Annotated in this window: 201 protein-coding genes and 2 pseudogenes; 91 read left to right on the top strand and 112 right to left on the bottom strand. The window is 66.0% G+C overall.

Going from position 1 to position 211040, the window contains the following annotated elements; genetic code table 11:
- From VXD91_RS02825 to groL, 3 genes are all read left to right on the top strand, one after another.
- A partial coding sequence (locus VXD91_RS02825) for a universal stress protein (protein ID WP_346414600.1) occupies window positions 1–788 on the top strand: 788 nt, incomplete at its 5' end.
- A gap of 208 nt (window positions 789–996) precedes the next feature.
- Window positions 997–1299, top strand: coding sequence for a co-chaperone GroES (gene groES, locus VXD91_RS02820; protein ID WP_029367666.1), 303 nt, complete (start codon window positions 997–999; stop codon window positions 1297–1299).
- An 82-nt stretch (window positions 1300–1381) separates the two neighbouring features.
- Window positions 1382–3001, top strand: coding sequence for a chaperonin GroEL (groL, locus tag VXD91_RS02815; RefSeq protein ID WP_212806839.1), 1620 nt, complete (start codon window positions 1382–1384; stop codon window positions 2999–3001).
- 64 nt (window positions 3002–3065) lie between these two features.
- On the opposite strand, the gene VXD91_RS02810 is transcribed toward groL, so the two are convergent.
- Window positions 3066–3605 carry a hypothetical protein gene (locus VXD91_RS02810; protein ID WP_346414599.1) on the bottom strand — a complete coding sequence of 180 codons (540 nt, stop codon included), beginning with the start codon at window positions 3603–3605 and terminating at the stop codon, window positions 3066–3068.
- Window positions 3606–3726: 121 nt separating this feature from the next.
- Between VXD91_RS02810 and VXD91_RS02805 the strand changes: the two are divergent.
- Window positions 3727–3897 (top strand): annotated as a pseudogene (locus tag VXD91_RS02805) (DUF2510 domain-containing protein); the annotation flags it as partial.
- Window positions 3898–4011: 114 nt separating this feature from the next.
- Window positions 4012–4209, top strand: coding sequence for a hypothetical protein (locus VXD91_RS02800; RefSeq protein WP_346414608.1), 198 nt, complete (start codon window positions 4012–4014; stop codon window positions 4207–4209).
- Here VXD91_RS02800 and VXD91_RS02795 read toward each other — a convergent pair.
- Complete coding sequence (locus tag VXD91_RS02795; RefSeq protein ID WP_346414598.1) at window positions 4206–4916, bottom strand: hypothetical protein; 711 nt, start codon at window positions 4914–4916, stop codon at window positions 4206–4208. The genes VXD91_RS02800 and VXD91_RS02795 overlap by 4 nt on opposite strands.
- Before the next feature lie 665 nt (window positions 4917–5581).
- Here VXD91_RS02795 and VXD91_RS02790 point away from each other — a divergent pair.
- The 3 genes from VXD91_RS02790 to VXD91_RS02780 all read left to right on the top strand — a co-directional run bounded on the left by VXD91_RS02790 (window position 5582) and on the right by VXD91_RS02780 (window position 7657).
- Window positions 5582–6031, top strand: coding sequence for a hypothetical protein (locus tag VXD91_RS02790; RefSeq protein ID WP_346414597.1), 450 nt, complete (start codon window positions 5582–5584; stop codon window positions 6029–6031).
- A gap of 7 nt (window positions 6032–6038) precedes the next feature.
- Entirely contained in the window at window positions 6039–6695 is a 657-nt protein-coding gene (locus VXD91_RS02785) for a hypothetical protein (protein ID WP_346414596.1), read from the top strand.
- 314 nt (window positions 6696–7009) lie between these two features.
- The gene (locus tag VXD91_RS02780; protein ID WP_346414595.1) at window positions 7010–7657 is read left to right on the top strand and encodes a hypothetical protein; all 648 of its coding nucleotides are present in this window, start codon (window positions 7010–7012) and stop codon (window positions 7655–7657) included.
- On the opposite strand, the gene VXD91_RS02775 is transcribed toward VXD91_RS02780, so the two are convergent.
- From VXD91_RS02775 to VXD91_RS02765, 3 genes are read right to left on the bottom strand one after another with little or no spacing between them, the layout of a single operon-like run.
- Window positions 7652–8215 (bottom strand): hypothetical protein, encoded by a 564-nt coding sequence (locus VXD91_RS02775; RefSeq protein WP_346414594.1) that lies wholly within the window; start codon window positions 8213–8215, stop codon window positions 7652–7654. The two genes, VXD91_RS02780 and VXD91_RS02775, sit on opposite strands and share 6 nt — an antisense overlap.
- 48 nt (window positions 8216–8263) lie before the next feature.
- Window positions 8264–9574, bottom strand: coding sequence for a carboxylesterase family protein (locus VXD91_RS02770; protein WP_346414593.1), 1311 nt, complete (start codon window positions 9572–9574; stop codon window positions 8264–8266).
- Between the two features lie 58 nt (window positions 9575–9632).
- A complete protein-coding gene (locus VXD91_RS02765; RefSeq protein ID WP_346414592.1) occupies window positions 9633–9809 on the bottom strand; it encodes a hypothetical protein in 177 nt (58 codons plus the stop codon).
- 202 nt (window positions 9810–10011) lie between these two features.
- Here VXD91_RS02765 and VXD91_RS02760 point away from each other — a divergent pair, with 202 nt between their 5' ends.
- From VXD91_RS02760 to VXD91_RS02745, 4 genes are all read left to right on the top strand, one after another.
- Window positions 10012–10386 (top strand): group 1 truncated hemoglobin, encoded by a 375-nt coding sequence (locus VXD91_RS02760; RefSeq protein ID WP_212806834.1) that lies wholly within the window; start codon window positions 10012–10014, stop codon window positions 10384–10386.
- Between the two features lie 38 nt (window positions 10387–10424).
- Window positions 10425–11708 (top strand): adenylate/guanylate cyclase domain-containing protein, encoded by a 1284-nt coding sequence (locus tag VXD91_RS02755; protein ID WP_346414591.1) that lies wholly within the window; start codon window positions 10425–10427, stop codon window positions 11706–11708.
- Window positions 11708–12478: an enoyl-CoA hydratase gene (locus VXD91_RS02750; RefSeq protein WP_346414590.1), complete on the top strand. Its 771-nt coding sequence runs from the start codon at window positions 11708–11710 to the stop codon at window positions 12476–12478. Before VXD91_RS02755 ends, VXD91_RS02750 begins: the two co-directional genes overlap by 1 nt.
- Before the next feature lie 82 nt (window positions 12479–12560).
- On the top strand, window positions 12561–13661 hold the full coding sequence (locus tag VXD91_RS02745; protein ID WP_346414589.1) for a ferritin-like domain-containing protein: 1101 nt from the start codon (window positions 12561–12563) through the stop codon (window positions 13659–13661).
- Here the strand turns inward: VXD91_RS02745 and VXD91_RS02740 are convergent.
- Window positions 13658–14860, bottom strand: coding sequence for a cytochrome P450 (locus VXD91_RS02740; RefSeq protein ID WP_346414588.1), 1203 nt, complete (start codon window positions 14858–14860; stop codon window positions 13658–13660). The genes VXD91_RS02745 and VXD91_RS02740 overlap by 4 nt on opposite strands.
- A gap of 193 nt (window positions 14861–15053) precedes the next feature.
- On the opposite strand from VXD91_RS02740, the pseudogene VXD91_RS02735 reads away from it, so the two are divergent.
- A pseudogene (locus VXD91_RS02735) lies at window positions 15054–18274 on the top strand (LuxR C-terminal-related transcriptional regulator).
- 6 nt (window positions 18275–18280) lie between these two features.
- Here the strand turns inward: VXD91_RS02735 and VXD91_RS02730 are convergent.
- Window positions 18281–18724: an OsmC family protein gene (locus tag VXD91_RS02730; RefSeq protein ID WP_346414587.1), complete on the bottom strand. Its 444-nt coding sequence runs from the start codon at window positions 18722–18724 to the stop codon at window positions 18281–18283.
- A gap of 10 nt (window positions 18725–18734) precedes the next feature.
- Window positions 18735–19352, bottom strand: a complete 618-nt coding sequence (locus VXD91_RS02725) for a TetR family transcriptional regulator (RefSeq protein WP_244872783.1) — start codon at window positions 19350–19352, stop codon at window positions 18735–18737.
- A 92-nt stretch (window positions 19353–19444) separates the two neighbouring features.
- Between VXD91_RS02725 and VXD91_RS02720 the strand changes: the two genes are divergently transcribed.
- Both VXD91_RS02720 and VXD91_RS02715 read left to right on the top strand, forming a co-directional pair.
- Complete coding sequence (locus VXD91_RS02720; RefSeq protein ID WP_346414586.1) at window positions 19445–19918, top strand: nuclear transport factor 2 family protein; 474 nt, start codon at window positions 19445–19447, stop codon at window positions 19916–19918.
- Window positions 19911–20594, top strand: coding sequence for a hypothetical protein (locus tag VXD91_RS02715; protein ID WP_346414585.1), 684 nt, complete (start codon window positions 19911–19913; stop codon window positions 20592–20594). The genes VXD91_RS02720 and VXD91_RS02715 overlap by 8 nt, the downstream gene beginning before the upstream one ends.
- On the opposite strand, the gene VXD91_RS02710 is transcribed toward VXD91_RS02715, so the two are convergent.
- A complete protein-coding gene (locus VXD91_RS02710; RefSeq protein WP_318986521.1) occupies window positions 20591–21250 on the bottom strand; it encodes a TrkA family potassium uptake protein in 660 nt (219 codons plus the stop codon). The genes VXD91_RS02715 and VXD91_RS02710 overlap by 4 nt on opposite strands.
- 94 nt (window positions 21251–21344) lie before the next feature.
- Here VXD91_RS02710 and VXD91_RS02705 point away from each other — a divergent pair, with 94 nt between their 5' ends.
- Window positions 21345–22841 carry a potassium/proton antiporter gene (locus VXD91_RS02705; protein ID WP_346414584.1) on the top strand — a complete coding sequence of 499 codons (1497 nt, stop codon included), beginning with the start codon at window positions 21345–21347 and terminating at the stop codon, window positions 22839–22841.
- Window positions 22842–22925: 84 nt separating this feature from the next.
- Here VXD91_RS02705 and VXD91_RS02700 read toward each other — a convergent pair whose 3' ends face one another.
- Window positions 22926–23216, bottom strand: a complete 291-nt coding sequence (locus VXD91_RS02700; RefSeq protein ID WP_029105464.1) for a WhiB family transcriptional regulator — start codon at window positions 23214–23216, stop codon at window positions 22926–22928.
- A gap of 413 nt (window positions 23217–23629) precedes the next feature.
- Between VXD91_RS02700 and VXD91_RS02695 the strand changes: the two genes are divergently transcribed.
- From VXD91_RS02695 to VXD91_RS02685, 3 genes are all read left to right on the top strand, one after another.
- A complete protein-coding gene (locus tag VXD91_RS02695) occupies window positions 23630–24454 on the top strand; it encodes a hypothetical protein (RefSeq protein ID WP_346414583.1) in 825 nt (274 codons plus the stop codon).
- 88 nt (window positions 24455–24542) lie between these two features.
- Entirely contained in the window at window positions 24543–25121 is a 579-nt protein-coding gene (locus VXD91_RS02690; RefSeq protein WP_138250355.1) for a sigma-70 family RNA polymerase sigma factor, read from the top strand.
- Complete coding sequence (locus tag VXD91_RS02685) at window positions 25114–26373, top strand: anti-sigma-D factor RsdA (protein ID WP_346414582.1); 1260 nt, start codon at window positions 25114–25116, stop codon at window positions 26371–26373. The genes VXD91_RS02690 and VXD91_RS02685 overlap by 8 nt, the downstream gene beginning before the upstream one ends.
- A 196-nt stretch (window positions 26374–26569) precedes the next feature.
- On the opposite strand, the gene VXD91_RS02680 is transcribed toward VXD91_RS02685, so the two are convergent.
- On the bottom strand, window positions 26570–26974 hold the full coding sequence (locus VXD91_RS02680) for a DUF5319 domain-containing protein (RefSeq protein WP_020102483.1): 405 nt from the start codon (window positions 26972–26974) through the stop codon (window positions 26570–26572).
- A gap of 143 nt (window positions 26975–27117) precedes the next feature.
- On the opposite strand from VXD91_RS02680, the gene guaB reads away from it, so the two are divergent.
- From guaB to VXD91_RS02665, 3 genes are all read left to right on the top strand, one after another.
- Entirely contained in the window at window positions 27118–28659 is a 1542-nt protein-coding gene (gene guaB, locus VXD91_RS02675; RefSeq protein ID WP_133427623.1) for an IMP dehydrogenase, read from the top strand.
- Between the two features lie 32 nt (window positions 28660–28691).
- A complete protein-coding gene (locus VXD91_RS02670; protein ID WP_346414607.1) occupies window positions 28692–29819 on the top strand; it encodes a GuaB3 family IMP dehydrogenase-related protein in 1128 nt (375 codons plus the stop codon).
- A 67-nt stretch (window positions 29820–29886) separates the two neighbouring features.
- Window positions 29887–31611, top strand: a complete 1725-nt coding sequence (locus tag VXD91_RS02665) for a GMC family oxidoreductase (protein WP_346414581.1) — start codon at window positions 29887–29889, stop codon at window positions 31609–31611.
- 60 nt (window positions 31612–31671) lie between these two features.
- Here VXD91_RS02665 and VXD91_RS02660 read toward each other — a convergent pair whose 3' ends face one another.
- The 3 genes from VXD91_RS02660 to VXD91_RS02650 all read right to left on the bottom strand — a co-directional run bounded on the left by VXD91_RS02660 (window position 31672) and on the right by VXD91_RS02650 (window position 35711).
- Entirely contained in the window at window positions 31672–34032 is a 2361-nt protein-coding gene (locus tag VXD91_RS02660; protein WP_346414580.1) for a glycoside hydrolase family 65 protein, read from the bottom strand.
- A gap of 7 nt (window positions 34033–34039) precedes the next feature.
- Window positions 34040–34771, bottom strand: coding sequence for a beta-phosphoglucomutase family hydrolase (locus tag VXD91_RS02655; protein ID WP_318986500.1), 732 nt, complete (start codon window positions 34769–34771; stop codon window positions 34040–34042).
- 70 nt (window positions 34772–34841) lie between these two features.
- Window positions 34842–35711, bottom strand: coding sequence for a TauD/TfdA family dioxygenase (locus tag VXD91_RS02650; protein ID WP_318986501.1), 870 nt, complete (start codon window positions 35709–35711; stop codon window positions 34842–34844).
- A 66-nt stretch (window positions 35712–35777) separates the two neighbouring features.
- On the opposite strand from VXD91_RS02650, the gene VXD91_RS02645 reads away from it, so the two are divergent.
- On the top strand, window positions 35778–36335 hold the full coding sequence (locus VXD91_RS02645; protein WP_212806821.1) for a TetR/AcrR family transcriptional regulator: 558 nt from the start codon (window positions 35778–35780) through the stop codon (window positions 36333–36335).
- Window positions 36336–36344: 9 nt separating this feature from the next.
- Window positions 36345–37904 (top strand): glutamine-hydrolyzing GMP synthase, encoded by a 1560-nt coding sequence (guaA, locus tag VXD91_RS02640; protein WP_212806820.1) that lies wholly within the window; start codon window positions 36345–36347, stop codon window positions 37902–37904.
- Window positions 37905–37928: 24 nt separating this feature from the next.
- On the opposite strand, the gene VXD91_RS02635 is transcribed toward guaA, so the two are convergent.
- Genes VXD91_RS02635 through VXD91_RS02625 form a run of 3 tightly spaced genes read right to left on the bottom strand, consistent with a single transcriptional unit; the run spans window position 37929 to window position 41787 of the window.
- Window positions 37929–39839 carry a zinc ribbon domain-containing protein gene (locus VXD91_RS02635; RefSeq protein WP_346414579.1) on the bottom strand — a complete coding sequence of 637 codons (1911 nt, stop codon included), beginning with the start codon at window positions 39837–39839 and terminating at the stop codon, window positions 37929–37931.
- The gene (locus tag VXD91_RS02630) at window positions 39836–41470 is read right to left on the bottom strand and encodes a S53 family peptidase (protein WP_346414578.1); all 1635 of its coding nucleotides are present in this window, start codon (window positions 41468–41470) and stop codon (window positions 39836–39838) included. Before VXD91_RS02630 ends, VXD91_RS02635 begins: the two co-directional genes overlap by 4 nt.
- 59 nt (window positions 41471–41529) lie before the next feature.
- The gene (locus tag VXD91_RS02625; RefSeq protein WP_212806817.1) at window positions 41530–41787 is read right to left on the bottom strand and encodes a hypothetical protein; all 258 of its coding nucleotides are present in this window, start codon (window positions 41785–41787) and stop codon (window positions 41530–41532) included.
- A 210-nt stretch (window positions 41788–41997) separates the two neighbouring features.
- On the opposite strand from VXD91_RS02625, the gene VXD91_RS02620 reads away from it, so the two are divergent.
- Both VXD91_RS02620 and VXD91_RS02615 read left to right on the top strand, forming a co-directional pair.
- A complete protein-coding gene (locus VXD91_RS02620; RefSeq protein ID WP_212806816.1) occupies window positions 41998–42693 on the top strand; it encodes a hypothetical protein in 696 nt (231 codons plus the stop codon).
- Window positions 42686–44263, top strand: a complete 1578-nt coding sequence (locus VXD91_RS02615) for a DNA polymerase Y family protein (RefSeq protein ID WP_346414577.1) — start codon at window positions 42686–42688, stop codon at window positions 44261–44263. The genes VXD91_RS02620 and VXD91_RS02615 overlap by 8 nt, the downstream gene beginning before the upstream one ends.
- On the opposite strand, the gene VXD91_RS02610 is transcribed toward VXD91_RS02615, so the two are convergent.
- Genes VXD91_RS02610 through VXD91_RS02600 form a run of 3 tightly spaced genes read right to left on the bottom strand, consistent with a single transcriptional unit; the run spans window position 44264 to window position 46535 of the window.
- On the bottom strand, window positions 44264–45016 hold the full coding sequence (locus VXD91_RS02610; protein WP_346414576.1) for an MBL fold metallo-hydrolase: 753 nt from the start codon (window positions 45014–45016) through the stop codon (window positions 44264–44266).
- On the bottom strand, window positions 45013–45951 hold the full coding sequence (locus VXD91_RS02605) for a fumarylacetoacetate hydrolase family protein (RefSeq protein ID WP_346414574.1): 939 nt from the start codon (window positions 45949–45951) through the stop codon (window positions 45013–45015). The genes VXD91_RS02610 and VXD91_RS02605 overlap by 4 nt, the downstream gene beginning before the upstream one ends.
- Window positions 45948–46535, bottom strand: a complete 588-nt coding sequence (locus VXD91_RS02600; protein ID WP_346414573.1) for a TetR/AcrR family transcriptional regulator C-terminal ligand-binding domain-containing protein — start codon at window positions 46533–46535, stop codon at window positions 45948–45950. Before VXD91_RS02600 ends, VXD91_RS02605 begins: the two co-directional genes overlap by 4 nt.
- A gap of 86 nt (window positions 46536–46621) precedes the next feature.
- Here VXD91_RS02600 and VXD91_RS02595 point away from each other — a divergent pair, with 86 nt between their 5' ends.
- From VXD91_RS02595 to VXD91_RS02585, 3 genes are all read left to right on the top strand, one after another.
- Window positions 46622–47926 carry an alpha/beta hydrolase gene (locus VXD91_RS02595; protein ID WP_346414572.1) on the top strand — a complete coding sequence of 435 codons (1305 nt, stop codon included), beginning with the start codon at window positions 46622–46624 and terminating at the stop codon, window positions 47924–47926.
- A 65-nt stretch (window positions 47927–47991) separates the two neighbouring features.
- A complete protein-coding gene (locus VXD91_RS02590) occupies window positions 47992–48423 on the top strand; it encodes a MarR family transcriptional regulator (RefSeq protein ID WP_346414571.1) in 432 nt (143 codons plus the stop codon).
- A gap of 51 nt (window positions 48424–48474) precedes the next feature.
- On the top strand, window positions 48475–48897 hold the full coding sequence (locus VXD91_RS02585; protein WP_020102468.1) for an organic hydroperoxide resistance protein: 423 nt from the start codon (window positions 48475–48477) through the stop codon (window positions 48895–48897).
- Window positions 48898–49008: 111 nt separating this feature from the next.
- On the opposite strand, the gene VXD91_RS02580 is transcribed toward VXD91_RS02585, so the two are convergent.
- From VXD91_RS02580 to glnT, 8 genes are all read right to left on the bottom strand, one after another.
- Window positions 49009–50094, bottom strand: coding sequence for a nucleoside hydrolase (locus VXD91_RS02580; RefSeq protein ID WP_346414570.1), 1086 nt, complete (start codon window positions 50092–50094; stop codon window positions 49009–49011).
- A 63-nt stretch (window positions 50095–50157) separates the two neighbouring features.
- Window positions 50158–50805, bottom strand: coding sequence for an XRE family transcriptional regulator (locus VXD91_RS02575; protein ID WP_212806813.1), 648 nt, complete (start codon window positions 50803–50805; stop codon window positions 50158–50160).
- Window positions 50759–52075, bottom strand: coding sequence for an allantoate amidohydrolase (locus VXD91_RS02570; protein WP_346414569.1), 1317 nt, complete (start codon window positions 52073–52075; stop codon window positions 50759–50761). Before VXD91_RS02570 ends, VXD91_RS02575 begins: the two co-directional genes overlap by 47 nt.
- A gap of 34 nt (window positions 52076–52109) precedes the next feature.
- The gene (locus tag VXD91_RS02565) at window positions 52110–53288 is read right to left on the bottom strand and encodes an FAD-dependent oxidoreductase (protein WP_346414568.1); all 1179 of its coding nucleotides are present in this window, start codon (window positions 53286–53288) and stop codon (window positions 52110–52112) included.
- Window positions 53288–54643, bottom strand: coding sequence for an FMN-binding glutamate synthase family protein (locus VXD91_RS02560; protein WP_346414567.1), 1356 nt, complete (start codon window positions 54641–54643; stop codon window positions 53288–53290). The genes VXD91_RS02565 and VXD91_RS02560 overlap by 1 nt, the downstream gene beginning before the upstream one ends.
- A 14-nt stretch (window positions 54644–54657) precedes the next feature.
- The gene (locus VXD91_RS02555) at window positions 54658–55338 is read right to left on the bottom strand and encodes a protein glxC (RefSeq protein WP_346414566.1); all 681 of its coding nucleotides are present in this window, start codon (window positions 55336–55338) and stop codon (window positions 54658–54660) included.
- Window positions 55335–56246, bottom strand: coding sequence for a glutamine amidotransferase (locus VXD91_RS02550; RefSeq protein ID WP_346414565.1), 912 nt, complete (start codon window positions 56244–56246; stop codon window positions 55335–55337). Before VXD91_RS02550 ends, VXD91_RS02555 begins: the two co-directional genes overlap by 4 nt.
- A 65-nt stretch (window positions 56247–56311) precedes the next feature.
- A complete protein-coding gene (glnT, locus tag VXD91_RS02545) occupies window positions 56312–57649 on the bottom strand; it encodes a type III glutamate--ammonia ligase (protein WP_346414564.1) in 1338 nt (445 codons plus the stop codon).
- Between the two features lie 204 nt (window positions 57650–57853).
- Here glnT and VXD91_RS02540 point away from each other — a divergent pair, with 204 nt between their 5' ends.
- Window positions 57854–59098: an ammonium transporter gene (locus VXD91_RS02540; RefSeq protein WP_318986516.1), complete on the top strand. Its 1245-nt coding sequence runs from the start codon at window positions 57854–57856 to the stop codon at window positions 59096–59098.
- A gap of 67 nt (window positions 59099–59165) precedes the next feature.
- Here the strand turns inward: VXD91_RS02540 and VXD91_RS02535 are convergent, their stop codons facing one another.
- On the bottom strand, window positions 59166–61178 hold the full coding sequence (locus tag VXD91_RS02535) for an SDR family oxidoreductase (RefSeq protein ID WP_346414563.1): 2013 nt from the start codon (window positions 61176–61178) through the stop codon (window positions 59166–59168).
- A gap of 88 nt (window positions 61179–61266) precedes the next feature.
- On the opposite strand from VXD91_RS02535, the gene VXD91_RS02530 reads away from it, so the two are divergent.
- Both VXD91_RS02530 and VXD91_RS02525 read left to right on the top strand, forming a co-directional pair.
- The gene (locus VXD91_RS02530; protein ID WP_346414562.1) at window positions 61267–62133 is read left to right on the top strand and encodes a MaoC/PaaZ C-terminal domain-containing protein; all 867 of its coding nucleotides are present in this window, start codon (window positions 61267–61269) and stop codon (window positions 62131–62133) included.
- A gap of 159 nt (window positions 62134–62292) precedes the next feature.
- The gene (locus VXD91_RS02525) at window positions 62293–62784 is read left to right on the top strand and encodes a DUF5994 family protein (RefSeq protein ID WP_346414561.1); all 492 of its coding nucleotides are present in this window, start codon (window positions 62293–62295) and stop codon (window positions 62782–62784) included.
- Between the two features lie 34 nt (window positions 62785–62818).
- On the opposite strand, the gene VXD91_RS02520 is transcribed toward VXD91_RS02525, so the two are convergent.
- From VXD91_RS02520 to VXD91_RS02470, 11 genes are all read right to left on the bottom strand, one after another.
- Window positions 62819–63022, bottom strand: a complete 204-nt coding sequence (locus VXD91_RS02520) for a cold-shock protein (RefSeq protein ID WP_346414560.1) — start codon at window positions 63020–63022, stop codon at window positions 62819–62821.
- 83 nt (window positions 63023–63105) lie between these two features.
- On the bottom strand, window positions 63106–63561 hold the full coding sequence (locus tag VXD91_RS02515; RefSeq protein WP_346414559.1) for a DUF5994 family protein: 456 nt from the start codon (window positions 63559–63561) through the stop codon (window positions 63106–63108).
- A gap of 279 nt (window positions 63562–63840) precedes the next feature.
- On the bottom strand, window positions 63841–64326 hold the full coding sequence (locus VXD91_RS02510) for an SRPBCC family protein (protein ID WP_346414558.1): 486 nt from the start codon (window positions 64324–64326) through the stop codon (window positions 63841–63843).
- A complete protein-coding gene (locus VXD91_RS02505) occupies window positions 64323–65030 on the bottom strand; it encodes a DUF899 family protein (protein WP_346414557.1) in 708 nt (235 codons plus the stop codon). The genes VXD91_RS02510 and VXD91_RS02505 overlap by 4 nt, the downstream gene beginning before the upstream one ends.
- 52 nt (window positions 65031–65082) lie before the next feature.
- A complete protein-coding gene (locus VXD91_RS02500) occupies window positions 65083–66543 on the bottom strand; it encodes an FAD-dependent monooxygenase (protein ID WP_346414556.1) in 1461 nt (486 codons plus the stop codon).
- Window positions 66544–66866: 323 nt separating this feature from the next.
- Entirely contained in the window at window positions 66867–67502 is a 636-nt protein-coding gene (locus VXD91_RS02495; protein ID WP_346414555.1) for a 3-oxoacid CoA-transferase subunit B, read from the bottom strand.
- On the bottom strand, window positions 67499–68257 hold the full coding sequence (locus VXD91_RS02490; RefSeq protein ID WP_346414554.1) for a 3-oxoacid CoA-transferase subunit A: 759 nt from the start codon (window positions 68255–68257) through the stop codon (window positions 67499–67501). Before VXD91_RS02490 ends, VXD91_RS02495 begins: the two co-directional genes overlap by 4 nt.
- Window positions 68254–69147 carry a bifunctional methylenetetrahydrofolate dehydrogenase/methenyltetrahydrofolate cyclohydrolase gene (locus tag VXD91_RS02485; RefSeq protein ID WP_346414606.1) on the bottom strand — a complete coding sequence of 298 codons (894 nt, stop codon included), beginning with the start codon at window positions 69145–69147 and terminating at the stop codon, window positions 68254–68256. The genes VXD91_RS02490 and VXD91_RS02485 overlap by 4 nt, the downstream gene beginning before the upstream one ends.
- A gap of 72 nt (window positions 69148–69219) precedes the next feature.
- On the bottom strand, window positions 69220–70575 hold the full coding sequence (locus VXD91_RS02480) for an aminomethyltransferase family protein (RefSeq protein WP_133062586.1): 1356 nt from the start codon (window positions 70573–70575) through the stop codon (window positions 69220–69222).
- A 59-nt stretch (window positions 70576–70634) separates the two neighbouring features.
- Window positions 70635–71396, bottom strand: coding sequence for an SDR family NAD(P)-dependent oxidoreductase (locus VXD91_RS02475; RefSeq protein WP_346414553.1), 762 nt, complete (start codon window positions 71394–71396; stop codon window positions 70635–70637).
- A gap of 168 nt (window positions 71397–71564) precedes the next feature.
- The gene (locus tag VXD91_RS02470) at window positions 71565–72674 is read right to left on the bottom strand and encodes an alcohol dehydrogenase catalytic domain-containing protein (protein WP_161494423.1); all 1110 of its coding nucleotides are present in this window, start codon (window positions 72672–72674) and stop codon (window positions 71565–71567) included.
- Between the two features lie 310 nt (window positions 72675–72984).
- Between VXD91_RS02470 and VXD91_RS02465 the strand changes: the two genes are divergently transcribed.
- Window positions 72985–75144, top strand: a complete 2160-nt coding sequence (locus VXD91_RS02465; RefSeq protein WP_346414552.1) for a LuxR C-terminal-related transcriptional regulator — start codon at window positions 72985–72987, stop codon at window positions 75142–75144.
- A gap of 19 nt (window positions 75145–75163) precedes the next feature.
- Here the strand turns inward: VXD91_RS02465 and purU are convergent, their stop codons facing one another.
- The 5 genes from purU to VXD91_RS02440 are packed head-to-tail and all read right to left on the bottom strand — an operon-like array spanning window position 75164 to window position 80400.
- Window positions 75164–76036: a formyltetrahydrofolate deformylase gene (gene purU, locus VXD91_RS02460; RefSeq protein ID WP_055119114.1), complete on the bottom strand. Its 873-nt coding sequence runs from the start codon at window positions 76034–76036 to the stop codon at window positions 75164–75166.
- 24 nt (window positions 76037–76060) lie between these two features.
- Window positions 76061–76963, bottom strand: coding sequence for a dioxygenase (locus tag VXD91_RS02455; protein ID WP_088305573.1), 903 nt, complete (start codon window positions 76961–76963; stop codon window positions 76061–76063).
- On the bottom strand, window positions 76956–78026 hold the full coding sequence (locus tag VXD91_RS02450) for a maleylacetate reductase (protein WP_346414551.1): 1071 nt from the start codon (window positions 78024–78026) through the stop codon (window positions 76956–76958). The genes VXD91_RS02455 and VXD91_RS02450 overlap by 8 nt, the downstream gene beginning before the upstream one ends.
- Window positions 78023–79177 (bottom strand): flavin reductase, encoded by a 1155-nt coding sequence (locus VXD91_RS02445; protein ID WP_346414550.1) that lies wholly within the window; start codon window positions 79175–79177, stop codon window positions 78023–78025. Before VXD91_RS02445 ends, VXD91_RS02450 begins: the two co-directional genes overlap by 4 nt.
- On the bottom strand, window positions 79177–80400 hold the full coding sequence (locus tag VXD91_RS02440; protein ID WP_346414549.1) for an acyl-CoA dehydrogenase family protein: 1224 nt from the start codon (window positions 80398–80400) through the stop codon (window positions 79177–79179). The genes VXD91_RS02445 and VXD91_RS02440 overlap by 1 nt, the downstream gene beginning before the upstream one ends.
- Before the next feature lie 907 nt (window positions 80401–81307).
- On the opposite strand from VXD91_RS02440, the gene VXD91_RS02435 reads away from it, so the two are divergent.
- The gene (locus tag VXD91_RS02435; RefSeq protein WP_346414548.1) at window positions 81308–83110 is read left to right on the top strand and encodes a hypothetical protein; all 1803 of its coding nucleotides are present in this window, start codon (window positions 81308–81310) and stop codon (window positions 83108–83110) included.
- Window positions 83107–83343 carry a hypothetical protein gene (locus VXD91_RS02430; protein WP_346414547.1) on the top strand — a complete coding sequence of 79 codons (237 nt, stop codon included), beginning with the start codon at window positions 83107–83109 and terminating at the stop codon, window positions 83341–83343. The genes VXD91_RS02435 and VXD91_RS02430 overlap by 4 nt, the downstream gene beginning before the upstream one ends.
- Window positions 83344–84747: 1404 nt before the next feature.
- Here the strand turns inward: VXD91_RS02430 and VXD91_RS02425 are convergent.
- The 8 genes from VXD91_RS02425 to VXD91_RS02390 all read right to left on the bottom strand — a co-directional run bounded on the left by VXD91_RS02425 (window position 84748) and on the right by VXD91_RS02390 (window position 96731).
- Window positions 84748–85365: an MspA family porin gene (locus tag VXD91_RS02425; protein WP_346414605.1), complete on the bottom strand. Its 618-nt coding sequence runs from the start codon at window positions 85363–85365 to the stop codon at window positions 84748–84750.
- Between the two features lie 234 nt (window positions 85366–85599).
- Complete coding sequence (locus VXD91_RS02420; RefSeq protein WP_346414546.1) at window positions 85600–86229, bottom strand: TetR/AcrR family transcriptional regulator; 630 nt, start codon at window positions 86227–86229, stop codon at window positions 85600–85602.
- A 1540-nt stretch (window positions 86230–87769) separates the two neighbouring features.
- Window positions 87770–89671: a glycosyltransferase family 39 protein gene (locus VXD91_RS02415; RefSeq protein ID WP_346414544.1), complete on the bottom strand. Its 1902-nt coding sequence runs from the start codon at window positions 89669–89671 to the stop codon at window positions 87770–87772.
- Window positions 89672–89726: 55 nt separating this feature from the next.
- Window positions 89727–91175 (bottom strand): HAMP domain-containing sensor histidine kinase, encoded by a 1449-nt coding sequence (locus VXD91_RS02410; RefSeq protein ID WP_346414543.1) that lies wholly within the window; start codon window positions 91173–91175, stop codon window positions 89727–89729.
- A 67-nt stretch (window positions 91176–91242) separates the two neighbouring features.
- On the bottom strand, window positions 91243–91944 hold the full coding sequence (locus tag VXD91_RS02405) for a response regulator transcription factor (RefSeq protein ID WP_212814657.1): 702 nt from the start codon (window positions 91942–91944) through the stop codon (window positions 91243–91245).
- A gap of 1007 nt (window positions 91945–92951) precedes the next feature.
- Window positions 92952–93755: an energy-coupling factor transporter transmembrane protein EcfT gene (locus tag VXD91_RS02400; protein WP_346414542.1), complete on the bottom strand. Its 804-nt coding sequence runs from the start codon at window positions 93753–93755 to the stop codon at window positions 92952–92954.
- A 47-nt stretch (window positions 93756–93802) separates the two neighbouring features.
- Entirely contained in the window at window positions 93803–95806 is a 2004-nt protein-coding gene (locus VXD91_RS02395; RefSeq protein WP_346414604.1) for an ATP-binding cassette domain-containing protein, read from the bottom strand.
- A gap of 43 nt (window positions 95807–95849) precedes the next feature.
- Window positions 95850–96731, bottom strand: a complete 882-nt coding sequence (locus VXD91_RS02390) for a 1-acyl-sn-glycerol-3-phosphate acyltransferase (protein WP_346414541.1) — start codon at window positions 96729–96731, stop codon at window positions 95850–95852.
- A 672-nt stretch (window positions 96732–97403) separates the two neighbouring features.
- Here VXD91_RS02390 and VXD91_RS02385 point away from each other — a divergent pair.
- Window positions 97404–97718 carry a hypothetical protein gene (locus tag VXD91_RS02385; RefSeq protein WP_212806792.1) on the top strand — a complete coding sequence of 105 codons (315 nt, stop codon included), beginning with the start codon at window positions 97404–97406 and terminating at the stop codon, window positions 97716–97718.
- A gap of 166 nt (window positions 97719–97884) precedes the next feature.
- Here VXD91_RS02385 and VXD91_RS02380 read toward each other — a convergent pair whose 3' ends face one another.
- Together VXD91_RS02380 and VXD91_RS02375 are read right to left on the bottom strand one after the other, a co-directional pair.
- Window positions 97885–98556 carry an MSMEG_1061 family FMN-dependent PPOX-type flavoprotein gene (locus VXD91_RS02380; protein ID WP_346414540.1) on the bottom strand — a complete coding sequence of 224 codons (672 nt, stop codon included), beginning with the start codon at window positions 98554–98556 and terminating at the stop codon, window positions 97885–97887.
- Between the two features lie 7 nt (window positions 98557–98563).
- Window positions 98564–99520, bottom strand: coding sequence for a PDR/VanB family oxidoreductase (locus VXD91_RS02375; RefSeq protein WP_346414539.1), 957 nt, complete (start codon window positions 99518–99520; stop codon window positions 98564–98566).
- Between the two features lie 65 nt (window positions 99521–99585).
- On the opposite strand from VXD91_RS02375, the gene VXD91_RS02370 reads away from it, so the two are divergent.
- Window positions 99586–100236 carry a TetR/AcrR family transcriptional regulator C-terminal domain-containing protein gene (locus tag VXD91_RS02370; RefSeq protein ID WP_244872785.1) on the top strand — a complete coding sequence of 217 codons (651 nt, stop codon included), beginning with the start codon at window positions 99586–99588 and terminating at the stop codon, window positions 100234–100236.
- 415 nt (window positions 100237–100651) lie between these two features.
- On the top strand, window positions 100652–101734 hold the full coding sequence (locus VXD91_RS02365) for a CopD family protein (protein WP_346414538.1): 1083 nt from the start codon (window positions 100652–100654) through the stop codon (window positions 101732–101734).
- 98 nt (window positions 101735–101832) lie between these two features.
- Here the strand turns inward: VXD91_RS02365 and VXD91_RS02360 are convergent, their stop codons facing one another.
- A complete protein-coding gene (locus tag VXD91_RS02360; protein WP_346414537.1) occupies window positions 101833–102684 on the bottom strand; it encodes a helix-turn-helix transcriptional regulator in 852 nt (283 codons plus the stop codon).
- Between the two features lie 120 nt (window positions 102685–102804).
- Between VXD91_RS02360 and VXD91_RS02355 the strand changes: the two genes are divergently transcribed.
- Window positions 102805–103743: an SDR family oxidoreductase gene (locus VXD91_RS02355; RefSeq protein WP_346414536.1), complete on the top strand. Its 939-nt coding sequence runs from the start codon at window positions 102805–102807 to the stop codon at window positions 103741–103743.
- A 45-nt stretch (window positions 103744–103788) separates the two neighbouring features.
- Here the strand turns inward: VXD91_RS02355 and VXD91_RS02350 are convergent, their stop codons facing one another.
- Entirely contained in the window at window positions 103789–105174 is a 1386-nt protein-coding gene (locus VXD91_RS02350) for an aspartate aminotransferase family protein (RefSeq protein ID WP_346414535.1), read from the bottom strand.
- Window positions 105171–105692 carry an Lrp/AsnC family transcriptional regulator gene (locus VXD91_RS02345; RefSeq protein WP_212806785.1) on the bottom strand — a complete coding sequence of 174 codons (522 nt, stop codon included), beginning with the start codon at window positions 105690–105692 and terminating at the stop codon, window positions 105171–105173. Before VXD91_RS02345 ends, VXD91_RS02350 begins: the two co-directional genes overlap by 4 nt.
- 114 nt (window positions 105693–105806) lie before the next feature.
- Here VXD91_RS02345 and VXD91_RS02340 point away from each other — a divergent pair, with 114 nt between their 5' ends.
- Together VXD91_RS02340 and VXD91_RS02335 are read left to right on the top strand one after the other, a co-directional pair.
- Window positions 105807–107303: a gamma-aminobutyraldehyde dehydrogenase gene (locus VXD91_RS02340; RefSeq protein ID WP_346414534.1), complete on the top strand. Its 1497-nt coding sequence runs from the start codon at window positions 105807–105809 to the stop codon at window positions 107301–107303.
- 535 nt (window positions 107304–107838) lie between these two features.
- Window positions 107839–109317 carry an APC family permease gene (locus tag VXD91_RS02335; protein ID WP_212806783.1) on the top strand — a complete coding sequence of 493 codons (1479 nt, stop codon included), beginning with the start codon at window positions 107839–107841 and terminating at the stop codon, window positions 109315–109317.
- 5 nt (window positions 109318–109322) lie between these two features.
- On the opposite strand, the gene VXD91_RS02330 is transcribed toward VXD91_RS02335, so the two are convergent.
- Both VXD91_RS02330 and VXD91_RS02325 read right to left on the bottom strand, forming a co-directional pair.
- The gene (locus VXD91_RS02330) at window positions 109323–109601 is read right to left on the bottom strand and encodes a WhiB family transcriptional regulator (protein WP_346414533.1); all 279 of its coding nucleotides are present in this window, start codon (window positions 109599–109601) and stop codon (window positions 109323–109325) included.
- Between the two features lie 13 nt (window positions 109602–109614).
- The gene (locus VXD91_RS02325) at window positions 109615–110322 is read right to left on the bottom strand and encodes a dienelactone hydrolase family protein (protein ID WP_346414532.1); all 708 of its coding nucleotides are present in this window, start codon (window positions 110320–110322) and stop codon (window positions 109615–109617) included.
- 248 nt (window positions 110323–110570) lie between these two features.
- Here VXD91_RS02325 and VXD91_RS02320 point away from each other — a divergent pair, with 248 nt between their 5' ends.
- Complete coding sequence (locus VXD91_RS02320; protein WP_346414531.1) at window positions 110571–111191, top strand: helix-turn-helix domain-containing protein; 621 nt, start codon at window positions 110571–110573, stop codon at window positions 111189–111191.
- 105 nt (window positions 111192–111296) lie between these two features.
- On the opposite strand, the gene VXD91_RS02315 is transcribed toward VXD91_RS02320, so the two are convergent.
- The gene (locus tag VXD91_RS02315; RefSeq protein WP_346414530.1) at window positions 111297–112661 is read right to left on the bottom strand and encodes a cytochrome P450; all 1365 of its coding nucleotides are present in this window, start codon (window positions 112659–112661) and stop codon (window positions 111297–111299) included.
- Between the two features lie 13 nt (window positions 112662–112674).
- On the opposite strand from VXD91_RS02315, the gene VXD91_RS02310 reads away from it, so the two are divergent.
- The 3 genes from VXD91_RS02310 to VXD91_RS02300 are packed head-to-tail and all read left to right on the top strand — an operon-like array spanning window position 112675 to window position 115876.
- Window positions 112675–113037, top strand: a complete 363-nt coding sequence (locus VXD91_RS02310) for a hypothetical protein (protein ID WP_212806778.1) — start codon at window positions 112675–112677, stop codon at window positions 113035–113037.
- On the top strand, window positions 113013–115166 hold the full coding sequence (locus tag VXD91_RS02305) for an Rv1355c family protein (RefSeq protein WP_346414529.1): 2154 nt from the start codon (window positions 113013–113015) through the stop codon (window positions 115164–115166). Before VXD91_RS02310 ends, VXD91_RS02305 begins: the two co-directional genes overlap by 25 nt.
- Window positions 115167–115204: 38 nt before the next feature.
- On the top strand, window positions 115205–115876 hold the full coding sequence (locus tag VXD91_RS02300; protein ID WP_346414528.1) for a class I SAM-dependent methyltransferase: 672 nt from the start codon (window positions 115205–115207) through the stop codon (window positions 115874–115876).
- A gap of 8 nt (window positions 115877–115884) precedes the next feature.
- On the opposite strand, the gene VXD91_RS02295 is transcribed toward VXD91_RS02300, so the two are convergent.
- From VXD91_RS02295 to VXD91_RS02285, 3 genes are all read right to left on the bottom strand, one after another.
- A complete protein-coding gene (locus VXD91_RS02295) occupies window positions 115885–117738 on the bottom strand; it encodes a bifunctional diguanylate cyclase/phosphodiesterase (protein ID WP_346414527.1) in 1854 nt (617 codons plus the stop codon).
- Between the two features lie 90 nt (window positions 117739–117828).
- Window positions 117829–118668 (bottom strand): ABC transporter permease, encoded by an 840-nt coding sequence (locus VXD91_RS02290; protein WP_346414526.1) that lies wholly within the window; start codon window positions 118666–118668, stop codon window positions 117829–117831.
- Between the two features lie 82 nt (window positions 118669–118750).
- Window positions 118751–119422, bottom strand: a complete 672-nt coding sequence (locus tag VXD91_RS02285) for a TetR/AcrR family transcriptional regulator (protein ID WP_346414525.1) — start codon at window positions 119420–119422, stop codon at window positions 118751–118753.
- 129 nt (window positions 119423–119551) lie between these two features.
- On the opposite strand from VXD91_RS02285, the gene VXD91_RS02280 reads away from it, so the two are divergent.
- From VXD91_RS02280 to VXD91_RS02255, 6 genes are all read left to right on the top strand, one after another.
- Window positions 119552–119923, top strand: coding sequence for a DUF732 domain-containing protein (locus VXD91_RS02280; protein ID WP_346414524.1), 372 nt, complete (start codon window positions 119552–119554; stop codon window positions 119921–119923).
- Window positions 119920–120387, top strand: a complete 468-nt coding sequence (locus tag VXD91_RS02275; protein ID WP_346414523.1) for a DUF5078 domain-containing protein — start codon at window positions 119920–119922, stop codon at window positions 120385–120387. Before VXD91_RS02280 ends, VXD91_RS02275 begins: the two co-directional genes overlap by 4 nt.
- A 241-nt stretch (window positions 120388–120628) precedes the next feature.
- Entirely contained in the window at window positions 120629–121054 is a 426-nt protein-coding gene (locus VXD91_RS02270; RefSeq protein WP_029105884.1) for an MmpS family transport accessory protein, read from the top strand.
- On the top strand, window positions 121051–123948 hold the full coding sequence (locus VXD91_RS02265) for an MMPL family transporter (RefSeq protein WP_346414522.1): 2898 nt from the start codon (window positions 121051–121053) through the stop codon (window positions 123946–123948). The genes VXD91_RS02270 and VXD91_RS02265 overlap by 4 nt, the downstream gene beginning before the upstream one ends.
- Window positions 123949–124126: 178 nt before the next feature.
- Entirely contained in the window at window positions 124127–124867 is a 741-nt protein-coding gene (locus VXD91_RS02260) for a cutinase family protein (RefSeq protein WP_212806774.1), read from the top strand.
- Window positions 124868–124992: 125 nt separating this feature from the next.
- Window positions 124993–125664, top strand: a complete 672-nt coding sequence (locus VXD91_RS02255; protein ID WP_212806773.1) for an HAD family hydrolase — start codon at window positions 124993–124995, stop codon at window positions 125662–125664.
- 34 nt (window positions 125665–125698) lie between these two features.
- Here VXD91_RS02255 and VXD91_RS02250 read toward each other — a convergent pair whose 3' ends face one another.
- Window positions 125699–126850: a DUF2235 domain-containing protein gene (locus VXD91_RS02250; RefSeq protein ID WP_212806772.1), complete on the bottom strand. Its 1152-nt coding sequence runs from the start codon at window positions 126848–126850 to the stop codon at window positions 125699–125701.
- Between the two features lie 120 nt (window positions 126851–126970).
- On the opposite strand from VXD91_RS02250, the gene VXD91_RS02245 reads away from it, so the two are divergent.
- Window positions 126971–127231 carry a hypothetical protein gene (locus VXD91_RS02245; protein WP_346414521.1) on the top strand — a complete coding sequence of 87 codons (261 nt, stop codon included), beginning with the start codon at window positions 126971–126973 and terminating at the stop codon, window positions 127229–127231.
- Window positions 127232–127449: 218 nt separating this feature from the next.
- On the opposite strand, the gene VXD91_RS02240 is transcribed toward VXD91_RS02245, so the two are convergent.
- On the bottom strand, window positions 127450–127938 hold the full coding sequence (locus VXD91_RS02240; protein ID WP_346414520.1) for a MarR family transcriptional regulator: 489 nt from the start codon (window positions 127936–127938) through the stop codon (window positions 127450–127452).
- A gap of 218 nt (window positions 127939–128156) precedes the next feature.
- On the opposite strand from VXD91_RS02240, the gene VXD91_RS02235 reads away from it, so the two are divergent.
- Complete coding sequence (locus VXD91_RS02235) at window positions 128157–128573, top strand: DUF5313 domain-containing protein (RefSeq protein WP_212806769.1); 417 nt, start codon at window positions 128157–128159, stop codon at window positions 128571–128573.
- 20 nt (window positions 128574–128593) lie between these two features.
- Here VXD91_RS02235 and VXD91_RS02230 read toward each other — a convergent pair whose 3' ends face one another.
- Entirely contained in the window at window positions 128594–129154 is a 561-nt protein-coding gene (locus VXD91_RS02230) for a TetR/AcrR family transcriptional regulator (RefSeq protein WP_346414519.1), read from the bottom strand.
- A gap of 94 nt (window positions 129155–129248) precedes the next feature.
- Here VXD91_RS02230 and VXD91_RS02225 point away from each other — a divergent pair, with 94 nt between their 5' ends.
- A complete protein-coding gene (locus tag VXD91_RS02225) occupies window positions 129249–129710 on the top strand; it encodes a nuclear transport factor 2 family protein (RefSeq protein WP_212806767.1) in 462 nt (153 codons plus the stop codon).
- Window positions 129711–129830: 120 nt separating this feature from the next.
- On the opposite strand, the gene VXD91_RS02220 is transcribed toward VXD91_RS02225, so the two are convergent.
- The 6 genes from VXD91_RS02220 to VXD91_RS02195 are packed head-to-tail and all read right to left on the bottom strand — an operon-like array spanning window position 129831 to window position 136413.
- Window positions 129831–130919, bottom strand: a complete 1089-nt coding sequence (locus VXD91_RS02220) for an NADH:flavin oxidoreductase/NADH oxidase (protein WP_346414518.1) — start codon at window positions 130917–130919, stop codon at window positions 129831–129833.
- Window positions 130919–131887: an amidohydrolase family protein gene (locus VXD91_RS02215; RefSeq protein ID WP_346414517.1), complete on the bottom strand. Its 969-nt coding sequence runs from the start codon at window positions 131885–131887 to the stop codon at window positions 130919–130921. Before VXD91_RS02215 ends, VXD91_RS02220 begins: the two co-directional genes overlap by 1 nt.
- On the bottom strand, window positions 131884–132321 hold the full coding sequence (locus VXD91_RS02210) for a hypothetical protein (protein ID WP_212806764.1): 438 nt from the start codon (window positions 132319–132321) through the stop codon (window positions 131884–131886). The genes VXD91_RS02215 and VXD91_RS02210 overlap by 4 nt, the downstream gene beginning before the upstream one ends.
- 28 nt (window positions 132322–132349) lie before the next feature.
- A complete protein-coding gene (locus VXD91_RS02205; protein WP_346414516.1) occupies window positions 132350–133540 on the bottom strand; it encodes an FAD binding domain-containing protein in 1191 nt (396 codons plus the stop codon).
- The gene (locus VXD91_RS02200) at window positions 133537–134892 is read right to left on the bottom strand and encodes an MFS transporter (RefSeq protein WP_212806762.1); all 1356 of its coding nucleotides are present in this window, start codon (window positions 134890–134892) and stop codon (window positions 133537–133539) included. Before VXD91_RS02200 ends, VXD91_RS02205 begins: the two co-directional genes overlap by 4 nt.
- Window positions 134893–134922: 30 nt before the next feature.
- Window positions 134923–136413, bottom strand: coding sequence for an aldehyde dehydrogenase (locus VXD91_RS02195; RefSeq protein WP_346414515.1), 1491 nt, complete (start codon window positions 136411–136413; stop codon window positions 134923–134925).
- A gap of 106 nt (window positions 136414–136519) precedes the next feature.
- Between VXD91_RS02195 and VXD91_RS02190 the strand changes: the two genes are divergently transcribed.
- From VXD91_RS02190 to VXD91_RS02180, 3 genes are all read left to right on the top strand, one after another.
- Window positions 136520–138316, top strand: a complete 1797-nt coding sequence (locus VXD91_RS02190; RefSeq protein WP_318986805.1) for a GAF domain-containing protein — start codon at window positions 136520–136522, stop codon at window positions 138314–138316.
- A gap of 134 nt (window positions 138317–138450) precedes the next feature.
- A complete protein-coding gene (locus VXD91_RS02185) occupies window positions 138451–138771 on the top strand; it encodes a DUF732 domain-containing protein (protein WP_244872791.1) in 321 nt (106 codons plus the stop codon).
- Window positions 138772–138778: 7 nt separating this feature from the next.
- A complete protein-coding gene (locus VXD91_RS02180) occupies window positions 138779–139549 on the top strand; it encodes a hypothetical protein (RefSeq protein WP_318986806.1) in 771 nt (256 codons plus the stop codon).
- 12 nt (window positions 139550–139561) lie between these two features.
- Here the strand turns inward: VXD91_RS02180 and VXD91_RS02175 are convergent, their stop codons facing one another.
- From VXD91_RS02175 to VXD91_RS02165, 3 genes are read right to left on the bottom strand one after another with little or no spacing between them, the layout of a single operon-like run.
- The gene (locus VXD91_RS02175; RefSeq protein WP_346414514.1) at window positions 139562–140545 is read right to left on the bottom strand and encodes a xanthine dehydrogenase family protein subunit M; all 984 of its coding nucleotides are present in this window, start codon (window positions 140543–140545) and stop codon (window positions 139562–139564) included.
- Window positions 140542–141078, bottom strand: coding sequence for a 2Fe-2S iron-sulfur cluster-binding protein (locus tag VXD91_RS02170; protein ID WP_346414513.1), 537 nt, complete (start codon window positions 141076–141078; stop codon window positions 140542–140544). Before VXD91_RS02170 ends, VXD91_RS02175 begins: the two co-directional genes overlap by 4 nt.
- Complete coding sequence (locus VXD91_RS02165) at window positions 141075–143378, bottom strand: xanthine dehydrogenase family protein molybdopterin-binding subunit (protein WP_346414511.1); 2304 nt, start codon at window positions 143376–143378, stop codon at window positions 141075–141077. The genes VXD91_RS02170 and VXD91_RS02165 overlap by 4 nt, the downstream gene beginning before the upstream one ends.
- A 190-nt stretch (window positions 143379–143568) precedes the next feature.
- Here VXD91_RS02165 and VXD91_RS02160 point away from each other — a divergent pair, with 190 nt between their 5' ends.
- Both VXD91_RS02160 and VXD91_RS02155 read left to right on the top strand, forming a co-directional pair.
- On the top strand, window positions 143569–143784 hold the full coding sequence (locus VXD91_RS02160; RefSeq protein WP_346414510.1) for a hypothetical protein: 216 nt from the start codon (window positions 143569–143571) through the stop codon (window positions 143782–143784).
- Complete coding sequence (locus VXD91_RS02155) at window positions 143774–144793, top strand: XdhC family protein (protein ID WP_346414509.1); 1020 nt, start codon at window positions 143774–143776, stop codon at window positions 144791–144793. Before VXD91_RS02160 ends, VXD91_RS02155 begins: the two co-directional genes overlap by 11 nt.
- A 74-nt stretch (window positions 144794–144867) precedes the next feature.
- On the opposite strand, the gene VXD91_RS02150 is transcribed toward VXD91_RS02155, so the two are convergent.
- The 3 genes from VXD91_RS02150 to VXD91_RS02140 all read right to left on the bottom strand — a co-directional run bounded on the left by VXD91_RS02150 (window position 144868) and on the right by VXD91_RS02140 (window position 146688).
- Window positions 144868–145113, bottom strand: a complete 246-nt coding sequence (locus VXD91_RS02150; RefSeq protein WP_212814670.1) for a CsbD family protein — start codon at window positions 145111–145113, stop codon at window positions 144868–144870.
- A gap of 153 nt (window positions 145114–145266) precedes the next feature.
- Window positions 145267–146493, bottom strand: a complete 1227-nt coding sequence (locus tag VXD91_RS02145; protein WP_346414508.1) for an AI-2E family transporter — start codon at window positions 146491–146493, stop codon at window positions 145267–145269.
- Between the two features lie 39 nt (window positions 146494–146532).
- Window positions 146533–146688, bottom strand: coding sequence for a hypothetical protein (locus tag VXD91_RS02140; protein WP_212806754.1), 156 nt, complete (start codon window positions 146686–146688; stop codon window positions 146533–146535).
- Window positions 146689–146858: 170 nt separating this feature from the next.
- On the opposite strand from VXD91_RS02140, the gene glgX reads away from it, so the two are divergent.
- The 3 genes from glgX (at window position 146859) to VXD91_RS02125 (ending at window position 150500) form a co-directional block, all read left to right on the top strand.
- Window positions 146859–149012 (top strand): glycogen debranching protein GlgX, encoded by a 2154-nt coding sequence (glgX, locus tag VXD91_RS02135; protein WP_346414507.1) that lies wholly within the window; start codon window positions 146859–146861, stop codon window positions 149010–149012.
- 152 nt (window positions 149013–149164) lie between these two features.
- Window positions 149165–149860 carry a TetR/AcrR family transcriptional regulator C-terminal domain-containing protein gene (locus VXD91_RS02130; RefSeq protein ID WP_318986811.1) on the top strand — a complete coding sequence of 232 codons (696 nt, stop codon included), beginning with the start codon at window positions 149165–149167 and terminating at the stop codon, window positions 149858–149860.
- A gap of 193 nt (window positions 149861–150053) precedes the next feature.
- Entirely contained in the window at window positions 150054–150500 is a 447-nt protein-coding gene (locus VXD91_RS02125) for a response regulator (RefSeq protein ID WP_318986812.1), read from the top strand.
- A 32-nt stretch (window positions 150501–150532) separates the two neighbouring features.
- Here VXD91_RS02125 and VXD91_RS02120 read toward each other — a convergent pair whose 3' ends face one another.
- Both VXD91_RS02120 and VXD91_RS02115 read right to left on the bottom strand, forming a co-directional pair.
- The gene (locus VXD91_RS02120; RefSeq protein WP_346414506.1) at window positions 150533–151210 is read right to left on the bottom strand and encodes a hypothetical protein; all 678 of its coding nucleotides are present in this window, start codon (window positions 151208–151210) and stop codon (window positions 150533–150535) included.
- Window positions 151211–151450: 240 nt separating this feature from the next.
- The gene (locus VXD91_RS02115) at window positions 151451–151696 is read right to left on the bottom strand and encodes a CsbD family protein (protein ID WP_318986855.1); all 246 of its coding nucleotides are present in this window, start codon (window positions 151694–151696) and stop codon (window positions 151451–151453) included.
- Between the two features lie 179 nt (window positions 151697–151875).
- Here VXD91_RS02115 and VXD91_RS02110 point away from each other — a divergent pair, with 179 nt between their 5' ends.
- The 6 genes from VXD91_RS02110 to VXD91_RS02085 all read left to right on the top strand — a co-directional run bounded on the left by VXD91_RS02110 (window position 151876) and on the right by VXD91_RS02085 (window position 156933).
- Window positions 151876–152124, top strand: coding sequence for a hypothetical protein (locus VXD91_RS02110; protein WP_346414609.1), 249 nt, complete (start codon window positions 151876–151878; stop codon window positions 152122–152124).
- A 248-nt stretch (window positions 152125–152372) separates the two neighbouring features.
- Window positions 152373–152810 carry an ATP-binding protein gene (locus VXD91_RS02105; RefSeq protein WP_318986814.1) on the top strand — a complete coding sequence of 146 codons (438 nt, stop codon included), beginning with the start codon at window positions 152373–152375 and terminating at the stop codon, window positions 152808–152810.
- Between the two features lie 26 nt (window positions 152811–152836).
- Window positions 152837–153556, top strand: a complete 720-nt coding sequence (locus VXD91_RS02100; protein WP_231388150.1) for a SigB/SigF/SigG family RNA polymerase sigma factor — start codon at window positions 152837–152839, stop codon at window positions 153554–153556.
- Between the two features lie 169 nt (window positions 153557–153725).
- The gene (locus VXD91_RS02095) at window positions 153726–154919 is read left to right on the top strand and encodes a fused response regulator/phosphatase (RefSeq protein WP_346414505.1); all 1194 of its coding nucleotides are present in this window, start codon (window positions 153726–153728) and stop codon (window positions 154917–154919) included.
- A complete protein-coding gene (locus VXD91_RS02090; RefSeq protein ID WP_346414504.1) occupies window positions 154916–156493 on the top strand; it encodes a CHASE3 domain-containing protein in 1578 nt (525 codons plus the stop codon). The genes VXD91_RS02095 and VXD91_RS02090 overlap by 4 nt, the downstream gene beginning before the upstream one ends.
- Complete coding sequence (locus VXD91_RS02085) at window positions 156490–156933, top strand: response regulator (RefSeq protein ID WP_318986818.1); 444 nt, start codon at window positions 156490–156492, stop codon at window positions 156931–156933. The genes VXD91_RS02090 and VXD91_RS02085 overlap by 4 nt, the downstream gene beginning before the upstream one ends.
- A 4-nt stretch (window positions 156934–156937) precedes the next feature.
- On the opposite strand, the gene VXD91_RS02080 is transcribed toward VXD91_RS02085, so the two are convergent.
- The gene (locus VXD91_RS02080; protein ID WP_346414503.1) at window positions 156938–157387 is read right to left on the bottom strand and encodes an ATP-binding protein; all 450 of its coding nucleotides are present in this window, start codon (window positions 157385–157387) and stop codon (window positions 156938–156940) included.
- 43 nt (window positions 157388–157430) lie between these two features.
- Window positions 157431–157814, bottom strand: coding sequence for an STAS domain-containing protein (locus tag VXD91_RS02075; RefSeq protein WP_318986820.1), 384 nt, complete (start codon window positions 157812–157814; stop codon window positions 157431–157433).
- 409 nt (window positions 157815–158223) lie between these two features.
- On the opposite strand from VXD91_RS02075, the gene VXD91_RS02070 reads away from it, so the two are divergent.
- From VXD91_RS02070 to VXD91_RS02060, 3 genes are all read left to right on the top strand, one after another.
- On the top strand, window positions 158224–158796 hold the full coding sequence (locus tag VXD91_RS02070) for a DUF1707 domain-containing protein (protein ID WP_346414502.1): 573 nt from the start codon (window positions 158224–158226) through the stop codon (window positions 158794–158796).
- Window positions 158797–158892: 96 nt separating this feature from the next.
- Window positions 158893–160275 (top strand): DUF2252 domain-containing protein, encoded by a 1383-nt coding sequence (locus tag VXD91_RS02065; RefSeq protein ID WP_346414603.1) that lies wholly within the window; start codon window positions 158893–158895, stop codon window positions 160273–160275.
- Window positions 160276–160493: 218 nt separating this feature from the next.
- Window positions 160494–161492: an alpha/beta hydrolase gene (locus VXD91_RS02060; RefSeq protein ID WP_346414501.1), complete on the top strand. Its 999-nt coding sequence runs from the start codon at window positions 160494–160496 to the stop codon at window positions 161490–161492.
- Window positions 161493–161496: 4 nt separating this feature from the next.
- Here the strand turns inward: VXD91_RS02060 and VXD91_RS02055 are convergent, their stop codons facing one another.
- From VXD91_RS02055 to VXD91_RS02045, 3 genes are all read right to left on the bottom strand, one after another.
- Window positions 161497–161937 carry a hypothetical protein gene (locus tag VXD91_RS02055; protein WP_212806744.1) on the bottom strand — a complete coding sequence of 147 codons (441 nt, stop codon included), beginning with the start codon at window positions 161935–161937 and terminating at the stop codon, window positions 161497–161499.
- Between the two features lie 67 nt (window positions 161938–162004).
- The gene (locus VXD91_RS02050) at window positions 162005–163288 is read right to left on the bottom strand and encodes a helix-turn-helix domain-containing protein (protein ID WP_346414500.1); all 1284 of its coding nucleotides are present in this window, start codon (window positions 163286–163288) and stop codon (window positions 162005–162007) included.
- Between the two features lie 121 nt (window positions 163289–163409).
- Complete coding sequence (locus VXD91_RS02045; RefSeq protein WP_318986856.1) at window positions 163410–164774, bottom strand: TIGR00366 family protein; 1365 nt, start codon at window positions 164772–164774, stop codon at window positions 163410–163412.
- Window positions 164775–165122: 348 nt separating this feature from the next.
- On the opposite strand from VXD91_RS02045, the gene adhP reads away from it, so the two are divergent.
- Window positions 165123–166190: an alcohol dehydrogenase AdhP gene (gene adhP, locus VXD91_RS02040; protein WP_212806742.1), complete on the top strand. Its 1068-nt coding sequence runs from the start codon at window positions 165123–165125 to the stop codon at window positions 166188–166190.
- A 61-nt stretch (window positions 166191–166251) separates the two neighbouring features.
- On the opposite strand, the gene VXD91_RS02035 is transcribed toward adhP, so the two are convergent.
- From VXD91_RS02035 to VXD91_RS02025, 3 genes are read right to left on the bottom strand one after another with little or no spacing between them, the layout of a single operon-like run.
- Complete coding sequence (locus VXD91_RS02035; protein WP_212806741.1) at window positions 166252–166908, bottom strand: response regulator transcription factor; 657 nt, start codon at window positions 166906–166908, stop codon at window positions 166252–166254.
- Window positions 166905–168287 carry a histidine kinase gene (locus VXD91_RS02030; protein ID WP_346414499.1) on the bottom strand — a complete coding sequence of 461 codons (1383 nt, stop codon included), beginning with the start codon at window positions 168285–168287 and terminating at the stop codon, window positions 166905–166907. The genes VXD91_RS02035 and VXD91_RS02030 overlap by 4 nt, the downstream gene beginning before the upstream one ends.
- Entirely contained in the window at window positions 168284–169480 is a 1197-nt protein-coding gene (locus VXD91_RS02025; RefSeq protein ID WP_346414602.1) for an iron-containing alcohol dehydrogenase, read from the bottom strand. Before VXD91_RS02025 ends, VXD91_RS02030 begins: the two co-directional genes overlap by 4 nt.
- A 198-nt stretch (window positions 169481–169678) precedes the next feature.
- On the opposite strand from VXD91_RS02025, the gene VXD91_RS02020 reads away from it, so the two are divergent.
- Entirely contained in the window at window positions 169679–170056 is a 378-nt protein-coding gene (locus VXD91_RS02020; protein WP_212814679.1) for a DUF2784 domain-containing protein, read from the top strand.
- Window positions 170057–170184: 128 nt separating this feature from the next.
- Here the strand turns inward: VXD91_RS02020 and VXD91_RS02015 are convergent, their stop codons facing one another.
- Genes VXD91_RS02015 through VXD91_RS01990 form a run of 6 tightly spaced genes read right to left on the bottom strand, consistent with a single transcriptional unit; the run spans window position 170185 to window position 175413 of the window.
- Complete coding sequence (locus VXD91_RS02015) at window positions 170185–171057, bottom strand: sulfurtransferase (protein WP_346414498.1); 873 nt, start codon at window positions 171055–171057, stop codon at window positions 170185–170187.
- Window positions 171051–171977, bottom strand: a complete 927-nt coding sequence (locus VXD91_RS02010) for an ABC transporter substrate-binding protein (RefSeq protein ID WP_318986826.1) — start codon at window positions 171975–171977, stop codon at window positions 171051–171053. Before VXD91_RS02010 ends, VXD91_RS02015 begins: the two co-directional genes overlap by 7 nt.
- On the bottom strand, window positions 171974–172531 hold the full coding sequence (locus VXD91_RS02005; RefSeq protein ID WP_212806737.1) for a hypothetical protein: 558 nt from the start codon (window positions 172529–172531) through the stop codon (window positions 171974–171976). Before VXD91_RS02005 ends, VXD91_RS02010 begins: the two co-directional genes overlap by 4 nt.
- The gene (locus VXD91_RS02000; protein ID WP_346414497.1) at window positions 172518–173291 is read right to left on the bottom strand and encodes an energy-coupling factor transporter transmembrane component T; all 774 of its coding nucleotides are present in this window, start codon (window positions 173289–173291) and stop codon (window positions 172518–172520) included. Before VXD91_RS02000 ends, VXD91_RS02005 begins: the two co-directional genes overlap by 14 nt.
- Window positions 173288–174805 (bottom strand): ATP-binding cassette domain-containing protein, encoded by a 1518-nt coding sequence (locus VXD91_RS01995; protein WP_244872799.1) that lies wholly within the window; start codon window positions 174803–174805, stop codon window positions 173288–173290. Before VXD91_RS01995 ends, VXD91_RS02000 begins: the two co-directional genes overlap by 4 nt.
- A complete protein-coding gene (locus tag VXD91_RS01990; RefSeq protein WP_212806735.1) occupies window positions 174802–175413 on the bottom strand; it encodes an ECF transporter S component in 612 nt (203 codons plus the stop codon). The genes VXD91_RS01995 and VXD91_RS01990 overlap by 4 nt, the downstream gene beginning before the upstream one ends.
- A 152-nt stretch (window positions 175414–175565) precedes the next feature.
- Between VXD91_RS01990 and VXD91_RS01985 the strand changes: the two genes are divergently transcribed.
- On the top strand, window positions 175566–176210 hold the full coding sequence (locus tag VXD91_RS01985) for a GntR family transcriptional regulator (RefSeq protein ID WP_346414496.1): 645 nt from the start codon (window positions 175566–175568) through the stop codon (window positions 176208–176210).
- Window positions 176211–176364: 154 nt separating this feature from the next.
- Entirely contained in the window at window positions 176365–177606 is a 1242-nt protein-coding gene (locus tag VXD91_RS01980) for a GNAT family N-acetyltransferase (RefSeq protein ID WP_346414495.1), read from the top strand.
- Window positions 177607–177609: 3 nt separating this feature from the next.
- Here the strand turns inward: VXD91_RS01980 and VXD91_RS01975 are convergent, their stop codons facing one another.
- Window positions 177610–178014, bottom strand: coding sequence for a BlaI/MecI/CopY family transcriptional regulator (locus VXD91_RS01975; RefSeq protein WP_318986828.1), 405 nt, complete (start codon window positions 178012–178014; stop codon window positions 177610–177612).
- A gap of 110 nt (window positions 178015–178124) precedes the next feature.
- Between VXD91_RS01975 and VXD91_RS01970 the strand changes: the two genes are divergently transcribed.
- From VXD91_RS01970 to VXD91_RS01960, 3 genes are all read left to right on the top strand, one after another.
- Complete coding sequence (locus VXD91_RS01970) at window positions 178125–181424, top strand: error-prone DNA polymerase (RefSeq protein WP_346414494.1); 3300 nt, start codon at window positions 178125–178127, stop codon at window positions 181422–181424.
- A gap of 390 nt (window positions 181425–181814) precedes the next feature.
- The gene (locus VXD91_RS01965; RefSeq protein WP_293015374.1) at window positions 181815–183368 is read left to right on the top strand and encodes a succinic semialdehyde dehydrogenase; all 1554 of its coding nucleotides are present in this window, start codon (window positions 181815–181817) and stop codon (window positions 183366–183368) included.
- Between the two features lie 56 nt (window positions 183369–183424).
- The gene (locus VXD91_RS01960; RefSeq protein WP_061007030.1) at window positions 183425–184066 is read left to right on the top strand and encodes a nitroreductase family protein; all 642 of its coding nucleotides are present in this window, start codon (window positions 183425–183427) and stop codon (window positions 184064–184066) included.
- An 18-nt stretch (window positions 184067–184084) separates the two neighbouring features.
- Here VXD91_RS01960 and VXD91_RS01955 read toward each other — a convergent pair whose 3' ends face one another.
- Together VXD91_RS01955 and VXD91_RS01950 are read right to left on the bottom strand one after the other, a co-directional pair.
- Complete coding sequence (locus VXD91_RS01955) at window positions 184085–184546, bottom strand: tRNA (cytidine(34)-2'-O)-methyltransferase (protein ID WP_346414601.1); 462 nt, start codon at window positions 184544–184546, stop codon at window positions 184085–184087.
- 48 nt (window positions 184547–184594) lie between these two features.
- Window positions 184595–185218 carry a TetR/AcrR family transcriptional regulator gene (locus tag VXD91_RS01950; protein ID WP_061007029.1) on the bottom strand — a complete coding sequence of 208 codons (624 nt, stop codon included), beginning with the start codon at window positions 185216–185218 and terminating at the stop codon, window positions 184595–184597.
- Between the two features lie 243 nt (window positions 185219–185461).
- Between VXD91_RS01950 and VXD91_RS01945 the strand changes: the two genes are divergently transcribed.
- From VXD91_RS01945 to VXD91_RS01930, 4 genes are read left to right on the top strand one after another with little or no spacing between them, the layout of a single operon-like run.
- The gene (locus VXD91_RS01945; protein WP_346414493.1) at window positions 185462–188161 is read left to right on the top strand and encodes an ATP-binding protein; all 2700 of its coding nucleotides are present in this window, start codon (window positions 185462–185464) and stop codon (window positions 188159–188161) included.
- The gene (locus VXD91_RS01940) at window positions 188161–188559 is read left to right on the top strand and encodes a roadblock/LC7 domain-containing protein (RefSeq protein ID WP_061001428.1); all 399 of its coding nucleotides are present in this window, start codon (window positions 188161–188163) and stop codon (window positions 188557–188559) included. Before VXD91_RS01945 ends, VXD91_RS01940 begins: the two co-directional genes overlap by 1 nt.
- A gap of 9 nt (window positions 188560–188568) precedes the next feature.
- On the top strand, window positions 188569–188955 hold the full coding sequence (locus VXD91_RS01935) for a DUF742 domain-containing protein (RefSeq protein ID WP_061001427.1): 387 nt from the start codon (window positions 188569–188571) through the stop codon (window positions 188953–188955).
- A complete protein-coding gene (locus VXD91_RS01930; RefSeq protein WP_061001426.1) occupies window positions 188936–189514 on the top strand; it encodes an ATP/GTP-binding protein in 579 nt (192 codons plus the stop codon). The genes VXD91_RS01935 and VXD91_RS01930 overlap by 20 nt, the downstream gene beginning before the upstream one ends.
- Here the strand turns inward: VXD91_RS01930 and VXD91_RS01925 are convergent.
- Window positions 189511–190311, bottom strand: a complete 801-nt coding sequence (locus tag VXD91_RS01925; protein ID WP_061001425.1) for a DUF1906 domain-containing protein — start codon at window positions 190309–190311, stop codon at window positions 189511–189513. The two genes, VXD91_RS01930 and VXD91_RS01925, sit on opposite strands and share 4 nt — an antisense overlap.
- Window positions 190312–190331: 20 nt before the next feature.
- Here VXD91_RS01925 and VXD91_RS01920 point away from each other — a divergent pair, with 20 nt between their 5' ends.
- Together VXD91_RS01920 and VXD91_RS01915 are read left to right on the top strand one after the other, a co-directional pair.
- Window positions 190332–190901: a pentapeptide repeat-containing protein gene (locus VXD91_RS01920; RefSeq protein WP_346414492.1), complete on the top strand. Its 570-nt coding sequence runs from the start codon at window positions 190332–190334 to the stop codon at window positions 190899–190901.
- Window positions 190902–191211: 310 nt separating this feature from the next.
- Window positions 191212–192252 (top strand): DUF3060 domain-containing protein, encoded by a 1041-nt coding sequence (locus VXD91_RS01915; RefSeq protein ID WP_346414491.1) that lies wholly within the window; start codon window positions 191212–191214, stop codon window positions 192250–192252.
- Between the two features lie 4 nt (window positions 192253–192256).
- Here VXD91_RS01915 and VXD91_RS01910 read toward each other — a convergent pair whose 3' ends face one another.
- Together VXD91_RS01910 and VXD91_RS01905 are read right to left on the bottom strand one after the other, a co-directional pair.
- Window positions 192257–194953: an FHA domain-containing protein gene (locus VXD91_RS01910; RefSeq protein WP_226519289.1), complete on the bottom strand. Its 2697-nt coding sequence runs from the start codon at window positions 194951–194953 to the stop codon at window positions 192257–192259.
- Window positions 194954–195002: 49 nt separating this feature from the next.
- Window positions 195003–196193, bottom strand: coding sequence for an NADH:flavin oxidoreductase (locus tag VXD91_RS01905; RefSeq protein ID WP_346414490.1), 1191 nt, complete (start codon window positions 196191–196193; stop codon window positions 195003–195005).
- Window positions 196194–196263: 70 nt separating this feature from the next.
- On the opposite strand from VXD91_RS01905, the gene VXD91_RS01900 reads away from it, so the two are divergent.
- Window positions 196264–197115 (top strand): bifunctional methylenetetrahydrofolate dehydrogenase/methenyltetrahydrofolate cyclohydrolase, encoded by an 852-nt coding sequence (locus VXD91_RS01900; RefSeq protein WP_029105851.1) that lies wholly within the window; start codon window positions 196264–196266, stop codon window positions 197113–197115.
- Window positions 197112–197405 (top strand): DUF3017 domain-containing protein, encoded by a 294-nt coding sequence (locus VXD91_RS01895; protein WP_020104182.1) that lies wholly within the window; start codon window positions 197112–197114, stop codon window positions 197403–197405. The genes VXD91_RS01900 and VXD91_RS01895 overlap by 4 nt, the downstream gene beginning before the upstream one ends.
- Window positions 197406–197430: 25 nt before the next feature.
- Here VXD91_RS01895 and VXD91_RS01890 read toward each other — a convergent pair whose 3' ends face one another.
- Window positions 197431–198462, bottom strand: coding sequence for an AraC family transcriptional regulator (locus VXD91_RS01890; protein WP_293023062.1), 1032 nt, complete (start codon window positions 198460–198462; stop codon window positions 197431–197433).
- A 70-nt stretch (window positions 198463–198532) separates the two neighbouring features.
- Here VXD91_RS01890 and VXD91_RS01885 point away from each other — a divergent pair, with 70 nt between their 5' ends.
- Together VXD91_RS01885 and VXD91_RS01880 are read left to right on the top strand one after the other, a co-directional pair.
- Entirely contained in the window at window positions 198533–200005 is a 1473-nt protein-coding gene (locus VXD91_RS01885) for an amidase family protein (RefSeq protein ID WP_293023059.1), read from the top strand.
- Window positions 200006–200112: 107 nt separating this feature from the next.
- On the top strand, window positions 200113–200487 hold the full coding sequence (locus VXD91_RS01880) for a DoxX family protein (RefSeq protein WP_226519285.1): 375 nt from the start codon (window positions 200113–200115) through the stop codon (window positions 200485–200487).
- 69 nt (window positions 200488–200556) lie between these two features.
- Here the strand turns inward: VXD91_RS01880 and VXD91_RS01875 are convergent, their stop codons facing one another.
- From VXD91_RS01875 to VXD91_RS01850, 6 genes are all read right to left on the bottom strand, one after another.
- Window positions 200557–200967, bottom strand: coding sequence for a hypothetical protein (locus VXD91_RS01875; protein ID WP_293023054.1), 411 nt, complete (start codon window positions 200965–200967; stop codon window positions 200557–200559).
- 9 nt (window positions 200968–200976) lie between these two features.
- Complete coding sequence (locus tag VXD91_RS01870) at window positions 200977–201666, bottom strand: hypothetical protein (protein ID WP_061004786.1); 690 nt, start codon at window positions 201664–201666, stop codon at window positions 200977–200979.
- Window positions 201663–201791, bottom strand: coding sequence for a hypothetical protein (locus VXD91_RS01865; protein WP_256370088.1), 129 nt, complete (start codon window positions 201789–201791; stop codon window positions 201663–201665). Before VXD91_RS01865 ends, VXD91_RS01870 begins: the two co-directional genes overlap by 4 nt.
- 37 nt (window positions 201792–201828) lie before the next feature.
- On the bottom strand, window positions 201829–202620 hold the full coding sequence (locus VXD91_RS01860) for a CbbQ/NirQ/NorQ/GpvN family protein (protein ID WP_293023048.1): 792 nt from the start codon (window positions 202618–202620) through the stop codon (window positions 201829–201831).
- Window positions 202617–204140: a VWA domain-containing protein gene (locus VXD91_RS01855; protein ID WP_293023045.1), complete on the bottom strand. Its 1524-nt coding sequence runs from the start codon at window positions 204138–204140 to the stop codon at window positions 202617–202619. The genes VXD91_RS01860 and VXD91_RS01855 overlap by 4 nt, the downstream gene beginning before the upstream one ends.
- Window positions 204141–204268: 128 nt before the next feature.
- Entirely contained in the window at window positions 204269–204877 is a 609-nt protein-coding gene (locus VXD91_RS01850; RefSeq protein WP_293023042.1) for a TetR/AcrR family transcriptional regulator, read from the bottom strand.
- 121 nt (window positions 204878–204998) lie between these two features.
- Here VXD91_RS01850 and VXD91_RS01845 point away from each other — a divergent pair, with 121 nt between their 5' ends.
- A complete protein-coding gene (locus VXD91_RS01845; protein WP_226519280.1) occupies window positions 204999–205634 on the top strand; it encodes a TetR family transcriptional regulator in 636 nt (211 codons plus the stop codon).
- A gap of 2 nt (window positions 205635–205636) precedes the next feature.
- Complete coding sequence (locus tag VXD91_RS01840) at window positions 205637–207163, top strand: FAD-dependent monooxygenase (RefSeq protein ID WP_346414489.1); 1527 nt, start codon at window positions 205637–205639, stop codon at window positions 207161–207163.
- Here VXD91_RS01840 and VXD91_RS01835 read toward each other — a convergent pair.
- The gene (locus VXD91_RS01835; protein ID WP_346414488.1) at window positions 207153–207572 is read right to left on the bottom strand and encodes a nuclear transport factor 2 family protein; all 420 of its coding nucleotides are present in this window, start codon (window positions 207570–207572) and stop codon (window positions 207153–207155) included. The genes VXD91_RS01840 and VXD91_RS01835 overlap by 11 nt on opposite strands.
- A gap of 81 nt (window positions 207573–207653) precedes the next feature.
- Here VXD91_RS01835 and VXD91_RS01830 point away from each other — a divergent pair, with 81 nt between their 5' ends.
- On the top strand, window positions 207654–208163 hold the full coding sequence (locus VXD91_RS01830) for a helix-turn-helix domain-containing protein (RefSeq protein ID WP_346414487.1): 510 nt from the start codon (window positions 207654–207656) through the stop codon (window positions 208161–208163).
- On the opposite strand, the gene VXD91_RS01825 is transcribed toward VXD91_RS01830, so the two are convergent.
- The 3 genes from VXD91_RS01825 to VXD91_RS01815 all read right to left on the bottom strand — a co-directional run.
- On the bottom strand, window positions 208160–208876 hold the full coding sequence (locus tag VXD91_RS01825) for a class I SAM-dependent methyltransferase (RefSeq protein ID WP_346414485.1): 717 nt from the start codon (window positions 208874–208876) through the stop codon (window positions 208160–208162). The two genes, VXD91_RS01830 and VXD91_RS01825, sit on opposite strands and share 4 nt — an antisense overlap.
- A complete protein-coding gene (locus VXD91_RS01820; protein ID WP_346414484.1) occupies window positions 208873–210012 on the bottom strand; it encodes a homoserine O-acetyltransferase in 1140 nt (379 codons plus the stop codon). Before VXD91_RS01820 ends, VXD91_RS01825 begins: the two co-directional genes overlap by 4 nt.
- Window positions 210009–211040: PLP-dependent transferase (locus VXD91_RS01815; protein ID WP_346414483.1), on the bottom strand; the 1032-nt coding region annotated here is incomplete at its 5' end. The genes VXD91_RS01815 and VXD91_RS01820, both read right to left, overlap by 4 nt.

Here is a 211040-nt window from a genome sequence, read left to right as displayed (position 1 = left end):
CCGCCATGGCGTCCTATTCCAGAATCGTCGTCGGCACCGACGGGTCCGACGAGGCGACCGACGCGGTCACCGTCGCCGGGGTGGTGGCGGCCGGCCTCGGTGCGCCGGTCACCGTCGTCACCGCGTGGAAGCCCAGCGTTTCGGTCCCTGGCGGCCGGGAGGAGCCGTGGGCCGATCTGACGGCCGAGGGCGCCGACGTCGATCTCACCGCGCTGGGCGTCACGACGATCGACAAGATTCCGGTGAAAGGCAGTGCGTTCGACGCGCTCGTCGACGCCGCGGCGCAGGCCGAGCGGCCGCTGATCGTGGTCGGGGCCGCGGGGCTCGGCCACACGTCCAGCCGGCTGTGGGGGAGTACCTCGAACGAACTGTCGCACCACAGCCCCGTCGACGTGCTGTTCGTGCGTGAGCCGCTCGCGGCGGTAGGGACGATCGCCCTGGCCACCGACGGCTCCGACACCTCGGTGCGCGCGGTGCGTGCCGGATACGACCTGGCGGCCGCACTCGGCGCCCGGCCGATCCTGGTCACGGTTGCCGCTGACATCGCTGCGGCCGAGGAGACGCTGAACGACGTCGAAAGCCTGCTGGGAATCACCGGCTCACTGGAGCGGCTCGCGCTGGCCGGCGACCCCGCCGACGTGCTCGCGGCCGCTGAATATGACGTCATCGTGATCGGAAACCGCGGCATGGCGGGTTTCGCCCGGGTCCTCGGGTCGACGGCCAACACCATCACTCATCGGGCGACGTCCAACCTGCTCCTGGTCAACACTTCGCCGGCCGCTGAGTAGGGCGCTGTTTCTGCCGACAGCGAGTTCGTCGAATCCGGCACTGCCCCACCCTTGAGCGCTAGCACTCGCGTGTATAGAGTGCTAGGTGGCACGCGGCCAACCGCGCTCCGGCACCCGCGACGACGGTGTGCGGTCAGGACGCTTGCCGAACAACCTGGCATCCGGGGATTGGCCCTGGATCGACATACCAACCAAGTGGAGGGCTTCCATCGTGGCAGTCAACATCAAGCCACTCGAGGACAAGATCCTCGTTCAGGCCAACGAGGCCGAGACCACGACCGCTTCCGGTCTGGTCATCCCTGACACCGCCAAGGAAAAGCCGCAGGAAGGCACCGTCGTCGCAGTTGGCCCCGGCCGCTGGGATGAGGACGGCGAGAAGCGGATCCCCCTGGACGTTGCCGAGGGCGACACCGTCATCTACAGCAAGTACGGCGGCACCGAGATCAAGTACAACGGCGAGGAGTACCTGATCCTGTCGGCCCGCGACGTGCTGGCTGTCGTCTCCAAGTAAGCATTCGTGTCCCGCCCCGGTCGTCCCCGCATGTCTGTGCGGGTGATGTCCGGGGCGGTATGCGTCTCAGCGAAAGGCTCTTATGAGCAAGCAGATTGAATTCAACGAAGCTGCGCGCCGGGCCATGGAAGCCGGTGTCGACAAGCTCGCTGACGCGGTCCGCGTCACCATCGGCCCGCGTGGCCGCAACGTCGTGCTGGCCAAGGCCTTCGGTGGCCCGCAGGTCACCAACGACGGCGTCACCATCGCCCGCGACATCGACCTGGAAGACCCGTTCGAGAACCTCGGCGCCCAGCTGGTCAAGTCCGTCGCGACCAAGACCAACGACGTTGCCGGCGACGGCACCACCACCGCCACCGTGCTGGCCCAGGCCATCGTGAAGGCCGGCCTGCGCAACGTCGCGGCCGGTGCCAACCCGATCGCGCTCGGCGCGGGCATCTCGAAGGCCGCCGACGCGGTGTCCGAGGCCCTGCTGGCCGCGGCCAAGCCGGTGTCCGACAAGACCGCCATCGCCCAGGTCGCGACCGTGTCGTCGCGCGACGAACTGATCGGTGAGCTGGTCGGTGAGGCCATGACCCGCGTCGGCGCCGACGGCGTCGTCACCGTCGAGGAGTCCTCCACCCTCAACACCGAACTCGAGGTGACCGAGGGCGTCGGCTTCGACAAGGGCTTCCTGTCGGCGTACTTCGTCACCGACTTCGACTCACAGGAAGCCGTCCTCGAGGACGCGCTGGTGCTGCTGCACCGCGACAAGATCAGCTCGCTGCCCGACCTGCTGCCGCTGCTGGAGAAGGTTGCCCAGGCCGGCAAGCCGCTGCTGATCGTCGCCGAGGACATCGAGGGCGAGGCCCTGTCGACCCTGGTCGTCAACGCCATCCGCAAGACCCTCAAGGCCGTCGCGGTCAAGGCGCCGTTCTTCGGTGACCGTCGCAAGGCGTTCCTGGAGGACCTCGCCGTCGTCACCGGTGGCCAGGTCGTCAACCCCGATGTGGGCCTGACGCTCCGTGAGGCAGGCCTCGACGTGCTGGGCACCGCCCGTCGCGTCGTCGTCACCAAGGACAGCACCGTGATCGTCGACGGCGGCGGCACCGCCGAGGCCATCGACGGTCGCAAGGCGCAGCTGCGCAGCGAGATCGAGGCCTCGGACTCGGATTGGGACCGCGAGAAGCTCGAAGAGCGCCTCGCCAAGCTGGCCGGCGGCGTGGCCGTCATCAAGGTCGGCGCGGCCACCGAGACCGACCTGAAGAAGCGCAAGGAAGCCGTCGAGGACGCCGTCGCCGCCGCCAAGGCCGCGGTGGAAGAGGGCATCGTCACCGGTGGTGGCGCCGCTCTGGTCCAGGCTCGTGCCGCGCTGGAGGGCCTGCGTGGCTCGCTGACCGGCGACGAGCTGATCGGCCTCGAGGTCTTCTCCTCGGCGCTGTCGGCCCCGCTGTACTGGATCGCCACCAACGCCGGCCTCGATGGCCCCGTCGTGGTGAACAAGGTGGCCGAGCTGCCCGCCGGGCACGGCTTCAACGCCGCCACCCTGACCTACGGTGACCTGCTGGCCGACGGCGTCGTCGACCCGGCCAAGGTGACCCGGTCCGCGGTGCTCAACGCCGCCTCGGTGGCCCGGATGATCCTGACGACCGAGACGGCCGTCGTGGACAAGCCGGCCGAGGAAGCCGACCACGGGCACGGCCACCACGGTCACGCCCACTAGGTAGTTGCAACGAAACGCCCCCGGTCCTGTTGGGCCGGGGGCGTTTTCGTTGAACGGATGATCCTTACCGGGCGACGGTTCTTCTGGCCGCCACAGTAGGGACGGGCTCTGTCCTCACGTGTTGCCCCTCGACAGTCAGCACATCGCATCCCTGTTGCCGAATTCGGTCGGCGGTCGGTGCCGTTTTCAGGTCGACCAGGTGGCCAACTTCTATACCAGTGAGTGTCCTCGTGATCGTGCCTCCGTAGCCGTGGGTCTCGGACACGATTCCGAGCCGGTGAGTGTGGCCCATTACCACCGACTTGCCGTGCCAGCGTGCCGAACGCAGCGCCGTATTGCCGGGTACCTGACCGCCCTCGTTCTCGGTATCGGTGCCCGTGCTAATCCAGCCCGGAGCGATGTCATGGAAGGCAGGCAGCTTGGTCACGCGGTGGCGTACTTCGAAATGTCCGCCGTGGACCCCGATGGGTCCATCGAATGCTTCCCGGAGGTGGTCTAGCAGGGTGGCTGATCCCTCGATGCACACGATCTCGTCGGGCCGCTCTTCGTCGATCGAAGCTGCTAGCCACGCTAGTGCTCGCACATCTGTCTTCTGTTCCGCCATGCCGGTTATCAAGATTCGCTTGGTATCCGACGCAGCCTAGACATTTGACAAGTAACTAGATCAACTGCCCTGCAACAGTTTTGAGCAACTCGGTTGTCACCTAGCTCTGGCCGCCTGATCGATGCGTCAATTTGGCTCGCCGAAGCAGCTTGCTCGCTGTGGGGTTGCTGCTAGCGTCCGGATTGTGAGTGCTTCTCCTCGTTCCCCTGGCTGGTATACAGACCCGTCTAATCCCGCCGGGATGCGTTATTGGAACGGGACCGAGTGGAGCGCGCCGCCTGTTCCTGCAGCACCGCCCGCGCCGCCTCCGGCCAGTGCGGCCAACGGCAAGAGTGCTGCTGTCGCTGCGGGCGTTTGTGTGCTCGCCGCTGTCGGGCTTGTCATGTCGATGCAGTCGGTTAGCTTGATGTCCGGCTCGGGCCTCGTGTGGATGGGTGTCGCGTTGGTCGCCGGCAGTGTGGCCGTCGCGTTCATCATGGGTGCCCCGAAATGGGCACGTGTCGGCGCAGCTCTGGTTCTGGTGCTAGCGCTGGGCAACGGTTTCTACATCGAGGACCAGATGAACAAAAAGCGCGACGAGATCACGCACATGTTCGACCGCTAAGTGGCGCGCTCGTAGTGAGGGAATACGCCGGCCGCATCGTACTTCTCTAGGAGCACATCCATATTCTTGCGTGCCCCTTGCTGATATGCCGCTAGTTCCGGTGAACCATCGTTCATGCGTGCCACGCAGTAGTCGAGTAGGTCGACGGCAGTGCCCATCGCGCTTACGGCGTTCTCGGCTCGGAACATCACAAAAGCGCGGTCTAGGCCGACGTTCAGATCGCTCCGGTACACGGCTTCGTAGAACTCCGACGGCGGGTGTACTGCCTTGTCTCGATACTCAAAGACCGCCTGAATGTTCGTTCGGATCCGGGTCTTTATCGTCGAGTCGTTGATCTTCAAGTGCCGCGTGATTGTCTCGCTGACTTGGATATAGCGAGCGGTCCGTTTCTTGGACCATGCCGCTTGATCGGGGTGTTCGGGTGACCGTGACTTGATGCTCGCATAGAAAGCATCGATGGCGAACGCGGCGGCGGAGATTGCGCGCAGGGATGCTATGAGCTCTCGCACAACCACCTCGTCAAGCGCATCTTCGGCTAAGTCTCCGGCCTCAAACTGTTTGTAGAGCTCGGGAATCTCGCCGGATGCGGCGAGTGCCGTTGCTGCTGCGTCGATTGCATCGGCTAGCCAGAACCGCCACATGTCGGTCCGAAGCGCGAGGGTTATTTGAGGTCCTTCTGGTGTTATCGAGAATCCAGAGAGGGACATGTCGGAGCCGATTGTCCTTACTCCGCGAGAACGTCGGGAGGGCGCCTCCGGTGGGTCTTCTTGGTGTGTCTGGTCCGACAAGCGGGTACCTCCGACGTACTTGTGATGAATGCGCAGTGAGCGTCCCCGGGCGTTTCACCGCATGGACTGAGTATGGCCGCAATCAAGCCTGAGACCGCCCAAGTTCGGTGCGAATCAAGTCTGCCGGGGCTGATTCGGAAGGCAGGTGCGGACACCCGGGTGACGGGCTACAACGGTCAACCGGCTTCACTGCCGGAGGCTGCCGACTTGCAGCGCGCTCAGGCGATATACCTGTCCTACCAGAAGCCGATTCGGGTGGCCGATTCCGATGAGAGGCTCACTCGCGGCGACATCGGTCGCATTGGTGCTGCTGCCCGACACGGACGCGGCTAATGCGGGCCGGGACACCCTGGGGGTATGAGCTCTGGTCGGCCGGAGCAGCCTGGCCGCTCTATCGCAGATCGGCTTCGGGAGCGGTTAGCCAGACCGGGAGCCGCCCTGTGCTCGGCCGTTTACACGCCTGTTCCCCTGGTCAATGAACGAAAACGGTGCGTGACCGACGCGCTGCCTGGTAGGCAGATAGGCCACGGCCTAAGCTTGGATGCTGACGCTGTTTTGTCACACCTAGGGGGGAGTATGAGGTCATGACCGTCCTCCAGTTGGTGTTCGCAGATGACAGCTCGTCGCCGCGCATCGAGCCGAGGCCGAATCCGGAGGGTAAGGCGCTAGACGAACTGGAGCGCGAGGGTGTACGCGCCGTCGACGTCGGGTCCGATCAACTAATCGAGTTTGCGTCCAGCCTCTCGCACGCTGGTTTCCGCGTACTCGGAGTGTCGTTGGTCGATCGGTACTTCTCGGAAGTGGATGACGAAATTGCAGCGGAGCTTGAACCGGCGTTTCGCGCGTTGATATCGACAAATCTCGATGCCGCTAGAGAGTTCAAGCACGATTTTCTCGCCGATCTGTTCGTCAGTGACGTGAAACTGAGAAACACCAGGACGGGAAACGTTGTTACTCTTGGTCAAGAGGGCGTTGTTCACGCAGATGCGGATGAGATCGAGTTTCTCGCGGCCGGCCTGAATCAGGCGATCTAGCCATAGCATGAACTCGTTCATACGGGACAAGAGTGTCGAGGCTGGGAAGATATTTGCAGCCCTAGCGGTGTTCGGTGTCATCGGAAAATGGGGGCTGATTCCTAAGGACTACTGGGGTGGCGAGTTAGTAAAGATCCTCGTTGACGCAGCGACTAGTTGCACCGCCGTGATGTTGTTCTCGGAATTGGTTCTAGGTGCGCCCACCGTTCGGCTCGAATGGCGCTTGTCGAGCAACGATCGTGAGCTCTCCGGTGAGGTGCCGATTCGTGCGAGCAAGCAGATCTTGAATCTTCAGCTCAAAGTTGTTGGAAACACCCTTCTGCAGCGCTATCTTCTCAGTCAATCACGACGTGGGAGATTCAAGATCGAGGTTACGTTGCATCCGGCAGGGCTAGTGACGATGAACAACCAGGGTAGTAGTCAAGGTTTCAGGTGCGGCTCCGACAGACTCATCTTTGACGGCGTGCGCCTTGAAAGTGACGTCACCACCTGCTATGCCAACTTCAGCTTGCGGCGGCAAGCAGCTCTGCAAGTCACTCATGAACTTGATGTGAAGGTTCAGGCGCATTGGGAGCCAAAGCTCTGGAAGCTTCCGTTTAAGATTGCTCGGGTCAGTTCAGGAATCGAGCGTTTCGTTTTGGAGGGAAGGCAGTGGGAATCCTAACTAAGGGGCCGCTGAATGTGAGCGCTCTGGCGTTGCAAACAGGCCTTTCGCTCGTTGAGCTGTCGAAAAATGCGCTCCCGTACGTACCGAATGACGAAGAGCAGTCGGCGGGATGGGGAAGTTTGTGGGACGAGCCGTCCCACGCGCAACGGGAAGTTGTGGGTAATAGGTTCACTTCGTCGGTGCCAAAGGCTACGAAGGACCACCGCGATCGCGATATCCTCCGGATGCGGTATTACTTCGAGCTTCCCAACTCCGCTCTCCGACGTGCTATGGGGACCGGAGACCGGACTAAATACTACGAACGTCACGGCGTGGACATGCTCTTCATGGGTGACGGTGCCGACGGGACGTCGATGACGGTTCTAGCTTCGACCACCAACGCGGCGGAACTGAAGACCGTCGTGAAACCGGCGCTCGACAAGCTTATTTCCGCAGCCGGCGGCGGTACCGGCATGGCGACCGACTACGCTAATACTGACGAGTTGGACCCTGACATCTTCCTCTGGCTTCTCTACAAAGACGCGCACGAGCGCGAGCTGTCGCCTGAGATGAAGCTTTCAGAAATCGGTCGAATGTCATCTAGGAACGGGCCGATATGGCGGTCCAGTTTTTCAAAGGGCGCGAGCATTTACCGGGCCGACATCCTTGCCTTGATCGCGAAGGGAAACTCCGTTTTCGGCCCGGCCAAGTTTAGCGTCTCGTATTCCGGCAAGCCTGAAGGATTCTTCGAGATAGTTCTGAACGAAAACCTATCCTTTAGCGTCATCCGCACCAGCGAATATGACGATGAGGTGCTGTCTGCGCTTCCCGAACCAGAGGTCGGCCCGCGAATGGTTGAAGACGTCTGGGAGATTTTGATACCCGCGATCCGATTGGCACATTCGAGCGACAAAGATTGGCATTTGGAGAAACGGACGGTGTTCATAAATGAGTGCAGAGAAGCCGTCCACAAGTTATGAGTTAGGCAAAATGAAGCCGGGGTTCTCGGCCGTTGTAGGTTGTTGGCCTACTCCGATTGCCCGAATAACCTCAAGGTTCCGATCGAACTCGATTCGTTGAATTCCATTGTCTTTCATCGTGGTCAGCGACGCGTTTAGGTTGGCTAGACCGCCGACGGCTTTGAGTTCGTCGGCCATCTGGAATACTTCGCCTAGCTCTATCTCGCGGTCTTTGCAGTTCCAACTGAGCTGGACTCCCGTCGACCGCAGCCCCGTATTGCGTGCGGTCACGTCCTGCCTATCCCACCAAGCCAAGAACTGCTCTCCGGTGCCGCTCCACACCCAGCCAGAAGGCTTGACTGCCTCAGCTGACAGGGCCTCCTGACGGGCTGCGAGGCCGGCAATGCGGGCATCGAGTGCCGCTCGCTGCGGGGTGCCCGGCCTGTGTGCCGGAGAGTCGATGAGGCCAGTCCCGTCGACTAGCTCGGCCGTGATGTCGGTCAGTTCGGCGGACAAGTTCGGGCAGGTCATTCTGGGCCCCGCGCTGATCGCGCGCATCTCCAACTCTTGCTTCGGCATCGCAGCTGCAATCCGGCACCGGGGTCCGATGGGCCGGGGTGCTTCGTTTTACCCGATGACGAGTTGTCGCTGCCCGAGCGCCGCGAAGCCGTCATGCGCGAAACCCGCCCAGACCGAACGCATCTCACGCCCGAGGCCTTCGTCGACGGTGCGCGGCTCGGGGCCGAGCATCGGTGCGTCACGCCACGCGCCAACTGCACCCAGGAGTAGCGGCAGCTCGATGCAGTGGCAGGCGCCCAGCGGAGCTCGCGGTGGTGCCCAGTCGATGCGGAAGGTCGCTGCTCGTCCACCCGCTCGCTCCCAGCCACGGGCGAGATCGCTTGCCGGCCTGCCGAACTCGGTGCGCGTCATGTTGCATCCGATCAGCGTCGTGAGTACGGCGCCGAGCGGCCCGAACCGCTGGACGCGGGCGCCGCGCGGGTCCATCGACACAAAGGGCCGGCCGTCGTCACGGGTGTAGCCGACCAGGATCTCGACACGCCTAGCCGCGTCGGCGATCTGCGACTCGAATTGTTCGGCGGAGACCAGCGGTGCGTGACCGAGAATCGGTGCGTAGGCCATCATGGCGACCCGCCCGAACGGCTGAGCGGCTGTCAACGCGGCAACCTGTGCAGCGAGCAGCTGCTCAATGTCGGCTTCCATGGCCGGCACGCCCGCCAACGACACCAGCGCGGCCTTGCGCATCGCGGCGGCCATCGCCGAGCGCTCGCGCGGCAGGCCGAGCGGTGCGCTCTGCAGGATGGCCCGGGTGAAGAGTCCCGCTGTCTCCGGGCACAGCATCAGCGACATCACAGAATCTCCGCCAGCGGATTGGCCGAACACCGTCACGCGCTGGGGATCGCCGCCGAACGCCGAGATGTTGTCGCGAACCCATTGCAGAGCGCAGATCTGGTCACGCAGGCCGAGGTTCTGCGTCGCCGGGTCATGGATGTTCAGGTAGCCGAAGATGCCGAGGCGGTAGGTGACCGTCACCACTACGACTTGTCCCTCGGCCGCCAGCGTCTGAGCGTCGTACTTCGGGGATTCGCCACCACCCGATACGTAGGCCCCGCCGTGAAACCACACCATCACCGGCAGACTTTCGGCATCCGCCGGAGCGGTGACGGTGAGCACTTGGCACTGCTCACTCTTGGTTAGGTCGTCGACGAAGGCGCCCGTGACGGACTGCAGACGGGATGGCAGTTGAGGGCACGCAGGGCCACGCTCGGTGGCATCGATCACTTCTCGTCCGAACGTGACGGGTTCCGGGGCGGCGAACCGGTCGGCGCGGGCATAGGGAATGCCGCGGGCGACCACCACGCCGTCGTTTTCGATCGCCTGCAGGGTGGTGCCGCCGATGTCGATGCGCGTGGCCGCCATCGGCTCACAATATGAAGGACCCCCGATCCGCGCGGATCGGGGGTCCTTGGTCGGGCGGTCAGAAGGCCTGGTCGACGAAACCGTTGCTGGTGTTGGTGTTGGTGTTGTCGTGGTTGTCGACGCTGTAGTGGGGACCGATCGGGGTTCCGGTGGTGGCCTGCGCGGGGACGGCCAGACCCAGGACGGCGGCGGTCATGCTGGATGCGATCAGAGTGGCAAAGCCGAACTTCTTCATTTTGAACCCCTTTTTCGGTTGTTGTGGTGCTCTGATGGTTGAAACCGGTTGTGCGGCAGTACCATTCCGATCGGCAGGATTTGATGCACGGTTGGCAGAATTAAGTCTTTTGTGACGGACGCGGTAGCCGTACAGGGAATATCTGCGATTTGCCTGCACCGTCCTCACCGCCGGCGCGATGCTTGGGTCAGAGGAGGGCATCATGACCGAGACGACGCCATCGCTGTACCGCCGGCTGGGTGGCTATGACGTGATCGCGGCCATCATCGACGACATGTTCGCCTTGTTGCGAGCGGACCCGGCCTTCGCTCGTTTCGGGTCGGGCCGCAGCACCGATTCGCACATGCGGGCGCGGCAGCTGCTCGTCGATCAGATGGGTGAGCTGACCGGCGGGCCGTGTTACTACATCGGGCGTGACATGTTGACCTCCCATGCGGGACTGGCGATCTCCGCCGCGGAATGGGAAGCCAACATGAAGCACGCTGACGCCGCACTGCTCAAGAACGGTGTGCCGGACGCCGAAAGAGCGGAGTTCCTGGCGCTTTTCGAGCGCTACCGCGACGACATCGTCGAATAGCGGTCCCGGTCGACCCGGGTCTCCGCTAGTTTCGCCCTGTGGATGCGCAAGCGGTGCGGTGCTGGGTGCAGGAGCGGCATGCCCAGCTTCATATGCGCAAGTGGATGCTGGAGTTCGACGACGCCGACCCCGAACGCGAGTTCCGGGCACACGACGACGCGAACGGCCTGCGGGCGGCGACCTTCGCACAGGTGGTCGGCGTCCTGTTCACCGTCGTGTACGCGGGTGTGGATTTCCTTGTCCTGCACGGTTTCGTCCCCGGCGCGCTGATCGTCCGCGTGGTCACCATCGCCATCTTCCTGCTCGGCATCGTGGCGATCCGCCGGGTTCGAACGCTCCAGGACCGTCTGCAGGTCGCCGCTGTCGTGCAGCTGACGATCGTCCAGGTGCTGCTCGTCCCGGTGCTTGCCGGCATCGGCGATTTCCCGACCCAGTACCTGATGACCTCGGCCACCGTCACGCTGCTGGGCGCCGTCGGTCTACTGCGGCTGCGGATGCACGCCGCCCTGGCCAACACGGTGGTGTTCGTCGTGGTGTGCCTGGAACTGCCGAACGCCCGGGGGAACCTGAACGAGCTCGGCACGATGGCACCGCAGATCGCGGGACTGGCCGCGATCAGCGTGCTGATCGCCTATGCGCTGGAGCGGCTGCGGCGCATCGACTTCCTGCGGCAGCGTGAAGTCGAACGAGAGCGGGCCCGAACCGAGGAGATTCTCTACAACGTGCTGCCAGCACCGATCGCGGACCGGCTGCGCGACGGCGCGCTGACCATCGCCGACTCGGCGCCCAGCGTCAGCGTGTTGTTCTCGGACATCGTGGGCTTCACCCCTCTGTCCGAGACGCTGACACCGGAGGAGCTGGTGCAGTTGCTGGACACGATGTTCCGTGCCTTCGACGAGCTCTGCGACCGGCGTGGCATCGAGAAGATCAAGACGGTCGGTGACGCCTACATGGCGGTGGCCGGCCTGCCCAATCCCGACGCGGACCACGCTGCCTCGATGGCCGAACTGGCCCTCGACATGCAGCGCACCGTCACCGGCCTGTCATCGAGTTGGCCGAGTCCGATCTCGATGCGGATCGGCATCTCGTCGGGTCCGGTGGTCGCGGGCGTGATCGGGCAGCGCAAGTTCATCTACGACCTGTGGGGCGACACCGTGAACACCGCGAGCCGCATGGAATCCAGTGGCCGCCCGCACCGTATCCAGGTGTCCGCGTCCACGCACGCGCTGCTGGCGCACCGCTACGCATTCAGCGACCCGCAGGTGGTCGAGGTCAAGGGCAAGGGACGCATGACGACGTACTTCTTGGAGGGCGCTCGGTGATGAGTGAACCGCTGCTGCGGCGCGACCGCGATGACCGCGGCGTCGTGACGCTGACGCTGAACCGGCCGCAGGCCTTCAACGCCCTGTCCGAGGCGATGCTCACGGAACTGGGGGAGGCGTTCGCCGCGATCACGGACGATGCGACGGTGCGGGCCGTCGTCCTCGGGGCATCCAGCCGGGCTTTCTGCGCCGGCCACGACCTCAAGGAAATGCGCGCCGAGCCGTCACTCGAGTACTACCAGGAACTGTTCGCCCAGTGCACCGCGGTGATGATGGCGATCCAGCGGTTGCCGGTCCCGGTGATCGCGCGGGTTCAGGGCCTGGCTACGGCGGCCGGCTGTCAGCTCGTCGCGATGTGCGATCTCGCGGTGGCGAGCCATGATGCCCGCTTCGCCGTCAGTGGCATCAACGTCGGATTGTTCTGTGCCACACCGGGAGTCGCGTTGTCGCGCAACGTCCCGCGCAAAGCCGCCTTCGAGATGCTGGTGACCGGGGAGTTCATCGCGGCCGACGAAGCCAAAGCCCTCGGACTGGTCAACCGGGTGGCGGCGCCGGAAGCGCTCGACGACGAAGTGGAAGCGATCGTCGCGAGCATCGTCGCCAAGCCTGCCGTCGCCGTCGCGATGGGCAAGTCGTTGTTCTACCGCCAGCTCGAAGTCGGCATCGAGGCCGCCTACGCGGACGCCGGCGCGACGATGGCCTGCAACATGATGGACCCGAGCGCACTCGAGGGCGTGCTGGCGTTCATCGAGAAACGCCCAACCAAGTAGTTGACGGCTCGGCCGCCCGCGGCGCACTGTGATGTGAGTCATATTTCTATCCGGACACATCGGGGCAGAGAGGCGGCCGCTCGTGACCACGAAGGACAAGTACACGGAAGTGCCCACGCCGTACTCCTGGGACGTCGCCAGCGGTGGCGACGCACGCTTCACCTGGGAATATGACGACGGCCGCGGGCGCCTGCTGAACCTGTACCAGAAGGGCAAGGACAAGCAGTGGGACGCCCAGTCGCGTATCGACTGGTCGCTGGATGTCGATCCGATGAACCCGATCGGCCTGCCCGACGAGTTCCATCCGCTGTTCGGCAGCCCGATGTGGGAAGCGGCCGACGAGAGGCGCCGCGCCGAGATGAAGCGCCACTCGCAAGCCTGGCAGTTCTCGCAGTTCCTGCACGGCGAGCAGGGGGCGATGGTGTGCGCGGCGAAGATCGTCGAGGTCGTCCCCGATCTCGATGCGAAGTTCTACGCGGCCACGCAGACCATGGACGAGGCCAGGCACGTCGAGACGTTCTCGCGGTTCCTGCAGGAGAAGGTCGGCCTCGTCTACCCGATGAACAAGAATCTGAACCTCCTGCTGGAGGACACTCTGCGGGATTCGCGCTGGGACATGCCCTACCTCGGTATGCAGGTGCTCATCGAGGGCCTCGCGCTCGCCGCGTTCGGGGTACAGCGCGACCTGGCGGCGCCGGGGTCGCTGGCCAAACAGGTGCTGGCCTACGTCATGCAGGACGAGGCCCGGCATGTGGCGTTCGGCCGAATCTCGTTGAAGGACTACTACTCCGGGATCACAGAAGCGGAGCGGAGCGAACGCGAAGAGTTCGTCGTCGACGCCTGTTACTTGATGCGGGACCGGTTCCGCGGCGAAGAGGTTTTCGAGACCCTCGGGCTCGACGTCAAGGCGTGTGCCGAGTGGGTCGATACCTCCGCGCCCATGATGAAGCAGTTCCGCGCGCATCTGTTCAGCCGAATCGTGCCCATTGTCAAGGACATTGGGCTGTGGGGTCCCAAGGTGCAGCAGGCCTTCGCCGACATGGGCGTGCTGGACATGGCAGGCTTCGACATCGAGTCGATGATGAAGGCCGACGAGGATCAGGCCGAGGCGCTCGACAAGGCACACGCCGAAATGGCTGTCCGGGCAGCTGAAGTGGATCAGGTCATTCAGGCGGCGAGCTAGAAACTGTCGAAGGCCACCGGTAGGGTGCTGGGTCCGGTCACGCCCAGCATCGACGGCCACGGGGACGGACCGGTGCGACGGAGGTTCGGCATCCGCTGGGCCATGACCGTCAATGCCTCCGTCAACTCCAACCGGGCAAGGTGAGAGCCCAGGCAGTAATGTGCACCGTTGCCGAAAGCGAGTGTCGCCGTCGAGTTTTCGCGGGTGATGTCGAAACGTTCCGGTTCGGGGAACGCCGCTGGATCACGGTTGGCGGCTGCGGTGTTGACGAATACCAGGGTGCCCGCCGAAATGGGTACTCCGGCGAGTTCGACGTCCTCGGCCGCAAGTCGGGACAGACTGAATCCGATTGGGCGGTAACGCATTACCTCGTCGACCGCCTGTGCGGCGAACTCGGGGTGTGTGCGAAGGAGCGCCCACTGGTCGGGATGGTCGCAGAAAGCGTCGATCGCCGCGCCGAGTTGGTTGCGTGTGGTGTCCGTACCCGCCCCAAGCAGGGCGACAGCGAGCGCCAGCAACTCGTCGTGATCCAGTGCTGCTCCGTCGTCTTCGGCGCGGATGAGGTCGGAGATCACATCATCGGTCAGCTCATGACGGCGATGGGCGACCATGAGCTCCAGATAAGCGTCGAGCTGTTGCCACGCCTGCAGGACGCACGGCCCGTCGGTCGCCAGATTGAATTCGAAAATCTTGCCGATGTCGGCAATCCAGTCGGAGAACAGCCCCCAGTCCTGTCGGGGCGCCCCCAACAGCGCACAGATGATCGGTACCGGGAATGGCCGCGCGATGTCTGACACGACGTCGCAGTGGCCGGCAGTCACGTGCGGGTCGACGACGTCGGTGATGATGTCGCGGACGAGGCCTTGCAACCGCGCGATGGCGCGGGGTGTGAACGCCTTGGCGACCAGCCGGCGTTGCCGGTAATGACGTTCGCCGTCGATGGAGAGGATCAACGAGGAGATCCGTTGCCACAGTGGACCTTCGGTGATGCCCTGGGATTCTGCGGCGGCACGGTGTGCCACGGTGAAGCGTGGGTCGCGTAGTACGGCGCGAGCCAGGTCGTAGCTGAGTATCTCGGGCCCCAACGGGCCGATCGCCACCGGTCCGTGTCGACGTGCGGCGGCGATGGCGCGATGTGCGTCGTCCGGGTTGTGGCACTGCAGGTAGTTCAGCGTGGGCAGGCAGGTATCGATGGTCATGGCATCGAGCATCAGCCGCGGACCGGCGCCAACCATCGGGGTATCCGCGCATCTTCTCCGGCCTGGGGGTCGTATACGACCCCCAGGCGCTGCGTTCTACGCCGTTCTGTCGATGTTCCGGTCCTTCCGAGGTCGCAGGCTGATTAGCATGATCGACACAGACGCGGCGCTGTTGAACTGCGGAGACCTGGCTATGGGCGAGCTGATACCGACCGGCACGGTCACGCTGCTGCTTGCCGACGTCGAGGGTTCGACCAGGCTGTGGGAGACGCGGCCAGACGACATGACGGCCGCCTTCGCAAACTTGGACCGCACGCTCGCGCGGCTGGTAGAACCCCACCACGGTGTCCGGCCGCTTGAGCAGGGGGAGGGCGATAGCTTCGTCATCGCTTTCGGTCGGGCCAGTGACGCCGTTGCGTGCGCGCTGGATCTGCAACGGGCGGCGCTCGACCCGATCCGGCTGCGCATCGGTATCCATACCGGCGAGGTGCAGTTGCGCGACGAGTCCAATTACATCGGGCCGACCATCAACCGCACCGCGCGGCTGCGGGACCTGGCCCACGGTGGACAGTCCATCTTGTCCAGTACCACAGCGGATCTGGTCACCGACCACCTGCCGGGTGCGGTGTGGCTGACCGATCTGGGCCGACACTCGGTACGCGACCTGCCTCGTCCCGAACATGTGATGCAGCTCTGTCATCCGGACCTCATCAACGATTTCCCGCCCCTTCGCACGGCCAAACCCGCTCGGGCGCACAACCTTCCGGCGCAGTTGACGTCGTTCATCGGTCGCAGTGCGCAGCTGGCCCAACTGCAGGAGAGCCTCACGGAACATCGGCTGGTGACGCTCACCGGGGCAGGTGGTGCGGGGAAAACCCGTATGGCAGTAGAGATTTCGTCTCAGCTTACCGAGAAGTTCCCGGACGGGGTCTGGTACGTCGACCTCGCTCCCATCACCGACCCGGCGGTGGTCGCGGTCGCCGCCGCGCACTCCATGGGGCTACCTGACCAGCCCGGGCGCTCGATCGTCGACATCATGGTCCGATTCGTTGCGGACCGAGGTGTGTTGCTGCTGCTCGACAATTGCGAGCACCTGCTGGACAGCTGTGGCGAGTTGGCCATGACACTGCTTGCGCGCTGTCCGCAGCTGACGATTCTGGCGACCAGCCGCGAGCCCATCGGTCTCGCCGGCGAAGTGATTTGGCGGGTGCCGTCCCTTGGATTGGCGGATGAGGCCGTCGAGCTCTTTCTCGACCGTGCCCAGCAAGCCCGTCCAGGATTACGGTTGACCGGCGACGATGCCGAACGGGTGCACGACATCTGCCGCCGGCTCGACGGTATGCCGCTGGCGATCGAGCTTGCCGCGGCTCGGGTGCGGGCACTGTCTCTGGGCCAGATCGTCGAGGGTCTGCAAGACCGCTTCCGAGTGCTGACCGGCGGTGCTCGCACCGCGGTGCGCCGGCAGCAGACCCTGCGCGCATCGGTGGAGTGGTCGTTCGGACTGCTCACCGAGCCCGAACGGATGTTGTTCCGCCGGCTCGGAGTATTCATGGGCGGGTTCGACCTGGAGGCCGCGCAGGCGGTATGCGCGACCAGCTCGGTTGAGCAGTACCAGGTGCTGGACCAGCTCGGCCTGTTGGTGGACAAGTCGCTGGTTGTCGCCGACGACGGTGCCGGGGTCATGCGGTACCGAATGCTGGAGACCATGAGGCAGTACGCGTTGGAAAAACTCGGGGAGTCCGGTGAGTCCGTGACGGTTCGAGAGCGACACCGTGACTACTACGCCGGAAGGCGACAAGCACTGCACCACATCTGGTGTCCGACTGGGCCAATGGCGAATTCGACAACCTCAGGGCGGCCCTGGCATGGAGCCTCGAATGCGCCGATATCGAGACCGCCTTACGGCTGGCGTCTGCGCTACAACCGTTTTGGGTGGCACAGGCGCGATTCCAGGAAGGACTGGCGTGGTTCGACGCAGCGCTGACCGACGAGCCGGGCGACGTGGCTCCTCACACCTGGGCACGTGCGGTGGCTGACCACGCGGTGCTGGCGTTGTGGGGAGTGGCCCCGGTCGGTCTGGAGCGGATCGATGCGGCTTTGTCGGTCGCGCGGCAGCTCGGAGATCCGTCACTTACTGCCGCCGTGCTGAATGCGTGCGGCAATCTCACCGTGGTGGCGACGGAGACCTGCCGAACGTACCTGGAGGAGGCAGCCCGTCTGGCCCAAGAATGCGGCGATCGACGGATCCTCTGCGAGGTCCGGCTCACTCAGGCGCTTGCGGGCCCATTCGGCGGCGATCCAGGCAGCCGCGCTGCGGCGGAAGAAGGCCTCGGCCTCGCCGGTGAGCTGGGAGACCTGTTCATGTCATGGAACATCCGGTGCTGGCTCGGCATCACCCTGTTCACGCTAGGTGAGCTCGACGAGGCTGAGCGAATGTATCGCCCGCTGACGACGGGATCAGCCCCGGACGAGCGCTTCAGGGTTTGTCTCGCCAATATCGGCTTGGCTCACGTTCACGCTTTTCGAGGCAGCCTCGCCGAGGCGCGGGAGTGCAACGACGTCGCGCTCAAAACCTCGGCAGCCATGGGTGGTTGGGCCGAGGATGCCATCTACACGGTCATCGCCTTCACTGCACTGGCAGGTGGCGACGGTGCCGCCGCGAGAGCAGCGTGTGAGACGTGTTGGCAGCGCACCGTGCCACAGCGCGAGCTCTTCATTCGCAGCCTCAATCCGATGGCTGATGCGTTGCTGGCATGTGGTGAACTCGCCGCCGCCCGACGCTGGGCTGACGATACTGTCGCTGTGGTGTCGGGCTGGCACAAAATGGTTGCCCTGCATGCGCGTTCGCGCGTCGCCATCGCCCAGGGGGAGTTGGCACAGGCCGAGCGCGACGCCCACGAAGCCCTGGCGATCGCCGCGCAGACACGGGGATTCATCCGGCTGCCGGACATCGTCGAGCGGCTGGCTCAGCTGGCGGTCTGCGCCGGCGAACATCAATTTGCGGCCCGCCTGCTCGGTGCGGCAGACGCGCTGCGTCAGCGCAATGGCATTGTGCGCTATCAGATCTACGACCACGAGGTTTCCGATGCGCAGGCGGCGGCGCGGGACATGCTCGGCGACGCCGACTTTCAGTCGGCGTGGCACGAGGGGGCGACGTTATCAGCCGATGAGGCCATTGCGTTCGCCCAGCGTGGTCGCGGCACCCGCAGGCGGCCAGCGAGTGGGTGGGAATCACTCACTCCGACCGAGCGTGATGTCGTGCGTCACGTCAGTGACGGCTTGTCCAACAAAGATATTGCGGCTCGGCTGTTTATGTCGCCCCGGACGGTGCAGACTCACCTCACGCACGTGTACGCGAAGTTGGGGCTCGAGTCGCGGGTTCAGTTGGCGAAGGAAGCCGCGCGGCACACCTGAGCTGGGTCAGGCCTTTAACGAAGTCGACACGTGCACCGACGAGGTCAGCGTCCGGTGCACGGGACAGCGTTCGGCGATGGCCAGCAGCTTCTCCCGTTGATCGTCGTCGAGGTCGCCGATCAACTGGATGTCACGATCGATGTGGTCGACCATGCCCTGTTGCGTCTCGCACTCGGCGCAGTCTTTTGCGTGAATCCGCGAGTGCCGCAACGACACCCGCACCTGCTCGAGGGGCAGTCCCTTCTTGGCGGCGTACATCCGGATGGTCATGGAGGTACACGCACCCAGGGCGGACAGCAGGAGGTCATAGGGGGACGGTCCCGCGTCGTCGCCGAACGGGCGTGGCTCGTCGGCGATCAACCGGTGCCCGCCGGCGATGATCTCCTGCGTGTAGGTCCCCGCGCCGCTCTCGACGACGGTGACGGTGCCTTCGGGCGATGGTGTTGTCATGCCGACAAGGCTAACGGGGGGCCTCGGACAACGGGGCCAGGATCAACCGGCAGGCCAGTTGGATTTCGTCTTCGGTCTCGTCGGCGGAGATTCGCCCGTTCATGCTGGACTGCAGGATGCCGTGCCAGGTGTGCTGGACCAGTCGCATCAACGAAATGTCTTGTGGCCCTGGATCGTCCACGCCGCAGATGGTCAGCAGCATGCTGCGGACCTGGCGGTCGATGTGCCCCACCTCGGCCACGGCCGTCGCATCGGCGGTGTTCAGCGAATTGAGCATGGCGGCGGTCAGGTGGGGTTGGCGCAGCATCGGGCGGGTGGCGCGCGACAGCACGTCGAACACGCGGTCGGCCGCGGTGCCGGCCGGGGCCTTGCGGCGGTCGATGCCCTCCTGCATCCGGTCCACCCGGTCGGCCATGAGGCCGACGAACAAGTGGGTCTTGGACGGGAAGTAGCGGTACAGCGTGCCGAGCGCGACGCCGGCGGCGCGGGCGACTTCGTTCATCTGGACCTGGTCGGCGGGCTTCTGTGCGGCCAGGGCCGCGGTGGCCTTGAGGATCGCGTCGCGCCGCTGTTGCTGCACGGCGGAGCTGGGCTCGGCGGCCGGGCGGGGTTCGGCGATTCTTGCCAAGGTGTGGCTCCTTTTTGGGTCTGGAGCGAATTCTAGTTGTTCGGTAGAGTCCCGAAACTGAAATTGATTCTAGTTATCTTGGAGGTCCGCACATGCCACGCTTCACCCGCGACGAGCTGATGGCCGCGCTCGATCACTACACCAAGGTCGTCGAAGTCTGCTCGAGCACGGGGGACTGGGCGCCGTTCGCCGATCTGTTCACCGAGGACGTCCACTACATCGAGCACGCCTACGGCGAGATGCACGGTCGCGAGGCGGTGCGCGAATGGATCATCGGCGTCATGAAGCCGTTCCCGCACATGCGATTCCCGCACACCTGGGTCGCGATCGATGAGGAGAACGGCGCGATCGTCACCGAGATCATCAACGCCCTCGACCACCCGACCGAGCCGGGCAAGGTGTTCGGTTTCCCCAACATCACCCGCCTCGTCTACGCGGGGGACAACCTGTTCTCCTCGGAGGAGGACGTCTACAACCCGGTCCGGGATGCACCGCGCGTCGTCGGCGAGTGGCTGCAGGCCGGCGGTGTCATGCAGGCCCAGCCGATGGCCGCCAAGCATGGCTGACGGCGTGAAGCTCATCTACGCCCTGTGGGGCTCGGGTCTGGACACCGCCCTGCATTCGACGCAATTGCACGTGCTGTTGCAGGCCGCGGGTGTGAACCGATTGCAGATCAACGTCGACGATGCCGACGTCGAGGCCGCGATGCTGCGCATCACCACCTTCGACAACCCGGTCCCAGCGGTGGCCAGTGTGTGGACCGACGCCGGCGTCGATCCGGACCCCATCTCCGATCTGCTGGCCGCGATCTCTCAGCGCAGCGCCGGCTGGGAGGTCGAGGAGACGGTGCGGCTGGAGCCGCCCGTCGTGGAAAACGGGGTCCGGACAACGGCATTGGCGCAGCTCGGCTTCCTGCGCATCCCGGCTGACCTCGACCCGGCCGACTGGCTACAGATCTGGCAGGGGCAGCACACCAGCGTCGCGATCGACACCCAGGACACGTTCGGCTACGTGCAGAACCGCGTCCTGCGGACGGTGCACGGCAGCGAGCGGGTCGACGCCGTCGTCGAGGAGCTGTTCCACATGGCGGCCATGACGGATGTGCACGCGTTCTACGGCAGCGGGGGAGACGACGCTGAACTGCAGCGGCGGATGACGCTCATGGTCGAGAGCGTGATGCGCTTCGGCGCCCACACCAACCTCGACTCGGTGCCGACGAGCAGGTATTGCTACGCGCTCTAACCGCCGTGGATGAGGTCGCGGATGTCGCCGTCGACGGATTCGTCTGCGACGAAGAGCAATTCGTCGCCGTCCTCGAAGCGGTCCCCGGATTTGGGCACGATGATCCTGCTGCCGCGCTGCACCGTCACCAACAGTGTGTTCGGCGGCAGGGTCATGTCCCCGATGGTGCGTCCGATCAGTGGGCTGTCCGGCGGCAGCGTGAATTTCGTCAGGTTCGCGTGGCCCTGACGTAGACCCATCAGCCGCACCAGGTGGCCGACGTCGATGGCGCCCTCGACGCCGGCCGCCATCGCGTGCGGCGTGGACACCGCGACGTCGACACCCCAGTCGTCGGTGAACAACCACTCGTTGGCGACGTTGTTCACGCGCGCGACGACCCGCGGCACACTGAATTCGGTTTTCGCCAACAGCGCCATGGCGAGGTTCGCCTTGTCGTCACCGGTCGCGGCGATCACGACGTCGCACATCTCGATGCCGCATTCCTCGAGCGCGGCCACCTCGCAGGCGTCGGCCCACAGCCAGTCGGCCTCGGGGACTGTGCGCGGCTCGTACTTGCGAATGTCGCGCTCGATCAGGAGGACCTTGTGCCCGTTTGCGACGAGTTCCTGTGCGACCGACCGGCCGACCGCGCCGGCGCCGGCGATCGCCACGCGCATGCCCCGGGTGCTCACGCAGCCATTGTCGCCTACCGCGTCCCGCAGCGAGTTCCCAGATACATTTGCTTCGGCCGCACACCGGAATGGGGGATTGATGACGCTCGAGCAGCTGAACCGGGTGCTGCTCGTCGGGGCGCTGGTGCTGTTGGCGAGCATCGTCGCCACGCGACTCGCGACCCGCGTCGGCCTGCCCAGTCTGCTGCTGTTCCTCGGCCTCGGTGTGCTGGTCGGCGAAGACGGCATCGGGCTGCGGTTCGACGACGTCGCCCTCGTCCGGGACCTGGGGACCGCGGCGCTGGCGATCATCCTCATCGAGGGTGGGCTGACCACCAAGTTCAGCGACGTCCGCAAGAGTTTGGCGCCGGCGGCGGTCATGGCCACCCTCGGCGTGGCCGTCAGCACAGCCGTCACCGCGGCAGGCGCGCATCTGCTGTTGGGCATGGACTGGCAGCTGGCGCTGCTGCTGGGCGCCATCGTCTCGTCGACAGACGCCGCCGCGGTGTTCTCCGTGCTGCGGGTGCTGCCGTTGCCCCGAAGGCTGGCGGGTCTGCTGGAAGCCGAGTCGGGTCTGAACGACGCCCCCGCCGTCATCCTGGTCCTGATGTTCAGCGTGGTGCCGCTGGCCTTCCATCCGGGTCACGGGATGGTCGACCTGGTCTACGAGCTGGCGGTCGGCGCGGCGATCGGCCTGCTGTGCGGCTACCTCGGTGCCGTCACGCTGCGCCGGATCGCGCTGCCGGCGTCAGGGCTGTATCCGCTCGCCACGTTCGGGCTGGGCACGGTGGCCTTCGCGGCCTGTGGGGTCACGCACGCCAGCGGGTTCCTCGCGGCCTACCTGACCGGTCTGGTGCTCGCGAATTCCGGGCTGCCGCACCGCGCGGCCACCCGGTCGTTCGCCGAGGGTCTGGGGTGGCTGGCCCAGATCGGGCTGTTCGTCCTGCTCGGCCTGTTGGTCACGCCCAGCCAGCTCGGTGACGACCTGGTGCCGGCCGTCGTCATCGGCCTGGTGCTGCTGCTGTTGGCCCGGCCGTTGTCGGTGGTGTTGTCGCTGATCGGCTTCCGGGTGCCCTGGCGGGAGCAGGCCTTCCTGTCGTGGGCCGGATTGCGCGGCGCCGTGCCGATCGTGCTGGCCACCTACCCGATCGTCACCGGAGTGCCGGACAGCCAGCGGCTACTGAACATCGTGTTCGTGCTGGTGGTGGTGTTCACGCTCGTGCAGGGGCCGAGTCTGAAGCCGATCGCGCACCGGCTCGGACTGATCCGTCGCGATGTCACCCGGGAGATTCAGGTGGAAGCGGCGCCGCTGGACGTGCTCGACGCGGAGCTGTTGACGCTCACGGTGCTGCCGCAGTCGCGGCTGCACAACGTGACGGTGCTGGAACTGCGGCTGCCCGACCCGAGCGTGATCACTCTGATCATCCGCAAGGGCAATACCTTTGTGCCGCAGCCGGACACGCGCTTGGAAGCTGGTGACGAGCTGCTGATCGTCAGTACCAGCACCACCCGTGAGGCCACCGAGCGCAGACTGCGCGCGGTGAGCCGCCGCGGGAAACTTGCCTATTGGTTCGATGAATACGGTGAGCCGGACTGACGGCTGCGACTACTGCGCCGAAAACCGCATGCCAGCGAACGTTCGGGGAACGCCTGCTGGGATGCGGTTTTCGGTGGAGATGGACTACGACGCGCGGCGAATGCCCCGCTTCAGCAACAGTTCGCGCTCGCCTTCGCTGAGCCCGCCCCAGATGCCATACGGTTCGCCGACGGCCAGGGCGTGCGACCGGCATTGAGTGATCACCGGGCAGGCCCGGCACATTTCCTTGGCGCGCATTTCGCGCTGGGCCCGAGCCCGGCCGCGCTCGCCATCGGGATGAAAGAACACCGCTGAGTCGACGCCACGGCAAACGCCGTGCATCTGCCAATCCCACATATCGGCGTTGGGTCCGGGAAGCTGCTGAGGCTGTGGCATTGGGAACGACTCCTCCCCGCGCATCCATTTTGGAAATCTGTGGATACGCGTTGATCTGCAAATGACCCGAGAACTTGTCGCCGATGACAACTCGTGCACACAAAGTAGAAGGATTCGGCAAATTCCGTCAATAGCCACGCTCTGTGCGAAACCCCATAAGCGCAGGTCAAGAATTTACATCACGTTCATCTGCGCGATGCCTTGGAAACGAAACGAGTGGTGGCGATATTGTCGCAAGGTACCTGTTTCGGCAGTTCGCGACAGTTCGCCACGTTTGTCGATATGTGGCGGAATTGGAAGTCGTTGACATGTTGTTAACACGGCCAGCATTAATTATTAACCAAAGCTCTCGAACTCGCACGGCGAGAGAAGGCGGTCACGCGAAGGAGCGGCATTGATACCGTGCTGACTCGATGACCGCAACCGGTACCAGGACGGGCACTGTCGACCCGCCAGCCGTCCGTCTGTACGACGCCGCTTTTGGCAACGACCTGCCGTGTTGGCCGCTGCCCGCGGCGCACTCGGCCGGCGAACTGTGGCTGCGCGCCGTGGCCGCAGGCGGTCAGGGGCGATATGCCGTCGCCACCGCCGATCTCGACACCGTGGCGCGGCGTGGTCGCGGTCCGTTGCTGTCGCTGGCGCACAGCACCCGCGCGTCGTTTCTCCGGCAGCTCGGTTGGCATCGCCTCGCCCGGGTTGCCGACGGGCGGGCGTGGGCCTTGGTCGCCCATCGGCGCGACGCCGCAGAGGCGCGGGCCGACGCCCTCGTCGGGCTGGCCGCCGACGCCCTCGGGATCGGCCGCTTCGCGGTGGCGCAGCGGCTGCTCGAGCGGGCCGCGGTCGACACCGACAACAGTGGGGTACCGCGTCAGCGGGTTCGGCTGGCCTGGGTCAGCGCGGAGTTGGCCATGGTCAGCGGTCGTGGCGAGGATTCCGTCGCTCATGCCGAACGTGCGCGGGAGCTCGTCGCTGACCTCGGTTCGCCGCGCCACTCCGTGAAAACCGACGTCGTGTATTCGGCGGCGCTGTGCAGCGCCGGCCGGTTCGGCGAGTCCCGGCGCCTCGCCGACGCCGCGCTGGAACGCACGCAGCAGTTCGGGTTGGTGCCGCTGACCTGGGCATTGGGTTGTTTGTTGAGCGATATCGGGAGCGCCGGGCACAGCCCGGAAGCGATGGCAGAGCTCCGTGACACGGCGGCCGCCACGGTGCGCACACGCGGCGGCCGATGGGCGGGATGAATCTGGTAGCTCACACCAGTCATTACTGTTGTCCTGACATACCAACCACGGCACTGCCTCGTCCGTAACGCTGGAGATTGCGCCCACGATGACATTTTCGGGAGATGGTCTCGATGCTGTCGTTGCTGATGCAGTTGCCGGCAATCGCGACGCGCTCCGCAAGGTGCTGGAAACCATCCGCCCGATCGTCGTTCGGTACTGCCGTGCGCGCTTCGGGGTCGGCGAGCGACAGGGTGTTTCCGCAGACGATGTGGCTCAGGAGGTGTGTTTAGCTGTGATCACGGCGCTGCCGCGGTACAAGGACCAGGGACGGCCGTTCCTGGCTTTCGTGTACGGCATTGCCGCTCACAAGGTTGCTGACGCGCATCGTGCCGCCGGCCGCAACCGCGCTGAAGCCACCGACGATCTGCCGGACCGCCCCTCGACCGAGCTGGGCCCGGAACAGTTGGCCATCGACGCCGACTCGGCGGCCCGGATGAACCGCTTGCTGTCCGTGTTGCCCGAGAAGCAGCGCGAAATCCTGATCCTGCGCGTCGTCGTCGGCATGAGTGCCGAGGAGACCGCGGAGGCCGTCGGCAGCACCGCCGGCGCGGTCCGCGTCGCGCAGCACCGCGCGTTGGCGCGGTTGAAGACCGAGATCGGTTCGACGGAGCGCGGCCATGCCTGACTCCGGACAATGGTCGCCGGGCGGCGGCGACCCCTCGCTCAACGAGATTCGACGCGTCGACCGCTTCTTCGACGCGCTCGCCGCAGACCAACACGCCTACTCGACGGATTCCACGGAAGCCGAGCTGGCGTTCCTGCTCGCCGACTGGCGCGACAGCATCCGCGAACCCGCGGTGACGACGCCCGTCACGGCCCGCGACGCGGTCGCCGCCCTGCAGAACGGGTTGCACCGCAAGGAATCTCGGACATCACTGACCATCGTCGGCTCGGTCGCGGCCGCGCTGCTGTGCCTCGGTGGCTTCGGCACCGCGATCTACGCCGCCGGGCCCGACTCGTCGCTGTACGGCTTGCACACGGCGATGTTCGGCAGCGACAAGGCCAGCCGCGACGACCAGGTGATGCTGGCCGCGCAGACCGAGATGCAGCAAGTGCAGCAGCTGATCGACAACGGCCAGTGGCAGCAGGCGCAGGAGAAGCTCCAGGCGCTGAGCCCGACCGTGCAGAGCGTCGACGCCCCGGAGCACAAGCAGCAGCTGATCCAGCAGTGGAATGCCTTGACCTACAAGGTGGTTGAGCAGGACCCCGCCGCGACGCTGCCGCCGCCGGGCGAGCCGATGCCGGTCCTGCCGTCGTCGCCGCTGACCCTGTTGCCGGTGCCGGTCGTGGAGACGACGTCGTCGTCGACCTCGTCGTCCAGCACGTCGACGACCACATCGTCGTCCACGTCGGCCACCTCGACCGACGCGTCCGCGACGTCGACCAGTGCGTCGACCTCGCCCTCGGAGCCGACGAGCACGTCGGCCTCTTCGAGCGCGACGTCGCCGACCGAGACGACCAGTTCTCCGTCGCCGAGCAGCTCGACCGTCACCTCGTCTCCGGTTTCGACGGCCACCTCGGTGCCGTCGAGCGCGACGGCGACGGGGACGTCGCCTGCCACGGTGCCCTCGAGCGAGCCCGTCGTCACCAATCAGCCCACGGCGACGGCCACGCAGTCGGCCACGGTCGCACCGTCGACGGTGGCATCGCCGACGCAGAACCCGGCGCCCGCGCAGACGGTCACCACCGTCGCCCCGACTGTCACAGTGCCCTCGGTGACCACACCTGCACCGACAGTCCCGGCAGTACAGCCCACCGTGGCGCCCTCAACCAGGGAAGTGCAGCCGGAGCCGACGCGCGAGCGGTCAGTCGTGACGACGACGCAGGCACCGTCAGGGTCGGGATCGGGATCCGGATCGGGCCACGGGCAGCACTGACGTCATGCGGCGGATGTTGACCCTGTAATGGGGGCGCTGGTTACTCGGCCTTTTGTGCCCTGAGTGCAGGGTCAACGCAATTCGGCTGGGTTCGGCTGTTGAGCCTGTAATAGCGGCGTTGGCTACTCGGCTTTTTTCGCCCTCAGCGGAACATCAACGCAGCCAGACGTGACATCCAGCACGTCAACAGAAAAAATCAGCGGTAGCCGTCGTGCTCGGAGGTCGCCTCGTTGAGCGACGCATCCGCATAACCGCGGCAGTAGTCCCACGTCACGTAGGCATCAGGCTCGGGATCGTAGGCCGGCTCGTGGGGACGGACGGTGCCGTCGACCAGCAGCTGCAGCAGGTTCGCCCGCAGCATGTCCCAGTCGTGGTAATGGTCCTGCTGACACTCGTCGCAACAGACGACGAGGCCGCGAATGCCCTTGTGCGCCAACAGCGTTTCGTACACTGCCAGATCGGCGAGATCGGCCTCGACGGCCATGCGTTCCTGCGGGTCCAGGGGTTGTCCGGGCTCCAGTGCATCCAGAACGGCCGACGGGTCCATGGGATCGTCGGCGAACGGGTCGGGTGGCAAGCCCGGCGGCAGGTGGTCACGCACAGGTCCACCCTACTTATCACCCCCGACCATGCGCCAGCCGTTACCCCGGCGAGCCGCCACCGAGTGGAGTTCGTTGCACGCAGTCTGGGCCGATAGGATGGCTTTTTAGTTCCACGACTGTGTCTGCCCTGGAGGCCCCACCCATGTCGATCGCTGAAAGCAGCGTTCCCATCTCCGTTCCGGTGCCGACCGGCGGTGACGATCCGACCAAGGTCGCGATGCTCGGGCTGACCTTCGACGACGTCCTTCTGCTGCCCGCGGCGTCCGACATCATCCCGGCGACTGCCGATACGTCCTCCCAGTTGACGCGCAACATCCGGCTGCGGGTGCCGCTGGTCAGCTCGGCCATGGACACCGTCACCGAGTCGCGGATGGCCATCGCGATGGCCCGTGCCGGCGGTATGGGCGTGCTGCACCGCAATCTGCCGCTGAGCGAGCAGGCCGCGCAGGTCGAGACCGTCAAGCGGTCCGAGGCCGGCATGGTCACCGACCCCGTCACCTGCTCGCCGAGCAACACCCTGGCCGAGGTCGACGCCATGTGCGCCCGGTTCCGGATCTCCGGCCTGCCGGTCGTGGACACGTCGGGGCAGCTCGTCGGCATCATCACGAACCGCGACATGCGCTTCGAGGTCGACCAGGACAAGGCCGTCGCCGAGGTCATGACCAAGGCTCCGCTGATCACCGCCCAGGAGGGCGTCTCGGCCGAGGCCGCGCTGGGCCTGCTGCGCCGGCACAAGATCGAGAAGCTGCCCATCGTCGACGGCCACGGCAAGCTCACCGGGCTGATCACGGTCAAGGACTTCGTCAAGACCGAGCAGTTCCCGCTGGCCACCAAGGACAGCGACGGCCGCCTGCTGGTCGGGGCCGCGGTCGGCGTCGGTGACGACGCCTGGACCCGCGCCATGACACTGGCCGACGCCGGCGTCGACGTCCTGATCGTCGACACCGCGCACGCGCACAACCGCGGCGTGCTGGACATGGTCGCCCGCCTCAAGAAGGCCGTCGGCGAGAAGATCGAGGTAGTGGGCGGAAACGTCGCCACCCGCTCGGCCGCCGCCGCGCTGTGCGAGGCCGGCGCCGACGCCGTCAAGGTGGGCGTCGGGCCCGGCTCCATCTGCACCACCCGCGTCATCGCGGGTGTCGGCGCCCCGCAGATCACCGCCATCCTGGAGGCGACGGCCGCGTGCCGCCCCTACGGCGTGCCGGTCATCGCCGACGGCGGTCTGCAGTACTCGGGCGACATCGCCAAGGCGCTGGCCGCCGGCGCGTCGACCGCCATGCTCGGCTCGCTGCTGGCCGGTACGGCCGAATCGCCGGGTGAGCTGATCTTCGTCAACGGCAAGCAGTTCAAGAGCTACCGCGGCATGGGCTCGCTCGGCGCCATGCAGGGTCGCGGTCAGGGCAAGTCCTACTCCAAGGACCGCTACTTCCAGGACGACGTGCTGTCCGAGGACAAGCTGGTGCCCGAGGGCATCGAGGGCCGGGTGCCGTTCCGCGGTCCGCTGTCCACCGTCATTCACCAGCTCACCGGCGGTCTGCGGGCTGCCATGGGCTACACCGGTTCGGCCACCATCGAGCAACTGCAGCAGGCGCAGTTCGTGCAGATCACCGCGGCGGGCTTGAAGGAAAGCCACCCGCACGACATCACGATGACCGTCGAAGCACCGAACTATTCCTCGCGCTAACTGACAGGGAAGTCAAAGAACACATGCGTGACATGGTCGAAATCGGCATGGGCCGGACCGCTCGTCGTACCTACGAACTGGACGACATCAACATCGTGCCGTCGCGGCGCACCCGCTCCAGCCAGGACGTTTCCACGGCCTGGCAGCTGGACGCCTACCGGTTCGAGATCCCGGTCCTGGCGCACCCGACCGACTCGCTGGTGTCGCCCGAATTCGCCATCGAGATGGGCCGCCTCGGCGGCCTCGGTGTGCTCAACGGTGAGGGCCTGATCGGCCGGCACCGCGACGTCGAGGACAAGCTCGCCCAGGTGGTCGAGCTGGCGGCCAAGGAAGACGATCCGTCGGCGGCCGTTCGGCTGCTGCAGCAGCTTCACGCGGCGCCGCTGGACCCGGAGCTGCTCGGCGCCGCCGTGGCACGTGTGCGTGAAGCCGGCGTAACCACCGCGGTGCGGGTCAGCCCGCAGAACGCCCAGGCCCTGACGCCGACGCTGGTGGCGGCCGGCATCGACCTGCTGGTCATCCAGGGCACCATCATCTCGGCCGAGCGGGTGGCGCAGGACGGTGAGCCGCTCAACCTCAAGACCTTCATCTCCGAGCTGGACGTGCCCGTCGTCGCCGGTGGCGTGCTCGACCACCGCACCGCTCTGCACCTCATGCGCACCGGCGCGGCCGGCGTCATCGTCGGCTACGGCTCGACCTACGGCGCGACGACCAGCGACGAGGTCCTGGGCATCAGCGTGCCCATGGCCACCGCGATCGCCGACGCCGCCGCCGCGCGGCGCGAGTACCTCGACGAGACCGGCGGCCGCTACGTGCATGTGCTGGCCGACGGCGACATCCACACCTCGGGTGACCTGGCCAAGGCCATCGCCTGCGGCGCCGACGCGGTCCTGCTGGGCACCCCGTTGGCCGCCGCTGCCGAAGCGCCTGGTGAGGGCTGGTTCTGGCCGGCTGCCGCGGCGCACCCGTCGCTGCCGCGCGGCGCGCTGCTGCAGGTCGCCCTGGGTGAGCGTCCGTCGCTCGACCAGGTCCTCAACGGCCCGTCCGACGACCCGTTCGGCTCGGTCAACCTGGTCGGTGGTCTGCGCCGGTCGATGGCCAAGGCCGGGTACTGCGACCTCAAGGAGTTCCAGAAGGTGGGCCTCACCGTCGGTAGCTAGTACCGGCGGTAGCGAGTTAGGTTTACCTTGGTAGCTGGTTACCGAGCGGTAGGTCCATACTTCTGCCATGGAGCCTGACTACGACGTCTTGATCATCGGCTCGGGTTTCGGAGGCAGCGTCAGCGCCCTCCGGCTCACCGAGAAGGGTTACCGCGTTGGAGTGTTGGAAGCCGGCCCCCGGTATTCCGACGCCGACTTCGCAAAGACCTCGTGGGACCTGCGAAAGTTCTTGTGGGCCCCCAAGTTCGGCATGTACGGCATCCAGCGGATCCACCTGCTGCGCAACGTCATGATCCTGGCGGGCGCGGGTGTCGGCGGTGGTTCGCTGAACTACGCCAACACGCTCTACATCCCGCCGGACCCGTTCTTCAACGACCCGCAGTGGAAGAACATCACCGACTGGCGCGCCGAACTGATGCCGCACTACGAGCAGGCGCAACGCATGCTCGGTGTCGTCCAGAACCCGACGTTCACCGACGCGGACAAGATCATCAAAGAGGTCGCCGAGGACATGGGCTGCGCCGACACCTTCGTCGCGACGCCCGTCGGTGTGTTCTTCGGACCGGACGGTGAGAAGACCCCGGGCAAGACGGTGCCCGACCCGTACTTCGGCGGGGCCGGCCCGGCCCGCACCGGGTGCATCGAGTGCGGTGAGTGCATGACGGGCTGCCGGCACGGCGCCAAGAACACTCTGGTGAAGAACTACCTCGGCCTGGCGGAAAAGGCCGGCGCACAAGTACATCCGCTCACCACGGTCACCAGCTTCGAGCAGCGCGGCGACGGGCTGTGGGAGGTGTCGACCCGACGCACCAACGGCAAGGTGCGGCGCGGCAAGCGGACCTTCACCGCCAAGTACCTCATCGTGGCGGCCGGTACGTACAACACCCAGAAGCTGCTGTTCAAGGTGCGCGACACCGGCAAGCTGACCAAGCTGTCGGACAAGCTCGGCGTGCTGACCCGGACCAACTCCGAGTCGATCGTCGGCGCGCAGACCCGCGAAGTGCCCACCGACATGGATCTGACGCACGGCGTGGCGATCACGTCGTCGATCCACCCGACACCGGACACCCACATCGAACCGGTGCGGTACGGCAAGGGCTCCAACGCCATGGGCATGCTGCAGACGCTCATGACGGACGGCGCCGGCCCGCAGGGCACCGACGTGCCGCGGTGGAAGCAGTTCCTGGACCAGGCCGGCGAGGACCCGCGTGAGCTGATCAGGCTGCTCAACCCCAAGCGGTGGAGCGAGCGGACCGTGATCGCACTCGTCATGCAGCACCTCGACAACTCGATCACCACATTCACCAAGCGCGGGCCCGGTGGCATCCGGATCATGTCGTCCAAGCAGGGCCACGGCGAGCCCAACCCGACCTGGATCCCGGTCGGCAACGAGGCGACGCGGCGGATGGCCGAGAAGGTCGGCGGCATCGCCGGCGGCACCTGGGGCGAGCTGTTCAACATCCCGCTGACCGCGCATTTCCTGGGCGGCGCGGCGATCGGCGACAGTGCCCAGACGGGCGTCATCGACCCCTACCACCGCGTCTACAACTACCCGACACTGTTCGTCACCGACGGTGCCGCGATTTCCGCGAATCTCGGTGTGAACCCGTCACTTTCGATCGCGGCGCAGGCCGAGCGCGCGGCGTCGCTGTGGCCGAACAAGGGGCAGGACGACGCGCGGCCGGCACAGGGCGAGCCCTACCGGCGCATCGAACCGATCGCGCCGGACCGTCCCGTCGTCCCGGCCGATGCCCCCGGCGCGCTGCGCCGACTGCCGATCACCCCGGTCTAGTAGGGATTTGTGCACGATTTTCCGCGCTGACCGCGGAAAATCGTGCACAAATCCCCGGGGTCAGACGGTGTGCAGCCGCCGGTGCGTGGGCGCCCGGCCCGGCGGTTGCGGCGGCGGGGGCAGTAGCGACTGCCGCCGCTTGACGTCGACGACGGTCGGCTCGCGCGTACTCAGCGTGAGGTCGGATCCGGCATGGCGGATTTCCAGGGTGGAGTCGGGTCCATCGCGCAGGGTGTACGTCACCTCGTTGTGCGTCGCGTCGACGGTGATCCGAAATTCCCTCCACCGCAACCGAAATCGGAGCCGGGACAGACTGTCCGGCAGCTGCGGGTCGAGCGCGAGGATGCCTTCGTCGTCACGCAGGCCACCGAAACCGGCGACCAGCGCGATCCAGGCACCGGCCAGGGATGCCATGTGCAGCCCGTCGCGAGTGTTGTGGTGCAGATCGCGGAGGTCGATCAAGGCCGCCTCATAGGCATAGTCGTGCGCCAATTCCAGGTGGCCGACCTCGGCGCACATCACCGCCTGCGTGCACGCGGACAGCGAGGAATCCCGGACCGTGCGCCGCTCGTAATAGTCGACGTTGTGCGCCTTCTGCTGAGCGGTGAAGGCGTGCCCTTGCCACTGCATGGCCAGCACCAGGTCGGCCTGCTTGATCACCTGCGCCGGATACAGCCGCACGTACGGGTAGTGCAGGAACAGGGGATAAGCGCTGTCGGGCGTGAACTTCCATTCCGCGAAGGTGGTGAAGCCCTCGCACTGCGGATGCACGGCGAGTTCGTCGTCGTACGGGATGTGTGCGGCGGCCGCGGCGTCGCGCCAGGCGGCGGTCTCCTCGTTGGTCACGCCCATCGCATAGGCATTGTCGGGGTGCCGCGTGCATGCGTCGGCGGCGACGCGCAGATTGTGCGCCGCCATCAGATTGGTGAAGACGTTGTCGCGCACCATCGCGGTGTACTCGTCGGGGCCGGTGACGCCGTCGAGATGCCAGACGCCATGTCGGTCGTGGTGTCCCAACGACATCCACAACCGTGCCGTCTCCACCAGCACGTTCAGGCCGCAGTCGACTTCCAGGGATTGGTCACCGGTGGCGTTGCGGTAGCGCTCGAACGCCATCGCGATGTCGGCGTTGACGTGCCACGCCGCGGTGCCCGCCGGCCAGTACGCCGAGCACTCGGGTCCGGATATGGTGCGCCACGGGAAGCTCGCGCCGCGTAAACCCAGTTCCGCCGCACGGCTTTTCGCCAATCCCAGGATCGAAGCACGCCAGCGCAGGGCGTCGGCGACGGTATGCGGTTTCGTGTAGGTGAGCACCGGCAACACGAAACCTTCGGTGTCCCAGAAAGAGTGACCGTCATAGCCGGTTCCGGTCAGCCCCTTCCCGGCGATACCGCGGCATTCCGCGCGCGCACTGGCCTGCAATACGTGGAACAACCCGAACCGCACGGCCTGCTGACAGTCGGGGTCACCGTCGACTTCGACGTCGGCGCTGTCCCAGAAATCGTCGAGATAGGCGCGCTGCAGATCCAGCAGACCCTCCCACCCGCTGTAGTGCGCGCCGGCCAGCGCACCGGCGACCTGATCGCGCAGCGCGGGCCGTGACCGCAGGCTCGACCAGCCGTACGCCAGATACTTCACGATGCGCAGTTGCTGACCCGGTCGCAGACCGCAGATCACGGTGGTACGCGCCAGATCTGGGCGGGCGTCGGTGCTCACCTCGACACGGCCCGGGACTTCGATCTCGTGGTCCATCGCGGCGGCCATCATCAGGCCACTGCGCTTGGTCTGGTGGATCAGCAGGCCGCTGTGTTGGTTGTGTTCGTGGTGTATCGCCTGCAGGGGATTGGCAAGGGCCGCCGCGACGCGGGGATCCGACGAGGTCTGCGGCTGGTCCTCATTGGCAACCAACTCCGATTGCACTGTGACGTGGGCGAATTCGTCGATGGCCTCGACGATGTATTCGATGGCCGCGACGCTGCGCTGGGCCAGCGAAACCAGCCGAACCGACTTGACGCACACCTGCTTTCCGGCCGGTGACCGCCAGTGCACGGTGCGCGAGAGGGTGCCGGCACGCAGATCCAGAATTCGCTCGTGGTCGAGGAGTTCGCCGTACCGGACGTCGAAGGGCTCGTCGTCGACCAGCAGGCGGATGATCTTGCCGTTGGTGACGTCGACGATGGTCTCGCCGCCCTGGGGATAGCCGAATCCGCTTTCTGCGTACGGCAGCGGCCGGGTTTCGTAGAACGAGTTGAGATAGGTGCCGGGCAGCCCGTGCGGTTCCCCTTCGTCGAGATTTCCGCGAAAGCCGATGTGTCCGTTGGACAATGCGAACACCGACTCCGACTGCGCCAACAGCTCGAGGTCCAGTTGGGTCTCGCGGACCTGCCATGGCTCGACGGGAAATGAATCCTGAGTGATCATCGTCGGCCTACAGCAGCTCGGCCAGGTCGCGGACCACGACGTCTGCGCCGCTGTCGCGTAGTTGCGTGGCTTGATCGGCTCTGTCCACCCCGACGACGTACCCGAATCTGCCGTTTCGGCCCGCTGCGACACCGGCCAGGGCGTCTTCGAAGACGGCGGCCGCCGCCGGTTCGACGCCCAACAGTTGTGCGGCCCGCAGGAACGAATCCGGTGCCGGTTTGCCCGCGATGTGCTCGTCTCGCAGGGTCACACCGTCGACCCGCTGTTGGACGAACCGCGACAGTCGGGTCGCGTCGAGCACTTGACGGGTGTTGGCGCTCGACGACACGACCGCGATGCCGAGTCCGGCAGCGGCGACCGCCTCCAGATATTTCCGCGATCCGCTGAACGCCTCGATGCCGTCGTCGTGCAGCACCTGCTGGAACATCTCGTTCTTGCGGTTCCCGAGTCCGGCGACGGTCTCGGCGCCGGGCGGGTCGTCAGGGTCGCCCTCGGGAAGGTCGACGCCGCGGCTGCGCAAAAATGAGCGGACGCCGTCCTGGCGCGGCTTGCCGTCGACGTACTGCAGGTAGTCGTGACTGTCGAACGGGACGAACGGTTCGCCGTCGCGTTCGGCGCGGTGCCGCAGATAGTCGTCGAACATCGCCTTCCAGGCCTTCTTGTGCACGCTCGCGGTGTCGGTCAGGACGCCGTCGAGGTCGAACAGGCAGGCGTGCACGGCGTCGGGGAGACCCAGCATGGTTGCTCTTTCGGTCGGGAGCGGTTCTGCTGTGTCCTTTCCCGCTTTTCGGCCCGGTTATTCGTCGTCGCTATGCCGCGCTGATCACGCGGCTGGGCGTTCCGTGGATGTCGACGGGGACGTCGCCGGTCAGGGTGACGCGGTGCATCAGCCGGTGCTGGCCGTCGTAGTCGTCGACGGCGCGGTGCTGGGTGGCCCGGTTGTCCCACATCGCGACGTCGCCGGGCTGCCAGTTCCAGCGAACGGTGTTCTCTGTCATGGTGATTCGTCGCTGCAGCAGTTCCAGCAGGGCGGCCGACTCGTAGCTGTCCAGGCCGACGAAGCCGCGGACGAACTGGCCGGCCACCAGGGCGCGTTCCCCGGTCTCGGGGTGGACCCGCACCACCGGGTGCTCGGTGCGGAAATCGGGCTTCTGGAATTCGGCCTGGTAGCCCTTCTGCTCGTCGGTGAGGTGGGTCGTGTCCACGGTGACGTCCTTGAGGTAGTCGAACCGGTTGGAGTGCACGGCTCGCAGGTTCTCCGCCAGCGCTTTGAGCGGGGCGGGCAGCGCCTCGTAGGCCGCGACGGTGGAGGCCCACAGGGTGGAACCGCCGTAGGTCGGCAGGGTGACGGCGCGGAGTACTGATGCCGAGGGGTAGTCGGGCATGAACGTCACGTCGGTGTGCCAGCGGTTGGCCTTGCCGTACTCCGAGTCGATCGGGGTGATCTTCGGTGCGTCGGCGCGCTTCATCGAGTGATGGCCGACCAAGTCACCCATCAGTTCCCCGAAGGCCTGCTGTTGTGCGTCGTCGAGGTGGTCCTGACCGCGGAAGAAGATGACCTTGTGCTCCAGCAGCGCGGCGCGAATCTCGGTGATGGTGTCGGGGGAGAGGTCACCGCCCAGTCGCACGCCGTCGATGACGGCACCGATCTTGCTGGTCAGTTTCGTGGCGTTGAGCATGACGTTCCTTTCGGCCGAGGCGACTGTAGTCAATTGACTACAGCACGTAGGCGCTAGTGTAGCCACATGACTACAGGCGTGCCAGTGGGCCGGGACGAGGTCGTCGCAGCTGTCCTCGAGGCCGCATCGGAGCTGTTCGCCGCACGCGGTCCCGCCGCCACGTCGATCCGGGACATCGCCGCGAAGTCGAACGTCAACCACGGTCTGGTGTTCCGGCACCTCGGCTCCAAGGACCAGCTGGTCGGAGCGGTGCTGGACCATCTGGGGCAACGGCTCAAGGGCCTGATCGACACCGATGCGCCGGCCGACGTGATCGACGCGGCAGTCGACCGACAGCTCCGGGTGATCGCCCGGGCCGCGCTCGACGGGTACCCGGTCGGGGAGTTGCAGACCACATTTCCCAACATGGCGCGCCTGCTCGACGAATTCCTGCCCCGGTACGCCGACGAGAATCAGGCCCGGCTCGCGGTGGGCAACATCATCGCGCTGCAACTCGGCTGGCGACTGCTGGGGCCATTCCTGCGGCCCGCGCTGGGGCTCGGCGAGATGACCGATGACGACGTCCGCGCCGCCGTGGGCGCCGCAGCCGAGCGGTTGGCAGAGCCGCCGGCTGCCCACCACTAGACTGGGCGGGTGCAAACACCAGCTTCACAGCCCGTTCTGGTCATCGACTTCGGTGCGCAGTACGCGCAGCTGATCGCCCGCCGGGTCCGCGAGGCTCGGGTGTTCTCCGAGGTGCTGCCGCATACCGCGACGGTCGAGGACATCAAGGCCAAGAACCCGCAGGCCATCGTGCTGTCCGGTGGGCCGTCCAGCGTCTACGAAGACGGCGCGCCGCAACTGGACGCGGCGATCTTCGACCTCGGCGTCCCGGTGTTCGGCATCTGCTACGGGTTCCAGGCCATGGCGCAGGCGCTCGGCGGCACCGTGGCGCACACCGGCACCAGTGAATACGGCCGGACCGAACTGAAAGTCTCCGGCGGAGAACTGCATTCAGGCCTGCCCGGCACGCAGCCGGTGTGGATGAGCCACGGCGACGCGGTCACCGCGGCGCCCGCCGGATTCGACGTCGTGGCCAGCAGCCCCGGTGCCCCGGTCGCCGCCTTCGAGGACCGGGCCCGCAAGCTGGCCGGTGTCCAGTACCACCCCGAGGTGATGCACTCGCCGCACGGCCAGCAGGTGCTGAGCCGGTTCCTGCACGACTTCGCCGGCATCGGCGCGACCTGGACCGCGGCCAACATCGCCGACCAGCTAGTCGAGCAGGTGCGCGAGCAGATCGGCGACGGTCAGGCCATCTGCGGCCTGTCGGGCGGCGTCGACTCGGCGGTCGCGGCCGCGCTGGTGCAGCGCGCCATCGGCGACCGACTGACCTGTGTGTTCGTCGACCACGGCCTGCTGCGCGCGGGGGAGCGTGAGCAGGTCGAACGCGACTTCGTCGCCGCGACCGGTGCCAAGCTCGTCACCGTCGACGAAGCCGACCGCTTCCTCGACGCCCTGTCGGGTGTGACCAACCCCGAAGGCAAGCGCAAGATCATCGGCCGCGAGTTCATCCGGGCCTTCGAGGGCGCGGTGCGCGACACCCTGGGATCGAGCGAGTCCGAGATCGAATTCCTGGTGCAGGGCACGCTCTACCCGGACGTCGTGGAATCGGGCGGTGGCACCGGTACGGCCAACATCAAGAGCCACCACAACGTCGGCGGTCTGCCCGAGGACCTCAAGTTCAAACTCGTCGAGCCGCTGCGGCTGCTGTTCAAGGACGAGGTGCGCGCCGTCGGCCGCGAGCTCGGCCTGCCCGAGGAAATCGTTGGGCGCCAACCGTTCCCGGGCCCGGGTCTGGGTATCCGGATCGTCGGCGAGGTGACGGGCTCCCGGCTGGACACGCTGCGCCGCGCCGACTCGATCGCCCGCGAGGAGCTCACCGCGGCCGGTCAGGACCAGAGCATCTGGCAGTGCCCCGTGGTGCTGCTCGCCGACGTGCGCTCGGTCGGTGTGCAGGGCGACGGGCGGACCTACGGACATCCGATCGTGCTGCGCCCGGTGTCCAGTGAGGACGCCATGACCGCCGACTGGACCCGCGTGCCTTACGAAGTGCTGGAACGCATTTCGACGCGCATCACCAACGAGGTGCCCGAGGTGAACCGCGTGGTGCTGGACATCACCAGCAAGCCGCCGGGCACCATCGAGTGGGAGTGATCCCCCTCCGCTGACGGGTGAGTCTCAGCGCGCCGGGTCGCCCCGCCACGCGAAGCTGTTGACGTACTGGCCCATGTCCAGGGCGAGTTGCAGGCCGACCGCGGACGGCTTCCCGGAGCCGAAGTCGGGCCCGAAACGGTGGTACGGACCGGAGGCCGCCGCAATCAGTGCCAGGTCGTTCTTGACGGCGACGAGCACCAACAGCCGCATCCGGGAGTACTGGCGGCTCGCGCCCTGCGGATACCAGTCGGCGACGACGCCGTAGCCCGTCTGGTAGCCGACCATGGCGTTCGGAATTTCGTACGCGGTCTTGGCATCCGGATAGGTCGACTTGACCAGTTCGGCCGCAATGTCTTTCGGCTGGCGTCCGGTCGCGGGCCGGCTGAACAGCTGCAGCATCCCGCCGTCGCCGGCGAGCAGTTTGGCCAGCACGCCGTGGTCGTCCTTGGTCACTTCGTACGCCGATCCGGTCGCCGGGTAGGCGACGCTGAACGAGCCGTCGGGTGCGGTGAACCGGGGGTTGATGGTCACCGGCTGACCCATGGGCGGATGGCCGCATTCCGGCGGGCACACGTACCGCACGGCCGGCTTCTCCAGAAGTCCGGACACCCCGACCAGGAGCGCGGCCAGCACCACTGCGGCGAGGACGAAGATCAGTGTCACCTGAACGCGTTTCGTGGTCCGGGTCGGCGTCGTCGCGTAGGCAGGCGCGTGCAGCGAGTAGCCGGGGAGGAGCCCCACCGTCAAGCTGTCGGCGGGTGCCGGGCGGTCGGTGCGCTGGCTGTGCCGTGCGGCCCGTGACGATGCCCGGGTGGCGGCGCCGCAGGCCGCGCAGAACGGGGCGTCGGGCACCACGTGGCCGCACTGGGTGCACAGCAGTGGCTCGTCCATGTTGTAGTCGTCGTGGGCCTCGTGCAACAGCGCCAGGTGCAAGCCGACGCGCAATGCCAGCAGTGCGACGAGGGTGAGCGCGAAATACATTGCCAGCTGGACGAACTGGGGCAGTTGGACCGCGTCGATCAGGCCGAGCAGGGCGTAGACCACGGCGACGATCACCGCGATCAGGGTCAGCGTCAGCCGGACGTAGCCTCGATGTTGGTGCGCCTTGTTCGGTGGCCGGGTGAACCACAGCGCCGCACCGATCAGGCCGCCGACGGTGGCCGCGATGATGGGAGTGGCCAGGCCGCGGATACCGGCCTCGACCAACAGGCCTTGCAGCGGGCGGTCGCGGTTGACCATGCCGGTGCCGAACTGCGGGGCCAGCCGGGTCAGGGTTGCCGCCGCGGTGAAATAGATGGCGGCGTGGGCGCCGATGGCGTAGCCGTGCAAGGCTTCTCGATGGCCGGGCCGGACCAGACGGATCACCAGTGTGGGCACCTGCATCAGCAGGAGGCCACCGAGCGTGGCGCCGAGGCCGGTGCGCAGCATGCGGGCCGCCGCGATGCCCGCACCGAGCGGGATGCCGTAAGACCGGGCGGCCACCGCTCCGGTGAGCAGCGCCCACCCGACGCCCAGCGCGACGGCGAGACCGGCGGTCAGCCAGAGGTTGCCCCGCGGTGCGTCCTGGTTGAATTCCGATTCCCGGAGATAGATTCCGAAGATCACGGGCAGCCCGAGGACGGCGACGGCGACGAGCGCGCCGGGCAGGCGAAGCATCGCGGTGGCGACCAGGGCCAGCACCAGGGCGACGAGCCCGAGCATGAACGACGTGCGCGACCGCGGGGACAGGTGGGGGAACAGCGAGCTGGTGATCGACAGGCGAAGCAGATGCTGGCCGGGTGCGGCGCTGAACGACCGCGCCCGCAACCAATGCGGTCCGTCGTGACGGTGTTCGCTCAGCGGCGCGCCGCACAGCCCGCAGTACTCGCCCGCCGGGACGTCCAGCTGGCAGACCTCGCACTCCATCATCGGCCGGTCTTCGAGCTGGGTGCTCATTGCGTCACCTTCTGCAGCAACAACAGGTTTTCCGCCAGGTTCTCCACGTTCGGGGTGCCGAGCCCGCTGACCAGGTCGTAGCCCGGGCCCGCCGTGTCAACGGCGTTGCCGCCCAAGGTGATATCGCGGAATGCCGGTCGCGGGGCGCCGGTGGCAATCCGATACAGCAGCGGGTTGAGCGCGCCGATCGGCCGTCCGCCGTTGGCGGTGAGGTATTGCGTCATGACGGCGGTCAGGCCGGCCCAGATCGGTGCGGACTGCGAGGTGCCGCCGCCGACGACCACCTCCTTGTCCACCACGATCCGCACGCCGGTGTAGGGATCGGCGACGGCCGAGATGTCCGGCGTCATGCGCTTGCCGGCGCTGCGTTTCGGGTCGACCTGGTTCGCCGCGGCCGCCTGCCAGCGTGGCTGGTCGAACAGTGCGGAGACGCCGCCGCCGGTGCCCTGGGAGAGCGGGACGTTGAACCAGGCCTGTTCGTCCACCCACCTGCCCTCGGCATCGGTGGACAGGGTGCTGCCGCCGACGTTGGTCATCTCGGGCAGCGACGCCACCGAATCCAGCCCGATGTCGGCGGGGCCGGGAGGGGAGTCCCAGTCGTCGCCGCCCTTGCATTCCAGTCCGGCCAGGTCGCCGCTGGCGTCAAATGCCGTGGTGCCGTGCGCTTCTGCGGCGGCCAACGCCGAGCGGACGGGAGTGAGGTCGGCCGCGGTGGTCAGTTTGTCGCAGCCCCAGCCGATCGACAGGCTCCAGATCGCGCCGGGGAAATCACGGTCGGTCCGCTCGAACATCTCGCCGATCTTCACGTAGGCGCCGTCGCCGGTGACGGTCGGACGGGCGTTGACCACGACCAGCCGGGCGTCGGGGGCGATGGCATGGATCACCTCGAGGTCCATGGTGGTCTCGCCGCGCTCGTCGCCGGGCTGCCCGCCGATGAGGGTCGGGGTGAACTTGGGCAGGCCGAAGGTGGTCGAGAACTGGTCCAGGTCGGCTTGGTCGTAACCGTTGAAAGCGAAGACCACCACCGTGGTGCCCTTGCCCGTGTGGCCGGCGGCGCTCAACTTGTCGGCGTGGTAGGCGCTGAGCAGGTGGCTCGGGGTCAGTCCGCGTTCCGGGACACCCTGCGGCGGGTCCTGCGGTGCCGAATCGTGGTGCGGGGTGTAGCTGAGGATCCGGCCCAATTCGGCGACCGTGCCTTGTAGTTCGGTGGGGAGCTGGGGTTGCTGCGGCGCGGCGTAGAACTCCTGTCCACGCCGGCCGCGATAGTCGTGCACCTCGACGCCGAAGGCGGCGCCCATCCGGTCGGGGTCGCCTTCGACGACGGCCCAGTTGTCGCCGGGGCGCCAGCGCACCGAAAGGCGTTGCAGCTCAGCCCAATTGATCAGCGCGTCCGGTCGATGGTTCGCATCGAGCGTGGCGGTGAGCTGGACGCGCTGCGGATGAGCGGGCCCGAGATCGGTCGAGGAGGCGAGTAGCGACGCGAAGGGACCGTCGATGGTGCCCGACGGCTGGTCTGACGCCGTGGTCGGCCGGCCCGGGGTGGGCAGGTTGACGACCACCATCGTCAGCGTGGCGGCAAGCGCCAGGGCAACCAGCCATCGCCGGGGTGGTGTCCGATTCGGCGATGGCATGTACCAACGGTAGCGCGAACCCGGATTCTGCTGGGCCGGTAGGCAACCCGGGTTGGTTGTCAGTTGCGGTGCGTGCCCGGTGTGGCGGTGGGCGCCGGGTTGGCGGTGACCGACGGGGTGAACAGGTTGCCGCCGTTCGGGCTGAGCGACTTCTCGGTCGGGGTGACCGCCGATGTGGTCGTGGTCGTGGTGGTGGTCGACGGCGCCTCGGGGGTCTTCTTCTCCTCGCCGCAGCCGGCGGTGAGGCCGATCATCGCGATGAGTGCGGTGCCTCCCGCTGCGGCGGCGACGCGGTGGACCAGACGATTCGAACGCATGATGCATGCCCTTCCACTAGCGCAGCGGTCCACCAAGCCCCGAGCGGGATTTCCGGACCTATTCCAGTTATGAGCGTACAGGTCAGAACGCTGCGATGGCGGTGTTGTGGGTCACCGGCGGCTTGACCGTGTCGGTGGGTGGGTGTTTACTCACGATATCGAACAAATATTCGAATATTGACAGTGTCTGATGGTGCGGGAGGTGTTGTTGTGGCGGCTGTGACCAGTCTGGCGAATAGCCAGATTGACCGCGCTGACCAGCTGGAACAACTCCGGCGCAAGATCGCCGAGATGTCGGGACCCGCGGGTTTGCGCGGCCGGGACCGGGGACGGTCCGAGCCTGCCCCGAAGGTTGCCGAAAGTTTGCTGGAACCGTCGGATCTGCAGTCTGAGCTGCTGCCTGACGTGTTGCCCCGCGGCACGGTCGCGGTGCTCTCGGGGGCCCGCTCGCTGCCGTTGCGAATGGTGGCCGCGGTGACGGCGGCCGGTGGGTATGCGGCCATCGTCGGTCAGCCCAAGGTCGGGCTGCTGGCCGCGGTGGAGATGGGGGCCGACCTGGAACGCATCGCGCTCATCCCGGACCCGGGGCCGGACCCGGTGGAGGTGGCCGCGGTGCTCATGGACGGGCTCGACCTGGTGCTGCTCGGGCTGGGTGGCAAGTCCGTTCCGGCCGGCCGGGCGCGGGTGGTGGCGTCCCGGGCCCGGCAGCGCGAGTGCACCCTGCTGGTCACCGACGGCGACTGGCCCGGGGCGACGGCCCGGCTGGAGGCCAGGGTCCGCGGGTACGAGGTGGTCGGAGCGGGCGACGGGGACCCGGTGCCGGGGTGCGGGCGGATCGGCCGGGTGCGGCTGGACACGCGGGCCCGCGGCCGCTCGATGCGTCCGCTGCGAGCGGTGGGTGGCTGAGATGTCCCGGGTGTTGGCCATCTGGTGCATGGACTGGCCCGCGGTGGCGGCGGCGGTGGCGGCCGGGCTGCCGGTGACCGAACCGGTGGCGGTCACTCTGGCGAACCGGGTGGCGGCCTGTTCGGCGTCGGCGCGGGCATCGGGCGTCCGAAGGGGGTTGCGGCGCAGGGAAGCTCAGGCACGCTGTCCGCAATTGCACGTCGCCACCGCCGATCCGGCGCGGGATGCCCGTCATTTCGAGGGGGTGACGGCTGCGGTCGACGAGGTCGTGCCGCGCGCAGAGGTCCTGCGGCCGGGGCTGCTGGTATTGCCGGTGCGTGGCGCGGCCCGGTATTTCGGGTCGGAGCAGACCGCGGCTGAACGATTGGTCGACGCGGTGGGTGCGGCCGGGGTCGAATGCCAGGTGGGCATCGCCGACCAGCTGCCCACGGCGGTCTTCGCGGCCCGGGCGGGGCGCATCCTCGCGCCGGGTGAGGATGCGCAGTTTCTCGCAGAATTGTCCATCCGGCAGTTGGCCACCGAACCGAGCCTGTCCGGTGAGGGCCGGGAAGAACTGGCGGACTTGTTGTGGCGCATGGGTATCCGAACCATTGGGCAGTTCGCCGCGTTGTCCCGGACCGACGTGGCGTCCCGGTTCGGTACCGATGCCGTGGTCGCGCACCGGTTTTCGCGGGGTGAACCGGCGCGCCGCCCGTCGGGACCGGAGACGCCGGCGGACCTCGACGCCGTGATGGACTGCGACCCGCCGATCGACCGGGTGGACGCGGCGGCATTCGCCGGACGCTCGCTGGCAAGCCAGTTGCACCGCAGCCTGGAGTCCGCCGGGGTGGGGTGCACTCGGCTGGCCATCGATGCGGTGACCGCCAACGGTGAGGAACTGCAACGGGTTTGGCGGTGTGCCGAGCCGCTGACCGAGGATGCCACCGCGGACCGGGTGCGGTGGCAGCTGGACGGTTGGCTGACCAGGCGGGGACTGGGCGGCGCCGGGCCCACCGGACCCATCACGGTGTTGCGGCTGCATCCGGTCGAGGTCGTCTCGGCCGCGGCATTGCAGTTGCCGTTGTGGGGATCTTCCGGAGATGACGACCGGATGCGCGCCCGGCGGGCGCTGGTGCGGGTCCAGGGTCTGCTCGGGCCGGAGGCGGTGCAGGTGCCGGTGCTCAGTGGTGGACGGGGGCCGGCCGAGCGCATCACGCTCACGCCGCTGGGTGATGAGGTGGTGCCGTTGAATGATCCAACCCAGCCGTGGCCCGGGCGCCTGCCGGAGCCGGCTCCGGTGGTCCTGCTGGATGACCCGGTGGAACTTGTTGACGTACGCGGTGATTCGGTTCGGGTGACGGACCGGGGCATGTTCTCCACCGATCCGGTGGGGCTGACGGGTTCGGGGTACCGCGGGGCGTTGCGCTGGTGGGCTGGGCCGTGGCCGGTCGACGAACGCTGGTGGGATCCGGAGCGGGGGAAGGGCCGCACGGCCCGGGTTCAGGTGCTGCTCGGAGATGAAGGGGAGAGCCGTGCGCTGCTCCTCTGCTATCGGCAGCGGCGGTGGTATGTGGAGGGGGTTTATGAATAGTTAGTTCGTCTGGTCGGCGGCGACAGCCTGGTGGATCAACTGCGGCAATGGCCCGCGCCAGAGCGGTCCGTGTCCGGGAATGATTGTGTCGGCGGGCAATTGCGCGATGTGAGACAGGCCGGCACGCATGGCCGGCTCGTCTTCGTTGAACACCGCGGGCAGCAGCTGCGGGCCTGAACCGAGTGCGGACAGCGGATGAGCAGTGACGAGGGCATCGCCAGTGAACAGCACACCGGTCGACGGCATCAACCACGCTGTGTGTCCGCTGGTGTGGCCGGGTGTGGCGATCGGTACGAGGGCGCCGGGCAGGTCGAGGGGGACATCGGCGGGTACCGGCACCGCGTCGGCGATGGCGATCGACATGTGCGGCAGGACGGCGCACAGCGTCTGCCGAACCCATCTACGGCCAGCTCGGTGTGCGCACTGCTGCAGCATTTGACGTGGCGTGATCTGCTCAAGATATTCGCGTCGTGCGTGGTGCGCTTCCTCGGTGCCGGTCAGCACCGGTACGTGGCGGCGGGCGCGCAAAGTGGGGATGCCGCCGACGTGGTCGAGGTGTGCATGGGTGAGCAGGATCGCCTGGACATCTTCGACACGGCGTCCGATGTGCTCGATGGATGCGAGAAGTCGCGCACCGTCATTCGGGTAGCCGCTGTCGATGACCGTCACTGCGTCGCCGTCGGTGATCAGCGCCCAGTTGACGTTGGTGCCGGTGACCATGTGCACCTGGTCGTTCACCTGGATGATGTTCATGCGCGGTGCTTTTCGGCGCCGGATCGGAATTCGTGAGTGATGGTGCCGATGCCGTGGATGGTCAGGTCGATCCTGTCTCCCGCTTGAGGAAGATGATCGGATTCGATTCCCGAGCAGCCCGGCAGGGTTCCGGTGCCGAACAGCTCTCCGGGATAGAGCTGTTCGCTCTTGGAGGCGTGGGCCAGGGCTTCGCCGAGTGAGTGCTGCATGCCCCTTGTGGAGCTTCGTGTCACGGTGACACCGTTGATCCTGACTTCGGCTTCCAGCGTGTACGGGTCGATGCCCGACGTCGCGGCGACCACGGTATCGGACATGGAGCTGGCGAAGTGTTTGGCTTTCTGCGGTCCGAAACCGCTACGCATCTCGGCGATTTGGACGTCGCGGGCGGACAGGTCATTGAGGACGACGTAGCCACTGATCGCTGCGACGGCTTCAGCCGGTGTGGCATTGCGGAGCGGGCGGCCGATGACGAACCCGAGTTCGAGCTCATAGTCGAGGTCGCGGGCGTAAGCCGGTGTGGTGATCGGTGTTCCACTGGGCACGAAGGTCAGCGCGTTGCTCATGTAGTAGATCGGCTGCTCGAACCACAGCCGGTTCGGCTTGAACATCGGGAACGTCGATCCGGTGATGCGCTCATACGCGGCCGTCACCCGGTAGCGGCCCGGCAGGTACCGGCGCGCCATCGCGCGTGACGCGTCGATGACGTGTTGTTCGTAGAGCATGAAGTCGCGGAAAGATGCGGGAGCGAACGGTAATCGCGCATCGGTCGCCACGCCGTCGACGGCCGCATCGCGCCACTCAGGTACTGGCGGAAGCCCAAGCGGTAGTTGATCATTCGTCCATCGCTGCCAAACACCGCCGGACTGCACCTCGACGACGGTGGCACCGTCGGTGTGCCGTCGTCGCATGGCCTGTACCTGGGTTTCGTCGATCATGTGGTCTGTGCTCCTTTCAGCACCAGGTCGATCCGTGCGGCGAGCCCGTGCGTGACGTCATGATGAGTGACCAGGCGCCGGAAATGCAGTGGCGCGATGATGGTTTCGATGATGAGCGCTGCATCGGCGGTCGTGGGCAGCTCGTTGCGATCGATGCCGCGCGTGATGATGGTCTTGGCGACCTGAAACCGCTCGGTCCAGAACCGCGTACGGGCGTCAGCGATGTCGGGGGAGTCTGCGGCGACGGAACTCGCCGCACGGGTCAATGCATAGCCGCGCGGTGACTCCAGGTATTTCGCGAGCGACGTGGTGAACTCGATCAGGTCCTGGCGCAGGTTGCCGGTGTCGGGGATGGGAATCGCAGCTTCGCTGCTGGCCAGTAGTGCGTCGGCGATGACGTTTTCCCATGTGCCCCAACGGCGATAGATCGAGGACGGAGCTACGCCGGCGTGGGCCGCCAGTTCGGGGAGGCTTGATGACGTGACGCCGGTCTCGAGGAGGTCGAGTGCGGCTTCCAGGACGGCGGTCCGGATGCGCGCGGAACGTCCACCCGGGCGGCGTGAGACCTCATTCGGTTCCTCCACGGCAACAGTGTAACGCAAAGATCATTGCGTTAGGGAGAAATCTCTGCCTACCATCGGCGCACTGTCACGCCCGACCGGAGGCCCTCATGTCACGCATTGCCAAGAATCTGATCGTCAGCCTCTGTGCGTTGACGGGAACCACCGAATACGCCGCGCGGCGAGTCGGCGTCGGTTACTTCCTGCCCGAGCTGTTCGTCGACCGGTTCGCCCACATGGGTGGAATCGACAAGCGGCTCTTCACAAGTCAGCTGCGGGACTGCCGCTCGTTCGACGATCAAGCGTGGGTGGATTACTGGCGCCGACTCGCCGCCCGGCACCTCGAAGTGGCCGCAGCCGCGCTGGTCCGGTTGGGCGGCCCGGCCCCAAGCGAGCTGCTGGTACCGGCCGACGACGACCTTGTCGGCCGCCTCGGCGCCGTGCTGGCGCCTGCGGTGGACGTGTTTGCCGAGCGCGCCCCGGAAACCGTCGGGCAGTTGGTCACGTCGTTCATTGCCGACAATCCCGACCATGTCGATGCCGCCGTCGCCGTCGACGAACTGGTCAAAGCCATGACGTACCTGTTCGCCGCGTCCTGGCCGGGCTGGACGCCCCGGCGGCTGCAGGCCTACGCCGAGTCGCAGTGCCTCTTCGAGGCGCTGATCCGCGCGCTGGCTCCGGCCATGGGTATCGACGTCGAGGTCATCACGCTGCATGTCGACGGTGAAGCCGTCAAGGGTTATGCGGCGTTTCCGGCTGGGGGCGAGCCCGCTGCCACAGTGCTGATCACCAACGGTATGGAAGGCACCATCCAGGAGGTGGCGATCCCGATTCTGAAGTACCGCCACAACGGCATGGCGGTCGTCACGATGGAGATGCCCGGCACCTATGCCTACCGCAAGCCGCTCTCGCTTGAATCCGAAAACCTCTACACGGCCATGCTCGATCACCTGACCGCGCACCCTGGTGTCGACGCCGACAGGATCGGCATGGTCGGCGTCAGCTTCGGCGCGCACTGGTCGGCGCGAATGGCTGCGCGCGACAAGCGAATCAAGGCGGTGGTTGCCAACGGCGGCCTCTACCACCGCAGCTTCAAGCCGGCCGGCACCTTCGGCATGCCCGCGATCATCCTGAGTACCCTGCGCAACACCATCGGTGCCACCAGCCTCACGGACATGGGCCGGCGATTGCACGCCTTGTCGCTCGAAGCCCTCTACGCCGACATCGCGGTGCCGCTGCTCGTCATCAACGGTGACACCGACACCCTCGTCTCGACACAGGACTCCGTCGACCTCGCCAACGCTGCACCCCGCGGCGAGCTGATCCTGTACCCCGACGACGACCACTGCGCCATGGGGCACTACAGCGAATGGCTCGCCACCAGCGTCTACTGGCTCCAGCAGCACCTCGGCTGAGGCGGAGGCAAGGCGTCAGAAGATTGTGGTTGTGCACAACTGAATTGTGGGCTACAGTTCTTCACGTGGACGCACTCACCTTGGACCGCCAACTCTGCTTCGCCTTGTACTCGGCGTCGCGGGCGATGACGGCGGCCTACCGGCCGATCCTGTCCGAGCTGAATCTCACCTACCCGCAGTACCTGGTGCTGCTGGTGTTGTGGGAAGAGGAACGGGTCACGGTCGGGCGCCTTGGTGAGCGGCTGCAGCTGGATTCGGGGACTCTCTCACCGCTACTGAAACGGCTGGAGGCCAACGGATTCATCCGTCGTGAACGGTCGCAGCAGGACGAGCGTCAGGTCGAGGTGAGCCTCACCCCGGCCGGCCGCAAGCTCGAGGGAAAGGCCCAGTGCATCCCCGAGAAGCTGGGCGCCCAGACCGGCATCACCGAGCAGGAAGCCGCGGATTTGCGCGATGCGATCCGCCGATTGACCGATGCGCTCACCGCATCGCACTGATTTACCGACGCAATCCGCGTCACCGGTACCACCCACCACAAGGAGATCGACATGAAGACGCTGTACACCGCCGAAGCCCTGGCCACCGGCGAAGGTCGCGACGGCCACGGCCGCACTTCCGACGGCAAGCTGGACCTGGATCTGGCCATCCCGAAGGAGATGGGTGGCAGCGGCAACGGCACCAACCCCGAGCAGCTTTTCGCCATCGGCTACGCCGCCTGCTACCACTCGGCGCTGCGCCTGGTCGCCCGCGAAGCCAAGGCTGACGTCACCGATTCGTCTGTGGGAGCCCGGGTTTCGCTCGGCCAGCTGGACAACGGCGGATTCGGCCTGGCGGTCGAGCTGGAGATCACCCTGCCCAACCTGGAGCACGATGCCGCCCAGGAGCTGGCGGACAAGGCCCACCAGGTCTGCCCCTACTCCAACGCCACCCGCGGCAACATCGACGTCAAGATCACCGTCACCGACGACTGAGCTCCCGCCGCGAGCTGGGGGCACCTCCCGCTTGCGGGGGAACGTAAACCTGTCGAATTCCGTTCGGGAAAGACAGTTTTGCGCCAGCTCGCGGAGTCGTCGGAACACCCCTCACAACTTGGACGCGAAGGCCCCGACGCGCTCGATGAACCGGTCGAAGAACGCCACCGGGTCGACCTCGATGCCGATGTGGGCATTGGGCTGGCGTCCCCAGTGTCCGCGCCAGTCGGCGACCGTCATGCCGCGCGTCAACGTGCCCAGTAGTTCCACGTCGACCGTCGCCTGCTGGTACCGGACGATGTCCGGGTCGAGCGCCACCGCCGCCGCGAGCGGGTCGTGCAGGTGCGCCAGATAGCCCTCGCCCTGGTCGAAATGGAACTCGAAGTAGAAGCGCATGGCGTCTTCCAGCACCCGGATCAGCGGGTTGGATGACGTCGACCGTGTCCCGCGATCGTCCAGCACACTCATCGGCGACGACGGTCCGCCCGCTGCGGTAGCCAGCCGGCTCAACAGCGACGGTGTCATCGCGACGTTCTCGGTCAGGTTGAGCCCCAGCACTATTGGCAGATGCGTCGGGTCCTCCAGACCCCAGGCCGCGCCCCAGACCGAGAACACCTCGGCGGCGGCCTCCGGGTCGACGCTGATGTTCCATTCGGACACCGGCGTGGTGTTGCCCCGGTAGTCGAAGGCCCCGCCCATGATCACCAGGCGTCGCAGCAGCCGGGGGAGCGACGGCTCCTGCCGCAGCGCCAGCGCGAAGTTGGTCAACGGGCCGGTGACGAGACCGATCAACTCGCCGGGGTACTCGCGTGCGGCCTGGATCCAGGCCTCGGCGGCGTCGTAGTCGGTGAGCACGCCGCCGATTTCGGACTCGGCGTCGGGCTCGGGCAGTTCCGCATAACCGAGTCCCTGCGGGCCGTGGGTGTCCTCGGCAGTGCGCAACGGCGCGACCAGCGGGACGCTCGAGCCCCTGGACACCGGGATGGGGCCGACGCCGCACAACTGCAGCAGCCCCTGATTGTTGACGCATACCTGGTCGACCGGGACGTTGCCCGCGGTGGACGCGATGCCCACCAGCTCGGCGTCGGCGCTGGCCAGCAGGTAGGCCAGTGCCATCGCGTCGTCTACGCCGGTGTCGACGTCGGCAAAAACCGGCTGCACCCTGGTCTGTCCGACGGGTAGTAGGCCCCCTGTCATGTCGCCAACCCTAAAGGGCTGCGGGGCAACGGGCAGTCCGATCGCGGGCTCTGGGCCTGTTATCTATATCGCGCCGTCGGGGAATGCGATGACCGACACAAAGCGGATCGGCAGACGGATGAGCCGGGTGGGCCCGTGGACGCCCTCACCGTCGAACTGCAGTGAGTCGCCGGGCTCTAGTCGATACTCGGACCGGCCGTGGCCGTAGTCCATGACGCCGTCGAGCATGTAGATGAATTCGGTCCCGGGATGCTGGAACAGTGGGTAGACCTCACTGTCCTCGTTGAGCGTGACCATCAGGCATTCCAGGCGCTTGTGCTCGCCGCGGAGCCCACCCAGTAGTTCGTATTCGTGGCCGGCCTGCGAGCCGCTGCGGACGATCGGGGTGCCCTTGCCGGCTTTGACGAACGACGCGGGCCGTTCGGTGTCGGCGCCGCGGAACAGGTAGGTCACCGGTACGTCGAAACCTTTGGACAGCAGCGCGAGGGTGCTCAGCGAGCAGGACGTCTGGGCATTCTCGACCTTGGACAGCATGGCCTTGGAGATGCCGATGCGGGCGGCCATCTCGCCGACCGACAGACCCGAATTGTGGCGCAGCTGACGAACATTGCGCGCGATGGCGACCTCGAGCTCGAGTTCTTCGACCTTGTCGTCGGGCCGTCGGTTACGGGTGGTGCCCGCATTGCGAAGTAGCGTTTCGTCGTTCTCCACTTGTCAACCGTAACGCATCAACGTCCACTGTCAGTAGACGACGCGCGTCGGGGTCGGTACGGGCCGACTGGGCCTCGATGAGGTGCTGCAGGCTGTCGGCCAGAGCGACCGAGCCGGCTTCGGCATCCGCGTTCTCGACCGCTTCGGACGGCGCGTGGGAGACGCCGGTGGGGTTGCGCACGAACAACATTGCGGTGGGCACGTGATCCTTCAAGACTCCGGCATCATGCCCCGCGCCGGTGCCCAGTATCGGCGCGTCATCGAGCGTAGCGCTCAGCCCGTCACGCAACGACGAATCGAAATCGACGGTGGCGCTGAATGATTCCTCGGTCATCGTGACACCACAGCCCTCGCCGGCGGCAGCGGCATTGGCGGCCTCCGCGATCTCGTGCACCAGGAACTTGGTCACCGCGTCCTCGGGGTGACGTACGTCCAGCCAGAGATCCACACGCGAGGCGATGACGTTGGTGCCGCCGGGCACCGGGACGATCCGGCCGACGGTGGCGCGTGCGCCGCTGATGGCCCGCGCCTGTGACTGGACGGCGGTGATCAGCCGGGCGGCGGCCACCATGGGATCGGCCCGGTCCGTCATGAGCGTGGTGCCGGCGTGGTTGCCCGCACCGGTGAAGGACAACCGCCACCGGCCGTGGCCGAGGATGGACGACGCGACAGCCACCGGCCTGCCCAGGTCGATCAGACCGCGGCCCTGTTCGACATGGAGTTCCACGAACGTCCCGATCCGCCGCACCATGTCTGGATCGGGCCCCAGATGAGCGGGATCGATTCCGGCACAACGACTTGCCTCGGCGAACGTGGTGCCGCTGCTGTCTGTCAGTGACCGGGCCCGGTCCGGGTCGATCGCTCCAGTCAGCAGCCGCGAGCCCAGGCATGCGACCCCGAAACGGGAGCCCTCCTCCTCGGGGAACACCGCGATGGCCCGCCGTCCGCCGACGCCGCGGGCGGCCAGCAGATCGAAGGCGACCAACGCCGACGCCACCCCGAGCGGTCCGTCGTAGGCGCCACCTCCGGGCACCGAATCCAGGTGGCTGCCGGTGACGACGGCGTCATCGCCGACCCCGCCCGACCAGGCCCAGATGATCCCGTTGCGATCGGTCTCGATGTCCAGACCGCGCTTGGCCGCGTGCGCGATGAACCACGACCGCAGGTCGAGCTCGGCAGTCGAATAGACGGGCCGGGTGTAGCCGCCGCGCTGGTTGTCGACGCCGGTGCCGGCGATCTCGGCAAGCAACGAGGTGACGGTGTCAGGCATGAAAGATCCTTCTTGGCAGAGAAATTTGAGGTCGTCAGCGCATCTCGCCCGCACCCACGTACGGGTGCAGGCTGTTGAGCGGCTTGCCTTCGGCGAACCGTTCCAGCCGGAAGTCCGTGGCCGGGATGTCGGGATCGGTGCTGTCGCCCTCGAACACCAGGTCCGCGACCAGCTCACCGACCGCCGGGCTGATCTTGAATCCGTGACCGGCGAAACCGGCTGCCAGGATCAACCCGTCGACCCCGCCGATCGGCGCGATCACCGGATTCCAGTCCGGCGGAACGTCATACACCCCGGCGTAGGTGTGAGTCACCGCCGGTTCGGGGAAGCCGGGGAACCGGTGCATCACCTTCTCGCCGTAGGCCAGGACGGATGCCTCCGCCGCGACGTTCGAGTAGTTGTCCGGGTCGACGAATTTCTTCTGGAAGTCCGCGTGGTCGCTGTTGCCGACCAGAAACTGGCCGGCGCCTTCGACGCGGCAGTACTGCAGGCTGATCAGGTCGGAGATCACCGGCAGGTCCGGCAGCGGTGTGCCGGCGTCGACGATCAGCAGCTCCGATCGGTACGCCTCGATGGGAAATTCGATGCCCATGGCGGCCAACAACTTTGCCGACCACCAGCCGTTGGCCACGATCACCAGATCGGCGTCGATGAGGTCACCGTTCTCCAGCATGACCCCGGTGACCTTGTCGCCTGCGGTCACGACGCGGGCGACGGGCGTGTTCTGCCGGATCCTGGCGCCCGCCGCGCGGGCCGTCTGCCCGAAGTGCAGTGCCAGTTGCGTGGCGTCGGCGAATCCGCCACGTGGTTCGTAGGAAGCCAGTGCCACATCGGCGGTTTCGAGCATCGGCCACAGTTTCTGCAGGGTCTCGGTGTCGATCAGCTCGACCTCGACGCCGAGCGATTGATGCATGGCCGTGTTGGCGCTCAGGGCGTCGACGTTCTCGTCGCCGACGAGCACGGTGTAGCCGACCTGGCGGAAGCCGACGGCGTCTCCCAGCTGTTCGATCACCGGCAGGCTGCGCCAGGCCATCGCGGCGATCGACGGCACACCGTAGTGGGCGCGGACGATGCCCGATGATTTTCCGGTTCCGCCGCTGGCCAGCTGATGCCGTTCCAGGACAAGGACATCCGTGAGTCCGCGCTGAGTCAGGGAATGCGCGATGGACAGTCCGATGAGGCCGCCACCGATGATCACGGCTTTCGACGCCATCAGAAACCACCTGCCGCGGAGTGGCCCGGGATCCACGACGTGCCGGCCAACGGCACCCGCGCCATGGCGGCGGCTTCGATGGACACGGCGACCATGTCCTCGGGCTCCAGGTGCGTGACGTGTGCCTTGCCGCAGGCGCGTGCGATGGTCTGTGCCTCCATCGTCAAGACGCGCAGGTAGTTGGCGACGCGGCGGCCGCCGTCGACCGGGTCCAGCGCCTGCTGCAACACCGGATCCTGCGTGGTGATACCTGCTGGGTCCTGGCCATCCTGGAAATCGTCGAAAAACCCTGCTGCCGAGCCCAATTGAGCGTACGCCGCCTCGTACTTCGGGTGGTTGTCGCCGAGCGCGATCAATGCGGCGGTGCCGATCGCGACGGCGTCGGCTCCCAGCGCCAGTGCTTTCGCGACGTCGGCGCCGGTGCGGATACCGCCGGACACGATCAATTGCACGCCGTCGGGCTTGCGGTGGACGCCGAGTTCCTGCAGGGCCTGCACCGCCTGCGGTACCGCGGCCAGGGTGGGGATGCCGACGTGTTCGATGAACACCTCCTGGGTGGCCGCGGTGCCGCCCTGCATGCCGTCGACCACGACGACGTCGGCGCCGGCGTGGACCGCGAGTTTGACGTCGTAGTACGTGCGCGATGCGCCGACCTTGACGTAGATCGGCTTCTCCCAGTCGGTGATCTCACGGAGCTCGTTGATCTTGATGGTCAGGTCGTCGGGGCCGGTCCAGTCGGGGTGCCGCGACGCCGAGCGCTGGTCGATGCCCTGCGGCAGGTCGCGCATCCCGGCGACCCGTTCGGAGACCTTCTGGCCCAGCAGCATTCCGCCTCCACCGGGCTTGGCGCCCTGGCCCAGTACCACCTCGATGGCGTCGGCGCGGCGTAGGTCGTCCGGGTTCATTCCGTACCGGTTCGGCAGGTATTGGTAGACAAGGTGTTTGGAGTGGCCACGTTCCTCGGGCGTCATGCCGCCGTCGCCCGTGGTGGTCGATGTACCGACCTCCGAGGCGCCGCGCCCGAGTGCCTCCTTGGCCCGTCCGGACAGCGCCCCGAACGACATGCCGGCGATGGTGACCGGGATATCCAGGTGCAGTGGGTATTTGGCGTTCCGTGCGCCCAACACCACATCGGTGCCGCACTTCTCGCGATAGCCCTCCAGGGGGTAACGCGACATCGACGCGCCGAGGAAGAGGAGGTCGTCGAAATGGGGGAGTGCGCGCTTGGCGCCCCAGCCGCGGATGTCGTAGATGCCGGTCTCCGCTGCCCGGTGGATGGCGGCGATGGTCGTGCGGTCGAAGGTGGCGGACTCGCGTAGACCGCGGTTGGCGCGGTCGTCTGCCGAGAAGGTCATGAGCTGGCCTCCAATCAGTAGGAGTTGTGTGCTTGGAAGTGATAGAGGTTGCGGGCCGAGCCGTAGCGCCGGTACGTGGCCGGGTCGTCGTCGTAGCCCGCCGCCTTGAGCAGGCCCGCGAGCTCCTCGAGGTGTTCGGCCTCCATCGGTTTCTCGATGCAGTCCGCGCCAAGGGATTTCACTTCTCCGCGGACGTACAGCCGGGCCTCGTAGATCGAGTCACCGAGGGCGTCGCCGGCGTCACCGCGGATGACGATGCGGCCCTTCTGTGCCATGAAGGCGCTCATGTGGCCCACCGAGCCGCCGACGACGATGTCCAGCCCTTTCAGCGAGATGCCACACCGGGCGGCGGCGTTGCCGTCGATGACGAGCAGTCCGCCGCGCCCCGTGGCGCCCGCCGATTGCGATGCGTCGCCGGTGACATGGACGACACCGCTCATCATGTTCTCCGCCAAGCCTTGTCCGGCGTTGCCGTTGACGGTGATCTCGGCCTTCTGGTTCATGCCGGCGGCGTAGTAGCCGACGTGGCCGTGAATCGTGATCTCGACCGGCGAATTGACTCCGACGGCCACGTTGTGCGCGCCTTGGGGATTGGTGATGACGAACTGACCGTCGATGTCGTCGGCGTGCAGAGCCGCATTGACATCACGCAGACTCACCGTCGACAGGTCGAAAGTCGTTGGCGCGTCGCTCATGCCGGCACCGCCTCTCGGCTCCATGCGTAGACCACTTCGGGCTCGGGCTCCCAGATGCGGGCGTCCGCGATCCCCGGCAGGTGCGCCAGGGCGCGGAACTCCGATGCCATGGCCACCCAGTCCGTGGTCTCGGCGATGACCGCAGGCTTGCACGCGATGGCGTCGCGCACGATGGCGAAGCTGTCGCTGTTGGAGACCAGCAGGGTGTAGAAGCCGTCGAATGTTGTCGTCAGATCGGTCAGGGCCTGCTCGACGTCGGATCCCGCCGCCAGCTCGTGGGCCACGAAGCGGGCACCGACCTCGGTGTCGTTCTCGGAATCGAACTCGACGCCGGCGGCGCGCAGGTCGCGCCGGATGCCGGCGTGGTTGGCGAACGAACCGTTGTGCACCAGACACTGATCCGGGCCCACGGCATACGGATGTGCGCCGCTGGGCGTCACCGCCGATTCGGTGGCCATCCGGGTATGGCCGACGCCCTGCCAGCCCTGTGCGCCGGCCAGCCCCCAATTCCCGACCAGTGAGGTGGGCGTGCCGACGCCCTTGAGCACCGCCACATCGGTGCCGAATCCGCCGACGAGGGCGTGCGGGTACACCGCCTTGGCCGCGGCGAGCAGTGCCTCAGGCGTCGTGGACGCCGACACCAGATAGGTCACATCGCGCGCCACGATGGTGATTTCGGCGCCCAGGTGGGCGGCGAGTGCGTCGGCAACCTGTTCGGGGGACTCGCCGACTTCGATCAGCGAGATGGTGCTCTGTCCCGGCGGTGACCACTCGGGGTCGCCATACACGGCGATGCCGGCGGAGTCGGCGCCGCGCGCCTCCATGGCGGTCAGCATGCCGGCCAACAGTTCACCCAGCCTGGGATAGAGCTCGGGGTTGCGCAGGTGCAACCCGACGATTCCGCACATGGTTGTACTGGTCCTTTCTCGTCGCGGCCCGATGTCGTTGGCCGACAGCGGTTTTGCTGCAGTGCTCAGAAAGCGGTGAGGTAGCGCTCGTGTTCCCAGGCGCCGACCGCGGAATGCCAGTCCCAGAACTCGGTCTTCTTCAGACGGGCGAAATAGGCGGCGACACTGGGAATATCGGTGTTGGGCGGGATGGCGGCATCCAGGGCGCCGGTCATCACCTCGTCGGTCTCCAGCCGTTCGATGGCGTGCAACAGCGTGGCGGGGAGGCGTTCCTGTTTCGGTCCCGTGCGCAGGGCGCCGGGGTCAGCAGCCCGCTTGATGCCGTCCAGTCCGGCGGCGAGTGCGACGGCCGCCGCCAGGTACGGGTTGGCCGAACCGTCGGCGCCGCGCATTTCGATGCGACTGCTGTCCGGGACGCGCACGTAGTGGGTGCGGTCATTGCCGCCATAGGTCGGGAAGCGCGGCGCCCAGGAGGCACCCGACGCCGTCGAGATCGCGCCGGTTCGCTTGTAGGAGTTGACCGTTGGCGCGATCACCGCCTGCATGGCGCACGCGTGATCGAGGATGCCGGCGATGAACGAGTACGCCGTCGCGGACATCGCGAGGCCGCGGTCGTCCTCGTGGGGCTCGGTCGGGAACACCGGGGCGCCGCCACTGGTGAGTGACATGTGCATGTGCAGGCCCGACCCGGTCTTGTTCGCGAACGGCTTCGGCATGAACGTGGCGATCATGCCCCGCTCAGCGGCCATCACGTTGAGCAGGTAACGCAGGGTGATGACCCGGTCACAGGTGGTCAGCGCCTCGGCATAGTTGAAGTTCTGTTCGAACTGGCCGGACCCGTCCTCGTGATCGTTGGCATAGTTGCCCCAGCCCAGACCGTTGATCGCGGTGCTGATCGACGACAGGTGGTCGTACATCCGGGTGACACTGCGGGCGTCGTAACACGGTTGGGCCGCGGTGTCCTGGTCGTCCGCAGGCACCAATGCGCCGTCGGCGTCCCGCTTGAGTAGGAAGTACTCGACCTCGGCGCCAATCCACGGTTCGAATCCGGCGTCGGCGGCCTGCTGGATCATGGCCTTGAGGATGTTGCGCGGCGCGAACGGCCACGGCTCACCGTTCACGTGCGGATCGCAATGGACAAGGGCCAGGCCCTCTTTGACGAAGGGGATCGGCGTGAACGACGCAGGATCGGGCATGGCGACCAGATCGGGGTCTTTCGGCTCCTGGCCGATCGCGCCGACCGCGTAGCCGGCGAACCCGACTCCGTCGGTGGCGAGTTCGTCGACCGCTTCGACCGGCACCAGCTTCGCGCACGGCTTGCCGTTCAGGTCGACGAAGAGCGCGAGGATGAACTTGGTTCCCGCCTGGGCGGCCAATTCCGCAAGTGTGGTGGGCTTCGTCATGCCAACTCCCGACTACTGATAGGAATCATCGTTTCTCAATAGTAGACATGGGCGGCTTGGGGATTGCAACAGCAGCTACGTAACTTCGGCGTTACGAGGTCGTTCACAAGCTTGTTACGCGCACCATATCGTCTACGCAAAGAAAACGATGTCTACTGTCCCGAGACGGGCATAGCCTGTGCCCCGAACTTGCGAGGAGGCGAAATGGATACCGGAACAACAGCATTCATGCTCTGTTGCATCATTGGGCTCACCATCATGATCCCGGGGCTGGCCCTGTTCTACGGCGGCATGGTCAGTGTGAAGAGTTCGACCAACATGATGATGATGACGTACGGCGCCGTGGCGGTCGTCGGAGTGCTGTGGGTGCTGTTCGGCTTCTCCATGACGTTCGGCACTTCCTATGGCGGATTCGTCGGGAGCTTCACCGAGTTCGCGGGGATGAAGAACCTCCTGGACCCGATGACCACCATCAACGGCCTGCCGGTCAGCTTGTTCGCGCTGTTCCAGGCGCTCTTCGCGGCGCTGACCGTGGCGATCGTCTCGGGTGCCGCCGCGGACCGGATGAAGTTCGCGGCCTGGATGACGTTCGCGACGGCGTGGGCAATTCTGGTCTACTTCCCGGTCGCCCATTGGGTTTTCGCGGTCGACGGCGTCGTCACGAGTGACGCCAAGGGCGGCTGGATCGCCAACAAGCTGCACGCCATCGACTTCGCCGGTGGCACGGCGGTCCACATCAACGCGGGCGCGGCTGCGCTCGCGGTGGCGCTGGTGCTCGGCCGCTCGGCGACCTGGTCGTCACGTAAGCCGCACAATGTGCCGCTCATCCTGCTCGGCGCCGGTCTGCTGTGGGCCGGTTGGTACGCGTTCAACGGTGGCTCGGCGCTGTCCGCGGGCAAGCCGGCGGCGATCGTCATGGTCACGTCGTTCGTCGCGACGTGTGCGGCCACGCTGGGCTGGCTCCTGGTGGAGAAGTTCAAGGACGGCCACGTCACCGGCATCGGCGCCGCCTCGGGCGCCATCACCGGTCTGGTCGCCATCACTCCCGCGTGTGGTGCCGTCACCCCGGTCGGCGCCATCTTCGTCGGCTTCATCCCGGCGGTGATCTGCCCGTTCGCCATCGGGCTCAAGCACAAGTTCGGCTATGACGACTCGACCGACGTCGTCGGCGTCCACCTCGTCGGCGGCATCGTCGGCACCCTGCTGATCGGTTTCTTCGCCAGCTCGGGCATGCCCAACGGCGTCAACGGACTGCTGTACGGCGGCGGCGCAGACCTGCTGCTCAAGCAGGCCGTCGCCGCGGGGTCGGTCCTGGCCTACTCGTTCACGGTTGCCCTCGTCATCGCGCTTGTCATCAAGAAGATGATCGGGCTGCGGATCTCGGCGGAAGAGGAGGAAGAGGGCATCGACTCGACCCTGCACCGGGACCCGGCGTACGAATTGGTCTGACCTCGACACCGCGACACCTGGTCCGAGCCCCATGGCTGGGACCAGGTGTCGCCGTCTGTACCGGTGTCTACCAGTGCACGCCGGGGATCAGCCGTACCGCGGTCTTGACCGGACGGGGCACCCGGACCTTGCCGGCCGCGAGGGGCCGCTTGGGTCGACGCGGTGTGCGCGGGCGATCCGGACGATCAACCGGCGGCTGGGTTTCGGCGACACCGCGGGCCGCTGCCGAATCCGGGTAGCCGAGGTACAACTGGTGCAGCACGCGGCGAGACAGCTTGGGTGTGAAGTAGTTTCCGAGATCACCCAGCGTGCCCATCGGGGTGTCGATCCGGGCCGGCTTCTCGACCAGGCCGCGCACCACCATTGCCGCGGCGTGCTCCGCGGTGATCGGCGGCATGGGGTTCAACCGCTTCGACGGCGCGATCATGGGGGTCTCCACCAACGGCATGTGGATGTTGGTGAACGTGATGTGGTCCGAAAGGGTCTCGGTGCCAACCACTTCCGAGAACGCGTCCAGTGCGGCCTTGCTCGGCAGATAGGCGCTGTACTTCGGGCTGTTGGCCTGCACCCCGGCGCTCGACACGTTGACCACGTGACCGAACCGGCGTTCGCGCCAGTGTGGCAGCAGTGCCAGCGTCATCCGCACGGCGCCGAAGTAATTGACCGCCATGACGCGCTCATAGTCGTGGAAGCGGTCGGTCGAGTTGACGACCGAACGGCGGATCGAGCGGCCGGCGTTGTTCACCAGGTAGTCGACGTGATCGAACTGGCCGAGGATGTCCTTGACGGTGTGTTCCACCGAACTGCCGTCGGCGACATCGCACGTGAAAGCGTGGGCCTCGCCGCCGAATTGGCGAATCTCCGCCACCAGCTCGTCGAGGGCGTCGGCACTGCGCGCCAGCGCGAACACCCGCCCGCCGCGCTCGGCGACCGCGATGGCCGAGGCCCGGCCGATGCCGCTCGAGGCGCCCGTGATGATCACGTTGCGCCCGACCAGCGGACCGCGCGGATCATCACGGCGGGCCCGGTCCGGGTCCAGGTGTTCGGCCCAGTACCGCCAGAGTTTCGGTGCGTAGGAAGCGAATTCGGGTAAGACGATGCCGGTGCCCTGCAACGCTGCGACAGTGGCCTCGGAGGCGAACGACGGCGCCAGGTCGACGACGTCGAGCACCTCACCGGGGATGCCCAGCTGAATGGCCGCCATGTTGCGCAGGACCTTGGCCCGCCCGGTGGCCTTGAGCACCGGAGCCGCAGTGGCCTTCGGCAAGGTGCCACGCAGCGGCGGCAAGCCGGCTTCCTGTGCAACGCCGCGGTAGATGTCCTTGAGCCCAATGGGATTCGGCGACGTCAGATGGAAGGTCTGGCCGTCGCGTCCCTCGGCGTGCATCAGCGCCACCAGTGCGTCGACGACGTAGTCCACCGGCACGATGTTGGTGCGGCCGGTGTCGGGCACCATCATCGGCGTGAATTTCGGCAGTGCTGCCAGTCGCGACAGCACGCCGAAGAAGTAATACGGTCCGTCGACCTTGTCCATCTCGCCGGTCCGGGAGTCGCCGACGACGACGGCAGGCCGGTAGATCCGGTGCCGCAGACCCGCGGTGGCGCGCACCAGTTGCTCGGCTTCGAACTTGGTCTGGTGGTACGGCGTCGGCAATTCCTGGGAGACGTCGAAGTCGTCCTCCGTGAAAACGCCCTGGTAATTGCCGGCCACCGCGATCGACGACACGTGGTGCAGCGTCGCACCGAGGCTGCGCGTCAACTCGATCACCGCGCGAGTGCCTTCGACGTTGGCGGCCTGCTGAGTGGCAGCGTCGACAGTCATGTCATAGATCGCAGCGCAGTGCACCACATGATCGATCGGACCCAGATCAGCCAGATCGGCCAGGCCCAGACCCGCGGAAGTGAGGTCTCCGACCAGGGGTTTCGCCCGGTCACCCCAATCCGCGGCCAGTTCTTCGAAGCGGGCCAACGAGGCCCGACGGACGAGAACGAACACTTCGGCTTCGTCGTACTGAGCCAGAATCCGGCTGACGACGCGGCGGCCAATAAACCCGGTACCGCCGGTAACGACATATCGCATGCGAGTCATCGTGAACCTGTCGCGGGTTCAGGTCAATAGCGCGTATGGTCCGAATTTGTCACACCGACTTCTGAGGGAGAACCGCCGAATGCCGATCAACCCCAATGCCATCGGAGCCAAGACCGCACCGCAGCCTTTCGAGTGGACCGAGCGCGACACCCTGCTCTACGCACTCGGAGTGGGTTGCGGGACGAAGGATTTGGCGTTCACCACGGAGAACAGCCATGGCATCGACCAGCAGGTGCTGCCCACCTACGCGGTGATCTGCTGCCCGGCCTGGGGCGCTGTCGGGGAGGTCGGCAGCTTCAACTTCGGCAAGCTGCTGCACGGCAGCCAGCAGATTCGGCTGCACGCGCCGCTGCCGCCGTCGGGCCGATTCAACGTCAGCTCCGAGGTGGTCGACATCCAGGACAAGGGCGAGGGCAAGAACGCCATCCTGACGTTCAAGGGCACCGCCACCGACGACAGCGGGAACGTGATCGCCGAATCCTGGTCGACCGCGGTGATCCGCGGCGAGGGTGGCTTCGGCGGGCAGCCAGGGGAGCGGGCGGCGGCGCCGGAGATCCCAGATCGTCCGGCCGACGCCGTCGTCGCATTGCCCACCACCGAGGATCAGCCGCTGATCTACCGGCTCTCCGGCGACCGAAACCCGCTGCACAGCGACCCGTGGTTCGCGCAGACCCTCGCCGGCTTCCCGAAGCCGATCCTGCACGGCCTGTGCACCTACGGCGTCGCCGGCCGCGTCCTGGTCGCCGAGCTCGCCGGCGGTGACGCCGCCAAGATCAAGGCCGTCGGGGCGCGCTTCACATCTCCGGTGTTCCCCGGCGAGACGTTGACGACCTCGGTGTGGCGCACCGAGCCCGGGCACGCGGTGTTCCGTACCGAGGCCGCCGGGGCCGACGGCAGCAACGCCCGGCTGGTGCTCGAAGACGGCACCGCGGAGTACAACGACTGACGGTTGCGGGGCGCGGCAGCCGCACATGCGGCGTAGCGTCATGGGTAGAGCCGCGTCACATGTTGCTTGGCGGCTCCGCTCGAAGTCATTGGCAGCGTGGTCTCTACGTGATTCTGCCGGTGGGTGATCGCGGCACCGACCGTTAGGACTTTTCATGGGATGGCGCACCAGTCGGCTTCAGCACGTAGTGGCGACCTGATGGCGTACATCGCGCAACGAACCCGCGTCGACAAACCCGTCCGGCTGTGCCTGTCCGACAAGCTCGGTCGCCGGATCGACGGGGCCTGGTGGCCGTACACGGGAGTCCTGGCCGACGAATTCGGGGGCCTGATGGCGGTTCTCGATGACCGTCTCGGGAAGATCGCGGAGGTCGGCATCAACTGGTCGCCCCTGCACAATCCGCCGAACCTCAATTGGCAGGCCTGGCGTGGACGCGCGCAGCACATCATGACCGTGGAAGGGTGCGAAGCCACCGCCACCCTGTTGATCGTGCCCAGCACGACCAACAACACGCTCGCCGGCATGGTGCTGCGCCGCGCTGCCGGTCAGCCGGTAGACCCGCGTCGCGGTGAGGACGCGATGCTGGAGACCGCCGAGGAAATCCTGACAGCCGCACGGCGGCAACGTGTTTCGGGAAAGATTCTGGACTGACGCGTGGCGCGTCAGTCCAGAATTTCCGCGGGAATCAGAGCGTGGTGACGCCGACGGCCTGCGGGCCCTTATTGCCTTGGGTGACATCGAACTTCACTCGCTGGCTCTCCTCCAGCGAGCGGAAGCCGGCGCCCAGGATTTCGGTGTGATGTACGAAAACATCGGGCGCACCGCCGTCGGGGGAGATGAAGCCGAAGCCTTTAGCGTCGTTGAACCACTTCACGGTTCCTTCGGTCATGTGACTACTACTTTCTTTTTGAACATGGATGCGAACGTCCGCATCCAAATCTGTTGTGATTCAGCGCAAGAAGCGATGAACCGCTAGTCCGCGTGCTGCGCGGCTGCGAAAATGCCCGACACCGTCGTGTGATCATTGGGGTGCGCGGCGCTCATGATTGCGCAATGGGCTTCTGCCGGAGCCGTATCGACGGGCACGGTCAGCAGCACGATCCGGTTGCGATCGAGTCCGACCACCTCAACGGTGTTGATCGGCTGGCGCTGATAGCCGTCCAGGCGTACCCGCCGCCCGCCTGCCGCGAGCTTGGTGGGGGCGGCCGACCACTCGCCGACGTTGTAGAGCACCCGGTCGATGTGGCCGAGGCGCGCCGACAGCACGGCCAACAGGTCGGGCAGCTCGGTGCTCAGGCAGCGGGTGTGCGGCCACCACGCCCCGTCGACGTATCCACTGCGGGGAGCCTTGGGCTTCAACCGCAATCGAGGAGTCTGCTTCGGCGACGTGCGTTGAGTCGGGGGCGTGGGGTCATGTTGCGGCGTCATTGCGACGTTCCTGCCTTGACCGCGAATCGGTCAAACTACTTCGAATCGGCGACGGCGTGGCATTGACCCGCCACGCGACGAAGTACCGCCGATGGATCAAGCGTACGCGGGAAACGCGCAGGACCAAAACAGATCTGGCGTGGCCATTCGAAGTCGAATCGGTGAACGGCCGACGTCTGTGCCTATTCCTCCGCTGCGGCGAGCGCGCCGCCTCGCCCGCCCATGCGCGACAATCCGTTGTGGTGCAAGCGTTGTCGCGCAGAGCGGGCGAGGTCGGCCTTATCCGGTGACCGCGCGGTCGAGTGCGGCGAGCGACTCCTCGATGAACCCGAGCGGGAACGGTGGCATGCCGCCGATCTGATCGCGGAAGGCCTGCGGTGTCTCGGTCCAGTCGTACGTGAGAGTCACATCGGTGCCGTCACCGTTCGGTGCGAGGTCGTAGCGCCACCACCAACCGCCTGGGACGTGCTGTCCCGACTCGTCCAGACTGCCGGTCGCCCAGCCGACGGTCCTGTCGGGCTCGAAATCCGTCACCACGTTGTACGTGACGTAGTCCCCGCCGGCCTGGTCCAGGTACATGTTCATGGCGAAGACCTGGCCGGTACCGGTGATCGGTGCGGTGTCGACGGCGTCGCGCACCCAGTCGCCGGGTTCGGTCTCCTTGTGCCGCGCCGGATTGGCCAGCACCGCGAACACCGCCGCGGGCTGCGCGGCGATGGTGCGGGTGGCGACGAAGCGTTCCTGAGTCGTCGAGCTGCTGGTCATCGGTTCTGTCCGTTCTCTGCGTTCGATCCGTATGCGCGGGCAATGTCCTGTGAACTGGCCCAATTGGAGTACGTCGGCGACTGGGGCCAGCCTTCGGGCGAATCCTGCCACTGCTCCTGGCGGCCGTAGGGCAGAACGTCGATCAACGCGAAACTGTGACCCAGCTGCTCGCAACCGCGGCCGTCGGTGTGCCAGGTGCGGTACACCGTATCGCCATGTCGGAGAAACACATTGACGGCGAAACCCGTGCCGGGCGCGGCACCCATGTCCGACCCGAAGCTGCTCTCCGACGACGAGTACCACTCCATCTTGTTGCCCACTTTGGCCTTGTAGGCCAGGGCTTCCTCGATGGGCCCGTTGGTGACGATGACGAACCGGGCGTCGTAGTTGGCCAGGAAATCGAGGCGGGTGAACTGCGAGGTGAAGCCGGTGCAACCCGAGCACTGCCACTCGGCGCCGTCGGTCCACATGTGGTTGTAGACGATCAGCTGGGACTTGCCGTCGAAGACGTCAGCCAGCCGCACCGGCCCCTCGGTGCCGATCAGGGTGTAGTCGGGCAGCTCGACCATCGGCAGCCGGCGCCGTTGTGCGGCGATGGCGTCGAGTTCGCGCGTCGCGGCCTTTTCGCGGCGGCGCAGGTCGTCGAGGGCGGCCCGCCAGGTGTCCTGGTCGACCACTGGCGGCAGGGCGGTCTGCTCGGTCATGTTGCCTCCTGATGGTTGCGTTCACTGGGTAGACCGGTGCGGGCGCGAATATTCATCGCGGATCGCCGAACCAATACGTGAGTGCGTCCCGCAGCCCCGCATCCGAGGCGCCGGCCCACGCGATGTGTGCATCCGGGCGGATCAGCAGCGCATCCGTGGGGCGGTTGATGATGTCGACGCGGTCCGCCCACGGTGCCGCGACGTCGCACAGCTCGGGTGGTCCGACGAAGACGGGTCGCGCCGCGCGCAGGGCCGCCACGACGTCGTCGGGCAGGTGCGGCGCGAACGTCCCGGCCAGCGGGTGCGGCTGCGCGCCGGGCATCGGATACCGGACGTCGGACGCGGCGATCATCGCGCCGACGCGTGCAAGCGCGGGCGCGTCGGAGAGCAACTCAGTGAACACTTTTCGCAGCGCCTCGTCGGCCGGATCGTGGCCCCGCCGCAGCGACACCTGGGCCTGCGCGTGCAGCAGCAGGCGTTCGCCGGCGAGGTGCCGTTCGGAGTGGTAGGTCTCGAGCAGACCGGGCGGCGCCCAGCCACGGAGCGTGGCGGCGAGCTTCCACGCGAGGTTCACCCCGTCGAGCATCCCGGCCGATACCGCGACCCCGCCCGTCGGAATCTGGTGCGCCGTGTCACCGGCCAGCAGCACCCGTCCCGCCACGTAGCGCTCGGTGTGGCGGGCCGCGTACGTGAAGCGGGTCAGCCGCTTTGGCTCGCCGAGCGGGAAGTCCACGCCGAGAACGCGGCGGACGCTGGCGCGGAACTCGTCCAGCGTCATCGGGTCGTCATCGTCGTAATCGTGATCAGGCGCCTCGCTGGTGTACAGGCCCAGCCATCCGGGCTCCGACGACGCGATGGCGAAGATGCCGCCCTCGGTCTGGCTGTAGCCCCACGGCAGGCGGCCATAGCCCGGGACGTCGTAGTCGCCGTCGTCGCGAACGGTGATCTCGCGCGGCCACGTGACGGTGGCCATGCGGTGGATCTCGGGGTAAACGATGCCCGGGAAGCCGATGCCGGCCAGTTCCCGCACCCGGCTGCGTACCCCGTCGCAGCCCACCACGTACTGCGCGCTGATGCGATACGGACCGTCCGGACCGCGGACCTCGAGATGCACGGCGTCGTCGTCCTGCTGCAGGCCGACGACCTCGTGGCCGCGCCGGATCTCGACGCCGAGGCCGCGTGCGTAGTCCTGCAGGAGGGCTTCGAGCTGAGGCTGGGGGAGTCGCTGCACCTGCATCGGCGACTCGTCCAGCTGGGTGAGGTCGACGTGGATGCCGCCGAACGGAAGTTTGGCGGTGACGGGCCGGCCGGCCGCGTCATTGAGCAGGTCACCGAGTTCGCGGTAGCGCAGCAGGTTGAGGATCTGGCCGCCGATGCCGCCGGCTTTGGCGACCTCGCGGATGTCGGTGAGTCGCTCCAGGACAAGCGGTTTGATCCCGGTCAGGCAGAGTTCGGTGGCGAGCGTCAGACCGGTCGGTCCTGCGCCCACGATGATCACGTCAATGTTCGTCATGCGTCCCCCTCAAGACGATCGAGCTGCAGTTACGTTGCAGCCCAGCGATTCTGGAGCATGAGGGGGGTATTGCCACAAGCCCCGGGGTGCGCTATATGTTGAAAGTGGGCGGCGTTGTAGGTTGCATTTCTCCGTGGCGAATTGCATTGCGAAATGTCCAATGATGGCGAATTCGCCATTCAAAATGCAAAGGACCGCTAAACGATCTGGCGCCCAACAACCAGCGCGATCGCACCAGTCGATGTCGTCAAGCCCACAAGCAGCAGCAGTAGTAGTTCCGAGAATGCCTAGCCTTGATAAAGGTTATGGTAGGCCGACCATCATCACCGAAAGTCGAGTCCAGTAAGAGCTGACAGTGTCGCCACCGTGTTGTCGCCGAAAGTCTCGCGCACCGCAAAACCGGTGCGCGTGACGTCGAAGATCGCGTGATCGGTGTAGACGCGATCGACACACCTGACACCCGTGAGCGGATATGTGCACTCGGCGACGAGCTTGGACTTCCCGTTCTTGGTCAGCAGGTCTGTCATGACGTAGACAGACTTTGCGCCGATCGCGAGGTCCATCGCACCGCCGACCGCCGGGATGGCTCCGGGCTCCCCGGTGGACCAGTTCGCAAGGTCGCCAAATTGCGACACTTGGAATGCTCCGAGCACGCACACGTCGAGGTGTCCGCCACGCATCATCGCAAACGAGTCTCCGTGGTGGAAGTAGGCGGCACCGGCGACGGCGGTGACTGGCTGCTTGCCTGCGTTGATCAGGTCGGGGTCGACGTGCGCTCGATCAGGTGCTGCACCCATACCCAGCATTCCGTTCTCGGTATGCAGGATGATTTCCAAGTCCTCCGGCAGATAGTTCGCCACCGCAGTCGGGGCGCCGATCCCGAGATTGACGACCGCCCCCTCTGCTATATCGGCTGCGATTCGCTGGGCGAGGTCATGGCGGGATATGCGGGTACTCATGGGTGGACCTCGCTCGACTCCGCACGGTCGGCAAGCGGTCGCCCGTCGACATCCACGCCGCCAACGAACATTCCGTCGGCGAGCCATGGCCGTTCGCCGATCGCGACAACCCTATCTACGAAAACTCCTGGTGTGACAACGACTTCGGGATCGATCGCTCCGAGTGGCACGATCTGGTCTACCTGCACGACTGTTGTTGTCGCGGCAGCCGCCATGATCGGCCCGAAGTTGCGTGCGGTCGCGCGGAAGACGAGATTGCCCCACCGGTCTGCCAGGCGCGCAGAGATCAACGCGACATCGGCGGCTATCGGGTACTCGAGCACATAGTCACGGCCGGCGATCGTGCGCGTTTCGCGTCCCTCGGCCAGTTGCGTGCCTACACCTGTTGGAGAGAAGAACGCGCCGATTCCTGCCCCGGCGGCGCGGATCCGTTCGGCGAGGTTTCCCTGTGGGACGAGTTCGAGTTGTATCCGACCCGCACGGTAGAGTCCGTCAAACACCCACGAATCGTGCTGACGTGGGAATGAGCAGATCATCTTGCGCACTCGGCCTTCGGCGAGTAGGGCCGCGAGTCCGGTATTGCCGTTGCCCGCGTTGTTCGACACGACGGTCAGGTCGCGAGCGCCGTGCGCGATGAGTGCGTCGATCAATTCGACGGGCTGCCCGGCGCGACCGAATCCGCCGATCATTACCGTCGCACCGTCGGCGACGTCGGCGACCGCATCCTGGACGGTCGGAACTGTCTTGTTGATCACGCGTCACCCCGTGTGACGGACTGTTCTGCCAGCGTCACGATGTTGGACAGGAGCATGGCGCGCGTCATCGGACCCACACCGCCGGGGTTCGGCGACAGCCAGCCGGCGACGCTTTCGACGTCCGGATGGACGTCGCCAGCGAGCTTGGCCTTACCTGAGGCGGTGGTGCCTACGCGGGTGACACCGACATCGAGCACTGCTGCTCCCGGCTTCACCCATTCCGGTTTGACGAAGTGAGGCGCACCGAGCGCGGCGACCACGATGTCCGCGCGCCGAATCTCGCCCGGCAGATCGACGGTGCGCGAGTGGGTGAGCGTCACCGTGGCATCGAGGCCTCTGCGCGTGAGCAACAGTCCGAGCGGCCGCCCGACGGTGACACCGCGTCCGATCACGGTGACCCGTCGTCCGCTGATCGGCACGTTGTGGCGCAGCAGCAGTTCAACGATTCCGGCCGGTGTGCACGGCAGCGGGGACAACAGGCGTCCCCCTGTCGTGAGCACCAACCGGCCGAGATTGGCGGGGTGTAGACCGTCGGCATCTTTGCCGGGGTCGATCGACTCCAGCACTGCGTTCTCGTCGATACCGGCGGGGAGCGGAAGCTGCGTGATGTATCCAGTCACGTCGTCATCGGAGTTCAACTCTGCGACCGCCCGTGCTATATCGGCGCCTGACGCCTCAGCCGGCAATTCCTTGCGGATGGAGGCGATGCCGACCTCCGCACAGTCTCGGTGTTTACCGGTCACGTAGGAGACAGACCCCGGGTCCTGTCCGACTAGCAGGGTGCCGAGCCCGGGGGCGCGACCGTCTGCCTGCAATCGTTCGACGCGTTGCCGCAACTCGCACTTGATGGTCGCGGCTGTCGCGATGCCGTCCAAATGTTCCGCCACGATGCGGTATACATCCCTTCGAATAGTTCCTGTTGGACTCGGTCCGCGATACGAAGCCGTCGCAGGCCGGTGAGGTCACCCGCCAATGGCCGCGCCTAGGGCAGGACGTGGGATCTGCTCGACGTCGACGGCGCGGTTGTTGACGAGATCGAAGTAGGGGTAACGGCCCACCGTTACCCGGATCCGCTTCTGCGGCGTGCCGGGACGACCCCACAACACAGTCAGCTCGGAGCCCTCGGCTGCGTGCCGCTTGTCGATGAACCCAAGCGAGATCATGCGCCGGTAATAGACGCTGTTGATGCGCCCCGTTGACGTCCCGATCTGTTCGCCGTCCGCGAGCACCCAATCGGCGTGGTATCCAAAGCCCGGGCCGCCCAGATTGAAGTAGATGTCGTAGGGCCGGTCGTCGATCCGGTCGTAGGGTTCGACGCCACGGCCGCGGAATTTCGAGGCCACGACATCGGCGATGTCCTGCTCGTTCCATACCAATGTGACCGTCGCCCAGCGATCTTCTTCGGCTTCGCGCTGCAGCGCCTCTTTGCCGATGAAGTCGTGGCCGAAGTCGACCATCTTGCCGAGCCCAATCTGGTACGGAGTCACGAACCGTGCCTCGATATCGGGACCGACGCTGCCGAACAGGTGGCGAAACTTGTTGTAGAAGTTCTGCGTCGGTTGGGTGTCGAAGTACGCGGCCATATCGGGCTCCTCGTACCAGGGCAGCGGGTAGTGCAAGTTGATATTCGGAAAGCCAGCTTCGGTGTGCTGCATGAGATACGCGGTCTGTCCCTGCTTGACAAGACCGAACCGCTGCCCTGCGTCCCAAATTGCCCGGTAAACCGTCTCGGTATCGGCAGTCGCGCCGTGCACCTCGTATCCCAGACCTCCTGCCATGCCAAGGCGCAGGATGCGCACGGGGACATCGGCGATGCGGGACATGCGGTGCCTGCCGAAGCCGATGTCGTGTAGATCCTCTCCGGCCGCCGCCTCGAGCACTTCAAGCGATCGCGGACCCGCCAGCTGGAGGAAGAATTCGTTGAAGGATTGGTCGACGCCGGTCACGTCCATCCCCGAGTTGATCAGTCGGTATGCCAGAACAGGGGCGAGCCAGTACGTGCGATACACGTCGTCGTCGATCCGCGCGGCGACGCCTTCGGTCAGGACCTGACCCTTGTGATTACAGAGCACGGCGTGGCGGATCTGGCCGACGTGGAAGTTCTTGAAGGAGTTGATGCATACCGATCGCAGGAATTCCAGCGCATCAGGCCCGGCTATGTCGTATACCGGCGACATTCCGTTGAGTCCGGTGCCTAGGCATGCGGTCTGCTTGGAGGCTAGGGCCTCCTGCTCGTAGCCGAGGAACTCGAGCGGGATTCCGCCTAGCCCTGGAGCCAGAGTGAATGCACCCTCAGCGATAGTTTCTTGAGCGGTCACGTCATTGTCCGTTTCTGGTCGTGCGCAGGCCCACAAGCCTGTGCGGGTATTGGTGTGGTTCAGTCGGCCGCGTCGGCGACCGCGTAGCCGGCGCCGGCGACCGCGCCGCCGTCGACGGGCAGGACGCTGCCGGTGGTGTAGGTAGCACGCGAGACGAGGTAGATCATCATGTCTGCAACCTCTTCGGGGCGCCCGTAACGACGTATCGGCATGGATGCCGTAATGCCAGCCTCATCACCGCCGGTCATCATGGCTGTGTCGGTGTAACCCGGCTGCAACGCGTTCACCCGGATGCCGTGCCGCCCAAGTTCGAGAGCGGCGACTCGGGTCAGACCGAGGATCGCCATCTTCGACGCGACATAGGGGGCGAGAAGGCTGGGTGGGACCACAGCGGTGATTGACGCCGTATTCACGATCGATCCGCCACCTGCGTGCCGCATTGCGGGCACCACAGCCTGGATTCCGTTGAAGTGACCGGTCAGATTCACACTGAGGACGCGGTCCCAGGTCGCCGGCGCCATCTCCTCGATCGCAACCGGCAGGTTGATACCCGCGTTGTTGACCAGGATGTCGAGGGTGCCGCCGAATGCGACCGCGCCCTCAACGCACTCTGACCACTGCGACCGGTCAGTCACGTCCAACCAGGCGAACCGCGCTTGCTCACCGATGGCGGCCGCCAGGGCCTCACCTTCATCTTCGAGTATGTCTGCGATCACGACGTTAGCGCCGCACCGCGCAAGCGCACGGCAATGTGCTGCGCCGATACCGCGGGCACCTCCCGTGACGATCGCGGTACGTCCTTCGAGGCTGTCAATGGCCATGTTGTCCCGATCCCTGGGTCGTGTTCGGTGAGCACGTCCGGGTTGCTGTCACCGTGACGATGTGCGGCCGGCGCGCTCCGATGCGTGCCCGTCGAGGGTGCTGCGGCACTGCGGCGCAGGACAGCGTGAACACACCCGATAACGCACGCACTTGGCCCGCGCGAGTGTTCATGGGGTCACCCCGTCGGCGCCGCGCATGTCGATGACACCGGTGATCAGCTCACGGTTCACTGCCGCCCTCATTGCTTCGCCCGCTTCGTCCAATGTGTATGCGCGGGAGAGCATGATGTCGACATCGAGCAAGCCGGCTTCGATCGCACTCGCGACGCGCTGTACGTCGCGGTTGAGGAATCCACCGCCGCTCTGAGAACCCACGATGACCCGGCCGAACATCGACACAGCATTTGTCGGGAAGTGCGACATGGCCGAGTCCAACGGCGCGACCATACTGGTGGCCACGACGGTTCCGCCGTTGCGGCACAGCGCGAACGCCTGTTCGTCGCCGCCTGCCTCCCCGGTCGCCTCGAGAGCGAGATCAGCACCGCGTCCAGCTGTGACGCCTTTGACCACTTCGTCGGCGTCCTCTGGTGCGACCACGTCTGTGGCCCCGACCATCGTGGCGAACGCGCGACGTTCTTGAAGCGGGTCCACCGCGATTATCCGGGATGCCCCTGCAGCTTTGGCCGCCTGGATCATCCAAAGTCCGAGGTGTCCGCAGCCCACCACCGCCACGCTGTCGCCCGCCTTGAGGCGCCCGACTTCCCATACCGCGCCGACGCCCGATAAACCTCCACAGCCCAGCAGGGCAAGTTGCCTGGCGTCCAACGTGCTGTCGACCACGGCAAAACAATGCTCGCGGTACTTCATGTACTCGGCGAACGTTCCTGCGCCACCGAAGCCTGCCACGGCCACACCTGAGGATGTGCGTCCGACGACCGGCGGCGTCGGGACTTCGATCCAGAGCCGTTCGCATTGCGACGGCGAACCGTGCTGGCATGGATAGCACTTGCCACATTCCATGGTGCCCGCCACAACGACTCGGTCACCGACCTGAGTCTTTGTGACCCCTGGTCCCACTTGCTCCACGATCCCGCACGCGCTGTGTCCGGGTATAAGCCGCCGGTCCGGGCTCACAGGGTCGTCCATGAACAATTGGTCGGTCCGGCATACAGCGGTGACCTCGACCCGAACTACTACTTCGCCCCAATGCGGCGGATCGAGTTCAACTTCCTCGATCTCGATCGGCGCTCCGCTTCCACGCGCAACAGCTGCTCTCATCCGACACCTTCGTCTCCTGACGCTGGCCTCCTTGCCATGCGTCCGCCTGTGGACCCATGGTCGGGTCGCAGAATGCAAAAGACGATGGATTCGCCGAGCATCGCGTACGACATCAGGTGATTGCACCCTAGGGACGAGTTCGACGCGCTGGCCTAATGTGACCTGGACGAATAGGCGCATCAACGGCGAGCGCCGGGCAAGGATTTACATGAGCACTCATCGGGGGCTGCCCGTCAGCCAACTGACCGAATTTGTCGGTCGTGCAGCAGAATTGGGCGAACTGCGGACCCTCGTGGCAACGCGTAGGCTGGTGACCATCACCGGCCAGGCCGGAGTGGGAAAGTCACGAACGGCCGCGCGCCTCGCCGAAATTCTCCGGCGGTCCTACGGCGAGTCGACGGCACGCGTGGCTGCCAAGTGCGCCACACCGCGCGATCTCATCGAATTGATCGCCGAGACCGTAGGGGCCAGAGGTGCGACGGCCGGGGACATCGCACGGTCGCTGGGTGATAAGCCGTTCCTACTCATCCTCGACGGTATCGAGAACCCCCAGGCCACCGCGACCGTCATCGAGCAGCTCCTGGAACGCACCACCGAGACACACATCGTTGTCACGTCGTGTGAACGGACGGGCATCCGCGGCGAGATGCCCTACCCCCTTCCGCCACTCGCCGTCCCGGCGGCGAGCCCGCTGGCACAGACCGCCGGCGCCCCGGGCAGCACCGAAACTGAAGCCCTTCTTGTCCAGAGGGTTCTGGATGCCGATCCGGATTTCACCGTGACTGACGCGGCGACCGAGGATTTCCTGGCTGTGTGCCGGTCGACCGATGGGCTGCCCCGTTTCATCGAGGCAGCCGCACGCGCAGTGACCGTCCTGGGTCTGCACGAAGCAGCCGTGGCGGTCACCGAGCGGCCGACTGTTCTGGACTCGTTTCTGCCCCACGGGTCCAGTGCGCAGGCCTCCGCCGTGGTGTTGGATGCAGCGATTGCTCGGGTGTCGCCCGACGCTCGGGCGCTCATGCAGCGACTGTCCCTGCTCGAGTCGGGCTGCGACGTGCGTTTCGCCGCAGAACTGTTCTCGGCCGGGAGCTTGGCGACGCTGGCCCTTCCGGTCGCCGAACTCGTGGGCGCCTCACTCGTTCGGTCTGAGAATGTCGACGGGGAACGTCGCCTGCGCGTCCCGCTGCACTACCGCGCGAGGTTGATCGAGGTCTGGCCGAGCGAGGAACGAAGCCATGAGGAGCAGCACATTCGCCAGGTGTTGATCGCGCGGCTTCGACACTGCGCGGCGGTCTGGTTCTCCGGCGAACAGCTGTCAGCGGTCCAATTTCTCAATCGTCATGCCGCGGACATCACCCGAATGCTCGGCGCCATGGCCGCGGAGCAGGGCTCCGCCCACGAAGCCCTCGAGATCATCAGCGCGTTGCGCTACTACTGGCAGCTGCATCCGGTGGACCCATGGCCGCGCGCTCGGGACTGGTTGCACAGCGCGTTGTCCCTCGTCGATCTGAAGGACGTGGTCACCCTGCGCGCGATACAGACCGACGCCTACATCGCGTACCACGAAGGCGACCTTGACGGTGCCCGCGCACGACTCAAGGCAATCGACGCCGAGTTCGAACCCGGGATCGCTGAGTACGCGGACGAGCTCTTCGGCGTATTCGTCGCGGCGCTGGTCGACGTCGCCGATGGCCGCGTCGAGGAGGCAGAACCGAAACTGTCAGCAGCCCTGGATGCCGTCCTAGAGGCGGAGGTGCGCGACCATGTCGGCGAAAAATACTGGCATCTTGCCGCCTGTCAAATCGTCTTGAACAAGCAGGACGCAGCGCTGCAGACGGTGACCGACGGGGTGGCCTACTGCGACCGAATTGGCGACGTGTGGGGGCGTGCCTACCTGTGGTGCCTCCTGGCGATCATCGAGGACCGCGACTGTGACAGCACCGCGGCCGGCGAGCGGGTGCGAGCAGCGCTCGATGTGATGGCGCGATTCGGTGATCGCGTCGGGCTTGGCCTCTGTGTGCAGCTGCTCGCCTCCATCCGCACTGAGGCCAGCCAGGGCGCTGACCTCACCAGCCTCAATGAGTTCGTCCCGCAAGCAACGCCGTTACGGCCGGATGCCCTGACAGGGTTCAGTGGTAACAGCGGATGGCTATCGCACCCCGCTGCGCTGCCTGACGGCCGCCAACTCGGCGAGGTGTTAACCCGACTCACTGCGAGGGACGCCCCAATGTCATCCATGCCGGATCGCACCGATGCCTGCGATGCTCTCAGCGCGCGGGAGACCGAGATCGCCGTGCTCATCGCTGAAGGCCTGGGCAATCCTGCCATCGCGGCACGGCTCGTGCTCTCACGGCGCACGGTCGAAGGACACGTGCAGCGCATATTGGCCAAGCTCGGGTTCCGGTCGCGCAGTCAGATCGCGGTGTGGGTGACTAAGAATGTCGATAGCGTCGCCGGACGGAAAGGGTGAGGTTCGCGGCGTTGTCCGCTCACGCGAACACGATCGTGTGATTACCGTGCCGGATGACTCGATCCTCGGCGTGCCACTGCACGGCCCGGGACAGGACGGCTCGCTCAACGTAGGCCCCTCGCGCCTGCAGGTCCGCGACGGTCATCGCGTGGTCCACACGCGTCACGTCCTGTTCGATGATCGGGCCTTCGTCGAGATCCTTGGTGACGTAGTGGCTGGTTGCACCGATGAGCTTAACGCCGCGTTCGTGCGCCTTCCGATACGGCGCAGCGCCGATGAAGGCCGGCAGGAACGAGTGATGGATGTTGATCACCGGCACGCCGACCGTATCGAGAAAATCCTCGCTGATGATCTGCATGTATCGCGCAAGCACGATGAAGTCGACGTTGCCCGCGACCAGCTCCATGATCCTTGCCTCGGCTTCTGACTTGTCCGGCCCTTGTGAGGGCACATGGAAAAAGGGGATGCCGAAGGAGCGAACATCGCTGGCCACATCCGTGTGATTGGAGATCACCATCGGAACCGTCACCGGCAGCTCGCCGCGCCGGTGACGCCACAGCAGGTCGAGCAGGCAGTGATCGGACCTCGATGCGAGAACTGCCATGCGCTTTGGCCTTGACTGGTCGGTCAGCAGCCACTTCATCCCGTAGGGTTCGAGGCTGGTCGCCAGGTCGGATTCGATGTCCGCGATCGCTGCTTGCAGATCGCTGCGATGGAATACCACCCGCTGGAAGAAGTCGCCGCCTTCCGGGTCTGATGAGTACTGATCGAGTGAGACGATGTTGCCCTTGTTGCGGGTGATGAGCGCCGTGACTGCAGCGACGAGCCCGGCTTGGTCAGGTCCGTGCACGATGAGGCAGGCGTGGTCGCGCAGGCGTGTTGTCGGTGCCATGGGATGTGCTTTCTCGGGCGGCGGTCAGTTGACCGGGTCGTCGGATACAGGTGCGAGCGAGATGTCGAAGGATGTCGAGCTCCAGGTCTCGCGCAGTAGCTTCCCGCGGGGACCCGTACCCGGCTCGTGAACGGTGAAGGGGACGATCAGGGACTCTTTGACGCCGAATACGGTGTCGTGACCGAGCCATTCGTCACCCTCTACGAATATGTGGGTGATCAGCGTGTGGTAGCCGGGTGCGCTCACCATGAAGTGGATGTGAGCCGGGCGCATGGGTGAGCGTCCAGCCGCCGCGAGAAGCTGTCCGACCGGGCCGTCGTGCGGGATCGGGTAGGCAGCGGGTTGCACTGTCCAGTAGTCGAAATGTCCGGCCAGGTCGGTGTGTAGCCGGGCGCGGCCGGCGAGCCGGGCACCCTCGTACTGCACGTCGTAGAAGCCGTCGTCGTCGGCGGCCCACACTTCGACGCGAGCGCCTGCAATGAGATCGCCATTGGTCGAACGCACCGTGCCGCGCACGTGGCAGGGTCGTCCGACCATCCCCTGCCCGATGTCGTCACCGTTCATGATCGTCGGAGCGTCGTCAACGAAGAACGGTCCGAACACGGTCGACTCGGTTGCCTCCGAGTGAGGGGGCGAGTTGACGGCGACCGTCATCATTGAGGCACCCAGCACGTCGGACAGGAGGATAAATTCCTGCCGGTGCTCATCGGTGATGTGACCGGTGCGCGTCAGGAAAGCGATCGCGGTGTCCCATTCGGTCTGGCTTAGGCGAATTTCGCGGATGAAGCCGTGTAGGTGTCGCACGAGCGAGGACATGACCACTCTGAGACGAGTGTTCGGGCTGTTTGCGAAGCTGGCGACCACCCTCTCGGTCAGTTCGGTCTCCCTCGACACATTCACCGGGGACACCTCAGCGTTGTCACTCATCCATGGGGTCCCTTCGCTCGGAGGCGGCCGCGAGAATCTGCATCAGGCCGGCGCGTGTGACTGGCCGCGGGTGGTCGATCGGGAGGCGCCCGGCTATGGCCTCGACAGCGGTGCTGATCTGGTCTGGATTCAGGCCGACGTCGCACAGGCTGCGCGGTGCCTTGGTCTCAACGATCAGCGCATCAAGACCGCCCACCGCATCGACGGCTCCGAGCGCCTCAGCGATCGCTGCCGCAGCCTGCGGAACGCTGGGTGCGGTGAATCGCAGAACCTCCGGCAGGATGACTGTGTGGGTCGCCGCGTGGGGAAGGTCGAACTCACCACCGAGCGCGTGGCAGATCTTGTGGTGCAGACCCGAGCCCGCCTGTGCGAACACCAGCCCGGCAAGAAAGCTGCCGTACTGGAGTTCGTCGAGCGCATCCTGCTCGCCTCTTTGCAGAGCGCGGAGGCCATCAGCGAGGTGCCGTACGCCCTCACTCGCCAGTACGGAACTGACCGGGTTTGCCGCGGTGCCCCAATAGGCCTCGATGCAGTGGGCCATGGCGTTGAACGCCGATGTGACTGCCAAAGCCGGCGGAAGTGAGGTCAGAAGCACCGGGTCGTAGACCACCGCGCGCGGAAGCACTGCCGGATGCCGTCCGGTCTGCTTGCGTCCATCTGTCGTGATACCCCAGGTGTCAGTCATCTCCGATCCAGCGAGCGTCGTCGGCACAGCCACGATAGGAAGACCCGTTTCCAGCGCAATGACCTTGGCCGTACCCGTGCTCGATCCGCCTCCGATGGAGAGGACGAGGTCGGCGTGTGCATAGGTCGCGGCCTCGACCGCTTCAGTGGCTGTGGCCGCCGGAACGTGCTCGACGACTCCGGCGAATCGACCAGCTAGGCGGTCACCGAATTGCGCGGTCAGACGCTCGACATTGGCGGTCTGTGACGACGAGGCAACGACAAGGATGCGGCGAGCATGGTGGTCGTCGACCGCACGGCGAACGTTGTCAGCGGCGGACTCACGTCCGAAGTAGGCCTGGACGGGCAGCGCACGGTAGTTGAAGGCGAGCTTCGTCATCTCAACGCCCTTTCAGCTGCTGCGCCACGCACGAAGGCGGGGGTGCGCCGCTGCGAACGCAGGGCGGCGTTGACGGCGGTGAGGTCGCGGCGTTCGAGTGCCTCGACCACCTCTTCAAAGCCACCTGTTGGGGAGATGTTGGCGAAGATCGCCGCGGTGATCGTTCGGCGGTCGATGCCCGGCAACCCAAGTGAACGGTAGGCGCGCAGCAGTGACTCGGACCCCGCGAGCCCGACGAATACCTCTGCGCAGTCATGCAAAGCGCTGACTAGGTTAGGGATGCTCTCCGCCGAGCCGCCAGGAGCTGCACGACGGATCGGCTGCAGAAGGGCATGCAATGTTGCGACGTCGTTGTCGGTGATGCGGCCGATGATCTGGGCGGCCACGCCGAGCTCGATCGCAAGTTTCGCTTGATAGGCGTCGTCGACCACCTCGTCTGGAACGGCGGCCACGCTGTGCACCCCGTCGATCCGTTCGGTGAGTCCTTCCGATTTCAGTGCTGACAGGGCACGCAGGATCGTGCCACGTGATGCGCCGAGATCGCGTGCGAGTTCGTCCGGGTCAAGCACGTGCGCCGAGTCGGTGCGGAGCGCGAGAACCCGTGCGCGGACCGTGTCGAGAACCGAACGGTCGGCTTCGGTTCGGAGGTGTGCGAAGTTGCCGCGGTAGTAGGCCAAGGGGTTACCGTCGACGGTGTCTACACCAACCACGCTGGCGCGAAACTCCCAATGTGATCCGGCGGGGATCGCGTCCACGATGCGGCAGCTGAGCGCCGCGACGCGGCCCGCCAGGACCGGGTTTCCAAGGACATCGTCAGCGAACTTGAGTCCCGCGAACCTGTCTGCATCGCGGGTGGCGAATCGACCAGCGACCGCTGCAGCGTCCTCATCGAGAATGTTGATCGCGAACGTGCGGGTACGCATGATGGCCAGCGCGGTGCTGGACGTCGACGACAGCGACACCATGACCGTGGCAGGGTCAGAAGCGATCGGGGCAATGGCCGCGACGGTGGCCCCGACCGGCTGCCTGTCATCACGGGAAGTCACTACGGCCACCCCCGAGGTGAAACAATTCATCGCCGTCACGAACTCATGTGGCGCAACCGGTTTCGCCAGTTCACTCGGTGCAGGCACAGACTCAGCGGGCGTCATCATGACTCCGCTCGCGCGCCGGCGAAATGCTCCGCGGCGTACATGGCGGCGGTGGGATCAGCAAGTTGGGTGTTGAGGTGACTCCACCATTGACTGAGGTCTCGCCAGATGCGTTCGGTTCGAGTGCCCTGAACGACGGCACTCGAACCGATCGACTTGAAGAGAAAATCGCTGACGGCGTCCCAGAGCAGTCGTGCGGATTCATGTGCGACGAGGGCAACGTGGATGTCCGACGCCCGTGAGTAAGGTGTTGACACCGAGTCAGCGATGGTGCGGTCAAACAACGCTCCCGCGAAGTCCATACTCGCGAGCGACGCATCGAGCTTCGCCCGAGCTCGTCCGTAGCGCCACTGGAAGAAAGTGTCGTCCACACGCAGGACGAAAGGAGCGTTCACGGTCTTGCGCACTGTCATCTGGGCGTCGTATTCGTCAAACAGAGCAAGCGCCGCGCCGAGGGCGAGCGAATTCAGTTCGAGAGAGAAAAACCCGATGCCCGGCGCCCCATACATCGGGTTAGCGTGCAGCGCCCGGCCGGGGGCCTGGGTGGCCGGATCGATCGAGAGTTGACTGACCCCTTCGAGCACAAACTCTTCCGGGATGAAGGCGCGCTCGAACTTCACGGAGTTCGAACCGCTACCCCTTAGCCCGAGGGTGCCTCCCCAATCGTCGAGTACTTCGTACGTGTCGCGCGGAGCGATGAAGTTCGAGACGACGCCGGGTCGGTCATCGTGGAAGGCGTGCCCACTGAAATGCGTCGCGTAAGGCACACCGGAGGCGTATCGGTGCACGCCGTCGACCAGAAAGCCGCCATCTACCCGGGTGAGGGTGCCCGAGGGTGCGCTCGTCATTGGCGCAGCGAAATAGTCGCCCGCGAAAAGCTGCCGCTGTGCCTTCTCACTCCAGTAAGAGGCGACTTGCAGATTGTGTCCGGAAGCAAGTGTCAGACACCAGGCGGTCGCCATATCGGCATACGCAATCTCGCGCATGACCCTCAGAAAGTCAGGGAGAGTGAACTCATAGCCGCCCCAAGTTTTCGGGCGCAGGAGATGGTAGAAACCAGCGTCGAGGAACTGAGCGTGCAGTGCTTCGGAGTGACGAGATTTTCGTTCAGTATCGGGAGCCTCAGCTAGAACCTGCTGGCCGATCGAACGCGCGCGCTCCAGCGCCTCATCGAGGGTGAGAGAGTCAGGGCGCGCCGTTCGCGTCGTCGCGGGTGAGGTCATCTTTCTGCTTCCTTCGGCCGTCGTTGGCGGGGTGCCATGACAGGCTCCCGCGCGGACTAGCCCCGGCCATAGCGTGAGGTCACCCGACCTGCACGTGTCTGACCCTCACCTATACCGCCACGTAAGAACGCCGAACAAGTCCTCGGACGTGACCTCTACACACGACGCATCGAACTTGAACAGATCTGCCATCCAGTGAACCGCCGCGAGTTTGAAGGTGACGAAACTTCGACAACGCGATGTGTGGACCTGGCGGTTGTCTACATCGACGCCGAGCGTGCCGTTTAGGCCGGCGCAGCGGAACTTCTTCCGGTGACAGCGCTGCCGGCGGAGCGGATGCGAAAAGTGACAAAATTTGAGAAAAGCGCGCGTGACATCAAACGAGAACGTCTCGGTCTTCCCAGCTCAGCGGCCTGGGATGTGACAAGCTATATGAGAACGGACAGGCGGTTGTCCGTTCTCAAACGCGACGTCACATTCTCAAAATCGATGTCACTCCGACGTCTCAAGTGACACGGATTTGAGAATGTCCAGCAATGCTAACCAACCGTCTCCGGTAGGCCACGGCGACCGATGAATGATGACTGCCGGGGCTCCTTTTTAGGCTGAACACGCTGAGGACTTCGGGCAGCCCGCGACGACGGCATGAGCTGACACTAGGCCGACCGCGCCACAGCATCGAGCGCCTCTTTGGAAGACGGACCCAGCTGCTACAGCTCCGGACGTCGGCATTCGATGGGGGTGCCAGCTGGCCGAACCGCCGCGCCCGCAACGCGCCTCCGGTGTGGGATCAGAAGGTTCGGGGTGTCGGCGCCAGCACACGGCCGCAGGGTGGTTGAGTGAGTCTCAGGCGTTGGCGCTCGGCACAGACGGCGCCGCTCCCGCAGTCTGGAAGAGGGTGTAGGCCATGGCGCGAGTTGAATGGACTCGCCATGAAGGCGACGACATCGAAGCCGTCGTTGGCATGTTCATCTGCAGCGACTTCCCCAACGCCGTTCGCGTCCGACCTAGTCAAGGCGACGGTGGCGTCGACATCTTCGTTCCCGGCCCCGAAGGCTTCGCCAAGCACCGCACCGTCTATCAGGTCAAGAAGTACCACGCCAACCTGACCAGCAGCCAGAAACGCAAGATCACCAAGTCGTTCAACAACGTCGTCGACGCCAGCAAGGCGGAAGGCTGGGAGGTCATCGAATGGCATCTCGTCATGCCGCTCGACCTCACCGACCACAACCTTGCCAACTGGCTGAAGCAGCTCACCGCAGACGCAAAATTCCCTTGCGAGACACACGGTCTGCTGTACTGCGACACGAAAGCCGCTCAGTATCCGAAGGTCGTCGACTACTACATGCGCGACGGCAAGGAGCGTCTTCAGGCCGCCGTGGACAACCTCACCGCGATCATCGCCCACCGCGTTAATCGCCAGCCCAACGAACCACTCATAGCCACGGACGTCATGTCCGACCTTGCATCGATCTACAAGGCACTCAACGACCACGACCCGTTCTACCGGTACGAGTTCAGCGTTTCAGACAGCCCGCCCGCGCCCACGCCCGTACCGGAGGACCCCGGTCTCGTCGGCGTGTACGCAATGCAACACGACTCGGTATGGGTCGCGATAAAGATCTTTGCGCTCTCGCTGGAGTCCCTGCGGGAGCGCCCGATAACCGCCCAACTCCAGGTCGCTGTTCCCCGCGGGGACAACGAACTGCAGGAGCAATTTCAGAAGTTCATCGCCTACGGAGCGCCGATGGCGATGCCGCGCGGCACCGTCAGCGGCCTACTCGACCTTCCTGGCGGTCTGGGTGGGGAGCTGCAGGACGCCAGCCTTCAGGTGATTGCAGCCCCCGCAGACGAACAAGCAGACCCAATTGAGCTGATCGTTGCCGTCGTTGAGCCAGACTCCGAGACAGTCATCGCCAGCACGACCATCCGGAGAATCGAACAGTCTGCCGGCCAGACCGGCATACGTAGTGTCTTCACCGACCAGGCCAACCTCTTCACGTTGGAGATGCTGGTACAAGCAGGCCAGCTTGATGGAACCATGAGTCTTGAAGTTGACTACGACCTCGCTGGCCGCAGACCCGCCGAGCTCATTGACAGCCTGAAAGTCTTGTCTGCGTGGCATAGTCCGAACCGCCTTGCCTTCGCTCTAACCTACGGACCGAGGGACTACGGCATCGTCGCGACTCTCCCCACCGACCGATCCGGTAACTCGGGACACTGGCCAGGGATTTGCGAAGCGCTGGCCCAGATTCAAGATCACGTGCCAGTGCTACTGACGATGCCCGAAGAGATGTCCGCAGACGAGGCGCGGGACATCCTCTTTGCGGCCAAACTCGTTTCAGGCCAAGCTGTCCCAACATCGAAGTCAAGACCCTTCACTGTCCACCACGACGTCCACCCGCCAGAGATCGCGCGGGAATCCGGCCGCACCTATGAATTTCTTGCGATCAACCCCACAACGATTTCGCTGGCAGGCCAGAAGATTGACGTCGGAAAGAACGCGTTGTTCTTCCTCGGCAAGTACCTTGAGATCGAAGAGGGCCACTCCAGGATCGAGCCACTCACCGACGGAGTGAGCGTCAGATACCTCGGCGAACTCGAAGCCACACGAGTGCTCGCCCGATCGCTCAACAACCGCTCGATATCGAGCCAGCCTCTGGCGAGCAGCAAACGCACCTTGCGCCGTAAATCCTATGCCGCGCAATGATCATCGGTGAACGCACAACCGCTCGTAACGCCCAAAGTGGCAGCACCCGGGGCAGATTCACCCCGCATCATGAGAGCGCCACCGTGGCCCCGGCCGCCGTCATCGAGCGCCGCCCGTGCGCTGAGGTCGTGCACCACCGTACCGTTCTAGGATTCGACATCCAGAATGCAAAAACCCGTTCGACAAACCTGATGCAATCACGCGAAAGCGCAGGTCAGGGCATCCTGATATGACACGGAGTTTTGCAACCGACAGTGGGGGGAGCGGGGGTTGCTTTTCTCCGTGGCGACGCGCATTACGAAATCTCGAACGGTGCCGGGTTCGACAGTTTGCACTGCAAAAGGTCAACTAAGCAATCGCGTGGCAGGTCGTGGGTTCGCGTGGCGCGTCCGTGGCCTCCTGGTTCTTGACGCGACGCCGATCGTGCTCCGGCCATTGCCTCCAGAGATGCCGTGAGGCTGTTCAGGACCGAGTGTGCCGCGTCGGGCCGCTCCGCTGTTATCCGCCATCTGGCCAGACTTCCCCTCCAACTGGCGGGAAGAGCGCTCGGATGACCCGTAAGGGCCTCGAAGCGAGAAGTCGCCCGTCGTGCGCTGCGGAGTGCACCGTGCCTATCGCGTGCCACGACGTACGCGAGTGCAGACGCCGCACGGCGCCGCGCGACTTTGACAGTCAACCGACACCTCTGTCTGGCAAAAATAACGCTGCTTGCATTGTGCGCACGACGTTGAGTCGTACTCGGCTCAAATGTGCTTTCAATCCTGGGGAATTCGTATGGATCGCGTATCGCGACAATATGAATATGCAGCGGAGAGGAGCGTCGGGAAAGCGTGAACTCTGAATATTTACCCATTCCGATGAACAATATCGCGTTGCTGTGCTACGGCGTCTGTCAACTAAATTGACTGGTAGCAAGACTATTTGGAGCTTGAACCGACAATCGTAGGAGTAGCTGCACGGTTCGCGATATAACGTTTCAACGCACGATGTTACCGCGATTAGACAATTCATTTCAGTCGATTGAATGAGCTAGTGTCGGCGACTGTAAGTAGTTCCGCAGAAGAGGAGGTATGTGAATGTCGAAGCAGCACAAGTCACGTCATCGTGCAGCGGTCGCATTGCTGGCGGTCGCGCTGATGGGCACGGGCGCCGGATTTAGCGCGGCCGTGGCCGGCGCGCAGCCGCCCCCACCGCCCGGGCCGGGCATCCTGCCGCCGGGGCCCGGTGCGCCCCCGCCGCCCGGTGGACCCGGCCTCGCTCCTCCTCCGGGTCCAGGGGCTCCGCCGGCCCCGGGCGGCCCACTACTCCCGCCTCCGCCGTTCTGATCCTGGTGCAGCGACTCGACCGCCCGGCGCGTAGCCCGGTTGCCGCAGGTGCAACCGGGATGCGGCCGGGCGGTCGACCCGCTCGTCACGGAGTGAGTCAGCGCTGGGTCACGCTGGCGGGCTGGCGATCTCGGCGCACAACCCCGTCTGAATGCCGCTCGTTTGGCGGCTCCGCTACTTCGCTGGGGATCCATTTGATCTTCGACCTCGCCCCGTCCCTCGACCGACTCATCTCGGCGGCCAAGGCGCGTCCGGGCGTCTTCTGGGCCGTGTCTTCCTCAGCCAACGCCTCCATGCCTCGACGGCTGCCGGTTAGTTCATGTTCCAGGGCTCACCGTAGGTGGTCACCGAGTCACCGGTCTTGGCGATCAGGCGAGCAAAGGGCCGCAAGAGCACGCCGCCGGCTGCACCGGTCACAGTGCCGTGCGCGTTGGACACCGCCACTGAACCCGTCGGGCCGGAAACGTCCACCGAGAACGTCGCGACTTCCTGGATACCCGGGCCGTTGCCTAGATCCGCGGAGATCGATACACCCGGCAACAGGTTTGGTGTGATGATGCCGCCACCGCCGCTCCCGCTACTGTTGAATGTGCCGGGGTTGACGTCGTCGAGGAGAATGTTCGGCGTGGTGTAGCTGAAGTTGATGCCTACGCCCAATGCCCACGGGAAGCCGATCTGATAGCCCAGCTCCAACGTGCCGGTGAACTGGCCGCAGCCGTTGCCATCACATTTGTAGGTGGCGCGGCCGGAGTGGAACCACTCACGTGTCAGCCGGTTGCGGTCCAACGGAAATACACCGTTGAGGAACGTGTCCCACTGCTGCACCGTCAAGGTGCGATCGAGGCCGTCCACCAAGCTCAGCTGGTTGTCTAGATCCGCGCGTGAGGGCCCCGCTCCGACGGATAACGCCACGACCGCACAGATGCTCATCACGAGGCCGAATTTCAAAGTCTTCAACAGTTCTTTCCCGTCCTGGTAATGCCTTGGTCGTTGATTCAGCGCCGATGATGATCTAGGCAGGATAGGGCCGAATGATGTTGTACTCGTGGGGTTTTTGTATGTGAATCATGTCAACCGCGACACATGTGCAACTGCGGCTGGCGGCCGGACTGTCGCTCATGCGCAGGTGGTGTTTGCAGCTCTGTAGGCCGCCGGTACGACGGGTCAACCGGCAAGGAGTCTGTCGGTGATCAGCAGTTCGAAAGTACTCACGATGGCCGGAAGGTTGTCGGCAGGGCCAACTGCCGAGGGGTAAGCGGCGATACCGCAAAGAACCGCGACCATCGTTTCGACGGCATCGATGATGTTGACCTCATCGCTGAGCTCGCCTCGATCGATAGCATCACGCATTGCCGACGAGATGAATGCCCGGGACATACGAAGCACCGAGCGGTCAGTGACGATTCGTGTTTCATTGCGAACCGATTCGCGCACGGCGGCGGCAACAAGTTGGGCGTTGCACTCGCCAGGGTCGTCGGCGCCCAGGGCCGCTGAAAAGAAGCTGACAAGCTGTGCGGGAAACGTTTTCGAGCGCCGGGCCGTAGCGGCCGCTGCCGCCACTACATCGACCGCCGGGCGGTCAATGGCGTCGCGGTACAACTCCGATTTGTTGGCAAAGTGATAGTGCAGTGCCGGTCTGGACAAGCCAGCCCGTGTTGCAATGACATCGAATGTCGCGGTGGTGTAACCGAATTCAATGAACGTCTCTCGCGCTGCACGCAGAATGCGCTGACGGTTGGCGGCGGTTGTTGCTGCCGACGGACGGCCCGCCTTGAGGCGTTCGATCGGTGCCATGGCTCCATTATGGGTCGGCGTATCGGCTGTCGCGCCCCGCTGGCGTTGTGGGTTTTCTATCAATTCATCTCAGTGGCGAGCCTGAAAATGCATATGGATGCCACAGGTCCGATGACGTTCTACAGACCACCTTGTGCACTACAGTCGTTGCAGGACAGACTGATTCACCTAGGAAGGGAGCTACATGTCCAGCTCAATCACACGTCGGCCCAAGTTTGTCGGCGCCGCCGTATTCATCACCGGGCTTGGATTGACCGCCAGCCTGCTTGGTGCAGGTGTGGCCAATGCCGGTCCGCCTCTGCCGCCGCCAAGCCAGTGCGCACCGCCACCCGCTCCGTGCCCGCCGCCGCCTCCGCCGCCGCGGTGATCAAGAGGATTCCCTGACAAACTGTCCAGGCGGCGCAGCGCGCGTGAAATCGCGTGCTGCGCCGCCGCCATTTTGTGTCATGCATGCCTCTTGTCATCGTCGTCGATGTGGGCATCGGCTTCGAAACGCGTTGATGCACAGGATGCTTCAACATGCCGAACAGCGCAGCCAAGGTCGCCGCGCATCGCCCCGAGATCAACGGCGGATGTTCCTGCGGCGAGGTACGTCGACGTCGATCGGGCCTGCGATCCTTCCGAAACCTTCAGTGGCTCAGCCCTTATCCCCGTACTCGGAAGTGGCGACCGAGCGCGTGCCGGCGTCCTCTGCACGCAGTGGCGGGCAGTTCATCGCGAGGATTCCTGTCGTGACTACAATTCTGATTGTTATTTCCTATGCGCACGACAGCTCGTGCATAGCAGGAGGTCATAGGCTGGATTCGCCAATGGGCCCGCGACAGCCTGTTGGTTATCGGTGATGACCTTCCGGCATCATCTCAATTAGTGCGACACGCGAGCGACCAGTCCTCCCGGTCTCTCGCGTGTCGCACCCCTTGTGCAGTCCTGTTGCGCTGCATTGATTTTGACTAATCGGTCTTCACTACCCGGTGGAGCTGCTTGTTTTGGCCGTCCAGGTCGGCATGAGCGTGCGCGAGGTTTGACCTTGGGAATTCCTATGGATCTTGTATCACCCAGATATGGATATTGAGGCGCGCGTGGCGGTTATGACCCTGCTGGTCCAATTGTTGAGGATCGGGCGCCGACCGGCTATTCGGCACACATGATTGTGTAATCAATTGGCGCACAGCGTATTATGAATGCGCTAGATAATGATCGTGTCGTCACGTACCGGCGCGAAATTGCCCACGTAGGGCAGAATTCGCAAAGGTCGCTAGTCCGGCGGGCCCCAACGACGTGGGCTAAAGTCGGCGCCTGTCAGCTTGTTTCACAGTGGGGAGATGCGCATATGCCCAAGCAGTACAGGACGCATCGTCTGGCCAGGATGGCATTATTGGTGATCGCGTCGGTGAGTGTGGGCGCAGGCGTCGGTGCGGCGGTTACTGCGGTCCTGAGCCTGCGTGGTCCCAATCCGGCCGGACGCGGCCTGACCTAGCCAGCACACGCCACGGCCGCTGCATTCTTCGGCTATCCGACAACGGTATTGGACAATTCCTGCCTAGGATGCGCTGTGTTGGTCCGCGGTGAGGTCGTAGTAGGTCACACCGTCGACGGTGGCGGCGGTGAAACTCTGTTTCACCCAGTCGGCGATCTTGTCGCCCTCGGTCTGCGCCCCGCTTTGTCCGCCGGGGAATCTGGGGCCGCGGGAGGCAATGTAGTAGTGAATCCGCCCCTGGGCGGCGTACTGCTGGAACTGCGCCAGGGTCGGTGATGGGTCCATGCCCCCAAAGCCGCCGATCGGCATCACCGCGTGGCCGGTCGCCAACTGGTAAGTGGCGGCGTCATTGGCGCCGTTGGTGGCCGCCACCCACTGGTAGTTGTCTGCATTCGCTTCGAGCAGCTGTTCCAGCCGCGTGCTCGATGCGGTATCGAAGCCGGGTGGCATGCTGGGGAAGTGCTGGCTGCTGAGCTGCGGGCCGGCGGTCACGATGCCGCCGTTGTGCGGGGTGGCTACGGTCTCTACACAGTAGGCCAGCGGACCGGCCAGCACTGCGACGACAGCAAGTGGGGCCGCCCACGATCCGAACGGGATGCCGCGCAGTACATCGGCTACGAGGATCAGCGCGGCGCCGGCGCCGATCACCGCCACCGGCCAACGCAGCCAAGGCGCGAAATCCGGTGTGCGGTTCAGCAGTACCCAAGACCAGCCCGTGGTCAGTGCAATCGCCGCTGCCAGGGTCAGACCGATCCACATGGTGGCTCGGCGTCGCCAAAGCTCGGTGGCTCCGATGCCGACCAGTGCGGCAATGGCGGGGGAGAGCGCCATCGTGTAGTAGTCGTGATAGAGGCCGGACATGAAGCTGAAGATGACGCCGGTGCCGAGCAGCCAGCCGCCCCAGACCAGGTACTGAGCTCGCTGCGGCTCGGTTCTGGACGCCCTGCCGCACAGGATTATTCCCGCGACGAGGAAGATCAGAGCGGCCGGCAGAAGCCACGATATCTGTGCCGCGGACGCGCCCGTGAACAACCGAAGGATGTTGGGATCGGAACCGAATGGGAAGCCGCCATGCTTACTACCTGGCGGCAACTCCGCGCCGGCGGGTAGCTCCGGTAATCCGCCGTGGCTGCCACTGAGCCGAGATATTCCGTTGTATCCGAACGTCAGGTTCAGGAAGCTGTTGTCGGTCGAACCACCGATGTAGGGCCGGCTGCGGTTCGGGATCAACTCGACCAGGGCTACCCACCAACCGCCCGCCGTGACCATCGACAGCAGCGCTGCGATCAGTTGCAGCCCCCGGGTACGCAGCCGGGTCGGCCCGGCGATCAGATAGGTGAGGACCAACGCGGGTACCACGAGCATGACTTGCAATTGCTTTGTCAGAAAACCGAATCCGATGAGTGCGCCGCAAAACGCCAGCCACCGCGTGCGGCCGTCCTCGACGGCGCGCAGTAGGGCACCAACCGCGCCGATCATGAGCAACACCAGCAGGGCATCCGGATTGTTGTAGCGAAACATCAGAGTGGCCACCGGCGTCAAAGCCAGTGCGCCGCCGGCGATCAGGCCCGCGACCGCACCGAATTGCCGGCGGACGATCACGTACAGAAGTGCGATAGAGGCGAGGCCGATCAGCACTTGTGGTAGCAGAATCGACCACGTGTTGACGCCGAAGATTCGGGCGCTGAGCTCCATCGGCCACAGCGATGCGGGCGGCTTGTCCACGGTGATGGAGTTTTCGGCATCCGACGAGCCGAACAGGAATGCCTTCCAGCTCTGCGCGCCTGCCTGCACGGCCGCGGCGTAAAAGGCGTTGGCCCAACCCATTCGGCCGAGAGTCACGGTCCACAAGACCGCGGTGGCCGCCAAGAGGCCGGCGAGCGCTGTGCGCGCCCACCGCGGGTCGGACTGTGAACGAGCGGCCTGCGGCAGTCGTGCCGGATGCAACGTCGGGTTCTGCAGCATGCGCTCATCTTCTGTGACTTACCTGGGAAGATCGTTGGGCAACTGTGGGGCGCGGCTATGACTGTGGGCCGCGTGCCGGCAGCGTCACCGTGAACGCAGACCCGTTCGGGCCACTGTTGACTGAGATGGTGCCGCCGTGGGCTTGAGCTACCGCCTGGGCGATGGCCAATCCGAGGCCGGTGCTGCCTGCCGCTCGTGAGCGGGATTCGTCGCCGCGGGCGAAGCGTTCGAAGATTTCCGGCAGTAGATCGGGCGGAATTCCGGGGCCGCTGTCGGCCACCGTCAGTGTTGTTGATCCGTCGTCGCCCACGGCGAGTGTGGTGGCCACCTTGGTGCCGGCGGGGGTGTGGACGCGGGCGTTCGACAGCAAGTTGGCCAGTACCTGGTGCAGCCGCTGGCGGTCACCGACCACAACGACAGGCTGGTCTGGAAGGTCTAGGGCCCAACGATGTTCAGGCCCCGCCATGTGGGCGTCGCTCACGGCGTCGATGACCATTTGGGATAGGTCGACGTCGTTGTTCTCGAGTGGGCGGCCGGCGTCCAGCCGGGCCAGCAGCAGCATGTCCTCGACCAACTGGCTCATGCGCCGGGACTCGGCGTGGACCCGGGTGAGCGCGTAGACCAGATCGTCGCGTCGCGCATCAGGCCTCTCGGCCACCAAACGTCGTGCCACCTCGGTGTAGCCCTGGATGGAGGCCAGCGGCGTACGCAATTCGTGACTGGCGTCGGCGACGAACTGGCGTACGCGGGTCTCGCTTGCGTGGCGGGTGGCCAATCCGTCGGCTACCCGGTCGACCATGCGGTTGAGGGCGGTGCCCAGCCGGCCCACCTCTGTATGCGCGGCGTCGGCGTTGACCGGTTCGATCTGGGACGGAAGTCGTACGTCGCCTTCGTGCAACGGAAGTTCGGCAACGTGTTGCGCGGCTTCGGACATCCTTGACAGCGGGACGAGCTCACGGCGAATCATCGCGCTCCCAGCGGCGATCGCCGCCGCCAGCGCCACCGCAGAGAACCCACCGATCATCCAGGTGACCGATCCCAGCGTCTGTTGTACTCCCGATACCGGCAGGCCTGCCACCACAACCGTATCCCGGGACTGCTGCGCGGTAAGGCGGTAAAGGCCCAGACCGTCGAGGTAGACACTCACCTTGTGCCCCTGGGGAACTCGCTCTAGCTGTGTCAGTGCCGCAGGGCTGACGGAGCGCCGATCGCCGCTGGTCATGATGACTGCCGCCTGACTCTGACCGGGCCCCGAAATGATGGCGCCCACGGTGCCTGCCGATTGGCCGGGCGCGTCGAGAAACATCGGCCCGGGACCGGAGAATCGCAGGAATGGCGGCGGTCCGAACTCAAAGAACGTTACGGACCGCGATTCGGCGTCGGAAACCTGGCTGTCGAGTTGGTTGATGAGGAAGTGCCGGAGCGCAACCAGGGTGGCGGCTCCGACAGCGGTGCACAGTCCTGCTCCGAGCACCGCAACCACGACGATCAGGCGGCTCCGCAACGTCCATGTACGCGGCGCGCAATTCCAGCGACATCGCGATGATGGGGCAGGGTCCGCCACCACGATGTCACTGAGGTTTGAGGACATAGCCGATCCCGCGGACCGTTTGGATCATGGGCGTGCGGTCGGCATCGATCTTCTTGCGGAGGTACGAGATGTACAGCTCGACAACGTTGGAGCGGCCCTCGAAATCCCAGTCCCATACGGCGCGGAGGATCTGGGCTTTGGTAAGTACCCGTCTCGGGTTGTTCATCATCAACCGAAGAACTTCGAATTCAGTTGCGGTCAAATTGATTTCCGCTCCCGCACGGGTTACTTCGCGGCTGTCTTCGTCTAGCACCAGATCGCCGACGACGAGTTGAGCACTGTCGGCGGCAAACCCGATGCCGGACCGGCGAACCAGTGCCCGCATGCGGAGGACCATTTCTTCGACGTTGAACGGCTTCGTGACGTAATCGTCTCCGCCCGCGGACAATCCAGCGATGCGATCTTCGATGGTGTCTTTTGCGGTGAGCAGCAGCACTGGTAGTTCTGGGCGGATGCGGTGAAGTTCGTGGAGGACGTCGAGGCCACTCATGTCGGGCAACATGATGTCGAGCACCACGATGTCGGGTTTCTCGTCGGCGGCCTTTTTGATGGCCGATGCACCGTCGCATGCTGCCGTGACGAGCCAGCCCTCGTAGCGCAGCGCCATGGCGACCAGGTCGCCGAGTGCCGGTTCATCGTCGACCACGAGCACCTCGATCGGGCTGCCGTCGTGGCGAGTCATCGGGGCCGGAGCTGCAGGGCCGGTGGCTTGTGGCCGACGGGTCGCCTCGTAGGCGTCTGGCGAGTGTCGCATCGCGTCATTGTTGCCAACCGGATTAGCGACGATCTGTGGTTGACCTATGGATGACCTATGAAACACAGCTTTCAGGTGGTAGTTGATTGTTGATTGTCTGGCGTGACCACCCAACATCGGTCGGGTCCCGCCTTGGCCCGGGAGTACTTGCCTGGTCCGCCGCATCTCGTCGGGCATCTCTAGGGAGTACCAGCAGTCGGGTTCATGAAACCCCCTGCGCGTCGTCCATTCATTTGGTCGAACGAATGCGGGAGGCCTGGATCAGGAGATCGATCCAGGCCTCCCATTTTCACCGTCGGCCTATAGCGGTGGAAGCAATGGAATCCCGAGAATGTTCGGTACTCCAAGCGCTGGAGGCGGGGGCGCAGGTGGACCGACACACGGCAGCAGCAGAACACACCCTCCCGGTGCCCCCGGGGCTCCCGGTCCGGGTGGGGGCGGTGGCATCGCGCCGGCCGTTGCCGTTTCGAATCCGATTGCGCTGAAAGCCAATCCGGCACATACGGCCACTGATCCGACTACTAGACGTGACTTCTTCACGATGTCCTTCTCCTCTGCCAAATTCGGTGGGCGACGGAATCGACGGTAGTCGGCGAACATAGGCAGAAACTGTCGGTCGATTAGGGCCGCCGTATCAGTTTTGGCTGTCGTCTTCCGTCCGTCTGACCGGGTAAAGCGATTGGTGACCGTCGCGCGTTCGGCGACGGCGTAATCGGAGAACGAATAATCATCGCGGCCGGGAATTCATAAAAACTCTTCGACAATCGCGGAGTGATCACCTTCCGCGATTGGATACGCCGATATCCGGCGGATGTGGCGGTGCACCGAGCGGCCAGAAGACGCATCGAGACGAAAGACGGTCGGCAACAACGTGATTCATTGATCGCTGAGTGCCGGTGATATCCAGGGATGCCCGCGCAGGCTGGTCCCCAACCCTAGTGACGACCCGGCGGACCGCCGATGCCGCCCATGGTCACATCGAGACCGAGGGCAGTGGCGCAGACGGCGCCGGCGATCGCCAGTGCTACCCAATCGGACCGGCGGAGTTTGGTGCGGCCGGCGGTGAGTTGTCCGGTTCCACCTCGGGCGGCGATCGCATCGCCCATTTCGTCGGCGCGGCGAAACATCATTGCAGTGACGGTGGCTATCAGGTCGACACCGTCGCGGATACGCTGTCGCACCCGTCGTATCCCGCTCAGCTCTGGTGCGGGCCGCAAGGTGCGGGCCGCGTTCACGACCCTGAATTCGTCGATCAGCATGGGGAACGACCGCAGTGCCAAGGCCAGGGCCACCGCGAGGTCGTCGACAGGGATAGCCAGTCGGCGCAATGGGCGGCCCAGTGTCGCGATGGCCGGCGCGACATCGGCGACGTCAGTGGTCCAAGAGAGCACCGCACCTGTGAGCAACAGGACCATGGTCAGCGCCGAGAGTTGCAGGAATTGAAGGAGGCCACCGAGTTCCACATGCAGGCCGGCGATGACGACCAACGGGGGCCCGCCTGCGCACAGGAGGACCGCGGAGCCGATCAAGACGACTGCCCATACCGGCGGCGGTACGGACGGAAAGGCGGTCCTCGGGATGCGTGCGAGCCAGATGGCCGCCAGGTCCAGGACGCCGACCGCGGCGATCGGGACGGGGCTGGGATCGATGGCCAGCATCACCGCGACGGCGATGGCGACGATGATCTTGGTGCCGGCCCACAACGAGTGGACCGGGCTTGTTCCCGGGATGGGTCGCATGAGTACCAGCGGCCTCGGGCCCCGAGACTTGTCTTGCGTACGGGGTGTCATGACGATGCCCCCGTCGCGGGCGACACTGGAGTCTCGATCGCGCCGTTGTGCAGGCGGACCACTCGCGGGCACAACTGGTCCAGGCCGAGGAAGTCGTGCGAGATCATGATGATCGTCAATCCGGTGGTGTGGCGCAGGTCGGTCAGCATCTGCACGAGATCGCGTGCGCTGCCAGCATCCAGGCCGGCCAGGGGCTCGTCGAGGATCAGCACCCGGGGCCTGCGGGCCAATAGGCCCGCGAGCACCAGTCGGCGCTGCTGTCCGCCGGAGAGTTGATTGACGCGGCGCCGCGCGAGTGCGGCGTGCAGGCCGACACTGGCCAGCGCGGCCACCACGCGATCCGTCTCATCTGCATCGAATCCTGCGGCGGATGCGATTTCCAAATCGACCCGCGGCCGCATGAGTTGTAGGCGCGCGGCTTGGAAGGCGATGGCGATCGTGCCGACCTGTTCAGCGGCGGGTTGGCCATCGATCTGGACCGATCCTGCGGAAGGCGCGGTCAGGCCGGCCATGATCCATGCCAGCGTCGACTTGCCGGACCCGTTGCCGCCGTGGATCAAAATGCCATCGCCCTGGTGCACAGTGAGGTTGATGTCGGACAGCGTGGTGTGTGCCCATGGGGTGCCCGTCGCGTACTGATGGCTGACGCCGTCCAGTCGCAGCACGGGCACGCCGGTTGCCGCGGGCAGGCGACCGACAGCGGCCGGGGCTGAAGTGGGTGCCGCGACGGTGGACACCATGGCGGTGTCATTTCCGGTTCCGGACAGGCTGATGACCCGGTCGGCGCTCTCGGCTTCGTCGCGGTAGTGGGTGATCTCGACGACTGACATTTGCTGGTGTGCGGTCAGGCCGTCGACCACCGCCAGCAGCGCTTCACGGCCCTCGGGGTCCACCATTGAGGTGATTTCGTCGGCTACCAGAAGTTTCGGCGAGCGGGCCAGCGCAGCGGCCACGGCCAGGCGCTGCAGTTCACCTCCGGACAGGCCATTTGTCGCGCGCTCACGCATCCCGGCCAGACCTACCCGGTGCAGGATTGCATCAACGTCCACCGGTGTGTCCGGGGGCAGGCCCCAGACGACGTCGTCAGCAACCCGCATACCCAGCACCTGTGTCTCCGGGTGTTGCAGCACCACAGCGGTGCCTCCAATGCGGCCCAGGCCGACTGCACCGGGCCGGTGGACCGCGCCGGTGGTGGGTTCGGCGCCGGCGAGAATGCGTCCCAGTGTGCTTTTGCCGGACCCGTTGCCACCGACCACGGCGAGACGCTCGCCGACATCGACGGTGAAGTTGGTCGGCGCCAGCGCGTCGTGTTCGGCGTCGGGATACCGGAAGCTGACGTGGTCCAGATGCATCGGCAGCGGGGCGGGGGCGGCCCCGGCCAGGTCGGCCGGGGGCGGGTCGAGTTTGTGGACGTCGGGGATCCCGCCGAGGCGCCGCAGGACACCGGACATGATCCACCAGCCGATGACAGACACGAGCGTCACGACGGCCGCCATCCAGCCGGTTAGCAGCAGTGGCCAGGCTCTGAATCCGGCCGAGGTCAGGTGCGCCAAGCCGTCGCCGAGGTCACGTAGGGCGGGAACGGCGTGTAGGGCGGCAACCAGTCCGTTCGTCGTCGCGTTCAAGGCGCTGAAGATCAGCGACCGCAACGGCGTCAGCACCAGCAAGATGCCGGCTGTGACGGTCCCGAGGACCGCGCCTGCGGTGAGACCGGTGAGGGCGACGGTGACGATACCGCCGCCGCGGCGTTTGACGATGCCGGCCAGCCCTCCGATGTAGGCGCAGGACAGCACGGTAATGGCGCCGGGCACACCAATGATGAGGAATGCGATCATCGCACCGGCGATGGCAGCGGTGATCAATACCCGTAGCCGGTGGCGGTGAGCGAGTAGCCCGATCGGCACGACGGCGGCCAAGGCCAGGAATGCCGTCACCGGCACCACGGCTGTCGAGATCGCCAGGCCTGCTGAGGCCGCAGCGACCGTCGCGGCGTGTGCCATCTCCCCGGGGAGCAGGCCGGCGCGGCCTTCGGTGCGAACTCGGCTAGCCACGGGCGTCGTCGCTCATGTTGACCGGGCGTGCGGCACGGGGCCACGCCAGCGGATTCAATGCGCGGTAGGGGTCGGCGGCGCGAACGCTCAGAAGGTCGACGAAGCTGGTTTCCAGCGCTTCCTGGGTGGTCTCCTTGACCGTGGCGATCCATGTCTCACCGGAGACATCGGCGGGTTTGGTCGTGGTGATGGGGGCACCGAACCTCAGGTACATGCGCTGCGGCCGTGGGATGAGAGTGGGACCGATCCCTCGCATCAGCGGGATCGGCATGTTCGGACGGCCGGTGATCTTCTCGCTGATCGTCATGCTGAGCCGGCCCAGCGTGCTGTCGCGGGTGAACAGATGCTGGTACATGTCGTCGCCGCCGACCAGGGTCACCGGCACGATCGGGTAGCCGCCGATGATGGCTTCGCGGGCGAAGCCCGCTCGGCCGAGCCAGTTGATGGTGTTCTCTTCGCCTTTGAACTTGGCGAGCTCGCGGCCGCCGCCGGGAAACACCAGAATTGTGTCGTTGTTCCGCATCAATTCCTGGGCGTTTTCCGGAGATCCGACCACGGCGCCGACGGCGGCGACCACATCTCCCATGGGGCCGCCCATCTTGCCGATACCCCGCTCTGCCAGCGGCCGCACCCGCGTCCCGATGCCGCGCCGCACGTAGTGCAGGATCAGCGGCACCTCGATGAAGCTCTGAGTGTGGTTCGCCACCAACAGAAATCGGCCGTCGGCCGGCAGGCTCTCGAGCCCTTCGACGTAAGGGCGCATCAGGTCGACGATGGGTTCGGCGGCATCGCTGACCGACCCCAGAACCCGGCGCAGTAGCTGTACCCGCGCTGGTTGACCGAGGTTCTCTTCAGCGGTGTAGTGGATTGTCATGACGATGATGTGCTCCGATCCAGGTGTCGATTTGCCGAACCAGGCGGCGATTTGGCCCGATGGCGGGTGAGGCAGGCCGTGGGATTGCCGAGATGCAGCGACCTCGGTGCCTGGTGCGACCGGTGTGGCCCGGGAACTTCGCCGGCCCCGACCCGCTGCCCAGTACGGACGTGAAGCTATCGGCCGAATCCATCAAACCTCTAGGACATTGCTTGCGAAAACGTATGAATACAGCTGGTTTTGAGTCACAGCCGGCCCTACCCATGACCATCGTCACGGTCGAATGTCGCGAGTCTGTCCTGGCCGCTGAATCGCCACGCCATAATGGGACCGTTGTTTGGGGTGAACGAAAGTTGGTGCGGTCCAGCAGCTCTGGCGCAGGCTGCTAGGTGTCAGGCAACGAAACTCGCGGAGTCGCAAAGTCCGTGCGCATGTGGTCGATCTTCTTGGCAAGACTCCGTGAGTGCTAGATTCCAGTGAATACCGTTGTTGGACAGTATCTTCTGGAGTCGGTAGAGGCTTTTGTATGGCGCCTCGGCCGTACAGCGACGATACGGAAACTCGGGATCCGGGGTAGGCATAGCCGACTCCTATGACGTCGATACGGATTTCCCAGAGTCGGCGGCTACGTTTTGCCCAGCACGGCAGCCAATCGAGGGAGGTCCCTGCCGCATGAGAATCAAACTGATCACCCGAAGTACCGTCATTTCAGCCGCTGCGCTCGCTATTTCGCTGACTGGTGTCGGCATTGCACAGGCCTCGCCCGATACGGTCAACCAGGACAATCAGGCCGGCCATTCCCGCTCCGGGAAGACGGCACGTAACAACACCAACGGTCTTGACTGGGGCGATGATTGGAGCCTGGGTGGCTTTCCGCCGATCAACCTGTCGAGTTTGCCGGCGCCCAACGTGAACCTGTCGGTCCCGCTGTCATTGGGCATGCCTGGCTTATCCCTCCCAAGCCTCAACCTCAGTCTGTTTCACTAGGCGTGCCCTGTCGTAAGTCCTCAGCCGGAAGAGGCAAGGCACTCACGGGGCCACCAACGCCCCGATTCCAGCTCCAGCCGGTGATCTAGACGCTTGGGTGCGACCAACTTGGGCACCACCGTGGGTTTCTCGGCGGGTGGCCGAGCTGCCCGGTTGCGGTCTGAGGTCAGTACAACTCGTTCTCGTAATGAACGTCGATCACCGCGTGGAGTGACCCCGCCAGGTCGCCGAGTTTCTCAGCCATCTTCGCCGCGCTCTCGGTGATCGTGAGGGTGTAGAAGTCCCCGCCTAATGTCACAGCGTCGGCCAGTCCGCGGCTGTCACCTTCCCACAGCTTGGCCCGGATGACGGCCTTGCCGCATTGCCCGAACACCTCGCGGATGCGCACGATGGTGGCCAACACCGCGGGTTTGCCGTCGGCGCTGAGCATCTCGAGCAATTCAGGGTCATCGGTGACGAACGCGTCCCCGTTCACCCGGATCACCTCGCGGATGCCCGGCACGAAGAAGACCAGTCCCACCGCGGGATGCTCGGTGATGTTCTCGTGGGTATCAGCGAGCTTGTTGCCCGGCCGGTCGGGGATGGCGAGCGTCCACGGGTCGAGGATCCGCACCGAACCGGGTGGGTCGCCCCGCGGGCTGGTGTCCAGCTGACCGTCGGCGCCGACGGTGGCCATGCAGAAGAACGGGCTGTGCGCGATGAAGCGAGCCGAGAATTCACCGAGTTTCGGCTCCTTCTTCTCGGCGATGAACCTCTCCGGGTATCCGACGATCTCCCTCACCCGCTCCATGGAGATGGGGGAGTACGAATCTGCCGCTGTACCTGTTGATTGCAGCATGGATTACCTAAGCATCGAGAACGAGTCGGGGAGTCTGGGCGCGCGAAACACAGATGAACATGCGGTCGTTGGCGGCGCGCTCGGACTCCGAGAGGATGTCGTCGCGGTGGTCGGGGACGCCCTCGAGCACGGCGGTCTCACACGCCCCGCAGATCCCGGATCGGCACGACGACGGCACCTTGACCCCGGCATTGTCGAGTGCGGCGAGAATGCTTTGGCCCGCTTCGACATTGACGGTCCTGTCTGACGCTGCACACACCACTTCGACCGGAGCGTCTGCGGATGCCGTCCGCTTGCCTGGTTTGAAGCGCTCGAGATGCAGACTGTCCGTCGGCCAATGGGCGGTGGCGTCCTGCAGCGCCGACAGCAGTGCTGCAGGGCCGCAGGCATAGATCTGCGCCCCGGGCTGAACCCGAGCGAAATGCTCGCCGAGAGGGATGCGACCGTCGGCGTCAGAGGCGTAGAAGCTCACCCGCGTTCCGTATTCGCCGAGTTCGTCGGCGAACGGCATCGAGGCGGCGGTGTGCCCACCGTAGAGCAGTTTCCAGTCCAGGCCCCAGGATTCGGCCTGACGGAGCATCGGGAGGATAGGGGTGATGCCGATGCCGCCGGCGACGAAGATGTACGAGGCGGCCGGACGCAGCTCGAATGTATTCCGCAGGCCGGCGACCGTAAGTTGTTGTCCTGGACGCAGAAACGCGTGGACGTACTCGGAGCCGCCGTGGCTGGTCCGTTCCCGGCGCACCCCGATGCGGTAGTACGAGCGCTCACCGACCGGCCCGCACAACGAGTACTGACGCTGGATGCCGGTGGGCAGGAGCAGATCGATGTGCGCTCCGGGTTCCCAGGCTGGCAGTAGCTCGCCACAACGCGGCTGCAATTGCACGGACACCACACCGTCGGCCTCCCATCGGAGTTGCCGGACCGCGACGCCAATCCCATCGGCTCCCAGTTCGCTGCCCACGCCACGCCCTCCTTCGCATTAACAATGTTAATCGCAGGTCGGAGCGTAGTGTTAACATTGTTAACGTGTCAACCGCCTCGACTGGCCCCGATCGTGTGGCGCTCGCCAACCTGTCGGTGGACCGAGTGGTCGGGGAAGCCCTGGCACTGGTAAACGAGTCCGGGCTGGAATCGCTGACCATGCGCCGGCTGGCCGACCGGCTGCGGGCCCACCTCCCGACCATCTACCGACTGGTCGACGGCAAGGACGCCCTCATCGACGAGATGGCCGAGGCGATCCTGGCGAAGGCGCTCGACAATGCGCGCCTGGACCACCCGGATTGGGTCGATCGCGTCAAAAGCCTTGCAGGGGGTCTGCGTTCGGCACTGCTGTCACAGCGCGACGGGGCGCGGATCGTCGGCGGAAACTATGCTGCCAAGCGGGCCAACCTGACCTTCATCGATACGCTCGTCGGCAGTGTCCGGGCCGGCGGCCTGGCCCGCGAACATGCGTTGTGGGCGGCCAGCTCGCTGTTCTGCTACGTCCTTGGTGAAGTCCTTGAACAGCAGGGCGCCGCCGGCGGCGAGACCGAGACGCTGGAGGGTGTCGTCCGCTCGGGAGACTTCCCACACCTCGCGTCCGGCCCCGTCGTGCAGCTGCTCGACTTCGACGCGCGATTCGACTACGGCTTGAGTCTGCTCATGGCCGGAATGCGTTCCGGCGCAGACCGTTCGTGACCGGCGCCAGAAGCGGATACAACGACTCACTGCGCTGAGTGTGAATGATCATGCCGACCCGCTCTGCGTCGGTCGTAGTTGGTTTCGCAGGAACGGGCTTAATCAATGCGCCACTAGGTCGGCAGCGCCGACATGTGTGTAGTAGCCGGTGTAGCGCGTTGAGCTCGCCGGCCCGGTCGAAACGTCGTCACGTCTCGATTCATAGCCTGTTGACATGTTGCGCTGACCGTGCACCCACGCGCGGGCACAACGATGGCGGGTGATCCGGTGCACACGAGACTGCCCAGGACATGTCGATCGAGGAAACATACGCGTGCCACGTTTTCAGGAATCAGCTACGAACACAATGAGAGTCGGCGATTCGGACGCTCCCGTGGTGGTGGGTTGAGCCATGACACCTCCGTCTCCGAGCGCAATGGCCGTGGTCACGCAGGTCCTCTATGACATCGGACTGGCCAGTGCCACGGGAATCGGTGTGGGCATGGCCTTGCTGGTCAGTCCGTGCTCTGCCCACGGCATCCTGGCACGGCGGCTGGGTCGCCTCGCGCTTCCGGTGGCGGCCCTGGTTTTTGCGACGTCGGTCCTGCATCACCTGAGTGCGGTGGCGGCGTTCGCGAAAACCGGACTCGTGCAGGCGCTCTCATGGCAGGCAGTATCTGCATTCATCACGGCCCCACCCGCGCGCGGTGGTTGGCTCGGGTCGGGCGAAATCGCTGTCGTGCAGTCATTTTTCTACTTGCTGACCATCGGAGGTTTGCTCTGGGTCCGGTGGCATCCGTCACGCTCGGCCGGCATCGGTGTGGCCGGCTGCGCTGTCCTGACCGCGGTCGTACCGCAGCTGATCAGCCGGACGTTGACGGCGCATGCGTTGCCCAGCGTCGTGCTGACGATCGCCCATGTGGTTGGCGCCCTGCTGTGGGCCGGGGGCCTCATCGTGCTGGCCACGGTGGCGGTGATGGGGCGACGCCCGGCCGGCAACAGCGATGTCCGCGAGAGTGCCGCAGCCCTTACCGATGAATGGCGGCGTCTCTGGGAGCGTTTCAGTGTCGTTGCGCTGTATGCGGTTGGGGCGTTGATCATCAGCGGAACCTGGATGACGTGGACCCACGTCGGTACCCCGACTCAGCTGTTGACCACACCGTACGGCCGCGCGCTCGGACTCAAACTGATATGCGTTGCGCTGCTGATGGCTGCGGGGGCCTACAACGTGCGTGTGCTGTTGCCACGCATCCGCGCCGCGCAGCGTGACTGCGATAATCGCACCGCGTGGCGGATCGCGGTGGAGCACTTCCCGGTAGTGGTGGTCGGCGAAAGCGTAATTGTGGTCGCGGTTTTCGCGATTGTGCCTTTCCTGCGCGGATCTGCGCGGTCCGAGGCCGGTTGGCCCAACGCCGGACCGTTCGACATGAACGCTGCCGCTACCGGTCTGGTCCTCGTCCTGCTGGTGGCCCTCGCACTCCGGCTTGGCGCGAAGCCCCGTGACAGCGAACTGATGTGAAACTCCGCAATCTGCATGGTAACTCGTCGCTACCGAGGGCAGGCCTTGGCAAGTCGCCGTCTCGACGACCGGCGACTTCGGCCCACCTGGTAGTGCGCTCAGCCGAATTGGTTGTCGATGGCGATGTTTCCGACGACGGCGAGCAGTTGCAGCTTCTCGTAACTCTCCGAGCCCGGCTGGGCGGTGTACACGAGGAGCAGGTGGGACTGTTGGGGGTCGACGAGGTATTGGCAGGTGAGTTCGAGCAGCCCAACCTGCGGGTGAAGGAAGCGTTTTGCCTCCTCGGGCCGAATCCCGACGGCATGGTCTTCCCACAATCCGCGGAACTCTTCGCTGCGCGCGAGGAGCATGTCGGCATACCACGCTGCACGGGAATCGGGGCCGCGCAGGGCCAGACTCGCCCGCAACCCGGATGCGTACATCGCCGACAGGAATGCGTGGTCGTCTACGGGATGGATCTCTCGGCTCGCGGGGTCGGTGAACCATCGGTAGATGATGCTGCGTTCGGGGCCGGTGAACTTCGTCGCGTCCCCGGTCAGCGCGACTGCCAGCGGTGTCTGTCGCAGGGATTCGCCGAGTTCGGTCACGATCTCGGCCGCAGTGTCTGACAATCGATCCAGCACTCGCAGCAGCCCCGGGGTGATGTGGTCGCCGGTAGCACCGCGGGGCGGGGCGTGGTGGCCTGCCAGTCGGAAGAGGTGGTCGCGCTCGTCAAGGCTCAGATGTAGGCCTTGGGCTATCGCCGCGATCATCTGTGGCGACGGATGTGGACCTCGTTCGCGCTCGAGGCGCGTGTAGTAATCGGTGGACATGTGACAAAGCGCCGCGACCTCCTCGCGCCGCAGACCTTGAGTGCGCCGACGTTGCCCTCGCGGTAGTCCGACGTCTTCCGGCTGGAGTGCGCCACGGCGGCGCCTGAGAAATTCGGCGAGTCCGGCCCGGTCGATCACTTGCGTCTCCTCTCCGCAATCACAGTACGACCACTCCGTCCCGTGTCCAGGGATCGCTGATCCCTGGATACGGGTACCCGCGGGTGTGACTGTGGAATTCACACCTGATGGAGGAACCCCATGCATCGCGGCCCGATCGATATCACTCTGCCCGACCTCACCGGCACCCGCGCCGTGGTGACCGGCGGTACCGACGGCATCGGCCTTGGCACAGCTCGTCGCCTGGCCGCGGCCGGCGCCGAGGTTGTCCTCCCCGCGCGCAATCCCGTGAAAGCCGATGCCGCAGTTGCCACGATCCGCAACGAGACACCCAACGCTCGAGTGTCAGTCGAGGCACTCGACCTCTCATCCCTCAAATCGGTTGCGAGCCTGAGCCAACGCCTGCTTGACGACGGCCGGCCGATTCACCTACTCGTCAACAACGCCGGCGTGATGACGCCGCCCGCCAGGCAGATGACGGCCGACGGGTTCGAGCTGCAGTTCGGCACCAATCACTTGGGACACTTCGCCCTCGTCGCGCACCTACTGCCGCTTCTGCGCGCCGGGAAAGCCCGTGTGACCTCGCAGATCAGCATCGCGGCGAACCGCGGGTCAATCAATTGGGACGACCTCAACTGGGAGAAGTCCTACAACGGCTTCGGTGCGTACAGCCAGTCCAAGATCGCCTTCGGATTGTTCGGCCTCGAGCTTGATCGGCGCAGCCGCGAGCTCGGCTGGGGGATCTCCAGCAATCTCGCCCACCCCGGCGTCGCCCCCACGAGCCTGCTCGCCGAGCGCCCCGAGATCGGCCGCGACGGCGATACTCTCGGTGTCAGGCTCATCCGGCGAGCCTCAGCAATGGGCCTCATCGTCGGAACTGTCGAAACCGCGAAGCTCACCGCTCTGATGGCCGCCACCACACCGAATGCCGGCGGAAAGCTGTACGGGCCCAAGGGGTTCATGCATCTTGGTGGTGCACCCGCCGAACAGAAGCCCTACAGCCGAATCCGCAGCCAAGACGAAGCCCGCCGCGTCTGGACGGCTTCCGAAGATCTGACCGGCACCCATTTCGGCGGGTAGCCACCCAAATCTGTTCGGGCAGCCAAGAGTTCGGGACAGAGCCGTCTAGAGGCGTCGCCCCGCTTCGTCGAGGACGGTGCGCAGGATGTCGTAGATCGCGTCGAACTCCTTCTGCCCACTGATCAGCGGCGGAGCCAGCTGGATCACTGGGTCGCCGCGATCGTCGGCGCGGCAGTACAGACCTGCCTCCCACAGCGCTGGGGTCAGGAAGCCGCGCAGCAGGCGCTCGGACTCTTCGCCGTTGAAGGTCTCCCTGGTGGCCTTGTCTTTCACGAGCTCGATGCCGTAGAAGAATCCCTCGCCACGGACGTCGCCGACGATCGGCAGGTCGTACAACTGCTCGAGTGTTGCCCGGAATGCCGGGGCATTCGCTTTGACATGGTCATTGATGCCCTCGCGCTCGAAGATGTCGAGGTTGGCCAGCGCCACCGCCGACGACACCGGGTGTCCGCCGAAGGTGTAGCCGTGGGCGAACATCGTCTTGCCGTCGTTGAAGGGTTCGAACAGGCGGTCACTGGCGATCATCGCGCCGATCGGGGAGTAGCCGGACGTCAAACCCTTTGCGCTGGTGATGATGTCGGGGACGTAGCCGAAATCGTCGCAGGCGAACATCGAGCCGATGCGGCCGTAGGCGCAGATCACCTCGTCGGACACCAGGAGGACGTCGTACCGGTCGCAGATCTCCCGGACGCGCTGGAAGTATCCCGGCGGCGGTGGGAAGCAGCCACCCGCGTTCTGCACCGGCTCCAGGAACACTGCGGCGACGGTGTCGGGGCCCTCGAATTCGATGGCCTCGGCGATGCGGTCGGCGCAGTACCGGCCGAAGGCCTCCGGGTCGTGTGCGTAGGCATCGGGCGCCCGGTAGAAGTTGGTGTTCGGCGCGCGAAAGCCGCCGGGGGTGAGCGGTTCGAACGGCGCCTTGAATGCCGGGATGCCGGTGATCGCCAGCGCACCCTGCGGCGTGCCGTGGTACGCGATGGAACGCGAAATCACCTTGTGCTTGCCGGGTTTTCCGGTCAGCTTGAAAAACTGCTTGGCCAGCTTCCATGCACTCTCGACCGCTTCGCCGCCGCCGGTGGTGAAGAAGACTCGGTTCAGGTCGCCTGGCGCATAGTTGGCGATGCGCTCGGCCAGTTCGATCGCGGTCGGCGTTGCGTAGGACCACAACGGGAAGAAGGACAGTTGCTCGGCCTGCCGGGCAGCGGCGGCCGCGAGTTCTTCGCGGCCGTGCCCGACCTGTACGACGAACAGGCCCGAAAGCCCGTCGATGTAGCTCTTGCCGCGGTCGTCGAAGATGGTGACGCCCTCGCCGCGGGTGATGATGGGCGGGGTGATGTCGGCCCCGTGGCGGGCGAAATGGCCCCACAGGTGCCGCTTGGCCTTGGCTGCCAAGTCGGTTGAAAGTGATTGTGCTGCATTGATAGTGGTCATCGCGTGCCCCAGTTGTATTGCTGTTTGACGAGTTTGAGATAGACGAGCGTTTCGGTGGACAACACCCCGGGCACGGCTCGGATCTTGCTGTTGAGCAGGTCGAGCAGGTGGCCGTCGTCTTCGCAGACGACTTCGATGATGATGTCGAAGGTGCCGGCGGTCAGCACCACGTAGTCGACAGACTCGATGGCGGCGAGTTTGTCGGCGACCTTGGTGGTATCACCGGTGCAGCGAACGCCGATCAAGGCCTGGCGTCCGAAGCCCATTTGAACGGGGTCGGTCACGGCGACGATCTGCATGACGCCGCAGTCGATCATGCGCTGGACCCGTTGGCGCACCGCCGCTTCCGATAGTTCGACTGCTTTACCGATGGCGGCGTAGGACTGCCTCCCATCCTGCTGCAGCTGCTCGATGATCTCTTTCGAGAGCTCGTCGAGCTGGAATGCGGCACCGCCCCGAGATTGGTTACTTCGCGCAGGCAGCGCAGCGGCATCAGGCGGTGCATCGGAGATGGCCATGGCGTCAATTGTGCACGGATTTCGTCGTTCGGCACAATATGTACGACGGAATCAGTCGTAGGAAGCGTGATTTCGAGTGGAAACCGCAGCAGTCTTGGGGTAGCGTGCTAGATCGTGAGCGCAGGTGGAGGCGAGGTCGTCGCAGGTAGCTTCATCAACGGAAAGATCGTGACGACAGACGGCAGTCCGTTCGACATCATCAATCCGGCAACAGGTGCTGTCGTGGCCTCATATGCGCTGGCGACACCCGCCGATGTGGACACTGCAGTAGCTGCGGCCCGCGCCGCACAGCCGAGCTGGGCCCGGGCAACTCCGGCCGAGCGGGCCACGGTTCTGGCGCGGCTGGCCCAACTGGCCGCCGAGAACGCCGACGAGCTCGTGGATCAGGAGGTGCGCCAGACCGGTAAACCGGTCCGGCTGGCGGCGAACTTCGACGTGCCCGGCAGCGTCGACAACATCGACTTTTTCGCCGGTGCCGCCCGACACCTCGAGGGCAAGGCCAGTGCCGAGTACTCGGCCGATCACACGTCGAGCATCCGGCGCGAGGCCGTCGGGGTGGTCGCGACCATCACGCCGTGGAACTACCCGCTGCAGATGGCGGTCTGGAAGGCGTTGCCCGCGTTGGCGGCTGGTTGTGCCGTGGTGATCAAGCCTGCCGAGATCACCCCGCTGACCACGCTGACGCTGGCCCGGTTGGCCGGCGAAGCCGGGCTGCCCGAAGGTGTGTTCAATGTCGTGACCGGGCTGGGCGCGGACGTCGGCGCAGCCCTTGCTGGGCATCGCGATGTCGACATGGTGACGTTCACCGGCTCGACAGCGGTCGGGCGACGAGTGATGGCAGCTGCGGCCGTCCATGGCCACCGCACCCAGCTCGAACTCGGCGGTAAGGCTCCGTTCGTGGTCTTCGATGACGCCGACTTGGATGCCGCGATCCATGGTGCGGTGGCGGCATCGCTGATCAACACGGGCCAGGATTGCACCGCGGCGACCCGCGCCATCGTGGCGCAACCGTTGTACGACGACTTTGTGGCCGGAGTTGCCGAACTGTTCGGCAAGGTCGTCACCGGCGACCCGCACGACCCGAATACCGATCTGGGACCGGTGATCTCGACGCCACACCGGACCAAAGTCGCCGGCATGGTGGAGCGGGCCCAGCAGCAGGGCGGCCGGATCGTGACGGGCGGAACCATGCCCGAGGGTCCCGGTACGTTCTACCCGCCGACCCTGATCGCCGATGTTGCGGAAGACTCCGAGATCTACCGCGACGAGATTTTCGGTCCCGTGCTGACCGTGCGACCCTTCATCGACGATGACGACGCGCTGCGGCAGGCCAACGACACCGAGTACGGGTTGGCGGCCTCGGCGTGGACTCGTGACGTGTACCGAGCCCAGCGGGCATCGCGCGAAATCCAGGCGGGCTGCGTGTGGATCAACGACCACATCCCGATCATCTCCGAAATGCCGCACGGCGGTTTCGGTGCTTCCGGGTTCGGCAAGGACATGAGTGCCTATTCGTTCGAGGAATACCTGACCATCAAGCACGTGATGAGCGACATCACCTCGGTCGCCGAAAAAGAATGGCACCGCATCATCTTCGCCAATAGGAAGTAGTTCACGCTGACGGCAGCCGTAGCTGTCAAAGCCCTGTGAAATATTCTCATCGATGAAATCCAGGGAAATGCAGAGTTTGTGAATGGGCGTCACAACGGCGCGCCGCGCTCACCTGTCATCGGGTGCTCTGAAGCCGCCAGAAATCTGCGCTGACTTTCCAGATATTCTGTGTTACAACGCTATTCGGTATGCGGCCCGGAACTACAGTCGGCTCGCTGATTCCAGCACCGGGCAATAGCCGGAATTTTCTGTATCTGCAGAAACGCGCGCCGACTCGCCGCGAATAGACATCTACTCGACACCGGTGTCCGCTGTCCAATGCCGCGTCATTCAGTGTGAATGACGAATGTATTTGTCGGCGCTTTTAACATTCGTCGTCACCTCTCGTAACAACCCGACTCTAAAGTTGCCTGGTGAACCGAAAGCGGTTGCCCCGCTAGGTCATCTAGCTCACACCCCAGCCGTCGGCACTGCAGCCGGCATGCGGTCCGCGCCGTGTTCGTGGACTGACCAATCACCATGAGGAGGCCGATCTATGCCGTCTATATCCAATGTCGAGCGGCTCGAGGAACTCAGAGATGCTCAGCAGAATGCGGATACCGGGCTTGCGGCCGCCAGTATGAGCGGTGTCGAGCTCGTCGCGCAATCGACGGCCGGTATCGCGCCAAGTGCCGTGATGGTTTCCGGCGCAACGCTTGTGGCGGCCAGCGCCAGCGCAGGCACCCTGTATTCCTACGCCGTCTCCTTGTGCGTGCTGCTCTTGGTGGGCTGGTGCGTGTCCCGGGCCGCGCGGCTGCGGCCGGGGGAGGACCTGCTCTCACATATCACCGCCGCATTCGGTAGAGCTGTCGGGTTCGTCGGTTCGACCGGTCTCGCTCTCGGGTATCTGCTCATCTCCGTCGGCTGCGTCGCCCAATTCTCGCAGTACACCAAACCCCTTCTCGGAGTGGCTCCACCGGTGAGTGCCGGCGCGCCCGCTACCTCGATTTCGGTGACGGTGGTTTTGGAAATCCTGTGTGTGGTCTGTGCGGCCTGGATGATGATCCGCGGCGTCCGGATCTCCGCATGGACCGGCGTGGTGCTCGAGGTGCTCTCGATCGGAGCAATTCTGTTGGTGTGCACCATGGTTCTACTTCATCATGGCTTCACCCTTGCGCCGCTCATGCCCACCGGCATCACGGTGCAACAGGTGGTCAGCGGCATGGTGTTGGCGACCCTGGGCTTCGTCGGCTTCGAGTCGGCTGCGTGTTTGTCCGTCGAGGCCAAGGACCCACAGCGGACGATCCCGCGGGCCGTCACGGGCAGTGCGCTCCTGGCGGGCGCGCTCTACCTGTACGCGTCTTACGCTCAGATTGTCGGATTCGGTGGTGCCGACAATCTGGCCGCCGATGCAACGCCGTTGAACACGTTGGCCGATGGCCTTGGCTTTCACTGGCTTGCGTTGGGCATCGATCTGGGCGCGGTGGCCTCGAACTTCGCCTGCGTGACCGGCTCACTGACAGCAGCAAGTCGGGTACTGCGATCGATGGGGGAGTCGCAGCTCGTGCACAGCAAGATGGCGGCGACACATCCCGTCCGCAAGACCCCGCATGTGGCGATCATCTTGCTCAGCGTGGCTGCCCTGGTTGCGGCGCTTGGCTTGGGGCTCAGCGGAATCAACGAACTGGATGTGTATTCCTACACCGGAACCCTGGGGACCTTCGGCTACATGGTTGCCTACATGCTGATGGGACTGGGTATCCCGATTCTGGTGCGGCGCTTGGCGCCACAGGCCGGCATCGGTGCCGCCGTCATCATCGGGATGACTGTCACCGGCTGCCTCGGGTACGTCTTCTACCGCAACGTGTATCCACTCCCGGCCTGGCCGGCAGCCTTGATGCCGTGGATCTTCCTCGCGGTGCTGCTCGCCGCGGCCGCGTGGTACGTCGCTGGTCCGGCCCGCATTGCCCGCAGGCAGACCCGGGAATCGTCGGTGGATGCGGAGCCGGCGCCCGAGCCGGCTGAACTCGCGTGAGGTAGTCAGGGTGTTTCAGGCATCCCGGTGAGGGCCGCCACCGCTCGCAGCTGGCGTAGAGCGAAAGCGCGGGGGCGTCCCCCATCGGGTACATGCACGCCGGCAACGACGCCAGAGATGCCCGGGGTGTTGATGGCCTCGATGGCGCAACGCGCGCGGCGCGGGCATGAGCGGCACAACGCCTTCACCTCGGCGTCGTTGCCTGCGTTGACCCACCGGTCCGGATCAAACGTGCACGGCGGCATCCGCGACGGAATAGCTGACTTCTGCAGTATTGCGGTCATGTTTGGTGATCTGTCAGGTGAGATGGTCTTCGAAGAACGCAAAGACCCGCTGCCAGGAGTCTTCGGCCTCCAACTTCGAGAACTCCATTCGGGCAAGGGTTTCCACGGGTTTGAGAACGCGGGGTAGGCCGAAGTCGTTCATGAAGGCGTGGCCGACAAGGGGATATTCCTTGACGTCATGGGCGATGCCGGCGCGCGCCAGGACAGTTTGAAGTTGTTGGGCTGCACCCTTTTTCACGATGCGGTCTTTGGCGCCGTAGCTCGCGACGACCGGGCAGGATCGCTCCAGGCTGTCGATGTCCTTGGGGGCCAGGCCGTACATGGATGCGGCCGCTGAGTATGTGCCGCGCACGGCGACGACGAGGGCGAAGCCCCCGCCCATGCAGAAGCCGGCGATCCCGACCTTGCCGCTGCAGCGTGGGTCGGCCAGTAGGTGGGAACGGGCAGCCTCGATGTCGTCGTAAGCCGGGCCTTCGCCGGTGAAGTGTGAGCGGATGGTCTTGGCGACGCATCGGATCTTGGGCTTGTGGCCGCCGTAGAGGTCGGGAGCCAACGCCAGATAACCGGCTTCGGCGAATTTGTCAGCGCTGCGGCGGATGTCGGCGGTGAGTCCGCGGACGTCCTGGATGACGACCACCGCGGGCCACGGCCCGGCGCCGTCGGGTGCCGCGAGATATCCGGGAACGGGACCCGTCGGGGCCGGGTAGGTGATGGCCGGCATCAGATACCCGTTCGCTGTGTCGTGGCACCTGCGTTCGGCTGGCCGCCTGGCGCGCGCAATGCCGAATCGGTCATGCTTCCTGATCTCTTCCTGACTGCGGCGTTTGCCTCGCGGTGTGGGCTTGGCCCTCCAGTTTGCGGCGATACGCAACCGGCCGTACCGATATGTCTGTACCGTTAACCAAGTTTTCGATATTGGTTGCCGATACAGTCGAATCGTGACACGAGTTCGATGTATTGTCTACTCGCATGGAGACCGTGTTCACACGTCGACGCGAACCGGCCAAACCCACCAGCCGCGAGATGATCATCGAGGCTGCGCTGACCGTATTCGCGGAACGCGGGACGCAGGCGGCGACGCTGAAAAACGTCGCCGACGCGGCGGGCGTCAGCGTCGGGCGTGTTCAACACCATTTCAAGGCCAAAGAGGATCTGATCGCCGCAGTCGACGATCATGCGATCGACGCGCTGGCCGCCAAGATTCAGAACCCCGACGCTCCGCCAGAGGAAACGCTGGTCGCCATGGGGCATCGCTTTACCGAGGTCATCTCGGAAAAGCCACACGTGCTCGAGTACATCTGCATGCAGATGCTCGAACCCGAAGGCGTGGGCGAAACCATCTTCGACGGCATGTTCGCCATCAGTGAGGCTCAGCGGGTCCACTTCGAAAAGATGGGGCTGACCCGTGAAGACCTTGACCCGGAGTGGGGTGCGCTGCTTCCGCTGATTGTGCGCGCGGGAACCATCCTGTTTCGAAAGCACATCGAGCGACACATCCCGGGTGCTTTCCTCGAACCTGAGAACTTGCGCCGCTGGGACGAAGCCGTCACCGCACTTATCCGGCACGGCCAACTCCGCGCCGTGGAGTAGACCACGAATTTCAACGGGTTGAGCCGGCCGACATACGAGGGGTTGTCGGCCGGCTCGACTCGGACTGCTCGCAGGACCGCCCGCTCACCGAAGGGCAGCGGTTGGTCAGCGCAGCTTGATCCTGGCCTGGATGGGTCCTCCGGCCACGAGCGTGAAGGGAGCCACCATCGGGAATTCGTCATCGAGAGAATCGATTTCGGCGTAACGCACGATGGTTGCCAGGGCCAACGTGGCTTCCAGCATCGCGAAATGGTCACCGATGCAGCCGCGTGGACCGCCGCCGAACGGGATGTACTGCCAGCGGTCACGACCGCGGCTGTTCGCTTCGGTGAATCGCTCCGGATCGAACACCAGCGGCCTGTCCCACAGGCTGGGGTCACGGTGCACAGACATGCGACCCATGACGATCATCGTGCCGGCCGGAATCCGGTACCCGGCCACGGCGACATCGCGAGTGGCCATCCGTGAACCTGTTGCCCCGGGCGGACACAACCGCATCGACTCTTTGAGCACCTGAATGGTGTATCCCAAGCCGGCAACATCATCGGGAGTCAGTTCGCGGTCGCCGAATCGGGACGCCTCCTGACGGACACGGTCCTGCATCTCCGGGTTACGGCCCAGCGCCCACAGTGCGTAAGCGATCGTGGTCGCGGTCGTGTCCTGGCCGGCGAACATGAAGATCAGCAGCTCGTTGGCAATGTCCAAGTCCGACAACGGCTTACCCGTGTCGGGATCTTTCGCCGCGATCAACTGCTGCACCAGAGGCGCGTTCATCTCAGGATCGGCCCGGCATGCCTTCACCACATCCAGCGCGAGTTTGCGGATCGTCGCTGCCGCCGCGTACGCACGCCGGCGCGCCCGGGTGGGAACCCAGCGCGGCAAGCTCACCGGGTTGATCGCCCGCGACACCGCATACGAGACGGCCACGCGCATCGGTGCGTCGATCGACTCGGCATGATCGCTCAGGTCGACCCCGAACACGCTCTGGCCGAGCGCGCGCATCGTGACCCGTCGGGCAGCGGCGTCCAAGTCGATCTCGGCGCCGTCGTCCCAACTGGCGCAGACCATTTCGGCCGCCTCGGACATGTGGCCACCGAACTCGGCGACCGATTGCTTGGTGAACACGGGCTGGATCGTGCGTCGGCGCGGCAGCCAGTGCTCATGGTCGACGACGAACAGGTTGGCGCCGATGATGCGCTCGAGCTCCTGGCTGACGTCGCTGGTCTTGTCGATCGAGCCGTCGTGGCAGGTGACGGTGTCCCGGATGCCCTGCGGGGAGGTGACGACGACCAGGGGAGGCATCAGCCACTTCGGCGCGAGGGTGAAGCGGGTGACCGGGCCGCCGGCGTCGCGCAGGACATCGGTGCCGGTGTGGAAGGAACGGCACGCGGCGAGACGTTGTTTGCGAGGCAGCGGATTCACCGGTGGTAGCGGTAGTGACGCGACGTCCGGGCGTGATTGGTCGACCATGTTGGGTTAATCCGTGACGCTGTCGTCAATCGAGATTGTCGCCGCCGCAGCGCGCATATTCATTCCCCCTGGCCACGCCCCGTATTTCTACGGGCCGACGTTATCAGTCTCGACGGTGGATATCCACCTATGCGATAGTGAGGAAATGCCGAGCCAGCACCGAGTGCCCGCCGGCATTTACCGCGCCGACGAGGCGCTGCGCAAACGCGCGATAGCCGCTGCAGCAGAAGTGGATTCGTGCCTGAGCGCCCACATCAACGGGTTTCTCCTATGGCTGGTCGGCGACACTGACGAACTGCCCCCCAGGCCCATTCCGCAGCGTACAGACGGCCCGAATGGCGCAGCCAGGCAATGCACAGAACTTGGAGCCGAATAGTGCAACCAACTGATCCGAACGAATATCGCCCACAAATTCTGGACCCGGCCAATCCGGCAGCCGCGACCACACTCGATCTTCTCCGGTCGGACCCGCACGTCCAGGTCCTCGACCACTACGGGCCCGAGTTGGACAACCTACGCCGATTGCGCCCCCAACCCGCTGCCGCACTCCTGGACGAACCGGCCCGTTGGGTCTGGTACCCGTGGCGACGGACCCTCGTCTCGATCCTGGGTCCGGCCGGCTTCAAGGCACTGCGCCTGGACCGCAACCGCAACAGCATCACCACGGGGGAGCAGACCCGACTGGCCGAACTCGCTGTCGGCGTCGCGGGACTCAGCGTCGGGCATGTCATCGCCCACACCCTGGCCACCCAAGGCTTGTGCGGGCGACTGCGTCTGGCCGACTTCGACCGCGTCGAGCTGTCGAATCTGAATCGGATACCGGCCACCGTGTTCGACCTCGGACTCAACAAGGCTGTCGCCACGGCGCGCCGCATCGCCGAACTCGACCCGTACCTGCCGGTCGAGGTATTTCATCAGGGCCTGACCACCGAGACCGTCGATGACTTCGTCGACGGGCTCAATGTCTTTGTCGAAGAATGCGATTCGCTCGACATCAAGGCCGTCGCGCGGGTGGCCGCCCGGCATCGACGCATCCCGGTGCTGATGGCCACCAGCGACCGCGGCATCATCGACGTCGAACGTTTCGACGACGAACCTGACCGCCCGATCCTCCATGGCCTGCTCGGCCCGCTCGACATCGGCCTGCTGCCCGGCATGAGCAGCAAGGAGAAGGTGGCACACATCCTGCGCCACCTCGAAGCCGAAAAGCTCTCACCGCGCACCGCGGCGTCGCTCATCGAACTCGACCGGACCTTGGCCACCTGGCCGCAGGTGGCCTCGGAGGTCATCATCGGGGCGTCTGCGATAGCCGAGGCGGTGCGGCGTATCGGACTTGGCGAGGAACTGCGCTCGGGGCGCGGCCGCATCGACATCGGGTCATCGCTGGACCAACTCGCCGAGCCGTCGATGGGCGCGCCGCGGCCCACCACGCCCGCGCACGAGCCGCTCTCCGCCACCAGCCTCACCGGCCAGGTTGCGATCGCCGCGATGCGCGCGCCGTCGGGCGGCAATGTTCAGCCCTGGTTGATCGAGGCCGGCGAAGATGAGATCGCGATCTGCCTTGCCCCGCAATACAGCCCGACCATCGATGTCGGATTCCGGGGGAGCGCCGTCGCCGTCGGCGCCGCAGTGTTCAATGCTCGGGTTGCCGCCGCCCACCACGGCATCCTCGGCCCGGTAACCGTCGACGAGCCGGCCCACGGGTCGTGGTCACCGCTGCACGCGACACTCTGGTACGGCAAGGGCGGCAACCCGGACCTCGCCGACCTGTACGGCGCGGTGCTCGCGCGCGAAACCAACCGCGACAAAGGCACTCCCACGCCCCTGGCCGACGAGGTTGCCGGGGCATTGTCGGCTGCTGCCGAATGCGAAGGCGGGCGGCTGCGACTCATCACCGCGCCAGGCGAGATCGCCGCAGCGGCAGAGATTTTGGGCGCTTCCGACCGGATCAGGTTCCTGACCCCCCACCTGCATCAGGAGATGATCGCCGAGCTGCGCTGGCCCGGCGATCCCGATCCGGACGCCGGGATCGACGTGCACAGCCTCGGACTGGGCGATGGCGGGCTGGTCATGCTCGAGCTGCTGCGCCGGCCGGAAGTCATGGCGCAACTGGCCGACTGGAACGCCGGTGAAGCACTCGGTGACGACATGCGCGGCCGGGTGCACGCCAGTTCGGCTCTGGCGATCGTCACCGTCACCGGTGGTGCACTGCGCGACTATGCAGCGGGCGGCTCGGCCGCGGAGGCGGTGTGGGTGCATGCGCAGCAGCACGGCCTGGCCGTACAGCCGATCTCGCCGGTCTGGCTGTTCGCCCACGATACGGCCGATCTCACCAAGCTTTCCGCTCGCTTCGCCGGCGAACTCGGGATTCTGCAACGCCAATTCGTCGACCTCGCCGGCATCGACGCGGACGAGAGGATCGCGCTGATCCTGCGACTCACCGTCGCGGCGCCGCCTGCGGTGACCAGCCGGCGCAGCGACGAGCGCGTCGTGCTGCGCGACTGACGGGGAGTTGGCAGCACACCCAACTACTCTTGGTCACCATGAGCGAAGTGATGGACTGGGACGCCGCATACCGCCACGAAATCTTCATGGGACCGCCGCCGTGGAACATCGGCGCACCGCAGCCGGAAATCCTCGCTCTCATCGACGCCGGCAAAGTCACCGGACCCGTTCTCGACGCCGGGTGCGGCGTGGGCGATGTCGCGCTCGCCTTGGCGGAGCGGGGCTACGAGGTCACCGGCATCGACCTGTCGACGGTCGCGATCGAGCAAGCCGCGGCTGCGGCAGCCGACCGCGGCCTGACGACGGCCCGATTCCTGCAGGGCGATCTCCGCGATATCGGTGCCCTCGGCCTCACCCAGCAGTTCAACACCGTCATCGACTGCACCCTGTTCCACTCACTGCCCGTCGAAGCGCGCGACGACTACCTGCGGGGTATCCATGAGGCCGCCGCTGCTGGTGCAGCGCTGTACCTGCTGGTGTTCACCAAGGACGCGTTGCCTGCCGATTCGCCGTGCCCGATCCCCAACCAGGTGACCGAAGCCGAAGTCCGCGACGCCGTCGCGGCGCACTGGTCCGACGTGGCGACGCAGGCGTCGTTCGTGGCTGTCAAACTTCCCGACATCCCCGGGTTGCCGCCCCACAACTTCCCGATCGACGACGCCGGCCGCGTGCACCTACCGGCATTGCTGCTGACCGCTCGGAAAGCCTGACCGGGCAATCACGTAGCCGGGGTGCGCAGCACCGGCGCCGCCAGGAGCTGCCTCATGGTGTCCGCGTCGACCGGACCGGACACCAGAAGCCCTTGCGCGCGACGGTAACCCATGGCGATGAGTTTTTGCGCCGCGGACTCGGTCTCCAGCCCGTCGGCGGTCAGTTCGAGCCCGAACGCGTCGGCCAGGAGAGCGATCGACTGGACGAACAACGCGTTCTCGTCGTCATGATCGAGCGTCTGGACAAACCCGCGGCCGACCTTCAACGAATCGATGGGCAGCTCTTTCAAACTGGGCAGAAAGCTGTACCCGGTGCCGAAGTTGTCCAACGCCAGCTGGACCCCGATCTGCTTCAGTTCCAACAGGATTTGGCCGCACAGTTGAGCCTCGGTGACCAACAGGTCCTCGGGCAGCTCCAAACACAGCGAACCCGCCGGAACCTCGAACTGCGCGAGCGTCGCGGCAAGATGTTCGGTGAACCCGGCAGTCAGCACCTGGGCGGGTGACAGCTTCACCCGGAGCATCACGTTCTGGGCCAAACCCTCAGCACGCCAACGTCGAAACTGCTCGCATGCCATCCGCAGCACCTCGCGCCCCACAGCGCCGCCGAAATTGGTGGCCTCGGCCGTTGGCATGAACTCCTCACGCAGCAGGAGTCCGCGGGTCGGGTGATTCCATCGCACCACCGCTTCCATCGCCACGAGTTCGCCACTGCGCAAATCGACCTCAGGCTGGTAGTAGAGGAACAACGCGCCGTTGTCGATGCAGTCCTGCAGATGCACTTCGACGTCGGTCTGGAACGAGAACTGCGCCGCGAGCTCGTCGCTGAACGCGATCACGGTATTGCCACCCGCGGCCTTGGCGGCGGTCAACGCGTGCTCGGCATACCGGAGCAGGTCCGACACCGAATCGGCTCCTGGAATCCCCACGGCCACACCGATACTCACCCGGTGCCTGATGTACGACGAACCCAGCATCAGTCGCGCGGCCAGCGTCTCGCGCAGCCGTTCGGCGTAGGCCTGGGCATCGGCGAGTGATGTGGGCGCGTTGAGCACCGCGACGATCTCGTCCCCACCGAGGCGAGCCAAGAACGCCTCGCCGGCCGCGTACTCGCTTAACCGCTGGGTGAGCTCGACGAGAACCTGATCACCGGTCTCGTGGCCCAGCAGATCGTTGACGGCTTTGAGTTGGTCGGGGTCGATGTACAGCGCCGCGACAGGGGCAGGCTCACCCGATGCGAGTCGTTGATCGAGATGGTCGAGCAGGCTTCGGCGGTTGCGCAATCCGGTCAGGTCATCATGCTCGGCAAGGTGTTTGATCGATGCGAGTGTTTCCACCCGCACCTTGACGTGGGCGAACATCGTGGCGATGACTTTGAGCGCGGTGATCTCCTCGTCCAGCCATTGCCGGTCGCCGTATTTGATGAAGCCCAGTGTGCCGGTTGTGGTGAAACCATCTGGTTCGGCCGTGTCGGTGACGTTCATCGGCACGGCAGCCATCGAGATGACCGGCACGGTGGTGCCTTCCTCGATGCGCTGCTGGAATTCATCCGGCTCGGCCGCCGGCCGCAGGATCACCGGTTCTGCGACATGTTCGGCCATCGCGAAGACCGGATCGGCGTCCTTGAAGTAGACGGTTCCGATCGGATCCGGGTCGGGGACGTAGGTCCTGATCGGCCATTGAGCGATCAGGATCGTCGCGCCGATGGTGTGATCGTTGTGCCGCAGAAACGCCACATCCAAACCGAAATGCGCCGCCACGTCGGTCAGTGCCTGCTCGCTGGCGGCCACGTAGTTGTCCGCGTCGACGGCCATCAGGGTGCGCGTCACCCTGTCGACAAGCTCGTTGAGGGCTCTCAGCACGTCATCACCGTAACTAACGAACCGGTAAAACGGGGTACAGGTCGCTCCGAGCCACCGCTGCAGGTCTCGGGCGCCGCTGAACCGGCCTGACTATGGTCCTGTTGTGGAGGGTCCCGGCCTGACCGCCCCGAGTCTGCGGGCGAGAGCGACGACGGGGCCCGCGCCGCGAGGCGGCGCGATCGCGTCGTTCGACCGGGCGATCTTGCCTCGGACCACGAGTTCACCGACGACTGCGACGCCGCATACCTGCGCGAGCAAGAGTGAGACGAGTACCAGGACCTGAACCGCCGCCGCCTGTACGGCCGAGCCGGTCGCCAGCAGCACCCCGACGAATGCGCCGGGAAGAGTGACGAGTCCGGCGGTGCGGGTTTGATCGAGGTTGGGCAGCAGTGCGTCCGACAGTGGTCGCTCGATGACCAACATCCGTGAGAAACGTTCTGACAGACCAAGACCGAGAGCCGCTTCGACCTCTCCGGCGCGCTGCGTCAGCGCATCGAGTGCACGCCGCGCCGCCACCGCCGATGCGGTCATCGTTCCGCCAAGCACGATGCCGAACACGGGCACCACCGCGACACCATTGAAGGGCACCACACCGCTGAGCGTCAGTAGCGGAATCACCATGACCATGCCGGCGGCGAGGGCGACGGTCAGCCACCAGGCCCCGCGTTGTGCCTGACTGCGGCGAGCCGCAGTGATCGAGGCGACGATGAACATCAGCAAGAGCACCAGCAGCGACGACCACATACGCTGCAATGCGACGGCGAGCACGGTCGATACCGCAGCCAGCTGAAGTGCGGCCCGCGCCGCGGCGCTCGGCGCCTCCCACACGGATCCGTTGAGCGCCAAGCGGTTCACCGCGGCCGCCACGACGGCCATCACGACGCAGACGATGATGAGCATGGGTGTCAGCAGAGGTTCGGCGCCGCGCATGTCTCGAGTCTCCCCGGCGGCACGGCCGGCTACCAGCCGCCTCAAAACGAAACCGCGACTCGTCTCTGTAGCCCGCGGGCCGCTACTCCTTGCTGAAGCACGATCCCGGCGGTGAGGTGGTCATGGCGATAGCGGCCTGGTCCTCGTCAAGGGCATCGACCGGCAGCGGGTCCTGCCCATCGCGAGCGCGCAGACCGTCGAGGAAGATGGCCACGTACCGACGCCACAGGTCGGCGTCGACGTGCCCGGCGAATTCACTGACCGTCCCTGCCAACAGGCCCAGGATCGGCATGTCACTTTCGGAGATGCCAGGGCGCAAATAGCCGTCATTTTGGGCCCGCTCAACAAGTTTCGCGAGCTTCGGGACCAGGCGGGTGCGTGCCGCATCCACCCGGTTGCCCCCACCGCCCTTGCCGTACAGGATTTCCCGCAGGCCGCGATCGGTGGCCGTCTGCTGCCCCATCTGTTCGACGAACCACGTGAATCCCGCCCAGGAGTCCTCGAATTCCAATGCCGTGTCGGCCATGGCGGCGACCTCGTCGATCGCGTCCTCGAAGATGGCCTCGATCAGCTCGTCCTTGGTGGAGAACCGGCGATACACCGTGCCGACGCCGATCCCGCCGTGGTGCGCCACCTCGTTGAGTGTGGCGCTGAGGCCCTGTGTCGCGAACAGGTCGCGGGCCGCGTCGATCACTCGCTGCCGGTTGCGCACGGCATCCTTGCGCAACGGTCGATCTGTGGTCGGGCGGGCCATCACCCCCGCAGTGTAATCCGGGACACCATTGCACTAAGTGGATTGACGCCATCCACTTACCGGAATAGTTTCATGCCGGACACTGCGACCGGCTCACGATCGCGGTTCGCGATCGGGAGGGCGCGCTGCATGACACGACACCACCGGGCCGTACCTGCGTTGGCCGCCGCCGCTGTCGGAATCGTCGTGGCGGTGTCCGGTTCCGGACCTGCGCATGCCGATCCCGACACCGACTTCGCGAACCAGTTGCACACCTACGGCATCTACGGCCCGAAGGACTACAACGCCTGGCTGGGGAAGATCGCGTGCCAGCGGCTGAGCAACGACGTCGACCACGACGCTTATCAGTCGGCCAAGTTCGTCGCCACCAACCTGTCGCGGCAGAACGCCACTCAGCAGAACTGGCAATTCCTCAGTGCCGCAATAGATTTCTACTGCCCGGACAAACGGTCGGTGCTGGAAGACGTCGCGCAGCAGTCGCAGACAGGAGCTCGCGCATGACGCTTCGATCGCTCCGTATCGGATTGGCCGCCGTGGTGGTCGGCCTGGCGGCAGCCGCGCTGCCCCTTGCCGCGCCGGCCGGTGCCGATGCCACCGACGACTACCCGATCCCGCGCCGGATCATCACCACCACGTGCGATGCCGAGCAGTACCTGCAGGCGGTGCGTGACACCAGCCCGGTGTACTACCAGCGCTACATGATCGACCGGAACAACCGCCCCGCCGATATCCAGCAGATGGCGCAGGACCGCATCCACTGGTTCTTCTCTCTGGACCCGGTCGGCCGCCGGCAGTACTCCGAGGACACCGCCACCAACGTCTACTACGAGCAGGTGGCCACCCACTGGGGCAACTGGGCCAAGATTTTCTTCAACAACAAGGGCGTGGTCGCCAAGGCGACCGACGTCTGCATGGGCTATCCCGCCGGCAACATGCAGGTCTGGGACTTCGCCTCCAACAGCTGAGTGATTTTCGTCTGAATTTCGCTGCTGACCAAGGGTTTTCCGGCGGGAATCAGATTTGCCTGCGCGTGGCAGGAATGCGGCGGGCTCGCGCCAGGTTGTAACGAAGACGACATTTAAATGGATGGACTCTATCCACTTTTTCCGTTAGGTTACCTAGCTAGATGTCCGGGGGCGCATCAACGGCGGTGTGCCTGCCCATGCCCGACGACCGCGCGGTCGGCAACTTCTGGAGAAGGCAGCGATGACAAGAGTGTTTCGGCGGGCATGGCTACCGCTGCTGGTGATCGTCGCGGTCGCCGGCGGCGTGGTGATCGTGTCGAATGTGCGACAGGTGTTCGGGTCGAATCCCGTCGTGATCACCGAGAAGAGCTCGGACAACGCCGAGGACTTCAACCCCAAGTTCGTCAAGTACGAGATCTACGGCACGGGTAGCACGGCCACCATCAACTACATGGACCTCGAAGGCAAGCCGCAGCGCGCCGCGGGGGTGTCTTTGCCGTGGACGTTGACGCTGTCGACCACCTTGCCTTCTGTACAACCCAACATCCTGGCCCAGGGCGACGGCAACAGCATCAGCTGCCGGGTCAGTGTCGATGACGTGGTCAAAGAAGAGAGGACCGCCACCGGTATGAACGCCGAAACCTTCTGCTTTGTGAAGGCCGCATGAGCGCGCCGGCCGACGAGGCCCAGACCGACGCCATTCCGGTGGTGGAGAACAAGGGGCACAAGGGGATACCGCGGTTCATCCGCCGGTTCGCGGTGCTCATCATCCTGGCGTGGATCGGGGTCATCGCCGCGCTGAACACCGTCGTCCCGCAGCTCGAGGAAGTCGGCAAGCTGCGCGCGGTGTCCATGAGCCCGAATGACGCGCCCTCGATGATCGCCACCAAGAGTGTCGGCAAAGTGTTCGACGAGTACACCACCAGCAGTTCGGTGATGATCGTGCTCGAAGGCGATCGTCCGCTGGGGGCCGACGCGCACGCGTTCTACGACAAGATGGTCAGCGATCTGCGCGCCGACACCACCCACGTACAGCACGTCCAGGACTTCTGGGGCGACACGCTGACCGCCAAGGGCGCTCAGAGTCGCGACGGCAAAGCGGCCTACGTGCAGGTCTACATCGCCGGTGACCAGGGTGAGACGCTGGCCAACGAGTCGGTCGCCGCGGTGCGCCACATCGCCACCGAAAGCCCTGCTCCGCCAGGGGTGAAGGCCTACGTGACCGGTCCGGCGGCGACCAGCACCGATCAGAACGTCGTCGGTGACAAGAGCATGGAGCTGATCGAACTGGTGACCTTCGGCGTCATCGCGGTCATGCTGCTCTTGGTCTACCGATCCGTCATCGCGACCTTGCTCGTGCTGGTGATGGTGGTGCTCGAACTCTCCGGGGCGCGCGGTCTGGTGGCATTTCTGGGCTACCACAACGTTTTTGGGCTGACCACCTTCGCCACCAACCTGCTGGTGACGCTGGCGATCGCCGCCGCGACGGACTACGTCATCTTCCTGATCGGGCGTTATCAGGAAGCGCGACGTGTCGGCGAGGACCGAGAATCGGCCTACTACACCATGTTTCACGGCACCGCGCATGTGGTGCTGGCCTCGGGCCTGACCATTGCCGGCGCCACCTTGTGCCTGCACTTCACCCGGTTGCCGTACTTCCAGACCATGGGCTTCCCGCTGGCCATCGGCATGGTGATGGTGGTCGCGATGGCGCTGACCCTGGGACCCGCGGTGATCTCGGTCGCAACCCGCTTCCGCCGGGTCCTCGAGCCCCGAAAGAACACGCGCACCGCCGGCTGGCACCGCGTCGGCACCGCGACGGTGCGCTGGCCCGGTGCCATCCTGGTCGGCGCCGTGGTGGCGGCGCTGGTGGGCCTGATCGCGCTGCCGGGCTATCACACCATCTACGACGACCGGATCTACCTGCCCAAGGACATCCCCGCCAACGTCGGCTATGACGCTGCGTTCCGGCACTTTTCGCAGGCCAAGATGAACCCGGATTTGATGATGGTCGAGTCCGATCACGATATGCGCAACCCGGCGGACTTCCTGGTGATCGACAAGATCGCCAAGGCGCTCAAGAACGTGCACGGAATTGCCCAGGTGCAGACCATCACCCGACCTGACGGTGACCCGATCAAGCACTCGACGATCCCGTACACGGTCGGACAGAGCGGCTCCACGCAGCTCATGAACAACGACTACATGCAGACCAACCTGGACAATCTGCTCTCGCAGGCCGACGATCTGCAGAACAGCATCGACGCCATGACCGAGATGATGAGCGTCCAGAAAGATCTGGCGGCGGTCTCGCAGCGCATGGCCGACAAGATGAAGACCACCTCGGATGACATGGGTGACACTCGAGATCACCTGTCCGACTTCGATGATTTCTTCCGGCCCATGCGCAACTACTTCTACTGGGAGCCGCACTGCTTCGACATCCCGGTGTGCTGGTCCATGCGGTCGGTCTTCGAGAGCATCGACGGCATCAGCCTGATGTCCGATGACTTCCAGGCCATCGTTCCCGACATGCAGCGCATGGCCGACCTCATGCCCAAGATGGTCGCGACGATGCCGAAGCAGATCGCGTCGATGAAGCACCAGAAGCAGGTGCTGCTGAACCAGTACCAGATGCAGAAGGCGCAGCAGGACCAGACCATCGCGATGCAGAAGACCGGCACCGCAATGAGCGAGGCGTTCGACGCGGCCAAGAACGACGATTCGTTCTACCTGCCGCCGGAAGCCTTCGAGACCGCGGATTTCCAGCGCGGCCTCAAGCTGTTCATGTCGCCGGACGGCCATGCGGTGCGGTTCACCATCATTCACCAGGGCAACCCGTTGACGCAGGAGGGCACCTCGCGCATCGAACCGCTCAAGGTCGCCGCGGCCGACGCGATCAAGGGCACGCCCCTCGAGGGCTCCTCGATCTACCTCGGCGGTAGCGCAGCCATGTACAACGACATGCAGATCGGTGCCGATTACGACCTGATGATCGTCGCGGCTGCGGCGCTGATCCTGATCTTCATCATCATGTTGGTCCTCACCCGTGCGGTCGTCGCATCGGCGGTGATCGTCGGCACCGTGGTACTCAGCCTGGCCTCGGCCTTCGGTCTGTCGGTACTGCTGTGGCAGCACATCGTGGGTATTCCGTTGCACTGGATGGTGTTGCCGATGTCGGTCATCGTGCTGCTGGCGGTGGGTGCCGACTACAACCTGCTGCTGGTCTCCCGGATCAAGGAAGAGATCCACGCCGGGCTGAACACCGGCATCATCCGCGCCATGGTGGGCACCGGTTCGGTGGTCACCTCGGCGGGCCTGGTGTTCGCCTTCACCATGATGTCCATGTCGGTCAGCAAGCTGATCATCATCGGCCAGGTCGGCACGACCATCGGTCTGGGTCTGCTGTTCGACACCCTCGTGGTGCGGTCACTGATGACGCCGTCGATCGCCAGCCTGCTCGGACGCTGGTTCTGGTGGCCGCAGCGCGTGCGTCAGCGCCCGATTCCGCAGCCGTGGCCGAAGCCGATCCCACGCGAATCCGACATGGCGTCCGTCTGATGCAGTTGATGAGTTCGGCTTCACGACAGTCGATTTCGCGGCGCCGACCGTCATGCGCGTGAGGTGGATCACCTGCGGTGGGTGGTTTGACCAATCCAGATCGGGTAGACAGTAAATGGGAGAACCGGGGCCAGTGTCTGTCCCGTTACGGGTTTCAGGTCGAGTTGGGGCGGTCTAGATGAACCGAAATAATCGATGGGTTACTGCCTGTGCGGCAGTCGTCTTGTCAAGCGCGGGCGTTGCCGCAGGCGTCGCCGGGTCCGGCAGTGCCGCTGCGGAGGCGTGCCCGGACGTACAGGTGGTATTCGCCCGTGGCACCTTCGAGCCCGCCGGTGTGGGTGGTGTCGGGCAGGCGTTCGTGGATGCGCTCCGCGCCCGGACGCCGGGGAAGTCGGTGGACGTCTACGCCGTCAATTACCCTGCGTCCCTTGATTTCGCGACCGCCGCCGACGGCGTGATCGACGCGAAGAACAAGGTCATGGCGACCGCGAGCGCCTGCCCGAACACCAAGGTCGTGCTCGGTGGCTACTCGCAGGGCGCGGCGGTCGCGGCGTACATCACCGAGGACAGCGTGCCGCAGGGCTTCACGTTGCCGCCCGGGCTGAGCGGGCCGATGCCGGCTTCGGTGGCCGATCGCGTGGCCGGGGTGGTCCTCTTCGGAAAGCCGTCCAGCGGCTTCCTGCAGATGATCTACACCGGCGCGCCGCCGATCACCGTCGGTCCGCGCTACGTCGGCAAGACCGATGACATCTGCATCCCGGAGGATCCGGTGTGCTCGCCGACCGGCGGCGACCAGGGTGCCCACGGTGCATACCAGGCGCGGGGGCTCACCGACAGCGCCGCGGACTACGTGGCGAGCCGGGTCGGGGGCACGGCCAAGCCGGCGCAACCGACAGCTCAGGCTGCCGGGGTCAACTAGTCAACCGGCGTAATCGCGGTACTACCACGGCGATTCGCGGACCGGCGGCCGTCGGGTAAGACGTGCGTCGACGCCGATCATCCGGGTTGGCGTAGGACGCGCTGATTGGGGGTACTCCCGAGGGTATGACGGCACACCCAGCAGTCTTGTTCGACGTCGACGGCACGTTGGTGGATACGAACTATCTGCACGTACATGCGTGGCTGCGCGCATTCGCCGACGAAGACCTGTTGGTGCAGGCATGGCGCGTGCACCGGTGCATCGGAATGGATGGGACGTCGCTGGTCCACGACTTGTGTCCCGATGTGTCCGATGAAACCGAGGAACGACTCAAGAAGCTGCACAGCCGCTACTACCGCGAGTCCGCGGGACTGATGCGGCCGTTGCCGGGCGCACGCGAGCTCTTGCACGGAGTCGCTGATCGGGGTCTGCAGGTCGTCCTGGCCACGTCGGCGCCTGAGGACGAGCTGGAGCTGACGCGCGGGGTCCTCGACTGTGACGACGTGGTCTCGGCGGTCACCATGTCCGGCGACGTGGATACGGCCAAGCCTGAGCCCGACATCATCGAGGTGGCACTCGACAAGGCCGGCGTCGGTCCGGCGCAGGCGGTGTTTGTGGGGGACGCGGTCTGGGACGCGCAGGCATGTGCGCGGGCGGGGGTCACGTCGATCGGTCTCCTGACCGGTGGAGTGGGCGGCGATGAATTACGTGCCGCCGGAATGGCTGAGGTCTTCGATGGCCCCGGCGCACTGCTGGCCCATCTGCGTGAGAGCGCCATCGGAGCCTTGCTCGGCTGAGCGACGTCGCGGCGAGACACGCCTGCGGTCAGGATTATTCGGGCGGTTCGATCGGAGGTCGCCACCCTGTCGGCACCCCGATCTTCTCCGTGTTGTGCGGGCCGCCGATGTAAGCGACGAGATTTTTCGGTTCGTAGTAGTGCGGCTTCACTTCATGGAGTTCGAGCGCGGTCGAGGCGATGGCTTCGCGGTCCCAGTCAGTCGCGCCGATCGGACGGATATAGGGCGGGATGAGCCGATAGAACAAGGTGCGTGAGTTCTGCGGAAGTTGCAGTGGGTCCGGATGCACCGAGGTGCGGTCGGCCCTGGTCGCAGTCGGATTCGGTGGTGGGGCGTACGCGCACTCCCGATACTCGAAGGCGCCGGGCTCGAAGTGCAGGCCGTACTCCTGTGCACGCCCCACCATCCACGGCAGGGTGATGTCGCTGAGACCGGGCGGGTCGTAGCCGCCACCGATGTCGCAGTGCACACCGGCGAACCACACCTGCTCGACGCGCTGGGTCTCGGGTGCGTCCGATGCCTGCTCCCAGACCGCGGGCCGGAAGGGCCCTCGCTTCTCGTCGATCGCCAGCGCCTGAAACGCACCGTGGACCTTGGTGCTCAGCGCCGTGTCGTGAAACTGGAAGCGCCGGTTGAAGAAGTTGACCAGGCGCAGCCCGTTCAGCGGGATGCCGAGCGCGCCGACGGTGTCCCAGACGCCGATGAAGTGGATGTCCGGGTCGTGCGAGTACGAGCTGCGGAACAGGGTCGCCTCGATGCTCCGGGGGTGGCTCGTGCTGCTGCGCCCGCGATAGAAGCTGTACGCCTCGCCGATCTTGTCGGCGTACTCGCGACGCAGGATTCCGCAATTGCGGACAAACCCGGCGGTGCTGCGGGCGGTGAAGGCGCCTCGGCTGAAGCCGAAGAAGAACAGTTCGTCGCCGGGGTCGTAGTTTTCGACCAGGAAGCGGTACGTGTCGCGGACATCGCGGGCCAGCCCGAGGCCGAAGGCACCTCCGCGGATTCGTTCGTACCGGCTGGTCCCAACGCCGCGGTGGTAGAACATGCGCTGCTCGCGGTCCTTCAGGTCGCGAGGTGCAATCGCCAATGCGAGTTTGGTGACGTTGGTCGGGCTGGGCGTCCCACGGGTGTGTTGGTCGGGGGTGTTCCAGGTGCCATCGCAGCACACCACCAGTCGTTTGGACATCCGTCGCTCCTTCCTCGGAGATCAGGCTCAGGTCCAGAGATTGACGAAAAGAATGCTCATCGATATCAGTGCGTCGTGGGTGCCTCTCGCTCTTTCTCGCAAAAACGATAGCCTTTTGGAGTGCCGATTCTGGTCGATCGCACAAAACAGTCCGTGTTCGTGCCCGAGCGCATCAAATTATGCCGGTCGATGCTGCGCCAGGTACACAACAGCAATCTCAATTATTGCTTCACCAACAATTTTCACACCATTTTCAGCGGGGTTCCGGCGCAAGGCACGAATTTGATCTTGAATCGGGCGGGCGACACGGACGGGTCGTCTGATAGGTGCGTGAACTGCGTGTTAGGGGCCGGTTTCCGGAATCGGGCCGGGGTCTGGTGAATAGTCGTAATCGATCGCCGGCCCGGCTCGCGATTGTCCGCGTTATTGCGAAACGAAGCCCTGGTAGGCAAACGCTGCATTACCTCGGCCACGTCAAATTTCTGAAGTGAATCCGCCACGATCGATGTCATTCACCAATGGCCGTCGCCACTGGTATCTGGCTTTCGGTGCATCGTCGCGACAACCTTCGAACCGGCGCCCGCCGGCGTTGCCAACCGCTACCCGGATTTCGCCGTGAGGGTGCCGGCGGCAACGGCGGCGGCATTGATTCGGGTCAGTACTTCGTGCAGGCGTTCCAGCTCGTCGAGGCCGACGCCCAGTTGTTCGACCACCGCCGGCGGAATCTTCAGTGCGCGGCGACGTAGCGCGACGCCTTTCGGTGTCAGCGTGATGTGGGTGGTGCGCTCGTCGGTCGCGCTGCGGGTGCGGCGGATGAGCTCGAGCGTCTCGAGCCGCTTGAGCATCGGGGACACGGTGGCCGAATCCATCTGCAGCAGTGCGGCGATCTGCTTGACGGTCAACGGCTCCTGCTTGGCTTTCGCGTTGTCCCACAACGCCAATAGCACGAGGTATTGCGGATGCGTCAGCCCGAGCGGTTCGAGCAGTGGCCGGTAGATCGCGAGGACCGCACGGTTGGTGATGGCCAGCGCGAAGCAGACCTGCCGTTCGAGGGCCAGCGGGTCGACGTCTTCCGAGACAGCGGACATGTTGCCCAGCTTATTACCAATTAGGGCCCTAACAGTTTGTGTCGTAGTGCCCGGCGCGGGGTTCTCGATGGCGCGTGATCCGGCCGGCGAGTGTCTCTCGCCGCCGGCGTACGTGAGTTGTTTCACCCCTGTGGAATAGCAAGCTAAATGATAGTGTCCTAACTATTAGGGTACGAAGAGCATGGTGCTCGTCGACCTCATCAGGCAAAGGAGTCGTCATGGTCGCCGACAGTCCGACGTTCTGGCAGCGCATCACCTACGCCTACGGGCGGCGCTTACCGGACCACCTGCGGGAATGGGTTCGGCAGGACCTGACCGACGACGGCGCCGTACGCCGGCACATGATCCGGTACGCCATCCCGCCGATCTTCGTGCTGGCGCCGTTGTGGCTGCTGCCGGCATCGGTGTACGTGCACTCCGAAATGACGCTGCCGATCTACTTCTGGGCCCTCGTGATGGCGTTCGTGCTCAACAAGGTGTGGCGTCGCTACCGTCTGACTCAGCACGGCCTCGACCCGAACCTGATCGACGAAGTCCTGCGGCAGAAGCAGTCGCAGATGCACGACCGCTACGTCGAGCGTTTCGGTCCGCGACCGGAATCCGCCAAATGGCAGGCGAACAGCCGACCGTTCTGACGTGCGGCCGGCGGCCGACGTCATCCCAGGAGGGATTCGCTTGCTTCCCGGGCGCGCTGCGCTGCCTCGGTATCGCCGGTGATGGCGGCGGTCACGATCGCGCCTTCGGCCAACAGGCACAAGGGTTCCGGCGGTGCCTCGGTGACGGCGGCGACCCAGCCCGCAATCTGCTCGTGGAATGCCTGCTTGTGGGCGCGTACTTCGGCCACGACTGCCGGCGAGGTGGCGCCGAGCTCGCCGTAGGCGTTGATCCAGGCGCAGCCCCGGAAGCCCGGCTCGGCGAACCACTGTCCCAGCCAGTCGAAGACGGCCAGGACTCGCTCTCGTGGATCTGCACGCTGTTCCACGTAGTCGGTGAGGCGGCCGCGCCAGCGGCGGTCGCGGCGTTGCAGCATGGCGACGATGAGTTCTTCCTTGGTTGCGAAGAGCCCGTAGATGCGCTTCAGTGCGATCCCCGCCGCCTCGCGAATGTCGTCCATGCCGACGGCTTGGATGCCGCGCTCGTAGAAGAGGGTCTCCGCGGCGTCCAGCAGCGCCTCGCGGTCGCGGGACTTCTGTTCGTCGCTGATCGGCGCGGGCATCCGAATTTCCTCCTTGACGTTGAGAACGCTCGTTCCCTACGCTAGTCGAATCGCGTAGAGAACGCACGTTCTCAATGAGAGAAAAGAGAGAGTCATGTCCGAACAACGTCCGCCCGTCCCGCCGTTCACGAAAGAGACCGCACTCCAGAAAGTGCAGGCCGCCGAGGACGCCTGGAACACGCGCGACCCGCAGCGTGTCGCCCTGGCGTACACGCCCGACTCGGTCTGGCGTAATCGGGACACGTTCGTCACCGGTCGCGAAGAGATCGTGCCGTTCCTGACCGCCAAGTGGCAGCGCGAGCACGACTACGCCCTGCGCAAGACACTGTGGGCGTTCTCCGAGAACCGCATCGCCGTCAAGTTTCAGTACGAGTGGCACGATGCCGCGGGCCAGTGGTGGCGCAGCTACGGCAATGAGCTCTGGCAGTTCGACGCGGACGGCTTGATGGAACGCCGCGAGGCGAGCATCAACGACGTGCGAATCAACGAGGGGGATCGGCGCATCTTCGGCCCGCGTCCGGAGCGTGACCGCGGCGTCGAGATTCCGCTCCAGTAGGTGCCGGGCCAGCGCCGTCCGCCGGCTCACCGCACGCCGAGGCAAGAGAAACGCCCCATGCCAGCACCTGGGCCACATTGGCCGGCAGGGCGGGCAGGTGAACCTGCCCGCCGCGGGAACTCACGCGAATCCCCGTGAGTATTGAGGCGGGTGCGGCAGCGTCACCCCGAGGTGTTGCGCGGCGTCGCGGACCCAGTTGGGATTGCGCAGCAGGGCACGGGCGACGAAGACGGCGTCGGCCTCGCCGCCGGAGACGACCGCTTCGGCTTGCTCGGCTTCGGTGATCAGTCCGACCGTCGCAGTGGGGATATCCGCCTCGGCGCGAACCCTTTTCGCGAAGGGCACCTGATAACCGGGGGCCACCGGGATGCGGGCATCGGGAATCGCGCCGCCGCTGGATACGTCGACGAGGTCGACCCCGGCCTTCTTCAAACCGACGGCGAGGGCGACGGTGTCCGCGACGGTCCAGCCCGGTCGCGGGTCGTCGGTGTCCCCGGCAAGCCAGTCGGTGGCGGAAACCCGGAAAAACAGGGGCAGATGCTGCGGCCACGCGGCGCGAACCGCTTCGGCGACCTGCAGCGCGAATCGCATCCGGTTGTCGAGCGATCCGCCGTACGCATCGGTGCGCGTGTTGGACTGCGGGGACAGGAACTGGTGAATGAGATAGCCGTGGGCGCCATGGATTTCGAGGACCTGGAAGCCGGCTGCGGCGGCTCGCCGGGCGGAATCGGCGAAGCTCGCCACGATTCGCTCGATCTCGTCGACGTCCAGTACGGCGGGAACGGGACGATGTCCGAACGCAATGGCGCTGGGGCCCAGCGTCGTCCAGGATTCGGGAGTCCGGCTGGGGTCCGGCCAGGGCCGCCCGGTGGCTGCCTTGCGGCCGCCATGCACGATCTGGATGCCCGGCACCGAACCCTGCTCGGTGATGAAGTGCGTCAACCGCCGAAATGCCGGAATCTGGCGGTCATCCCACAATCCGAGGTCATAGACGCTGCTGCGGCCGACGGGGTCCACGGACGTCGCCTCGACCATCGCCAGGGCGACGCCACCGACCACTCGCGCACCGAAATGCTGTAAATGCCAGTCGGTCGGGGTGCCGGCTTCCGGTCCGTCGGCGACGCCGGAGAACTGCATCATCGGCGACATCCAGGCCCGGTGCGCGAAGGTGACACTTCGGAGGGTGAGCGGTGTAAAGAGTGTCGACATCAGTTCACTCCCAGGAAGTTTCGGGCCGCTCGGGTCAGTGCGTCCTCGTCGGGCCCGTACTTGACCGCGAACCGTACCGGGTCCGATTCGGCCATGTCGAAGGGATAGTCGCTGCCGCAGACCACCTTGTCCTTGCCGGCGATCTTGCCGAGCAGTTCGAGTTGCGGGGCGTCATGGGTGACGGTGTCGAAATACAGATCGGCGACGACGTCGGACGGCAATCGGCTGCCTGCGGCGCGGACATCGGCACGGGCCCGCCAGCCGTGGTCCCACCTGCCGAGCAGACCGGGTGCGCAGCCGCCGCCGTGCAGGAAGCAAATGCGTAACTCGGGCAGTTCGTCCTTCAGACCGCTCAGCACGAGATTCGCGACCGCAGTGGCGGTTTCGACGGGGTTGCCGATGAGGTTGGCCAGATAGTAGTCGCTCCACTCCGGCCGGCCGATCTGCATGGGATGCACCAGCACTGCGAGATCGAGACGAGCGGCCTCGGAGACGATGTGCCGCAATGCGCCCCGATTCAGTGAGTCGCCGTCGACCACCGGCGGTATTGCGACGCCGACGATGCCTGCGGCGTCACGCAGCGCGGTCAACTGCGAGGTGATGTCTCCGGGTTCGCCCAGGGCGACGATGCCCAGCCCCAGGAGCCGTCCGTCGGATGTTCCGACGACATCGGCCAGCGCGGTGTTGAATGCGCCGGCGTACTCGGCGCCGGCCGCGGTGAGCGGAAAAGCGAACGGAGGCGCGGAAAGTACGCGTACCGCGACGCCGGCGCGGTCCATGTCGGCGGTGATCGCGGTCGCGTCGCTCATGGCATCGGTGGCGATCGACAGCGGGAGGTCACCGAGATGCAGCTGGCCGTCGCGGTCATTCATCGGGCCGTACGGGGCGCCGGGCGGCAGTGCGAACAGTGCACGGGGCAACCAATGGGCGTGAACGTCGATGACGCCGTCGGCGATGTGCGGTCTCATCGCGCGATCTCCAACGCGTCGTTGGCGCTGTCGAGATGCTCGACGGTGGTGAAAATCAGCTCGGTTTCGCCGATGTTCTCGATGTCGTGCAGCAGGAATTCGCCTGGCCCGAAATGGAAGTGGCGGGTCTCCCCGGCTTGATACGAGACTTCGCGGACGGTGCCGTCGTGGGTGTGCTGGCGGCTGCTGCCTGCGTTGATCGCCGTCCAGAAGTAGTCCAGCACATGCCGGTGGGCGTGCCAGCGCTCACCTGGCGCCAACCGGATCTCCCACACTCGGACCCGAGAGTCCTCGCTCAGCAAGCGGGATCCGACGTTTCCGTCGAAGGCGTGCTCGGCGAACTCGGTCTTGAGCCAGCCCGGCCAGCTCTCGAAGTCGGTGGCCACCAGCTCACCGGCGAGCGGTAGGTCGGTCAGATAGTTGTTGTCGGTCATTTTCGAATTCCTTTCGTCGTGAAGAGCTTTAGCGTCCGGGGCCGTAGAGGCCGAATCGCAGGTCTGGGTCTCCAGGTGTCCAGCTGTTGCGGAACTGCGAGCGTTCGCCCATGTCCACCACGCGGCGCAGTAGGCTGTCGCTCAGCTGTAGCTGCGCCGGTTCCCATTTGGCCAGGGCTGCCACGATGTCTCCGGCCGAGGTGGACAGCGCATCGGCCAGCGCCCAGGCGTCGGCGGCGGCCTTGGCGGTTCCGGCGGCCGCATGTGGCCGCGAGGCGCACGCGGCATCGCCGATCAACGCCGCCCGGCCCAGAGCCATCCGCGAGGACCGCACGTCCGACAGCACCTGCAGGTAGGGCTGCGGCGTCTTGACGACCACTTCGGCCACCACGGGCGCGAGTTGCGCCGCTGCCGCCGTGCGCAGTTCGTCGACGAAGCGGTCCTGCACCTGGCCTGGGTGGACCGATACCGATCCGCTGAATCCTCTTTTGTCGATGAGCAATTCGCTGAGTTCTGGGCCCGCCGGCACATTGCGGTACCAGACGTAGTTCATCAACCGGTCGGCCTCGTCGAGGCTCTGTTCACCCGGAATCGGGTACATCGTGATGTGCGAATTCGGGATCACGGTGTACGTGATGGCGTCGCCGAGTACCTCACGAGTGGAGGCTGTCAGCTCGGACAGGGGGACGGTTCCGCGCCAGCCCACGTAGCCGGAGTAGGTGAGTGCGGCACCGGGATCGAAATGCTCGCGAGCCGGTGAGGTGATGCCGTCGGCGAAGACGACGAGGTCGGCATTGGCAGTCTTGCCGCTGACGAACCGCACCGTGGCGGTGTGCTCGTCCTGACTGAAACCACAGGCGAATTCGCCGTAGTGGTAGTGCTCGGTACCGAAGTCGGCGAGCAGTGCCCGGTAAAAGGTGCCCCACGAGGTGTAGGTCCAGCGGGCGGGCTCCCGGTGCACGGTGGCGCCGTTGGGGTCGAGGTATTGCACGTAGGAGGTGGCGGTGTGCAGATCGGCCATGTGCTGCCGGCTGCGTTCGGTGAACCAGCGCACGGTGTCCGGCTGCAGGACGATGCCGCTGCCCCGCCCGTCGAGGGGAGTGGGGGTGCGTTCGAAGACGTCGACATGGAATCCCAAGTCGCGCAGCAACAGTGCGGTGGTGAGGCCACCGATGGATCCGCCGACGACGATCGCCGAAGCAGTGGAGTATTCGGTCATGATGCGCTCTTTTCGCTGAGCCGGGTGGTGTGGGTGGTGGGGTGGTCGACGGGCATGGGTTCCCCGCGGGTTTCGCGGGCGAAGGCCAGGCCGATGACGGCGATCAGGCCTACCGCCGACACCGAGGCGGTGGCGACGCCGAGGTTGCCGTCGAACCACGACGAGGCGATCACCCCGGCCGTGAGAGGCCCGAGCGCGGTGACGTAACGGCCGACGCTGTTGCACACGGCCAGCGCGGTGGCACGCACACTGGGCGGGAAGAGTTCCGGACCATAGATGAAGGTGCCCGACAGGGCGCCGAACAAGCCGAAGCCCAGCAGCGGCATCGCGATGAGCAGCTCGGTGTGACTGCGGTCGAACGGAAACGTCCACGCGATGGTGGCGGCCGAGACCGTGAAGCTGATCGCGAAGGCGTTCCGGCGTCCGATCGCGTCGGCGACGAAACCCCATGCGGCGTAGCCGATTATGCCGCCGGCGTTGAACAGCATCGCGGCCACCGCGACCCGGTGATCGGCCACGCCGGAAGGGAGGCCTTCGGCCTTGGTCGCCTGCCGGATGATCTGCGGGTACCACGTCGACACGCTCCAGAACGCGATCAGCGCTCCGGTGGCCAGTGCGGTGCAGACCAGCATGGGGTGCAGCAGTGGCGGGCTGAACAGGCGTCGCAGCACGAATCGATCGTGGACGTGATTGTGGCCCAGTGCTTTCCGCTCCCGACGTGCTTGCAAGTGGGCGCCGATCTCGGGTGGCTCGGGTACGTAGCGGCGGATGAACCACACCACCAGGGCCGGGATGCCGGCGAGCAGCATCATGGCGCGCCAGCCGTGGTCACCCAGCAGTGCATAGGCGGCGGCCGCCATGAAGAAGCCACCGGCGTATCCGGCCATCATCACGCCGCCGGCGCGGGCCCGGAATCGGTTGCGCCAGGTCTCGGCGATCAGAGCGGCACCCACCGGTGCCTCGACACCTGATCCGAGGCCTGCGATGAATCGCAGGACGCCCAGCTGCCACCACGTGTCGGCGAAGAAGGCGAGCGCGCTGAACGCCGCGTAGGTGAGGATGCCCGCCGACAACACCCGGGTACGGCCGAAATAGTCGGCGAGTATGCCGAAAAGTATTCCGCCGGTCGCCCATCCGATGAGGAAGAGCGCGACGGTCAGGCCGCCGTAGAACCCGATGGCCGCGGCATCGGTATCGATGCCGCTGTTCGGGAGCAGCTCGTTCATGGCGGGGCCGAGGACGAGGACATAGAGGCTACCGGCGAAGCCATCCAGGCCCCAGCCCAGCGTGGTGCCCGCCAGGACCAGCCATTGCGTTCGGGTGATGTCGTGATGCCAGCGTGCTGCGGACATGGGTGTGCCTTTCGGGCCGTCGGAAGTGGGTCAGTTGAGGCGGCGCTGGGGCTGCCCGCCGTACCAGTCGACGGGCTCGGCAGCGGTGCGCACCACGATCGTCTTGACCCAGGAGAAGTCGTCGAACGACTCTGTGCCGGCGTCTTTTCCGGAACCGGATTCCTTGATGCCGCCCCAGGGGAGGGACGGTTCCAGGCGGTGGTGGTCGTTGACCCAGACCATGCCCGCGTTGATGCGCGCCGCCACGCGGTGGGCGCGGCTCACATCGGTGGTCCACACTCCGGCACCGAGGCCGTACGGGTTGTCGTTGGCCATCTGCACGCCGTCGTGCTCGCCGTCGAACGGGATGACCACGGCGACCGGCCCGAAGATTTCTTCCCGGGCGACCGTCATGTCCATGGTGGCGTCGGACAACACGGTGGGTTCGACGTAGAAGCCGCCGTCGAAAGGGCTTGGCAGGGAGGGTATTTGGCCACCGGCGGCGAGGGTCGCGCCCTGGTCGAGGCCGGTCCGGATCAGCGCCGTGACCTTGTCGCGCTGCCGGTCGCTGATGAGCGGTCCCATCTGGGTGTCCGGCAGGGCGGGGTCTCCGACGCGAATGGCCCGGGCGCGCGCAGTGAGGGCGGCGACGAACTCGTCGTAGATGCCCCGTTGCACCAGGAATCGCGACCCTGCGACACACGACTGGCCGGCCGCGACGAACGCGCTGAAGGCTGCACCCTCGGCGGCGATCTGCGGGTCGACGTCGTCGAACAGCAGCACCGGCGTCTTGCCGCCCAGCTCGGCGGTGATTCGCGCGAAGCGTGACGCCGTCGCGACGGCTGCTGATCGCCCGGCCTCGGTGCCGCCGGTGAGAGTGATCTTGGCGATGTCGGGATGGCCGGTGAGACGCTCGCCCGCCTCGCGCGCGCCCGTGATCACATTGAGCACGCCGTCGGGTAGCCCGGCGTCGGTGACGATCTCGGCGAGGGCCAGCGTCGTCAGCGGTGTCAGCTCAGATGGCTTGACCACCACGGTGTTTCCATTGGCGAGGGCGGCCGACAGGCTCCGCGCCAGAATGAGCATCGGATGGTTGAACGGCGTGATGATGCCGCACACGCCGAGCGGTAGCCGCTGCTGATAGGTGAGGTAGGGCCCGTCGCCCGGCAGCACGGCTTGGCGTTGCGCGGCCAGCAGCCCGGCGTTGTACCGGAACCATTCCGGCACGCGAGACAGCTGGGCCCGGGTTTCGGTGATCGGCCGCCCGTTGTTCTGGGCCTCGAGGGTGTAGAGCTTCTCGGCGGCGGATTCGATGACGTCGGCGATGCGCAGCAGCAGCTTGGCGCGCTCGCTCCGGACCATGGTCGGCCACGGCCCGTCCTCGAATGCCGCGCGGGCCTTGGCCACCGCGGCATCGACCTCACGCGCCCCCTGCTCCGGGACGGTGGCGATCACTGCGCCGGTGGCGGGGCTGAGGATGTGGCGGACAGGGGTGAGGGGCGCATCCGTGACCACGGTGGGGGCCGGTGAGACTTGGGTCATGCCAATGAGTCTCATCACAACGCCAACTGCGTTCAATGTCGTGCAAGACATATTATTCGGCTGAATATGTGTGTGGCTACATCTCCTCGTGATGCACACTGATCGGATGACGACGTCGACGGGCCGCGAACGGCCGGGGGCGGAACTGGTCACGTGGCTGGCAGCGTTGCGCACCCTCAGTGCCCTTGCCGGTGCTGAGACCGATCTGGCCGAGGTGCTCTGCCTGGTCGCCGATACCGCGCGGACGCTGCTGGGCTTCGACTTCTGCGGCGTGCTCATCCCCGACGACGCCGGCGAGCAACTGCTCGTGCGGGGCTGGAGCGGATTGTCGGATGAGTACGTCGGACGGGTGAACTCCGACCGCCCCATCCGGCTGGACAGCACCTCGCCGTCGAGTCGCGCTTTCCACAGTGGAGAACCGGTGGCTATCCGCGACGTGCGGATTGAACCCCGATTCGCCCTCTGGGCCGGTGTGGCACAAGAGCAGGGCTATCGGGCGATCGTCGCCGTACCGCTCATTGCCGGCACCGAGGTGCTGGGAACACTCAACGGCTACTACGCCTCGGTGCACACCTTCACCCGCTACGAGATCGAGCGGCTGACCTTGCTCGCCAACCATGCCGCCATCGCGGTGACTTCGGCGCGCCGGCTCGATGAATTGCGCACTCTGACCAAATCGCTACGGGAGCAACGCGATGCGCTCGCGCGTTCGGAACAGATCCACGAACGGTTGCTCGCAGTGACCTTGCGGTCGGGAGGCGTCAGCGGGATTGCCGCGGCGTTGAGCGACCTGATCGGCCGGCCCGTGCTCATCGACGACGCCCGCCAGACCGAGCTCGCGCGCTCAGCCGACGGCATCGATTACCCGGCCGTCGCAGTCCGGACCGCGACGACGGATGCCGAGTCCGCAGCAGACTCGTCGACGGTCGGCGAGGCCGTCGACGATCAGGGTGCTTCGACTGGCTGGCTCGTCGCACGGGTGCGTCTGGGCAGCGAGGTCGCAGCCCGCATCTGGTTCCCCGGAGTCCCGGATTCACTTGACCCCCTACAGATTCGGGCGGTAGAGCACGCCTCCATCGTCATCTCGGTGGAGTTGCTGCGGATGCAGACCGCCGCCGAGGTCGAACGACGGGTGCGTGGCGAACTGCTGACCGATGTGCTGACCGGCAGCGGTCAGCCGTCGGACCAGATTCGGGAACGTGCGCGACGCTTGGGCCACGATCTGTCCGTCGCCCACGTCGCCGTCGTCGCCACCCTCGCCGGCCCCAGCGAGTCGGCCACCCGCCGGGCGTGGCAACGTGCGCTCTCCGCTGTCACCGAGCTGGCATCGGGGCGTCAGCCGCGCCCGCTGGTCGCGATGCATGGCGGAACGCTGGTCGCTCTCTGGCCACGTGAGGGCGACGAGTCCCCGGGTGCCATCATTCAGCGGGAGTTGTCCAGGATCGCGCCGAACATTTCCGCGACAGTCGCGGTGTCGCCCGTTTACGGATCCGATTACGGCGACGCCTACCGGGTCGCCAGGAGTGCGCTCGAGATCTCCGTGCGTTCGGGTCGCACCGGTTCCGTTGTGAGCCTTGACGATCTCGGCATCGTCGGATTGCTCCTGCAGCTCGACGACCCGGCCAAGCTGACAGCTTTCGCCAACCGGACGCTGGCGCCGATCGTCGACTACGACGCCAAACACCGCACCGACCTCGTTGCCACGCTGCGAACCCACTTCGCCTGCAAACTGGACCGCACCGCGACCGCAGAAAAACTGTTGATTCATCCCAATACGGTTGCCCAGCGCCTACGGCGCATCGAGTCGCTGTGTGCAGTGGACCTGGCCGATCCAACCGTCAGCGTGCAGTTCTCATCCGCGCTCATCGTGTATGACATTGCGGAACAAGGCCTCGGCAGATAGATCGTGACTGCGCAGGCGGGTGCGGGGACGCCCCTCAGAAGATCGGTCCCGTGAACCGGTCTGGGGCGATTAGGCTGAGTCGTGTTGAGGTCCCGCGACCCCGCGGGTCCAGACACTTTGGGGGAGAGATGTCGATGAAGATCCGTCTGACTGCCGGCGTGGTTGCCGCAGTCTCCGCGTTGTCCGTCGCCGCCGCTGGACCTGCGTCGGCGTGGCCGCTGCCGTTCACGCCGGAACAGCAGCGGTTCATCAACCAGGCCCGCAACGCGGGCTTCCCGGGCGATGACGACGCGATCATGCAGGCCGGGCTGCAGGCGTGTCAGATGGCGTTCAGTGGCCAGTCGCGGCCCGACGTCGTCGGCGCGCTGGCCGGGCAGTACGGCGCCGATGCGGGTCCCACCGGCGCGCTGGCGAAAGCTGCGCACGGCATCTTGTGCACGTCTGCCCCGAACTGACCAGCCCATGACGCAACCGCCACCGCAGCAAGGCCCATGGGACCCGACGCCGCACGGACCGCCGGGAAACCCACCGGGCCAACCGATCCCGCCCGCGCCGGGGCAGCAGGCGTGGCAACCCCAGCCGGGTTGGCCGGCGCCGAATCCGCAACCCTGGGCCGGCCAGCCGCAGGCCAACTACGGTGCCCCGAACCCGTTCCCTGGATATGCGCCGCCGCCGCGCAAGTCAGGCATCAAGCCGTGGATGTGGATCGTGGGCGCGGTGGTGGTGCTGGTCGTACTCGGCGGCATCGGCAACATGGCCCGCAAGGGACTACAGACCACGACGGTCTTCGGTTCCCACCTCAAATCGGGGCAGTGCGTCACGACCTCGGACTACGAGAAGTTCAATTTCACCTCGACCAGCTGCGAATCCTCCGACGCCGTCTACGAATTGGCGGGCGAGACCTCGAAGGGACTGTGCCCGGACGGCAAGGCGCCGTCGGAGGGCCCGTACTTCTACGCCACCAGCAATCAGGACGATCCCAAGGCTGCGAGCCTGTGCTTCGCCCTGAACCTGCATGAGGGTGACTGCTACGCGCTGGATCTCACCGGCAAGAGCGTCAGGAACATCGAATGCGCACAGGCTCCGGCGATCGCCAACTCGCACACGGGGGTGTTCAAGGTGGCCCAGCGCGTCGATGACAGCACCGATGAATCGGCCTGCGCCACTGCGGCGAAGGCGATGGTCTTCACGTCCCCGAAGCGGGTGTACTGCTTGAGCAAGCTTGTCGAGTGACGTCGGACGGCGTCACCGCGTACTGGCCTTGTGCAGTGCCCGCAGGACGCTGTGCTTCCCGAGGTCGATCTTGAACTGGTTCTGGCCCAGCGCAGCAGCGTCGCGCAGCGCGATCTCTGCGGCATCTCGAAAAGCCTTGTCGTCGGGGGCATTACCGATCAACGCGGATTCGGCTGCGGGTACGCGCCACGGTTTGGCGGCGACGCCGCCGAGTGAGATGGCCGCTGAAGTGACGATACCGTCGTCGAGTGTCAGTCCAACTGCAACGGACACCAGGGCGAAGGCGTAGCTGTGCCGGTCACGGACCTTGAGATACCAACTGCGACGGGCGTATTCCGACGGCGGCAGGTGGATACCGACGATCAGTTCGCCGGGTAGCAGGGCGTTGTCGCGGTCGGGTTCGTCCCCGGGAAGCCGGAAGAAATCGGACAGCGAGATGCTGCGCGAACCGGTGGTCGCCCGGACGTGCACCACGGCATCGAGCATCGACAGCGCCACCGCCATGTCGGACGGGTGCACCGCAACGCAGGACTGACTGGTCCCGAACAGTGCGTGCTCACGGTTGAAACCTTGCAGCGCACCGCAGCCGGAACCGGGACGGCGTTTGTTGCACGCCGGGAACTCGGCGTCCATGAAGTACGGACAACGAGTCCGTTGCAGCAGGTTGCCGCCGGCGGTGGCCATGTTCCGGAGCTGGGTTGTCGCTCCGGACAAGATCGCCTGCGACAGCACGGGATACTGTGTCCGGACCAGATCGTGGTTGGCGATCGCGCTGTTGGTGACGCCGGAACCGATCATGATGCCGCCGTCATCGGTTGCAGTGATCTGATCCAGGCCGAGCCGGCTGACGTCGACCACAGCCGTCGGCGCCGCGACGCCGAGCTTCATCAGGTCGAGCAGGTTTGTGCCGCCCGCGTAGTAGGTGGCACCGGTGCGGGCGGCAAGATCGAGGGCGTCATCGACATCGCGGGCGCGGTGGAAGTCGAAGGTCTTCATGGGCGGTGCTCGGGCAGACAGGACGCGATCGCGTCGACGATGTTCGGGTAGGCGCCGCAACGGCAGATGTTGCCTGCCATGCGCTCGCGGATTTCATTGGTGGACAAGGTCTCCGGTCCGTTCGCGACGTCGGTGAACGGGCCGTCGAAAGTTGCGGCAGACAGATCCCCGCGCGCGTGTTCTGCGAGCATCGCTCGTGCCGAACAGATCTGGCCGGGCGTGCAGTAACCGCATTGGAATCCGTCGTGTTCGATGAACGCTTCTTGCAACGGGTGCAGTCGGCTGTCTTGGGCGATGCCTTCGACGGTCACGACGGTGGCGCCCTCGATCGTCACGGCCAGCGTGAGGCAGCTCAGGACGCGCGCATCGTCGACCGAAACCGTGCAGGCGCCGCACAGTCCGTGGTCGCAGCCTTTCTTCGTACCGGTGAGTTGCAGGCGTTCACGCAGCAGGTCCAGCAGCGTGGTGCGGACGTCGGCCACCACCGTGACGGCAGTGCCGTTGATGATCAGCTCGATGGTGTGGTCACTCATATGGATTCCCTCGGGGACGCTGCGCCGAACGCGGGCAACAGATTCTCGATGGTGATCGGTAGGTCGCGTACCCGGCGACCGGTGGCGTGGAAGACGGCATTGGCGATCGCCGCGGCCACGCCGCAGACTCCGATTTCGCCGATGCCGCGGGCGCCGAACGCGTTCAGGTGGTCGTCGGCGCTGTCGATGAAGGCGATGTCGAACCTCGGGATGTCGGCGTGAGTGGGCACGTAGTACTCGCCGAGGGCGTGGCCAGTACCGGGGTCGTAGGGCACCTGTTCCAGTAGCGCCATGCCGAGACCGAACGTGATGCCGCCGATGACCTGGCTGCGCGCCAGCTTCGGGTTGATGACGCGTCCGCAGTCCATGACCGCGACCCACCGGGTGACGGTGGCTCGCCCGATGCTCTCATCTACTTCCACCTCGCAGAAGTGGGCGCCGAACGATTGCGAGACGGGCCCGCCTTCCGGCGCCCCGTCGCTGGTGCTGGTGAAGGTGAGTCGCTCGTGAAATGCATTGTCGGATGCCGCAAGCAGTGGGATGACCGCGGTCACCGGGAGCTCCGGATCGGTGCTGATGACCTCGCCGTCGCGGATATCCAGCGTGTGCGGGTCGCATCCGGCGTATGGCGCATGCTCGTCGGCGACGAGAAGTTCGAGCAGCCGGCGTTTCCATTCCCGACCGGCCTCGTAGACCGCCGAGCCGACGGCCGCGGTGGTTTGTGATGCTCCGCTGTACGGGGCGCTCGGGAAGGCGGAATCACCCGAGAAGAAGGCCACCTGCGGCAGCAGCAATCCCGCGGAATCCGCGGCGATCTGCGTCATGACGGTCCGCACCCCGGTCCCGACTTCGTGTGTGGCTGAGGAGAATTCGACAATTCCGTCGCGCGTGGTCCGCACATGACAGCCGGCGGGCATGCGGCGCCCCGGATAAGTCGCGGTCGCCATACCCCAGCCGACGAGCACATCGTCGCGGCGCTGCGACCGTGGTTCGGGCGGTCGGTGCGACCAACCGAAACGATCGGCTCCCTCCCGGTAACACCGCAGCAGATTCTCGTCGGACCACGGGCGTCCGCTGGCTTGATCGTCCCCGGCATAGTTGGTGATGCGCAGCTGCAGCGGGTCGACGTCGAGCTCGTGGGCCAGCTCGTCCATGGCGACCTCCAGAGCGAACAGTCCAGGTGCTTCGCCGGGGCCGCGCATGAAACATGGAGTGGGGGAATGTACCCGAGCGACCGTGTGCGAGACGACCATTCGGGGTGATCGGTAGAGGAACCGTGTGCTGATGCCGGCCGGTTCGCAGAAGTGCGCGATTGTCGACGTCTCGGTGAGCGTGTGGTGCTCGATGCTGGTCAGTCGGGTGTGAGCATCGCCGACCAGCCGCACCTGCTGCTCGGTTGGCGGACGGTGTCCGGTCGAGGTGAACATCTGGGCGCGGCTGAGGACCATCTTGACCGGTTGTCCGGTCACTCGCGCAGCCAACGCGCACAGCACGACATGCATCCACAAGAAACTCTTGGAACCGAACGCTCCACCGACCAGCGGGGCGATGATCCGCACGTTGTCGACTGGGATGCCCAAATAGGCTGCCAGAGCGAGGCGTTCGCCGGCGATCCACCGCGTCGTGTCGTGCACCGTCAGCAGATCACCGTCCCAGCTCGCGATCGTGGCGGCCAGCTCGATGGCGTAGTGGGCATTCTCGGGCGTGGTGTAGCGCGAAGCGATCTTGATGCCGTCGGCCGGCTCATCGGCCGGGCCGCGGTGGTCCTGGAGCTTCTCGTCCTCGAGTTTGACGAAATGATCGGGTCGGTAGGTGCCGCTGCGCACGACCCCGTCATCGCTGGCCGGCAGGTCTCGTGCCGCGAGCACATCGTGCGCCGTCAGGAGCGCGGGCAGTTCCTCGTAGCTCACGTCTATCAACGACGCGGCGAACTGCGCGTTCTCCAGGGTGTCGGCGACCACCAGAGCCACGTGCTGGCCTCTGTGTTGGACCGTCAGATCCGACAGCGGTGGCCGCCGTTCCAGCGGCAGATCCCACGTCAGATCGACTGGAAGATGCTGCAGAGTAGGGCAATTCAAGGGCGTGAGGACACAGGTCACTCCCGGTGCGGATTGGGCTCGCGTCGCGGCGGCCGCCAAAGAGTCGGCGATGATGCGACCGTGCGACACGGTGGACTGCACCAGCACCGCGTACTGCACGCCAGGCACTGCGGTATCGGCCGTGTAGCGCGCGCCGCCGGTCACCTTGTCGCGTCCCTCGACCCGGCTCACCGGCCGGCCGATTGCTCCATCGCCTGTCACTCTCACCCTGCCTTTGCGCGTCGTCGCGCGCTCGCTGTCACTTGAGGCGGTAAGAGCATCGCACCGTCCGCCTCCTGTGTCATCAGATGGCCGGCACCTGGGGCTCGACCTACGCGTCGACCTGGCGATGAGGCCGGAGGCCGGGCGCGTTGCGACATCGTCTGAGTAACATGCCTCACCGAGTACCACCATGAGCACCACGACCCTTGGCATAGTCCTGGCGGCAGGCAGCGGGCAGCGCTACGGAAAGCCGAAAGTGACCGCCGCCGATGGTCATCGGCTCGATGACCTGCTGCAGAACGTCTCTGGTGACACCGGCGCCGGCCCATTCCTGACGGCACATCCCGATCTGCTCCGGGTCGAATGCTCCGATCTGGCGGGCGGGGAGGACATCGATGAAGAATAAGGCTGTGCTGCAATGGATTGCGCGGCGATACCACCACGGTGAGCCGGTTCTCGCGGTCACGGTCCTCGACACCTACGACCGATCTCCGTACCCACTCGGGTCGATGATGGCCTTCGACCGGAACGCGGCGATGGCCGGCAGCGTGTCATCGGGCTGCGTCGAGGCGGACCTGTTCGAGCGGGCCCAGCGAATCTTCGCAGAACCTGCCGGTTTTGTGGAGGGAATCGGTTGCCGGACCGTCGAATACGAAGCAGACCGGCTGAGCGGTGACCCGTTTGCGCCGCGGGGGCCCTGCGGTGGCGCGGTGCGGGTGGCCATGCATCCGGTGACACCGCGGCACTTTCCGGAACTGCCGGCCCTGCTCTCGGCACTGGAAGCCGGTCAGCCGGCAGCCACGTTCTTGAACTTGCAAACCGGGCACATTTCGTTGGCCCAGGCCGGTGATGCGCCCGAGTTCTGCACGCGTTACGAAGCACCGCCCCGCATGGTGATTTTCGGCACCAGCGAGATCGCCGTCGAGCTCGCGGCGCTGGCCGCCCGTATGGGATTCGCGGTTGTGGCTTGTGATCCACGGTCGGCATTCCTGCGTCCCGACCGGTTCTCGGGCCCGGTGGAACTCGTCATTGATCGGCCCGATCGCTATCTGCGGCGCGAGCGGGAAGCGGGGCGCATCGCCGCGAAGACGGCAATCGTCGATCTGACCCATGATGATCGCTTCACCGTGCCGCTGCTACTCGAGGCCCTTGATTCGCGGCGATGGACCGGCGGTCTGCAGCCGTCGTTCGTCGGCGCTCTCGGCTCGAGCGCTCGCTCGGCGAACACTCGACGTGAGCTGTCGGCGCGGGGACTTCTCGCCCATGACCTACACCGTCTGCAGGCGCCGATCGGGCTGGATCTCGGCGGTCGCGCGGGGCCCCACATCGCGTTGTCGATCCTGGCCCAAGTGGTCGCTGGTGCCGAAGGTGGCAGCGGGCTACCGAAGTCCGAACGCGCATTCCATTCGGTGTGATGCCGGGGCCGGCGACGGGCTGCGCACAGCAATCGGCCCAGCCGGGGCGAACCCCGGCTGGGCCGATCTGTGAGTCAGCGGCGCTGCTCAGCTTCCTGTCGCTGCTCGGCGCTCTTGGCGCCCGCCCGCGCGGCGTCCGCCTCGGCTTCCTTCTTCGCGGCGTCGCGCTGCGCATCGGCCTTGTCCTGCTGGGCCTGGCCCTCACGCACGACGTCGTCGCGGCCCGTCACGGTGCCGATGACTTCCTTGGCCTTACCCTTCACACCTTCCACGACGCCACGCACGGCTTCTTCGGGTCCGGTGTTCTGCTTCTCGCTCATGTCTGCCCTTCCGGTAGTCATGGATGGATTCCTCAGGAGCGGTATCGCTGTGCCGCGCCCTGGTTGCAGGATTTCCGATCTGCCTCGACTCGAAACACCGTGGTGTTGTGACCTGCCGGACATTGGCTGTTCGGTGTGAGGGGCAGCTGGTGCTCAGGTGCCATCGAGCCGCGGGAACAGCACCTCGCGGGTGATCAGCTGCACGGCAGCTGCGACCGGAATGGCCACCAATGCCCCGACGATGCCGAGCAGAGCGCCGCCGATGAGAACCGCCACGACGGTGACCAATGCGGGCACCTTGACCGCGTGTCCGATGATGCGGGGGACAAGCAGATAGTCCTCGAGAGCTCTGAATACGATGAAAAAGACTGCGGTGGAAACACATACGGGTAGCGAGACCGTCAGGGCCACCGCCGCCACCACGACTCCGGCGATGGTGGAGCCGACGACCGGCACCAGATCGAAGAGTCCGACGAAGATGCCGAGCAGTAGCGGATAGGGCACGTCGAACGCGGTCAGCCACACCGCGGTGGCGACTGCGGCGATCGCCGATATCGCCACGTTGCCCAGGACGTAGGCGCCGACCTTGGCGAAGACGTCGTCGCCGATGAGGATCGCGCGCGGCCGACGGGTCTGGGGGACAAGGCGATACAGGGTGGCGCGGATGCGCGGGAAGTCGATCAGGAAGTACACGGTGAGCACGATGACGATGAGCACATCGGCCAGTGCGGCGAACACCGCCGAACTGGCAGTGACGATCTCGTTGAGTATCGACCCGCCCGAACCATTCATCGTGTCGGTGATCCGCTGCTGAATATGGAAGCGGTCGTTGAGTTTTCCGATCGTGGACGAGTGGCTCTGCGCTTGCTGAATGTAGTGCGGCGCCTGATGGATAAGCTGGGTGGCTTGCTGCGACAGCGGCGGAATCGCCGCTGCCACGAAGGCGGCCATCAGCGCAAGAAAGATGATGAAAACGGCTGTGGTGGCGAGCCAACGCGGCAGATGGTGGTTGACGAACCACGAGACGGCGGGTTCCAACCCCAGCGCCAGGAAGAACGCCACTCCGATCAGCACCAGCACCGACTGCGCGGCGACCAGCATGTGCACGGCGCCGTACGTCACGGCAACGCCTGCGGCCGCCGTCATCCCGACGAAGAAGGGTGAGTGCCGATCGAACCGCCGCCCCAATTCGCCATGGGGACGCGCATCGGTTTTCATCTCCGCGGCGACAGCTTCTGCCGCGGCGATCGGTTCCTCATCTGTGCCGTGCGGCTGCGCCACCATGTCGTGGTGCGCCGGCTGACCGGCCTCACCCGTCTTCTCTACCTGGTTCGCCTCGTCGGGTGGTTCGCGGTCACCGCACGGCCGGGCGCTCGTCACCACAGGGCCCGCGGTGCGCAGGAACGGTTACCGCGCCGGCTAGAACCACACCTTGCGTCCTGCGACCGGCCGCCCGACGGCGCCCAGGATCCACAGGACCGCACCGATCACGACCAGGATTGCACCGATGGTCTCCAGAATCGGTACTGCCAGGGCGTAGCCCAGGATTAGCAAGATAATGCCCAAGATGATCATGTGCTGCGCTCCTCGCTCGGGGTGTTGACGTCTTCGTCAACACCGGCGGCTTTCAGGTACCCATGCCGACACCCGGCCAAACCAACCGTGCATTCCGACCGTCGCGATGATTGGATGGCGCTGATGCGGGCTATTCCTCCCACCCCAGTACTGGCGCTCGAGGAGAGCACATGACAACGTCCGCCGACTCGGAGGACAACCGCCGCACCGAGGTATGGCCGGGCAAGGCGTACCCGCTCGGAGCGACGTATGACGGTGTCGGAACGAACTTCGCCGTCTTCAGTGAGGCCGCAGAGCGGGTCGAGCTCTGCCTGTTCGCCGACGACGGCACCGAAACGCGGGTGGTGCTGCCGGAAGTCGACGGCTTCATCTGGCACGGATTCCTCCCCGATGTCGTGCCCGGACAGCACTACGGCTATCGCGTCCACGGGCCGTACGATCCTGCGGCGGGACAGCGCTGCAACCCGAACAAGCTGTTGATCGATCCCTACGCCAAGGCGATCGACGGCGAATTCCGTTGGGACCAAAGTCTCTTCGGGTACAACTTCGGTGACGAAGACAGCCGCAATGACGATGATTCGGCCGCCCGCATGCCCAAGTCAGTGGTGATCAACCCGTACTTCGACTGGGGCAACGACCGGCCGCCGCAGCGCGCGTACGCCGATTCGGTGATCTACGAAACCCACGTGAAGGGGCTGACGCAGCTTCACCCCGACGTTCCCGAGCGTGATCGCGGCACCTACGCGGGCGTCGCGCATCCGGCGATCATCGACCATCTGAAGAGCTTCGGTGTCACGGCCGTCGAGTTGATGCCGGTGCACCACTTCGCCAACGACTCCGTGCTGATCGACAAAGGGCTGTCGAATTACTGGGGGTACAACACCATCGGGTTCTTCGCGCCGGACCCCAAATACACGTCAGGAGTGACGCCCGGGGGCCAGGTTCAAGAGTTCAAGGCCATGGTGCGCGACCTGCACCAGGCCGACATCGAGGTGATCCTCGATGTGGTCTACAACCACACCGCGGAAGGCAACCATCTGGGCCCGACGCTGTCCTTCCGGGGCATCGACAACGCCGCCTACTACCGGCTGGTCGATGGGGACCAGAAGTTCTACATGGACTACACCGGCACGGGCAACAGTCTCAATGCCGGTCACCCGCATGCGCTGCAGCTCATCATGGATTCGTTGCGGTACTGGGTGACCGAGATGCATGTCGACGGTTTCCGTTTCGATCTGGCGTCGACGCTGGCGCGCGAGTTCTACGACGTGGACCGGCTCTCGACGTTCTTCGAGATGGTCCAGCAGGATCCGGTCATCAGCCAGGTCAAGCTGATCGCCGAGCCGTGGGATGTCGGGCCCGGTGGTTACCAGGTCGGAAACTTCCCGCCGCAGTGGACGGAATGGAACGGTAAGTACCGCGATGCCGTGCGTGACTTCTGGCGCGGTGAGGAATCCACGCTCGGCGAGTTCGCGTCACGGCTCACCGGATCGGCGGACCTCTACGAGCACACCTCGCGCCGGCCGGTCGCCTCGATCAATTTCGTGACCGCCCATGACGGATTCACGCTGCGGGACCTGGTGTCCTACAACGAGAAACACAACGAGGCCAACGGTGACAACAACTCCGACGGCGAATCGAACAACCGGTCCTGGAACTGCGGTGTGGAAGGTCCGACCGACGATCCCGACATCGAGGCGCTGCGTCGACGCCAGCAGCGCAATTTTCTGGCCACCACCTTGCTGAGCCAGGGCGTGCCCATGATTTCGCACGGCGACGAACTGGGGCGCACACAAGGGGGAAACAACAACGGCTACTGCCAGGACAACGAAATCACCTGGATCGATTGGGAATCCGCCGACACCGAGTTGACCGCTTTCCTCGGCGGCATCGCCGCAATCCGCACCGCGCACCCGGTTTTTCGGCGCCGACGCTTCTTCAACGGCCGGCCGGTGCGCGCCCGGGGCGCGCAGGACGTTCCGGACGTCGCCTTCTTCACGCCGAGCGGTTCGGAGATGACCGACGATGATTGGAACGCCGCCTTCGGCAAGTCCGTCGCGGTCTACCTCAACGGACACGGCATACCGGACCTGGATGAGCGCGGGCAGCGGGTCGTCGACGACTCGTTTGTGCTGTGCTTCAACGCTCACCACGACGCCATCGAATTCGCGCTGCCGCCAGCGCAATTCGGTTCGAGGTGGCGACTGATACTCGACACCGCCAGTGGTCTGGCCACCGTCGACGCCGAGACTGCGCCGCTGGAGGCGGAAGCCACCGTGACGGTGGAAAGCCGTGCCCTGACGGTGTTCCGTACTGTTGCCTGAAACAAGCACGCTGCCCGCGGTGACGCTCCACCATTTCGTCGCCCACTGCGGCTAGCGTTGGTCCCGGAATCAGCGAGTACTGGGAGGTCGGCGCTTTGTCGGGAGCCAATGACTCCGGAATCCCCGCAACTGCGGCGGGAGGCTCCGACGCCGTGCCCGGTGACGGTGTGCGCGATGGCCACCCGGCGCTGTCTCGAGAGTTCATCCTGGACACCGCGATCGAGTTCATCGACCAGCATGGGCTGGACAAGCTGACCATGCGCCGGTTGGGCGCGGCATGTGGTGTGGAGGCGATGGCCCTGTACCGGTATGTCCACGGCAGGGGAGACCTGCTGACCGGCGTGGTCGACCATGTCGTCGACCGCCTGTACGCCGAGCAGCTGGCGGCCCGCCGGCAGGAAGACGGCTGGCAGGACTATCTGATCCGCCTTGCTCACGGAGTGCGTCAGATCGCGCTGCAGCATCCCGAACTCTTTCCGCTGGTGGCGACACAGGCGCCGGAGGCGCCGTGGGTGCGCCCGCCGCTGCGCAGCATGCGCTGGATGGAAAGCTTCCTCGATACGTTGCTTTCCTATGGGTTCGATGACGTCGCGGCAGTGGCGGCATACCGGGCGTACACCACGTTCCTGGTGGGTCAGCTGCTGCTGGAGGTGTCCGCTCGCGGCGCCCAATTGAGCCCCGCCGAGGCGATCCTCGAAGAAGCCGACCGGCCGAGGGCCAAGCTGTCGGATTACCCGCAGCTGCAGCGGCTGCAACCCCTGCTGTCGGAAGACTACGGCGAAACCGAGTTCGAAGAAGCGCTCGAAGCGCTGTTGGACCGGCTCGAATCGAACTTGCCGCGGCGCTGAGCGGGCGTCTGACGGTGCCCGCTGCCAACCCGGCCGTTTACAATGTAAACTGATCGTGGGTAGGGATGTGTGTCATGGCAGGAGACTGCCGGCGCCGCTGATGGAAACGCCGAACCCGCCGTGTACTCCCATTCCCGGCGCGGCCGGACGATGGATCGAACGTCATCTACGTATAGGTGGGGAAGGTGTGCACGTGACCGTGCCGCGCGACAGCAGGGCGATCGACATTCTGTTGATCGAGGACGATCCCGGTGACCAGCTGATTACCCGGGAAGCCTTCGCCGACAACAAGATCAAGAACGTTCTGCACATCGCCCACGACGGTGAGGAGGGCCTGGACTTCCTTTACCGGCGCGGTGCGTACGCCGATGCGCCGCGACCGGACCTGATCCTGCTCGATTTGAACCTGCCCAAATACGACGGCCGGCAGTTGCTCGAGAAGGTCAAGTCGGACGTCGAACTGTGCGACATCCCCATCGTCGTGCTCACCACATCGTCAGCGCAGGAAGACATCCTGCGCAGCTACAAACTGCATGCCAACGCGTATGTGACCAAACCGGTCGATCTCGAGCAGTTTCTGAGCGCGGTACGCCAGATCGACGAGTTCTTTGTGCAGGTGGTCCGGTTGCCGCGGGGCTGACAGCAGCCGGGTCTTCGGCTCGGGCAGACCGGCTACGTCTGCACGGCCAGGCACAGATCGCCGCCGGCGAACTCGGCGGTAGTCCGGAAGCTGAAACGGTCCATCCAATGCACGCCGGCGGCATCGTCGAGCAATGGCTTGCTGTCCTGCTCAGCGGCGCTCGCGGCCAGCTGCCGCTGCAGATCCGTCGCGCTCACAGGGCTGACGTCATCGCCGTGGTGCGCCGGTCCGAACGGTGAGGCAGTGGAGTCGGCCCGGTGCTGGGCGCGGTACCGGACGACCGCGCTCCGCAGCGTCGGATGCGCGGGTCGCGCCAGAGTCAGCACGTAATACGCGCCTGCCGCGACGGAATTGATGGCCAGTACCTCTTCGCCCATGCCCTCGAGCAGATCGATGAAGTCGGCCGCCTCGTGACCGCCGATCACGTCGCCGGCAATGCCGGTGGTCACCGCGATGCCCACGGCCGCCCGGCCGTCGCGGTCGGCGGGAATGAAGCGGAACGCTCGTCCGCCCACCGACGGCAGGCTGTCGCCCGCGGGGCACTGGACCGCGCGGGCCGGCTGCTCGGTGTCGAACAACCAGCGCAGGCCCACCAGCAACACCGGCAGGTGCACAGTCACGCCGGATGCGGCGGTTTCGTCGGACAACGGCTGGACAATGCCGGCCGCCTCGTCCGCACTTCGTGGCGCCGCCATCAGTTCGAGTGTCATCCCTGAATCCTTCGAGTCGGGCAACGCGCGAGTGCGTCAGCTGACTTCACAGTTACCCGCTGCATTCGAATGGCAAACACTCAGCGGACGCGGCGCGGGTGTACGCGTGTCCCTGACCTTGAGCTGACGAAAGGTCTTTCAATGCAAGGGCTTTCCGGGCGAATTCCGCGCACACCAGAGCGGCCCAGTCCAGCATGTCGCTGGACTGGGCCGCTGACTGTGCTGCGGTCTCAGCCGCGCCTAGTTCTGCTGCTCGGCTTTCTCGCGCGCCTCAGCGGCCTTGGCGCCCGCGCGTGCGGCGTCCGCCTCGGCTTCCTTCTTCGCGGCGTCGCGCTGCGCATCGGCCTTGTCCTGCTGGGCCTGGCCTTCACGGACCAGGTCGTCACGTCCGGCGACGGTGCCGATGACTTCCTTGGCCTTGCCCTTGACGCCTTCCACGACGCCCCGGATGGCTTCCTCGGGACCGGTGTTCTTGTCCTCGCTCATGGCTACCCTTCCGCTCACGGATCGGATGATCGCACGGAGAACCGTTCCCCACGCCTGCCGAGAATTCCCAGCTCCGGTGCACGTCAAACGGCGAGAATTGCGATCTGCACCACACGGATGTGGGTGCCCCAAAGGGCATTCCGTGGAGAAATTCCGAAATGTTTGGGCAGCTGACGCCCGTGGGTACGGAAGGACTGCCGCTGACCGGCAAGGTCAGACCGGGCGGGCGTCACGACGACGTGCGTGCGCTGCCCACAACGGAAAGAGGCACCATGATTTTGGTCGGAGCTGTACTGCTTGCTCTCGGGCTGATCTTCAACATCTACCCCCTGTGGGTGGCCGGCGTGGTCGTGCTGGTGGTGGGCGCGGTTTTTTGGCTGCTGGGGGCGACCGGACGTCCGATCGCCGGCCGCCGCTACTGGTACTAGCCGGCCGTGCGTCGACGCGGTCGTCTTCGCGACGAAGTACGGCAGCTGATCGAAAAAGCCTGCGGCACAGGATGAATCGGACGGCTGCACAGACGGCGAAGCGCGCTGACACCGTAGCCCGCCTTCGGGTACTGCCGCCGCCGACAGCGGGCGGCGGCGGGCGATGCATGTTTGTTTGAGCAGCCATGGACAATGGGTACACAGAGTGCGACGTGGAGTGGCCTGCACAGGGACGCTGGAGGAAATAGGTGGTTGAGGCAGTGGGGCAGGGCACCAGTGACCGGTCTGTTGAGTTGATCGTTGCGGCATCGCCGGAGAGCCTGGCCGTCCTGCGGACGCTCGTGGCAGCGGTCGCCGCCTTCGAGGATTTCGATCTGGACGCCATCGCCGATATCCGGCTGGCGGTCGACGAGGCCTGTACCGGACTCATCCGGGCCGCGGTGCCCGGGTCGAGCCTGCGGGTCGTCGTCGACCCGGCGAATGATGCTGTGGTGATTCGTGCTTCGGCGACGTGTGTGGCCGACGACAGCCGCGGCAGCGCCGTGGTGAAGCCGGACAGTTTCAGCTGGCACGTGCTCAGCTCGCTGGCCGATGACGTGTCGACCTTCGCCGACGAGCCGGCGACCGACGGCACCCAGGTGCTGGGTGTTTCGTTGACCTCGAGACGAGTGAGTCTGCAGCGGTGACGGCGGAGTATGCGGACGTTCTCGAGATGTTCCGTCAGCTCCAGGGGACGACCGAGGACTCAGCTGACTACATCGAGCAGCGGGACGCGATCATCGAGCGGTGTCTGCCGTTGGCCGACCACATCGCGCGGCGCTTCGAGGGCAAGGGCGAAGCACGCGATGATCTGCTGCAGGTTGCGCGCATCGGCCTGATCAACGCGGTGAAGCGTTTTGACGTCGAGATGGGTTCGGACTTCGCCTCATTCGCGGTCCCGACGATCATGGGAGAGCTGCGTCGCCACTTCCGCGACAACAGCTGGTCGGTGAAGGTCCCGCGCCGCATGAAAGAGCTGCATCTGCAGATCGGCACGGCCAGCGCCGAGATGTCGCAACGCCTCGGGCGCGCGCCCACGGCTTCTGAGCTGGCCGCCGAGCTCGGCATCGATCGCGACGAGGTCCTCGATGGCCTGATGGCGGGCAGTTCGTACAAGACAACCTCGATCGACGGGGCCGCGGGGAGCGAGGAGCGCCCGTCCCTGGCGGAGACGCTGGGCGACGTCGATCCCGGTTTGGAAAAGGTCGAATACCGCGAGGCGCTCCGGCCGCTGCTGGCCGAACTGCCGGAACGCGAGCGGACGGTGCTGGTGCTGCGATTCTTCGAATCGATGACGCAGTCTCAGATCGCCGCCAAGGTGGGCATCTCGCAGATGCACGTCTCGCGGTTGCTGGCGAAAACCCTGGCGCAGCTTCGGGAGAAGTTGGAGTAGGGCTGCGCCCCGGTGCCCGGCGACTGCGGTGCGCGTCAATGGCGGGAGCGGTGTGGGGCCAACTGGTAACGTCCGCGACGGTAAGCACAGCGCAACACGATGGTCAGCACGACGTAGGTGGCCGCTTGGTGAAGGATGTGACCACTTGTCCATGCCGGCAGAGCCGCGGATGAACCGTTCCGATTCCGCCAAGGCGGAGCCCCCGGGGGACCGGCCGCTGTCGCTGCTGCTGGTGGAAGACGACCGCGGTGACGCCCTCCTGGTCGAGGAGCTCATCGCCGACGCCGCGATCGACATCGACTTCCACTGGGCGTCCACCCTGACCCAGGCCGCGGCAGCGCTGGAAGCGCTGCGTCCGGATTGTGTGCTGCTCGACCTGCACCTGCCCGATGCCGGCGGAGTCGACGCTCTCGATCGGTTGGGTGCGTTGGCCCCGAGCTTGCCGATCGTGGTTCTCACCGGTCTGAACGACGAGCATTTCGGTGTTGCCGCCATGGCGTCCGGTGCACAGGACTACCTGGTGAAGGGCCGTGTGGACCCGGAGACGCTGCGCCGGGCGGTGCTCTATGCGATCGAACGCAAGCGTGCCGAGGTCACCGCGGTGGATCTGCATGCCAGCCGACTGCGCGCACAGGAGAACGCCCGACTGGAGCGGGGCCTGCTGCCCTCTCCGCTCCTTCTGGACGATCCCGGCGTCGAGATCGTCACACAGTCGCTGCCGAGCCGGCGGGATGCCCTGATCGGTGGCGATTTCTACGACGTGGTGCAGACACCGGACCGCACGGTGCACGTCATGATCGGCGATGTGGCCGGCCACGGGCCAGACGAGGCCGCGTTGGGGGTCGCGCTGCGAATCGGCTGGCGCGCACTGACTTTCGCCGGTCTGCGCGGCAACCAGCGGATGTGCCAGCTCGACCGCATCCTGACCACCGAGCGGCCCAGCCGCGGCACCTTCGCGACGCTGCTGAGCGTGGCGCTGACCCCCGATACCGGGGAGTTCGACGTGGTGCGGGCAGGTCATCCCGGGCTGCTCATGCACGGCGCGGGCACCGTCGACTGGCTCGAACCGGTCGCCGGCCCGGCCTTGGGACTCGGCGCCACGGAATGGCCGGTCAATCGGTTGCGATTGCGGCCGGGCGACGGATTGATGCTGCTGACGGACGGGCTCTTCGAGGGACCCGCGGGCGGCGAGGGCGAACGCCTCGGGGAGGACGGACTGCTGGCGACGGCCCGCTCACTCGCGCGCCTGCCCGGGGCCGAGTTCGTCAAGGCGTTGATCAGCGAGACGGAGGCGCGGGCCGAGCCCTTCGGTGGTCTCACCGACGACATCGCCGTCATTCGAGTGGAGCGCTCGGTTCGATGAAGCTGACGGTGCAGGGCTGGCAGAACCTGGTGCTGGCCGCGATGGGCGCGGTGGTGCTCTCCGGTGCCGTCGGCGGTGCGCTCTTGATGAACCGGACAGACACCGTTTCGAGCGAACTGATCGAGCACCTGCAGCCGGCGCGTGTGGCCGCCTACCGGTTGCAAGCGGGGCTGCGTGATCAGGAAACCGCGGTCCGCGGCTACGCGAGCGCCGCCGACCGCCAGTTCCTGGCGCCGTATGAGGACGGACAGCGCGCCGAAACCGCTGCGGCGCAGAAACTCAGAAGCTTGCTGGGAGGTCGCGACGCCCTCATGGCCGATCTCGATGCGATCGAACGGGCTGCGAGTACCTGGCGCAGCACCTATGCCAAGCCGTTGATCGCCAGTGTCGTCGTGGGACATCCAGCCGTCGTCGACAGCCGGACCAACGAGGACGGCAAGAAAGAGTTCGACAACCTGCGTGCGCTCTTCGATACACAGAACCGGCACCTGGAACAGGCGCGCGACGCCGACACGGCTCGGCTGGCGTCGATTCGCCAATGGCGGGACCGAGTGCTGGCCACCATGGTCGGCGCCTTCATCGTCATGGCGATGGTGCTGGCCATGCTGGTGCGGAGTTCGGTCACCCGTCCGCTGGGCGCGCTCGCCGCGGCGTGTCGCCGCATCACGCAGGGCAACTTCGACGAGCGGATAGTTCCCCAGGGGCCCACGGACATTCGCGCGATCGCCGTCGATGTCGAGGAGATGCGGCAGCGCATCGTCGAGGAACTCGAAGCGTCCCAGTTCGCCCGCCTGGCTCTCGACGAGCAGGCCGAGGAATTGCGCCGATCCAACGCTGAACTCGAACAGTTCGCGTACGTCGCGTCGCACGATCTGCAGGAGCCGCTGCGCAAGGTCGCGTCTTTCTGCCAGCTGCTCGAGAAGCGGTACGGCGACCAGCTCGACGAGCGCGGCACCGAGTACATCAACTTCGCCGTCGACGGCGCCAAGCGCATGCAGGTGCTGATCAACGACCTGCTCACCTTTTCCCGCGTCGGCCGGATCAACGCCAGGCACACCGAGGTCGACCTGGTCGAGGTTGTTGAGTCGGCCATGCAGAACCTCGCGACCTCGATCGCCGAGTCGGGCGCCGAGGTGCTGCTGCCGCCTGGTGGCCTGCCGCGGGTCGACGGCGACCCGACGTTGCTCACGATGCTGTGGCAGAACCTGATCGGTAACGCGGTGAAGTTCCGGCGCGAGGGGCAAGCGCCCCGGATCGTGATCGAATGCACATCCGGAACGGGTGAAGAGGCCGACTATTGGGTATTCACGGTCACGGACAACGGTATTGGGATAGCCGAGGAGTTCGTGGACAAGGTGTTCGTGATCTTTCAGCGGTTGCATGGTCGCGACGCCTACAGCGGTACCGGCATCGGATTGGCGCTGTGCAAGAAGATCGTCGAACATCACGGCGGCACCATCGGGATCGACACGTCGTACACCGATGGCACGCGGTTCGTGTTCACATTGCCGGCCACCCCGACCACCGAGCCGAACGTCATCGCATCTGAGGAGCCGGAAGGAAGTCACCCATGAACGCGTCGTCAGCGGGCAGAGTGGTGGACATCCTGTTGGTCGAGGACGATCCGGGGGACGAGTTGATCACCCGTGAAGCGTTCGCGGACAACAAGATCAAGAACACCCTGCATGTCACCCGCGACGGTCAAGAAGGTCTGGATTTTCTCTACAAGCGCGGCGTCCACGCGGATGCCCCGACTCCGGACCTCATCCTGCTCGACTTGAATCTGCCGAAGTACGACGGCCGGCAATTGCTGGAGGCGATCAAGTCCGACGCGGACCTGTGCCATATCCCGGTCGTCGTCCTGACCACCTCCTCGGCCGAGGAGGACATCCTGCGCAGCTACAAGCTGCACGCGAACGCGTACGTGACCAAGCCGGTCGATCTCGATCAGTTCATGAAGGCGGTCCGGGAGATCGACGAGTTCTTCGTCCAGGTGGTGCGGCTGCCGCAGTAGCGGGTCACCCGCCGGCGGTAGCGGCTTCCACGGCATCCCACTGCAGGCGCACCTGGGTGCCGGCATCGGTCGGCTCGATCGACGCACGATCGGTGAGCGCCTGCATCAACGGAATTCCGCGCCCCCGGGCCGAGTTCGCGACCTGCGCGGTGGCGGGGCGCCACGTGCCCTCGTCGGTGACGGTCACGGTGAGCAGGCCTGACCCGCGGTCGAAGTCGGCGTGAACGTGCATGACGCCGGGCGCAGGGGCATCGGCGTACGCAGCCTCCACGGCGTTGGCCAACGCCTCGTTGACGGCGAGCACGATGTCGCTCGCTTTGACCCGGTCCAGTGCGACGTGCCCCGTCAACCAGCTCGAGAACTCCTGACGGACGGATGCGGCATGTTCGGGGATCGCCACCACGTCAGTTTTACTGAAACGCGCCCCGCTGCTCGACTGGTCCGGCTCCGTCATAGCGACCTGCTCGACCTACCTTCCGATGGACAACGACCGCACTCTAGGCGGTGACAGCCGCGAGCGCCTCGTCTCGCGTGGCGAACAACTCGATCAAGTCGGCGATGCCGACCAGCTTGAGGGGCCGACTGGTGGTGGGACTGTCGGCGACGATGACGAGCCGAACCGCCGGCGCCAGGTCCGCATGCGCCGCCACCAGCACGCCCATCCCGGCCGAGGCCAGGAACTCCACGGCACTCAAATCGACGACGACCGCCTGTGCTGTGCCGACAGCCGCCGGGCTCAGTGCGGCTTCGAGCTGCGGAGCGGTGAGCATGTCCACCGTTCCGGATACCGTGACCACGCTGACCGCGCCGATCTGGCTCTGTTCGACTGCGCAGCTCGCCGCGGCGGGGTTGCCGCTTCCCTGGACTGGCTGGCCTGACATTGTCACCTCCGAAGGGCCCACACGCGTGAGCCGATAGTTCCAAATACTATCGGCGCTTCCGGTGCCCGCTGCACCAAACCTAGTAGGACACAGCCTGCCTGCCGGTGTGGCAAATAACATGTTTCGTCCGGCTCACCGGCGGGTATCAGTGAAGGCCTATTTTGTCGGCCGGTGCGGATCCGGAACCGACGCAACCGTGGGGCCGATGGTCAATCCGATTGTGCCGCATGCGGATTGATTGTGGGGGTGGTAAAGCGCGTTCGGTTCGACCCGCCGGGTCGGCGTCCCGGTCTTCGGCGCTGATTGTTTCGCCAGGCGCGTACGCGCCAACCGCCGGAAATCCCTTGCCATCAATCTATAACGGTGTTATGAATTGTCATAACACCGTTATGGCGAATGGAGTTGCACCATGCACCACCATGAAGACCTCCCGTTTCCCGAGCCGACGCGAAACAGCGCCGGTGGCGCCGCGACCGAGACGGTCGGCAGTCACATCCGGATCGGCGATGCCGAGCGCGAAGTCATGTCTCGCCGGCTCATCCGTGCCGTCGCTGACGGCAGGCTGACCCTCACGGAGTACGACACCCGCCTGCAATGGCTCTACCGGGCCGAAACCCGCGGCGAGCTCGCCGACATCGTCTCGGACCTACCGCCATCCGACGAGCGGGGTAAGCCCAAACGGCAACGGAAGCAGTCGATTCCGGCCTGGGTCGTGATCATGTGGATGCCGTGGGCCGCAGTGAACCTGTTGTGCCTCGCGATCTGGCTCGCCACCGGCGCCGGCTACTTCTGGCCGTTCTGGGTGGCGGTCCCCTGGGGCTGCGCGTTGTTGGTGCCCAGCGCAATCGGCGTGTTCACCAGTGGCGGGGCCCACGGGGGAGAGGATTCGAAGGCCGTTGGTTCCGCCACCCCCAGGCGATCCTGCGACGCCGCGTCCCGATCCGGCCGCGAAGCGCAACGGTGGTCTCCAGCGGCCATCTGATGGTTCGTGCTTGACCGGCGTCTGGGCGGGTATACGGCGTTGGTGAACGACCCGCCACCACTTGCGGACACGACGATTCCGGACCAGCACACCGTCGTGACCGGCACCGAGACCGAGACATACCGGTCATTGCTGCGCACGCCGGCCACGCGGGACGAGCGGTACGCATTGGGTAAGGCCCTGCGCAAGAAGGTGCCCCGGCGGGCATTGGCCACGTGGTCGGATCGTGCGGGGCGGCCGGACCCGGTCGACCTGATCCAGGCCAGCCATGAGGGGCGGATCGAGCGACTCATCCCGATCAGGGTCGGGCGGATGGCTGCATCGCCCTATGGCTTCCTGCGTGGTGCCGCGGTCGTGATGGCGCGTGACGTCTCGCACCTGCCGACGACGGGAATCATGCCGGTGGTCTGTGGCGACGCGCACCTGGGCAACTTCGGGTTCTACGCATCGCCCGAGCGGGAACTGGTCATCGACCTCAATGACTTCGACGAAGCGCACCCCGGCGGCTGGGAATGGGACCTGCGCAGGCTGGTGGCGAGTATCTGGGTGGCCGGGCGGGAGAACGACGCGTCGGAAAGCGCTTGCGGTGACGCCGTGCAAGCGTGTGTCGCGTCGTATCAGAAGGAGATCCGGAGGCTTGCCGATCTGCCGCTGTTCGTCAGGGCCTTCAACCGACTCAGCGTCGACCGCGTCGCCACCGAGGCCGACGGACCACTGGAGCGGCTGGTCACCCGCTCGGCGAAGCGGGCACGTCGCCGTACCGGCGATCGCGCGTTGCCACGCTTCACGCACGAGGTCGACGGGGTGCGGAAGATCGTCGATGAACCGCCATTGATCACGCGGCTACCGGCGCGGGAAGAAGCGCAGCTCACCAAGGCGATGGACGACTATCTGGAGACCCTGCCGCTGTACTGGCGCCGACTGGTCGGTGGCTACACCCTGCTGGACGTGGCACAGAAGGTCGTCGGGGTCGGCAGTGTCGGGCTGCGGGCGTACGTGGCGCTGCTGGCGGGCTCGTCGTCCAAGGACGTCATCTTCCTGCAGCTCAAGCAGGCCCGGCGATCCGTACTGGCGCGCTACGTCCACGGTGATTCGCCGCTTCACGCCCATCAGGGGCAACGTGTCGTCGAATACCAGCAGTGTCTGCAGACGGTCAGCGACCCGCTGCTGGGCTGGACGACTGTGGACGGCCGCCAGTTCTACGTCCGGCAGCTGCGAAACATGAAGGGCCGCATACCTCTCGACGAACTGGATGCCAAGATGCTGACGGGCTACGCCAGCGTGGTCGGTCAGCTACTGGCGAAGGGACACGCCAGGACCAGCGGAGCCTCGATGATCGCCGGTTATCTCGGCCATTCCGACCGCGTGAGCGAGGCGCTGTCCGGCTTCGCCCGGCGCTACGCCGACCAGACCGAGGCGGACCACGCCGTACTGCTCAGCGCCGTCGACCGTGGGGCATTGCCTGGGGACTACGAGTGAGCCGTCGGGCCACAGCCAGATCACCTGGGGCGCAAGGGCACTGCGCCGGCCGCAGCTGCCTCGGCGTTTGTGACCCATCACAATCGCTTGGTCTGATACTTCGGCGCTCGGTGTAGAGACGGCGGCCACCCGGACACCGATACTGATTCGGACAACGAGGCAGCATCGGCGCTGCCGCAGCCACCGAACGGGGCTCGTTGAAACAGGAGGGCTACACCGTGGTTGCCGCACCCGAGAATCTGTTCCCGCTTGACCGGAGTAACGCCCGTCGCGTCGAGTTCGAAGGCGGCAGCATCCAGTCGCGCCTTGTCGCGTTGGCGTTGAAGGTCACGGTCAAACCGGCATTGACGGTCTGGGCGATGGCTCCCGGCCTGCCCTGGCCATATCGGGCGGTCGATCATGTCGGGCGCGTGCTGTGGTCGGTTGGGGGCACCACCCGCCAGCCTGTCCACCTGGCGTGCTGTCCGGCCGAGACGACCCGCCCGGCGGCCGTGCGCGGGGATCGCTACGTCGTGTACATGCACGGCGGTGCCTTTCTCGTCGGGGGCCGTCACCTGCACCGTCAAATGATCTCGCGGATTGCCGCGGCGCTGCAGAGCGAAGTTGTCGCAGTGGATTACCGCAAGCTGCCCGAGCACACCATCGCCGACGGTATCGAAGACTGCATCGACGCATATCGGTTCGCGCTCGGCCGAGGTGTCGCGCCGGACAACATCGCATTCATCGGAGACTCGGCCGGCGCTTACCTGGTCTTCATCACGGCGCTGTTCGCGGCCAGGCGCGGGTTGCCGATGCCCGGCGCGATCGTCTCGATGGCGCCACTGACCGACTTCGACGTGCAGGCCAAGATCGATGCGCCCTCCGGATCAACCGATGTGCTGTTCTCGAAGGCCTTTGCCCGCGCGTTCCATCGATTCGTCATGCGGCACAGTCCGCCGGAAGCTGAGCACCGACTGCTCGATGCGGATCTGGGTGGGCTGCCGCCATCTTTGATCCAGGTGAGCTCGACCGAACTGCTCACCCCCGACGCCGAGGAGCTCGCCGTCGAACTGACGAAGGCCGGTGTGCCGCACCAATTGCAGGTGTGGCGGGACCAGGTCCACGTCTTTCAGGCCGCGGCCTCGATCGTTCCCGAAGCGGCGCGTGCACTTCGCGAGGTCACGCAGTTCATCGAGTCGGCATTCGCCCGAAACGGGGCGCAGGAGCAGTCCGCTTAGTTGCTCATGGCGCGGCGAACCCGAGGGCGTTCGCAACCGCGGTTCGTGTCGCCTCCTTGAGGTACTCCGGCGAGGCGTGCCTGCCAAGGGCCGCCTGCGTGACGATCATGCCCGTGACCAGATGAAAGATCGACTGTGCATCGTCATCAGGGCACTGTGACGACATCTCCCCGCTCCTGCATCCGACGCGGATGGCCTCACGCAATGGCTCGATCAATTCGTCCACGAGCGCATCGTTCTGGTCGGCATGGCGTCCGGAACGCTCGAGCCAGGCGGTTGCCAGCACCGAGGCTCGTCCGCACCGCTCTACCGGGTAGACGTAGTCGATCATCGTCGCGGTGTACGACAGGATTCGCTCGATCGGGCAAGTGCTCTGCGTGGCCGCGTGCCGCAACTGCCTTGCGGCGCTGCGAAGTTCGTCGGACAGCAACTCTTGGTAGTTCACCACTGGATTCACATCTCGTGCCGTAGGGATACGAAGAACTCGCGTTCGATGACCGAGGTCTGCTCAGCTAGCCGGGATTGCCCGGGCCTGTGTCGGCGACCGGTGTACCTGCATGGTCGATGGTGTACACGGTCATGGCCGACGCCAGCAATCGGGACTGGTGGGGGTCGGTGGGGTCATAGCCGGTGATCTCCTGAATACGCCGTAGGCGGTAGGTCAGGGTGTTCGGATGAATGAAAAGCTCTGCCGCGGCGGCCTTCCGGTCGGCGCCGTGCCGCAGATGCGATTGGAGCGCTTGCAGTAACCCCGGGTGGTCGCGCAGCGGCGCGATGTGGCGCGCCAGCAGGTCCCGGGCGGGCCCGGGGCGCGTCGACTGGTACTCGAAAAGGACATCAGCCAGTTGGTAGATACCGGGCTCTCTGTTCAGTTGCCTTGCCAGGCAGGTGATTTCGGTGGCTTCCGCGGCCGCCGCGGGAATGGCCGCCAGCGTCGCGCCGGGATGGTACGCGGCGTAGATCGCGACCTCGAGTCGTTCACCGAGCGCGTCGATCAGTGCACACAGGTGTGCGGCCATGGCGGAGTTGTCCCGCTGTTCCACGACCTGTGCGGGCAGCAAGATCACGCCCGTGTGTCCGTCGAACGTGTTGAGGATTTCGCCGGCGCCGCGCCCGTAGAACACTTGGTTGGCGAGCCGTAACCGCCGGCGCGCCGCCAACGTCTCATGCGTGGTCCGCGGTTCGTCGCCGTCCACCCGGATCGCCAATACGTCATAGCGGTCGCTGAGCTTGACACCGATTTGTTTGGCGATCATGTCGCTGCCGGGCTCGCCGTCGATGAGGTGGGCGCACAGGGCACTCATCTGCTGGCGCGTGGTGGCCCGGAGGACGAAATCGGAGTCCTGGTAGACCTCAGTCATCAGCACGCTGATGGTCCCGGTGAGGTCGGCGAGGTACATGCCCAGCGCAGCGATCGTTTCCGCGTCGCCCTCGGAGGCCGATTCGAGCACGATCTCCCACAGTTTTCGGATACCGGCATGGAGCGCGGTGAACAGGAACGGCAACGGGATCCCGTCCTCGGCATGCCGCTCCGCGACCGGCAGGACGAAGGTCGCCGCCTCGGCACGGGTCACCCTGCGTCCTTCGGTGATCAGGTCGAGCCCGTACAGAAATCCGCCGATGATGTACGGGGTCACCTCACCGTCGAAATGTTCGATCGGCATGGGTGTGGGCCAGTCGATGGATTCGACGGCCTCATGGAGAAGCGTCGTGGCGATCTCGTCGATCCGGTCCTCGATCACCTTTCGCAACGGTGCGTCCGCCGGGATCGGCGGCAGCTCGGACGGGGACGGCACGTGCCGATTGTGATCTATCACAACGCGGTGGCGGAAGATGGCGGGACAAATCGGCCGAAGGTTTGTTTCCGGCACCAAAAGCGTGGCCCATTCTTCTCACGCCCGCGCGGCGTGTTGGGCGTCAGATCACGTACGGCGCGATGAGCATGGTGGCGCCCAGTACCGCGACGCCGATCAGGAATGCGACGACCGTAAAGCCCATCACCTGACGGACATTCAGCTTCGCGATCGCCAGCAGGGGCAGCAGCCAGAACGGCTGGATCATGTTCGCGACGCCTTCGCCGACAGCGACCGCCATGGAGATCAGCCCCAGGTACTCCGGTGAACGCTGGCCGATGGCCAGTGCCGAGTCGACCGCGATGGGGCCCTGCACGGCCCAGTGGCCGCCGCCCGACGGGACGAACAGGCTGATGATCAACGACCCGACGAAGGTCAGGAACGGCAGTGTGTGCTCCGTCGCGCCGTTGACCACGGCCTCGGCCAGGAGCGTCTGCAGCGGCTTGTCGGCCTTGGTCGCCTGATAACCGAGCAGGCCGACCAGACCGCCGTACAGCGGGTACTGCAGGAGCAGCGGGCCGGACACCTTGGCGGCGCCGGTGAACGCTCTGATGAAGCGGATCGGCGTGCGGTGCAGCAGCGCACTGGTGATCGTGAACAGCATGATCATCGACGAGATGTTCAGGGCGAATCCACTGAGCACGAAATAGGCCATGCCGGCGGCGAATACGAGGACGTTGAGGATCCAGAGGTTCTCGAGCCACTCGGCGAAGGTCTTCTTGCCGGGCACCGGCGGAGCCGGTACCTCGTCTTCGAACACCGCGGGGTCCGGTGCCAGACTCTGCGCCGGGGCCATCCGCCAGACCGCGAGTGCGAGCAGCGCCAGCACCGCGATCGCCGACAGCCAGCTGTAGGGCTGGAAGATGGTCTGGCTCAACGGAACAGTGCTGCCGGTGAGCTTGTGGATCACGTTGATCGGGCTGCTGCTGTCGGTGTTGGCCAGCGCGATCGATGACGAGAGTCCCTGTGTCCAGACGATGAAGCCCATGAACGCGGCCGCGATCAGGTAGCCGAAATGTGCGTCGGTGAAGCGCTTTGCGACCTGCCGGGCGACCAGCGCGCCGGCGACGAGTCCCAGTCCCCAGTTCAACAGCGACAGCACGGCGCTGACGCCGAAACACAGTAGGGCTCCCTGCACCTGGTTGTTCGGCTTGCCCGCGATGTGGACGATGGCCCGCTTCAGGACGGGCGCCTCGGCGAGCGTGTAACCCGTTACGAGGATCAGCACCATCTGGAACGCGAACGTGAAGATGTTCTGCGAACCCCACACGCCGCCGTACCAGGCCTTGAGCATGCCGCTGGGGGTGGCGCCGTGCACCATAAGTGCCACCATCGCGGCGACCAGGACGGTCAGGATGACGGCGAACAGGTACGGGTCGGGCATCAGGCGTTCGACGTAGCGGACGCACAGTGCCGTCAGGGATTGCATGACGCCGCGGCATTCGGGCTGGGTGCCTGCGCTCGTGCCCTTCGGATGTTCGCTCGTTGCCACGTGATCCACCTTCGCCGTGTCTGGTTACGGCACCCATCATGGCGGGTGCGGGGCGTCCGGGTGGCGCCTTTGCCGAACGGCTTCGCCGGTCCGGGAGCGTCCGGCCGGCGCCCGACGGCCCTGCCCGATTGGGTAGTACGCGGCCCGCCCGGGCAGGTCCGGTACTCGGCCCGATCGGGGCATGTGGCGGCACGTCGCTGTCAATAGCGTTGTGTGCTATCAGCTTTGCGCCAATCAGAACCTCAACACCTTCCCCGCAACAATTCTCACGAATGGAGTGAATCGATGACACAGACACTGGCCACTGAAACTGTGGCGGGACACGCCGACACCATGCGGGCCGCGGTCGTCACCGACTTCGGCATGCCGTTGCAGGTGCACGATCTGCAACTGCCGACGCCAGGCTATGGCGAAGCCCTGGTCAAGCTCGAGACATCCGGTGTCTGCCACACGGATTTACATGCCGCACATGGTGATTGGCCGGTGAAGCCGCAGCCGCCGTTTGTGCCGGGGCATGAAGGCTACGGCACGGTCGTGGCACTCGGTGAGGGCGTGGTCGACCTGGCGGTCGGCGACAAGGTCGGCAACGCCTGGCTGTGGTCGGCGTGCGGCCGCTGCGAATACTGCCGGACGGGCTGGGAGACCTTGTGCGAAAGTCAGCGCAACGGCGGCTATTCCGTCAACGGAAGCTTCGGCACCTACATGCTCGTCAACGCGGACTATGCGGCGCGGATCCCCGACGGCGCCGACCCACTGGAGATCGCGCCGATCCTGTGCGCCGGCGTCACCGTCTACAAGGGACTCAAGGTCACCGACACCCGGCCCGGCCAGTGGGTGGCGATCTCCGGCATCGGCGGGCTGGGACACATCGCCGTTCAGTACGCCCGCGCGATGGGGCTTCGCGTGGTGGCGATCGATGTCGACGACGCCAAGCTCGCACTCGCCACCCGGCTCGGCGCCGAGGTCGCCATCAATGCCCGTACCAGCGACGTGGTCGAGTCGGTGCAGCAGGCCACCGGCGGTGTCCATGGTGTCCTGGTCACCGCGGTGCACCCGCAGGCGTTCGGTCAGGCGATCGCACTGGCCCGTCGCGGTGGCACCATCGTGTTCAACGGCCTGCCGCCGGGCGACTTCCCGGCCCCGATCTTCGACATCGTCCTCAAGGGCCTCACCATCCGCGGGTCGATCGTCGGAACGCGGCAAGACATGGCCGAGGCACTGGACTTCTACGCACGCGGCCTGATCAAGCCGACCGTCACCAGCGCGCGCCTCGACGAGATCAATGACGTGTTCGCGCGGATGGAACAGGGACAGATCGACGGCCGCATCGTCATCGACTACCGAAATGCGTAGCGGCACATAGGGTCGAACCGCAACCCACAACAGCTGATCTAGGCCGACGAACGTCGTCGGCCTAGATCAGCCCGCGTTTACTGGCCGCGTACACGGCCTCGGCGCGCCGGCTGACGTCGAGCTTGCGCATGATGTTGCTGACGTGGAACTTGGCGGTCGTCGCCGAGATGTACAGCTGCTCACCGATTTTGTGGTTCGACAGCCCCGCCGCGAGCAGCCGCAACACTTCGATCTCCCGGTCGGTCAGCTTCTCGCGCTGATCGCCGCGTCCGCTGAGCGAGCGGACCACAGCCGCGGCGCTGCGCGAGTCGAACGCGCTCTGCCCGGCGGAGATGGCACGGATCGCCCGCACCAGTTCGGTGGTGTCGACGTCCTTGACCACGTAGCCACGCGCTCCGGCGTGCACCGCACGTACCACCAGATCCTCATCGAGGAACGTGGTCAGCACGAGCAGGCCGAGGTCGGGATGGGCGCCGGAAAGCCTGGTGCACAAGGACAATCCCTCGAAGTCCGATCCTGCCGAGAGTTTCAGATCGACCAGCACCACATCGGGTTGCGTCGCCGCGACCATGGCCACGGCTTCCGGTTCGCTGGAGGCCTCGCCGACCACCACGAGGTCGTCCTCGCGCTCCAGTAATGACCGCAGCCCCTGGCGAAGGATGGCGTGGTCGTCCACCAGTGCAAGGCGGATGGTCCCGGTGCTGGTGTCAACGGTCATGGCACGACTCCTTCGGCCGGAGCTTCTTCTAGGTCCCGCGGAATGGTGGCCACGACCCGCACGCCACCGATACGCGAGCGGCCGACGGTGAAGGTGCCACCGTATTCGCGGCACCGTGCCAGCATGTTGGCCAGCCCGCGATGATGCCCGTCGAGGTCCGCGACGTCCGCCAGTCGGAGCCGAAGCCGGAGTTTGTCCGGGTCACCGATGCCGTCGTCGGACACCGACAGGGTGACCCCGGTGGCGCGGTAGCTCAATCGCACGATGGCCCGGGAGGCGCGGCCGTGCATCGCGGTGTTGAACAATGCCTCACCGGCGATCCGAAGCAGGCTCCGTTCGACAGCGCTGGGCAGTTCGGCGACATCTCCGTCGACCCGCAGCGTCACCCGCAGGTCTTTCGGCATATGCACGGTGGCGAGCTGTTCGAGCAGCTCGGGGAGGCTGGACCGGTCGGCGTCGGAAGAATGGTTGAGCGCATAGATGGCCGACCGTAGCTGGTCGATCGCCGATCGGGTCAGCGCTTTGGCCGTGTCCAGCCGTTCGGCCAGGCCCGTTGGACCGGAACGTGATTCGACCTCGCTTCGGCACACCTCGATCTGCATGCCCGCCGACAGGACGGTTTGTGTGACGCTGTCGTGCAGCTCCCGTGCGATGCGGTGTCGCTCGGAGTCCAGCACCTGATGACGTTGTGCCGCACCGAGTTCGCGTTGCGTCGCCAGCAGCTGCGCATTGCGCGCCTCGGATTGCGCCAGCAGGGTTTGCGAGCGCTGGAACAGTTCACAGTTCTGTAGCGCCACTGCCGTCTGACTGGCCAGGATTCGCATCACCGCTTCGTCGATGCCGTCGAGCAGCCGGTGCGGAGGTGTCCAGGCCGCGAACGCGCCGACGACGCCGCCGTCGAGCTCGATCGGGACGTGTGAATGGTGACTTTCGATGACGGGTACCCGGAACTGAGCAAGCTGACCGCGAAGGACATCGTTGAGCCGGTTCAGGACCGCATCCGGAAGGTGCGGTACCGGGTGTTTGGTGCCCGACAGGCCTTCGAAGGAGTATGCGTGGCCCTCGGCGTCGAGGATGAGGTGGCGGGGCCGTGCCTCGGGCAGGGCACCGTCGGCCAGCGCCAACAGCACCCATTCGGCACCGAGGTGGGTACGGGCTGCCTCGGCGACGGCCCGCACCAGATTCTCGGGGCCGTTGACGGTCTGCACGAGCGCGCGGGAGATGGCATCGAGCGCTGCGACCACCCGTTCGGTGCGTTGCGCGGCCACCCGGAACTCGGGGTAGAACGTGCCCTTGCCGGATCGGACGCCCGTGAGCTGGTCCAGATCCGGGACTGTCGCGCGGCGCGGCACCACCGGGTTGCCGGGCAAGGTCGTCATAGTGCGGCCCGGAACAGCGCGCGCAGCTGCGCATCGTCGATGGGGCGGGGGTTGGTGCTCAGGCACGCGTCTTGAAGGGCGTTGTGGGCCAACACCGGTACGTCGGAGTCGCGGACTCCCAACTCGGCGAGCCCGCGCGGCACGCCGACCTGTCTGGCCAGCTCTTGGAGCCGATCGGCGAGTGCCAGTGCGGATTCCAGTTCTGGCGCACGCCTGTCGGCGATCCCGAGGCAGGTGGCGATGGTGGCGAAGGGAGCCGGGTCGGCCTCGGCGTTGAACCGCACCACGTGGGGGAGCAGTACGCCGTTGATGACGCCGTGCGGCAAGTCGAGGAGCCCGCCGACCTGATGGCTCATGGCATGCGCGGCCCCCAGGATGGCATTGGTGAACGCGAGACCCGCTTCCAATGCGGCTTGGGCCATCAGGACCCGCGCCGGCATGTCCTGTGGCCGCTCGATGGTGGTGACCAGGTTCTCGGTGACCATCACGACCGACCGCAGCGCGTGGTGGTCGGTCAGCTGGTTGTGCCCGAGCGACACGAACGCCTCGATGCCGTGCGTCAGCGCATCCAGACCTGTTGCTGCATTGAGCCATTCGGGCATGGTGGTGAGGAGCCGGGGGTCGATGACGGTGATGTCGGGGACCAGGGCGCGGCCCAGGATGGTGATCTTGGTGTTGTGGGTCGTGTCGGTGACGATGCAGAACTGAGAGACGTCGGCGCCGGTACCCGACGTGGACGGCAGCACCACGAGGGGCGGGATCGGCGCCGTCGCCTTGTCGACTCCGGCGTAGTCGAGGATGTGGCCGCCGTTGGCCGCCAGGATCGCGATGCCTTTGGCCGCGTCGATCACCGAGCCGCCGCCCAACGCGATGAGCACATCGCAGCCGTGCGATCGGTAGAACTCGTGGCCGGCCGTCACCTCGTGGTCCTTGGGGTTCGGGGTCAGCGCGCTCCACACGTGCGCCTCGACGCACTGGGCGCGCAGGTGCCCCACCAGCTCGGCCACCCAGCCGGCCTCGATCAGCCCGGGGTCGGTGACCAGCATGGGCCGCAGCCCGCCCAGGCGGACGGCGGCGTGCGCCGCCTCCGCCATCGAGTCGATACCGAACACGATCTCAGGGGCATGAAACTTCAACAGCCGCGTCGGCACGGCCGTCGCTGCCGTCGTCGCCGCGAGCTGCGCGGGCGCCATCACATCGAGTCTCACCAGACCCATTCCTCATCCTGTGATCCAGGTAACACGCCCAGCCTACGGTGTGCCGCCGCTCAGACCAATGTGCACGTGGGTAGGTTGGCACCTACCCGATCGGGTAGGTGCGCCGACGGTTTGCCGGTTTCCGCGGCGGGTATCCACGTCCCAGCAGCTACGCCAGTCGAAGAGGCCACGAAGATGCCGTACTCCGCGATCGCAGTAGCGGCGGTTGCCGCACACTTCGCCTTCCTCGGCTATCTCATCGGAGGTGGGTTCCTGGCGTGGCGGTGGCCGGCGACGATCTGGTTGCACGCCCTCATCGTCGGCTGGACCGTCATCATCCTCACCGGTGTCGTCGAATGTCCGCTGACCACGATCGAGCGGTGGGCCCGCGACGGCGCCGGCATGTCACCGTTGCCCCGCGCGGGTTTCATCGACCACCACGTCGCCGGGGTGCTGTATCCACACGGCTGGGGAGCCGCGGCTGAAATCGTGGTGGTCGCAGCTATTTTGGCGTCGTGGCTCGGGCTGTGGCGCCGGCACGATCGAACGCCGAGGCGTTCCCATGGTGGTTGATGGCCGGTGGTCGTTGTGGTGTTTGCCAGGCGGGCACAGGTGGGGGAGCGCCCGCTCGCCGGTCCACTCCAGCCCAAACCAGTTCTGCGGGAACGCATTCGTATCGGAAACCGGTACGTGCAGCGGTGCTAGTGGGCGGCGTCGTCGACCTGCAGGGGCAACGTCGGATCAGCGCTCCATTCCTCCAGGGAACCGTCGTAGACGCGGACCGATTCGACACCGCAGGACGCGAGCGCCAGCGCGTTGGCCGTCGCCGAGATACCACCGCCGCAGTACAGCAGCACCTCGCGGTCGAGATCCGTTCCGGCGTCCCGGTAGCGTTCTCTGATGTCCGCGGGTGGACGCACCAGGCCACGGTCGTCGAAGAGTTCGCGGGCCGGCACGTTGACGCTGCCGGGTATGTGTCCGCGGCGGGTGTAGCGCGTCGGTTCGATGCCCGAGAATGCCGGCGGCGACAATGCGCATACCAGATTGCCTGCATAGCATTGGATTTCACGTAACTCGTCGAGATCGATCCACGCCTCACGTATCGGTCGTGCCGACCACGACGCGACGGGCCGGGCGGGCACGGACCCGGATTCCACGGGAAGTCCCGCGGCCCGCCACGCGTCGAGTCCGCCGTCGAGCACCCGCACCGGAATTCCGATCCAGCGCAACAGATACCAGGTTCTCGCCGCCCAGAAACCACCCGTGCTGTCGTACACGACGGTCGGAGTGTCGGCGCCGATGCCGAACCGGGCGAGGCGGTCGGCGAGATCTTGTGGTGGCGGGTGGTGATTGTGGGTCGCGGCGGCGATCGAGAGATCGGTGTCGACCTGCACGTGGAGGGCGCCGGGAAGGTGCGCGGCTTCCCAGGCGCTGCGGCCGCTGTCCGCGCGGAAGTCGCCGTCGACCTGTGGGCGGTGTAGCACCAGGCTGGCGTCGAGAATCACCGGCGTGGCGTCGCTCGCCAGCGCGGTGGAAAGCTCCTGAGCGCTGATGAAGGGTCCGGAGTTCACCATGCCGGATCCGTCGTGACAGCAGGGATATTCGCGAACGCCGCAGGCCACCGTTCGGGCGCAGTGAGAATTCCGTGCCCGGCGAGCCAGTGTGCGTACGGCTCGACGAGCTCGGGACGTACTGTGCCCCAGGAATTCTCGTGGAACCAGGTGCTGGAGATGGCGTCGAGTGAGCGGTCGATGACGTCTGCTGGGAAGTACGGCATGACATCGCTCAGCAGGTCGGCCGCCTCGTCGGGGTGCTGGGCGGCGTAGCGGAAACCTCGTTCGCTGATCGCCCGGAAGTCGGAGACCAGCAACGGATTTCGGTCGATGAGGTCATCGTGCACGCCGAGCAGGTAGCTGTGGTACCCGAACGGCAGCTCTTCATCGACGCGCCAGATGCGCTCCGGGCGGTCCGGATGCTCGCTCAGCAGGATGTCCCAAGCCCAGTAGGAACCGAAGGTGGCGTCGGCGACGCCGGCGGCCAATTCGGCACTGGTGAGCTCACGCGCGCCGACGTCGACAAGGGTGACGGCATCGGGGTCGCCGCCTGCTTGCGCGACCAGATCGCGCACGACGGCCACCCCGCGGGGTGTCGGATTGAGTGCCACCCGCTTGTTGGCCAACTCGGCCAAACTGCTGATCCCACTGCTGACGAGAGTGCGAATCGTCTCCAAGCCGCGCTGGTTCACCGCGGCGATCGCCTTCAACGGCTCGCCGCGCTCGGTACGCACCAGCAGCCGGTTGGTCGGGAATACCGCGAGATCCACCAGGCGCCGGCCGAGGTGTTCGAGGCTGTCACCGATGCCGGGGTCCACCGTGCGGATCTGCAGTTCGATCCCTGCGTCGGCGTACCAGCCCCGGTGCCTGGCCAGATAGAAGCCGGCCGAGTTCGGCCACGGATGAAAGTACTCCAGGGCCAAAGAGATCGAGGTGGTCATGACGTCCTTTGCGAAGCGGTGAATTCGAATCCGGTCGGCGTCGCGAGTGCGATCAGGTCGGCACACCGCCGCGGCCGATAGCGGGTGACGAATTCCTCTTCCTGGGCCGCCCAGCGGTCCCAGTGCGGCCGGTACAGATCGCCGTCGCGGCGTAGTGCCCGGCGCTTGCGCACCTCGTCGTCGGCGTCGACCCAGATGCCCAGATCGGCGAGCCGCCGCCCGGCGGGCGTGAGGGCCCCGGTGCCTTCGACGATCAAGCGCTGTCCGCACTCGACACGGTGCCAATCTCCCGGGACCTCACGGGCCCAGTCCCAGCTCCGCCAACGTCCCGCCTCGCCGGCGGCGCGAGGTGCCAACAGTGATTGGTGCACGTGGTCTACGGCCCAGAACAATCCGTCCCAACCCGGATAGATGTCGTCGAGGCGGACCACCACACTGGCAGACCAGGCATCGTGCAGTTGCGTTGCCAGCGTGGACTTTCCTGATCCTGAACGGCCGTCGACCAACACCGTCGCTGCGTCGTCGAGGCGCCCCAGAATCTCATCGAGTACCAATGAAGTTCCACGCTCCGGTGGCGACCGACGTGGCGATCGCCACCGCGATGATCGTGAATCCAGCTGTGACAAGGGCGAACTCACGTCCAGCGAAGGGCGAGGGGCGAGCCCAGGTCCGGTGGCGGTGCGCGCCGAACCCGCGCGCCTCCATCGCGGTGGCGAGTTTGGTCCCGCGTCGGACCGCGAAGACCAACAGCGCGAAGGACTGTCCGGCGATGCGGCGCAGCCGCGCGTGGTCGGCGACGCCCCGGGCCCGGCGCGCGTATCCGAGGTACTGCCAGTCCTGGCCCAGCAATCCGACCAGACGCAGGCCGGCCAGCGCGCCGAGCACAAACCGGGCCGGTAGTTTCAGTACCTGCCCGAGCCCGTCGGAGAGCTCGGTGGGATCGACGTCGGCGAACAGGATCACTGACGGCAGTGCGATCGCGAGGACGCGCAGAAAAGTGGTCAGCGCCAAGGTGATCGAGCCGTCGCTGATGGTGACGAGCAGGAAGTGCCAGTGCACGGCGCCGCTCGGCTGGCCGTAGAGGAGGATGGTGACGGCGGTCAGTGCCGCCGCGACGGCGATCACCGCACCCCGCGTCAGGACCGGGCGCAGCCGGGCGCCGACCACGAAGAACAGGACGAGCTCGAGCACCAGCGCCGTCAGGGCCGACACCCAGTCGACGGACAGCACCAGCCCACCCGCGATGACGAGGGCGGTGAGCAGCCGGGCGACGGGGTTGACCGGGCGGGTGGCGACTGCCTCCACGGTGGTCATTCTGTTGTCTCCGTTGCGGTTCGCCACGCAGGTAGCTCGATGCGGGTGTCGGCGAGCAGGGCGGTGAAATCGAGGTCGTGCGTGGCAGCCACCACGGCCGTCCCCGCGTCGGCGACGTCGGCCAGCAGCCGGACCAGTTCCTCCCACGTCCGGCGGTCCTGCCCGAACGTCGGCTCGTCCAGGACGATCACCGCGGGCCCCGTGGCCAGGACGGTGGCGACGGACAGTCGACGTTTCTCTCCACCGGAGAGGGTGTACGGATTCGCGTCGGCGACGTGCTGCAAGCGCAGTCGCTGAAGCAATTCGTCTGTGCGGGACTCGATTTCGGGGCCGGTTCGCTTCAGCGCCCGTGGTCCCAAGGACAGTTCGTCGCGGACGGTACCGGTGAGAAACTGATGCTCCGGGTCTTGGAAGACACTGCCGATCCGGGTGAGCAATTCCTTCGATCGCCACCGGACCGGCTCGAGCCGGGAGCGCGGGGGAGCGAGCGCGGCGTCGGCCGTGAGCCGCCCGGCCGCCGGTCGCAGCAACCCGCCGAGCGTCAGCGCCAGGGTGGACTTGCCCGCACCGTTGGGACCGGTGACGACGGTGGTACGTCCGCGCCGGATCTCGAAATCGAGCCCGGTGTTCAGTGGGGCGTCGCCGTGCTGCCCCACCAAGAGGTCGGTGGCGCGAAGCAGGACGCTGTCGTCCCCACCCCGGCGCCTGGCGATCTCAGGCAGAGGGTCGCCCGGCACCCAGACGCCGGACCGGACCAGGTAGTCGTGTTCGCGTCGGATCGTGTCGTCAGGCGTACCGTCGGCGGTCACCGTGCCGTCGGCACCCAGGACGATCACGCGGTCGATGACCGGCAGCCATACGTCGGTGCGGTGCTCGATGACGATGAGCGTCGCGCCCGTCCGGCGCGCGGACTCGACGATCGCGTCGCGGACCTCGATGACGCCGGCGGGGTCGAGATTGGCCGTCGGTTCGTCGAGCAGGATCAGGCCGGGGCGCATGGCCACCACACCGGCCAGCGCGAGGCGCTGCTTCTGCCCGCCGGAAAGCTTCGAGGTGGGATGGGAGAGCGACGCATTCAGTCCGACCGCGTCGAGCGCCTGGCGCACCCGAGGCCAAATCTGATCGCGCGGAACGCCGAGGTTCTCCATCCCGAAGGCCACGTCGTCTCCGACCCGGGACAGGATCACCTGCGAATCGGGATCCTGCAGCACCATGCCGATGCGGGACCGGCGTTCGGCCGGCGGTGCACCATCGACGTGCAGCTGTCCCGCCTGACGGCCTTCCTCGGCGCCGCCGAGCAGTCCGGCGACGCCGTGCAGGAGTGTGGACTTCCCGGCGCCCGACGGCCCGAGCAGCAGCACCCGCTCTCCGGGCGCTATCGACAAATCGAGATCGCGCACAGCCCAATTCGCGCGCGTCGCATGCTGCCAACCCCAGCCGCGCGCGGTGACCGCAGCGCCGACGGAACGCGCCGCGTCCGTCGAGGTCCGCGCCCGGCCGCCCAGGGCGTTCACGACGCCGGGCTCGGTTCCAGACGTCCCGACGCGAAACGGCTGAGAACTCCGGTCCGGGCCAGGTTTCTCACCACGACCCATGACAGCAGTCCGGCAACGAGGGCGCCGGAGAGGATCGCCGAGGCCACATAGACCGCGGCGAAGCCGGCGGCGGAACCGGGGTACCACAGGATCAGGTCGTTGATGGCCAGGGCGATCCCGGCGACCGCTCCGGAGAGCACTGCGGTGGGCAGGCCCCACCGCCGGTACAGGAACACCGCGAAGACCAGTTCCGCACCGAGACCCTGGACCAGGCCGGATTCGAGGGTGAGCACACCCCACTGATTGCCGACCAGCGCCGAAATGGAAGCGGCGACGAGCTCGCCGTAGACGGCCGCACCGGGCTTGCGGATGACCAGAGCAATGAGCACACCGGCGAACAGCCACCCACCACCGAGCAGTGCCTGCAGACCGGGGAGCACTGCGCCGAGAGGCGCGCTGACCGGATTGGATGCGATGTTCCACAGCACGAAGATCAGTCCGGCAGCCGTCGCGAGCACACTCGCAACGACGATGTCGACGACGCGCCAGCGCAGTACCGGGCGATCAATGGTGGACGGGGTGCTCATACGTCTCCTTCATGCCGTCGCGCGGGACCGCGACGGCAACAAGTATGGACGGCCGGCACAACCGCTGTATGCCTTCGCGTCATCATGAGTACTTTCTGTATACAAAACAGCTTCAAATGTATTCTCGATGGAACGCAACACTTGGAGGACGGGTGCAACGGACCGCTTTTCACAGCGCATTTCGCGCTGACCTGTTGGCCGGCCGGTTCTCCGCAGCCGAACCCCTGACCGAGAGCGCGCTGACCGCCGCATACGGCGTGTCCCGAACTCCGGTACGCGAGGCGCTGAGCCGCCTGGAACAGGAGGGGCTGATCAGCCGCTCCGTCCGCGGCTATCGCATCCGATCGGGCTCGCCGGACGATGTCATCGAGATCTACGACGTCCGCATTGCACTGGAGAAAGCGGCTGCCGAGGCAGCATCGGCACGACGAACCGAATTGCAGGTCGCTCAGCTGGCGCAGCTGCACCAGCGCGCGGCCGCGGCTGAGGACGCGGCCGTGGCCCGGCAGCTGAATTCGCAATGGCACGAGGTGCTTTGGGCCGCATCGCACAATGCGACGCTCCAGGAAACGCTGACCAACCTCGTGGCCAGACTTCGCCTGTGTGACAGGGAGGCCATGCACAGGGACGATCTGGCCGACGTGGCGACCGAACACGAGGCGATCATGGATGCCATCCGGCGGCACGACGCGGCAGCCGCCAGTGCGGCCATCGCCACGCACCTCCAGCGGACCAAGCAGGAACGTCTCGATACGTTTGCGCGGCTCTACAGTCAGTCGCCACTGGCCCAGCGGTGAACCTCGGCAGGAGCGCTGTGAAAGGCTCAGTGTCCGAGCTGTTTTGGTGATCTGTCCGATTCGTTCTCGAGCCGTGATGCGCGGTGTTCAGTCTTTGTTTGCTGCAGGGAAATTCAGATGACTCCTGTGAAGGCGCTGTGATATCCCTTGGGGCATGAGTGATTTGACGCTGCGCTCGGTCAGCGACAGCGATGATTTCGATGCGTTCATGGCTACGTCGTACGGGGTGTTCCTGCAGGATCCGCAGCAGGACGAGATCGACCTGATGCGCGCCTTTACCGAGTACGCCCGCATGTTCGGTTTTCACGACGGCACCCGTTGGGTGTCCACTGCCGGTGCCTTCGGGAAGCAGGTGGTGCTGCCCGGTGGGGCGACGACGGCCGTGGCTGCGGTCACCGCCGTCACGGTGTCGCCCAGTCATCGACGCCGCGGCCTGCTCACGGCGATGATGCGCCACCAACTCGAGGACATTCGGGCACGCGGCACCGAGGCGCTGGCCATGTTGTACGCATCGGAGGCCACCATCTACGGGCGCTTCGGCTACGGCATGGCAGTGCCGGTGGCGGAGCTCTCGGGCAAGGTCCGTGAACTGGGATTCCGCCCGGACGTCCAGCTCGGCGATGGCTCGGTGACGCACGTCGACGCCGAGACGTTGCTGGCCAACGGACCCGAGATTCATCAGCGCGCCATGGTGCAGCGGGCCGGACTGATGGAGCGGCCGGGTCCGTGGTGGGACAACTGGATCCACGACAACGAGCCGAGGCGCAAGGAGTTCGGCAAGCTTCGCTTCCTCCTGCATCGCGAGGCCGACGGCACCGCCAGTGGATTCGCCATTTACCGGCCCAAGGTCAGCTGGACCGACGGCGGCCAGCCCGACAGCGAACTCCAGATTCAAGAGGTGCTGGCCACCAATCATCGTGCGTACGCGCAGATTTGGCGCTATCTCCTGGATACGGATTTGATCAGGACCGTCGGATACGACGGTGCGGCAGTCGATGAGCCGCTCCTCAGCCTGGTGGCCGACCGGCGCGCGCTGGCATGCCAGGTCAGGGACGGCGTCTACGTACGACTGGTCGATCTGCCTCGCGCGCTGAGTCTGCGGAGCTACTCGGCTCCGGTCGACGTGGTGCTGGAGATCTCCGACGAGTTCTGTCCGTGGAACACCGGCCGGTGGCAGCTTCGCGGCGGACCTGATGGGGCCGAATGCGAAAGCACCACGGCATCAGCGGATATCGCCATGTCGGTGCGTGACCTCGGCGCCGTCTACCTCGGCGGGGTGAGTCTGCAGGCGCTGGCGAGCGCAGGGCTCGTTCGCGAGCTCACGCCGGGTTCGGTGCACCGCGCCGCCGTTGCCTTCGGCTGGCCGACCGCCCCGGGTGTGCCCGACGACTTCTGACGACTACGCGGTGCGCCTGGATATCAGGCGCACCGCGGGGTCGACGGCGGCCAGTGCCTGCCGCAGTACATCGATCTCGTCGGCCGCGACCTGCGTGACGAAGTGGACCAGCGCCGCGTGCCGGTCGCTTCGTTCGGCAGCCTGCCCGAGTGCATCGACCATGAGACCGGCCACCAACTCGTCGCGGCTGCGCGACGCGACGTAACGGTGCGCCCGATCATCACGCAATTGGTGGACGACGCCCTTCCCGGCGAGTCTGCGCAGCACCGTCATGACGGTTGTGTACGCGAGTTTGCGTTCGGCGCAGATGGCGTGATGGACCTCGCGAACGGTCTGTGGCCCGTCCGCGTCCCAGAGGTGATCCATCACCTCGCGTTCCAGATTGCCCAAGTGCCTCAGCATGGCCATCGTCCGTCCCTCTCTGGCGCCCTTTGGGATCTAGTCGCATGGGAGTCGCCCGAGTTCCCGCGGACCCAGCGCCTCTGGTGTTCGAACAAAGTTTCGAATATTCTGATGGGGTGGGTTGGCACAACGGGCCGCCGAGCTGGGCGGAGATGCAGCGGGTGCTCGAGGGTAAACCTCGGGTGGCCGGTGCTGCTCCGGAGTCGCCGGCCGACGGCGGTGACAGCCCCGCCTGGTCGCGCAAGCGGGGTGACTATCGACCGGTGAACCGCCCGGCCCGGCCGGGAACGTCGGTGCCGTACGCCGAGCTGCACGCCCATTCCGCGTACAGCTTCCTCGATGGGGCCAGCACTCCGGAGGAACTGGTGGAGGAGGCCGTCCGGCTGGATTTGCGGGCCATCGCGCTGACCGACCACGACGGGCTCTACGGCGTCGTGCGCTTCGCCGAGGCCGCCAAAGAACTCGACATGGCGACGGTCTTCGGTGCCGAACTGTCGCTCAGCAACACTCCGCGCACCGAGTTGCCCGACCCGCCCGGCCCGCATCTGCTGGTGCTGGCCCGCGGGCCCGAGGGGTATCGGCGGCTGTCCCGGGAACTGGCCCGGGCGCATCTGGCCGGCGGCGAGAAGGGCGTGCTGAGTTATGACCTGGACACCCTCACCGAAGCCGCCGGCGAACACTGGCAGATCCTGACCGGCTGCCGTAAAGGCCATGTGCGCCAGGCCTTGTCGTCAGGTGGTGTGGAAGCGGCGGACAAGGCGCTGGCTGATTTGGTGGACCGGTTCGGCGCTGATCGGGTGACCATCGAACTGACCCACCACGGACATCCGCTCGACGATGAACGCAATGCGACGCTGGCGGCTCTGGCGCCGCGTTTCGGCCTCGACGTCGTTGCCACCACCGCCGCGCATTTTGCCGCGCCGTCGCGGGGAAAGCTGGCGATGGCGATGGGCGCCATTCGCGCCCGCAACTCGATGGATGAGGCCGAAGGCTGGCTGGCTCCGCTGGGTGGGTCGCACCTGCGGTCCGGGGCAGAGATGGCCAGGCTGTTCGCCCATCATCCGAGTGCGGTTGCGGCCGCCGCCGAACTGGGGGAGCAGTGCGCGTTCGAATTACGTTTGATCGCACCGAAATTGCCGCCGTTCGACGTGCCGGAAGGGCACACCGAGATCAGTTGGCTGCGCGAACTGGTGGCGGAGGGAGCAGCCCGCCGCTACGGCTGGAAGCCGGACGCGGACCGGGAGAAGGCGTACCGGCAGATCGAGCACGAGCTCAAAATCATTGAACAGCTGGAATTTCCGGGCTACTTCCTGGTGGTGCACAGCATCACCGAGTTCTGCCGGAACAGTGACATTTTGTGTCAGGGCAGGGGATCGGCCGCCAACTCGGCGGTTTGCTACGCGCTGGGCATCACGAACGTCGACCCGGTGGCCAACGAGCTGCTGTTCGAGCGGTTCCTGTCCCCGGCGCGCGACGGCCCACCGGACATCGACATCGACATCGAATCGGACCTGCGCGAGAAGGTCATCCAGTTCGTCTACGAGAAGTACGGCCGCGACTACGCCGCGCAGGTGGCCAATGTCATCACCTACCGCGGTCGCAGCGCGGTGCGGGACATGGCTCGGGCCCTGGGGTTCTCGCAGGGGCAGCAGGACGCCTGGAGCAAGCAGATCAGCCGGTGGAACGGCCTGGCCGACTCCCCGGACGTCGAGGACATCCCCGCGGCCGTGATCGACCTGGCGCTGCAGATCAGGAATCTGCCGCGGCACATGGGAATTCACTCCGGCGGCATGGTGATCTGCGACCGGCCGATCGCCGACGTCTGCCCGGTGGAGTGGGCGCGGATGGAGAACCGCAGCGTGCTGCAGTGGGACAAGGACGACTGTGCCGCAATCGGTTTGGTGAAGTTCGACCTGCTCGGGCTGGGCATGCTCTCGGCCCTGCACTACATGATCGACCTGGCCAGGGAACACATGGGCATCGAGGTGGATCTGGCCAAGCTGGATCTGACCGAGCCGGCGGTGTACGAGATGCTGCAGCGCGCCGACTCGGTGGGGGTGTTCCAGGTGGAGTCCCGGGCCCAGATGGCCACGCTGCCGCGGCTGAAACCCAAGAAGTTCTATGACCTGGTGGTCGAGGTGGCCCTGATCCGGCCCGGCCCGATCCAGGGCGGCTCGGTGCATCCGTACATCCGGCGGCACAACGGACTGGAGGCCGCGATCTGCGAACACGAGTCGATGAAGCCCGCGTTGGACCGGACCCTGGGCGTGCCGCTGTTCCAGGAACAGCTCATGCAACTGGCCGTCGACTGTGCCGGCTTCACCCCGGCCGAGGCTGATCAACTGCGGCGGGCCATGGGGTCCAAACGCTCCACCGAACGGATGCGCCAGCTGCGCGGACGGTTCTACGACGGTATGCGGGACCTGCACGGCATCACTGGCCCGACGGCCGAGCGGATATACGAAAAGCTCGAAGCCTTCGCCAATTTCGGCTTTCCGGAGAGCCATGCGCTGAGCTTCGCGTCGCTGGTGTTCTCTTCGTCGTGGTTCAAGCTGCACCACCCCGCGGTGTTCTGTGCGGCATTGCTGCGGGCCCAGCCGATGGGCTTCTACTCGCCGCAGTCGCTGGTGGCCGACGCTCGCCGGCACGGGGTGTTGGTGCACGGGCCGGATGTGAACGCCAGCCTGGCGTACGCGACGTGCGAGAACCGCGGCACCGAGGTGCGGCTGGGGCTGGGGACGGTCCGGCATATCGGGGATGAGTTGGCCCAGCGCATCGTCGACGAACGAAATGCCAACGGGCCGTTTGCTTCTCTGCTCGACCTGACCGGGCGGGTGCAGCTGTCGGTACCCCAGGCCGAGGCGCTGGCGACGGCAGGCGCGCTGGGGTGTTTCGGCATCACCAGGCGGGAGGGGTTGTGGGCGGCCGGAGCGGCGGCCGCGGAACGCCCCGACCGGTTGCCCGGCGTCGGGTCGGCCGGCGGCATACCGGCGCTGCCCGGCATGACGGAACTGGAACTGGCGGCCGCTGATGTGTGGGCCACGGGTATCTCGCCGGACAGCTACCCGACGCAGTTCCTGCGGGAAGGCCTCGACGCGCTGGACGTGGTGCCGGCCAACCGGCTGCTGGAGGTGCCCGACGGCACCCGCATCGTGGTGGCCGGCGCGGTGACGCACCGGCAGCGTCCGGCCACCGCGCAGGGGGTGACGTTCATCAACCTGGAGGACGAGACCGGCATGGTCAACGTGCTTTGTGCACCGGGGGTGTGGTCCCGTCATCGAAAGCTGGCGCAGACCGCGCCGGCGCTGTTGGTGCGCGGCATCGTGCAGAACGCCAGTGGGGCGGTCACCGTGATCGCGGACCGGATGGGCCGGCTCGATCTGCGGGTGATGGCCAAGTCCCGGGATTTCCGTTGAGGGGGATTCGGCAGGCCGGCGCGTTGGCAGTTGAGTGTGCGTCCTGGCTGAGGGGTACTCGTACAACTCCGCCCAGGATGCAGGGTCAACTCGATTTCAGCGCTCAGAACCACTGACCCTGACCTGAGGGCACACCCCACTCGAACAAATGCGCCGTAGGTGCAAGGTCAACGCGGAATCCCAAGCGTCGACCGCACACCGACCGACCGAATCACCCTGATGACGGGCTGACCACCAGACGAAGTGGGTAATTTTGCCAATTTCATTGACATAATCCCCGATTTGTAAAAAGCTGGATCTATGGCAGCGGCACGCTGTCGAGTAGTGTTACCGAGACCGCCGGTACCGCAAAATTGACCGCGCATCCGTGATCGACTCAGGAGAGCCAGTATGCCCGCACCGTCAGCGCAGGTTTTCGATCGTCTGCGTCAACTGGCCGCCATTGAGAACATCGACGCCCGGCCGACCCGCACCATCGACGAGGTGTTCACCGGTAAGCCACTGGCCACCATCCCGGTCGCGACCGCCGAAGATGCCGAGAAGGCGTTCGCCAAAGCGCGTGCCGCCCAACGTGATTGGGTCAAGCGCCCGGTCGCCGAGCGGGCCGCGGTGATCGCGCGCTACCGCGACCTGGTTCTCGAGAACCGGGAATTCCTCATGGACCTGCTGCAGGCCGAAGCCGGCAAGGCGCGGTGGGCGGCCCAGGAAGAGATCATCGACCTGTTCGCCAACGCGGACTACTACGCCAAGGTCGCGGCCAAGCTGCTCAAGCCGCGCCGCGTCGCGCCGCTGCTTCCGGGCCTGAACCGGACCACCGTCGCCTACCAGCCCAAGGGTGTCGTCGGCGTCATCTCGCCGTGGAACTACCCGATGACGCTGACGGTCTCCGACGCCGTCCCCGCCCTGCTCGCGGGCAACGCCGTGGTGCTCAAGCCGGACAGCCAGACCCCGTACTGCGCGCTGGCCTGCGCCGAGCTGCTGTACCGCGCCGGTCTGCCGCGGGCGCTCTACGCCGTGGTCCCGGGTCCGGGCTCGGTGGTCGGCACCGCGATCGCCGACAACTGCGACTACCTGATGTTCACCGGCTCCTCGGCCACCGGCAGCCACCTCGCCGAGCACGCCGGTCGTCGCCTCATCGGGTTCTCCGCCGAACTCGGCGGCAAGAACGCGATGATCGTCGCCCAGGGCGCCAACCTCGACAAGGTGGCCAAGGCCGCCACCCGGGCCTGCTTCTCGAACGCCGGCCAGCTCTGCATCTCGATCGAGCGCATCTACGTCGAACGCGACATCGCCGACGAGTTCACCCGCAAGTTCGGTGACCAGGTGCGCAAGATGCAGCTCGGCACCGCCTACGACTTCAGCGTGGACATGGGCAGCCTCATCTCCGAGGGCCAGCTCAAGACCGTCTCCGGTCACGTCGACGACGCGAAGGTCAAGGGCGCCAAGGTGATTGCCGGTGGCAACGCCCGCCCGGACATCGGCCCGCTGTTCTACGAGCCGACCGTTCTCACCGACGTCACCTCCGACATGGAGTGCGCCAACAACGAGACCTTCGGCCCGCTGGTGTCGATCTACCCGGTCGCCGACGTCGACGAGGCCATCGCCAAGGCCAACGACACCGAGTACGGGCTCAACGCCAGCGTGTGGGCCGCCTCCATCGAGGAGGGCGAGCAGATCGCGTCGCGCCTGCGGTCCGGCACGGTCAACGTCGACGAGGGTTACGCCCTGGCCTGGGGCAGCCTCGGCGCACCGATGGGCGGCATGGGCATCTCGGGTGTGGGCCGCCGGCACGGTGCCGAGGGCCTGCTGAAATACACCGAATCCCAGACCATTTCGACGTCCAAGGTGCTCAACCTCGACCCGCCGTTCGGCGTGTCGAAGTCGCTCTGGCAGAAGTCGCTGGTGCCGATCGTGCGCGCAGTGACGAAGCTGCCCCGGCACTGACGGGCACCGAGCCCGCCGCCACCAGGGTGCCGGCGGGCCGGCGGTAATGTGCGGCTATGACGCTGAACCTCACCGCTGACGAAGTGCTGACCTCGACTCGATCGGTGCGTAAGCGACTCGACTTCGAGAAGCCCGTGCCGCGCGAGGTGATCATGGAGTGTCTCGATCTGGCGCTGCAGGCGCCGACCGGCTCCAACAACCAGGGCTGGCAGTTCGTCTTCGTCGAGGACGAGGCCAAGAAGAAGGCGCTGGCCGACATCTACCGCACCAACGCCACCCCGTACCTCGCGATGGACGCACCGCAGCGCGGCGACATGCGTGACGACCGGGCCGGCGCGGTGAAGAGCTCGGCGGAGTTCCTCAACGAGAACTTCGAGAAGGCGCCGGTGCTGATGATCCCGTGCCTGGAGGGCCGGCCCGACCGCGCCGAGGCCGGCATGCAGGCCTCGTACTGGGGCTCGCTGCTGCCGGCGGTCTGGAGCTTCATGCTCGCGCTGCGCTCGCGCGGACTGGGCTCCGCGTGGACGACACTGCACCTGCTCGGCGACGGTGAGCGGAAGGCGGCCGAGCTCCTGGGCATCCCGTTCGAGCGCTACACGCAGGGCGGACTGTTCCCCATCGCCTACACCAAGGGCACCGATTTCAAGAAGGCCCAGCGACTGCCGGCCGAGCAGCTCGCCCACTGGGACACCTGGTGAGCTGAGGCGTCGGCTCGGTCAGATGCCCTCGGCGAAGCCGAGCTGACGCCACGCCTCGTACACCGCGACGGCCGCGGCATTGGACAGGTTCAGCGACCGCCGGCCCGGGATCATCGGGATCCGGACCTGCTGGGTGATGTGCGGCTCGGCGAGGGTCTCGGGGTCCAGGCCGGTGGGCTCGGGGCCGAACATCAACACGTCGTTCCCCTGGTAGGCCACGTCGGCGAACGACGAATTCGCGTGCGCGGTAAAGGCGAACACCCGTGCCGGCAGGAGTGTCTGCCAGGCGGTCGGCAGATCGGGGTGCACCGTCACCGATGCCAGATCGTGGTAGTCCAGGCCCGCGCGACGCAGTTTCGGCTCGGACAGGTCGAAGCCGAGCGGCTCGACCAGATGCAGCTCGGCGCCTGTGGCGGCGACCATCCGGATCGCATTGCCGGTGTTCGGCGCGATCCGGGGTGAGTAGAACAGCACCTTCAGTGCCACCGTGGCGCCTCTCTGTCTGGGTCTAGGTGGGGCCGAAGTAGGTTACTGTGCTGCCGCTGAATCGGCGGCGCCATGGGGCACCTGGTTCAGATCCGCATGCGGTGACACCAGGGCGTCGAGTGCGGTCAGGCACAGGTCGACGGCGGCGTCACGAGAAAAGCTCTGCAGCTCAAGCCATTCCAATGCCACTTCGCGCACCAGCGCCAGCCATCCGGACAGCGCCACCGACACCAGATCGCGACCGGACCCCGCGAGGTCCAGGGCGTCCAGTGCGTGGTCGCGCAGCCGGGTGAGTTCGAAGGTGATCGGGCTGCGCACCGCGGGATCGGCGGCTATGGCGCTGCGATTGGCGATCATCATCAGCGTCAGGTTCTGCTCGTAGAACGTGAAGTGCGCGACGAGCGCACTGCGGATCTGGGCCCGCACGGTGTCGACGGCGGTGAAGTGCGAGTCGTGAGCCAGCTTCTCGTGCGCCCGCGCCCAGAGCGCCGCGAACAGTTCCTTCTTGCTGGGGAAGTAGTGGTAGATCAAAGCCCGCGAGATTCCGGCCTGCGCCGCGATGTCCTCCATCGCCACCTGCTCGAACGGCAGGACAGAGAATGCCGCCATCCCGAGATCGAGGATCTGGTCCCGACGTTGCTCGGGGGTCAGCCGGCTCCGTGCCATCTAGGCACTCTAAATCACCAATACCGCGCGCTTTTACCACACAACTGTGCAACACATAGGTCACGAACGCTGTTCGTTGGATGTGAAGCATGGAAACGGCTGCTCATCGCTGTCATACTGCGACAGATTGCCAGGCGGATTTCCCGTGCCCGAGTGGGCTGATAATCCGGCGGGGAACACCAATATGAACCAAGCGCCTGTAACTGTTTGCGGACCGATGGCCGGCGGGAAAGCCGAGCCGCGATGACTGCTGCGCAACAGTTTTCGGCAGCTGATCAGGTCACCCGCGCGCCCGCGAAACGCCCGTCGCGCTTCGCGCCGTCGAATTGGCCGGTCGCCTGGAAAGTTTTCGCCATCGCCTTTGTGCCTTTGGCGCTGGCCGGCACGTTCGGCGGAATGCGCATCTATTCGGGCTGGACGGACGCCGCGGATTTGCGCCGCGCAGCGGACCGCGCCGAAATGGTGCCGGCCATCGAGAACTACATGGCGACGTTCGACGCCGCGATACTGGCCACGTCCACCGGCGGCGACGCGCAACAGGCGCTCAGCGCCTACGACGAGAGCAAACGGCGGCTGCAGCACCGGCTGACGGAGACCGACGTCGCCACCGACGTCGGAACCGGCGTCAAAACCCTGCTCGACGGTGGCCAGGGGCTGCTCAACAAGGTCGCGGCCAACAGCATCGGACTGCGCGAGCGCGTGACGTCGTACGCGCCGCTCCTGCTGACCGCCGAGGACACGATCACCGGTTCGGTACGCATCGACGACGAGAAGATCCGCGCCCAGACGCAGGGCCTGAGCCGGGCCGTCGGCGCCCGCGGTCAGATGATGATGCAGCAGCTGCTCGTCACCCTCGGCGGCGAACTGCCGGACAACGAACTGCGCAGCTCGATGACGACCTTGGCCGGCACCGAGCCGTCGACGTTGTTCGGCATGAGTGAAGTCCTGGGTGTCGGCTCGCCCGAAGCGCAGAAGCTGGCCCAGGAGATGGTCAAGCGGATGTCGATGATGTCCGACCCCAATGTGCCGCTCGTCAACAATCCCGACCTGAGCCAGTCGATCCAGACCACCAGCGGCATCGCCGGCAAGGTGCTCGACAGCGTGTCCGCGACCGTCGTCTCGGCGGTCGACGATCAGGCCACCGCCAAGCGCACCGAAGCCATCCGCGATTCGGCCATCGTCGGCGCCGTGATGGTGCTGGCCCTGCTCATCGTGTTGTACATGGCGCGGACGCTGATCCGGCCGCTGCGGCGACTGCGTACCAGCGCCCTCAAAGTCGCGCACGAAGACCTGGTCCGTGAGCTCGACGAGGTCCGGTCCGGCGCCGACGTCACCGTCCGCCCGCTGCCGGTGCAGAGCACCGAGGAGATCGGGCAGGTTGCGCACGCGGTCGACGAGCTGCACGAACAGGCCGTGCTGCTCGCCGGTGAGCAGGCCCGGCTCCAGCTTCAGGTCAGCGACATGTTCGAGACGCTGTCACGGCGCAGCCGGTCGTTGATCGACCAGCAGCTGACCGTCATCGATCAGTTGGAGCGTGACGAACAGGACCCGCAGCGGCTGGCCAAGCTGTTCCGGCTGGACCATCTGGCCGCGCGGATGCGGCGCAACGGCGCCAACCTGCTGGTGCTGGCCGGCACCAACGTGCCGCACGAACAGGGCGAGCCGGTGCCGGTGACCGCGGTGATCAATGCCGCGGCGTCCGAGGTCGAGGACTACAAGCGAGTGGCCATCGTCGCCGCCCCCGACACCGAGATCCACGGTTCGGTCGCAGGCGATCTGGTGCACATGATGGCCGAGCTGCTCGACAACGCGCTGCGGTACTCGCCGCCGACGTCGGAGGTGCAGGTCTCCGCGGTGCACGCGCCCAACGGTGCCCTGGTGATCGAGGTCAGCGACGGCGGCCTGGGCATGACCGAAGCCGATCTGCGCATGGCCAACAGCCGGCTGCGCTCCGGCGGCGAGGTCAACACATACACCGCTCGGCACATGGGCCTGTTCGTGGTCGGCCGGCTGGCCACGCAGCACGGCCTCGTCGTCCGGCTGCGCGACACCGTCGAGGGGGACCCCGAATCGGGCACCACCGCCGGCATCTACGTCCCCGTCGAACTGCAGGCCGGGCTGCCCGCCATCCCGGACTTCGGCACCTACTGGGACGGTTCGTCGACGGCGGAGACCGGCGTGACGGAACTGCCGGGCCTCGGCCCCGACACCGGCGGGTTCGCGACGTTCGGCGCCGTGGCCCAGCCCGTCGCTCAGCCCCCGGCGCCGCCCGCGCCATCGGTGGAACCGGCGTTCGTGGCGCCCCAGCCGCGCAACGGCTACGGTTCCGGCCCCGCCGACGCGGGCGACCTCAGCGGCGTCAACCTGCCGCAGCGCAACCCGGGCGCCAGCGGCATCGCCGGCCGCACCGAGTCGCCCGTCGAGCGACCCGCACAAGCGCCGACCGACACGTCGTCGTTCTTCGCGGCCCGGGCCCAGACTCCGAACGCGACGCCCGAGCCGGTGCGTCCGGCGCCCGAGCCGGTCCGCCCCGCTGCCCAGCCCGCGCAGCCGGTCCGCCCTGCCCCGACGCCCCAGCCGAGCACCACCGCCGGAAGTGAGGACGCCATCTACCAGAAGATGCTCTCGGAATGGCTGATCGACGATCCCACGCAGTTGGCGAACAGCACCGACCTCGACTGGCAGACGGTGTGGGACCAGGGGTGGTCGGCGGCGGCCGCCGCGCAGGACGCGCCGGTCGTCGAGCACACCGAGGCGGGCCTGCCGGTCCGTCAGCCCGGTGCGCGGCTGATCCCCGGTTCGCCCGACGAGGGCGTCCACCCCGAAGCCACCGACGAGGGCGTACCGCGGCGGGATCCCGCCGCGGTACGGGCCAGCATCAGCGGACACTTCGGCGGCGTGCACGCCGGTCGGTCGCAGTCCCGGGACACGGGAGGCCGGTGATGACGCGCACGACCCAGCGCGAGTCGCTGGACTGGCTGGTCACGAAATTCGCCGACGAGGTGTCCGGCGTGGCGCACGCCATCCTGGTGTCGGCCGACGGACTGCTGATGGCCGCGAGTTCGCGGATGCCCACCGAGCGGGCCGACCAGCTCGCCGCCGTCGCCTCCGGGCTGGCCAGTCTGGCCACCGGCGCCTCGCAGCTGTTCGACGGCGGGCACGTGCTGCAGTCCGTGGTCGAGATGGAGCACGGCTACCTGCTGCTGATGCGCGTCGGCGACGGTTCGAACCTCGCGACGCTGGCGACCCGGTCGTGCGACATCGGCCAGATCGGCTACGAGATGGCGATTCTCGTCGAACGCGTCGGGACCGTCGTGCAATCCGCCCGCAGGACCCGATAGGGGACAACCATGGAGCCGACATCTGACGCCTGGGAGTCCGCGTTCACCGCGGAGCAGCCCAGCCTGGTGCGGCCCTACACGCTGACCGCGGGCCGGACCACCACCGAGATCGAGCTGCCCATGGAAGCGCCGATCTACCCGCTGGCGGCCGCCCCGGCGTCGTACTGGCCCGGCAACGACGTGCGCGGCGAGATTCTCAAACTCGGTTCCACCCGGCCCTCGGTGGCCGAGGTCGCGGCAAAGTTAGCAATACCACTCGGTGTTGCGCGTGTGCTGATCGGCGACCTCGTCACGCAGGGTTATCTTCAAGTACACGCCACGCTCGGCACCACGGCGAGCATCGACGACCGGCGTGACTTGATCGGGAGGACACTGCGTGGCCTACGGGCACTCTGATCGGCACGCCCCCGCGTCGACGAAGATTGTCATCTCGGGTGGGTTCGGTGCCGGTAAGACGACGTTCGTCGGCGCGGTCTCCGAGATCATGCCGCTGCGCACCGAGGCCATCGTCACCAACGCCTCGGTCGGCGTCGACGCCCTCGCCGGCACCCCCGACAAGAACACCACCACGGTGGCCATGGACTTCGGCCGCATCACCCTGGCGGACGACCTGGTGCTCTACCTGTTCGGCACACCGGGGCAGCGCCGGTTCTGGTTCATGTGGGACGACCTGGTGCGCGGCGCCATCGGCGCAATCATCCTGGTCGACGTCCGGCGGCTGCAGGACAGCTTCGCCGCCGTCGACTTCTTCGAGGCGCGCGGTCTGCCGTTCATCATCGCCGTCAACGAATTCGACGGCGCACCAAGGCATCCCGGTCATGCGGTCCGTAAGGCGCTGGCATTGGCCGACCACATCCCGGTCGTCACCGTCGACGCGCGGCAGCGGCAGTCGGCGCGCGACGCGCTCATCACCGTCACCGAATACGCGCTGACGCGGCTGGGCGCCCCGGCCTAACGGGCCAGGTCCCACTGGCCGTAGTCCGCGGCCAGGATGTCGTCCTCGTCGACGTGGATGTCGCCGATCATGGTGCCCGGATCGGACGCCGTCACCACCGTCGCCTGATACAGCACCGCCATCGGCGCGCGGGCCCCGCCGGACCAGGCTCGCGTCTGCCAGGCCCACCGATGTCCGGGCGTGGAGGAGCGGCCGATGACACCGTCGTCGGCCGCCCAGGTGACCTGACGGGCGCCGCCGTAGATGCCGGTGCGCTGCACCCCGAGCACCGAATTGATGCCCTTGAACCATTGCAGCGCAACGTTTTTCCACGTGTCGGCGGAGATGTCCTCGTCGACGCTGAAGAAGATCGGCGCGGTGTCGGGGCCACCGGCTGCCCCATGCAGGCGCAGCGCGGTGCGGGCGTCGGCCACGCCGCCGTCGAAGCCGCGGGTGTAGTCCGACGGGCTGTTGACCCAGCCCGGCTTGCCGTACTGGTAGACGCTCACCACCTGCAGGCCCGCGGCCCGCAGGGCATCGGTGTAGCCGCGGCTGACGGGCTTGAAGTCGAAGGTGGCGCCCGGCCGTAGTTCCGAGACGTAGACGATGACGCCGGTGTAGCCGGCGGCGACCACCTGGTCGACGGGAACCTGGAGATGTGTGAAGTCGATCAGTTTGCCGTTGCCGGCGGAGCCGACGGGTTTGCCGTTGTCGGCCAAGGCAATCGGCGTGCTCAGTGACGCGGTCAGTCCGGCTGCGGTCAGCGTGAGGAAACCACGTCTCGACAGGCGGTCAGCGGGGCGTGCCATGTCTGCCATGGGGGCTATCGTACGAACACGTGACGGTTCCCGACGAGCACTGGCAAGACACGGAATTCACCGGAGTCGTCTTTCGCGACGAATACGACGGGGACCTGAGCCGGCTGCGCTCCGAGCGGGTCGTCTTCACCGACTGCGACTTCAGCGGCGTCGACCTCACCGAATCCGAGCATTCGGGCTCGGCGTTCCGCAACTGCACCTTCCGGCGGACACGGCTGGCGCACAGCACGTTCCGGCACTGCACCTTGCTGGGGTCGACGTTCACCGAGTGCTCGATGCGGCCCATCACCATGATCGAGGTCGACCTGCGGCTCGCGGTGCTGGCCGGCTGCGATCTGCGCGCGGTGGACCTGACCGACTGCCGGTTGTCCGAGGCCTCGCTGGTCGGCACCGACCTGCGCAAGGCCGTGCTGCGTGCCGCCGATCTACGGGGCGCACGAGTGCAGAACGCGAAGTTCGAGCAGGCGGACCTGCGCGCAGCCCGCACCGATGCGACGTTCTGGACCACCGCCGGGTTGCGGGGCGCCCGCATCGACGTCGACCAGGCCATCGCCTACGCCGTGGCCCACGGTTTGGATTTGTCGTCCTGACCGTGGCGGCTTCGACGCCGGTTAGGTAGCTGTACTCGACAACTGGGGTATGGCACTACTCCAGGAACTCGCGTTCGCAGGACTTATCTTTCGGCCCAGGGCAACCGTCGGAAGTTGCGCGGCAGGCGAGGAGTGAGTGATGGGGAATGCGAGCTGTATCGGACGGGTCGGCGCGTTGGCGGCCGCGTTGGGTATCGGGGTAGGACTGCTGGCAGCGCCCGGCGTCGCGGCAGCCAAACCGTCGTCTTCGTCGTCAGACGGTGCGTCACCGACGTCGGATTCGCCGAAACATGCTCCGCCGGGCCAGAACATGGCTGTCGCGACCAACGGCGTGGTGCGCGTCGAAAAGGGCACGGCTACAGCGATTTCCGACGGAAAAGGGTCGGTGGCCATCGCGCGCGGTGTCGATTCGTCAGCGCTTGCATCGGGCGGTTCGAGGGCGATCGCCAGGGGCGTGGTGTCCACGGCCATCGCCGATGCGGGACGGTGTGATTGCGCGAGCAAGCCCAACAAGGCGATTGCCAGCGGCGACGGCAGCGTCGCGGTCGCCGCCGGTTCCGGCAACACAGCTATCGCTTCAGGCGAGGAGAGCTTCGCCTCCACGATCGGGGTCAACAACACTGCCACTGCGTCTGGCGAGCACAGTGTCGCAATTGTGAATGGGGCCAACAACACGGCGACCGCTTCGGGCGCCAACTCTCACGCCGGGGCCTTTGGGGATGGCAACACGGTGTCGGCCTACGGCCAGTCGGCTGTACAGGTGGATGGGTCGGACAACACAGTCGCGGTCCACGGCAGCCAGTACGCCGACTCCGACCACGTGGCGTCGGCCGATGTGACAGGTGACAACAACGACGTTGTGGTGTTCGGCAGCCTCAACAACACCGTGGTGGAGGGCGACAGCAATACGCTGACCGTGAACAGCTCCGGCATCTCCAGCCCTGTCTTCGGTGACAACCCCAGCGAAAGCACCATCGTCGGTGACAACAACGTGGCCACTGTCCAGGGCAAGGCCAGCGGCGTTGACATCCACGGTGACAGCAACCAGGCCACGGCGGGCTTTAGTGGTGACAAGTCAAATTATGTGGTGATCGACGGAAACAACAACGTCGGGCAAGCCGGCCACGGCGATGTCAACGTGGTCCACGTCGACGGCGACAACAGCACCGCGATCGCCTTCGGTTCCCACGATGTGGCAATTGTCGACGGCGACAACAGCACTGCTTTCGCCGGCCCCGCGTATTTCAACACCGCCACGGCCGAGGGCCCCAACAGTAGCGCCAGCGCCCTAGGCGCCGGCAGTGACGCGGTGGCCGGGCCCAACGAAACCGTCGTCGTCTACACGCCGTAGGACGTCAGTCCGCTTTGAGGCGGATCCGCCAGCGCACGAAGCCGAGATAGACGGCCGAGAGCAGCAGCAGGGCGCCGATGTCGGTCCACCACGCGCCGGTGGTGTGATGCCAGAACTTGTCATTGGGCAGCACCGGCTCGGGCACCAACCTGGTCAGATCGATGGTCGAGGCCGACGACGCGAAACCCCACCGCGCCGGGGTGAGCCAGGACAGCTGATCGAGCACCACGCGGCCGGTGACCGGAATCAAGCCGCCCGAGAACACCAACTGGCTCATCACGGCCACGACGAGCAGCGGCATGATCTGCTCGGCGGATTTGGCCAGTCCCGACAACGCCAGACCCGTCATGGCCGCGGCCACACACGTCATCGAGATGTCGACGAACATCTCGAGGCTGCGGCTGGGTATCACCGAACCATTGGTGACCGACCCCGCGCCCCAGCCTTTTCCGATGATCGTGATGGCCACGACGATCGAGGACTGGACGATGGCGAAGGCAGTGAACACCGCGACCTTGGCCGCCAGGTACGCGGTGGTCGAGAGGCCGACGGCCTGTTCCCGACGGAAGATCGCCCGCTCACCGATCAGCGCGCGAATGGTCAGCGCGGTGCCCATGAAGATGGCGCCGACGTTCATCATCACCAGGATCTGGCCCGGCTCGCTCGGCGCGGCGCCGAAATCAGGTGGGCCGGCCGCGAGTGGTTTACCGAAGCCCACCCCGGATTTGTTCGGGCCGCCGCCGGGCACCGACAGCGACAGCACACCCATGATGAACGGCAAGAACAGCAGGAAGGCGGTGTAGGCCCGGTCGGCCAGGATCAGCTTCACCTGGCGTCGCGCGATGGTGGAGAACTGTCGCAGCAGCGACGTCTTCGCCGGCGCACCCAGGTCGGCCGGTGTTGCCGCGGCCGGCTGCGGTGGTGGCGGCCCGGAGCGCTGCAGGAATTTCTGGTGGGCCGCCTCCGGATCGCCGGCAACCGACGAGAAGATGTCGGCCCAGTTGGTGGTGCCCAGTTCCGGACCGATCTGGCTCGGCGGGCCGCAGAATGCCGTCATGCCGCCAGGCGCCAACAGCAGCACCTGGTCGCAGACGTCGAGGTAGGTCAGCGAGTGCGTGACCACCAGAACGACACGACCGGCATCGGCCAGCTGGCGCAGCATCGTCATCACCTGACGGTCGAGCGCCGGGTCCAGGCCCGAGGTCGGCTCATCCAGGATCAGCAACGACGGCCCGGTCAGCAGCTCGAGCGCCACGGAAGCACGCTTGCGCTGACCGCCCGACAGCTTCGCCACGCGGGTGTCCAGATGCTTCGTCATCTCGAGCTCTTCGAGCACCTGCATGACGACCTGCTCGCGGTCTTCCTTCGTGGTGTCCGGCGGCAGTCGCAGCTCAGCGGCGTACATCAGGGCCTGCCGGACGGTCAGATCACCATGCACCACGTCGTCCTGCGGCACCATGCCGATTCGGGATCGCAGCGAGGCGTACTCGGCGTGGATGTCGTGGCCCTCGAAGGTGACGGTGCCACTGGTCGGGTGGGTCAGGCCGGCGACCTGCTTGGAGAACGTCGACTTACCGGCGCCGGACGGGCCGATCACCGCGGTGAGCGTGCCGGGGCGGGCGTCCAGCGAGATGTTGTTCAGCAGGGTCTTGTTGCCCTCGATGGTCCATGTCAGGCCGTGGACCTCGAGGCCGCCGGTGCGGGTGTCGGCGGTGGTGACGGTGCGCCGGGCCAAGGTGCCGCCGCTGTAGACGAGGTCGACGTTACCGATGGTGACGGTGTCGCCGTCGCGAAGCATCGCTTCTTCGACCCGCTGGCCGTTGACGAACGTGCCGTTGATGCTGCGGTTGTCGATGATCTGCGCGCCGCCACCGGCGGACGGCACCAACGTCGCGTGGTGCCGCGATGCCAGGACGTCGGGGATGACGATGTCGTTGTCGGTGCCGCGACCGATCTTGATGGCTCCGGCCGGCACCTCGGCGTTGCGGCCGGGCCGCAGGATCTTGAGCATCGTCGTGCCGAGGTTGTTCTCGCTGGGCCGCGCGACGGCGGTCGGCCCGAACTGCGTGGCAGGCGAGCTCGACTCTTCAGGAACGACCCGCGCCGGTGCCGGCCGCGACATCGGCGCAGACGGCGGCGCGTACTGCTGGGGGCCGGTCGGGTAGCGCGGTGGCTGCTGCTGGCCATACTGCGGCTGCGGTCCACTCGGATACTGCGGCTGCGGACCCGACGGGCTGAAGGTCTGGGGGCCGCTCGGGTAGCGCTGCTGCGCCGCCGACGGTGGGGTGTACGGCTGCTGGCTGGGCCACGTCGCGCTGGGCCGGTGGTTGGTTGACGGCGTCGGGGTGACGGGCATGGACGTCGTCGGCGGCGTGCCGGCCGGGCCCAGGTGCTGGCCGACCTCGAAGGTCAGCAGCGGTCCGTCGGGGTTACCGATGTTCACCGCCGAGCCGTTGTGCAGATCGGCGGCCGGGACACGCTGCCCGTTGACGTACATGCCGTTGAGGCTGCCGTTGTCGACTGCGACCCAGCGGCCGTGATCGAAACGCAGCATCAGGTGCGCGCGCGAGATCAGCGGGTGGGCGACGCGGAAGTCGGCGCGCAGATCGCGGCCGACGACGACGTCGTTTCCCGGGGCGAACGTGCGCGTGGTGGCGTCATGGCGAACGGTGAGCGCTGGCAGTGCGGCTGGTCCAGTCATCGAAGGCAACTCTATCCGTTGCCGGGGACTTTCCTGGGGACCAGCCGGGTCAGTACGGCTTGCCGGTCACCACGCAGTGGGTTCGGGTGTAGATGGTGGGCATGCACAGATTGCAGTGTGTGCATGCCGATTTCACGGTGCGGTCGGCCTGGATCCGGTTGAGCAGGTCCGGTTCGGCCAGCAGCGCCCGGCCCATCGCGACGAACTCGAACCCCTCGGCCATCGCCAGATCCATGGTCTGGCGGTTGGTGATCCCACCCAACAAGATCAACGGCATCGACAGCTCAGCCCGGAACTGGCGGGCCTGCTCGAGCAAAAACGCCTCCCGATACGGGTACTGGCGGAAGAACCGGTGCCCACTGGCCCGGATCCCCCAACTCAGCGGCGGCCTGAAATTCGCCGCGAACTCCCGGACCGGGGCATCCCCACGGAACAGGTACATCGGATTGACCAGCGAGCTGCCCGCGGTCAGCTCCAACGCATCCAGGTTGCCGTCTTCTTGCAGCCACTGCGCGGTCTGCAACGACTCATCCATGCCGATGCCGCCGCGCACCCCATCGCTCATGGTCAGTTTCGCGATCACCGCGATCTGATCCCCGACGGCCTGGCGCACCGCCGCCACGGTGCCGCGCGCCACCTTGGCCCGGTTATACAGCGAGCCGCCGAACTCGTCGCGGCGCTTGTTGATCAACGGCGACAGAAACGAGGACGCGAAGTAGTTGTGGCCAAGGTGGACTTCCACGGCGTCGAACCCGGCCTCGATCGCCAACCGGGCGGCGTTCGCGTGCGCGGCCATCACCGCCTCGATATCGGCGCGGGTGGCTTTCTTGGCGAACCGCATCGACAACGGGTTGAAGAACCGCACCGGCGCCAACGCGGGGGCCTTGTTGGTGCGGGGATTGGCGACCGGGCCGGCGTGCCCGATCTGCGCGCTGATCGCCGCCCCCTCAGCATGCACCGCCTCAGTCAACTTGTGTAGCCCCGGGAGGGCCTCGGGGCGCATCCACAACTGCCACCCATCAGTGCGCCCACCCGGGGACACCGCGCAATAAGCCACCGTCGTCATCCCCACCCCACCGGCAGCCGGTAACCGGTGATACCGGATCAAATCGTCGGTGACCAGCGCATCCGGGGTCGCCGCCTCGAACGTCGCCGCCTTGATCACCCGGTTACGCAACGTGATCGGACCGAGCTTGGCTGCACTGAAGACGTCAGTGGACACATGGGGCTGGGTGTTCACTTCCGCAGCTGACCACGTCGTCCTGGGTGGTGTCAACGGCGGTTTCCGCGGGCCTGACACAATGTTCGTCGTGGGTGCAATCACGCTGGACGGCAAGGCCACACGCGACGAGATCTTCACGGACCTGACCAAACGGGTGGCGGCCTTGACCGCTGCCGGGCGGACGCCGGGTCTGGGCACGGTGCTGGTCGGCGACGACCCGGGCTCACACGCCTACGTGCGCGGCAAGCACGCCGACTGCGCCAAGGTCGGCATCAACTCGATCCGCCGGGACCTGCCCGCCGACATCAGCCAGGCCGAGCTCAACGCCGTCATCGACGAGCTGAATGCCAACCCGGAGTGCACGGGCTACATCGTGCAGCTGCCGCTGCCCAAGCACCTCGACGAGAACGCCGCGCTGGAGCGCATCGACCCCGACAAGGACGCCGACGGGCTGCACCCGACCAACCTGGGCCGGTTGGTGCTGAACGAGCCCGCGCCGCTGCCGTGCACGCCGCGCGGCATCGTGCACCTGCTGCGCCGTTTCGAGGTGCCGATCGCCGGTGCGCATGTCGTGGTGATCGGCCGCGGCGTCACCGTGGGCCGGCCGATGGGCCTGCTGCTCACGCGGCGTTCGGAGAACGCGACAGTGACGTTGTGCCACACCGGAACTCGTGATCTGCCGGCGCTGACCCGGCAGGCCGACATCATCATCGCGGCGGTCGGCGTGCCGCACATGCTGACCGCCGACATGGTCAAACCGGGCGCGGCCGTCGTCGACGTGGGTGTCAGTCGGGTCGACGGCAAGCTCGCCGGCGACGTCCACCCCGACGTGTGGGAGGTCGCCGGTCACGTGTCGCCCAACCCCGGTGGCGTCGGACCGCTGACCCGGGCCTTCCTGCTGGCCAACGTCGTCGAGGCCGAAGAGGCGAAACTGTCTTGACCGCAAAGGAATTCGCCCGCAAAGTCTTCGCCGGCCAATGGCCGATCCTGTCGGTGGGCGTGTTCTTCGTGGTGGCGTTCGCGTTGGTGGTGGGTGGCTACTGGCGCCGCGGCGCGCTGGTGATGGCGATCGGCGTCGGGATCGCGGCGGTCATGCGGCTGCTGCTGACCGATGACCGTGCCGGCCTGCTCGTGGTTCGCAGCCGGATCATTGACGTCGCGACAACAGCGTCGGTCAGCGCCGTCATGCTGTACGTGGCATGGACCATCAATCCGTTGGGTACTGCCTAGTTTTTTTTGACCCGAGGCCAGTGCTTCACGCCGTCGGGAGCAGTGCGACCGGGCCGTCTTTGCGCAGCTGCGCCGGGGTGACCCCGAACCAGCGCTTGACCGACCTCGTCATGGACGACTGTTCGGAGTAGCCGAGGACGGCCGCGACTTGGCTCAGTGGCAGCTCGGTTTCGAGCAGCAGCCGGCGCGTCGCCGACCGGTAGACATCGGCCCGGATGTCCTCGAACGTGGCGTGCTCGTCCGACAGTCGCCGCTGCAACGTCCGCGGATGCATGTTGAGCAGGTCGGCGATCTCCGCCTTGGTGCCGCGGTTGGCCCCGATGGTGCTCTTCAGTGTGCGCTGTACGCGTTCCGAAAGGCTTTGTCCAGCTTCGGGATAACGCGTGGCGATGTACGCGATCGCCTGGCTGCGGAGGTGCGGCTTGATGGACTGGATCCGGGCGTGCAGCAGATTGCGCTCCAAATGTATTGCCGCGTAGGGCTGTTCGAAAGCGACAGGCGCATCGAAATGGGAACGGTATGCACTGCGTTCTCCGACCGGCGAGTGGGGGAGGGATACGCCATGCAGGCGCAGTGGAATTGGCGAAAGACTCTGTGCCATCCGGTATGTCGACGACAGGTACGCGTCGATCAACTGCCGCTGTGGGACCGCGCGCTCGAGTCGGACGTCGAAACGCACCGTGATGCAGCCGGGCAGGTGCGGGCTGGGGTCCTCGATGACCAATTCGTAGCAGGGGCTGTGAAAGAACAGATATCGGGATGCGTTGGCCGTCGCCTCGTACACCGTGTCGCTGTTCTGCACGACCACGGCGAGCAGGCCCAATATCGACAGGTCTTGACGGCTGCCCAGCTGGAGGCCGAGCGTGGGCAGCCGGTGCTGCCGCGCGGCGTTCTCGAGGAGGAGAGCGACGGCGTCGAGGGGGACCATCGTTTCGGCATCGTGCAATGCATCCGGGTCCAGTCCGCTCTGCCGGTACAACCGGTCGGGGTCGCCGGAGAGCTCGCGGATGAACGGGGCGAAGTCCTGCAGCACGCCGGCTCTGATCGACTCGTCCACGTTCGTCAGTGTCGAAATCCGTGTCTCGATATGTCAAGAGCGGCTTCCCGGCCGGACGGAAGATCACACCGTGAACTTCGATGAGTACCGCAGATACGACGCCACCGGGTTGGCGAAGCTGGTCGCAGACAAGGAGGTCTCGGCCACCGAACTGCTGACGCTGGCGCGGGACCGGGCCGCGGCGGTGAACCCCAGGATCAACGCCATCGTGCGCGATATTCCCGCCGCGGAGCCGTCGGACGAGCTCAGTGGTCCCTTTGCCGGTGTGCCGTTCCTGATCAAAGACCTGGGACAGGACTACGTGGGCTTGCCGAGCTCACACGGCTCCCGTTCATTGAAGTCGTTGCCGGCCACGGAACACGCGACGATCGTGCAGCGCTGGCTCGACGCCGGGTTGGTGATATTCGGCAAGACCAACCTGCCGGAGTTCGGGGCGAAGGCCATTTCCGAACCCGAGGTCTGGGGACCCGCGCGCAATCCGTGGGATCTGACGCGAACGCCGGGCGGCTCGTCGGGCGGTTCGGCCGCCGCGGTCGCCGCGGGAATCGTGCCCTGCGCCGGTGCCAACGACGGTGGCGGATCAACGCGCATCCCGGCGGCCTGCTGCGGACTGGTCGGGCTGAAGCCCGGACGCGGGCTGACGCCCTTCGGTCCCGGCAGCGGCGAGATGATGCACGGCGCAGCGGTGCAGGGGGTGGTCTCGCGGACGGTGCGCGACACCGCCGCGATGTTCGACGTCATCAGTGGCGGCGAGCCCTGCGGACCCTATGTTCCGGGGATGCCGACGTCGCCGTTCGCGTCGGCTGTGGGTGAGCGCCCGGCGAAACTGCGGATCGGCGTCCGGGTGCCCGCAGCGATCACACCGGCGCCGCACCCTGAGGCGTTCGCGGCGGTGGAGGCGACGGTGCGCACCCTGACCGAGCTCGGCCACCACGTGGAGGAATTGCCGCAGGCGCCGTTCGACGACGGTGAGTTGGCGCGGGACTTCCTGCTCACCTGGTTCGTGTTCTTGGCTTGGGAGGTCGCCGATGCCAAGCGGCTGACGGGTGCGAGCGACGATGCGTTCGAGCGCGAGACGCTGATCATGGCGGCGCTCGGGCGCGCGACCAGCAGTGTCGACTACGTGGCCGCTGTGCAACGGCGCCACGACCATGCCCGCCGGCTCACCACGTTCTTCGAGTCCTACGACCTGCTACTGACGCCGACGCTGGCGACGCCGCCCCCGAAGATCGGCGAGTTCGACCTGCCGGCCGCCCTGCGGCCCGCGGTCGACGTGCTGCTCAAGACCCGCACCGCATCCTTCCTGCGATACACGAAGATCGTCGACGACATGGTGGAGAAGAACCTGGGCTGGGTTCCGTATACGCAATTGGCGAATCTGACCGGCCGCCCGGCTATTTCGTTGCCGCTGCACTGGACCGCCGACGGGCTGCCGCTCGGTGTCCAGTTCGTGGCTCCGCTCGGAGGTGAATCGCTCCTCATCCGACTGGCCGCTCAACTCGAGGAAGCGATGCCCTGGGCCGACCGCGTCGCGCCGATCTAGCGGCGACGCGCTCAACCCGCACTCGCGCTGGGAATTGAATCGGACTAAAGTCCGTTTAATTCGGTCGAGTCATTCCGACCGTGAAACTTCAGCCCGAGGAGCACATCATGAACACCGCACTGTGGATTGTCGCCGGCGTATTGGCATTCGTCTTCGTCGGAAGCGGCGTCATGAAGCTGGTCCTTCCCAAGGAGAAGCTGGTTGCGCAGGGACTCGGTGGACTCGCCGACGTGGACCCGAACGCCATCCGCGGTATCGGCGTGGCCGAAGTGGCCGGCGCGATCGGCCTGATCGTCCCGCCGCTGGTGCACATCCTCCCGGTACTCACCCCGCTGGCCGCCCTCGGCCTCGCGGTGGTCATGGTCGGCGCCATCGTCGTACACGGCCGCCGCAAGGAGTACCCCAACGTGGCCGTCAACGTGGTGCTGCTGGGTCTCGCCCTGTTCGTCGCCTGGGGCCGGTTCGGCGCCTACGCCTTCTGAGCCCCACCGCCCCAGCGATTTGTGCACGATTTTCCGCGCTCAGCGCGGAAAATCGTGCACAAATCCCGGTCAGTGACCGCCGGTGCGGGCGAGCCGCTCCTCGTGGATCTTGACCAGTTCGCGGAAGCCGAGCCGGTGGTAGTGCGGCACCGGCTGCACGCCCCAGGTGTCCTGGGCGGTTTTCTGCCCGGTCGCTTCGGCGGGCCCGCCGAACGGCGCCCCTGAAAAGTCGTAGGGGAACTGGCATTCCACGGTGTCGTCGGAGTAGCGCACCTTCATCAGCTCGCTGCAGATCTCTCTGAACGACAACGTCGGCCAGCCGTACCAGACGGCCAGCGCCGGCATGGTGAACGACCCCTCGATGACGAGGCCGAACAGGCAGATGAAGAGCCCGCGCTTGAGCCACTTGTGCATGTTGGCGTAGACGGGCGTGGTGCCCAGAGGGAGCGACGACGTCGATTCGGCTTCGGTGATGGTCATGGAATTCCTTTAGTCGCTGAAGATTTCGCGATTGACGGTGTGCAGATACGGGATGGCCAGGAACGGCGTGATGTAAAAGATGTCGTACAGCCACCAGCCGACGACGGGGAAAACCACACCGGCATAACGGATGTCGGCGAACATCGTCATGTTGAACGTGTAACCGATCCAGATGACGATGCCGAACCAGCAGGTGATGATGAGCCACTGGTGCCCCCACCGCTTCATCTGCAGGAACGCGATTCCGGCCGCGATGCGCATGGTGAACACTGTCAGGATCAGCGCGACCTCCCAGGCTTTTTCGCCCGGTGCGCCGGCCCCGCCGATCCACAGTTCGTTGTAGTGCCAGAAGTATCCGGCGTCGAACATGTTGCCCCACGCCGTGATGATGGTGCGATTCAGCAGCGTGTGATTGGCCAACAAATCCAGTGACCACCCGATGCTGTTGAGCGCGGCGTCGAGGATCACCAGATAGCCGATGAGCGTCACGATGATGGGCCGCACCGACAGTCCGGCCTTCTGCGCGCGCCGTTGCAGCCAGACGCCGCGCAGGAAGAACGGCAGCCCGACGAACCCGATGAACATCGACCCCATCAACAGTGTGCCGGTGATCAGCCAGCGGTCGGCCTGCCGTTGCGCTTGCCGGGATTCGTCGTGGTGCTGGTCGTAACCGACCGTGGGGATGGTCGTCGAACTCACAGCGACCACCAGCCGCGGACAATCGACATGTGCAGCTGGATCAGGAACATCGCCAGTAGCCAGCCGTAGGCGAAAAGCTGGAAGACGATCAGCGCCCGTTTGCGTTTGCGGTCCTGCTCATTCATGGCCGTGAAACTCCCTTTCTGACTGTGACATTCGTGGTCAGTGGATACCCGCGGGTTGCAGGCACGCAGCTGCGATCTCCCGCAGGCCTTCGCTGATGGCGCCGTCGCTGCTCAGCGGGGCCAGTACCGCGGCTTCGGCGGCCGACATCTCGTCGGCACCCGCGGCGACCAGGTGCGCGGCCGAGACCAGCACTCGAGTCGACGGCGGCTCGAAATGGAAGGCGTCGTCGGCCTGGCGAATGCTGTTGGCGCACTGCACGAGCCGCGATGCGGCGCCGATGTCGATACCGGTTTCGCCGACGAGGACGTCGGCCTCACGGTCAGGTGGCAGATAGCTCATCGCGATGGTGACGAAGCGCTGCCGGAACGACGGTTTGAGGTCCTTGAGCGAATGCCGGTACGCCGGGTTGTACGAGCAGACGAGCAGGAAGGAATCGGGTGCCGGCACCACTTCGCCGGCGCGGTCCAGATAGAGGGTGCGGCGGTGGTCGGTCAGCGAATGCAGGATCGCCAGCGAGTCATGGCGCGCCTCCACCACCTCGTCGAGATAGCAGATGGCGCCATCTTTGACGGCGCGGGTCAGTGGGCCGTCGGTCCAGAGCACGTCACCGCCGGCGACGACGAAGCGGCCGACCAGGTCCGAACTGGTGAGGTCGTCATGACAGCTGATGGTGACCACGGGGCGCCCCAACAGGTTTCCCATGTGCTCGACGAAGCGCGTCTTGCCGCAGCCCGTCGGCCCGGTGAGCATGACCGGCAGTCGACGCTGATACGCCTGACTGAACGTGGTCACCTCGTCGCCGGCCGGCAGGTATGGCGAATCAGTCATGCGGATACCAACTCTCGGTGGACGTGCGCCAGAACGCGGGGGAGTTCCTCGACGTGGCGGATCCGCCGGGATCGACGTGAGCCGAAGACTTCGGGCAACGGATCCACCCGGACTGGCCCCAGGCCCAGGTAGTAGACGCCGACGCCCGCCTCGTCGGCTTCAGCGACGGCGTGCGCGACGTCGGCCCAGGCGTACCGGCCTTCGTAGCCTTCGTCGGAGATGAGTCCGTCGCCGATCACGATGAGAACTCGACGCTGCGCGGGCTGGGTCAGGAGGCGGCTGGTCACGTGCCGGATCGGCGCGCCGAGTCGGGTATACCCACCGGTCATCAGGCCGGACCTGCTGGGCAGCGCAAAGTGGTTGTCGCTGAATTCTTTCAGGCATCGAACCTCGACGCGATGGCGGGTGTTTCCGCTGAAGACGAAGATGCCGTGGCGCTCCCGAGCCACCGTCATGGCGCGGGAAAGGGCGTCGGCACAAGCCAATTCGAGGTCGAACACCCGGCCTTGATGGATACCCAGCGACGAGCTGCCGTCCATCAGTACGGCGGTGACGGTGTCGCGCGCACTTGGCAGTAAGGCGCGGAACACCTTTGGCTCCTGCTGTGACCCGGCGCGCCCGTCCGCATAGGCCGCGACGTAGGCGTCGACATCGAGGTCGCTGCCGTCCTCCAGTCGGTTGACCATCGTGCGGTGGGTCGGCTCGTCGAACCAGCGCCGGATGTCGGGCGACGCGCCACCGCGGCGGTCGTGCCGGGTCTGTCGCCGTTCCAGGACCGCGACGTGATCGGGCAGGAACTGGCCACGCCACGAATTCCACTCAGGGTAGGGAATTCCCGCGCGTTGGTCGGGCCGGATGTCGAGGTCGTCGTCCTCGGGCCGGCTGGCCGGCGGCAGGTTGGCGTTGCGCACGCCACCCTCGCCGCCGACCGGGATCGACATCAGCCGTTGGGTGTCCGAGCGGGATGAGGACCACGGCATACGGCCGAGGGTGCGCCGGATCGCGCTCGCCAAGGTACGGGTAGCGCCCGCGCTCAGCGGCAGTGCGCCGAGCACCGGATAGTCCGGCAATCGTTCCCGCGAGCGCGCCAACGTATCTGTGCGGGCGAGGATTTCGGTTGCACAGAGGTCCGGATCGGCCGGCTCCAGTTCGGGCAGCACCCGACGCGCTTCGGGAAGCAGGCCGGGCCAACGCCCCGCCAGCCACCCCAGTGCCACTGCACCCTCGATCAGGCGGAGCGCAGCGAGTTCGCGCTCCGTCAGCCCGTGCAGTGGGTACTGCGCGATGCGGTCTTTCGACGGCGCGCATTGCAGGGCAACACCACACGTGTAGGTCCGCAGCGACCAGTCGGGTGCGGGTGCCGGGTAGGGGACGTGGATGACGGAACGGCTCGCGCTCAAACCGAAGTGGCGCAGGTCGCCGGAGATCAGCCGCGCCCCGGCCCGCCGACGCTCCGACAGCGCCACCGCGGTCAGCGCGCAGGCGTGTTCGAGCTCTGCGGCGGTAATCGATTGGGACACTGGCGGACCGGCGGCTCAGAAGGTGCCGATGTTCGAGAACATCCAGTACCAGAACGCGATGAGAGCGGCCATCGCGCCCCACGCGATGGCGAGGCGGGCGATCTCCTGCCACATGGTGTCTCCTCCGGTTATCGGGCCGCGATTCCTCGCAGCGCGGTGTGGACGAAGTTGTCCAGCAGTGCGGTGCGGATCTGGTCCGCGCCGCGACTCGTGGTCAGCAGGGCATAGAGGCTGAGCAGGAAGTAGACCGCGCTGTGGAACGCGTCGACATCCGCATCCGCCTCACCGGCCTGGCGGGCCCGTTCGATCTCCTGGACCACCAGCACGATCACCCGGTGGTCGGTCCATTCGTCGTCCAGTGGCCTGTTCGAGGAAAAATGCAGGGCCAGAACGTCTTTGAACAGCAGCCGGCCGAGCCGCTGTTCGACGGCCACGATGACCCGGACCACCTCGTTCAGCGCCTCTTCGAGGGTGTGCGGGGTCTGCAGGAACGCGGCGAGCTCACGGCCGGCGGTCTCCTCGGCTTGGCGTTCGAGCTCGAACAGCACGTGTTCTTTCGTGGGGAAGTGGAAGTAGAACGTGCCGTGTGCGACGCCGGCCGATCTGATGATGGCTCCGACGTCGGCATCTGCCATACCCGCGCGCTTGAACTCGGTGATCGCGGCATCGAGGACACGCTGGCGGGTTTCCAGCCGTTTGGCTTCTCGCAGCGACGGTTTGGCGGTGGCGCGGGTCATGGTGGCTCAAGTTGTACTCGATTTACTGACCTGAGTCAATGACTTGAGTCAGTCACATTCACAGGAAATTGCCCGCTGGGCAAAGTTGCCCAGTGTGCAAAATTATCTGTACGGTGGCGGCATGCCCGAATCAGCTGAAACTGGTCTGCGCGAACGAAAGAAGCTCGACACCCGTCGGGCGCTCAGTGATGCGGCGCTGCAACTGGCGTTCGACCGCGGCGGGCTGGACGCCGTCACGCGCGAGGAGATCGCGGCGCTGGCGGGAGTGTCCCTACGGACGTTCAACAACTACTTCAGCGGCAAGTACGAGGCGCTGGCTTATCGCATCGCCGAGCGGATGCAGCGCAGTGTCGCGACGTTCCGGTCGCGGCCGGTCGATGAACCGCTGTGGACGTCGATCATCGTTGCCGTGACGGGCACGCTGGAAGAAGAGATGGTCGACATCACCGGTGCCGATCTCATCCCGGACCGCCGCGAACTCGTCGAAGTCCGAAAACTGTTGATGCGAACCGAGGTTCGTAACGCGGTGCCGCAGATCCTCTACCAGGACTGGGTAGCGGCCATCGCCGAGCGAACGGGCCTCGGCCCTGACGACATGTACCCGCGCCTGGTGGTGGCGGTCGTCCGCGCCATCGGGGACACCGCGATGGAGGCGTACGCCAACGCCGATCCGCCGGTGGCCATCACGCAGCTGATGCGTGCGGGTTTCGATGCCGTCATCGCGGGACTGCCTGAACCGACCAGGACGAAGGAGTGAGCATGCCCGCTGACGTCGTGATCTCCGGCGCCGGACCCAATGGCCTGATGATGGCCTGCGAACTCGCCCTCGCCGGCGTCAAACCGGTCGTGCTCGACGCGCTGCCCCGGCCGGGCGACGAGCCCAAGGCCAATGGCCTTGTCGGACAGGTGATCCGGCAGCTCGACATGCGTGGTCTCTACCAGGCATTCACCGGCGATCCCAACGCGCCGCAGCCCGCCTATGGCTGGATGTTCTCCGGCTTGCCGCTGAATTTTGTTGGTGTCGAGGCCAATCCGATGCGGGCGCTGCTGATGAAGCAGCCCCGATTGGTCCAGCTGCTGTACGAGCGGGCACAGGCTCTCGGGGTCGAGGTGCGATGGGGACACGCCGTGACCGCCCTGTCGGCCGGCCGCGACGGTGTCACCGTCGACGTGGCCGCGCCCGACGGTCCCTATGTACTGCAAGCCGATTGGCTGGTGGGTGCCGACGGCGGTCGTAGCACCGTCCGCAAGCAGTCCGGTATCGGCTTTCCCGGGCACACGTCGCCGACGGTGGCCCGGTTGGCGCATGTGCACATCGCCGATGAGTTCCGCACCGCGGACGGCGCGCTCGACGTGCCCGGATTCGGGCGGGTTCCGTTCGGGCACAACCGCTATGACACCGGCATGGTGATCTTCTTCGAGGCGCACGGAGATCCGCCGATGCTGGGCACGCTGGAGTTCGGTTCGCTGCCGGATGGCGCGCCGGGGGAGTTGACCTACGACGAGCTGAGGCAGAGCCTGCGGCGGGTGCTCGGGGTCGACGTGCCGTTCGACCTGCCGACCGGGCCCGGTCCGTTCGCGATGCGCCGCATCGACGGCCAGAACACCCGGCAGGCCGACGCGTACCGGTCCGGCCGCATTCTGCTGATCGGTGATGCCGCACATGTGCATTCGGCGATGGGTGGTCCGGGGCTCAATCTCGGTCTGCAGGACACCTTGAATCTGGGCTGGAAGCTGGCGGCGGTCATCAATGGCTGGGCGCCCGAGGCGTTGATCGACACCTATGAGTCCGAGCGCTATCCGGTCGGTGAGCGCGTCATGATGCACTCACTGGCCCAGATCGCGCTCACTGCGCCCGGACCCGAGGTGCGCGCCTTGCGCACGCTTCTCGGCGAACTCTTCCAGCTGCCCGACGCCACCGCGCATATGGCCGGACTACTGGCGGGGGCGGACGTGCGCTACGAAATGGGCGGCACCACCCACCGACTCACCGGATTCATGGTGCCGGACGAGAAATTGGACGACGGGCGCCGGCTCACCGACCTGCTGCACAGCGGTCGGGGCGTGGTCCTCGACCTGTCCGGTGGTGCGGCGGCTGCGGTCGTCGCACCGTGGGATCGCCGCGTCGACACGGTGGAAGCCGCCATGGCGGACGGGCCTGCCGCCATGCTGATCCGGCCCGACGGTTATGTCGCTTGGGCGGCAGACACTTTCGCCGCGGCGGATGCCGGTGACCTGCGCGCAGCATTGGAGCGCTGGTTCGGCCCGGTCGAGATCAGCGACTGAGCGCGCGGCGCGCGACGCCGGGGTGGGCGGCGAGCCTGGGGCCGAGCAGTAGGGCGAAGACCGTCACCGCGAGCCACGGCCGCAGGTGCGGGCGCAGCCGCCGGATCAACCCCGCATCGTCGAGTTCGAACACCAGGGCGTCGGTGATGGTGAGTCCCGCGATGCGCCCGCGGCTCACCGCGACGCGCGTGCGTCCGTCTCCGATGACGTTCTCCCACTGCAGGTTTCGCATCCCGGCGTAGACCGCGGTCAGCAGGACGCGCAGGTCGTCGCGGCCGCGGAACACCATGCGCCCGGACAGCGGGGAGATCAGCTCGGCGTCGGGTGCCAGCGCGGCGATGAACCGGTCGACGTCACCGCTGCGGGTGGCCGCGCAGAACGTCGCGACGGAATCTGTACTTGTCGTCATCAGGACCCCTGAGCGTCACTTGCTATTTGCAACCCACTTAAACAGAGTCCATTGCAGAAAGCAATGGACTACGCTTGTGCAGTGTCCAAACAGTCCTTCGGTGACATCTCCTGCTCGATCGCGCGGACGCTCGACATCGTGGGCCCACGGTGGACGGCCCTGGTGCTGCGCGACCTCTTCGCGGGAATGGCTCGGTTCGAGGACATCCGCCGTGATCTCGGCATTGCGTCGAACGTCCTGGCCGCGCGTCTGGACGATCTGGAGCGCCACGCGATCGTGGCACGGCGCCAATACCAGAGCGCGCCTCCTCGTTTCGAGTACGTGCTCACCGACAAGGGGCGCGACCTGTACCCGGTGATCGCGACCCTGCTTGCGTGGGGTGACAAGTGGACGGCCGGTGAGGACGGGCCGCCGGCGCAATTGGTCCATGACGAATGCGGCTGTGTCACAACGGCAAAGACCGTCTGTGCCGAATGTGGAGGGGAGCTCGGGGCGCTGACGACGACCGCGGTGCCCGGCCCCGGCGCACGCGTCGGCCCGGGCACCGCGGTCATCGGCGGATTTCTGACTCCTGGTGAACCGGGTGCCTAGGCCAGGGTCGCCCGCACGCAGTGTGTGACGTACGGCAACGCCAATCCGGTGCTGCTGGCCAGTGCCGGATGTGTGCTCAGCAGCTCGCGCACCTCGCCCAGCACCTTGCGGCGTACGTCGGCGGGCGAGGTGATGCAGTAGCTACGGGACGCGACAAGGTCCAGAAGCGCTTGCGGCGTAAGGTAACTCGTCCACTCGAAGCGGTGGGTCTCGATGTCGGTGAAGTCGCCGCACAGTGAGTCGGCCGACGGATCGTGCTCGCAGCCGATGATGCGGTTCAGTTCCTTGACCCAGCCCAGCCGCTCGTCGCGGATGTTCCAGACCAGACCCAGCCGGCCGCCCGGTCGCAGCACCCGTGCCACTTCGGCCGCAGCCCGTTCCGGGTCGAACCAGTGCCAGGCCTGCGCGACCAGGACCGCGTCGACACTGTTGTCCGGCAACGGGATTTCCTCGGCCGTGCCGAGCAGTGCAGGCACCGACGGCAACGACCCGCTGAGCACCTCGAGCATCTCGGGGATCGGGTCGACGGCAGTGACCGCCAGACCGCGCTCGGCCAGCCGGACGGTCAGCTTGCCGGTACCGGCGCCGAGATCGAGGACGTCGACGGACCCCGCGGACAGCAGCCAGTTGATGGACTCCGGCGGGTAGGACGGCCGTCCGCGTTCGTACGCGGCGGCCTGCTCCCCGAAGGACAGCGAGCGTTCGCCCGTCACCGGGACGCCAAGTCCAGGGTCTGGCGGATCAGCAGGCCAACCTTGTCGGTCTCGACCAGGAAACCGTCGTGGCCGTAGTCGGACTCGATGACCTCGAGGCCCGGGCAGCCCGGCAACAACGTGGCCAGTTCCTCCTGCAGCCGAATGGGATACAGCCGGTCGGAGGTGATGCCACCGACGATCACCGGCACCGGACAGGACCTCAGGGCCGCCGCGACCCCACCGCGTCCGCGCCCGACATCGTGACTGCTCAGCGCATCCGTCAGCGCGACGTAGGTGCCCGCGTCGAACCGTGCGGCCAGCTTGCGGCCCTGGTACTCCAGGTAGCTCTCGACCGCGTAAAGGCCGTCGCTGGAACTCTTTTCGTGGTTCTGTGCGGTGTTGCGGAACCGGTCGTCGAGTTCCTTCTCGCCGCGGTACGTCAGGTGCGCGAACCGGCGGGCGATCTGGATGCCGTCGTCCGGGGTCAGACCCGTCAGGTAGTAATCGCCATCGGCCCAGTTCGGGTCGGCCTTGATGGCCGCGACCTGCGCGCACTGCGTGCCGATCTGGTCCGCGGTGGCCCGCGCGCCGACCGCCAGCACCAGCCCGGCCCGCACCGTGTCGGGGTGTCCCACAAGCCATTCCAGCGCCCGTGCGCCGCCCATCGAGCCACCGACGACCGCGGCCACCTGGGTGATGCCGAGGGCGGCCAGGGCCGCCAGGTCGGCGTTCACCTGGTCGCGCACGGTGATGGCGGGAAACCTTGAGCCCCAGGGTTTTCCGTCGGGAGCGAGCGAGCTGGGGCCCGTCGACCCACGGCAGCCGCCGAGCACGTTGGTGGCGATGGCGCACCAGCGGTCGGTATCGATCGGGGCACCCGGACCGGCGACGCCGTCCCACCAGCCGCCCGTCGGATGGTCCGGCCCGGCGGGCCCGGTGACATGGGAGTCACCGGTCAGCGCGTGCAGCACCATCACGACATTGTCGGCGGCAGGGGACAGCTCACCCCAGCGCTGCACCGCGATGGACACGTCGGGCAGCACGACGCCGCTCTCCAGCGTCAGCGAGCCGATGTTCACCACACCGATCTCGCCTTCGGCAGGCAGCAGCGGCGCTGCGGAGATGTCAGACACGGGCACGTCGATAATCGTCACACCAAGGCCGCCTTTCGGTCGGCACCCCCCACCGATCCAGCAGCAGCGAAGCCCTGCTCCAGGTCGGCGAGGATGTCTTCGATGCCCTCGATGCCGACAGCCAGCCGCACCAGGCCCGGGGTGACACCCGAGGCCAGCTGCTCCTCGGCGGTCAGCTGCTGGTGCGTCGTCGACGCGGGGTGGATCACCAGCGACCGGACATCACCGATGTTGGCGACATGGCTGTGCAGCGTCAGCGCGTTCACGAACGCCTTGCCGGCCTCGACGCCGCCGGTCAGTTCGAACGACAGCACCGCACCGGTGCCCTTGGGGGCCAGCTTGCGGCCCAGCTCGTACCACGGGGACGACGGCAGGCCGGCGTAGTTCACCGAGAGCACGTCCGGGCGGCCCTCGAGGTACTCGGCGACCTTCTGCGCGTTGGACACATGGCGTTCAACGCGCAGAGACAGCGTTTCCAATCCCTGCGCGATGAGGAATGAGTTGAAGGGAGCGGCGGCGCTGCCCAGATCGCGCAGCAGCTGCACGCGCGCCTTGAGCGCGTAGGCCGGTGCGCCCAGGTCGGCGAACACCACACCGTGGTAGCTCGGGTCGGGCTCGGTGAAGCCCGGGAACTTGCCGCCCGTCCAGTCGAAGGTGCCACCGTCGACGATGACGCCGGCGATCGCCGAGCCGTGCCCGCCCAGGTACTTGGTGGCCGAGTGCACAACGATGTCGGCGCCGTGGGCCAGCGGCTGGATCAGGTACGGGGTTGCGACGGTGTTGTCGACGATCAGCGGCACGCCGTTGTCGTGCGCGACGCCCGAGACACCCGGGATGTCCAGGATGTCGATCTTCGGGTTGGAGATGGTCTCGGCGAAGAACGCCTTGGTGTTCGGCCGGACGGCGACGCGCCACGAGTCGAGGTCGTCGGGGTCCGCCACGAAGCTGACGTCGACGCCGAGCTTGGGCAGCGTGTAGTGCAGCAGGTTGTAGGTGCCGCCGTACAGCCGCGGCGAGGCCACGACGTGGTCGCCGGTGCCGGCGATGTT

Source organism: Mycobacterium sp. SM3041 (assembly GCF_039668335.1).
GTDB lineage: Bacteria > Actinomycetota > Actinomycetes > Mycobacteriales > Mycobacteriaceae > Mycobacterium.
Note: the sequence above shows the minus strand (reverse complement) of the source record. Positions and strands in the feature narration are given on the sequence as shown.

Excerpts from the sequence above, each read along its gene's own strand:
- VXD91_RS02080 (WP_346414503.1), bottom strand. The coding sequence starts at position 157,387 with ATGACGGAGCCGGACCAGTCGAGCAGCGGGGCGCGTTTCAGTAAAACT.
- VXD91_RS02045 (WP_318986856.1), bottom strand. The coding sequence starts at position 164,774 with ATGCAATCCCTGACGGCACTGTGCGTCCGCTACGTCGAACGCCTGATG.
- VXD91_RS02285 (WP_346414525.1), bottom strand. The coding sequence starts at position 119,422 with ATGGCCCGCCCGACCACAGATCGACCGTTGCGCAAGGATGCCGTGCGC.
- VXD91_RS02190 (WP_318986805.1), top strand. The coding sequence starts at position 136,520 with ATGACGACGTCGACGGGCCGCGAACGGCCGGGGGCGGAACTGGTCACG.
- VXD91_RS02420 (WP_346414546.1), bottom strand. The coding sequence starts at position 86,229 with ATGGCACCGATCGAACGCCTCAAGGCGGGCCGTCCGTCGGCAGCAACA.
- VXD91_RS02650 (WP_318986501.1), bottom strand. The coding sequence starts at position 35,711 with ATGCTCAACGCCACGAAACTGACCAGCAAGATCGGTGCCGTCATCGAC.
- VXD91_RS01845 (WP_226519280.1), top strand. The coding sequence starts at position 204,999 with ATGCCCGAATCAGCTGAAACTGGTCTGCGCGAACGAAAGAAGCTCGAC.
- VXD91_RS02010 (WP_318986826.1), bottom strand. The coding sequence starts at position 171,977 with ATGACCACCTCGATCTCTTTGGCCCTGGAGTACTTTCATCCGTGGCCG.
- VXD91_RS02140 (WP_212806754.1), bottom strand. The coding sequence starts at position 146,688 with ATGATCATCTTGGGCATTATCTTGCTAATCCTGGGCTACGCCCTGGCA.
- VXD91_RS01935 (WP_061001427.1), top strand. The coding sequence starts at position 188,569 with ATGGAGCCGACATCTGACGCCTGGGAGTCCGCGTTCACCGCGGAGCAG.
- VXD91_RS02700 (WP_029105464.1), bottom strand. The coding sequence starts at position 23,216 with ATGCCACAGCCTCAGCAGCTTCCCGGACCCAACGCCGATATGTGGGAT.
- VXD91_RS02810 (WP_346414599.1), bottom strand. The coding sequence starts at position 3,605 with ATGGCGGAACAGAAGACAGATGTGCGAGCACTAGCGTGGCTAGCAGCT.
- VXD91_RS02605 (WP_346414574.1), bottom strand. The coding sequence starts at position 45,951 with ATGATCGACGAAACCCAGGTACAGGCCATGCGACGACGGCACACCGAC.
- VXD91_RS01880 (WP_226519285.1), top strand. The coding sequence starts at position 200,113 with ATGAACACCGCACTGTGGATTGTCGCCGGCGTATTGGCATTCGTCTTC.
- VXD91_RS02625 (WP_212806817.1), bottom strand. The coding sequence starts at position 41,787 with ATGCGTTCGAATCGTCTGGTCCACCGCGTCGCCGCCGCAGCGGGAGGC.
- VXD91_RS02440 (WP_346414549.1), bottom strand. The coding sequence starts at position 80,400 with ATGACCTCACCCGCGACGACGCGAACGGCGCGCCCTGACTCTCTCACC.
- VXD91_RS02120 (WP_346414506.1), bottom strand. The coding sequence starts at position 151,210 with ATGACACTCGAACTGATGGCGGCGCCACGAAGTGCGGACGAGGCGGCC.
- VXD91_RS02505 (WP_346414557.1), bottom strand. The coding sequence starts at position 65,030 with ATGACCGAGCAGACCGCCCTGCCGCCAGTGGTCGACCAGGACACCTGG.
- VXD91_RS02595 (WP_346414572.1), top strand. The coding sequence starts at position 46,622 with ATGTCACGCATTGCCAAGAATCTGATCGTCAGCCTCTGTGCGTTGACG.
- VXD91_RS02655 (WP_318986500.1), bottom strand. The coding sequence starts at position 34,771 with ATGCTGGGTCTCCCCGACGCCGTGCACGCCTGCCTGTTCGACCTCGAC.
- VXD91_RS02260 (WP_212806774.1), top strand. The coding sequence starts at position 124,127 with ATGAACCGAAATAATCGATGGGTTACTGCCTGTGCGGCAGTCGTCTTG.
- VXD91_RS02765 (WP_346414592.1), bottom strand. The coding sequence starts at position 9,809 with ATGAAGAAGTTCGGCTTTGCCACTCTGATCGCATCCAGCATGACCGCC.
- VXD91_RS02450 (WP_346414551.1), bottom strand. The coding sequence starts at position 78,026 with ATGACGAAGCTCGCCTTCAACTACCGTGCGCTGCCCGTCCAGGCCTAC.
- VXD91_RS02475 (WP_346414553.1), bottom strand. The coding sequence starts at position 71,396 with ATGGCCATTGACAGCCTCGAAGGACGTACCGCGATCGTCACGGGAGGT.
- VXD91_RS02550 (WP_346414565.1), bottom strand. The coding sequence starts at position 56,246 with ATGTGCGGAATCGTCGGGTTGCACCTGCGCAACCCCGAGCTCTATCCC.
- VXD91_RS02570 (WP_346414569.1), bottom strand. The coding sequence starts at position 52,075 with ATGCCTGACACCGTCACCTCGTTGCTTGCCGAGATCGCCGGCACCGGC.
- VXD91_RS02660 (WP_346414580.1), bottom strand. The coding sequence starts at position 34,032 with ATGATCACTCAGGATTCATTTCCCGTCGAGCCATGGCAGGTCCGCGAG.
- VXD91_RS02365 (WP_346414538.1), top strand. The coding sequence starts at position 100,652 with ATGGCCGTGGTCACGCAGGTCCTCTATGACATCGGACTGGCCAGTGCC.
- VXD91_RS02705 (WP_346414584.1), top strand. The coding sequence starts at position 21,345 with ATGACGCTCGAGCAGCTGAACCGGGTGCTGCTCGTCGGGGCGCTGGTG.
- VXD91_RS02540 (WP_318986516.1), top strand. The coding sequence starts at position 57,854 with ATGGATACCGGAACAACAGCATTCATGCTCTGTTGCATCATTGGGCTC.
- VXD91_RS02235 (WP_212806769.1), top strand. The coding sequence starts at position 128,157 with ATGGTCGCCGACAGTCCGACGTTCTGGCAGCGCATCACCTACGCCTAC.
- VXD91_RS02385 (WP_212806792.1), top strand. The coding sequence starts at position 97,404 with ATGAGAATCAAACTGATCACCCGAAGTACCGTCATTTCAGCCGCTGCG.
- VXD91_RS02670 (WP_346414607.1), top strand. The coding sequence starts at position 28,692 with ATGGTCGAAATCGGCATGGGCCGGACCGCTCGTCGTACCTACGAACTG.
- VXD91_RS02280 (WP_346414524.1), top strand. The coding sequence starts at position 119,552 with ATGACACGACACCACCGGGCCGTACCTGCGTTGGCCGCCGCCGCTGTC.
- VXD91_RS02390 (WP_346414541.1), bottom strand. The coding sequence starts at position 96,731 with ATGACAATCCACTACACCGCTGAAGAGAACCTCGGTCAACCAGCGCGG.
- VXD91_RS02200 (WP_212806762.1), bottom strand. The coding sequence starts at position 134,892 with ATGTCCGCAGCACGCTGGCATCACGACATCACCCGAACGCAATGGCTG.
- VXD91_RS02425 (WP_346414605.1), bottom strand. The coding sequence starts at position 85,365 with ATGAGCATCTGTGCGGTCGTGGCGTTATCCGTCGGAGCGGGGCCCTCA.
- VXD91_RS02740 (WP_346414588.1), bottom strand. The coding sequence starts at position 14,860 with ATGACCATCGATACCTGCCTGCCCACGCTGAACTACCTGCAGTGCCAC.
- VXD91_RS02795 (WP_346414598.1), bottom strand. The coding sequence starts at position 4,916 with ATGTCCCTCTCTGGATTCTCGATAACACCAGAAGGACCTCAAATAACC.
- VXD91_RS02300 (WP_346414528.1), top strand. The coding sequence starts at position 115,205 with ATGAGCGAAGTGATGGACTGGGACGCCGCATACCGCCACGAAATCTTC.
- VXD91_RS02225 (WP_212806767.1), top strand. The coding sequence starts at position 129,249 with ATGTCCGAACAACGTCCGCCCGTCCCGCCGTTCACGAAAGAGACCGCA.
- VXD91_RS01875 (WP_293023054.1), bottom strand. The coding sequence starts at position 200,967 with ATGACCATCACCGAAGCCGAATCGACGTCGTCGCTCCCTCTGGGCACC.
- VXD91_RS01940 (WP_061001428.1), top strand. The coding sequence starts at position 188,161 with ATGACGCGCACGACCCAGCGCGAGTCGCTGGACTGGCTGGTCACGAAA.
- VXD91_RS02435 (WP_346414548.1), top strand. The coding sequence starts at position 81,308 with ATGGCGCGAGTTGAATGGACTCGCCATGAAGGCGACGACATCGAAGCC.
- VXD91_RS01925 (WP_061001425.1), bottom strand. The coding sequence starts at position 190,311 with ATGGCAGACATGGCACGCCCCGCTGACCGCCTGTCGAGACGTGGTTTC.
- VXD91_RS01945 (WP_346414493.1), top strand. The coding sequence starts at position 185,462 with ATGACTGCTGCGCAACAGTTTTCGGCAGCTGATCAGGTCACCCGCGCG.
- VXD91_RS02405 (WP_212814657.1), bottom strand. The coding sequence starts at position 91,944 with ATGACTCGCCACGACGGCAGCCCGATCGAGGTGCTCGTGGTCGACGAT.
- VXD91_RS01990 (WP_212806735.1), bottom strand. The coding sequence starts at position 175,413 with ATGAGCACCCCGTCCACCATTGATCGCCCGGTACTGCGCTGGCGCGTC.
- VXD91_RS02665 (WP_346414581.1), top strand. The coding sequence starts at position 29,887 with ATGGAGCCTGACTACGACGTCTTGATCATCGGCTCGGGTTTCGGAGGC.
- VXD91_RS01975 (WP_318986828.1), bottom strand. The coding sequence starts at position 178,014 with ATGGCCATGCTGAGGCACTTGGGCAATCTGGAACGCGAGGTGATGGAT.
- VXD91_RS02240 (WP_346414520.1), bottom strand. The coding sequence starts at position 127,938 with ATGTCCGCTGTCTCGGAAGACGTCGACCCGCTGGCCCTCGAACGGCAG.
- VXD91_RS02510 (WP_346414558.1), bottom strand. The coding sequence starts at position 64,326 with ATGACCAGCAGCTCGACGACTCAGGAACGCTTCGTCGCCACCCGCACC.
- adhP (WP_212806742.1), top strand. The coding sequence starts at position 165,123 with ATGACACAGACACTGGCCACTGAAACTGTGGCGGGACACGCCGACACC.
- VXD91_RS02115 (WP_318986855.1), bottom strand. The coding sequence starts at position 151,696 with ATGAGCGAGGACAAGAACACCGGTCCCGAGGAAGCCATCCGGGGCGTC.
- VXD91_RS02025 (WP_346414602.1), bottom strand. The coding sequence starts at position 169,480 with ATGGCGCCCGCGCAGCTCGCGGCGACGACGGCAGCGACGGCCGTGCCG.
- VXD91_RS02210 (WP_212806764.1), bottom strand. The coding sequence starts at position 132,321 with ATGACCGACAACAACTATCTGACCGACCTACCGCTCGCCGGTGAGCTG.
- VXD91_RS02230 (WP_346414519.1), bottom strand. The coding sequence starts at position 129,154 with ATGCCCGCGCCGATCAGCGACGAACAGAAGTCCCGCGACCGCGAGGCG.
- VXD91_RS01865 (WP_256370088.1), bottom strand. The coding sequence starts at position 201,791 with ATGAATGAGCAGGACCGCAAACGCAAACGGGCGCTGATCGTCTTCCAG.
- VXD91_RS02635 (WP_346414579.1), bottom strand. The coding sequence starts at position 39,839 with ATGAGCACCCAGCTCGAAGACCGGCCGATGATGGAGTGCGAGGTCTGC.
- VXD91_RS02415 (WP_346414544.1), bottom strand. The coding sequence starts at position 89,671 with ATGCTGCAGAACCCGACGTTGCATCCGGCACGACTGCCGCAGGCCGCT.
- VXD91_RS02730 (WP_346414587.1), bottom strand. The coding sequence starts at position 18,724 with ATGACAACACCATCGCCCGAAGGCACCGTCACCGTCGTCGAGAGCGGC.
- VXD91_RS02400 (WP_346414542.1), bottom strand. The coding sequence starts at position 93,755 with ATGCGACCCATCCCGGGAACAAGCCCGGTCCACTCGTTGTGGGCCGGC.
- VXD91_RS01910 (WP_226519289.1), bottom strand. The coding sequence starts at position 194,953 with ATGACTGGACCAGCCGCACTGCCAGCGCTCACCGTTCGCCATGACGCC.
- VXD91_RS02790 (WP_346414597.1), top strand. The coding sequence starts at position 5,582 with ATGACCGTCCTCCAGTTGGTGTTCGCAGATGACAGCTCGTCGCCGCGC.
- VXD91_RS02685 (WP_346414582.1), top strand. The coding sequence starts at position 25,114 with ATGCCTGACTCCGGACAATGGTCGCCGGGCGGCGGCGACCCCTCGCTC.
- VXD91_RS01980 (WP_346414495.1), top strand. The coding sequence starts at position 176,365 with ATGAGTGATTTGACGCTGCGCTCGGTCAGCGACAGCGATGATTTCGAT.
- VXD91_RS02525 (WP_346414561.1), top strand. The coding sequence starts at position 62,293 with ATGGCGCACCAGTCGGCTTCAGCACGTAGTGGCGACCTGATGGCGTAC.
- VXD91_RS02270 (WP_029105884.1), top strand. The coding sequence starts at position 120,629 with ATGACAAGAGTGTTTCGGCGGGCATGGCTACCGCTGCTGGTGATCGTC.
- VXD91_RS02185 (WP_244872791.1), top strand. The coding sequence starts at position 138,451 with ATGAAGATCCGTCTGACTGCCGGCGTGGTTGCCGCAGTCTCCGCGTTG.
- VXD91_RS02560 (WP_346414567.1), bottom strand. The coding sequence starts at position 54,643 with ATGACCTTCTCGGCAGACGACCGCGCCAACCGCGGTCTACGCGAGTCC.
- VXD91_RS02250 (WP_212806772.1), bottom strand. The coding sequence starts at position 126,850 with ATGTCCAAACGACTGGTGGTGTGCTGCGATGGCACCTGGAACACCCCC.
- VXD91_RS02355 (WP_346414536.1), top strand. The coding sequence starts at position 102,805 with ATGCATCGCGGCCCGATCGATATCACTCTGCCCGACCTCACCGGCACC.
- VXD91_RS02255 (WP_212806773.1), top strand. The coding sequence starts at position 124,993 with ATGACGGCACACCCAGCAGTCTTGTTCGACGTCGACGGCACGTTGGTG.
- VXD91_RS02715 (WP_346414585.1), top strand. The coding sequence starts at position 19,911 with ATGGCTGACGGCGTGAAGCTCATCTACGCCCTGTGGGGCTCGGGTCTG.
- VXD91_RS02535 (WP_346414563.1), bottom strand. The coding sequence starts at position 61,178 with ATGCGATATGTCGTTACCGGCGGTACCGGGTTTATTGGCCGCCGCGTC.
- VXD91_RS02325 (WP_346414532.1), bottom strand. The coding sequence starts at position 110,322 with ATGCCGGCCATCACCTACCCGGCCCCGACGGGTCCCGTTCCCGGATAT.
- VXD91_RS02215 (WP_346414517.1), bottom strand. The coding sequence starts at position 131,887 with ATGAGACCGCACATCGCCGACGGCGTCATCGACGTTCACGCCCATTGG.
- VXD91_RS02695 (WP_346414583.1), top strand. The coding sequence starts at position 23,630 with ATGACCGCAACCGGTACCAGGACGGGCACTGTCGACCCGCCAGCCGTC.
- VXD91_RS01850 (WP_293023042.1), bottom strand. The coding sequence starts at position 204,877 with ATGACCCGCGCCACCGCCAAACCGTCGCTGCGAGAAGCCAAACGGCTG.
- VXD91_RS02090 (WP_346414504.1), top strand. The coding sequence starts at position 154,916 with ATGAAGCTGACGGTGCAGGGCTGGCAGAACCTGGTGCTGGCCGCGATG.
- VXD91_RS02610 (WP_346414576.1), bottom strand. The coding sequence starts at position 45,016 with ATGAACATCATCCAGGTGAACGACCAGGTGCACATGGTCACCGGCACC.
- VXD91_RS02345 (WP_212806785.1), bottom strand. The coding sequence starts at position 105,692 with ATGGCCATCTCCGATGCACCGCCTGATGCCGCTGCGCTGCCTGCGCGA.
- VXD91_RS02800 (WP_346414608.1), top strand. The coding sequence starts at position 4,012 with ATGTCCGGCTCGGGCCTCGTGTGGATGGGTGTCGCGTTGGTCGCCGGC.
- VXD91_RS02100 (WP_231388150.1), top strand. The coding sequence starts at position 152,837 with ATGTTCCGTCAGCTCCAGGGGACGACCGAGGACTCAGCTGACTACATC.
- VXD91_RS02000 (WP_346414497.1), bottom strand. The coding sequence starts at position 173,291 with ATGACCACCGTGGAGGCAGTCGCCACCCGCCCGGTCAACCCCGTCGCC.
- VXD91_RS02520 (WP_346414560.1), bottom strand. The coding sequence starts at position 63,022 with ATGACCGAAGGAACCGTGAAGTGGTTCAACGACGCTAAAGGCTTCGGC.
- VXD91_RS02445 (WP_346414550.1), bottom strand. The coding sequence starts at position 79,177 with ATGACGCCCGCTGAGTCTGTGCCTGCACCGAGTGAACTGGCGAAACCG.
- VXD91_RS02630 (WP_346414578.1), bottom strand. The coding sequence starts at position 41,470 with ATGCCATCGCCGAATCGGACACCACCCCGGCGATGGCTGGTTGCCCTG.
- VXD91_RS02720 (WP_346414586.1), top strand. The coding sequence starts at position 19,445 with ATGCCACGCTTCACCCGCGACGAGCTGATGGCCGCGCTCGATCACTAC.
- VXD91_RS02330 (WP_346414533.1), bottom strand. The coding sequence starts at position 109,601 with ATGACCGCAATACTGCAGAAGTCAGCTATTCCGTCGCGGATGCCGCCG.
- VXD91_RS02275 (WP_346414523.1), top strand. The coding sequence starts at position 119,920 with ATGACGCTTCGATCGCTCCGTATCGGATTGGCCGCCGTGGTGGTCGGC.
- VXD91_RS02220 (WP_346414518.1), bottom strand. The coding sequence starts at position 130,919 with ATGTCGACACTCTTTACACCGCTCACCCTCCGAAGTGTCACCTTCGCG.
- VXD91_RS02750 (WP_346414590.1), top strand. The coding sequence starts at position 11,708 with ATGAGTGAACCGCTGCTGCGGCGCGACCGCGATGACCGCGGCGTCGTG.
- VXD91_RS02305 (WP_346414529.1), top strand. The coding sequence starts at position 113,013 with ATGCACAGAACTTGGAGCCGAATAGTGCAACCAACTGATCCGAACGAA.
- VXD91_RS02785 (WP_346414596.1), top strand. The coding sequence starts at position 6,039 with ATGAACTCGTTCATACGGGACAAGAGTGTCGAGGCTGGGAAGATATTT.
- VXD91_RS02580 (WP_346414570.1), bottom strand. The coding sequence starts at position 50,094 with ATGACAGGGGGCCTACTACCCGTCGGACAGACCAGGGTGCAGCCGGTT.
- guaB (WP_133427623.1), top strand. The coding sequence starts at position 27,118 with ATGTCGATCGCTGAAAGCAGCGTTCCCATCTCCGTTCCGGTGCCGACC.
- VXD91_RS02775 (WP_346414594.1), bottom strand. The coding sequence starts at position 8,215 with ATGCCGAAGCAAGAGTTGGAGATGCGCGCGATCAGCGCGGGGCCCAGA.
- VXD91_RS02455 (WP_088305573.1), bottom strand. The coding sequence starts at position 76,963 with ATGAGTGACAACGCTGAGGTGTCCCCGGTGAATGTGTCGAGGGAGACC.
- VXD91_RS01915 (WP_346414491.1), top strand. The coding sequence starts at position 191,212 with ATGGCTGTCGCGACCAACGGCGTGGTGCGCGTCGAAAAGGGCACGGCT.
- VXD91_RS02495 (WP_346414555.1), bottom strand. The coding sequence starts at position 67,502 with ATGAGTACCCGCATATCCCGCCATGACCTCGCCCAGCGAATCGCAGCC.
- VXD91_RS02760 (WP_212806834.1), top strand. The coding sequence starts at position 10,012 with ATGACCGAGACGACGCCATCGCTGTACCGCCGGCTGGGTGGCTATGAC.
- VXD91_RS02565 (WP_346414568.1), bottom strand. The coding sequence starts at position 53,288 with ATGGCGTCGAAAGCCGTGATCATCGGTGGCGGCCTCATCGGACTGTCC.
- VXD91_RS02290 (WP_346414526.1), bottom strand. The coding sequence starts at position 118,668 with ATGCGCGGCGCCGAACCTCTGCTGACACCCATGCTCATCATCGTCTGC.
- VXD91_RS02180 (WP_318986806.1), top strand. The coding sequence starts at position 138,779 with ATGACGCAACCGCCACCGCAGCAAGGCCCATGGGACCCGACGCCGCAC.
- VXD91_RS02150 (WP_212814670.1), bottom strand. The coding sequence starts at position 145,113 with ATGAGCGAGAAGCAGAACACCGGACCCGAAGAAGCCGTGCGTGGCGTC.
- VXD91_RS02710 (WP_318986521.1), bottom strand. The coding sequence starts at position 21,250 with ATGCGCGTGGCGATCGCCGGCGCCGGCGCGGTCGGCCGGTCGGTCGCA.
- VXD91_RS01840 (WP_346414489.1), top strand. The coding sequence starts at position 205,637 with ATGCCCGCTGACGTCGTGATCTCCGGCGCCGGACCCAATGGCCTGATG.
- VXD91_RS02555 (WP_346414566.1), bottom strand. The coding sequence starts at position 55,338 with ATGAGCGACGCGCCAACGACTTTCGACCTGTCGACGGTGAGTCTGCGT.
- VXD91_RS02095 (WP_346414505.1), top strand. The coding sequence starts at position 153,726 with ATGAACCGTTCCGATTCCGCCAAGGCGGAGCCCCCGGGGGACCGGCCG.
- VXD91_RS02530 (WP_346414562.1), top strand. The coding sequence starts at position 61,267 with ATGCCGATCAACCCCAATGCCATCGGAGCCAAGACCGCACCGCAGCCT.
- VXD91_RS02770 (WP_346414593.1), bottom strand. The coding sequence starts at position 9,574 with ATGGCGGCCACGCGCATCGACATCGGCGGCACCACCCTGCAGGCGATC.
- VXD91_RS02380 (WP_346414540.1), bottom strand. The coding sequence starts at position 98,556 with ATGCTGCAATCAACAGGTACAGCGGCAGATTCGTACTCCCCCATCTCC.
- VXD91_RS02170 (WP_346414513.1), bottom strand. The coding sequence starts at position 141,078 with ATGAGTGACCACACCATCGAGCTGATCATCAACGGCACTGCCGTCACG.
- VXD91_RS02160 (WP_346414510.1), top strand. The coding sequence starts at position 143,569 with ATGAGCACCACGACCCTTGGCATAGTCCTGGCGGCAGGCAGCGGGCAG.
- VXD91_RS02085 (WP_318986818.1), top strand. The coding sequence starts at position 156,490 with ATGAACGCGTCGTCAGCGGGCAGAGTGGTGGACATCCTGTTGGTCGAG.
- glnT (WP_346414564.1), bottom strand. The coding sequence starts at position 57,649 with ATGACGAAGCCCACCACACTTGCGGAATTGGCCGCCCAGGCGGGAACC.
- VXD91_RS01960 (WP_061007030.1), top strand. The coding sequence starts at position 183,425 with ATGACGCTGAACCTCACCGCTGACGAAGTGCTGACCTCGACTCGATCG.
- VXD91_RS01835 (WP_346414488.1), bottom strand. The coding sequence starts at position 207,572 with ATGACGACAAGTACAGATTCCGTCGCGACGTTCTGCGCGGCCACCCGC.
- VXD91_RS02335 (WP_212806783.1), top strand. The coding sequence starts at position 107,839 with ATGCCGTCTATATCCAATGTCGAGCGGCTCGAGGAACTCAGAGATGCT.
- VXD91_RS02155 (WP_346414509.1), top strand. The coding sequence starts at position 143,774 with ATGAAGAATAAGGCTGTGCTGCAATGGATTGCGCGGCGATACCACCAC.
- groL (WP_212806839.1), top strand. The coding sequence starts at position 1,382 with ATGAGCAAGCAGATTGAATTCAACGAAGCTGCGCGCCGGGCCATGGAA.
- VXD91_RS02315 (WP_346414530.1), bottom strand. The coding sequence starts at position 112,661 with ATGGTCGACCAATCACGCCCGGACGTCGCGTCACTACCGCTACCACCG.
- VXD91_RS02320 (WP_346414531.1), top strand. The coding sequence starts at position 110,571 with ATGGAGACCGTGTTCACACGTCGACGCGAACCGGCCAAACCCACCAGC.
- VXD91_RS02690 (WP_138250355.1), top strand. The coding sequence starts at position 24,543 with ATGACATTTTCGGGAGATGGTCTCGATGCTGTCGTTGCTGATGCAGTT.
- VXD91_RS02070 (WP_346414502.1), top strand. The coding sequence starts at position 158,224 with ATGCACCACCATGAAGACCTCCCGTTTCCCGAGCCGACGCGAAACAGC.
- purU (WP_055119114.1), bottom strand. The coding sequence starts at position 76,036 with ATGGCACCGACAACACGCCTGCGCGACCACGCCTGCCTCATCGTGCAC.
- VXD91_RS02030 (WP_346414499.1), bottom strand. The coding sequence starts at position 168,287 with ATGACGACCTTGCCCGGCAACCCGGTGGTGCCGCGCCGCGCGACAGTC.
- VXD91_RS02585 (WP_020102468.1), top strand. The coding sequence starts at position 48,475 with ATGAAGACGCTGTACACCGCCGAAGCCCTGGCCACCGGCGAAGGTCGC.
- VXD91_RS02645 (WP_212806821.1), top strand. The coding sequence starts at position 35,778 with ATGACTACAGGCGTGCCAGTGGGCCGGGACGAGGTCGTCGCAGCTGTC.
- VXD91_RS02515 (WP_346414559.1), bottom strand. The coding sequence starts at position 63,561 with ATGACGCCGCAACATGACCCCACGCCCCCGACTCAACGCACGTCGCCG.
- VXD91_RS02395 (WP_346414604.1), bottom strand. The coding sequence starts at position 95,806 with ATGGCACACGCCGCGACGGTCGCTGCGGCCTCAGCAGGCCTGGCGATC.
- VXD91_RS02195 (WP_346414515.1), bottom strand. The coding sequence starts at position 136,413 with ATGACCCAAGTCTCACCGGCCCCCACCGTGGTCACGGATGCGCCCCTC.
- VXD91_RS01950 (WP_061007029.1), bottom strand. The coding sequence starts at position 185,218 with ATGGCACGGAGCCGGCTGACCCCCGAGCAACGTCGGGACCAGATCCTC.
- VXD91_RS02265 (WP_346414522.1), top strand. The coding sequence starts at position 121,051 with ATGAGCGCGCCGGCCGACGAGGCCCAGACCGACGCCATTCCGGTGGTG.
- VXD91_RS02035 (WP_212806741.1), bottom strand. The coding sequence starts at position 166,908 with ATGACCGTTGACACCAGCACCGGGACCATCCGCCTTGCACTGGTGGAC.
- VXD91_RS02175 (WP_346414514.1), bottom strand. The coding sequence starts at position 140,545 with ATGAAGACCTTCGACTTCCACCGCGCCCGCGATGTCGATGACGCCCTC.
- VXD91_RS02500 (WP_346414556.1), bottom strand. The coding sequence starts at position 66,543 with ATGACGAACATTGACGTGATCATCGTGGGCGCAGGACCGACCGGTCTG.
- VXD91_RS02470 (WP_161494423.1), bottom strand. The coding sequence starts at position 72,674 with ATGAGAGCAGCTGTTGCGCGTGGAAGCGGAGCGCCGATCGAGATCGAG.
- VXD91_RS02020 (WP_212814679.1), top strand. The coding sequence starts at position 169,679 with ATGCCGTACTCCGCGATCGCAGTAGCGGCGGTTGCCGCACACTTCGCC.
- VXD91_RS01965 (WP_293015374.1), top strand. The coding sequence starts at position 181,815 with ATGCCCGCACCGTCAGCGCAGGTTTTCGATCGTCTGCGTCAACTGGCC.
- VXD91_RS01860 (WP_293023048.1), bottom strand. The coding sequence starts at position 202,620 with ATGACTGATTCGCCATACCTGCCGGCCGGCGACGAGGTGACCACGTTC.
- glgX (WP_346414507.1), top strand. The coding sequence starts at position 146,859 with ATGACAACGTCCGCCGACTCGGAGGACAACCGCCGCACCGAGGTATGG.
- VXD91_RS02075 (WP_318986820.1), bottom strand. The coding sequence starts at position 157,814 with ATGTCAGGCCAGCCAGTCCAGGGAAGCGGCAACCCCGCCGCGGCGAGC.
- VXD91_RS02015 (WP_346414498.1), bottom strand. The coding sequence starts at position 171,057 with ATGGTGAACTCCGGACCCTTCATCAGCGCTCAGGAGCTTTCCACCGCG.
- VXD91_RS02205 (WP_346414516.1), bottom strand. The coding sequence starts at position 133,540 with ATGACCGAATACTCCACTGCTTCGGCGATCGTCGTCGGCGGATCCATC.
- VXD91_RS02350 (WP_346414535.1), bottom strand. The coding sequence starts at position 105,174 with ATGACCACTATCAATGCAGCACAATCACTTTCAACCGACTTGGCAGCC.
- VXD91_RS02430 (WP_346414547.1), top strand. The coding sequence starts at position 83,107 with ATGATCATCGGTGAACGCACAACCGCTCGTAACGCCCAAAGTGGCAGC.